The organism is Paenibacillus xylanilyticus, from assembly GCF_047246825.1.
GTDB classification, from domain to species: Bacteria; Bacillota; Bacilli; order Paenibacillales; family Paenibacillaceae; genus Paenibacillus; species Paenibacillus xylanilyticus_B.
Window position 1 is genome coordinate 2601563 of sequence record NZ_JBFOLB010000001.1, and the last position, 230686, is coordinate 2832248.

211 protein-coding genes, 1 pseudogene and 2 other annotated features (2 of these 214 cut by a window edge) are annotated in these 230686 nt (G+C 47.9%); of the genes and pseudogenes, 58 read left to right on the forward strand and 154 right to left on the reverse strand.

Features of this window, described 5'->3' with window-relative positions; genetic code table 11:
• Positions 1-1218: the 5' portion of an HSP90 family protein gene (locus tag AB3N00_RS11650; protein ID WP_413034662.1), read on the reverse strand. It extends 618 nt beyond the left edge of the window; 1218 of the gene's 1836 nt are visible here — the first part of the coding sequence; the start codon lies at positions 1216-1218; the stop codon falls past the left edge of the window.
• Positions 1219-1677: 459 nt separating this feature from the next.
• Here AB3N00_RS11650 and AB3N00_RS11655 point away from each other — a divergent pair, with 459 nt between their 5' ends.
• From AB3N00_RS11655 to AB3N00_RS11670, 4 genes are all read left to right on the forward strand, one after another.
• Positions 1678-2583 carry an ABC transporter ATP-binding protein gene (locus AB3N00_RS11655; protein ID WP_413034663.1) on the forward strand — a complete coding sequence of 302 codons (906 nt, stop codon included), beginning with the start codon at positions 1678-1680 and terminating at the stop codon, positions 2581-2583.
• A complete protein-coding gene (locus AB3N00_RS11660; protein ID WP_413034664.1) occupies positions 2576-3409 on the forward strand; it encodes an ABC transporter permease subunit in 834 nt (277 codons plus the stop codon). The genes AB3N00_RS11655 and AB3N00_RS11660 overlap by 8 nt, the downstream gene beginning before the upstream one ends.
• 357 nt (positions 3410-3766) lie before the next feature.
• Positions 3767-5053 carry a DUF5050 domain-containing protein gene (locus AB3N00_RS11665; RefSeq protein ID WP_413034665.1) on the forward strand — a complete coding sequence of 429 codons (1287 nt, stop codon included), beginning with the start codon at positions 3767-3769 and terminating at the stop codon, positions 5051-5053.
• 151 nt (positions 5054-5204) lie between these two features.
• Positions 5205-6833 carry a helix-turn-helix domain-containing protein gene (locus AB3N00_RS11670; RefSeq protein ID WP_413034666.1) on the forward strand — a complete coding sequence of 543 codons (1629 nt, stop codon included), beginning with the start codon at positions 5205-5207 and terminating at the stop codon, positions 6831-6833.
• A gap of 95 nt (positions 6834-6928) precedes the next feature.
• Here the strand turns inward: AB3N00_RS11670 and AB3N00_RS11675 are convergent, their stop codons facing one another.
• Positions 6929-7504 carry a GbsR/MarR family transcriptional regulator gene (locus tag AB3N00_RS11675; protein ID WP_175398224.1) on the reverse strand — a complete coding sequence of 192 codons (576 nt, stop codon included), beginning with the start codon at positions 7502-7504 and terminating at the stop codon, positions 6929-6931.
• Between the two features lie 493 nt (positions 7505-7997).
• Between AB3N00_RS11675 and AB3N00_RS11680 the strand changes: the two genes are divergently transcribed.
• Entirely contained in the window at positions 7998-9227 is a 1230-nt protein-coding gene (locus AB3N00_RS11680) for a quaternary amine ABC transporter ATP-binding protein (RefSeq protein ID WP_413034667.1), read from the forward strand.
• Positions 9193-11784: a glycine betaine ABC transporter substrate-binding protein gene (locus AB3N00_RS11685; protein ID WP_413034668.1), complete on the forward strand. Its 2592-nt coding sequence runs from the start codon at positions 9193-9195 to the stop codon at positions 11782-11784. Before AB3N00_RS11680 ends, AB3N00_RS11685 begins: the two co-directional genes overlap by 35 nt.
• A gap of 185 nt (positions 11785-11969) precedes the next feature.
• Here the strand turns inward: AB3N00_RS11685 and AB3N00_RS11690 are convergent, their stop codons facing one another.
• From AB3N00_RS11690 to AB3N00_RS11785, 20 genes are all read right to left on the reverse strand, one after another.
• Positions 11970-12182, reverse strand: coding sequence for an immunity 17 family protein (locus AB3N00_RS11690; RefSeq protein WP_413034669.1), 213 nt, complete (start codon positions 12180-12182; stop codon positions 11970-11972).
• 788 nt (positions 12183-12970) lie between these two features.
• Entirely contained in the window at positions 12971-14335 is a 1365-nt protein-coding gene (locus tag AB3N00_RS11695; protein WP_413034670.1) for an ABC transporter substrate-binding protein, read from the reverse strand.
• A gap of 290 nt (positions 14336-14625) precedes the next feature.
• Positions 14626-15447 (reverse strand): carbohydrate ABC transporter permease, encoded by an 822-nt coding sequence (locus AB3N00_RS11700; protein ID WP_413034671.1) that lies wholly within the window; start codon positions 15445-15447, stop codon positions 14626-14628.
• Positions 15444-16406 (reverse strand): carbohydrate ABC transporter permease, encoded by a 963-nt coding sequence (locus AB3N00_RS11705; protein ID WP_413034672.1) that lies wholly within the window; start codon positions 16404-16406, stop codon positions 15444-15446. The genes AB3N00_RS11700 and AB3N00_RS11705 overlap by 4 nt, the downstream gene beginning before the upstream one ends.
• A 505-nt stretch (positions 16407-16911) precedes the next feature.
• Positions 16912-18729 (reverse strand): APC family permease, encoded by a 1818-nt coding sequence (locus AB3N00_RS11710; RefSeq protein WP_413034673.1) that lies wholly within the window; start codon positions 18727-18729, stop codon positions 16912-16914.
• A gap of 332 nt (positions 18730-19061) precedes the next feature.
• Positions 19062-20942, reverse strand: coding sequence for a beta-glucoside-specific PTS transporter subunit IIABC (locus AB3N00_RS11715; RefSeq protein WP_413034674.1), 1881 nt, complete (start codon positions 20940-20942; stop codon positions 19062-19064).
• 208 nt (positions 20943-21150) lie between these two features.
• Positions 21151-21981: a BglG family transcription antiterminator LicT gene (gene licT / locus AB3N00_RS11720; protein ID WP_413035255.1), complete on the reverse strand. Its 831-nt coding sequence runs from the start codon at positions 21979-21981 to the stop codon at positions 21151-21153.
• A 361-nt stretch (positions 21982-22342) separates the two neighbouring features.
• On the reverse strand, positions 22343-23782 hold the full coding sequence (locus tag AB3N00_RS11725) for a 6-phospho-beta-glucosidase (protein ID WP_413034675.1): 1440 nt from the start codon (positions 23780-23782) through the stop codon (positions 22343-22345).
• 307 nt (positions 23783-24089) lie between these two features.
• A complete protein-coding gene (gene rhaD / locus AB3N00_RS11730; protein ID WP_413034676.1) occupies positions 24090-24941 on the reverse strand; it encodes a rhamnulose-1-phosphate aldolase in 852 nt (283 codons plus the stop codon).
• A gap of 326 nt (positions 24942-25267) precedes the next feature.
• Entirely contained in the window at positions 25268-25831 is a 564-nt protein-coding gene (locus tag AB3N00_RS11735) for a GNAT family N-acetyltransferase (protein WP_413034677.1), read from the reverse strand.
• 228 nt (positions 25832-26059) lie between these two features.
• A complete protein-coding gene (locus AB3N00_RS11740; RefSeq protein ID WP_413034678.1) occupies positions 26060-26347 on the reverse strand; it encodes a hypothetical protein in 288 nt (95 codons plus the stop codon).
• Positions 26348-26529: 182 nt separating this feature from the next.
• Positions 26530-27018 (reverse strand): DinB family protein, encoded by a 489-nt coding sequence (locus AB3N00_RS11745; protein ID WP_413034679.1) that lies wholly within the window; start codon positions 27016-27018, stop codon positions 26530-26532.
• Between the two features lie 3 nt (positions 27019-27021).
• On the reverse strand, positions 27022-27951 hold the full coding sequence (locus tag AB3N00_RS11750; protein WP_413034680.1) for a DUF6597 domain-containing transcriptional factor: 930 nt from the start codon (positions 27949-27951) through the stop codon (positions 27022-27024).
• A 345-nt stretch (positions 27952-28296) separates the two neighbouring features.
• Entirely contained in the window at positions 28297-29928 is a 1632-nt protein-coding gene (gene groL / locus AB3N00_RS11755; RefSeq protein ID WP_175398211.1) for a chaperonin GroEL, read from the reverse strand.
• Between the two features lie 73 nt (positions 29929-30001).
• A complete protein-coding gene (gene groES, locus AB3N00_RS11760; RefSeq protein ID WP_090918205.1) occupies positions 30002-30283 on the reverse strand; it encodes a co-chaperone GroES in 282 nt (93 codons plus the stop codon).
• A 399-nt stretch (positions 30284-30682) separates the two neighbouring features.
• Positions 30683-31465, reverse strand: coding sequence for a twin-arginine translocase subunit TatC (gene tatC / locus AB3N00_RS11765; protein WP_413034681.1), 783 nt, complete (start codon positions 31463-31465; stop codon positions 30683-30685).
• A gap of 78 nt (positions 31466-31543) precedes the next feature.
• Positions 31544-31792, reverse strand: a complete 249-nt coding sequence (locus tag AB3N00_RS11770; protein WP_413034682.1) for a twin-arginine translocase TatA/TatE family subunit — start codon at positions 31790-31792, stop codon at positions 31544-31546.
• 186 nt (positions 31793-31978) lie between these two features.
• Positions 31979-32464: a molybdenum cofactor biosynthesis protein B gene (locus AB3N00_RS11775; RefSeq protein WP_024630749.1), complete on the reverse strand. Its 486-nt coding sequence runs from the start codon at positions 32462-32464 to the stop codon at positions 31979-31981.
• Positions 32465-32501: 37 nt separating this feature from the next.
• Entirely contained in the window at positions 32502-32993 is a 492-nt protein-coding gene (moaC, locus tag AB3N00_RS11780) for a cyclic pyranopterin monophosphate synthase MoaC (protein WP_175398423.1), read from the reverse strand.
• A 30-nt stretch (positions 32994-33023) separates the two neighbouring features.
• Complete coding sequence (locus AB3N00_RS11785) at positions 33024-33647, reverse strand: 5-formyltetrahydrofolate cyclo-ligase (protein WP_413034683.1); 624 nt, start codon at positions 33645-33647, stop codon at positions 33024-33026.
• Between the two features lie 283 nt (positions 33648-33930).
• Here AB3N00_RS11785 and AB3N00_RS11790 point away from each other — a divergent pair, with 283 nt between their 5' ends.
• The gene (locus AB3N00_RS11790) at positions 33931-35886 is read left to right on the forward strand and encodes an ATP-binding cassette domain-containing protein (RefSeq protein ID WP_413034684.1); all 1956 of its coding nucleotides are present in this window, start codon (positions 33931-33933) and stop codon (positions 35884-35886) included.
• Between the two features lie 571 nt (positions 35887-36457).
• On the opposite strand, the gene AB3N00_RS11795 is transcribed toward AB3N00_RS11790, so the two are convergent.
• From AB3N00_RS11795 to AB3N00_RS11825, 7 genes are all read right to left on the reverse strand, one after another.
• The gene (locus tag AB3N00_RS11795) at positions 36458-38014 is read right to left on the reverse strand and encodes a 2-isopropylmalate synthase (RefSeq protein WP_413034685.1); all 1557 of its coding nucleotides are present in this window, start codon (positions 38012-38014) and stop codon (positions 36458-36460) included.
• Between the two features lie 215 nt (positions 38015-38229).
• Positions 38230-38532 (reverse strand) — a binding site (T-box leader).
• A gap of 53 nt (positions 38533-38585) precedes the next feature.
• Positions 38586-38927: a binding site (T-box leader), on the reverse strand.
• 88 nt (positions 38928-39015) lie between these two features.
• Complete coding sequence (tsaD, locus tag AB3N00_RS11800; RefSeq protein ID WP_413035256.1) at positions 39016-40071, reverse strand: tRNA (adenosine(37)-N6)-threonylcarbamoyltransferase complex transferase subunit TsaD; 1056 nt, start codon at positions 40069-40071, stop codon at positions 39016-39018.
• Positions 40068-40580 carry a ribosomal protein S18-alanine N-acetyltransferase gene (gene rimI, locus AB3N00_RS11805; protein ID WP_413035257.1) on the reverse strand — a complete coding sequence of 171 codons (513 nt, stop codon included), beginning with the start codon at positions 40578-40580 and terminating at the stop codon, positions 40068-40070. The genes tsaD and rimI overlap by 4 nt, the downstream gene beginning before the upstream one ends.
• A gap of 28 nt (positions 40581-40608) precedes the next feature.
• The gene (tsaB, locus tag AB3N00_RS11810; RefSeq protein ID WP_413034686.1) at positions 40609-41457 is read right to left on the reverse strand and encodes a tRNA (adenosine(37)-N6)-threonylcarbamoyltransferase complex dimerization subunit type 1 TsaB; all 849 of its coding nucleotides are present in this window, start codon (positions 41455-41457) and stop codon (positions 40609-40611) included.
• Between the two features lie 2 nt (positions 41458-41459).
• Positions 41460-41942 carry a tRNA (adenosine(37)-N6)-threonylcarbamoyltransferase complex ATPase subunit type 1 TsaE gene (tsaE, locus tag AB3N00_RS11815; RefSeq protein WP_413034687.1) on the reverse strand — a complete coding sequence of 161 codons (483 nt, stop codon included), beginning with the start codon at positions 41940-41942 and terminating at the stop codon, positions 41460-41462.
• Positions 41943-42127: 185 nt separating this feature from the next.
• Positions 42128-42304, reverse strand: coding sequence for an H-type small acid-soluble spore protein (locus AB3N00_RS11820; protein WP_127538296.1), 177 nt, complete (start codon positions 42302-42304; stop codon positions 42128-42130).
• 4 nt (positions 42305-42308) lie between these two features.
• Positions 42309-42605 carry a hypothetical protein gene (locus tag AB3N00_RS11825; RefSeq protein ID WP_413034688.1) on the reverse strand — a complete coding sequence of 99 codons (297 nt, stop codon included), beginning with the start codon at positions 42603-42605 and terminating at the stop codon, positions 42309-42311.
• Positions 42606-42800: 195 nt separating this feature from the next.
• Between AB3N00_RS11825 and AB3N00_RS11830 the strand changes: the two genes are divergently transcribed.
• From AB3N00_RS11830 to ligD, 5 genes are all read left to right on the forward strand, one after another.
• Positions 42801-43706, forward strand: coding sequence for a Ku protein (locus AB3N00_RS11830; protein WP_413034689.1), 906 nt, complete (start codon positions 42801-42803; stop codon positions 43704-43706).
• A 275-nt stretch (positions 43707-43981) separates the two neighbouring features.
• Positions 43982-44851, forward strand: a complete 870-nt coding sequence (locus AB3N00_RS11835; RefSeq protein WP_413034690.1) for a VOC family protein — start codon at positions 43982-43984, stop codon at positions 44849-44851.
• Positions 44852-45038: 187 nt separating this feature from the next.
• Positions 45039-45413: a GerAB/ArcD/ProY family transporter gene (locus AB3N00_RS11840; RefSeq protein WP_413035258.1), complete on the forward strand. Its 375-nt coding sequence runs from the start codon at positions 45039-45041 to the stop codon at positions 45411-45413.
• Between the two features lie 262 nt (positions 45414-45675).
• A complete protein-coding gene (locus AB3N00_RS11845; protein WP_413034691.1) occupies positions 45676-46632 on the forward strand; it encodes a DNA ligase in 957 nt (318 codons plus the stop codon).
• Between the two features lie 44 nt (positions 46633-46676).
• On the forward strand, positions 46677-47567 hold the full coding sequence (gene ligD, locus AB3N00_RS11850) for a non-homologous end-joining DNA ligase (protein ID WP_413034692.1): 891 nt from the start codon (positions 46677-46679) through the stop codon (positions 47565-47567).
• A gap of 68 nt (positions 47568-47635) precedes the next feature.
• On the opposite strand, the gene AB3N00_RS11855 is transcribed toward ligD, so the two are convergent.
• Both AB3N00_RS11855 and cls read right to left on the reverse strand, forming a co-directional pair.
• Complete coding sequence (locus AB3N00_RS11855; RefSeq protein ID WP_095360683.1) at positions 47636-48544, reverse strand: YitT family protein; 909 nt, start codon at positions 48542-48544, stop codon at positions 47636-47638.
• Positions 48545-48889: 345 nt separating this feature from the next.
• On the reverse strand, positions 48890-50329 hold the full coding sequence (gene cls / locus AB3N00_RS11860) for a cardiolipin synthase (RefSeq protein WP_413034693.1): 1440 nt from the start codon (positions 50327-50329) through the stop codon (positions 48890-48892).
• A 367-nt stretch (positions 50330-50696) separates the two neighbouring features.
• Here cls and AB3N00_RS11865 point away from each other — a divergent pair, with 367 nt between their 5' ends.
• A complete protein-coding gene (locus AB3N00_RS11865; RefSeq protein ID WP_413034694.1) occupies positions 50697-52046 on the forward strand; it encodes a hemolysin family protein in 1350 nt (449 codons plus the stop codon).
• Positions 52047-52146: 100 nt separating this feature from the next.
• On the opposite strand, the gene AB3N00_RS11870 is transcribed toward AB3N00_RS11865, so the two are convergent.
• The 23 genes from AB3N00_RS11870 to AB3N00_RS11980 all read right to left on the reverse strand — a co-directional run bounded on the left by AB3N00_RS11870 (position 52147) and on the right by AB3N00_RS11980 (position 75462).
• The gene (locus tag AB3N00_RS11870) at positions 52147-53223 is read right to left on the reverse strand and encodes an AI-2E family transporter (RefSeq protein ID WP_413034695.1); all 1077 of its coding nucleotides are present in this window, start codon (positions 53221-53223) and stop codon (positions 52147-52149) included.
• A 178-nt stretch (positions 53224-53401) separates the two neighbouring features.
• Positions 53402-54196, reverse strand: coding sequence for an ABC transporter permease (locus AB3N00_RS11875; RefSeq protein WP_413034696.1), 795 nt, complete (start codon positions 54194-54196; stop codon positions 53402-53404).
• On the reverse strand, positions 54189-55097 hold the full coding sequence (locus AB3N00_RS11880; protein ID WP_413034697.1) for an ABC transporter ATP-binding protein: 909 nt from the start codon (positions 55095-55097) through the stop codon (positions 54189-54191). The genes AB3N00_RS11875 and AB3N00_RS11880 overlap by 8 nt, the downstream gene beginning before the upstream one ends.
• A 552-nt stretch (positions 55098-55649) precedes the next feature.
• Positions 55650-56168, reverse strand: a complete 519-nt coding sequence (locus AB3N00_RS11885) for a hypothetical protein (protein WP_413034698.1) — start codon at positions 56166-56168, stop codon at positions 55650-55652.
• Positions 56169-56251: 83 nt separating this feature from the next.
• Positions 56252-56824 carry a VanZ family protein gene (locus tag AB3N00_RS11890; protein WP_413034699.1) on the reverse strand — a complete coding sequence of 191 codons (573 nt, stop codon included), beginning with the start codon at positions 56822-56824 and terminating at the stop codon, positions 56252-56254.
• Positions 56825-56852: 28 nt separating this feature from the next.
• Positions 56853-57770, reverse strand: coding sequence for an LCP family protein (locus tag AB3N00_RS11895; protein WP_413034700.1), 918 nt, complete (start codon positions 57768-57770; stop codon positions 56853-56855).
• Between the two features lie 36 nt (positions 57771-57806).
• A complete protein-coding gene (locus AB3N00_RS11900) occupies positions 57807-59138 on the reverse strand; it encodes a UDP-glucose dehydrogenase family protein (protein WP_413034701.1) in 1332 nt (443 codons plus the stop codon).
• Positions 59135-60529 carry a sugar phosphate nucleotidyltransferase gene (locus AB3N00_RS11905; RefSeq protein ID WP_413034702.1) on the reverse strand — a complete coding sequence of 465 codons (1395 nt, stop codon included), beginning with the start codon at positions 60527-60529 and terminating at the stop codon, positions 59135-59137. Before AB3N00_RS11905 ends, AB3N00_RS11900 begins: the two co-directional genes overlap by 4 nt.
• 60 nt (positions 60530-60589) lie before the next feature.
• Positions 60590-61588: a polysaccharide pyruvyl transferase family protein gene (locus AB3N00_RS11910; RefSeq protein WP_175398188.1), complete on the reverse strand. Its 999-nt coding sequence runs from the start codon at positions 61586-61588 to the stop codon at positions 60590-60592.
• Complete coding sequence (locus tag AB3N00_RS11915; protein WP_413034703.1) at positions 61554-62939, reverse strand: oligosaccharide flippase family protein; 1386 nt, start codon at positions 62937-62939, stop codon at positions 61554-61556. The genes AB3N00_RS11910 and AB3N00_RS11915 overlap by 35 nt, the downstream gene beginning before the upstream one ends.
• Positions 62939-63835 carry a glycosyltransferase gene (locus tag AB3N00_RS11920; RefSeq protein ID WP_413034704.1) on the reverse strand — a complete coding sequence of 299 codons (897 nt, stop codon included), beginning with the start codon at positions 63833-63835 and terminating at the stop codon, positions 62939-62941. The genes AB3N00_RS11915 and AB3N00_RS11920 overlap by 1 nt, the downstream gene beginning before the upstream one ends.
• A gap of 33 nt (positions 63836-63868) precedes the next feature.
• On the reverse strand, positions 63869-65014 hold the full coding sequence (locus AB3N00_RS11925) for a glycosyltransferase family 4 protein (RefSeq protein WP_413034705.1): 1146 nt from the start codon (positions 65012-65014) through the stop codon (positions 63869-63871).
• Positions 65015-65053: 39 nt separating this feature from the next.
• Positions 65054-66136, reverse strand: coding sequence for a glycosyltransferase family 4 protein (locus tag AB3N00_RS11930; protein WP_413034706.1), 1083 nt, complete (start codon positions 66134-66136; stop codon positions 65054-65056).
• Complete coding sequence (locus AB3N00_RS11935) at positions 66129-67283, reverse strand: glycosyltransferase (RefSeq protein WP_413034707.1); 1155 nt, start codon at positions 67281-67283, stop codon at positions 66129-66131. Before AB3N00_RS11935 ends, AB3N00_RS11930 begins: the two co-directional genes overlap by 8 nt.
• A gap of 5 nt (positions 67284-67288) precedes the next feature.
• Positions 67289-68593, reverse strand: a complete 1305-nt coding sequence (locus AB3N00_RS11940) for an O-antigen ligase family protein (protein WP_413034708.1) — start codon at positions 68591-68593, stop codon at positions 67289-67291.
• Position 68594: 1 nt separating this feature from the next.
• Complete coding sequence (locus AB3N00_RS11945) at positions 68595-69776, reverse strand: glycosyltransferase (protein ID WP_413034709.1); 1182 nt, start codon at positions 69774-69776, stop codon at positions 68595-68597.
• Positions 69777-69813: 37 nt separating this feature from the next.
• Positions 69814-70776 (reverse strand): NAD-dependent epimerase/dehydratase family protein, encoded by a 963-nt coding sequence (locus tag AB3N00_RS11950; protein ID WP_413034710.1) that lies wholly within the window; start codon positions 70774-70776, stop codon positions 69814-69816.
• A gap of 19 nt (positions 70777-70795) precedes the next feature.
• Positions 70796-71467 carry a sugar transferase gene (locus AB3N00_RS11955; protein WP_413034711.1) on the reverse strand — a complete coding sequence of 224 codons (672 nt, stop codon included), beginning with the start codon at positions 71465-71467 and terminating at the stop codon, positions 70796-70798.
• Positions 71464-72372, reverse strand: a complete 909-nt coding sequence (gene galU / locus AB3N00_RS11960; RefSeq protein ID WP_127538123.1) for a UTP--glucose-1-phosphate uridylyltransferase GalU — start codon at positions 72370-72372, stop codon at positions 71464-71466. Before galU ends, AB3N00_RS11955 begins: the two co-directional genes overlap by 4 nt.
• Before the next feature lie 265 nt (positions 72373-72637).
• Positions 72638-73321 carry a CpsD/CapB family tyrosine-protein kinase gene (locus AB3N00_RS11965; protein WP_413034712.1) on the reverse strand — a complete coding sequence of 228 codons (684 nt, stop codon included), beginning with the start codon at positions 73319-73321 and terminating at the stop codon, positions 72638-72640.
• Complete coding sequence (locus tag AB3N00_RS11970; RefSeq protein ID WP_413034713.1) at positions 73302-74051, reverse strand: YveK family protein; 750 nt, start codon at positions 74049-74051, stop codon at positions 73302-73304. Before AB3N00_RS11970 ends, AB3N00_RS11965 begins: the two co-directional genes overlap by 20 nt.
• A gap of 58 nt (positions 74052-74109) precedes the next feature.
• The gene (locus AB3N00_RS11975; RefSeq protein WP_413035259.1) at positions 74110-74874 is read right to left on the reverse strand and encodes a tyrosine-protein phosphatase; all 765 of its coding nucleotides are present in this window, start codon (positions 74872-74874) and stop codon (positions 74110-74112) included.
• Positions 74875-75027: 153 nt separating this feature from the next.
• Positions 75028-75462: a hypothetical protein gene (locus AB3N00_RS11980; protein ID WP_413034714.1), complete on the reverse strand. Its 435-nt coding sequence runs from the start codon at positions 75460-75462 to the stop codon at positions 75028-75030.
• Positions 75463-75796: 334 nt separating this feature from the next.
• On the opposite strand from AB3N00_RS11980, the gene AB3N00_RS11985 reads away from it, so the two are divergent.
• Positions 75797-76165 (forward strand): helix-turn-helix domain-containing protein, encoded by a 369-nt coding sequence (locus AB3N00_RS11985; protein ID WP_175398177.1) that lies wholly within the window; start codon positions 75797-75799, stop codon positions 76163-76165.
• A gap of 104 nt (positions 76166-76269) precedes the next feature.
• Here AB3N00_RS11985 and AB3N00_RS11990 read toward each other — a convergent pair whose 3' ends face one another.
• Both AB3N00_RS11990 and gltB read right to left on the reverse strand, forming a co-directional pair.
• Positions 76270-76425: a hypothetical protein gene (locus AB3N00_RS11990; RefSeq protein ID WP_413034715.1), complete on the reverse strand. Its 156-nt coding sequence runs from the start codon at positions 76423-76425 to the stop codon at positions 76270-76272.
• Positions 76426-76651: 226 nt separating this feature from the next.
• Positions 76652-81250: a glutamate synthase large subunit gene (gene gltB, locus AB3N00_RS11995; protein WP_413034716.1), complete on the reverse strand. Its 4599-nt coding sequence runs from the start codon at positions 81248-81250 to the stop codon at positions 76652-76654.
• On the opposite strand from gltB, the gene AB3N00_RS12000 reads away from it, so the two are divergent.
• Positions 81242-81424 carry a hypothetical protein gene (locus tag AB3N00_RS12000; protein ID WP_413034717.1) on the forward strand — a complete coding sequence of 61 codons (183 nt, stop codon included), beginning with the start codon at positions 81242-81244 and terminating at the stop codon, positions 81422-81424. The two genes, gltB and AB3N00_RS12000, sit on opposite strands and share 9 nt — an antisense overlap.
• Before the next feature lie 499 nt (positions 81425-81923).
• Here AB3N00_RS12000 and AB3N00_RS12005 read toward each other — a convergent pair whose 3' ends face one another.
• Positions 81924-84206, reverse strand: coding sequence for a YhgE/Pip family protein (locus AB3N00_RS12005; protein WP_413034718.1), 2283 nt, complete (start codon positions 84204-84206; stop codon positions 81924-81926).
• Positions 84207-84410: 204 nt separating this feature from the next.
• Positions 84411-84992 carry a TetR/AcrR family transcriptional regulator gene (locus tag AB3N00_RS12010; RefSeq protein WP_413034719.1) on the reverse strand — a complete coding sequence of 194 codons (582 nt, stop codon included), beginning with the start codon at positions 84990-84992 and terminating at the stop codon, positions 84411-84413.
• Between the two features lie 355 nt (positions 84993-85347).
• Between AB3N00_RS12010 and AB3N00_RS12015 the strand changes: the two genes are divergently transcribed.
• On the forward strand, positions 85348-86568 hold the full coding sequence (locus tag AB3N00_RS12015) for an MGDG synthase family glycosyltransferase (RefSeq protein ID WP_413035260.1): 1221 nt from the start codon (positions 85348-85350) through the stop codon (positions 86566-86568).
• Between the two features lie 300 nt (positions 86569-86868).
• Here the strand turns inward: AB3N00_RS12015 and AB3N00_RS12020 are convergent, their stop codons facing one another.
• Together AB3N00_RS12020 and thpR are read right to left on the reverse strand one after the other, a co-directional pair.
• Positions 86869-87729, reverse strand: coding sequence for a cell wall hydrolase (locus AB3N00_RS12020; RefSeq protein ID WP_413034720.1), 861 nt, complete (start codon positions 87727-87729; stop codon positions 86869-86871).
• A gap of 130 nt (positions 87730-87859) precedes the next feature.
• On the reverse strand, positions 87860-88462 hold the full coding sequence (thpR, locus tag AB3N00_RS12025) for an RNA 2',3'-cyclic phosphodiesterase (RefSeq protein WP_413034721.1): 603 nt from the start codon (positions 88460-88462) through the stop codon (positions 87860-87862).
• 191 nt (positions 88463-88653) lie between these two features.
• On the opposite strand from thpR, the gene AB3N00_RS12030 reads away from it, so the two are divergent.
• Complete coding sequence (locus AB3N00_RS12030) at positions 88654-89610, forward strand: D-2-hydroxyacid dehydrogenase (RefSeq protein ID WP_413034722.1); 957 nt, start codon at positions 88654-88656, stop codon at positions 89608-89610.
• Positions 89611-89735: 125 nt separating this feature from the next.
• Here AB3N00_RS12030 and AB3N00_RS12035 read toward each other — a convergent pair whose 3' ends face one another.
• The 43 genes from AB3N00_RS12035 to AB3N00_RS12245 form a co-directional block, all read right to left on the reverse strand.
• On the reverse strand, positions 89736-90503 hold the full coding sequence (locus AB3N00_RS12035) for a TRM11 family SAM-dependent methyltransferase (RefSeq protein ID WP_413034723.1): 768 nt from the start codon (positions 90501-90503) through the stop codon (positions 89736-89738).
• A gap of 248 nt (positions 90504-90751) precedes the next feature.
• Entirely contained in the window at positions 90752-92464 is a 1713-nt protein-coding gene (locus tag AB3N00_RS12040; protein ID WP_413034724.1) for a methyl-accepting chemotaxis protein, read from the reverse strand.
• A gap of 347 nt (positions 92465-92811) precedes the next feature.
• Positions 92812-93861 carry an LLM class flavin-dependent oxidoreductase gene (locus tag AB3N00_RS12045; protein WP_413034725.1) on the reverse strand — a complete coding sequence of 350 codons (1050 nt, stop codon included), beginning with the start codon at positions 93859-93861 and terminating at the stop codon, positions 92812-92814.
• Positions 93862-93879: 18 nt separating this feature from the next.
• A complete protein-coding gene (locus AB3N00_RS12050) occupies positions 93880-95295 on the reverse strand; it encodes a dGTP triphosphohydrolase (protein ID WP_347382372.1) in 1416 nt (471 codons plus the stop codon).
• A gap of 253 nt (positions 95296-95548) precedes the next feature.
• Entirely contained in the window at positions 95549-95725 is a 177-nt protein-coding gene (locus AB3N00_RS12055) for a hypothetical protein (RefSeq protein ID WP_413034726.1), read from the reverse strand.
• Positions 95726-95970: 245 nt separating this feature from the next.
• Positions 95971-97851 (reverse strand): molecular chaperone HtpG, encoded by a 1881-nt coding sequence (gene htpG / locus AB3N00_RS12060; RefSeq protein WP_413034727.1) that lies wholly within the window; start codon positions 97849-97851, stop codon positions 95971-95973.
• A gap of 754 nt (positions 97852-98605) precedes the next feature.
• Positions 98606-99502: a nickel transporter permease gene (gene nikC, locus AB3N00_RS12065; RefSeq protein ID WP_413034728.1), complete on the reverse strand. Its 897-nt coding sequence runs from the start codon at positions 99500-99502 to the stop codon at positions 98606-98608.
• A gap of 49 nt (positions 99503-99551) precedes the next feature.
• The gene (locus AB3N00_RS12070; RefSeq protein WP_413034729.1) at positions 99552-100556 is read right to left on the reverse strand and encodes an ABC transporter permease; all 1005 of its coding nucleotides are present in this window, start codon (positions 100554-100556) and stop codon (positions 99552-99554) included.
• A gap of 171 nt (positions 100557-100727) precedes the next feature.
• Positions 100728-102377 carry an ABC transporter substrate-binding protein gene (locus tag AB3N00_RS12075; RefSeq protein WP_413034730.1) on the reverse strand — a complete coding sequence of 550 codons (1650 nt, stop codon included), beginning with the start codon at positions 102375-102377 and terminating at the stop codon, positions 100728-100730.
• Between the two features lie 833 nt (positions 102378-103210).
• Entirely contained in the window at positions 103211-104149 is a 939-nt protein-coding gene (locus AB3N00_RS12080; protein WP_413034731.1) for a glycoside hydrolase family 25 protein, read from the reverse strand.
• Positions 104150-104521: 372 nt separating this feature from the next.
• Positions 104522-105019 (reverse strand): holin family protein, encoded by a 498-nt coding sequence (locus tag AB3N00_RS12085; RefSeq protein ID WP_413034732.1) that lies wholly within the window; start codon positions 105017-105019, stop codon positions 104522-104524.
• Between the two features lie 75 nt (positions 105020-105094).
• Entirely contained in the window at positions 105095-105226 is a 132-nt protein-coding gene (locus AB3N00_RS12090) for a CD1375 family protein (RefSeq protein ID WP_413034733.1), read from the reverse strand.
• A 53-nt stretch (positions 105227-105279) separates the two neighbouring features.
• Positions 105280-105837, reverse strand: coding sequence for a hypothetical protein (locus tag AB3N00_RS12095; protein ID WP_413034734.1), 558 nt, complete (start codon positions 105835-105837; stop codon positions 105280-105282).
• Between the two features lie 12 nt (positions 105838-105849).
• On the reverse strand, positions 105850-108450 hold the full coding sequence (locus AB3N00_RS12100; protein ID WP_413034735.1) for a hypothetical protein: 2601 nt from the start codon (positions 108448-108450) through the stop codon (positions 105850-105852).
• 1 nt (position 108451) lies between these two features.
• The gene (locus AB3N00_RS12105) at positions 108452-108997 is read right to left on the reverse strand and encodes a putative phage tail protein (RefSeq protein ID WP_413034736.1); all 546 of its coding nucleotides are present in this window, start codon (positions 108995-108997) and stop codon (positions 108452-108454) included.
• Positions 108994-110052, reverse strand: a complete 1059-nt coding sequence (locus AB3N00_RS12110) for a baseplate J/gp47 family protein (protein ID WP_413034737.1) — start codon at positions 110050-110052, stop codon at positions 108994-108996. The genes AB3N00_RS12105 and AB3N00_RS12110 overlap by 4 nt, the downstream gene beginning before the upstream one ends.
• Positions 110045-110458: a DUF2634 domain-containing protein gene (locus AB3N00_RS12115; protein WP_413034738.1), complete on the reverse strand. Its 414-nt coding sequence runs from the start codon at positions 110456-110458 to the stop codon at positions 110045-110047. The genes AB3N00_RS12110 and AB3N00_RS12115 overlap by 8 nt, the downstream gene beginning before the upstream one ends.
• Positions 110455-110712, reverse strand: a complete 258-nt coding sequence (locus tag AB3N00_RS12120) for a DUF2577 family protein (RefSeq protein ID WP_413034739.1) — start codon at positions 110710-110712, stop codon at positions 110455-110457. The genes AB3N00_RS12115 and AB3N00_RS12120 overlap by 4 nt, the downstream gene beginning before the upstream one ends.
• Positions 110713-110718: 6 nt before the next feature.
• A complete protein-coding gene (locus tag AB3N00_RS12125; RefSeq protein ID WP_413034740.1) occupies positions 110719-111729 on the reverse strand; it encodes a hypothetical protein in 1011 nt (336 codons plus the stop codon).
• A gap of 13 nt (positions 111730-111742) precedes the next feature.
• Complete coding sequence (locus AB3N00_RS12130) at positions 111743-112438, reverse strand: LysM peptidoglycan-binding domain-containing protein (RefSeq protein WP_413034741.1); 696 nt, start codon at positions 112436-112438, stop codon at positions 111743-111745.
• The gene (locus AB3N00_RS12135; protein ID WP_413034742.1) at positions 112439-114421 is read right to left on the reverse strand and encodes a hypothetical protein; all 1983 of its coding nucleotides are present in this window, start codon (positions 114419-114421) and stop codon (positions 112439-112441) included. It abuts the gene before it with no gap.
• Positions 114422-114443: 22 nt separating this feature from the next.
• Positions 114444-114572 carry a hypothetical protein gene (locus AB3N00_RS12140; protein ID WP_413034743.1) on the reverse strand — a complete coding sequence of 43 codons (129 nt, stop codon included), beginning with the start codon at positions 114570-114572 and terminating at the stop codon, positions 114444-114446.
• A 50-nt stretch (positions 114573-114622) separates the two neighbouring features.
• On the reverse strand, positions 114623-115045 hold the full coding sequence (locus AB3N00_RS12145) for a phage tail assembly chaperone (protein WP_175398152.1): 423 nt from the start codon (positions 115043-115045) through the stop codon (positions 114623-114625).
• Between the two features lie 219 nt (positions 115046-115264).
• Positions 115265-115723, reverse strand: coding sequence for a phage tail tube protein (locus AB3N00_RS12150; protein ID WP_017690162.1), 459 nt, complete (start codon positions 115721-115723; stop codon positions 115265-115267).
• Position 115724: 1 nt separating this feature from the next.
• Positions 115725-117041, reverse strand: coding sequence for a phage tail sheath family protein (locus AB3N00_RS12155; RefSeq protein WP_413034744.1), 1317 nt, complete (start codon positions 117039-117041; stop codon positions 115725-115727).
• A complete protein-coding gene (locus AB3N00_RS12160) occupies positions 117041-117250 on the reverse strand; it encodes a hypothetical protein (RefSeq protein WP_413034745.1) in 210 nt (69 codons plus the stop codon). The genes AB3N00_RS12155 and AB3N00_RS12160 overlap by 1 nt, the downstream gene beginning before the upstream one ends.
• A gap of 232 nt (positions 117251-117482) precedes the next feature.
• Entirely contained in the window at positions 117483-117914 is a 432-nt protein-coding gene (locus AB3N00_RS12165; RefSeq protein ID WP_413034746.1) for a DUF6838 family protein, read from the reverse strand.
• A gap of 170 nt (positions 117915-118084) precedes the next feature.
• Positions 118085-119221, reverse strand: a complete 1137-nt coding sequence (locus AB3N00_RS12170; protein ID WP_413034747.1) for a tail fiber protein — start codon at positions 119219-119221, stop codon at positions 118085-118087.
• Positions 119221-119820, reverse strand: a complete 600-nt coding sequence (locus AB3N00_RS12175) for a YmfQ family protein (RefSeq protein WP_413034748.1) — start codon at positions 119818-119820, stop codon at positions 119221-119223. The genes AB3N00_RS12170 and AB3N00_RS12175 overlap by 1 nt, the downstream gene beginning before the upstream one ends.
• Positions 119807-120946: a baseplate J/gp47 family protein gene (locus tag AB3N00_RS12180; protein ID WP_413034749.1), complete on the reverse strand. Its 1140-nt coding sequence runs from the start codon at positions 120944-120946 to the stop codon at positions 119807-119809. Before AB3N00_RS12180 ends, AB3N00_RS12175 begins: the two co-directional genes overlap by 14 nt.
• 4 nt (positions 120947-120950) lie before the next feature.
• A complete protein-coding gene (locus AB3N00_RS12185; protein WP_413034750.1) occupies positions 120951-121406 on the reverse strand; it encodes a DUF2634 domain-containing protein in 456 nt (151 codons plus the stop codon).
• Positions 121399-121809, reverse strand: a complete 411-nt coding sequence (locus AB3N00_RS12190) for a hypothetical protein (RefSeq protein WP_413034751.1) — start codon at positions 121807-121809, stop codon at positions 121399-121401. The genes AB3N00_RS12185 and AB3N00_RS12190 overlap by 8 nt, the downstream gene beginning before the upstream one ends.
• Complete coding sequence (locus AB3N00_RS12195) at positions 121802-122788, reverse strand: phage portal protein (protein WP_413034752.1); 987 nt, start codon at positions 122786-122788, stop codon at positions 121802-121804. The genes AB3N00_RS12190 and AB3N00_RS12195 overlap by 8 nt, the downstream gene beginning before the upstream one ends.
• Positions 122785-123414, reverse strand: coding sequence for a LysM peptidoglycan-binding domain-containing protein (locus AB3N00_RS12200; protein WP_413035261.1), 630 nt, complete (start codon positions 123412-123414; stop codon positions 122785-122787). The genes AB3N00_RS12195 and AB3N00_RS12200 overlap by 4 nt, the downstream gene beginning before the upstream one ends.
• A 54-nt stretch (positions 123415-123468) precedes the next feature.
• Positions 123469-125229 carry a hypothetical protein gene (locus AB3N00_RS12205; protein ID WP_413035288.1) on the reverse strand — a complete coding sequence of 587 codons (1761 nt, stop codon included), beginning with the start codon at positions 125227-125229 and terminating at the stop codon, positions 123469-123471.
• A gap of 25 nt (positions 125230-125254) precedes the next feature.
• Positions 125255-125398 (reverse strand): hypothetical protein, encoded by a 144-nt coding sequence (locus AB3N00_RS12210; protein ID WP_413034753.1) that lies wholly within the window; start codon positions 125396-125398, stop codon positions 125255-125257.
• Positions 125399-125412: 14 nt separating this feature from the next.
• Positions 125413-125847 (reverse strand): phage tail assembly chaperone, encoded by a 435-nt coding sequence (locus AB3N00_RS12215; protein ID WP_095288941.1) that lies wholly within the window; start codon positions 125845-125847, stop codon positions 125413-125415.
• Between the two features lie 151 nt (positions 125848-125998).
• Complete coding sequence (locus tag AB3N00_RS12220; protein ID WP_413034754.1) at positions 125999-127240, reverse strand: right-handed parallel beta-helix repeat-containing protein; 1242 nt, start codon at positions 127238-127240, stop codon at positions 125999-126001.
• Between the two features lie 188 nt (positions 127241-127428).
• Positions 127429-127836 carry a phage tail tube protein gene (locus AB3N00_RS12225; RefSeq protein ID WP_347382386.1) on the reverse strand — a complete coding sequence of 136 codons (408 nt, stop codon included), beginning with the start codon at positions 127834-127836 and terminating at the stop codon, positions 127429-127431.
• Between the two features lie 132 nt (positions 127837-127968).
• Positions 127969-129432 (reverse strand): phage tail sheath family protein, encoded by a 1464-nt coding sequence (locus AB3N00_RS12230; protein ID WP_413034755.1) that lies wholly within the window; start codon positions 129430-129432, stop codon positions 127969-127971.
• Positions 129432-129632 carry a hypothetical protein gene (locus AB3N00_RS12235; RefSeq protein ID WP_413034756.1) on the reverse strand — a complete coding sequence of 67 codons (201 nt, stop codon included), beginning with the start codon at positions 129630-129632 and terminating at the stop codon, positions 129432-129434. The genes AB3N00_RS12230 and AB3N00_RS12235 overlap by 1 nt, the downstream gene beginning before the upstream one ends.
• Before the next feature lie 69 nt (positions 129633-129701).
• On the reverse strand, positions 129702-130613 hold the full coding sequence (locus AB3N00_RS12240) for a hypothetical protein (RefSeq protein ID WP_413034757.1): 912 nt from the start codon (positions 130611-130613) through the stop codon (positions 129702-129704).
• Positions 130614-131346: 733 nt separating this feature from the next.
• Entirely contained in the window at positions 131347-133140 is a 1794-nt protein-coding gene (locus AB3N00_RS12245) for a DUF4127 family protein (RefSeq protein ID WP_413034758.1), read from the reverse strand.
• A gap of 332 nt (positions 133141-133472) precedes the next feature.
• Between AB3N00_RS12245 and AB3N00_RS12250 the strand changes: the two genes are divergently transcribed.
• Positions 133473-133946 carry a hypothetical protein gene (locus AB3N00_RS12250; protein ID WP_413034759.1) on the forward strand — a complete coding sequence of 158 codons (474 nt, stop codon included), beginning with the start codon at positions 133473-133475 and terminating at the stop codon, positions 133944-133946.
• Between the two features lie 66 nt (positions 133947-134012).
• Here AB3N00_RS12250 and AB3N00_RS12255 read toward each other — a convergent pair whose 3' ends face one another.
• The 7 genes from AB3N00_RS12255 to AB3N00_RS12285 all read right to left on the reverse strand — a co-directional run bounded on the left by AB3N00_RS12255 (position 134013) and on the right by AB3N00_RS12285 (position 140002).
• Entirely contained in the window at positions 134013-134963 is a 951-nt protein-coding gene (locus AB3N00_RS12255) for a hypothetical protein (protein ID WP_413034760.1), read from the reverse strand.
• Positions 134964-135081: 118 nt separating this feature from the next.
• On the reverse strand, positions 135082-135717 hold the full coding sequence (locus AB3N00_RS12260; protein ID WP_413034761.1) for a VOC family protein: 636 nt from the start codon (positions 135715-135717) through the stop codon (positions 135082-135084).
• A gap of 19 nt (positions 135718-135736) precedes the next feature.
• Positions 135737-136192 (reverse strand): VOC family protein, encoded by a 456-nt coding sequence (locus AB3N00_RS12265; RefSeq protein WP_413034762.1) that lies wholly within the window; start codon positions 136190-136192, stop codon positions 135737-135739.
• A 59-nt stretch (positions 136193-136251) separates the two neighbouring features.
• A complete protein-coding gene (locus AB3N00_RS12270) occupies positions 136252-136827 on the reverse strand; it encodes an NADPH-dependent FMN reductase (RefSeq protein ID WP_413034763.1) in 576 nt (191 codons plus the stop codon).
• A 183-nt stretch (positions 136828-137010) separates the two neighbouring features.
• Complete coding sequence (locus AB3N00_RS12275; protein ID WP_413034764.1) at positions 137011-137742, reverse strand: response regulator; 732 nt, start codon at positions 137740-137742, stop codon at positions 137011-137013.
• Positions 137743-137759: 17 nt separating this feature from the next.
• A complete protein-coding gene (locus AB3N00_RS12280; protein ID WP_413034765.1) occupies positions 137760-139430 on the reverse strand; it encodes a GAF domain-containing sensor histidine kinase in 1671 nt (556 codons plus the stop codon).
• Positions 139431-139519: 89 nt separating this feature from the next.
• On the reverse strand, positions 139520-140002 hold the full coding sequence (locus AB3N00_RS12285; protein WP_175398130.1) for an ArpU family phage packaging/lysis transcriptional regulator: 483 nt from the start codon (positions 140000-140002) through the stop codon (positions 139520-139522).
• A gap of 683 nt (positions 140003-140685) precedes the next feature.
• Between AB3N00_RS12285 and AB3N00_RS12290 the strand changes: the two genes are divergently transcribed.
• The 3 genes from AB3N00_RS12290 to AB3N00_RS12300 all read left to right on the forward strand — a co-directional run bounded on the left by AB3N00_RS12290 (position 140686) and on the right by AB3N00_RS12300 (position 143585).
• A complete protein-coding gene (locus AB3N00_RS12290) occupies positions 140686-141132 on the forward strand; it encodes a helix-turn-helix domain-containing protein (RefSeq protein ID WP_413035262.1) in 447 nt (148 codons plus the stop codon).
• Between the two features lie 42 nt (positions 141133-141174).
• Positions 141175-141591 (forward strand): ImmA/IrrE family metallo-endopeptidase, encoded by a 417-nt coding sequence (locus AB3N00_RS12295; RefSeq protein WP_175398129.1) that lies wholly within the window; start codon positions 141175-141177, stop codon positions 141589-141591.
• Between the two features lie 179 nt (positions 141592-141770).
• Entirely contained in the window at positions 141771-143585 is a 1815-nt protein-coding gene (locus AB3N00_RS12300; protein ID WP_413034766.1) for a 5'-nucleotidase C-terminal domain-containing protein, read from the forward strand.
• Between the two features lie 618 nt (positions 143586-144203).
• On the opposite strand, the gene AB3N00_RS12305 is transcribed toward AB3N00_RS12300, so the two are convergent.
• Positions 144204-145979: a proline--tRNA ligase gene (locus tag AB3N00_RS12305; protein ID WP_413034767.1), complete on the reverse strand. Its 1776-nt coding sequence runs from the start codon at positions 145977-145979 to the stop codon at positions 144204-144206.
• A 533-nt stretch (positions 145980-146512) separates the two neighbouring features.
• Here AB3N00_RS12305 and AB3N00_RS12310 point away from each other — a divergent pair.
• The gene (locus AB3N00_RS12310) at positions 146513-147184 is read left to right on the forward strand and encodes an exonuclease domain-containing protein (protein ID WP_413034768.1); all 672 of its coding nucleotides are present in this window, start codon (positions 146513-146515) and stop codon (positions 147182-147184) included.
• A 57-nt stretch (positions 147185-147241) separates the two neighbouring features.
• Here AB3N00_RS12310 and AB3N00_RS12315 read toward each other — a convergent pair whose 3' ends face one another.
• The 3 genes from AB3N00_RS12315 to AB3N00_RS12325 all read right to left on the reverse strand — a co-directional run bounded on the left by AB3N00_RS12315 (position 147242) and on the right by AB3N00_RS12325 (position 149439).
• Positions 147242-148204 carry a helix-turn-helix transcriptional regulator gene (locus AB3N00_RS12315; protein ID WP_413034769.1) on the reverse strand — a complete coding sequence of 321 codons (963 nt, stop codon included), beginning with the start codon at positions 148202-148204 and terminating at the stop codon, positions 147242-147244.
• 155 nt (positions 148205-148359) lie between these two features.
• Entirely contained in the window at positions 148360-149064 is a 705-nt protein-coding gene (locus AB3N00_RS12320) for a hypothetical protein (protein WP_413034770.1), read from the reverse strand.
• A gap of 207 nt (positions 149065-149271) precedes the next feature.
• Positions 149272-149439 carry a hypothetical protein gene (locus tag AB3N00_RS12325; protein ID WP_413034771.1) on the reverse strand — a complete coding sequence of 56 codons (168 nt, stop codon included), beginning with the start codon at positions 149437-149439 and terminating at the stop codon, positions 149272-149274.
• 308 nt (positions 149440-149747) lie between these two features.
• Here AB3N00_RS12325 and AB3N00_RS12330 point away from each other — a divergent pair, with 308 nt between their 5' ends.
• The 7 genes from AB3N00_RS12330 to AB3N00_RS12360 all read left to right on the forward strand — a co-directional run bounded on the left by AB3N00_RS12330 (position 149748) and on the right by AB3N00_RS12360 (position 155524).
• Complete coding sequence (locus AB3N00_RS12330) at positions 149748-150203, forward strand: hypothetical protein (RefSeq protein WP_413034772.1); 456 nt, start codon at positions 149748-149750, stop codon at positions 150201-150203.
• 18 nt (positions 150204-150221) lie between these two features.
• Positions 150222-150926, forward strand: coding sequence for an AIM24 family protein (locus AB3N00_RS12335; RefSeq protein ID WP_175398121.1), 705 nt, complete (start codon positions 150222-150224; stop codon positions 150924-150926).
• A 468-nt stretch (positions 150927-151394) separates the two neighbouring features.
• On the forward strand, positions 151395-152072 hold the full coding sequence (gene queC, locus AB3N00_RS12340; RefSeq protein WP_413035263.1) for a 7-cyano-7-deazaguanine synthase QueC: 678 nt from the start codon (positions 151395-151397) through the stop codon (positions 152070-152072).
• Entirely contained in the window at positions 152072-152563 is a 492-nt protein-coding gene (gene queD / locus AB3N00_RS12345) for a 6-carboxytetrahydropterin synthase QueD (protein WP_154893068.1), read from the forward strand. Before queC ends, queD begins: the two co-directional genes overlap by 1 nt.
• The gene (queE, locus tag AB3N00_RS12350) at positions 152556-153335 is read left to right on the forward strand and encodes a 7-carboxy-7-deazaguanine synthase QueE (protein WP_413034773.1); all 780 of its coding nucleotides are present in this window, start codon (positions 152556-152558) and stop codon (positions 153333-153335) included. The genes queD and queE overlap by 8 nt, the downstream gene beginning before the upstream one ends.
• Before the next feature lie 153 nt (positions 153336-153488).
• Positions 153489-153962: a preQ(1) synthase gene (queF, locus tag AB3N00_RS12355; RefSeq protein WP_413035264.1), complete on the forward strand. Its 474-nt coding sequence runs from the start codon at positions 153489-153491 to the stop codon at positions 153960-153962.
• A 287-nt stretch (positions 153963-154249) separates the two neighbouring features.
• A complete protein-coding gene (locus tag AB3N00_RS12360) occupies positions 154250-155524 on the forward strand; it encodes an MFS transporter (RefSeq protein ID WP_175398119.1) in 1275 nt (424 codons plus the stop codon).
• 167 nt (positions 155525-155691) lie between these two features.
• On the opposite strand, the gene AB3N00_RS12365 is transcribed toward AB3N00_RS12360, so the two are convergent.
• Both AB3N00_RS12365 and AB3N00_RS12370 read right to left on the reverse strand, forming a co-directional pair.
• Positions 155692-156537 (reverse strand): EcsC family protein, encoded by an 846-nt coding sequence (locus AB3N00_RS12365; protein ID WP_413034774.1) that lies wholly within the window; start codon positions 156535-156537, stop codon positions 155692-155694.
• A 315-nt stretch (positions 156538-156852) separates the two neighbouring features.
• Positions 156853-157776 carry an S-layer homology domain-containing protein gene (locus tag AB3N00_RS12370; protein WP_413034775.1) on the reverse strand — a complete coding sequence of 308 codons (924 nt, stop codon included), beginning with the start codon at positions 157774-157776 and terminating at the stop codon, positions 156853-156855.
• A gap of 359 nt (positions 157777-158135) precedes the next feature.
• On the opposite strand from AB3N00_RS12370, the gene AB3N00_RS12375 reads away from it, so the two are divergent.
• From AB3N00_RS12375 to AB3N00_RS12385, 3 genes are all read left to right on the forward strand, one after another.
• Positions 158136-159884, forward strand: coding sequence for an ABC transporter ATP-binding protein (locus AB3N00_RS12375; RefSeq protein ID WP_413034776.1), 1749 nt, complete (start codon positions 158136-158138; stop codon positions 159882-159884).
• Positions 159871-161736, forward strand: coding sequence for an ABC transporter ATP-binding protein (locus tag AB3N00_RS12380; RefSeq protein WP_413034777.1), 1866 nt, complete (start codon positions 159871-159873; stop codon positions 161734-161736). The genes AB3N00_RS12375 and AB3N00_RS12380 overlap by 14 nt, the downstream gene beginning before the upstream one ends.
• A 223-nt stretch (positions 161737-161959) precedes the next feature.
• Positions 161960-162724, forward strand: a complete 765-nt coding sequence (locus AB3N00_RS12385; RefSeq protein WP_413034778.1) for an MBL fold metallo-hydrolase — start codon at positions 161960-161962, stop codon at positions 162722-162724.
• An 89-nt stretch (positions 162725-162813) separates the two neighbouring features.
• On the opposite strand, the gene AB3N00_RS12390 is transcribed toward AB3N00_RS12385, so the two are convergent.
• Entirely contained in the window at positions 162814-164322 is a 1509-nt protein-coding gene (locus tag AB3N00_RS12390; protein ID WP_413034779.1) for an alpha-N-arabinofuranosidase, read from the reverse strand.
• A gap of 182 nt (positions 164323-164504) precedes the next feature.
• Here AB3N00_RS12390 and AB3N00_RS12395 point away from each other — a divergent pair, with 182 nt between their 5' ends.
• Positions 164505-165410, forward strand: coding sequence for an ArsR/SmtB family transcription factor (locus AB3N00_RS12395; RefSeq protein WP_413035265.1), 906 nt, complete (start codon positions 164505-164507; stop codon positions 165408-165410).
• 128 nt (positions 165411-165538) lie between these two features.
• On the opposite strand, the gene AB3N00_RS12400 is transcribed toward AB3N00_RS12395, so the two are convergent.
• From AB3N00_RS12400 to AB3N00_RS12410, 3 genes are all read right to left on the reverse strand, one after another.
• Positions 165539-166333: a C40 family peptidase gene (locus AB3N00_RS12400; RefSeq protein ID WP_413034780.1), complete on the reverse strand. Its 795-nt coding sequence runs from the start codon at positions 166331-166333 to the stop codon at positions 165539-165541.
• Positions 166334-166833: 500 nt separating this feature from the next.
• Entirely contained in the window at positions 166834-168570 is a 1737-nt protein-coding gene (locus tag AB3N00_RS12405) for a methyl-accepting chemotaxis protein (protein ID WP_413034781.1), read from the reverse strand.
• Positions 168571-168783: 213 nt separating this feature from the next.
• Positions 168784-169335, reverse strand: coding sequence for an undecaprenyl-diphosphatase (locus tag AB3N00_RS12410; protein WP_413034782.1), 552 nt, complete (start codon positions 169333-169335; stop codon positions 168784-168786).
• Between the two features lie 181 nt (positions 169336-169516).
• Between AB3N00_RS12410 and AB3N00_RS12415 the strand changes: the two genes are divergently transcribed.
• Positions 169517-170491: an LCP family protein gene (locus AB3N00_RS12415; protein WP_413034783.1), complete on the forward strand. Its 975-nt coding sequence runs from the start codon at positions 169517-169519 to the stop codon at positions 170489-170491.
• Between the two features lie 125 nt (positions 170492-170616).
• A complete protein-coding gene (locus AB3N00_RS12420; protein ID WP_413034784.1) occupies positions 170617-171867 on the forward strand; it encodes an acyltransferase in 1251 nt (416 codons plus the stop codon).
• A gap of 125 nt (positions 171868-171992) precedes the next feature.
• Here AB3N00_RS12420 and AB3N00_RS12425 read toward each other — a convergent pair whose 3' ends face one another.
• Entirely contained in the window at positions 171993-172724 is a 732-nt protein-coding gene (locus tag AB3N00_RS12425) for a hypothetical protein (protein ID WP_413034785.1), read from the reverse strand.
• A 223-nt stretch (positions 172725-172947) separates the two neighbouring features.
• Here AB3N00_RS12425 and AB3N00_RS12430 point away from each other — a divergent pair, with 223 nt between their 5' ends.
• Positions 172948-173907 (forward strand): hypothetical protein, encoded by a 960-nt coding sequence (locus AB3N00_RS12430; RefSeq protein ID WP_413034786.1) that lies wholly within the window; start codon positions 172948-172950, stop codon positions 173905-173907.
• A gap of 44 nt (positions 173908-173951) precedes the next feature.
• Positions 173952-174194: an NHLP leader peptide family RiPP precursor gene (locus AB3N00_RS12435; protein ID WP_175398105.1), complete on the forward strand. Its 243-nt coding sequence runs from the start codon at positions 173952-173954 to the stop codon at positions 174192-174194.
• 84 nt (positions 174195-174278) lie between these two features.
• Here the strand turns inward: AB3N00_RS12435 and AB3N00_RS12440 are convergent, their stop codons facing one another.
• Together AB3N00_RS12440 and AB3N00_RS12445 are read right to left on the reverse strand one after the other, a co-directional pair.
• On the reverse strand, positions 174279-176180 hold the full coding sequence (locus AB3N00_RS12440) for an ATP-binding protein (protein WP_413034787.1): 1902 nt from the start codon (positions 176178-176180) through the stop codon (positions 174279-174281).
• Positions 176181-176387: 207 nt separating this feature from the next.
• Complete coding sequence (locus tag AB3N00_RS12445; protein WP_413034788.1) at positions 176388-176669, reverse strand: hypothetical protein; 282 nt, start codon at positions 176667-176669, stop codon at positions 176388-176390.
• 143 nt (positions 176670-176812) lie between these two features.
• On the opposite strand from AB3N00_RS12445, the gene AB3N00_RS12450 reads away from it, so the two are divergent.
• From AB3N00_RS12450 to AB3N00_RS12460, 3 genes are all read left to right on the forward strand, one after another.
• Positions 176813-176974 carry a hypothetical protein gene (locus AB3N00_RS12450; protein WP_413034789.1) on the forward strand — a complete coding sequence of 54 codons (162 nt, stop codon included), beginning with the start codon at positions 176813-176815 and terminating at the stop codon, positions 176972-176974.
• A gap of 151 nt (positions 176975-177125) precedes the next feature.
• The gene (locus AB3N00_RS12455; RefSeq protein ID WP_413034790.1) at positions 177126-177497 is read left to right on the forward strand and encodes a hypothetical protein; all 372 of its coding nucleotides are present in this window, start codon (positions 177126-177128) and stop codon (positions 177495-177497) included.
• A 43-nt stretch (positions 177498-177540) separates the two neighbouring features.
• Positions 177541-177720 (forward strand): hypothetical protein, encoded by a 180-nt coding sequence (locus tag AB3N00_RS12460; protein WP_413034791.1) that lies wholly within the window; start codon positions 177541-177543, stop codon positions 177718-177720.
• Between the two features lie 180 nt (positions 177721-177900).
• Here the strand turns inward: AB3N00_RS12460 and AB3N00_RS12465 are convergent, their stop codons facing one another.
• Positions 177901-179133 (reverse strand): MFS transporter, encoded by a 1233-nt coding sequence (locus AB3N00_RS12465; protein WP_413035266.1) that lies wholly within the window; start codon positions 179131-179133, stop codon positions 177901-177903.
• A gap of 255 nt (positions 179134-179388) precedes the next feature.
• On the opposite strand from AB3N00_RS12465, the gene AB3N00_RS12470 reads away from it, so the two are divergent.
• A complete protein-coding gene (locus AB3N00_RS12470) occupies positions 179389-180042 on the forward strand; it encodes a peptidylprolyl isomerase (RefSeq protein ID WP_413034792.1) in 654 nt (217 codons plus the stop codon).
• 143 nt (positions 180043-180185) lie between these two features.
• Here the strand turns inward: AB3N00_RS12470 and AB3N00_RS12475 are convergent, their stop codons facing one another.
• Complete coding sequence (locus AB3N00_RS12475) at positions 180186-180368, reverse strand: hypothetical protein (protein WP_413034793.1); 183 nt, start codon at positions 180366-180368, stop codon at positions 180186-180188.
• 128 nt (positions 180369-180496) lie between these two features.
• On the opposite strand from AB3N00_RS12475, the gene AB3N00_RS12480 reads away from it, so the two are divergent.
• Both AB3N00_RS12480 and AB3N00_RS12485 read left to right on the forward strand, forming a co-directional pair.
• Complete coding sequence (locus AB3N00_RS12480) at positions 180497-180754, forward strand: YqkE family protein (RefSeq protein WP_175398098.1); 258 nt, start codon at positions 180497-180499, stop codon at positions 180752-180754.
• Between the two features lie 173 nt (positions 180755-180927).
• A complete protein-coding gene (locus AB3N00_RS12485) occupies positions 180928-181722 on the forward strand; it encodes an SDR family oxidoreductase (RefSeq protein WP_413034794.1) in 795 nt (264 codons plus the stop codon).
• 95 nt (positions 181723-181817) lie between these two features.
• Here AB3N00_RS12485 and AB3N00_RS12490 read toward each other — a convergent pair whose 3' ends face one another.
• A complete protein-coding gene (locus tag AB3N00_RS12490; RefSeq protein WP_413034795.1) occupies positions 181818-182579 on the reverse strand; it encodes a TIGR02206 family membrane protein in 762 nt (253 codons plus the stop codon).
• Positions 182580-182815: 236 nt separating this feature from the next.
• On the opposite strand from AB3N00_RS12490, the gene AB3N00_RS12495 reads away from it, so the two are divergent.
• A complete protein-coding gene (locus tag AB3N00_RS12495; protein ID WP_413034796.1) occupies positions 182816-183790 on the forward strand; it encodes a ring-cleaving dioxygenase in 975 nt (324 codons plus the stop codon).
• A 238-nt stretch (positions 183791-184028) separates the two neighbouring features.
• On the opposite strand, the gene AB3N00_RS12500 is transcribed toward AB3N00_RS12495, so the two are convergent.
• Entirely contained in the window at positions 184029-184874 is an 846-nt protein-coding gene (locus tag AB3N00_RS12500) for a hypothetical protein (protein ID WP_413034797.1), read from the reverse strand.
• Positions 184875-185042: 168 nt separating this feature from the next.
• The gene (locus AB3N00_RS12505) at positions 185043-186320 is read right to left on the reverse strand and encodes a methyl-accepting chemotaxis protein (protein WP_413034798.1); all 1278 of its coding nucleotides are present in this window, start codon (positions 186318-186320) and stop codon (positions 185043-185045) included.
• Positions 186321-186646: 326 nt separating this feature from the next.
• On the opposite strand from AB3N00_RS12505, the gene AB3N00_RS12510 reads away from it, so the two are divergent.
• Entirely contained in the window at positions 186647-188071 is a 1425-nt protein-coding gene (locus AB3N00_RS12510) for an aspartate ammonia-lyase (RefSeq protein ID WP_413034799.1), read from the forward strand.
• 121 nt (positions 188072-188192) lie between these two features.
• Here AB3N00_RS12510 and rpoN read toward each other — a convergent pair whose 3' ends face one another.
• A complete protein-coding gene (gene rpoN / locus AB3N00_RS12515; RefSeq protein ID WP_413034800.1) occupies positions 188193-189497 on the reverse strand; it encodes an RNA polymerase factor sigma-54 in 1305 nt (434 codons plus the stop codon).
• A gap of 116 nt (positions 189498-189613) precedes the next feature.
• The gene (gene pruA, locus AB3N00_RS12520; protein WP_413034801.1) at positions 189614-191161 is read right to left on the reverse strand and encodes an L-glutamate gamma-semialdehyde dehydrogenase; all 1548 of its coding nucleotides are present in this window, start codon (positions 191159-191161) and stop codon (positions 189614-189616) included.
• Positions 191162-191416: 255 nt separating this feature from the next.
• Here pruA and AB3N00_RS12525 point away from each other — a divergent pair, with 255 nt between their 5' ends.
• Both AB3N00_RS12525 and AB3N00_RS12530 read left to right on the forward strand, forming a co-directional pair.
• Positions 191417-192340, forward strand: a complete 924-nt coding sequence (locus AB3N00_RS12525; protein ID WP_413034802.1) for a proline dehydrogenase family protein — start codon at positions 191417-191419, stop codon at positions 192338-192340.
• Positions 192341-192830: 490 nt separating this feature from the next.
• On the forward strand, positions 192831-194513 hold the full coding sequence (locus tag AB3N00_RS12530; RefSeq protein ID WP_413034803.1) for a sigma-54 interaction domain-containing protein: 1683 nt from the start codon (positions 192831-192833) through the stop codon (positions 194511-194513).
• Between the two features lie 34 nt (positions 194514-194547).
• On the opposite strand, the gene AB3N00_RS12535 is transcribed toward AB3N00_RS12530, so the two are convergent.
• Positions 194548-196623 (reverse strand): hypothetical protein, encoded by a 2076-nt coding sequence (locus AB3N00_RS12535; RefSeq protein ID WP_413034804.1) that lies wholly within the window; start codon positions 196621-196623, stop codon positions 194548-194550.
• 332 nt (positions 196624-196955) lie between these two features.
• Here AB3N00_RS12535 and AB3N00_RS12540 point away from each other — a divergent pair, with 332 nt between their 5' ends.
• The gene (locus AB3N00_RS12540; RefSeq protein ID WP_413034805.1) at positions 196956-197237 is read left to right on the forward strand and encodes a hypothetical protein; all 282 of its coding nucleotides are present in this window, start codon (positions 196956-196958) and stop codon (positions 197235-197237) included.
• 26 nt (positions 197238-197263) lie between these two features.
• Here the strand turns inward: AB3N00_RS12540 and AB3N00_RS12545 are convergent, their stop codons facing one another.
• On the reverse strand, positions 197264-198934 hold the full coding sequence (locus AB3N00_RS12545) for a PucR family transcriptional regulator (RefSeq protein ID WP_413034806.1): 1671 nt from the start codon (positions 198932-198934) through the stop codon (positions 197264-197266).
• 189 nt (positions 198935-199123) lie between these two features.
• On the opposite strand from AB3N00_RS12545, the gene ald reads away from it, so the two are divergent.
• Positions 199124-200257 carry an alanine dehydrogenase gene (ald, locus tag AB3N00_RS12550; RefSeq protein WP_413034807.1) on the forward strand — a complete coding sequence of 378 codons (1134 nt, stop codon included), beginning with the start codon at positions 199124-199126 and terminating at the stop codon, positions 200255-200257.
• Positions 200258-200414: 157 nt separating this feature from the next.
• On the opposite strand, the gene AB3N00_RS12555 is transcribed toward ald, so the two are convergent.
• Positions 200415-201332, reverse strand: a complete 918-nt coding sequence (locus AB3N00_RS12555) for a PD-(D/E)XK nuclease family protein (protein ID WP_413035267.1) — start codon at positions 201330-201332, stop codon at positions 200415-200417.
• Positions 201333-201593: 261 nt separating this feature from the next.
• On the opposite strand from AB3N00_RS12555, the gene AB3N00_RS12560 reads away from it, so the two are divergent.
• Positions 201594-202277 carry a serine/threonine protein kinase gene (locus AB3N00_RS12560; protein ID WP_413034808.1) on the forward strand — a complete coding sequence of 228 codons (684 nt, stop codon included), beginning with the start codon at positions 201594-201596 and terminating at the stop codon, positions 202275-202277.
• 183 nt (positions 202278-202460) lie between these two features.
• Here the strand turns inward: AB3N00_RS12560 and AB3N00_RS12565 are convergent, their stop codons facing one another.
• The 3 genes from AB3N00_RS12565 to AB3N00_RS12575 form a co-directional block, all read right to left on the reverse strand.
• Positions 202461-203372, reverse strand: coding sequence for an RNA polymerase sigma-70 factor (locus tag AB3N00_RS12565; protein WP_413034809.1), 912 nt, complete (start codon positions 203370-203372; stop codon positions 202461-202463).
• Positions 203362-204681: a phytoene desaturase family protein gene (locus AB3N00_RS12570; protein ID WP_413034810.1), complete on the reverse strand. Its 1320-nt coding sequence runs from the start codon at positions 204679-204681 to the stop codon at positions 203362-203364. The genes AB3N00_RS12565 and AB3N00_RS12570 overlap by 11 nt, the downstream gene beginning before the upstream one ends.
• A 76-nt stretch (positions 204682-204757) precedes the next feature.
• The gene (locus tag AB3N00_RS12575; protein ID WP_413034811.1) at positions 204758-205654 is read right to left on the reverse strand and encodes an AraC family transcriptional regulator; all 897 of its coding nucleotides are present in this window, start codon (positions 205652-205654) and stop codon (positions 204758-204760) included.
• Between the two features lie 129 nt (positions 205655-205783).
• On the opposite strand from AB3N00_RS12575, the gene AB3N00_RS12580 reads away from it, so the two are divergent.
• Together AB3N00_RS12580 and AB3N00_RS12585 are read left to right on the forward strand one after the other, a co-directional pair.
• Positions 205784-206671, forward strand: coding sequence for a sugar phosphate isomerase/epimerase family protein (locus AB3N00_RS12580; RefSeq protein ID WP_413034812.1), 888 nt, complete (start codon positions 205784-205786; stop codon positions 206669-206671).
• A gap of 54 nt (positions 206672-206725) precedes the next feature.
• Complete coding sequence (locus AB3N00_RS12585) at positions 206726-207739, forward strand: Gfo/Idh/MocA family protein (RefSeq protein ID WP_413035268.1); 1014 nt, start codon at positions 206726-206728, stop codon at positions 207737-207739.
• Between the two features lie 177 nt (positions 207740-207916).
• On the opposite strand, the gene AB3N00_RS12590 is transcribed toward AB3N00_RS12585, so the two are convergent.
• Positions 207917-209236, reverse strand: coding sequence for a glycoside hydrolase family 125 protein (locus AB3N00_RS12590; protein ID WP_413034813.1), 1320 nt, complete (start codon positions 209234-209236; stop codon positions 207917-207919).
• A gap of 233 nt (positions 209237-209469) precedes the next feature.
• On the opposite strand from AB3N00_RS12590, the gene AB3N00_RS12595 reads away from it, so the two are divergent.
• Positions 209470-210522 (forward strand): LacI family DNA-binding transcriptional regulator, encoded by a 1053-nt coding sequence (locus tag AB3N00_RS12595; RefSeq protein ID WP_413034814.1) that lies wholly within the window; start codon positions 209470-209472, stop codon positions 210520-210522.
• 109 nt (positions 210523-210631) lie between these two features.
• Here AB3N00_RS12595 and AB3N00_RS12600 read toward each other — a convergent pair whose 3' ends face one another.
• The 3 genes from AB3N00_RS12600 to AB3N00_RS12610 all read right to left on the reverse strand — a co-directional run bounded on the left by AB3N00_RS12600 (position 210632) and on the right by AB3N00_RS12610 (position 213486).
• Complete coding sequence (locus AB3N00_RS12600; RefSeq protein ID WP_413034815.1) at positions 210632-212245, reverse strand: DUF4179 domain-containing protein; 1614 nt, start codon at positions 212243-212245, stop codon at positions 210632-210634.
• Positions 212226-212798 (reverse strand): RNA polymerase sigma factor, encoded by a 573-nt coding sequence (locus tag AB3N00_RS12605; protein WP_413034816.1) that lies wholly within the window; start codon positions 212796-212798, stop codon positions 212226-212228. Before AB3N00_RS12605 ends, AB3N00_RS12600 begins: the two co-directional genes overlap by 20 nt.
• Positions 212799-212979: 181 nt before the next feature.
• Positions 212980-213486 (reverse strand): mismatch-specific DNA-glycosylase, encoded by a 507-nt coding sequence (locus AB3N00_RS12610; protein WP_175398073.1) that lies wholly within the window; start codon positions 213484-213486, stop codon positions 212980-212982.
• A gap of 93 nt (positions 213487-213579) precedes the next feature.
• On the opposite strand from AB3N00_RS12610, the gene AB3N00_RS12615 reads away from it, so the two are divergent.
• Complete coding sequence (locus AB3N00_RS12615) at positions 213580-214500, forward strand: AEC family transporter (protein ID WP_413035269.1); 921 nt, start codon at positions 213580-213582, stop codon at positions 214498-214500.
• Positions 214501-214609: 109 nt separating this feature from the next.
• On the opposite strand, the gene AB3N00_RS12620 is transcribed toward AB3N00_RS12615, so the two are convergent.
• From AB3N00_RS12620 to AB3N00_RS12630, 3 genes and pseudogenes are all read right to left on the reverse strand, one after another.
• Positions 214610-214861: a hypothetical protein gene (locus AB3N00_RS12620; protein WP_095288864.1), complete on the reverse strand. Its 252-nt coding sequence runs from the start codon at positions 214859-214861 to the stop codon at positions 214610-214612.
• A 244-nt stretch (positions 214862-215105) separates the two neighbouring features.
• A pseudogene (locus AB3N00_RS12625) lies at positions 215106-215408 on the reverse strand (polynucleotide kinase-phosphatase); the annotation flags it as partial.
• 15 nt (positions 215409-215423) lie between these two features.
• Entirely contained in the window at positions 215424-216227 is an 804-nt protein-coding gene (locus AB3N00_RS12630; RefSeq protein ID WP_413034817.1) for a nucleotidyltransferase domain-containing protein, read from the reverse strand.
• A 226-nt stretch (positions 216228-216453) separates the two neighbouring features.
• On the opposite strand from AB3N00_RS12630, the gene AB3N00_RS12635 reads away from it, so the two are divergent.
• Entirely contained in the window at positions 216454-217809 is a 1356-nt protein-coding gene (locus AB3N00_RS12635; protein ID WP_413034818.1) for a helix-turn-helix transcriptional regulator, read from the forward strand.
• Complete coding sequence (locus AB3N00_RS12640) at positions 217757-218605, forward strand: WYL domain-containing protein (RefSeq protein WP_413034819.1); 849 nt, start codon at positions 217757-217759, stop codon at positions 218603-218605. Before AB3N00_RS12635 ends, AB3N00_RS12640 begins: the two co-directional genes overlap by 53 nt.
• 47 nt (positions 218606-218652) lie before the next feature.
• Here AB3N00_RS12640 and AB3N00_RS12645 read toward each other — a convergent pair whose 3' ends face one another.
• The 6 genes from AB3N00_RS12645 to AB3N00_RS12670 all read right to left on the reverse strand — a co-directional run bounded on the left by AB3N00_RS12645 (position 218653) and on the right by AB3N00_RS12670 (position 222879).
• The gene (locus AB3N00_RS12645; protein ID WP_413034820.1) at positions 218653-219141 is read right to left on the reverse strand and encodes a hypothetical protein; all 489 of its coding nucleotides are present in this window, start codon (positions 219139-219141) and stop codon (positions 218653-218655) included.
• Between the two features lie 228 nt (positions 219142-219369).
• Entirely contained in the window at positions 219370-220110 is a 741-nt protein-coding gene (locus AB3N00_RS12650) for a hypothetical protein (protein ID WP_413034821.1), read from the reverse strand.
• Positions 220107-220805, reverse strand: coding sequence for an ABC transporter ATP-binding protein (locus tag AB3N00_RS12655; protein ID WP_413034822.1), 699 nt, complete (start codon positions 220803-220805; stop codon positions 220107-220109). The genes AB3N00_RS12650 and AB3N00_RS12655 overlap by 4 nt, the downstream gene beginning before the upstream one ends.
• Positions 220798-221208 carry a GntR family transcriptional regulator gene (locus AB3N00_RS12660; protein ID WP_413034823.1) on the reverse strand — a complete coding sequence of 137 codons (411 nt, stop codon included), beginning with the start codon at positions 221206-221208 and terminating at the stop codon, positions 220798-220800. The genes AB3N00_RS12655 and AB3N00_RS12660 overlap by 8 nt, the downstream gene beginning before the upstream one ends.
• Before the next feature lie 208 nt (positions 221209-221416).
• Positions 221417-222283 carry an aldo/keto reductase gene (locus AB3N00_RS12665; RefSeq protein WP_413034824.1) on the reverse strand — a complete coding sequence of 289 codons (867 nt, stop codon included), beginning with the start codon at positions 222281-222283 and terminating at the stop codon, positions 221417-221419.
• Positions 222284-222315: 32 nt separating this feature from the next.
• The gene (locus AB3N00_RS12670; protein WP_413034825.1) at positions 222316-222879 is read right to left on the reverse strand and encodes an STM3941 family protein; all 564 of its coding nucleotides are present in this window, start codon (positions 222877-222879) and stop codon (positions 222316-222318) included.
• Positions 222880-223199: 320 nt separating this feature from the next.
• Between AB3N00_RS12670 and AB3N00_RS12675 the strand changes: the two genes are divergently transcribed.
• Entirely contained in the window at positions 223200-225197 is a 1998-nt protein-coding gene (locus tag AB3N00_RS12675; protein ID WP_413034826.1) for a S9 family peptidase, read from the forward strand.
• 295 nt (positions 225198-225492) lie between these two features.
• The gene (locus AB3N00_RS12680) at positions 225493-226677 is read left to right on the forward strand and encodes a MalY/PatB family protein (protein WP_413034827.1); all 1185 of its coding nucleotides are present in this window, start codon (positions 225493-225495) and stop codon (positions 226675-226677) included.
• A gap of 79 nt (positions 226678-226756) precedes the next feature.
• Here AB3N00_RS12680 and AB3N00_RS12685 read toward each other — a convergent pair whose 3' ends face one another.
• The 5 genes in view from AB3N00_RS12685 to AB3N00_RS12705 are tightly spaced (at most 42 nt apart) and all read right to left on the reverse strand, a layout consistent with a single transcriptional unit that may run on beyond the window.
• Positions 226757-227359 (reverse strand): ABC transporter ATP-binding protein, encoded by a 603-nt coding sequence (locus AB3N00_RS12685; RefSeq protein WP_413034828.1) that lies wholly within the window; start codon positions 227357-227359, stop codon positions 226757-226759.
• Positions 227349-228302 (reverse strand): ABC transporter ATP-binding protein, encoded by a 954-nt coding sequence (locus AB3N00_RS12690; RefSeq protein ID WP_413034829.1) that lies wholly within the window; start codon positions 228300-228302, stop codon positions 227349-227351. The genes AB3N00_RS12685 and AB3N00_RS12690 overlap by 11 nt, the downstream gene beginning before the upstream one ends.
• A 1-nt stretch (position 228303) precedes the next feature.
• Positions 228304-229284: an ABC transporter permease gene (locus AB3N00_RS12695; protein WP_413034830.1), complete on the reverse strand. Its 981-nt coding sequence runs from the start codon at positions 229282-229284 to the stop codon at positions 228304-228306.
• Positions 229281-230276, reverse strand: coding sequence for an ABC transporter permease (locus AB3N00_RS12700; RefSeq protein WP_413034831.1), 996 nt, complete (start codon positions 230274-230276; stop codon positions 229281-229283). Before AB3N00_RS12700 ends, AB3N00_RS12695 begins: the two co-directional genes overlap by 4 nt.
• Before the next feature lie 42 nt (positions 230277-230318).
• Positions 230319-230686: the 3' portion of an ABC transporter substrate-binding protein gene (locus AB3N00_RS12705; protein ID WP_413034832.1), read on the reverse strand. The gene runs 1276 nt beyond the window's last position; the window shows 368 of its 1644 coding nt (coding positions 1277-1644); the start codon falls outside the window, past its right edge; the stop codon is at positions 230319-230321.

Genomic DNA, 230686 nt, shown 5'->3' on the forward strand with positions numbered 1-230686 from the left:
ATACTCATCCACTGTCGTGGTGAAGTATAACGTCTCTCCTTCATCCATTAACTCCCCGAGTTCCCGGTGCCCCCAAGTGCTCTCAAATGGCAGCCAGCGGTGAATCATCGCGTAAAACGCCTGATCCTGCACAGCCAGTGCCTTCATCGAGAGTGCATGCAGACGAATCAGCTTCTTTAGACGTTCCGTCTGATTCTCCGCCATGTCAGCCAGTCCTTGACGAAGTGCATCGCCCAGTTCGGTGCGTACTTCTTCCAGCTTCTCATTTTCATAAAAATGTTCCCTCGAAGCTGTCGGCTGAAGCTCATCTGTCCAGATCAGGCACTTCACGAAGAACGCCCATTCCGGCAAAATATTCTCTGCCTTCTCCGAGATCAGCATCCGCTTCAGATACACCCGGTGAGAACGCTTGGCATTCAGGTTTACGGCATGTGGGAGGACAAATGCAATCCCGCCGGTACGACCGGAAGCCGTTGTCAGCGGAATGAAATCTTCAAACGTCTCCCCGAGCAGGCGTCCACCAAAGGCAAGCACTTCCGCTTTGCGCCCTTTGGCAAGTTCCGGTTGCGTCAGCCACGCAGGTGACTCGGCATTGACGATGTCCTGTACACCTCCGCTCTGCAGTGTCACCGGATAAGGCAATAAGGCCCCATAATAGAACAAGGCTTCTTTTACATATGCCGGTTCAAAATAATGAGCGGCCTCCGGCGTACAGCGCAAATACACTTTCGTCCCCAGAGATAACTGCGTCTCAAGCTGCCGAATGGTATAGGTGCCATCAGGCTTGCCCCGCCACTCCATCGAAGGCCCACCCTTCGCGGATTGGGTCAGCATGACAATTTCATTACTCACCATGAAGCAGGACAACAGGCCGATCCCAAATCGGCCGATAAATGAAGTCTCACCGTCCAGCAGGGCCTGCTGCCCACGCTTCGAGGATTGTCCGATCATCGCCAAAAATTCGTGTATATCCGCCTCGGTCAATCCGATGCCATTGTCCTCCACCATCATCGTTAACTGCTCGCCTGCACCAGTCAGCTCCACGCGCACTTCTCCCTGAAATCCGGGCTCCGCTTCGCTTCGTGCCGTGATGGCATCGGTCGCATTCTGCATTAGCTCACGCAGGAATACTTTGGGACTGCTATAGAGATGATTCGATAAAATCTGGATCATACCACTCAGGTTCACCTGAAAACGGTACTCATTGGATGCTGCCATTTCGCTCACCTTCCTCTAGTCCAAACACATTGGATCGTCAATACAGTATACGTATATACGATGTGTTAGACGAATTGAAAAATAGTAGATATGTACTTTTAAAACATTGGCACTCCGCCGCTTGGAAACGCAAACTGGCAACGCCAAGCCGGCCCTGGTGGTAACCAAGACCGGCGTTAGATGAATATTCAGGGCATACATCACACGTATAAGGCCTTCCTGTTTTATTGCCAAGTTATGGCTGGCAATGAAACGGGATATTGCATCCTTTTTATCACAATACAATGAACAAGAGAGACTGAAAACAAACCTGAGACCCGATTTTGCCGGACTTTAGGGTAAAAATACCCTCTCCCATCTGGGTCTTTAGACTGGATATCATATTTTTTGCAATTCATTTGAACGATTTTGTCCGGCTGGACGTAATATCTTCAAATTCAGAACGGATGGTGAAGGCAAATGATTGAAGTTCACAGCATATCCAAGCAGTTCAAGGGGCATCAGGCACTGAGTGATGTCAGCTTTACAATTCAACCATGCAGCGTTACCGGGCTGATTGGTCCCAATGGATCGGGCAAAACCACGCTGATCCGGATTATGAACGGCGTTCTCGGGGCTTCAAGCGGGTCCGTAATGATCAACGGGTTGAATCCCTCCATTCAAGCGGAGAAGGTGCTGGCGATGTGCGGTACACTCACCGAACAGAGCGGATTGTATGAAAATATGAGCGGACGCGACAACCTGATTTTCTTCGCCAAGGCTTTTGGTGTACAAAATCACAACAAACGAATTGATGAGCTTGTGGAACTGTTCGAATTGCAGGCGTATCAGCACCGGAAAGTGGGCACTTACAGCACAGGCATGAAGAAACGACTAGGCCTTGCGAGAGTCCTGCTTCATCGCCCGTCCATTTTGTTTCTGGATGAACCCACCAATGGACTGGATCCTGATGGAATCCAGATGGTACTGCGCATTATTCGTCGGTTGAACCAGGAGGAGAAGATGACGATTCTGGTCTCATCCCACGTGCTCTCCCAGCTCTCAGCCGTATGTGATCGTTATATTTTTATGGAAAAGGGTCGCAAGGTTGAGGAAGGTTCCGAGCAGGAAATCGTGAACCGGTACCTCACCACACCACGACTCGAGGTGGAAGTCACCATGGCTGAAGGGTGGAGTATAGTAGCAGGATTCAATCCGGAGGTCATTTCCGCCGACAAAGCGGTATTTCAGCTCCAGTCCCGTGAGGAAATCCCCATGCTGCTGAGAGAATTAACCACGCATGGACAAGTTTATCAGGCCCGCATTATCGGCAGTGATCTGGAGAGCATCTATTTTGCCATTAGGGAGGCACACCATCATGAATAACCGTCAAGCGATAAGAGCACTTGTGCGCAAAGATATCCGGGCCATCACAGCCAGCATCCAGCTCTGGCTCCCCATGTTGATTGTTCCGCTCATTGTTGGGGTGATCATGCCTGCCGCACTCATGTGGATGGCCTCCAGAGTTGAACTTCGTTCCATTGGAAATCTCGGGTTCCTGCTCGACAGTCTTGATACATTGAGCAGTTCGGGGCAGATTCCGGAGCTGGCTTCCATGCCAACGGATAACCATCGCATCGTCTATTATCTGGCCTTATACATGTTTGCACCGCTGTTTCTCATTATTCCAGTGATGGCTTCCAGCATTCTGACGGCCAACAGCTTCGCGGGTGAAAAGGAACGCAAAACGCTCGAAGGGCTACTATTCACACCAATCAGCATGGATACCCTGTTCAAAGGCAAGGTACTTGCTGCTCTGATTCCTTCGATCATGCTGTCCTGGATTACCTTTCTCATTTATGGAATCATTGCCAATATCCTGATGTACCCGATGTTTGGAACATTGATGTTTCCCAATCTGAATTGGATCATTCTCGTACTGTGGGTTGTTCCGACATGCAGTCTCATGGTTATTCTGTTCAATGTGTTGATCTCGGCCAAAGTCCGTGGATTTCAGGAAGCATATCAGCTCGGAGGTCTAGTCGTTATTCCACTGCTTGCGCTCATTGCTGGTCAGGCCAGCGGCATGCTGCTCATCAGCCCATTGGTGCTTCTTCTGATCGGGGCCGCACTTCTGCTCATCAGCTTCGTACTGCTTCGTCTGGTTACGCTATGGAACAGCCGCCAGCAGCTGGCTGAGAGTCAGATCTGACCGCAGCCCAAACAAGACTGTCGTCCGTTTTGTGGATGATCCGATTAAGAAAATAAAAACGACAGATTATGATATGAGAACATGTACTAGGGGACGGTTGCAGAGAGGAATGGAACATGACGATGGAGTACAGATTGCTTCAAAAATGAAATATGCACAACAATTAACAGCTCAGGAAAAGCATATAGTAGACTATATTCTGAGCAATCCCGAAGTCGTTTTTGATTCTACTGCTACCTTTATCAAATTTCAGGCTGAGGTTTTGGTCTGTCTGGGATATAACATTTATTCCCTAGTTTACCGATATAACTTAAGGAATGAACTACATACATATTGATGAAGGGTGTCGATGGTTTTATGAACAAATGGTTTACAGGCATGCAGCGCACGATCAGTACATTTCTCTTGTTTACACTGATCACTGCAGCCATATTGGGTGGAGGAACCGCCGCACAGGCAGCTTCTCTCAGTCAATCCACCGTGTATTACGATTCTGACGGCGTATTGTACAAAGCAGCCGGGGATGGCAGCAGTACCACAGAAGTTTCGCTTGATTTCCAGGGCGTTGACCTTGTTGCAGCAGGGTCACACCTCTACTACACTCAATCTGAAACTTCCACTACACTGCTTCGGATTCCGAATGACGGGTCAAGCGATGCAGCCGAGACGTTTGCAACAAATGTACTGAATTACGATACGGATAACGGATTCATTTATTATATGGATGCCAAAGGCTCGATCTATCGTGCAAATGGTGATGGTGAACCCTCTTCCGTCAAAAAGATTGCTGACAAAGCGGATACCGATTTCCCACTTCTTGCCGTCATAAAAGGTCGTGTATATTATAACGCCCTTGTTAACGGAAATACCTGGATTGTCTCCAAAGCGACCAATGGCAGCGGAGCGGTGCAGCGAATTGCCGCAGGTGCAGTAGAGAGCCGCTATTTTATGAATCCGGCAAAAAATGCTCTGCAGCTTATGGTGAACACCAATCCTTATGAAACGTACTATTCAACCAACGCAGTGGTGATGTACAAAGTGAACTACAGTACAGGAAAGGCCACCGCGGTTAATCCAAAAGCAAAACTGGATGTCAATGCGGTCTATTCCGGCGGCTGGAGCAGCTCGTTTTATGTGTACAACAAAGGCATCAGTTTGGATAGTAACAAGGATTACAATTATGCCACAGGCAAAGCTTTTGCCCTTACAACCTCAGGCAAAACATTCCAGCTCCATAGCAAGAGCATCAGAGAAATAAGTGCACTTGGCACAGATAAGGCCGTCATCATTGATGCAGACAAAAAAGCGTACGCCAAAACGGTCTCCGGCAATAAGGTTTCCAAAACAGCCAATCTGAATTTGAGCAACGTCAATTACGTTTCGAACCAGCTTACCAATGGCACGGCAACACTTGTTTACATCTCTAACAACAATGGTCTCTACTCCATAAGTTCGGCGCTCAAAGTGACCAAACTGGTTGGCGATGAATGGGACAGCTTCCATTTCAGAGATGGCGTACCAGGCATATTCTATGTCAACGCGAATGACCTCTATCGCTTATATCATATTCAGGCAAATGGAACAGGCAACCACGTGTTAAGTGACGTATTCCTGGACGATATCCTATTGGTTACACCAAACTAACCCGTTTTGTTAAATATAAAGAGGATTACCCTGGAGCCCTATGGCCCTCGGTAACCTCTTTTTTTATGCTCACAACTATTTTTCAAAAACATCTTCCATATGAGAATGATAATTGTTATCATTAAGAAAATGAGACAAAAGGATGGTCCGTATGAATGAACAGCTTCCCTTCATTGCTGAAACCTCAACTCTACCACTCCTCTCTTCCATGTGCCGTGTGCGCCGTGGGGAGAATTTCCGTGTGCATGGCATGACGGTTTCCCGGCCTATGCTGTGTCTTATTTTGCAAGGAGAAGGTATTCTGGTACTTAATGATGAAGTCCACACAGCTCACACCAACCAATTATTTGTTCTGGAAAAAGGTACAACCATTGAGGCCGCCTCACGCTCCGGAATTACGGAATGTATCCTCTTAAGCATGAACACGGTAAGTTTGCAGAAAGTACGGGGTGAATGGACCATGGCCTCCGAGCCCGGTTTACCATTCCAATGGTCAACAGGTCCAATGCCTGTTCGCCATGAACAGCAGATGGTGTCGCGCTTTGAACAATTATACACAGCCTATCAGGGCGTTCAGCAGGAACATTTTATCAACATACACACCCAGCTTCACGAATTGCTGCAATACATCTCCGAGAATCGTCTTGAAGTCAACCAGGAGAAGGTCGATCCTGCACTGGAGCGAAGCATTATGTATATGCACCGACACATGGGTGAAGGAATCAGTATGGACCATTTGGCCAAAATCGCCGGACTTACACCGAGCTCATATTCCCGCAGCTTCAAGAAGGCCAAAGACATGTCACCTACAGATTACCTGAATCGACTGCGAATTGACGAAGCCAAAAAACAGCTGCAGCAGGAACATCGCTCAATCAAAGAAGTCGCTGAATCCGTAGGTTACGGCAACGAGTATTATTTTAACCGCAAATTCAAACAAGCCGTGGGCATTGCGCCCAGCGTATATATGAAGAGAGATCAATTACGAATAGCTACGGCATCCGTTCTCGGTCTGGAGAACCATTTGTCCTCTCTCGGGATCGAAACGATAGCGACTATAAACGGATTCAATGATCAGCAACCTAGCGAGAGTGAACAGCAGCGTGAGCTCAAATTGCAATTGAACAAGCTGCGTCAATCGAGGCCCGATCTAATTATTGCTGACTCACACCATACACCCTATTACGATAAGCTAAAAGGCATTGCGCCAACCATTCTCCTTGAGCACGTCCAGGACTGGAAGCAGCATCATGTTCGTATTGCCGAACTGGTTGGACAGGAAAAACAGGCTTTGGCCAATCTCAAACAACTCGCATTCAGAACGCTGGATGTAGCCCGACGTCTGCAGCAGTTTTTCGATCATGAACGAGTTACACTTGTCGAGGTTAAGCCGCCAATGATCCGGCTCCAGGGTACAATCAATCATCCCCTGAGTCATTTGTTGTACACCGAATTGAGGCTGAAACCTGCACAGATTGCTCCGCCAGAACGCCAGTGGGTGGATTACCCTGCGGAACGCATTCCTTTACTGGACACAGACCACCTGTTTATCCACCGCCTCTCGATGCATCCAGCTAGTGAAAAACTGCTCAGACGTATGAAACAAACGTCCTCATGGAATCGTTCGCCTGCTGTATTGGGCGGCAATGTGCATGATGTTTCGAGTTGGCTCATTAGGAGCTGGACACCTTCGGGACGCCACCAGATTATGGACGAACTTGTACATATCGCAGAACAGCATGCTGCCCTATCTCAAGCCGGATTAATTGTACAATTCTAATCGATTTAGGAAAGATGTCTGACCTATTTCTTCATTATAAATAGACAAGCAAAAAAAGGCGCCTCCATCTCAGGAGAGCGCCTTTTGGTTACGTGCTAGGAGTTGTCTTGAATTTCTTCCCGCGGAACCAGTTTGTAGATTTCTTCATCTTCCATGGTGTCGATCAGTCGATCCAGCCATTTGTAATATGCTTCCGCTTGCAACACTTTATTTTTGTCTTCCTTTAGAATGTGAAGAAGTTCGGCATCTGCATGCTCGTCCAGGTCTTTAATCAAACGATTAAGCTCCTCAACTGACTTGCGCAGCACCTGAAGGTTACTCTCCACAGCTTTTCTCCATTTGATCGCAAAATAATCCGTAAACGTCTGGTGCCAGTCATACTCCACTTCATATAGGTCTTTCCGTGAGCCCTTGCTCCATACCTTATTTACCATTTTCAGATCCAGCAGTGTACGTACGCCGGTACTCATGCTTGTTTTGCTCATTTCCATTTCCCGGCCCATATCGTCAAGGGTCATTGGTTTGTCTGCAAAAAAAAGCAATCCATATAGGTGTCCCGTGGACAGCGTAACGCCGTATAGATCCATATTGCGTCCGATAGCTTCAATGACGCGTTTCCGGATTCTAAGAACGGTTGCCTGCTGTTCTTCTTGTAAATGGTCCAAGCCCATGCTTGCAACCTCCATTCTGAACATTCCCAGTCTTGGCACAAATAATTGCAACCATACAAGATTCTGCTTACATGGGAAAGCATCCGGCCGGACATCCTATATGCCAGAGGGCTTCGTTCACCCAATGTATGAAAATGGAACCTTAACCGGTTGCATCTGCCTACGACTATCTTTTAACCAAAAACAGCTTGAATTAGCTCATTTTCTATTGTAGGAAAAGCAATATCAAATGTAAAGGCGGCTTATTAGCCATAATAAGGAGTAAAACAGAGCATTCGGACGGAAAACTTTGTACAGTTTTTACTGTACAAACATTATGTACTGTTTATTCGGTTGATATACTGGTTAAGTATTGTTACAATTTATAACGTTACCCAGAAAGACGGGAAGCGAAGCAACAATTACCGGATTTCGTGGCTGGGCGCACAAGTGTATGGGCTTGTGGATGCTGAAAGCCGTTCGAAGTGCACAACACATCAGAAGGGGTGAAAACATGACCATACTTGAAGTAAAGAATGTAAGTAAACTGTTTGGCCCCCAAACCGAGCAAGGTCTGCAATTACTGGAGCAAGGTTGGGGAAAAGAAAAGTTGGCCAAAGAAAAACAGATAACGGTTGGTGTCAACCGGGTCAACATGGAGATTAAGCAAGGTGAGATTTTTGTCATCATGGGACTTTCGGGGAGTGGTAAATCCACGCTGGTTCGTATGTTCAATCGCCTGATTGAACCGACATCTGGAGAAATTCTCGTCCATGGCAAGGACCTACGTAAAATGAACAAAGAACAATTGCGCGAAGTGCGCCGGAAAACGATCAGCATGGTATTTCAGAAGTTTGCGTTATTCCCGCACCGTACCGTTCTTGATAATGTGGAGTATGGACTTGAAATCCAAAAGGTTGATAAAGCCGTTCGCCGGGAAAAAGCGAAAACCTCACTCGAACTGGTTGGCCTCAAAGGCTGGGAAGATAAGATGCCGGATGAGCTGAGTGGCGGGATGCAGCAGCGTGTTGGTCTGGCTCGCGCACTTGCCAATGACCCGGAAGTACTTTTAATGGATGAGGCGTTCAGTGCGCTTGACCCACTGATTCGCCGAGATATGCAGGACGAACTGATTGAGCTTCAGGATAAAATGAAAAAGACGATTATTTTCATTACCCATGACTTGGACGAAGCGCTGCGCATCGGCGATCGTATTGCCCTCATGAAGGACGGCGCTGTCGTGCAGATCGGTACTCCGGAAGAAATTATGATTCAACCGGCCAACCCTTATGTGGCCCGCTTCGTCGAAGACGTGGACTTGTCCAAAGTCCTGACTGCATCCCATGTAATGCGGCGCCCTGAAACGATTACGCTTGACCGTGGACCTCGTGTTGCCCTCGAATTAATGCGCGAACGTGGTATTTCCAACCTGTTTGTCATTGACCGTTCGAAGAAGCTGCTTGGTGTCATCACTGCAGAAGACGCGTCCCGTGCGATGCGTGAGAGCAAAACATTAAATGACATTCTAATTACAGATGGACCAACGGTTCCACCTGAAACTCTGATTCACGAATTGTTTGAGATTACAAGTTCAGCCCATGTGCCTCTCGCTGTGGTCGGCGAGAACGGCCGTCTGCAAGGTGTTATCGTCCGCGGTGCCCTGCTGGGTGCACTTAGCGGTGAAGTTGCAGTAAAGGAGGAACTCGTGAATGATTCCCAAAATTCCACTAGCGTCGTGGATTGAAGCCATCGTTGACTGGATGAGCTCCTCGCTCTCCGGATTGTTTAATGTAATTTCTGTCGTTATTCAGGAAGTTGTCGGATTTTTCTCCGGGCTGTTCATGCTCCCGCATCCGCTCCTGTTTATTGCCATACTTGGTGTACTGGCGTTTCTTGTTGGCCGGTTGCCACTTACCCTGTTTACGGTTATCGGTTTCTTGCTTGTAGATAACCTGGGGTACTGGGCTCAATCCATGGATACACTCGGCCTGGTTATCACTTCAGGATTGGTCTCGATCCTGCTCGGTGTACCGGTCGGAATTTGGCTCGCATACAGCAAAACTGCAGCACGCATTATTACACCGCTGCTTGATTTCATGCAGACGATGCCTGCATTTGTCTACTTGCTGCCAGCCGTTACCTTCTTCAGCTTGGGTGTTGTTCCTGGTGTAATTGCATCTGTTATATTCGCGATTCCGCCAACCATTCGTCTGACTCACCTGGGAATTAAACAAGTATCGGGCGAATTGGTAGAAGCAGCCGATGCTTTTGGTTCGACTTCCATGCAAAAATTGTTCAAAGTACAGCTTCCACTCGCCTTGCCTACCGTTATGTCGGGTATTAACCAAACGATTATGCTGTCGCTGTCCATGGTTGTTATTGCATCCATGATTGGTGCACAGGGTATTGGTGCGGAAGTATACCGTGCGGTAACACAGCTTCAAATTGGTAAAGGTTTTGAAGCCGGTCTGGCTGTCGTGGTACTCGCGATTGTACTCGATCGTTTCACACAAAATCTGTTCATGCCTGGTCGCAAAAAGACCTCTCGTTTATCTGGCAAACAGAAAGCGTGGATTGCTTCAGCGGCTACACTCGTTGTGCTCGTTGCAGGCTTTTCCCAATACTTCACTGGTAACAGTTCTTCTGCCGGTGGCAACAACACCGCAGCAAACGCTGTAGGTGAAGAAGTCAATTATCAGATCATTGGTATTGACCCAGGTGCAGGGATTATGAAGTCCGCTGCGAAAGCTATTGAAGATTACAATTTATCCGACTGGACCCTCATTGAAGGATCTGGTGCAGCTATGACTGCAACGCTGGACAAAGCGCTTAAAGCTGAACAACCGATCATTATCACCGGCTGGACTCCGCACTGGATGTTCAACAAATATGATCTGAAATATCTGGAAGATCCTCAGAAATCCTTCGGTGATGCTGAAGAAATTCACACCATTGCACGTAAAGGTTTGAAAGAAGATCACCCTGTTGCTTATGAATTCCTGTCCCGCTTCCAATGGTCATCGGATGAGATGGGCGAAATGATGACAGCCATTCAGGGTGGCACATCTCCAGAGCAAGCTGCAGTTGATTACGCCGAGAAGCATGCTGATCAGATTGCCGAATGGACCAAAGGTCTGACTCCTGTAAATGGCGACGCATTTAAACTCAGTTATGTTGCTTGGGACTCCGAGATCGCCAGCACCAACTTGCTGAAATATGTGATGGAAAACAAACTGGGCTATAAAGTGAACGCCCTGCAGGTTGAAGCCGGACCGATGTGGACAGGTGTTGCCTCAGGCGACGTAGACGCCTCACCAGCAGCTTGGCTGCCGTTAACGCACGCTGACTACTGGGAACGTTATAAAGACCAGGTCGATGATCTGGGTGCCAATATGACGGGAGTTCGCACAGGTCTCGTGGTTCCTAGTTACATGACTGAAGTAAACTCCATTGCAGATTTGGAGACAGGTGCCGCTTCTTCCCAAGCTCCGTCGGCAAATGCCAATGTGGGCGAAGAGGTTAATCACCAAATCGTTGGTATTGACCCGGGTGCAGGCCTCATGAAAGCAACGGCAAACGCCATTGAGCATTATGAATTGTCTAACTGGAATCTGGTTGAAGGCTCCGGAGCCGCGATGACTGCATCGCTGGACAAAGCCTATAAAAATGAGGAGCCCATCATCGTTACTGGTTGGACTCCACATTGGATGTTCAATCAGTATGATCTGAAGTATCTGGATGATCCCGACTTAATTTTCGGCGATTCAGAGGAAGTTCACACCGTTGGACGTAAGGGTATCAAGGAAGATCATCCCGTTGCCTATGAGTTCTTCTCTCGTTTTAATTGGACTGCTGATCAGATGAGTGAAATCATGACTGACATTCAAAAGGGCGTTTCGCCTGAAGAAGCCGCCAAGACCTACGCAGAAAAGCATCCAGACCAAATTAAAGAATGGACCACCGGGTTAACTCCTGTTAATGGTGATAATCTACGTCTTGGTTATGTTGCATGGGACTCTGAAATTGCAAGTACAAATCTAATGAAGTATGTGCTTGAGACGGATCTGGGTTACACAGTCAAAGCCTTACAAGTCGAAGCTGGCCCCATGTGGGCAGGCTTAGCAGCAGGCGACATCGATGCTTCTCCGGCGGTTTGGCTCCCGCTTACACATGGGGACTATTGGGAGACGTATGGAGACCAGATCGTTGATATAGCTGTCAGTATGACTGGGGTCAAACAAGGACTGGTTGTTCCGACTTACATGGATATCAAATCCGTTGAAGATTTAAAAGACAGTTAAACCAGATTGAGATAAACAAACCTCAATTGGGAAAAGAAGACCACCGAAATATTTCGGTGGTCTTCTTGTGTGCATAGCTTTTTCACAATCTAAGTAACCTATTCTTTTCTTCAGCTAAATCTTGATTTGAATCCAATCGGAATGGAACTATGTAGGTATACTAAAAATTCGTTCTACTTCATTACTTATCCAATCATCAATAATAATACGCCAATAACAATGAGTACAATTCCCAGACCGCCATACACCACTCTCGCCCCTTGACGGCCGATCGTTTTTACGAAGATCGCTGCCCTCCAACTGCTCATAAACCAGTCCCAATTTTTGATCCCGCCAAATAGACTGAATATGCCTGCGATAATGGCAACTAATGCGAGTAAAACTGGCTGATCCTGCATGCCATCACTTCCTTCCATTTAATCCAGTTTACTATACCTGCTCATGGGGAAAATTAACAGTAATTAATTAGTAAAAAAAAAGGCTTACAGATCGTGATCTGCAAGCCGACACTTGTCACTTTTTCGTATGTTTTGCCTGTCTCTAGTGCAGTCGAACTATTTTCGCATAAATGGTGATCTCTCCACCAGCGGTACCTGTCGCAAAAAAATGGAACTTGCAGCCTCTTTTCACGGTGACTTCGTTTACTTCGACAAACAACCATGCACTTTATCCTTATTTTTACATATTTTCTATACCTCTGATTCTACTCGGTAAGTTACAATCTTAATGATAAACGGGGTATTTCCGATTTGCTTCTTCCTTCGTGATTGAAATTGTCATGATGTGTTGTCACTGATCGTATAAATGAAATTGGTAACATCACTATTTTCGAGCTACCTTTTACTGCATAGGTTTCAATGTATAAGTAGTGTTGCATCATTTACCGTTATGGGAACGGTATAATGAAGATAATTGGAATCTGTATTATTTGCAGTAACTACGGTACCTACTGCGGTAGATTCCAAGGTAACATCGGTTCCTGTTAGGATATCACCAAAAAAATCCTTTGACATAAATGGATAAAAACTGATTCCTAACTCATTGTAAACATTGGGCTATGTTTTTGTATTCGGACACAGCAAAACGATGCGACAATCAGATTTAGATCGCCGCATACGCCCTGTTGTTACACTAAACCATCCATACTGTACCTGAAGGAGTCAATGTTCAATCACTGCTCTTTTCCTTACTTCTTCACCGTGCTGTTATACTGTGCAATCTTGTCTGTAATTTGTTTTGCTGCAGCATCCAGCGCTTCTTGCGGCGTACCTTGTCCATTCAGTACAGTTTCGATCGCTGTTTCGACAAGTTGTCTGGCTTCCGGGAATACGCCCATTACAGCCCCGGATGTTGCTGTCGAATCAGCGGAAGCGTGCAATTGGTCGACTGCTGTCTGGAATTGCGGGTACTTCGCCATATTATCCTTTAATACTTGCTGATCGTAGGCTGCTGTCGTAATTGGGAAGTATCCTGTCGCAACACTCCAGTTGGCCTGTACTTCAGGTGTCGCCAAATACTTGATAAACTCCCATGCTGCTTGCTGTTGTGCTTCCGACTTGTTGTTCATGATGTACAAGCTTGCGCCACCAACTACAACGCCACCTTCTTTGGCATCTGCCGGACGAGGCAGGAAGCCTGTTCCCAATTCAAACTTGTCGCCGGCGCCTTCTACAATTTTGCGCAATCCAGCGGTGGAATCCAGTGTCATGCCAATTTGCTCTGCCGTAAATGCTGCGGTTGTATCGTCTGTACTGCGGCCCAGATTGGAGAGGGTCTTCTCATCAATCATCTTCTTCCACCACGTCAGTGTCTTCACACCTGCTTCGGAGTTCAGCAGGGATTCAGTAGCTGCAGCGTCTCTTCCGTTACCATTGTTTACATAATCTGCATTCTGGTTCGCGAAGAACTGCTCCATAAACCAACCGTAGATCGCCATGGATGCACCTGGCTTGCCGTCTTTTGCCAAAGCTTTCGCTGCTTGCTCAAACTCTTCATAGGTCTTCGGCGGATTCTCTGGATCGAGACCTGCTGCTTTAAACATGTCCTTGTTGTAATACAGAATCGGGTTAGACGTATTAAAAGGCATGGCGTTCAGTTTGCCATCAATCGTGTAGTATCGGATAATGTTCGGCTCCAGCTGGGACAGGTCAAACTTGTCCTTATCGATAAATTCCTGCACTGGTGTAATCATGCCTGAATCGATCATAAACTTGCTGCCGATCTCGTATACCTGAATGATGTCCGGACCGCTGTCCGATCCCATAGATGCTTTCAGTTTGTTCAGACTCTCATCGTACTTCCCTTGATAGATTGCTTTCACCTGAATGTCCGGGTGACTTGCATTGAAATCGGAAGCGAGCTGGTTAATGGCTTTCTCTCCTGCTCCAGACATCGAATGCCACCATGTCAGTTGAGTCGGTTCAGCAGCTGCCGCATCCGCTTGAGCACCACTCGCCGGACTGCTTGTCTCTGTTTTGCCGCCGCAGGCGGATATAACCAACATTAGTGCAGCCAGCATTAAAGCAAATGTCCCTCTTTTTTTCAAACGCATAATCTCTCTCCTTTTTTTGTGGCTCATTTTAAAATAAGTGCTTTATGTTCTGCAAGGTGGCCGTTACGGATATGAATCGTTCTTTCGATCGCTGTTATCCCCGGATTTTTTTATTTCTCTTCAAAGGGGAAAATCCGGGGATAAAGGCGCACGCTTCGCTTCTTCAGAATCGATTCTTCTCCTTCACTACTCTCGCAGTTTCTAAAAACTCATTCCATGCACAAGCCTTATTTATTCGCTCCTTGGTATCCAACCGGATTACCTGTGCAACGACTAATCTAGAATTCTAACTAGCCTTTCAGCGCCCCTGCGGCCATACCGCGGACAAGCTGTTTCAAACCGAAAACCAGCAGCAACAGCGAAGGTAAGATGACAAGTGCTGTTCCAGCAAACACCAGGTTCCATGCCGTGGACTCCTGGAATTCCAGCATCGAAATTCCAATCTGTACCGTTCTCATCTCTGGGGTGTTTGTAACGAGCAGTGGCCACAGATAGGAGTTGTACATATTCAGGAATGAATAGATGGCCAGTGTTCCAAGTGCAGGACGAGAAAGTGGCAGGACATGCGATACGAAATACCGGATATGTCCGCATCCATCGATCTTCGCCGCTTCAAACAGCTCCTTCGGCAGCTGCATGAAGAACTGCCTCAGCAGGAATGTGCCGAATGCCGTTGCCAGAAACGGTACGGTAAGCCCTTGGTAACTATCCAGCCACCCCCAACTGCGGATAGTCAGATAATTGGGGATCATGGTGACTTCCCAAGGGATCATCATCGTTGCAACGAACATGCTGAAGATGACGTTTTTTCCTTTAAACTGCATTTTGGCAAAAGCATAAGCAGCCATACTGGCTGTTATCAGCTGTCCGAGCATCGTCAGACCTGCAACCAGGAACGTATTACCGATAAATGAACCAATCGGAACGATATCAAACACTTCGGTAAAGTTGGATAAATCGATCGATTGCGGAATGATATGCGGCGGATAGGCACTGGCATCCTCTGGTGTCATGACTGCCATGAAAAAGGTATACAGCACCGGATAGAGCACGAGCGCTGCACAGATGGTAAGCAGTACATACAACAACGTCTTCGTCCAAGGTGTTTTCATTGGTAGTGTACTTTCCTTTCCACCCACTTGAACTGAATCAGGGTCAGCAGCATAATGACCGCAAACAGGATGAGTGCCTGTGCACTTCCCGTTCCGAAGCGAAAATTAACGAAGGCTTCCTGATAGATGGAATAGACGAATACATTGGTACTGTCCATTGGGCCACCACGGGTTAATATGTTAATCTGTCCAAACGATTGAAATGCACCAATGATCGATACGACCGTAACAAAAAACAGAGTTGGTGAAAGCAGTGGCATGGAGATTTTTCGAAACGTAAGCAGAGGACCTGCGCCATCAATCTTTGCACTTTCGTAAATTTCATCCGGGATGCCCTGCAATCCGCTCGACAAGATAATGTAATTGAATCCGAGATTCATCCAGATCGTCATGATGGAAATTGAGATTAGCGCCCAATCCGGGCTGGTCAGCCAAGGGATGGGATCGATGCCCACTTTGCCGAGCAGATAATTCAACATGCCCAGAGTCGGGTGGAGCAGAAATTTCCAGATGACGGCCGATGAACCGACCGATAATACAACGGGCAGAGAAAATACAAACTGGAACAAGCGCATGCCTTTGAAACGGTTGTGGGTCAATGCAGCTAGGATCAATGCAGCCAGCATGCCGGTTGGCACGGTGAACAGGACAAACAACAGCGTTACTTTCATGCCCTGCAGAAACAGTCCTGACTGAAACACGGCTTTGAAATTGTCCAATCCCACATAGGCCGCGATCTGCCCGGTAGGGTCTGTGGAGTGCAGACTCAGATATACGGACTTGAACATCGGATAAAACAGAAACACTGCAAACAAAAGCAGCGATGGTGCCAGGAAACCATAGGCCAGCAAATTCTCCCGCATCCGCTGCACTCGCAGCGAAGCTGTCCGGCGCTCTTTGGTATCGGATACGCGCCGTCTGGCGGCGGGCAAGCTGATCCGGTTGTCAAGCTCACTCATCGGATTTTCTTCCCCCTTGGTCTACGCATTCGGTGTGGTGAACTTCGCTTGAACTTCCACACCACATGATCTAGTGTAAAAGTCAAATGTCACAGCTGAATTCACTCTCAATCAAGGGGATGTTAATCGTGGACAAGGGATTTTACGATATTCGCGAGCATCCAGGTCAGAAGGATTGGGAGCTTAAAAATATAGAAAAAAACCGCAGGAATCCCCATTTCGGGAATGTCCCTGCGGTTACCTTTGTAAACAAAATATAAACACGGGATCGTCATATACTCATCCTTTTTTTACAAAAATCTACAATAAGTCCAAATGAACTTGTCGATAAGGGTAAGATAAATATTGCTCGGCAGTGGTAAACAGAAGAAAACACATAAAGACAAGAAAACCACCGGCGATAGGTTGGCTCCCTGTCCGGTGGTTTTTCATATCAATCTCTCGCCGTGGGCAGCCCACTGGCCTTTGTTAAAAAGTCACGATGAATCTCCCTTGGGCAGGGACACTACCGATTAAGATGATACGGCACCGTTGTCACGATGACGTCCTTGTAATTAATCAGATAGGCGCGAATCATGAAGCTGGTCTGGTTATGCAGTACATTTTGCCACCAATGCTTGGTGATGAATTGTGGAATTAGAATCGTGATGTGATCAGTCTCTGCCGTTTTCCATTCCACGGTATCTATGAATTTCTTCAGCGGACCCATAATACTGCGATATCTTGATTTAATAACAACCAGCCGCACGCCGGGATTCCATTCCTCCCACTTCTGCTCCATCTTGCGAATAGCCTCATCATCAAACCCGATATACAAGGCGACCACGTTATCCGACATAGTCTGCGCGTAACTGATTGTGTTCATGACAACCCGCGTGACGCCAGCCACAGGAATGACAATGGTATTGCCTTTTTTGGCCGGCTTGTCGATTTTGATATCAATACGCAACTCATCTGCAATGTTGCAGTAATGGCGGTGAATACGCATGAAGGCATATACGACGAGCGGCAAAAAGATAAAGATGACCCACGTTTGCGTGAACTTGGTAAAAATAAAGATCAATGTAATTGACAGTGTGGTCAGCATACCAATCGTATTTACCAACAGTTTCATCCGCCAGCCAGATGGCTTGACTTTGATCCACCGAATCATCATGCCGAGCTGTGACAACGTGAATGGAATGAACACACCCATCGCATAGAGTGGAATCAGACTTTCCGTATTTCCTTTGAACCCAACAACGAGCAGAGCCGACATAACACTAAGAAAAATAATACCGTTCGAGAAGCCAAGCCGGTCTCCTCTGACCATAAACATATGGGGCATATATTTGTCCTTGGCCATCATGAAGGACAGCAGCGGAAATGCAGAATAGGCTGTATTTGCTGCCAGGAAAAGGATTAGGGCAGTCACACCCTGGATGATAAAATACATCCATCCTCTGCCAAAAGTCGCTTCGGCAATCTGTGAAATGACCGTGGCGTGGGGATCGGGCTTCACCCCGTAACCGAAGGCCAGCAAGGTAATTCCGATAAACATAACCCCGAGAATACATCCCATGAGCATTAGCGTTCCGGCTGCATTTTTCTCTGCAGGTTGTTTGAAGTTCGGGATGGCATTACTTACTGCCTCCACGCCAGTCAGAGCCGAACAGCCTGAGCTGAATGCTTTCAGCAGCAGAAACATGCTCACATGAGACAGACTTGTTCCGAACTCAGGCGCGGCTGCTTCCATGCCACCAGCAAGAAACTTAATTCCGCCTGATATAATCAAAATGGCAATCGAGAAGATAAACAGATAAATCGGGATGGCCAGGACTGACGCCGACTCCGTGACTCCCCGCAAGTTCATTATGGTCAGAAAGATAATCATAATTAGCGCAATCACAACGCTGTAGTCATGCAGCGCGGGAAAGGCCGAGGTGATGGCATCCGTCCCGGCGGACGAGCTTACGGCTACCGTTAAAATATAGTCGACCAGCAGAGACCCTCCGGCAATCAGGCTCGGTGTTGTACCCAAATTATCCTTGGCTACAATATAAGCGCCGCCCCCCGTTGGATAAGCAAATATGGTCTGGCGATAGGAAAAAATTAAAATGACGAGTAATCCCAGCACAGCAATGGAGATGGGCACAGAATACCATAGGGCCGCAAATCCGGCTGCTACGAGCACCAATAAAATCTGTTCTGTACCATAGGCAACGGAGGATAGCGCATCAGAGGACAGAATGGCGAGCGCCTTCCATTTCCCCAATTTTTCTGCATCCAGTTCAGCCGATTTCATGGGTCTGCCTATTAAGATTCTCTTCATTTTGCCAAGCATTATCATTACTTCCTTCCATCTCTCATCTGTGAAGCATTGTTATTATGCAAAATCGCAGGGCCAATGACAATACGTCATTTCACCCGAAAATCGCCAGCGTGTGATAATGCATCCTACGATTCAATAATGAATAACAAAGCTGTTCTTTATCAGCGTTTTGAACTTTTTTGAACCAAAACGGCGTTTGTTTGCCGAAAAAAAGAAAATGACCCTCGGTTCAAAGAACCAAAGGCCATTTATGTTATTGAAGGTGATTGCTACAAACTTAGAAGCCGTTCCCTCACAAACACAATAATGGTTTGAATATTAGGAAACGGTTTTGAAATTTAGTTTTACTTTGAACCGTAAAGGCTTATCAGCGGTTCTTGCGTATTAACCTCTCCACCCTTTTTAACTGGCAGCACTTGCTGGTAATTAGCCGAGTTCGTTACAATAATCGGTGTTACCGTAGGATACCCGGCAGCCTTGATCTGTGTAATGTCGAACTCTAGCAGCAGATCTCCTGCTTTCACCCGATCGCCTTCCTTGATATGCGAGACAAAATGCTGCCCATCCAATTTGACGGTGTCCACACCGACATGAACCAATATTTCCGCACCACTTTCGGATACGACAGCCAGTGCGTGTTTTTTCTTGAAAGCAACAGTAACCGTACCATCAAATGGAGCAACCACTCTTCCTACGCTTGGCTCAATGGCAACGCCCTGACCCATAGCGCCGGATGAAAAGGCCGGGTCCGGAACTTCCGTCAGATCAACGATTTTGCCTTGGATTGGGCTAAGCACCAGTTGGTCTGCTGCCGGTGTCGAGGGTGCCAGTTGAACGGTTTTCTCTGCTGTACCGTCCTTGTCCTCTTCTTCACCCACCGGATCTTTGAAGCCCATAATATACGTTAATACTGCCGATACGATAAAGGAAACGACAATTCCGATAATCAATCCCGGGAAACCTTGGCCGCCTGGGCCATAAAAGATCGGTAGGGTGAGCAACCCCGGCGCACCGGATGCGAATGCTTGGGTACCCGCCTGACCGATAATCGCGCCTCCGATCGCACCACCGATAAGTCCTGCGATAAATGGGCGTTTCAACGGAAGCGTAACCCCGTAGATCGCCGGTTCAGTGATCCCGAACAAAGCCGTCAGCGTGGAGGACCCTGCAAGGGTTCTCAGCTTTTTGTTTTTCGTTCTAAGCATTACCCCAAAAGCAGCTCCCGTCTGAGCGAATACCGAAGCTGTTGCGGCAGGCTTAATGCCATCACGGCCGTGTACCGCAACGTTGTTGATGAAGATTGGCACCAGGCCCCAGTGCACCCCGAAAATGACGAACAATTGCCAGCCCGCACCCATAACGGCTCCCGCAAGCAAAGGACTGAAGCCAAATGCGGCAACCAGAGCTGAGGCGATGGCGTTACCTACATACACACCGAATGGACCAAATGCAATTAGTGTCAGCGGAACCATGATAACTAAGAGCAGCAGCGGCGTAATGAAGTTTTTAACGCTCTGATGGATAACTTTATTGAACCATTTCTCCAATAAACTCATCACGATAACCGAGATGATGATGGGAATAACAGTCGATGAATAACTCATCATAACCACCGGAATGCCAAAGAAATCGGTTTGTGTACCTTCATTTTTCAACGTAATAATGGTCGGATATATTAATGCGCCTGCAATCGTCAGCGCAACGAAAATGTTACCCTGAAATTTTCGCGCGGTTGTAACCGCTAACAGCATCGGCAGGAAGTAAAACAGGCTATCCGCAGCAGCATACAGGATGATATAGCTTGTATCCGTTGTTTCAAGCCAGCCTGCATTGCTGGCGATCAGCAGAAGTCCCTTCAAAATACCGGCTCCAGCCATGACACCCAAAAGCGGAGCAAAGATGCTTGAAATCACATCGATAATGCCGCCAATGCCTTTGACGGATTTACCCGATTTTTCTTTGGGTGAGGAATCATCCAAAATGTTGCTCACTTTTCCGATAGCGCTGTATACCTCTGGTACCGTATTGCCAACGACAACTTGGAACTGTCCACCGTTCTCCTTTACGGCAATGATACCATCCAATTTTTCCAATTTGCTCTTGTCGGCTTTAGCGTCGTCTTTTAACACAAACCGCAACCGCGTTGCGCAATGCACCAGAGAAACGACATTTTTCTCTCCACCGACCAGCTGAACGATTTCTTTGGCCAGCTTTTCATGACTCATAATCTGCACCCCCATGTTTTTTGGCGACAGGTCTTTGATTTTTTGCACGCAAAAAACCTAAGCCTTGAAGAAAGGTGCACAAACGATGCATACCTTTTCATGGCTTAGGTTTTGCCTGCATAACCAGTAACAATCCCAGTTAAATCATATTCTCTTCCTGTTAATCACATAATATAATTATAAAACCATATTTGTCAACATTTATTTATTAACGATTAACCACTCTTTCAATGTGCACCGTCAGATACAGTTTTTCCTCGTTCGTCAGGTCGTGATCGTATTCCTTTTTGACGAACATTTGGATTTTTTCCGTGCAGGCCGCTGCTTCTTGATGTTTCTCTTTAATCATGTCGTAGATATGGTCATAGTTGTTGTCGTAGTGCATTCCATTTAATACCCTTTGCGAGAAGAACTTCAGATGCGTGATGAACCGAAAATAGCTAAGGGATTCCTCGTCAAATTCCATCTTGAAATGATATTTCGCAATGTTGATGATTTGCTGAATGAATTTGGTCATGTTCATCGTGGTCACGACTTCTTCATTCATTTCGGCATTAACGATATGTAACGCGATGAAGGCAGCCTCATCTTCGGGAAGTTCGTATCCAAGCCTGGATTTGATCTGTTCCAGCGTGTTCAATCCTAAACTAAATTCAGACTTATAGAGTTGCTTGATCTCCCATAGCATCACATTTTTGATCTCGACGCCTTCGCGATATCGCTCGATCGCAAAATTAATATGATCCGTCAAGGACACGTAGATATTTTCATTCAGGTTTCTACCCATGTTATCCTTAGCATGGGTGATGACCTCTTCGACAATTTCGATCAGATCGATCGGAACTTCACGCAGCAGCATTTTGAAATTATCAGAAGTCTGCTTGTTCTTAAGGGCAAATACCTTCTGGATGCGGGTCTCGTCTACTTTGTCTCCCGGTTTCTTCTTGAAGGCAATTCCTCGTCCCATCACGACAAGCTCAGCCCCGTCTGTCTGATATGTGCTGATTACATTGTTGTTAATGACCTTGGCTATTTTCACTTCCATCCCCCATTCACGATCCACTCGTAGCTGCAACCTATCGCCTTTTGGAAATGCAAAAAAACCTGAAGCATCACAAAACGGAAAAACGTCCTGAAACGTTATTCTCGGAAGACGGACAGCTTGTCGTAAGGCAAGTACGTCCATAGAACGTGACCAACCGGTACGAACGACAAATAAACTGACGTCTACTTTTGCGTGCTTAGGTTTTGCCTACATGGTATGTAGTAACAATCCCAAAACGATATAATTGCGTAAAGTATATCGCGAACTCACAGATATGTCAACGCTTTCACAGGAACCCTGTTACTCAGAAGATCCACCAGGCATGGTGAACCTTCCTAATTAACAAGTTATTGTCTTATGCCTCCAAATCCGAACCTCTGGATGCGATTACTTTTTTATACCAATGGAAACTTTTTTTCTTAATTCGCTTCAATTCTCCATGACCTGCGTTGTCGCGATCTACGTAGATATAACCATAGCGTTTTTTCATCTCACCGGACGATGCGCTCACGATATCGATTGGCCCCCAGCTAGTGTAACCGATAATTTCAACGCCATCCTGCAGTGCTTCTCCCATCTCAGCAACATGCCGCTTCAGGTAATCAATACGGTAATCATCGTGAATTTCTCCGTTTGGCCCAACTTCGTCGTTGGCCCCAAGACCATTTTCGACCACGAAGAGTGGTTTTTGATAGCGATCATGAAGTTGATTCGCCGTTATGCGGAAACCTTTCGGATCGATAGTCCATCCCCAATCGGATTTCTCCAAGTAAGGGTTGGCAACAGACCCGAATACATTACCGCTGGTCATGTTTTTGACCACTTCCGGATCCGTACTTGTCGTTCGGCTGGAGTAATAACTGAATCCGATGTAATCAACGGTATGATTTCTCAGAATGTCAGCATCCCCCGGTTCCATCACGATGTTCAGACCATGATCCTTAAAGAAGCGTTTCGCATAACCTGGATATGCTCCTCGGGACTGCACGTCGATGAAGAAATAAGACTCCCGATCCTTCTCCATACCCTGGAACACATCGTCCGGATTGCAGGTATACGGATAGAAGCTGCCCGCTGCTAGCATGCAGCCAATCATTGCCCCGGGAATGATCTCATGGCAGGCCTTAACTGCCAGTGCGCTTGCGACCAGCTGATGATGAGCCGCTTGGTACTGAATTTCTTTTACATGATCTCCTTCCTTGAAAGCCAAGCCAGCACCCAGGAACGGCAAATGCAACAACATGTTGATTTCGTTGAACGTCATCCAATATTTAACCTTACCCTTGTAACGCGTAAATACAGTTTTGGCATAGGTTTCGAACAAATTCACCAGCTTGCGGTTTCTCCAGCTCCCGTACTTCTCAATGAGGTTGACTGGTACATCGAAGTGGGCAAGCGTAACAACCGGTTCAATTCCGTGCTTAAGCATTTCATCGAAAAGGTCGTCGTAGAACTGCAACCCAGCTTCGTTTGCTGCCGCGTCTTCCCCACTCGGAAAAATGCGTGCCCATGCAATGGAAACGCGGAGCGCCTTAAACCCCATTTCAGCGAATAGCGCGATATCCTCGGGATAACGGTGGTAAAAATCTATTGCTTCATGTGAAGGATAAAATTCTCCTTCCTGTGGCTTAAATCCCGGTACGTTCCCCTTCATGATGCTTCTGCGATTTTCTCCGGAAGGCAGGAGGTCCACGATGCTCAGCCCTTTACCACCCTCCAGGTAAGCCCCTTCCGCCTGATTGGCGGCAATCGCACCACCCCACAAAAAGTTTTCGGGAAATTTGAAATTGCTCATACCGAACTCTCCTTTCAGCTCCATTAACTAATGTACAACCACGTCTTCCGATCCAAGGCAACAAAAAAACCCGAACCAGCCTGTCTACACATATAGCGTAAACAAGCCAGCTCAGGTTATGCCCATATCGGTAACATTCCCAGAATGCATTTTGCGGTTTTATAGAACTTTACCAAGATTTAGGACGGTTGTCAATTCCATTAGTTTAGATGTTTTCCTTATGCTTTTCTCACCAATTAGAAGCTTCTTAGGTGTTTCTCGGGGATCGCCCCTTCCACAAGAATCGCAATCTCTACTGGTCCATTCGCTAAACATTCGAGTTCAGCATGCCTGGTCGCGGGGTAACCCCGAACGACTGAGCCAGTGTGGTCAACTGTTCATCCGTAATTCTCTGCCGAATCTCATGACCTGCAACCAACATGTAGACCTGGGCCGCCTTCTCAATTGTCTCAATAAGACCAAAGGCTTCATCGATTGTAGTTCCTGTTCCAAAAATCCCATGCTGCGGCCAGATGACCGCATGATATTCTCTCATTTTTTCCGCCGTTTCCCGGCCAATCTCATTCGAGCCAGGCACCATCCAAGGGATAATACCCACGCCGTCCGGAAAAACGACCACGCATTCTGTACACATCTGCCACAGGGTTTTTGTGAATTTCGCTTCATCCAGCTCGTGAATAAACGTCATCGCGAGAACATTGGTGGCATGGTTGTGCATAACGACCCGGTGGTTTGAGTCCACTTTCAGACGTTCAATATGACTCATAAAGTGCGTGGGCAGCTCACTTGTCGGATTCGCACCTGTCTTCAGGCCCCACAGCACTTCCAGCTCCTGTCCATCATTCGATACACGCAGCAAGCCCAGATTGCTCTCCGGATCAGCAAGCACGTTTTTGAAATATTTGCCCGAAGCGGTCACGATGAAGTACTTGCCTGCCAGTTCATGTACCGAAAATGCCGGTTTGATCCGGCGTATGACCTGATTGACATCGATATATCTCGCGACTTCCTCTTCTTCCAACAGATAGCTGACATTGCCGCCATTGCGCTCATCCCAGCCATTTTTCCACATATGCTGTGTAATCTCTGCCATCTCACGGACAAAAGGTATATTCCAACCCGCCACTTGCGTCGTTTCGTTGCTAAGGGTCACGTTCATGATCATTCTCTCCTCATATTGAAAGATGATGATACTTCTCACGCACATAGTAAGTTCCTTTTTTCACATTCATTATACCTTTGTTTATCTTCATTAGTCAATAATAAAACCATTATTTATCTTTATTATGTTTTGTTTATTTTTGTTTTATGTTAATTTTAAAAACAAGCAAAAAAAAATACCCCGCCGAATTCCGGCAGGGTCAGTCACACATCTATCTAACACGAGAAGGGGTTTACAAGTATTATCTTACCCCGGCTACCTTAATAAAAGCTGAAAATCGCATAAAAAATCAATGAAAACGAACAATAAACTGCTTGTATCTATCACTCCATGTCAATGTCTGATCTCAATAACAAGTAGGACGGATGCATTTTGCCTGTCGGTTCATAGAATTCATCCTTCTGGTACGTAAAACCGAGCTTGAGCAGCATATGTCGCGACACGTCGTTCTCAGGATGATGCTCCGCGAACAGTGCTTCGGCGTCCAAATCTTCAAATGCATAGCGAATCACCGCTTTTGCTGCCTCCGTTCCATATCCTTTTCCCCAGTAATCCCTGGTTAAGTGAAAACCAAGCTCATAGATTTTATCTTCGGGTGCATAAGGCTTTAATCCGCAGCACCCCACAAACACCTCTGTCTCCTTCTCAAAAAGAGGCCAGTACTGCAGCTTCATTTCCTGCTGTCGTTTCATCTCTTGAGCAAGTCTGGCCTCGATTTCATCCTCGCTCAGAAACCCTTTGCTGCTGATCCACTTCGTCACCTCAGGATCGCCCCAAAGAGCCGATGCCAAAGGAAGATCCTCTTCGGTCCAGATCGAAAACTCAAGCCTTTCCGTTTCAAGAAACGCTGTTCTACCCTTTATCCCGGTTGTATTTGTACTATCCATTTCTACCCCTCCTGCTTCTATCCATAAACTACTGGATGCCTCTACTATAAATTACTCGAATAGCTCTCCGGGTAAACACGAGTATGTAACATGGCAGATTAAATCCCTATCACGATATCTACTGTTTTTATAGCCAGCTTCTCGAATGAGTCGATATAACCTCAAAATAGGAAAAGCCCCTGCCGACATCATGTCCGACAGAGGCTCATCAAAGCATGCTACGATGAATTAGAAATCAGATGTTGCGATTTGAATGTTACCTGTAGAAGCACCTGCTGCCGAAGTCAACAAAGCAGCAACGAGCAGCAAATGAACCGACAACGTAAGACTGTTACCCGCAGGAATCGTATACGTGATAACGGGTGCATTGACACGAGTGACAACCAGATCTACCGGAGCAGGTCCAAAATTGTTCACCGTGATGCTGGCATTTGTACCTCCAGCCAGATTCTCGTAATACGATTTCCCTACGCTGGCAGCCAGGTTATAAAACTGTTGTGGTAAAAGGATGGCCATCGAAATCACCTCCTTTTTGCTTTGATACGGTATTCTATGTTTGAAATCTAGCATTGTAACGGTAAATTGACCGAGGAATTTCGTCCATTTTTGATAGACTTATAGTTTATATAGGTGCCTTTCACAAAAAAAAGCCCCAAAAGGAGTGACACAAGATGTGTCCTGCTTTTGAGGCCCATTTATTAGGCATATAGCATGAAGAAATTTAGCTCATGTCCAAGTTGCTTAAGGTAGTTGTACAACTGGGAACGATGATGGAATACATGGGTTACCGTCTCAATTTGCCATTTAACCTGTACATGTCCATGTTCCATATAGAAGGCTTTGGTGGAGCGGTTCAACAGATCCTCTTCGCTCAGTGATACAATATACGCTTTGTACGTTTCAAAATTGCGCCACAGTGTGGCTTCCAGTTGTTCAATATCTTCTATGCCGGATAGACTATTTTCTATAGTTCCTACTTCCGATTCACTCTTCTCCTGCATAATGGCAAGGTCTGATGCCGTGACCTGGATCCAGTGGTGGACCAGCTCCACCAGTGAACGCATATTCTCCTGAGGACGGTAAGCCCAGTCTTCCGGACGAATCAGGCGAATTAGAGAAGCTCCGGTTCTTACGCCTGTCTCCAGTTCGTTTAACAAATGATCCCGAATTTGCATTGTTCCATTCATAGATTAAGTCTCCTTTATGTTATATTCTCTCGATTCCAGTATAAACGAAGGCTCGGCTGGTCTATTGTACAATTCGGACAACCTCCTTCGATGCTCTCTGGCAGCGGTCAACGGGGTTTCGCCGTACAACTTCCGAAATTGCCGGATCAGATGCGCCTGGTCAAAAAAGCCATGATTCAGTGCCAATGTCGCCCAGTCCGTACGAAGGCCCTGATGAATATCGCTCAGAACACGATGAAACCGAACCACCTCGCTAAACCGCTTGGGACTGATTCCAACCCACTCGCCAAACTTGCGATGCAGCTGCCGTTCACTGACAACCTCACGACTGGCCAGCTCATTGACACTCAAACGTCCACCATGAACAAAAATGCGATGCAATGCATTTTTCATCAAATCTCTCTCGTATGTACTTCCATCATCAGGTAAAAGGCACAAAACCGTTTCCATGACTTGTACCCTCTCTTCAAAACTTTTCGTTCCAGCCATTCGTTCCCGAAGCTCGTCTATCTTGGCTGGCCAACATTCTTCCAAGGAGACGCGCCTGTCCGTGAAGGACTCTAGCGGCAAACCGTGAAAATAACGTGCTCCACCAGGAAAAAAACGGACACCAAAAGTGTAATCCGCTGTCACAGTGACATCCAAAGGTTTAGGAATGGCGAACGGCTCTGTATAATTGCCACAGTAAGCAAATGAATGCTGCTGACAGACAGCATCGTATGTTATCAGGATATCCGTACAACCATCCGGCAATACCCGGCTGGGTACACCCTCCGTCAAGTTATATCCGCCGTAAGGAGTTGTGCCCGATTCCCAGAAGCACGCTATATAAGCTGTTAACACGGGAGATGGCGGTTGTTCCATATAATACGTTTGTAGATCCGTCCCGTTAATCTGAATCGGTTGGAACAAAGGATGCAACCTGGCGTCCACCGCTGGCCTCCCTCCCCATCGTATAGGATAGCTTATTTTAATCTATCTATTTCTTTCTATATCATATCACCTGAAGGATAATTTAGGAAAAAAAGCGCCCTACCGAAAAACAATCCGATAGGGCCAGTCACATATCTATTTAACACGAGAAGGGGTTTACAAGATTCATATTACCTTCGTTACCTTAAGTGAATCTGAAATCCGGATGAAAGGAACATCAAATCTTCATCATAAAACAGTAAAGATCCCAAAAGAGGTCACTTATACAAGTGCCCATCTCTTGGGATCTTCTTTTACTCATGAATATGAGTTGCTAGATGTATGACAAGGTTTTTACACCTTTGCTTACATCATGCCGCCCATTCCACCCATGCCGCCCATGTCAGGAGCGCCAGCAGCGCCTGCAGGTTCTGGCTTGTCAGCGATAACCGCTTCAGTTGTGAGGAACATAGCTGCTACGGAAGCAGCGTTTTGCAGCGCATAGCGAGTTACTTTCGCAGGGTCAACGATACCTGCTTCAATCATGTTCACCCATTCGCCAGTAGCAGCGTTGAAACCTACGCCCACTTGTTCTTTTTTCAGACGTTCCACGATTACGGAACCTTCTTCGCCAGCGTTAGCAGCGATCGTGCGGATTGGAGCTTCCAGTGCGCGCAGGACAATGTTCACACCTGTTTGCTCATCGCCGGACAGGCTTACACCTGCAACCGCGTGATATACGTTCATGAGCGCTGTACCACCACCGGATACGATACCTTCTTCAACCGCAGCGCGAGTTGCGTTCAGGGCATCTTCGATGCGCAGTTTGCGTTCTTTCAATTCTGTTTCAGTAGCCGCACCGACTTTGATTACTGCTACGCCGCCGGACAATTTAGCCAGACGCTCTTGCAGTTTTTCTTTGTCGAACTCGGAAGTTGTTTCTTCCAGTTGTGTACGGATTTGGCTAACACGTGCATCGATATCGGATTTGTTACCAGCACCGTCAACGATGATTGTGTTTTCTTTGGTTACACGGATTTGACGAGCTGTACCCAGTTGTTCCACAACAGCGGATTTCAGGTCCAGACCCAGTTCTTCCGTGATTACTTGGCCACCAGTCAGGGCAGCGATATCTTGCAGCATTGCTTTACGACGGTCACCAAAGCCTGGAGCTTTAACAGCTACAGCGTTGAATGTACCACGCAGTTTGTTGACAACCAGCATCGCCAGCGCTTCGCCTTCGATATCTTCAGCGATCAGTACGAGTGGTTTGCCTTGTTGTACGATTTTCTCAAGCAATGGCAGGATGTCCTGTGTGCTGGAGATTTTTTTGTCTGTGATCAGGATGTACGGATTGTCCAGAACAGCTTCCATTTTGTCCGTGTCCGTGATCATGTATGGAGAGATGTAACCGCGGTCGAATTGCATACCTTCAACCACTTCCAGCTCCGTTGCGAATCCGCGGGATTCTTCAACAGTGATAACGCCGTCTTTACCCACTTTTTCCATAGCTTCAGCGATCAGTTCGCCTACTTCTTCGTCAGCTGCAGAGATTGCTGCAACTTGTGCGATGGATTGTTTAGTTTCAACCGGTTTAGAGATGGATTGCAGCTCAGCAACAGCCGCTTTTACCGCTTTGTCGATCCCTTTACGGATACCGATTGGGCTGGCGCCTGCAGTTACGTTTTTCAGGCCTTCTGTGATCAGCGCTTGAGCCAATACAGTAGCTGTTGTTGTACCGTCACCGGCAACATCGTTGGTTTTGGTTGCTACTTCTTTAACCAGTTGTGCACCCATGTTTTCGAATGCATCTTCAAGTTCGATTTCTTTTGCAATGGTAACACCGTCATTTGTGATGAGCGGGCTTCCGAATTTTTTCTCCAGAACCACGTTACGGCCTTTAGGACCGAGTGTTACTTTTACTGCGTTAGCCAATGCGTCCACACCGCGAAGCATGGAGCGACGAGCGTCTTCACTAAATTTAATGTCTTTAGCCATGGTAAGAAAACCTCCCTAGTATATTGTATAAAATGGTATTGCTATATGGTTCGGTTAACCGATTAAATTTGAATTAGTCGAGAATCGCGTGGATATCGCTCTCTTTCATAATCAAATATTCTTTACCTTCGAATTTGATTTCTGTTCCGGCATATTTGGAGAAGATTACGCGGTCTCCTTCTTTCACTTCCAGAGCTACACGTACGCCGTCTTTCAGTGCACCCGCTCCAACAGCAATAATTTTGCCCTCTTGCGGTTTTTCTTTAGCAGAGTCCGGAAGTACGATCCCGAAAGAAGTTGTTTGCTCTTGCTCCAGTGGTTCTACCAATACGCGTTCACCTAAAGGTCTGATCATGAAAAATAGCCTCCTTTTGAAATTATATAACGTTGCATTTTAGGTTGTAGCCATATGTATTAGCACTCGACAGTGTTTAGTGCTAACAACCAACTTTATGATACTCAACTTGAAGCATGATTTCAAGTCCTTTTCATGAATTCATATGAGAATTTACGCTGCATTAACATCAGGACACCGAAATGACGTGCTTAAGTACTGTATCCCTTGTTGTATAGCCCCCGGTTCAGAGCCACAGGTGAGCTCTACAACCGAACTAGCAGATTGCCCTTCTCCATTGTATCCATTGCTGGACAAAATATGCCTGCCTGTCCCAGACCGGATGTTTCACCAAATCTCAGTACACTGTAACCATCCTGTCTGAAAGACTATAAGAATAAGAGCACAGGAAAATGTCTCTTAACCTGCGCTCTGCTCATTCTTGGCACGAACATATCGGGACTCTGCCGCTTCATCGGCTGCAAGTTGCTTGCGATATACAATGGCGGACAGAAACACACTGATTTCATATAACAGCAGTAAGGGAATCATGACAAGCAGATCGGAAATGAAATCCGGCGGTGTCACCACAACTGCGATGAATATAAGGACAAAATAAGCTACCCGGCGCATTTTGCGAAGCCTGATCGGATTCAATATCCGCAATCCTGTCAGGAACATGATGAGCAGCGGAAGCTCGAATAACAGCGATACCGGCAGCACAATGCCAAACAGGAAACTGAAATACTGTTTCATCCCGTACGTCTCCACAAGCCCCATTTTTTCCGTAATCGTAGATGTAAAGGCAAGTGCCATCGGAAACACCACATAGTACGCAAAGGCCAGTCCAACCAGAAATAACAGAAATACATAAGGCACATACTTCAACGTGGCTTTTCGCTCACGCGGTCTCAAGCCTGGACTGACAAACTTCCAAATCTGAAATACTGTAAACGGAAGTGTAATTATCAGAGAAAACAACCCGGCAATCTTCATGTAGATTCCTATTCCATCCCAGAAAGAGAAAGCATGCAGCACAAAACCCTGAGCCGATTCTGCTTTCGTCAAATACCTGTACACCGGATCTGCTACAAAAAAGCCTGCCACCAGGCCCAAAACAAAAACGCTCAACACATAGATCAGCCGCTTGCGCAGCTCGCTCAAATGTTCCGTAATGGTCATTTCTTCATTCTGCTGCGTCATTCCTGCCCTCCATTGTTGCCAGCTTAAAATACAAAACCCTTCCGGCAGGAAGGGATTTCTCATTCATTGCCGTCAAGATTACTCCGGCAGGCGCTTGTCTGCAGGCTTGTGGGCGGGCTGACTTTCCGCTGCCAGCGGCTTGGCCTTTTCCTGCTCTTTGCGAGTGGACGAATCATCATCAGAGATAATGTCACGTGCGCCTTCTTTGAATTCACGGAAGGTACGTCCAACTGCACGTCCCAGTTCCGGCAGCTTGTTGGGTCCAAACAACAACAACGCGATCACGGCCAGCAAAATAAAACCTGTTGGTCCAATGGAACTTAACATTGATATTCCTCCTCGTTTCAAGCTTCGAAGATGCGTACACTCGGCCATATACTCATAGATGCCTCTGCTGTATTTTAGAATTAAGCCCATCATACCACAGATGTAACCACTTACATAACCCGCAAAATCAACTAAGGAGTATGAAAGAAACATTTCTTTCTCGCTGCTGTTTGGTTAATGGTTCTGCTATTGCTTGAATTGGCCTGTAACCATCAGAAGTGCTTCAGGCAGCTGATCCATGATTGCTGCCAGATGTTCATGCACACCCTTCGGCGTACCCGGCAAATTAACAATCAGCGTACGTCCACGAATACCGCATACACCGCGGAACAGCATCGCTGAACGATTTTTCCCCATGACGCTGTATCTCATCGCTTCCGCCATTCCAGGAACTTCACGTTCAATGACCCGACGTGTGGCCTCCGGCGTAATATCACGAATCGCCAGCTCCGTACCTCCTGTTGTCAGTACCAGGTCTGCATGAAAATAGTCAGTCATTTCAATCAAAGCCGCAATAATTTCATCGGGTTCATCCGGAACGATGCGGTACTCCACGATTTCCCCACCCAGTTCTTCTTCCACAAGCTCCCGGATCACTTGTGCACTTGTATCCTCACGTTCCCCGCGGGCCCCTTTGTCGCTGGCTGTCAGGATTGCTGTTCTCCACACCATAAAGATCACCCTTCTCCTCTATGAAAATAAATGTCCCTTATCGGTTGAAATCACCGTTTTTGCCACCACTCTTGGATTGCAGCAGGGTTGGTCCGATAATCATGTCTTTTTGCAATGCTTTGCACATGTCATAGATCGTTAATGCCGCCGCCGAGGCCGCCGTAAGTGCCTCCATCTCGACACCGGTTTTACCTTCGGTTTTGACGGTAACCTGGATCGATAATTCATCCAGGCCGTTGTCCTCAAAACGGATATCCACACCATTCAGCGCGAGCGGATGGCACATGGGAATCCAGTCGGACGTTTTCTTGGCACCTTGGATCCCCGCAATTTGAGCCACGGCGAGGACATCGCCCTTTCCGATGCGGCCCTCCCGTATTGCTTCAAGTGTAGAGGGATTCATCGTTACCTTGGATACGGCCACTGCCGTTCGCACAGTGACTTCCTTGCCCGAAATATCCACCATTCGGGCACGTCCCTGCTCGTTAAAATGAGTCAGCTTTCCTTCGCCCGAATCTGATCCATTCATTGCATTGGAGTTCAATACCATCACAACCCTTTATTCGATATGTAGTATACCTTCAGTTGTCATCAACAGATCCATACGCAGATCAAGCGGGTCCATCGGAATTTCATCCTGCAGCTGTCCCGGCAAGACGAATGCAGCAAGAAGCGGCCTTCTACCCGCCGTATAACACTCCGCTTCGAGCATCTCGGCAAAGCGATCATAATAACCGCCTCCGTAACCAATGCGCCCGCCGTGAAGATCATATCCCAGACCCGGTACAATGACGAGATCAATGTCCGGCCAGTCCTCACGGGGAAGCACTTCACAGGTGTCTTTGGGTTCAGGAATCCCCCACACGCCAGGCTCGATATCCTTCTCGCCTGTCACCAGCCGCAATTCCATTCGTGCTGGATTGGCCAGTACTTTCGGTGCGAACATCCTGTCGCCGTGCTTCCAGCCATCCTCAAACAGAAAGGTCGTGGGTGCTTCGCTTCCATAAGACAAGTAGCTGAAAATGGTCAGTCTCTGTTTATCTTGTCGAAGCCGCCGTAACTCACGTTTGGCCACAAGACTGATTTCCATTATCGCGTGCTTACGAAGCGTTTCATCCATCCGATCACGACTCTGCCTTAGTCTGGAACGAAGCTGGCTCTTTTGTTCCGTCCGATCCTGCATGTCCCTGAATAACCTCCTGTTGATGTGGAAGGTAATTAAAAAAGCGTCAGTACAAAAAAATCATTTATATGTTAAGACCAGTTGTCATCTCGTTGAAATCATTAAAATGAGTGATTTTCTGCAAAATCCTCATGTAATAACATGCCTTCTTTCAGTTTATCATTGATTGAGCAAAAAGACTACACGCCGGACCGCTCCTAATCGGTGCATTTGATCTGTATTTCATGTAAACTGGAATGTAGTTGAATAATCAAGAACAGGACCTATGGAGGAACTTAATTATATGCTGCTGCAAGTATCCGGAATTATTAAACGTTATGGTGTCGATCCAATTCTGGACGGCGTGAACCTACAAATATTAGAACGTGAACGCATCGGGCTCGTCGGTGTAAACGGTGCGGGCAAATCCACCCTGCTTAAAATCATTGCAGGCGAAATGTCCTATGATGGCGGACAAATTTTCAAATCCAAAGAAACAACACTGGGCTATCTCGCCCAGAACAGCGGCCTGCAATCCGACCGCTCGATCTGGGAAGAGATGATGCATGTCTTCGCTCATCTGACCCAGGCTGAGGCGGAACTGCGCAAAATGGAGCAGGATATTGCCGATCCCGCCCAGATGGAGGACGAGAAAAAATATGCGGACCTGCTTGAACGCTACGCTCAGCGCTCCGACTGGTTTAAAGACCACGGCGGGTATGCGATGGAAACACGCATTCGCAGTGTTTTACACGGGATGGGCTTTGGTGAATTCTCACCTGATACTCCGATTGCCACGCTGAGTGGTGGGCAAAAGACACGTCTTGCTCTTGCACGCATTCTGCTTCAGGCACCGGATCTGCTCATGCTGGACGAGCCTACCAACTATCTGGACATCCCGACATTAACCTGGCTTGAAGATTATCTGAGAGGTTATTCGGGGGCACTGCTGGTTGTATCCCATGACCGATATTTCCTTGACCGGCTTGTGACTACCATTGTGGAGATCGAACGGCATCGCTCCAAAAAATATACAGGCAACTACAGCCGGTATATGGAACTGAAAGCCGCTGAGTATGAGAGTCAGATGAAGCAGTACGAGAAACAGCAGGACGAAATTGCCAAGATGGAAGACTTTGTTCAGAAAAATATTGTACGTGCTTCCACAACGAAACGTGCTCAAAGCCGCCGTAAAGCACTGGACAAGATGGAACGTCTGGACAAGCCGATGGGTGATTTGAAAAAGGCACATTTCTCGTTTGAGACCGCGGTCATGTCCGGCAAGGAAGTGCTTCGTGTAGACGATCTTTCTGTAGCTTACGACGAAGCTTCTCCCTTATTCCGGAATGTGTCATTTGATCTCCGGCGCGGTGAAACGGTGGCCCTGATCGGACCCAACGGGATCGGGAAATCCACGATGCTAAAATGCCTCACCGGAAGCCTGCGTCCGGTAAGCGGCCAGATCCAGTGGGGAACCAAAGTCCAGATCGGCTATTATGATCAGGAACAGACGGGCCTGAACCCTAACAATACCGTGCTGGAAGAGCTCTGGAGTGCCTATCCGGGCATGGAGGAAGCGAGAATCCGCACCGTGCTTGGCAACTTTTTGTTTAGCGGAGATGATGTACTCAAAAAGATTTCATCGCTGAGCGGTGGTGAGAAGGCCCGTGTCTCCCTATCCAAGCTCATGCTCAAAGAAGCCAACATGCTGATTCTCGACGAGCCTACGAACCATCTCGACCTGTTCGCCAAAGAAGTGCTGGAAGCGGCACTCATGGACTATGAAGGCACACTGCTGTTCATCTCCCATGACCGTTATTTCCTCAACAAAATGGCTGAACGCATCGTGGAGCTGCACCCCGGAGGAACAGAGCACTACCTCGGAAACTATGATGACTATATGGAGAAAAAGCAGGAGCTGGAGGACATTGCGCGTGAAGCTGCCGAGGCAACGCTCGCTTCTTCCAAGCGGTCTGTCAAATCCGAACAGGAAACAACGGAAAAGTCGGGAGCCGCTTCATTCGAAGCCGACAAGCAAGCCAAACGCGAGGAGCGTAACCGGCAACGGAAACAGGAAGCGTTGGAACAGCAGATTGCCGGACTGGAAACAGAAATTACGGAGCTTGAAGCCCAGATGGCCCTTCCAGAGGTGTATCAAGATTATATGAAACTGCAGGAACTCCAGGAAGATGCGGAAACACGCAAGCTTCAGCTCGCCAAGGCATACGAAGACTGGGAAGCCCTGGCTTTGGAATCCTGATCTCTCATTTCATATTATTCCAGAACAATTCCAGAACATTTAACTTACGCAAGCAAAATAAAGAAACAGTAGAAGCCGATTCCTTGATGGGATCGGCTTTTTTGTAAATTTATTAATAAACATAAGAATTTATATTCAGCATTTTTCATATGTCAAATTCACTCGAATTTTGAAAATATTTTTCTGCACACCCATCTCCTATTTATCCACAGACAAGCAAGTTAGCAAGCAATCCACTCAAGTTAATTATACAGCGGTAGAATCGCATTTTTGAACAAAAACCATATTTATCCACCAAGTTATCCACGTTATCCACAGTTTTGTGGATATTATAACTGCACACTATCCCCTAAAACCTTTTATTTTCGAAAACTTTGCTGGATTGACTTTGGATTAGTTACCCACAAATTATCCTGAATATGTGGATAACTATAATCACATCTTGACAGATCGTTTTTTACCCTTATAGATTATTACACATAATAAGACAAAAGCAGACCTTTGTAAATAAGGTCTGCTCTTCAGAATCGTAATGAACGACATTATTCTTTATTTAGCTCTATCTACCTGTTTAAACATGTACCGACTTGTCACTTTCGGAAGATTCTGCCTTGAGCCCGGCAGCATTACATGCCGCCACATAGGCAAGGCCCGCCGCCATAACGATATCATTGTGTGTAGCAGTCCCTCTGAATTCCCGCCCTGCACGTTCCACCGCAACAGCCGCCTCTGCCGTTGCTTCTTCTCCCCCGCTCAGTGCATGGATCTCCATGTCCACGAAGGTAATATCATCGGAAATACTCTGACCGATCGCGCGGATGGCCGCCTCTACTGGACCACTGCCAACCGCAGAATACGTCTGTTCGCCTGCACCTGTCCGGATTCGAACAGCTGCCATCCGATCAGTCATGCTGCCTGCCGTTACCTGGAGTTCAACCAGCTCATAATCCTTCGCAGGGATGTTCATCGTCTGGCTGACCATTTGCAGTAACTGATCGTCACTGACCACCTTCTGTTGATCGGCAGTTTCTTTGAATACTTCGTACAGCTGCTCCATTTGCTGCTCATCAGGCTCAAACCCGTATTTGCGAACGCGGTCTTTCAGCGCATGACGACCGGAATGTTTACCCAGAATAATCATGCTGCGCGGAATACCCAGTGCTTCAGGATCCATGATTTCATACGTGTTGCGATTTTTCAGCAATCCATCCTGATGTATTCCGGATTCATGCTGAAACGCGTTGCGTCCAACAACCGGTTTGTTGTAAGCAATCGGGAAATGCATAGCCCGGCTGATCTGGCGGGAGGTTTCGTACAGCTGGTTCAATTTGATATTCGTCGTGGCACCGATGGCATCTCCGCGCGTTTCGAGTGCCATAATCAGCTCTTCCAGGGGACAGTTACCCGTGCGCTCTCCGATCCCATTTATCGTTACTTCGATTTGGGAAGCCCCATTCGCTATCGCAGCCAGGCTATTAGCCACCGCAAGTCCCAGATCATTGTGACAGTGGGCACTATACCGCACTTGATCGCCACCTCTTGCCCCTTCGCGGACACGGCGAAACATTTCTCCGTACTCATGCGGAAGCGCGTAACCGACCGTATCCGGCAGATTGATAATGCTGGCGCCAGCTTCAATAGCTACCTCAACCATCTCGATCAGATCATCCATCTTGGTGCGGGCCGCATCCATGGCAGTGAATTCCACGATATCCGTGAACTGGCGTGCATAAGACACCATCTCACGTGCAGTAGCTACGACTTCACTCCGCGGACGACGCAATTGGTGCTCAATATGAATATCCGAAGAAGAGATGAACAGGTGAATTCGGCGACGTGCTGCATCAGCAGTTGCCTTCACCGCGGCGTCGATGTCTCCTTTGACGGCACGGGCAAATCCGCAAATTTCCACGTTTTGCAACTGTCTCGATATCGCCTGGACCGCCGCGAACTCACCTGGACTTGAGATCGGGAATCCAGGCTCGATGACGTCAACGCCCAGAGAAGCCAACTGATGTGCCAGTTCAATTTTTTGCTCAGGCTGCAGACTCGCTCCCGGTGCTTGCTCTCCATCGCGCAGTGTTGTATCAAAAATCTCAATCATGCGTTTGTTATTGTTCGTTGTCATATTCATCAACCTCCATCAAATTTGAATGTATATTGGATTTTGGGGATGTGAACGAGGCGTTCGCTTCCCGTTTTCTATGTTTATTCATCTGGCATTCCATGCCGATGTGCACGTCGACTTGCACGCCGGAATATTTCTTTTTCTAAACCATGATTATTGGATCCCCATTGCCCACCCTGCTGCCGGCAGCAAACACAAATAACCCGCCATCTCATCTAAGAGACGGCGGGTTATTTCCCCTCCGCGGTACCACTCTTGCTTGACGATCCCGGCCCTGAGCCATGGATCATCCACCTCGTCGTCTCCAGTCTCACCTTTGGTACGCTGTTTGAAGCGTGCAAAGGATCTTTCTGGAGAAACACCCTATAACGGAGGTCAACCGTTGCTGTGTACACAGGACTTCTGCTTCCACAGCTCCGTTCCCGGGCGAGATTCAAACGATACCAGCCACTGCGTCGCACCACCCCGCAGCTCTCTGAGCGCTTCATCGTTTTACTGCTCCCGTTCATTACATTTATCGTATGTAAAGCCCTTTTTTTAATCAAAAAAGCCTGCCCTCTCTCGCAATATTGCAAGAGACGACAGGCTATAACCTTCGCGGTACCACTCTTGTTGACTTTTCCATTCACCTGAGGCAGAATTCCGGTATGCGTCCATACGGTTCTATTCCCCAAGGATGACTAAAAGTCCCCTTAGTCATTGCAGAGCTAATATCCAAAATGCAGATCATTCACCCTACAATGGCCCAATCACGGAGGCGACCCGTAACGATGTACTTCGGAATCTCCAGAGAGTTACCGTGTTCCATCATTCCGCTTCCAGGCGAGTTTCAGGTTTCCTTCGACTGCGTTGCACCACCCCGCAGCTCTCTATGACCCGGATGTACCCTACTGTTCCTGTTCATTGCGTTTTTAGTTCAGGACTTCAATATCCTGTTTAAATTTGTAACTAATATACATTCTTCACATATCGGCTGTCAACTCTTTAATTCAAATGCTTGTCTACACAGACTGAACAGACCAGGTCTCCAAGGATAATCCCGGATCTGCCTTGGCATCAAATTCCGAGATTTCGCCCCGCTGCCATTTCAGATAAGCGGCAGCTCCGATCATTGCTGCATTGTCCGTACAATACTCCATCGGCGGAATCAACAATTCGAGCCCCTCCTTGGCACAACGCTCCTGCAATGCAGAGCGCAAGCCGCGGTTAGCCGCCACACCTCCGCACAGCAGCAATTGGCGTGATCCATATTCACGAACGGCTCTTACTGCTTTTTCCACCAGCACCTCCACGACAGCTTCCTGGAACCCGCGTGCAACGGCCGATGGCTCCAGTGTTTCTCCGCGCATTTTGGCCTGATTGAGTGCATTCAGCACAGCCGACTTCAAACCACTGAGACTAAAATCATAAGATCCGGCTTCCAGCCACACACGAGGTAATGGTACAACCTGCTCTGCTTCGGATGCCATCCGGTCTACATGAGGGCCACCTGGATATGGGCACCCCAGTGCTCGTGCTACCTTGTCATAGGCCTCACCTACAGCGTCATCCCGTGTGCGGCCGATCAGTTTGAACTTGCCTTCAGATTCCATATGCACAAGCTCCGTATGCCCCCCAGACACAACAAGTGCCATCGCAGGGTATTGCAGCTCATGCGTAAGCCGGTTGGCATAAATATGGCCAGCAATATGATGTGTGCCAATAAGTGGTTTGCCCAAGGCCATGGCAAGCGTTTTGGCTGCAACGATACCGACCAGCAATGCACCAACCAGTCCCGGTCCTTGGGTCACCGCAATTGCACTCAAATCTCTGGGGCGGATGCCGGATTGGTCAATGGCTTGCTCCATCATCAGGGTGATTACTTCGACATGCTTGCGTGAAGCGACCTCAGGCACAACTCCGCCAAATGCCTTATGTGTCTCAATCTGGCTGGAGATCAGGTTGGACAGCACTTCTTTTCCATCCTTGACCACGGCAACCGATGTTTCATCACAGCTGGTCTCCACCGCCAAAATATAGGATGGAGCTGATTGTTGTTTATCACTCAGATCATTCATGAATCCGTTACGCTTCCTTCCTCTTCGCCGCTCCGGCCTGCAGGCGGCAAATTCGCCCACATAATCATCGCATCCTCCTGATTGTCGGAGTAATAGCCTTTGCGAAGACCTGCCGATTCAAACCCTTTTTTCTCATACAAACGCTGGGCAACAAGGTTTGATACCCTGACTTCCAGCGTCATTCGCTCCATGCCAAGATATGCCGCTGTCTTCATGAGCTCATCCAAAAGCTTCTCGCCTAGCTTGCGCCCTCGGTAAGCCTGTCTTACAGCAATGTTTGTAATGTGGGCCTCATCCATAATGGTCCACATTCCGGCATATCCAATGGCCGTGCCGTCCAGTTCCATGACCATATATTTGGCAAAATGATTATTCGTCAATTCGTTTCGAAATGCTTCTTCCGTCCAGGGCATTGTAAAAGCCTCATGTTCAATAATCATAACATCAGGGATATCATTCAATGTCATGAGTCTGAACTGAAGCGCTGCATCCTGCCCGTACGCTTCCATACCGTCCATCCGGCTCGCCACCCTTTCTTCAGCCTTTGCGCAGTAGATTAGCTTCCGCTTCAGCCAGCTGGGTGTAGTTCGGCACCAACGCATGTACGTCATCGCGCTGCCCTGCAAGCAGCGCGGCGGCGCCTAGGCGCCCGATCCAGCGGCCTTCCAGCTCATAGGGAACGAGCTGGAGCGCCGTTCCGGCGGGGCAGCGGAGCTCAGCCGCTGCTGCCGCATGCGGGCCCGTCTCGCCGACAATCCAGACGGCAGCGGGACGCTCTTCCGGCGCCGCCTCCGCCATGCGGGCGGCGAGGGCTTCCAGCCATCCGTCCACTAGGCGGATGGCATCAGGCGCCAGCCGCCGGGGCGCATCGCTCCCGGCGGAGGCAAACAGCGCGGTGTAGGCCTGACCGCGCCGTGCATCCACGAGCGGAACGATCCAGTGGACAGGGGCGGCACCTGTGCCGCCCTGGTCCGCGAATGGCGTTCCGCCAGCTCCTGCTGCGGCATCCTCTGCCGCAGCTTCGGCCTTGGCCGCGAGGCCGCGGTGCCAGCCGCCCCAGGCCATCGCCTGCAGGCTGGACACCCCGGCAACTGGGATGTCCCATGCCCAGGCGAGTGTCTTTGCCGCGGTCACCGCAATGCGGATCCCCGTATATGATCCTGGGCCAATGCCGACAGCAATGCCGTCCAGCTGGCCTGGCTCTGTGCCGCTGGCTGCCAGCAGCTGCTCCATTACAGGCACAACGTGCACGGAGTGATTTCGTTCGGCACGTTCATTACGCTCTTCCAGCAATGCTTGATCTTCCATCACCGAGGCAGCCATCACCGCGGTGGATGTATCCAACGCCAAAAACCGCTGACGCGGCTTTTTTTGTAAATCTTCCATCATTATTTGACTCCATTCTGTCTGAACTGCCGGCATATGGCGGCATAAGTCTCACCGTATCCATCCAGCGTAATCGTGCGATCCTCCGGACCGGTCGTTTCTATCTGTACATGCAAATGGTCTTCCGGCAGCAGCTCGGGAATGATACTGGCCCACTCCACCAGACTGACTCCAGCACCATAAAAGTATTCATCCAGTCCAAGCTCGTCCGCTTCTTCCAGTGAAATACGGTACACATCCATGTGATATAAAGGCAAACGCCCTTCATATTCCTTGATTAGCGTAAACGTGGGGCTGTTCACCACTTCACGTATACCCAAATGCCAGGCAAACTTTTGTGAAAATGCCGTTTTGCCTGCGCCCAAATCACCGTCCAGTGCAATCACCATTCCGGCAGTTGCCTGTTCGGCAAGTGCGGACGCGAGCGCTTCTGTATCAGCAATGCCATGGGATGGATACACCCACTGCTCATGAATCTGTTTCAATATTCGCCCCACCTTTGGCGGTCCAGCCGCCTGAGTTCACTTTGAACCTTATTATATCGGTCCCTTTCTTCCCCCGCAACACCGGGGTTTGGAAGCGAAAGCTGGACCGGCCAGTCCTAAAGACAAATAAACCGGCACCTGACGGCACCGGCCTTACCTGGACATCCTTCTTCCTCGTTTACTCTCTACTCTTCCAGGCGATCCACACGAACCGTCTGTGTATTACCCGGATTGCTGCCCACTTGAACGGTTGCCATCCCGTTGGCCTCATCCACATGTTCGATCCAGACCGGATCCCCTTCGAGGGTAACGGCTATGGTATCCTTGGAATCATAGATCGCTTTGGCGCGTTTCACATCCATCATTTTATTCATACTCCCCTTCCGGATCTTCATGTAGTTCCTGAACCATGCTGTCAGTGGTACTCTCACCAATGTAACCATTATCCTCCGTAACCTGACCGCCACCCAGTCCCTCATTGACCATCCGATCGATGTCGAGCATGAATGACTCCCGGTCCAGCGGCAGTTTTTCAGAAGTCACAGCTTCCCAATTCACCGCAGTGGCTGGCGTATGGAACTCTTCTGAACCCTCTGCCTCGGCAATGGGATAAGGAGAAAAGGCATGCTTATGCGCTTCTTCTTCATCCCTTTTGTTCTTCATTTCGGCACCTCCCGGCTTGTTCATTGTCCATCCCTTTCTGAATCACATGCTTATCACTGATGTGGCATTCAAGCATGTTTCTGTTATCATCCCCCAGTCAGCCTGAACCATACGAAATCCTCCTGATGACGATTATCCGGGCACCGAGATGCCCATACTACATAATAAAAAGGTACCCCGGAAAGGAGCCGACCCATGCATACGGTTTGGAAAGGTGCAATCAGCTTCGGTCTCGTGCATGTCCCTGTCAAAATGTTCTCGGCTACCGAAGACAAAGACATCTCCATGCGATACATCCATAAGGTCTGCGGCAGTCCGCTCGCTTATGTACGACAATGTCCTTCCTGTGAAGTGGATGTGAAATGGGAAGAAATCACCAAAGGTTATGAATACGAAAAAGGAAAATTTGTACTCTTCGAGAAAGACGAGCTGGAAGCACTGAATGACTCGGCCAGCAAAACCATCACCATTCTTGATTTCGTGGACTTGACCGAGATCGATCCGATCTATTTTCAGAAAACATATTATCTGTCCCCGGATCAGGCCGGCGGAAATGCATATCAGCTGCTGATGACCGCCATGCGTGATACCGGGAAAATTGGCATAGCCAAGGTTTCCATTCGTTCAAAAAGCAGCTTGGCTGCCATTCGCGTGCTGGAGGATTGTCTTTCCATGGAAACGATTTTCTATCCGGATGAAATTCGTCCCGTTTCCCAGGTGCCGAACCTGCCCGAAGCCCAAAATGTCAATGATAAAGAGCTGACGATGGCGAAACTGCTGATTGACCAGCTGTCTACGCCTTTTGAACCCGGCAAATATACAGACGACTATCGCGAAAAACTACTGGAACTTATTAATCACAAAGTTGCAGGTGAAGAAATCAAGATTGCACCGGCCAAACCGGAAGCAAATGTCATGGATCTGATGGCTGCACTGCAGGCCAGTATTGAGGCAGTCAAGCCCATTCCGGCAGACCCTGGAACAACTACAGCCAAACCCAAAAAACGTGCTCCCAAAAAGACAACCGTTCAAGCTGTTGTCGGAGGCGAAACAGAAGCTCCACCCAAAAAGAAAAGAGCCGCGTCCAAATCCAAAACATAACAAAAAATATAATCTGGTTCAGCACGATCCATCCGGCCCTGGCAGCCGGATTTTTCTTGTTCTGACTCCCATTACTAGAACACCGGATCCACTTTTCTATCTGAAAAGACAATTGACGAAAGGTGATTTATATTTTATATTAACTTATGAAAAGTAACTTATTTATAATTATAAAGTTTAAATTTTATGATCCAGAACGAATTAACGTTACCATACCTTCATTGCAATTTAGATGAGATGAACTAAAACCATTTATTTATTAGGAGGATACTCTTATGACTACCCCATACCAAATCCCCGGCACCACCCATTTGGGTGAAGTAAGCCTGAAAATCAGTAACCTGGAGCGATCCATTCAATTTTACACGGAAGTAGTCGGACTCCAATTATTGGAACGTCACGAAAGGGTAGCCACGATGACTGCTGACGGCAAACAGTCCCTGCTGCGCCTTGAAGAGCTCACCGATGCGGTGACCCTGCCTGTTCGTTCGCACGCCGGATTGTATCATTTCGCCATTCTGCTACCTGACCGCAAGTCACTTGGTCTTGCACTTCGCAACCTCGCTGCCTCCGGCATTGAGATTGGACAGGGCGATCACCTGGTGAGCGAGGCATTTTACATTTCTGATCCGGACCAGAACGGAATTGAAATTTATGCAGACCGTCCGCGTGATACCTGGAGACGGGATGAAGACAACAACTACATCATGTCAAGCGATCCGGTGGATGTGCAGAGTTTGTTCGTTCTCTCCGAGAATGAGCCTTGGAACGGCCTGCCTGCGGGAACTGTTATCGGTCACGTACACTTTCATGTGCGCAGCCTGGAAGAATCCCGCCGCTTCTATACAGGTGTGCTCGGTTTTGACGTCGCAGGCAATTTCGCTGGTATGTCAGCTCTATTTGTTTCTGCCGGCGGGTATCACCACCACATTGGCCTGAATATCTGGGCTGGCACAGGTGCGCCGGTGAATCCGGACCGTGCCACAGGGATCGACTACTTTACCATCGTATACGCCGGACAGGAACCATTGCAGCAAGCGCTGGAACAATTGCGTCAGGAAGGTGCCACTCTTGAAGAACAGGATGGCAGCTGGTTTACCACCGACCCGCAAAACATACGTGTTCGCTTGATCACAGCCGGATAAACGTGTTATTTGATGACTTTCTTATAAATTCATAAATCCCGTGTAATACGAGACAGCTCGGACAGTGTGCAGCTCTTAACTATGAGATTGCCAATATCCGGGCTTTTTTATTATATATTTGGTGAAACTGGCGCATCCTAACCTAATACCCAGCTCAACAAACGAAGGAGAACCCAAATGGTTGAAAATGACGGTAAGGCAGCTTGCCGCCTTACTGTTCCTCTGTACAATTGGTGAACAGATTCTCGTATTTCCGTCCATGATCACCTCGTTCGCTCACGAAGATGCCTGGATATCTGCGTTACTGGGCGTCGCTGGCGGGATGGGGATTCTGTCCATAATGCTGGCAGCCTATAAACTTCATCCCCGGCTGAATTTGGTTGAGAATGCTCTTCGAACACTCGAACCTTGGATTGGGGTCTTGTGGTTCACTTCGTTTCAACTGTCACAAAAGATTAATATAGGCAACTTTCTTCAGCGAATTGAAGCTTCTATGGCATCCGCGTGGATTATCGCTGTTTTTTTCAAAAGCATTCTCTTCTCTTCTATAGTTTTGTCTTAGGGATTGCACTTCTGTTCCGGCTATCCAGCTACCGTTCACTTATCCTGCCTTCAGCTCTTCTAATTCTGGCCATGTCCATTCTTGTTGCTCCAAATCAAATTTTCTATCTCAAGGTGATTATTCCCTATTGGATTGATTGGGATCTTACCTGCGGCATCGCGCTCCCTGTGCTGCTCATTCTGGTACATCATTTCAAATCACGTTTGTCCAAAAGATAAAATTCACAGCTCGCATCTTATTATCATAGAAGGGAGCCTTACACATGTTCACACCTCTGACCCCATTTGAGCCAGTTTCCCGGGACAACATTCCAGACGGACCCAATTGGATTGCCCAGGTGAAATGGGATGGCGTCCGCATGCTTGCTTACGAGGATGGCAATGAACTCAAATTGATAAATCGCAGACTGCATGATCGAACTGTCCAATATCCCGAGCTGGTTTCCGCACGAAACCTGTGCAGCGTTCCCTCTTATATCCTGGATGGCGAAGTCATTGCGCTGGATCCGGAAACGGGGAAACCTTCCTTTTACCATGTGCTGCGCCGGGACCGCATGAGCAGACCCGACGCAATTGCCCAAGCCGTGCATCAGATTCCGGTGACATATATGGTTTTTGATATTTTGTTCTGTGATGGAACATGGGTCACCGATCAGCCGCTTGCAGAGCGCCAGCGTCTCCTGCACCAGGTGCTTAACCCGGGATCACACGTGCAGGAAGTGACCAACACCTCCGATGCCTCCTCTTTGCTCACGGTAATGAGACAGCACCAGATGGAAGGTATCGTCTGCAAGGACCTCACAAGTACCTATGCTATCAACGGCAAGGATCAACGCTGGCAGAAAGTCAAAATCATGCATGATCTCTACGCCATGATTGGCGGGGTCACCTACCGGAGCGGCATCGTTAATGCCATTGCCGTTGGCGTATATGATGGACCGCATTTTGTCTATATTGGTCATGTGGGCACTGGCAAGCTGAACTCCGCCACCTGGCGTAAACTTACAGAGGAAGTTGAACCTCTGATTCAAAAGGAAAGGCCCTTTCACAATGTGCCCGAGCGAAGCGCAGAGACTACATGGATAAAGCCCCGAATCGGCGTCAAAGTGCAGTACATGGAACTGACTCAGCATCGAACCCTGCGCCATCCGAGTATACAAACATTCGCAGAGGTCTCACGTGATGACTGTCTTGCCAGTCAACTCATTATCGAAGTGTGAAGCCACTTTAATAATCATTCATGTTGTATAGAGGAGGTGTTCATATGGCCCGTACGATAAAAGGCACCATTACTATAGAAGGCACGGAGCTTACCGTTACCAATCCGGACAAGCTGCTGTGGCCTGAGGCAGGGGTAACCAAAGCCATCTACTTGCAAAAGCTTGCAGCCATCGCACCCTTTTTGCTTACGTACACAAGAAATCGGCTTCTAACCACCATTCGTTATCCGCATGGTGCAGGCGGTGAATTTTTTTATCAGAAAAATGCACCTGAACCGATTCCCGATTTTGTGCGCACCGAGATTCACGAAAGCATCCGCTATGTCGTAATGGACGGTCTGCCGGAATTGCTGTGGCTTGGCAATCTTGCTGCTCTGGAGTTTCATCCGTCTCTGCATTTCGTGGGGAGCCATCTGCCATGCGAATGGATGATTGATCTGGACCCTTCACTTGAAGAGGAGCCGCGCATTATGCAGGCCGCCTTGATTGTCGGAGAAACGCTGACTTCTCTGGGATTGAGATCTGTACCCAAAACCTCTGGGGCAACAGGTATACAGATCATTGTTCCGATCCGCCAGGGTGTCACATTCGATGAACTGCGGGATATTGGTCATTTTGTTGGCAAGTATGTTACCCAGAAGCATCCTGACCTGTTCACCCTGGAGAGACTCAAAAAGGATCGCGGGGACCGGATTTATTTTGACTATCTGCAGCATTATGGCGGCAAAACCCTGGCAGCTCCATATACGCCACGTGCAAAACCCGGGGGTACCGTATCCACTCCACTCACTTGGGAAGAAGTCCGAAACAACGTCTCGGTCAAAGACTATCATTTGATGAATATTGTGGAGCGGCTGCAGCAGGTTGGCGATCTCATTGCATCCGTCGAGCCCCAGCCTGTTGAGCTGATCACTCAGCACCTGAAAAAGAAATAGCCGGCAACCCTCAAACCAAGGGTGCCGGCCATTTTTTATTTTTAGCTTTTCACATCGAGTAAGACTCGCTAATGGATACCTTTTTTCTTGAAACGTCCGCCCTTGACGTCATGAATGTTACCGATTGCCACAAACGCTTGCGGGTCCCAATCTTCGACGATGGACTTCAGCTTCGCTTCTTCCAGACGAGTGATAACGACAAAGATGATCTTCTTCTCATCCCCGCTGAATCCGCCCTCTCCATCCAGGAAAGTAACGCCACGACCGAGACGGTCTGTCAGCGCTGAACCGATATCGCGATACTTTTCGCTGATAATCCATACCGATTTGGACTGATCCAGTCCTTCATTAACGATATCAATCATCTTCATGGCGATGTAATAGGCAATCATGGAATACAGGGCATTCGGCCAACCAAACACAAATCCCGCTCCTGCGAAAATAAACACGTTTATGAACAGTACAATCTGTCCCACAGACAGAGGTGACTTCTCACTCAGCAGGATGGCCACGATCTCCGTACCATCCAGCGATCCGCCAGACCGGATAACGAGCCCGACACCCACACCCAGAATCAATCCGCCAAATACCGCTCCGAGCAATGGTTCACCCGGTGTCAATGCGGGAACATGGTGCAATAATGAGGTCCCGATGGACATCACCACGATCCCGAGCAGCGTGGATAATGCAAATGTTTTACCAATTTGTTTATAGCCGAGAATCAGAAAAGGCAAGTTGAGCAAAGTCAGGAAAATCCCCAACGGCAGATGCGTAAGCTCTGACACCATAATCGAGATCCCCGTGATTCCTCCATCAATTACGCCATTGGGCACGAGAAATATTTCAAGTGATACAGCCATCAGTGCAGCACCGATCAGAATCATCACAATACGTTGCAGGAGCTTAAGCGTAAATACCGAGCTTTTTACATTCCGATCCGGCTTCGATGTTATTTCTTTAACTGTTACATTGGACATGGTATCCCCCCCGATTGATTGATATGTGAATCAATTTCATAAAGCATTTAAATACCGAACGGGAAACCTACATATAGTAGAAAACGATCTCGCTTCACTCTATACGTACCCTTCTTATAAGTAACTAAAGGCAATATGAAATGGATTCAAATATGTCTTAATTCCGGTTTACACTTCGAAAAGAGAGCAAAAGGGAGCCTGTTTCCCGCAGACTCCCCTCCTTCGCCAAGACATGATTTATATAATTATTATATCATAAAAGATCAAATTTGAGCAAAATAGTTAGCAAAAAGAAGATAAATTCAAAAAAAGTGAATTTATCTTCAGAAATTGAACCTAAAACGGCTAAAGAAGCGGAGAAAGCATGCGAGAAAGTATTTCTGCCCCTTTTTGCGATCGTGAACGTCCCTGAAATGCCTTAAGGTCGATCTTGCTGGACACCTTCAAATCCCGTTCGAAATCCGCTATCAAACGATCCATGGAGGAGGACTCAAACAGAACAGCTGTAAGTTCAAAGTTGCAGAAAAAACTGCGCATATCCATGTTAGCTGTCCCCACAGTTGCAAGCAGCTCATCCACAATCATGACTTTGGCATGCACAAATCCTTTTCGATACTGATAAAACTCCACCCCAGCACGAAGCAATTCCTCCACGTACGAGAGGGAGGCCAGATGCACAAGCCGTGAATCAGACTGATATGGAATAATGATCTTTACATCCACCCCGCTTACGGCAGCAGTCTTGAGCGCTTCATACAGAGCAGGATCCGGAATGAAATAAGGACTCGTAATATAAATGCGTTCACAGGCTACCGAGATGGCCCCAAAACACATTTCCTGAATCGCATCCCACTCCTGGTCAGGTCCACTGGCCAAAATCTGAATTTTTTCGTCCCCACTGCATATATGAGGCGGAAATAGTTCTTTCAGCTGTTTTTTGGTGATCTGCTCGCCGGAAGCAAGCTTCCAGTCGTTAAGAAATGTGTTTTGCAGGAAATAAACAGCGTCACCTTCCAGCTGCATATGTGTATCCCGCCAGAACCCCATTTTCTGGTATTTTCCGAGGTAATCATCCCCGACATTAATGCCGCCCACAAATCCAACCCTTCCATCCACGACGATAATTTTCCGATGATTCCGGTAATTGACCCTGCGATCGATGGTGGCAATCAGCGGAGGAAGGAAGTAATGGAATTCCACCCCGGCATCCTGAAGCTTGCGGATAAAACCCAGGCTCATTTTGTGGCTGCCAAGACCGTCACAGATAAACCGGACTCTTACACCTTCACGTGCCTTGCGAATCATCACTTCCTGAAACTTGGTACTGATTGCATCATCACGAAAAATGTAAAACTCCACATGCAGATGATGCTTCGCCTTCTCCATTTCCCTTAACATGGCCGGAAAGGCCTCTTTCCCGTTCGTTAACACTTTGCTTCGGTTGCAGCCCGTGATGGGGCTCTCCGACAGATGGGACAGCAGATTAAACAACCGCTGCTGGTGCCTAAAGCGATTGTCAGGCATTTCGGCTGCTTCCTTCACAATATGAGCCTGCTCCCATATCGTTTCCTTAATCTCCCTGAAAATTCTCGATCCGGCTTTGCGTACTTTTTTTCGTTTGTTGAAATCCTGTGCCACGAAGTAATACACGATAAAACCAATCGGAGGCACACAAAACAAAATAAACAGCCAGGCCACCGCTTTGGACGGATTTCTGAACTCCAATATGATAATGGTGGCTGCCTGGAAAATAAAAACGAGTAAAATAATGACCAGCCAAAACATCCGGCTTCCCCCTCGATGACAATCTTGCCTTTCTCTCTCACTTCATCAGCTTTGACGATAAAGCATTTAGCTAATCATAGATACCCAATGTTGGACCTATTCGTAACGTCCGCATAGATAAAACTTTACATACACAAACTAACCTTAGGGTTTCCTGCCTGCCTGCTTCTGCTGAAATGGCTGTCTTTTCTGACTGTGTTTGCATCTACATATTCTTCATCAGCTCTGAGAAACCGCATCACACCGCCATTTTGGGCATTTGACCTTCCATAGTCTTCCTCTTTCACTCCGCAGGAGGTGGTCTTCTGGCGTTAAATTCGATATAATATTCGTTAAAAACTTATTACCTAAAGGAGAAGAGCAGTGAATGGAAAGTGAGAGGTATGCGTTAAATTTAGTAATGGTTGCATTTTTGATAGGACTTTCGGCGTTTTTTGTTGCAGTGGAGTTCGCTCTGGTACGGGTTCGTCCGAGCCGGATCGACCAAATGATTGCAGAAGGGAACAAGCGTGCGCTGGCTGTTAAACAGGCCGTTGCCAATCTGGATGGCTATTTGTCCGCCTGCCAGCTTGGAATCACGATCACATCTCTGGGACTGGGCTGGCTAGGTGAACCAACGGTAGAGAAGATTCTCCACCCTGTGTTTGAAAGCATGCATGTACCTGAGGCGGTTTCTTCATTCTTATCGTTTGTTATCGCGTTTGCTTCCATCACGTATCTGCATGTTGTGGTTGGTGAACTCGCCCCAAAAACGATTGCAATCCGGAAAGCCGAGACTGTTGCACTGCTGACGTCTACACCTATCATCTGGTTTAACCGAATTATGTATCCTTTTATCTGGCTGTTAAACGGCTCAGCGAACCAACTGGTGAAACTGTTCGGAATCAAACCTGCCTCTGAACATGAAGATGCACACTCCGAAGAAGAGTTGCAGATCATTATTAATGAAAGCTTTGAAAGTGGTAAAATCAACCAAGCCGAGTTCGGTTATGTAAGCCGGATCTTTGCTTTTGATGAAATGTTAGCCAAAGAAATTATGGTACCCCGGACCGATATGGTCTGCCTTTATGTGAATAGAACGAACGAGGAAAACCTGGAAATCATCCGGGAAGAGCAGTACACCCGGTTCCCGGTTGTGAACGAGAGCAAAGACGATATTATCGGTATCATCAATACCAAACAATTCTTCCTGGAGCTCTACGGAAACGATGAACCTGTTGATCTGTCCTCACTGATCCAGCCTGTATCGGCTGTTCACGAAACAACTCCTGTGAAGGACTTGCTCAAGAAAATGCAGAAGGATGGCGTACATATCGCCGTACTTGTCGACGAATATGGAGGAACTTCCGGAATTGTAACCATTGAGGATGTACTTGAACAGATTGTCGGCGAGATCCGCGACGAATTCGATGCAGACGAAGTGGAAGACATCCAGGTCATCAACGAAAACTATGTCATTATGGATGGCAAGGTATCCTTGTCCAAGGTTAACGACATGTTTATGTCGAACCTCGATGCGGATGAATGGGATACGATTGGTGGATGGCTTTACAGCCACCGTCCGGAGATGAACGAGCAGGATGAGTATGCGTTCGAAAACCTGACCTTTGTTCTTCTGGAAAAAGACAAAAACCGATTCTATAAAGTGGCGGTTGTACCTAAAGAGCCGCTCGTTATGTCTGAATATACGGATGACGAATCCGAAAAAAGTTCATAAGCGGTACAGTTAATCACACGTTAATGCCATATTGGAATATAAAAGAGCACTTCCCTTGAGGAAGTGCTTTTTTTATTTCATCAAAAAGCTATTCTCATCATCACGTATTCTCAGCTCTGTCCTCCACAATACGATTATGGATCTTTCGGAAAATGATCTTGATGATCATATACAACGGAATCACAATGATCATGCCGAGGATATTGCCAAGGTCAGCACCCACCAACAGTAAAATGACGGTTGTCAGCGGATGGATATCCAGCTGCTTGCCATAGACATAAGGAGATATCAGATTATCCTGAATCTGCTGCGCCACCACAATAATGACCAGCGACCAGATCGCCATGGATGGAGATTCAATAAAGGCCACAATCATGACTGGTATGGCTGCCAGGATCGCACCGACATAAGGAATGAAGTTTAATATGATGGATACGGCCGTCAGCAATAGCGCATAAGGCAAGCCAAGGATAAGGAAACCGATGTACATCAGGATTCCCAGCGCGACATTGACAATCACTCGCCCCACAATAAAATTGCTCAGCGCTTCATCTATTTCATGAACGGTCTCTTCCCCTTCCTTCCGGTAACTCCTCGGCAGGAGCAAGGTTAGATTGGTCCCAAACTTGCTGCCTTCTTTCAGCATGTAATACAGCATAATCGGAAATGTCGCCAAAATGATGACCAGATTGGATACAACCGAGAACAGGCCGGACAGATAATCCGTTACCTGCGCAATTCCCTGAGTCAGGAAGTCAGAGAATCGTGCAACGATATCCGAATCTTCGGACACATATTTGGACAGGAACCCGCTTCTCTCCAGTTCATTTAACTGAGCACTAAGTGAGGACATCAAATCCGGTGTATTTTCAATAAAGTTCCATAGTTGTTCCCGGAGTGAGGGCCATACAAGCACACTGAATCCGGCAATCAGCAGGGCAATCACCACATAAATAATGAGAACGGATAGAGCCCTCTTCATCCGATGTCGTTCCATGTAGTCGACGAGGGGCCGAAGCAAATAATAGAAAAAGCCTGCGATCAATAGCGGGATAATGATGATATGTATTAGTGATGTTAACGGGCGGAAAATAAAATTCACCTTATTTCCCAAATACACAATGAGCAGCAGCAAAATAATGGCTGTGCAAATTCGGTAAAACTTGTTGTTTATCAAGAAATTGATCCCTCCATACGCTGCTCTGCCAGTATTGCGGCGATGATCTGGTGCACCCTTTGACGGTCACCTGATTATATGTACCCTTAAACGCAAGTATTGCCACAATGGAAGTCTTTTATCGTGAGGTCTCCTTGTTCTCAGTGAGTAAAATGGGCAAAAAAAAAGCAGCAGGCGGTTAGCCTGCCACATCTCTTTTACTGAAAACAACCCATGAAATGACCATAAAGATGACATAATAAACCGCCAGTACAGCAACGGAGAAACCAAGGGTCATTCCCGCGTTACCCCCGCCGAGCAATCCAAAGTCCATTCCTGAACTCATATACCGGCTGAGATCCATGTTATTGAACAGGACATACTTGGCCCATTCATACCGATCCGGATTGAAAATCAAGGCAAATATACTCTGGGTGAACATGATAAACAATGAAAGGCCAATCGCCAATGCCCCCGAACGAAACACGGAGGAAACCATAAAAGCAATAGCCAGCGTAATAAACAGATCGACATACAGATATGCCCATAACTCAAACGCATACGATGCCGAACTGCCGCTTCCGCTCACAGATCCATCATGGGAGAATAGCAGATAGGACATGCCCGTTGCGAGCAAGAGGATCAGAATCGTACTAAGCAGACTGAACGCAATGACAGTCACGTATTTTGAGGCCAAAATCTTGCTTCGTGACCATGGACGAATGAGCAGCAGCTTGATGGTCCCCCATGTGAATTCCCCTGCTACCGCTTCAGCTGCAATGACAACACAGAAGATGGTATTCAGGAAGAACACGATCTGTACCGTAGTAATAGCTGCTTCCCAGAAGTAAACGTCACCGGCTGCCATGCCTTCTCTCAGCAGCACCGGAAACAACAGCGAGATTAACGCCAAAAATGAAAGCATGATCCACGTGCGGGGCCGCCGGAATATTTTCATATTTTCATTCAATAAAAGATTACCAAAGTTAGGCAATACCTCCGCCCCCAGTCACTTGTAAAAATTGATCTTCGAGTGTGTGCGTTACGTTACGGATCCCGTATACCTGAATGCCTTCACTCACCAGTTTGGCATTTAGATCCGGAATCTGGTCACGTGACATACGTACCACAAGCATATTCCCTTGGACCGTAGCATCATGAACCAGTTCTGCGGCACGCTGCGCGTCATTCACCTCAAAGGCAACTTCCGTGAGTGCATCTGTCCCGGCTTCGGCTCTGAGGTTTCTCACATCAATCAGTTTACCGTTCTGGATGATGGCAACCGTATCACACATCAGTTCCATCTCCGACAATAAGTGGCTCGAAACAAAGACGGTAATGCCTTCCTCACGGCTGAGCTGGCGCAGATAATCCCTTAATTCCCGAATCCCCTGCGGATCAAGACCATTGGTTGGCTCATCGAGTACAAGCAGCTTTGGCTTATGTAATATGGCCTGGGCAACACCAAGGCGCTGACGCATCCCCAGAGAATAGGTTTTCACCTTATCATGAATCCGGGCGGTCAGCCCCACGCGCTCAATGGTTTCCGCAATGCGCTCCTTCGTAATCCCTGGAGACATGCGGGCAAAATGCACAAGATTCTGGTATCCGGTGAGAAACTTGTACATTTCCGGATTTTCTACAATGGCTCCCACATTAGCCACTGCCTGTTCAAATTCATTCTTTACACTGTGTCCCGAGATGAAAATATCTCCCTTGCTAATGGACATTAGTCCGACCATCATTCGGATCGTTGTCGTTTTCCCGGCACCATTAGGCCCTAAAAAACCAAAAACCTGCCCCGGAGAAATATCCAGAGTCAGGTCGCTGACCAACGATCGGGAAGATATGATTTTACTGACGCCCTGAAGTCGGACGACCGGCTCCTGCTGCATTCAATTCCCTCCCTCATCAACGGGCAGATTTAATCAGGCCCGTTTCTCATATGAACATAGTGTATCATAATCTTTAGTATATTGTCCCGTAAACTGGGTGTTCTCCTTGCGCTTTGTATGGATCTGACACGCTCCACAGCATCCAAGCGGCATTTCACTCCGGTAAAATCCGGTGCGAAATACGTGATTGCCTCCATAGCCCTCTTCCTTTGATTCGACAGAGCCTCTACCAACCGACACAATCATCCCACAACTGACACAGTAAAAGCGGCTCGTTTCGATCACTGAAATTCCTTCCCCTCAACAAGGAGCGATGTCGTCCCTGTTATTTGTCGTTAGAAGCTGAATTTTGATACATTTTGTATCTAACTCGTAATTTACTTGACCCCAGGACTATTGTCAAGCCCTATCACCCTTTAAAGAGGGATGAAACGCAAAAAAAGCTCTATAAATGCGACAAAAGTCTCGCATTTATAGAGCTTCCCTTAGGAAGAATGATACAATATGATGCAAAGTATGGATCGATATCATCCGACTACCCGCCTCAGAAGATCATTCATGACTGTCACTGGAGTGCTGCTCCCCACCCTTTCCAGGGTAATACCAGAGCAATGTCCAGTCCTGCCCATCCTTCACCACATAGCAGGTCTGTACAAGATCCAATTGACCGAAGGTGCTTCTGTACTTCATGGTTATTCCGATTTTGTAAGCCTCGGCAAATGGCTCCACGCCGTCAATCACCGTGACATCAAATTCCCGTTCCGGTTTTTCCATCTCGAACTCAAATGTTTCCACGCCAAAATGCTGCATAAAAATATGTGCTCTGGACTGCAAATAGGCGCTTTTGGAGAAACGTTCCTTCATCAGTGGGTGAAACAGTTCCCATGAACTGCCGAAATCTCCCGCCTGCTCATAATGATAAAACTCTTCAACCACCGAAGCAGCTTCATCCGGAGCATCGGCACGAAAAAGATATGGAATGGTTTTGGCTATAAGCCATAACAGCAGCAGCACAAGTGCGATGAACCCGATCTTTCTGAACAAAGCATTGCGATTGCGTCTTCGCAGCATGTCCATCCCTCCTGTCCTACTCCATACTTATGATGGATAGCAGGAAAGTAGAAGCTGGTTGGCAAAGAGCATTTCCTGGGAAATCACTTGGTTTGACTTGAAGAATGTCTGCGAGATCTTCGTTTCCGGATCATGGTCTTCATCGCCACAAAAATTGTAATTCCACAGCAGCCACCAATCAGATCCACTCCAATGTCACGTATCGAACTTGTCCGGTTAGGGCTGAACTGCTGTATATACTCATCAATAGACGCAATAATCGCTACAACAATCAGTGAAGCAGCGATACAGGTCAGCATATGCATTTTCCTGTACCGCAGTCCTCCGTAGACAAGCACCGCCAGCACAGCATAGACAAATAAGTGTGCGCTCTTGCGAAATATAAACTCTGCGAAATCATAAGGTCTCTGTCTCAAAGAATAGTCATGCTCTCCGTAAGTGAATTGCACATCAGGCAATACAAATCCGATTTTGACTTTTTCGGACCATTGATGCAGCCAAGGCTGGATGGTCTGCTGCTGATATGATTGTTTGGACATGGACCAGATCACCAAAACCCAGGCTGCGATCAACAGCAGGGACAGAATAAAACCGTACACTCTTCGTTTGCGACCATGTCTCCTTTTTCTGGAGCCCTCCTCCACAATTATTGTCATCACCACTTTCGTTGCCCATCGAAGATTCTTAATTTTTTAAATTCTCTTCAATTATCCCGTGAATGCGATCTCGCTCCTGCTGTTCCACAATATAATAGTAGATTCCGTTGATCTTTTCGCCTTTACCCTTGATTTCCACGGTGTCCACATTTTCGAGATCACTGCGATAATCAAGAATAAGTTCCTTCATTTCATCAAAAGTCAGGTCTGTTCTGACATGTGTACCCAGTTCATCCAGCATATTTTGAAGATTGAGTACACTGGAGAATTGCATCGTATTTTTCATCATCTGCTTCAGAACCTCACGTTGCCGTCCATTACGCCCCAAGTCTCCTTGGGGGTCATCATACCGCATTCTCGAAAAACCCAAGGCAGCCACACCATTCAAATGAATATTTCCCTGCTCGTAACGGTAACCCTCATAATCAAATGCAAATGGATTATTTACATCTACACCTCCGACCAGATCAATGATTTTCGCAAAACCTTCCATGTCCACTTTCATATAATAATGAATGGGGGCATCCAGAAATTGTTCTACGGTTCTCACCGACATGTCTACACCGCCGAAGGCATACGCATGATTAATTTTGTCTTCTGTGTTGTGGCCAATAATCTCGGTTCGTGTATCCCTCGGAATATTAAACATGAGCACTTGTTTTTTTCCAGGATTCACACTTAATACGATCATTGTATCCGAGCGCCCTGGGTCGTTCGGACGTTCATCCACTCCCAGAATAAGAGCATTGAATGGCTCCTTGTTATTGATATCTACTGGCAGCCCGCCCCTATTGTCCGAAACAGAGACAGGCTGCGCCGGATCACGCGGCTCGTAAATCTGATCAGCTGTAGACTTCACGGATTGGTATAAATACATCGCATACCCAAACACAGCAATGACAAAAATGGAAACCACCCAGATTGAAATTTTCATCCACTTTTTCATGGTATGTCCTCACTCACGTTATGATGATATTTCTGCTTAGATGATCGCTGCGGCTTTACCCTCCGCATGATTGAGACTAGGGCGGCCTACAGAGTAATATTGGAACCCAGATGCATGAATTTGTTCTTTGTTGTAGACGTTACGCCCGTCAATCATAATCGCTTCATTCATCATGCTCGCAAGTTCCATCAGGTTCATCTGGGAGAACTCTTTCCATTCCGTCAGCACGCAAAGTGCGTCAGCTCCTTTGGCAGCCTGAAGCGGGTTATCTTCCCATGCGATCGAGGCGACATCCATTTCTTTGCGGAAGTTGGCAGTAGCGATAGGATCATAAGCCTTCACAACAGCCCCTGCTTCTGTTAAATACCTAATAATGTCAATAGCAGGTGCATCCCTTACATCATCCGTATCCGGTTTAAAAGCAAGTCCCCAGACGGCAATGGTTCTACCGCTAACGGTACCGAAAATCTCTTCAAGTTTGCGAATCACATTAAACCGTTGATCCTGGTTAACCTGGACAACGGATTTTAATAGTCTGAAATCATAATCAACTTTGCCCGCGATTTGAATCAGAGCCTGTGTATCTTTGGGGAAACAAGACCCTCCATAACCGATACCAGCTTTCAGGAATGAAGAACCAATTCGTTTATCATATCCCATGCCTTCTGCTACGCGAGTAACATCTGCGCCAACCTTTTCACAAATATTCGAGATTTCATTAATAAAGGATATTTTCGTTGCGAGGAATGCATTGGACGCGTATTTAATCATCTCTGCTGACCGGATGTCAGTAATGATGAGATTTTCGGTTAGTGGGCGATGAAGTTTCTTGAGTGCTTGGACTGCCCGTTCACTGTCCGTACCAATTACGATGCGATCCGGATTCAACGTATCCTTCACTGCAGAGCCTTCCCGTAAAAATTCGGGGACAGAAGCGACATCAAATGGTTGGGTAGAAATACTTTGAATCAACTCTCTTACCCGATCATTGGTACCCACAGGTACCGTGCTTTTGGTCACCACAATTTTGTAGCTCTCCAGGTGGGTCCCAATTTCGATAGCTACTTGCTCGACATACCCCAGATTGGCATCTCCATTTGGCAAAGAGGGGGTTCCTACTGCGATGAAGATAATATCGGATTCACGAATGGCTTCAGCGATATCGGACGTAAAGGATAACTTGCCTGCTCGCTTGTTGGCGACCATGAGTTCTTTGAGTCCAGGCTCGTAAATGGGAACTTCACCTGCATTAAGCATATCTACTTTGTCCTGATTGTTATCTACACAGATGACCCGATTGCCGATCTCCGAAAAGCAGACTCCCGATACAAGACCTACGTACCCTGTTCCAATTACCGCAATATTCATCTTGTTTTCCCCCAGTTCACACAATTTTGGATGATGTCTGCCCATTCCATTTCAATTCTTACAATGTCCTCTTCGATCAGTTCACTGCCCATCTGGACTTCAATAATTTCAAGTTCTGTAACAGCTTTTACACTATGTTTTCCGCCAGACGGAATTGAAATGGTATCGCCCTGATTAATTTGTCTGATATCACCGTCCAGAATCAATTCACCTTGTCCGGAAACGACTGTCCATACTTCGTTTCGTTTCAGATGGTACTGGTAAGATAAATTTTTACCGGCCCCAATGATAATGCGTTTGGTTAGTACCTCTTCTCCCTGAGAATTTCGAGTATAATCAAGAACCTTGTAACAGCCCCAGCGGCGTTCTTCATACATGGGACGTTCCGTACTATCTTTAAGGAGTTCTTTGATTTGTGGGCTTGCCTCTTTCTCGCTGACCAGGATACCATCCGGGCTCGTAGCGACAATCACGTTTGAAACGCCCAGAACGCATACCGGAATATTCAACTCATTGACCAGATGTGTGTTTACTGAACTATCTGTAACTACACCCTTGCCCACAATGTTTGTGCTCATTTCATCTGTCAGCGTGTTCCACGTCCCCAGATCTTTCCAATACCCATCGTAGGGTGTAACTACAATTTGAGAGGCCTTTTCAACGACTTGATAATCGAAGCTGATTTTCTCCAACCTTCCGTATTGCTTGAGCATCTCTTCATACTGAATTGGCAGCTCAAGCTCGATCAGCAGATTAATCAGATAATTGAGTTTGAACGCAAAAACCCCGCAATTCCAAAGGGCAGATTGTTTTATCATCTCTGCTGCTTCAGCCTCGCGAGGTTTCTCTTGAAAACGGGTTACCTTGGCATATTGCATATGCTCTTTTTCTCTTGTTTCGCTTGGTTCCGTTACAATATAACCATATTTTTCCGAAGGATAGGTGGGTTTCACTCCGATCAATGCCAAATCCACTTTGGATTCCGCCAGAATCTGTTCAAGATCCATAACTTTATAAAAGAAAGATTCCTCCACATAAGGGTCAACCGGAAGTACGGCTACGGTTTCGTTCAGGCTGACACCCTGCACCGAGTAGAGGTAGACAGCCGCTAAAGCAATGGCAGGGAAGGTATCCCTGCGTTCCGGCTCAACCACAAGGTCAACCTCCTCACCCAGTTGGCTTTGTAAAATCTCCACCTGTGGCTTGCTTGTTGCAATCGTCGCCTGTTCACTCAATCCGGTCTGCTGTAACTGTCTCCATACCCGCTGCACCATTGACTCCGACTGCCCCTGGGGACCTTCAAGCACTTTGAGGAACTGCTTGGAACGTGTATCATTGGACAAGGGCCACAACCTTTTCCCCGATCCTCCTGAGAGAAGCACGATTCGCAATATGATCACTCCACTCTATATTTTTCAAAAAACGGATGCTCCTTGAAATTGATGTGCAACCTACACAGACACGGTTGACTCAATGTAATTATGATCGATCTTTGCACTTTTCTTAGAAGATAAATCCAATGTTGCCGTGTTGACCTGGTGGGTCCATATTCGATAATATCCGGAGTTTTTACCGTAGGAATTATCAATTAGAAGATTGGGCTTTGCCATCAAACAAGACAAGATGTGACCATGCAATCTGGAAGAATGGATCATCTCATATTCACTAAAACAACGAATCGCTTTGTTTACCAAATAATCACTATACTTCATCCAGATCTTCTGAAGCAGCCGTCTGCCTTTTCCTTTCCGAAGTCCAAGTCCCAGCCAATATACCAGTTTGCGCTCGTACCGATTGTACAAGGTAGGCCAATCCAGGAAATCTCCTTGCTGATCTGCAACCATATGGGAGGGTTCTGCGGCTTTTTCAATATCTGTTCTATAAAAATTCAATCGTTCTTTACGCGGGGAGCTATTTCTCTCGATCGGCCACAATTGATGTGCCATATCTGGTATTAATGAAACATGGCACCCTTTAAAGTTTTCCGTTGCTATCTGATAAGAGGGTTCATCTCGTACAAACAAATGAAGATCGGAATGTTGGCTGAATACTTCAGCCGTTTTACGCAGAGCTGTTTCTTCCTTGAAGAAGATCGTTTGAGGAAGAATAATGATCCGATGCTCGGGATATTTTCGTATTATATTTTCCCGGAGACGCTGATGGGCTTCGTATAAATCGCCGAAATTCCCACCACCATGCAGCACAATAATGTGGTCTTTCGGGATCACCGTTTGTTCATTAAAATCGTGAACACTGTAACGTTCAGCAACTTTTATTCGATAGTCTTTGAAAAAGGCTTCCGTCCCTTTCATAATCAACAGATCGCCGCAATTGCTATGCACAGGATAATCAATATAGTAGATTTTGGACTCAGGAGGCATGATCTCCAATATCTGCTCAAGCTTCTTCTTCAACTCATCCATGCGATGAGTCTTTTGCAAGTTTGGCATCTTTTCCGGCTCCTTTGAGTATATTTTTCTCTCTTAAACGATCCTTCAGGAATAAAATATCTGCTCGGTCATAGAGCATTTTGCGAATCGGCATCTTGAAGATGACAGATATGGATATCAATGACATCAAAATACGTACAAATGAGCCCAGCAACAGGGCGAGGCCAATCCCAAACAGTCCAAACAACGGAGTTAACACAAAAAACAAGGTAATCGTCACACCAAGTGCAATAACCTGACGTAAAACAATTACGCCTGGTCGACCCAGTGCATTAAAAGCTGAAGCCAGAATCCATGATCCTCCGCCTACAATGCATTCAAGAGAAAGCAGATAAAAGGTACTGCTCGCCTGGAGAAACTCAGGTCCAAATAGTAGGCCAATAAAAAAACGACCAATCAGCATACTGGGTATGATGATGATCGTCATAAGAACCATACTGATTCGAAAAGCTCTTCCTACAAGTGTCAGCACTTTCTCCTGTTCCATTCCTGCAACTTTGGGAAATATCACATTCGTGATTGCCATCTGTACTACATTGAACATGCGGGACAGCGCATAAACAACAGAATATAAACCAAAATCCATCGGTGTTAATAGCGCCAGAATAATAATTTTGTCGAACTGGTTATACAACGTTCCCAACAACTCTACTCCATACACGCGAATGCCGTAACTAAACAAGTGAATGCAAGTTTTGAATTGGGCGACTAATTGATTGATCGGACCGAAAATCTGTTGTCGCATCATGAACATGTAACCAAGCAGAACCAGAATATTGGCTGCAAAACTGATCATGATGGCTTTCTCCACAGTTAATAACCCTGTAGCCCATAGTGCAACAAGTCCAAACAAATTAAAAAGAGGTGCAAGCAGTCGGGACAGATTATAAATATGGAACTTTTCCGTGCCTTGAGCTGATGCCGCCAGCACTCCCATAAGTAATAGAACAGGTACCATGGAGACCGTATACCAACGTGCAATGGTAACTACGGATTCAGAGTATCCTGAGAGCCATAAGGGAATACCAAACCAACTGATTATGCTGGCAATTAGACTAATCGGAAGCTGGACGGCAAAACTCATGCTGATGTATGTCGGCAATTGATCACTGTGTTTTTTAACGTTGTAGATTAGTGAAGTCGGTAACCCGAGAGCTGCAAGTCCTGATATAAATGCAGGCCAGAACAGCACAGCGGCAAGCTCGCCTTTACCCGTAGCCCCAAACATGCGGGCTGTCACAATGGACGTCAGTGTTGTAACACCCATAATGAGAATATTGGCAAAACTGGTCATGAGAATGTTTTGAATCATGCTGTAGTCACGTCTGTTTTTGGCAACGGCCATGTTCATTACATGTTCAATCCTTTGCCATTTCGGAATGAACCAACAATCGTTCCATTACGATAAGATATTTTAGCCATCTGACTGGTCACTTTTTTTACATTGTTAAACGAGATCACAATAAGTAAAACCGACTGTGCGATTCGAATCAGATGTTTATAAATTCCCCATGCGCTTTTTTGATATCGGGTTGCGTCACTAATACCTTGCCAGTATACCCGGCGAAACAACCAACGTTTATTCAATCTGCTTTTAGCAATCTTATGTTCTACCACCGCATATGGACTGTAATAAATCTTATGAACTAATCGAACCCGGCCAATGAGTTCACTCTCTTCACTCGACATCAGGTTATTTCCGACACGACCAAGATCTACTCTAAAGGGCTGGATTTCCCTAAATATGCTCTTTCTAAATGATACGTTCGCCCCAAACGGAATATGAGGAGCCTTCATCTCCACAACACTGTCCGAGAAGTCCATTACTGTATACAAAGTAACAATTTCATCTGGAATCCACTCCGGTTTTCCACCTTCCCAAATGGGAACGATCTTGCCTCCTACACAACCAATGGCAGGATCCATATCAAATATTTTTATAACTTCATCAACCCATGTTGGAGCAGCAAGGGCATCGTCATCCAAAAACATGACAAACTCTCCCTTTGCCTCCTCAATGGCCCTGTTCCTTGCATAGGACAATCCTAGTTGCGGCTCAAAAACATATCGCACATGTTCCGGGAAGTTCATGGATTCGAACAATTCTTTTGTGTTATCCGTAGAACGATTATCAATAACCAAAATTTCATATGTCTTGTAGTCAGACTCGCCTCTTAATATACTATCAACAGCCTGCATGGTGTCATGTCCCCTGTTGTGTGTACAGATGGCTACTGATGCCCTCATCTTCTCACCCCAAAATATGCAGTTTTTTTGTGCTCAGGCCAATTGTCTTAACAGCTGACCACGATGTGACCAAAGACAATGATTGATAACCCAGTCGTAGCCATTATCGCCGAGCTTTTGTGCCAGTACCTCATCCACCACCAATTGTTCGATCCGGTCTGCAATCTCCCTTTCGTCCAATGGATCAACAAGATAGCCGGTAACGTGATCCCTGACGGCATCGGGAATACCGCCGCTGTTGCCACCAATGACAGGTAACCGGTAATAGTTAGCTTCCAAAAATACAATCCCGAAACCTTCAACATCACCTTTTTCCTTAATGTCTCGACTCGGCATGATAAACAGATCGGAGCATTGATACAATTGATGAAGTTCGTCATCGGAGATACCTCCTGTAAAAACGACTACATCCTCAAGAGCATACTGCCGAACCAAACGCTCCAGCTCACTTCGATAAGGTCCATCACCACATATGACATATTTCAGATGGGGAATGCGCGGGATGACATGGCGAATCGCTCTTAGCGTAATATCATGCCCCTTCCGCTCAACAAGGCGCGAGACAGTAATCATTACTTTTTTGCAATGCAGGTCATATTTGTCCCGGACATCTTCATTTAATTCGGAATTCCCACTCAATTTGCTAACATTCAAGCCTGGAGGAATAATAACGATCTGCTGTTCAGATATGCCTAGCTCAATCAACTTTGACTTGGTATACTGACTGTTCGCAATTACCTTGTCAGATCGTCTAAGAATAATCATTAGGAGCGGAAATAACCGGCTGTTTACCATCCCCATGACATCCAGACCGTGAATGTAAGGGAAGTATTTCACCCCAAAGACTGCTTTCATGAACGGTCCGGCAACGCCTACCGGAAACACATTAACAAAGTGAATCTCACTCGTCTTTCTACGCCATTTCAGAATAATAAGCTGTAGAATTAAAATAACTTGCGATAGGATTAGCAGAACCTTGTTGGAGTTCCAGTATATTCTCTTACGAATGACCTCAAAGTCTGCTTTACTGTCAAACTGATTCGATTCCACCGTATCTTTGATTTTATTTGTTAAAACCGTAACCTCTTCTGAAGGAATCTGAGAGATTAGCCCATAGGCATAATCATGAATCCCTCCTTTTTCTGGCGGAAAATCTATTGCGACAAAAACTTTAGTCATGCGATTTATCTCCCTTGAAAGACCATATGGGTTCACTATTTACACTGTGCTCATAATGATATTCACCGTGTCTTTTGCACATTTGTTCCAGGAAAATAGACCTGAATGATCTTTGCCTTTATGCGACAACTGCTGGCTTAAATCTGGGTCTGATGTAATCTCAATTAATCGTGAAGCGGCTTCTTTGGGATTGTTAGGATCAAAATACAGAACTGCATCCCCGCATACTTCAGGGATAGAGGCACGAGAGGATACAATGACTGGGCAGCCTGTTGCCATTGCTTCCAGCGGCGGCAAACCGAAACCTTCATATAAAGAAGGAAAAATAAAACCGGCAGCATCTTCGTATAGTGCCTTTAGTTCTTCATCCGTAACATAGCCCACCCAATTTACTGCATCCGATTCAGTCAATGCTTGTTCGCCAAAAACCTTACTGTTTTTGGAGCCGACAATAACTACGTTCAGATGATGAGCCTCGATCTCAGGTAGCACATCAAAAATCAAATTAAAATTTTTATAAGGATTCATTGTACTAACCGCCAGAATATACGGAGATTGAATTCCATATTTTTCTTTCGTTCCTTCAGCAGCCTTTTTCCGATGAATATGATCGATGCCCAGATGAGTGACAGCCAGCTTGTGCTCCGCTATTTTACAGTGCTGCATGAGCTCTCCCTTGGAAAAGTGGGATACCGTGATGATTTTTTTTGAGGTTTTGCCTAGACGAACCATTAGGAATTTGTACCAGGAGCGGAATGCAAATGAAAATGCGTTAGGATAATTGAAAACAGCAGCATCATGAATGGTTACAATCTGATTTTTGTTAAAAGCCGGCCCCGTGTTACACAGATTAATCAAGAGGCCATTCTTCGCGTGAAAAGGCAGCTCTAGCTGTTCCCAGAGGTGTCCCTTTAGTTTACCGACCACTCTGTGATGAATATGCTTAAAGTCAGGTCGAGTAACTATATTTGAAGGGGACAGCAGACAGAATTCGTATTTGGAAGAATCGATTTCTCCCCGATCAATCATTTCATCCATCTCTTTCACAAGTTCAAGTGCATATCGTTGAACTCCAGTAATCGTTTGGGTAAGAAATCGTGCATTAATAAATATTTTAGTCATGTACATCTCCAGCTCTCTTAGAAAGTTCCAAACGACCTGGTGCTGAAGCTCCCTGGACTACACTGTCTGCATAGGCATGCTGATAGAGATTCACCAGCTCTTCATTCATCCGCTCGGCACTAAACTTATCTTTATACAAGGCATATCCTGCTTCGCCCATAATTTTCAGTTCATCTTTATTAAGATGTTTGAGAATGTGCAGCAGTTCATGAGAATATTCAATGTCAAATAAGTATCCGTTTTCTCCGTGCTCAACTAGTTCAGGTAGAGCTCCACGTCGACTTGCAATAACAGGCTTCCGGTTTTTCATGGCCTCGACAGCGACCAATCCAAACCCCTCCCAGCGAGAAGGCATAATTACTGCATCACACTGCTGATAATAGCGATCAATATCTGCATTATTCACCCAACCCAAACGGATAACATTGTCCGGAAAAATCCATTCGTTATTCTCGAGCACACTATCTCCAATGACATATAAACGAATATAATTCTGCAGTTCAGGATTTTCATTTAATGTTTGCAGCAGCAGATCGAGTCCTTTTTGCCGATCATACCTACCTACAAACAATAGCTGCACAACATCAGGTTCTCTTTCTGCCTCAACCAATGGAATCCTGCTGTTAACTTCTCGCTCACGAACACCGTTATATACCAGCCTGGACTTAGAAGCGGATAGCCCAAGTTGGATGGAACTTTCCAGCTCATGTTTAGAGATATTAATAATTACATCCGTTTTATAGGCCATCAATTTCTCGATCAACAAATATCCCTTTTTAAATAATGGCTTCGTATCCATAAGAAATGCCCAACCGTGGGAACAATAAAAAATACGAGCCTTTCTCGGCTGAACAAAAAACAAGCTCCTTGCGAGTAATCCTGCAAATGAGCTGTGAATGTGAATGATATCTGGTTGTAATTTGCGAATCGTCTGATGAATCTGCCACATAGCTGAAAAAAAGTGCTTGGGATGACGCTTGTATTTGTATTGAAAAATACGATCTGGCTCCAAATCAAAACTTGTGGCACTATTGTAGGCGCTCATCAGCAAATAGACATCAAAATGTTGCCGCTGATATGCAACAACCTCATTCAGATAGGTTGCCATACCACCAACAACGTATTCTCCAATATGCAAAATTCTCACTGCTCTCACCCCGCTTTCTGAGGCTTATCATAATCATCACGAGACCCTACAAGGGCCATACCAATAACAATCCAGAAAAACACATTGGCTGGAAACATTTCGAGTACATTAGTTGTTAAACTTGCAGCTGCAATCCCAGCTAATAGTGCAGTAGCCATCTGTGGTAAACGAAGTTTATCTACAGATGGCAACAAATCAGTTTTACGAACAAGTGCCACAGCGAGCAGAATAAACAAGACAACAACATATATTAGGCCTATCCACCCCGTCTGTTCATAAAAAGAAAAATACTGATTATCAACTGCAAAGTTATTTGAGTTCAACCCAATCATGTGAGTTCGCCGACTGGCAGCACCAACTGATCCAATACCGTTGCCTACAGCCCCATGCATTGATAACGGAGAGGTTAGACTGCTTCCCCAGCTATTGAATCGATCCAGCAAAGAAGAGACAGACAAAAGGTTGTAGGCATTCAACATGCGGGTACCAACAAATACACCAACAGGTAACAACATAAAGGTGAATCCAAGTATTAATGTGTTCTTCTTGTTATACTTTCTAATCCTCAAAAAAAACATGACTACTTGATATACAATCCACAGCACCAAGGCTGAGCGAATGGTCGACAACAACAAAAAACCAATCGTCAATAGTTGAATGCTTATCCGAAACAAGTTGTATTTTACAGCTAACTTGGTACGCTCAGCAATCAGACCGGTTATCAATAATGTATACGCGTAACTATCGGGTGAATAGGTAATGGAAGATAAACGGGGGACTCCCTCCAAGTAGTTCTTAATATTTACGCCATAAACAAATCCCATCGTTATTAACTTCTCTATGCCCAGTGAGTACTGAATTAACCAACCAACAATCAACAAAATGAAGATAATCAAATTGGTTCTAGCAAATGCATAAATTCCACCGTATCTAGCGAATAGCATACCCGTAAACATCATCATCAAAGGTAGAAAAGTTATCTTTAGCCCATATATTAGCGTCACCACACTCGAACCCATCAACAGATTAAATGAGCCGAGAACGATAATTGAGCCGAGCACAAACAAGAACGGATTTAGAAAGGACGTATGTTGTCGATACACTTTACTTAATGCAAAAAGAGAAACCACGATCATACCTACATCTTTTAATGCTCTGATAACGATATTATCCACGTAAATGGACACCAAACCGTAGATAGATAAATAAATCAGCAAAATATGCATCGAAACCAAAAATAGCGAGGATGGAGCTTCTGATCTCACCTGAACGAATGGATGAGATCTGGCATTCAGTGAAATCATTTGCATGTTAACCTCCACGCCTAATTAGCTTCTCATAGATATCACTATGTTCCTTAAGAAGGTAATTTTCATTAAAGGACTCGCAATGCGCAAAGCATTGTTTTTTCAAATGGCTTTTAGCTAGCTCTGACAGATTGAAATAGTGAAGAATGGCTTTTACGATTTCGTCTACGCTATGGGGAGCAAATGAGAATTGTTCGGCATCCAATAGAATCTCCGGCATTCCTCCAACCTTTGATGCGTAAATTGGCGTACCTACTTGATAAGACTCAATGACCACTCTACCAAATGGTTCATCCCAAGTGGAAGGTACAATGATAAGATCCATGTCCCTCATTTTTTGGGCAATTTGTGATTTATCCAGTTTTCCCATAAAAATAATTCTTGGGTCTGATCCGGACATTTCCTTCAACTGACCCATCATCAGACCATCCCCAAAAATGAACAGTTTACCTACAACCTGCTCATTTAGCCGTTTTACCGCTTCAATTAAATATTGAACACCTTTCACTTCGGTCAGTTGCCCAAAGTACCCAATTACCAGCGGCTGATCATGATGTACCTCTTTACCGGCATACAGATTCTGAACCGCCTCATTGTTCTCAACAATATTATGGATCACATGTTTGGAAGAGCGCTCAAAGAACCCCATATCCGTATGCGTTCTGAGAATATGCCCTGATATACCAATCACTGTCGAGATCATGCGGCTAAATCTCTTGGAAATTTGTCTGTACATTCTGGAGTATGCCGATATCTTAATAGGCTCAATTAATGAGAAATCCCGGAGGGTGTGCACTACCGGAATATCTAGTTCATAAGCTGCCTTCCAGATCGCCAGACTCAGCCCCGGAATATTTTGAGTATGAATGACCGATGGCTTAGTCTGTAAAAGATATTGTTTTATATGCTGATATTGCTTCCTATTAAAAATATCTTGTACTCGCCATAGCACTTTATCTGGAGTTGATACTTGTTTGGCAGAATCACCGATCCAATACCGATTGTTAAACGGTAACCGTAATATCTCAATTCCGTTAATCGTTTCTGTGATTACTTCGCCATGCTTATGACCGCCAACAGTCATGACTTTGACGTCATAACTTGGGTTGAGCGTCTGTGCCAATATTTGCGTTGATATTTCAGCCCCGCCAATGACATGCGGTGGATACAAACTGTGGGCAATCAATATTTTATGCACTTATCTCATCTCACTTTAATCAGCTTCATGGGGTTTCCTGTAGCGTGGCACGAACATTCTCAATCGTTAACTTCAATCCGGTTTCCAGTGAAATTTCCGGCTCCCAGCCGAGCAATTTCCGTGCCTTATCGATCACAGGGCGACGGACTTTAGGATCATCCTGAGGCAATGGCAGATATACCAATTTGCTGTCGGATTGGGCCAACTTTTTCACCAAATACGCCACTTCAAGGACAGTGTACTCCGTTGGGTTGCCGATATTGATAATCTCTCCATTTGCCTCTTCCGTTTCCATCAGTTTTTGCAGACCACGGATATTGTCATCCACATAACAGAACGAACGGGTTTGCGAGCCATCCCCATAAACGGTTATATCCTGACCCGTAAGTGCCTGGGTCACAAAATTAGAAATGACACGGCCATCATCATTACGCAATCCGGAGGAATACGTATTAAATATGCGCGCTACTTTAACGGGAACTCTGTGTTTCGTGTAGTATTCATAACAAAAAACTTCGCCCAAACGTTTAGCCTCATCGTAACAGGCTCTTGGGCCCCAAGTGTTCACATTGCCACGATAGCTCTCAGGCTGTGGATGCACTTCAGGGTCTCCATAAGCTTCACTCGTGCTTGAAAATAGAAACTTCGCTCCCTTGGTTCGAGCGAGCTCAAGCAAATGATAGGTTCCCTTGGTGTTCACCCATATGGTACCGATCGAATCCGCTTGATAAAATTTGGGTGAAGCAGCTGATGCAAGATGGTACACCTCATCCACAGATTGATCCATCAGAAAATCAAGTGAATCGGGCAGAGTAACGTCTGCTTCATGAAAATAAAAGAGGGGGCTATTCGCCACCTCTTGCAGATTACTGGATACTCCTGTCGACAGGTTATCAATTCCTGTAACCTGGTGACCTTGGTGAATTAGTGATTTGACCAGGTGGGAGCCCAAGAAGCCGGCTGCGCCTGTCACTACAATATGTTTCAATACGTTCACGCTCCATCAGTCAAAATGTATTGCTTTTAATCATAACCATGGCGGTTCTAAAGATAATTTTAATGTCTAACTGAAGCGAGACGTTGGAGATATAATGGAAATCATATTGCAGATTGTGATGAATGGGCTCCTTGCGAGCTTCGCTCACCTGCCACAATCCGGTTATACCTGGTTTCACAAGAAAACGTCTGCGCTCCAGATCCGTATAATTTTCTTCTACAATGCGTTTCATTTCTGGTCTGGGACCTACGAAGCTCATATCACCCTTGATAATGTTTAGCAATTGCGGCAGCTCATCCAGACTCGTTTTGCGAAGCAACCGGCCCAGACGTGTAATTCTGGGATCAGTGCTTGTCGTTGGAGATAACCCATACTTCGGTGCATCCGTTCGCATCGTTCTAAATTTATAAATATTAAACTTGATTCCATTTTTTCCGTAACGCTCCTGTTTGAATATAATCGGTCCTTTGGAATCGAGTTTGATCATCACCGCTATGACAAGCATGATCGGTGATGTAAGCAGCAATAGCAAAGCAGCTACAAAGAAATCTATGAATGGCTTGATCACATCTGCATACCCGCCAACGCGTTGTGAGTACGGCTGGTCAAGCAGTTTTCCATTCGCTTCTTTGGCTATGGCTTCTCCGCCGCTTCCATAGTACTCTGGTCCCGATAGATTCACAGACCATCCCCTCCTGCAACAAGCACTTGGTTCAATTTTTCCTTCATCAAGATTTCTTCGATCGCCATTAAGACGGGTGCACGCAGCTCGTTATTTTTCAGAGCAAAATCTAGCGTAGTGAGGATATATCCCAGTTTCTCGCCCACATCGAATCTGGAACCTTCGAAATCATACGCGCTGATTCCCTCATCGTGATTAAGCATCTGCAGAGCATCTGTAAGCTGAATTTCACCACCAGCACCAACATTTTGTTCTTCCAAATACTCGAATACTTTAGGTGTCAAAATGTATCGTCCCATGATTGCCAGGTTGGAAGGTGCAGAGCCGAGTGGCGGCTTCTCTACCATGCTATTTACAGAAGAGAGCCTTCCGTCAGTATGCAGCGGGTCAATAATTCCGTAGCGATAAGTTTCACTCGGACTTACCGTTTTCACACCGAGCACCGATTGATTAACTTTCTCGTACTGTTGAATCAACTGCTTGGTGCACGGGACTTCGGACACGACAATGTCATCGCCAAGCAACACGGCAAACGGTTCATTGCCGATAAAATTCCGCGCACACCAGACTGCATGCCCCAGACCAAGTGCTTCCTTCTGCCTTATGTAGTGAATATCAACGTTGGAGGATTTCCGGACTTCTTCCAGCAAACCCAGCTTACCTTTTTCCAGCAGATTGTGTTCCAGTTCAAACGCACTGTCGAAATGATCCTCAATGGCACGCTTCCCTTTGCCTGTTACAATAATAATGTCTTCAATACCGGAAGCTACTGCTTCCTCCACAATGTATTGAATCGTCGGTTTATCTACGATAGGGAGCATTTCTTTAGGCATTGCCTTTGTAGCGGGTAAAAATCGGGTCCCCAAACCGGCTGCGGGAATGATTGCTTTCCTCACTTTAGTCATAAATACCACCCTATCCTAATTTTTTTTTATAGTTTAAAAGTATGAGTTGAACCAATTAATCCAATTAATCCATGAAACCTTGAAATAAATTGATGCAATTCTTACTTTCAATTTCATAAAGGGGCATTCAACCCAACCTCACGTCACACCCTTGACGATTTACGTCTAAGGTACACTACCCACAGTGTGACCGAGTGCCTACCTTGATAAAGGTGTAGTAGACATGACCTTGACAATCCTATTTTTTATTTAAAACATGCATCATTTATACATTCTCGATATAGTCGGCATTCCGACTTTTTGGTAGCTGGACATTGTTCAATACAGCTCCGAGTATCCGTGCATTTACATGTTCAAGATGTGCCTTTGCCTTTTTGACCAGATCCTTCTTCACCTTGCCAGCACTGACTACCAGAATTACGCCATCGCACAATGAACTGATGATTAAAGCGTCAGTTACGGCCAGAACAGGAGGAGTGTCAAACAGAATGACATCATATTCTTCCTTCAGACTCTCAAGCAGAGCTGTCATTTTACGAGAACCTAGCATTTCGGAAGGATTAGGGGGAATCGGGCCGGAAGAGAGAACATGTAATCCTTCCACATCCGTTTCTCTCAAAACTTCCGTAACTTTATATTGACTAGACAATACACTGGTCAGCCCTACATGGTTGGGAACATTAAATATGCGATGCACGGCAGGTTTACGCAGGTCAGTATCCATAAGCAGAACCTTTTTTCCTTCCTGCGCGTAGGTTACAGCCAGATTACCTATTGTTGTGGTTTTACCTTCACCGGACAAAGCAGAAGCAATCATAATCGTTTGGATCTGGCTATCAATGGATGAAAATTGGATGTTGGTTCTCAATTTCCGATAAGCCTCAGATGAACTGGACTTGGGGTTAGCCATGGTAACTAGGCTCCCTTTATCATTGGTTAACCGTGGCATACTGGCCATCACCTACCTGTTTATGAGATGTTGTCTGCTTAGAACTGCGAGCTTCTTCCTTCTTGATTTTGGATATGACAGCGAGAGCCGGGATACCCAGTTCTTTTTCCAATTCGTCTTCCGTTTTCAATGTGTCATCCAAGTATTCCAAGAGGAATACAAAACCTATAGCCAGTAGAAGCCCTACCAGGAAGCTGATTAGGATGTTAACGATTGGATTTACATTAATGGGTCGTGACGATTCCGTGGGCTTGGCTTCACTCAGGATGGTTACATTATCCACTTTCATAATTACGGGGATTTGTGATTCAAACACTTTGGCAACGGCGTTAACTGTTTTGGCCGCTTTTTCAGAAGATAAACCGGTGGCTGTTAAACTCATAACCTGGGATTCATTCGCAGTCGCCACCGAGATTCTTTGTGCCAATTGGTTGCCGTTCATGCCAAGATCGGGGTATGTAGCAGCTACTTTATCGAGGATTGCTGATGATTTAATGATCTCCATATAAGAATTGATGACTTTAATGTTCGTTTGTATTGAACCGATATCCAGACTGGGGATACCTTCTGCGTTATAAGCCTGATTGACAATCAGTTTGGCGTTCGCTTCATAAATTGGTACGGTAAAAAAGTAGTTTTTGACACCTGCTCCAATGCAAGCAACAGCAACAAAGGCTACGATGATCCAAATGCGTTTTCGTAAAATTTGCATATACCCTTTCAGTTCCACCTTTTATTCCTCCCATTCAACTCGGCAATTATGATGGTCGTTCTTTTGATCTGACTGATTACCAGAACAACAACCTGCGCTTTAGCACCAGCGGTTTTTCATGCTCTCTATCTATCCATTGGTTGTTCCATAACGACCAAGCATTATCTTTCAAGCGTTGGACCAATTCACACCCAAATCGGCGCTCAAGCTGCTCATATGCAGCATTCATGGCAAATGACCGAATTTGTATGTCATGAGCATCTGATGAAATGAAATGAAACGGGTTTTCTTTGCAAAAATGAAAACACCATTTCTGAACTTTTCGACCGAAAAGTCCTATGATGGACTGGGCTGTGATCTGAATCAATGCGCCCTGATGGAGATATTCAACCAATAAGCCAGGATTGTTCTGAATTGGAATGTTTCTTTCCGGATGAGCAATAATAGGGACAATACCGGCTACCCTAAGTTCATGGAGTATTCCGGTGAACTGCGAGGGAATGTAGCCAAAGGGCAATTCCAGCAACATGTAGCGACTCCCGGCGAGTGTGCAGCATCTTCCTGCGTGTAAGTCTCGAATTAGAGTCTCATGTACCCTGATCTCCTGTCCGGGGCGGATCTCCAAGCGGATATTGCGTTTGTGAAGCTCTGCACGAAGCAGATCCACTGCCTGATTGACCACAATCGGTTCATTATTGTAATGCCCGTTCAGGTGATGCGGAGTTGCAATGATCGAGGTAACTCCCGAGGCTGCCGCCTTTTCAGCCATGTGGATGGACTGTTCCATATGAACAGGACCATCATCAAGACCTGATAAAATGTGGCAGTGTATTTCAACCATATCCAAACTTCCTCAATGTATGATCCCCCTCGCCCTTTTATTCATCGCGCAAAATGCTTTTGGTGTTAAAGAACTAATGCACAACGCTATGAAATATAGTAAAATGGCGTTAAGTACATGCTTGTTCAGAAAATGTTTAGAATTTGCCAGGCTTCATATGGTAAAATCGATGTAATGATAGGTTTCCTGCAAATTTGGTTGCTCCGCTGCTTTTTCATATGCAAATCGGGATACCGTAGGAAATTGCACTTCGCGAAGCATGTTATTTAACTGTCCAGTTATATATAGTGTCTGCTCTTGCTGAATATGCAGGCTTGAATGATACAATGTGAGCTCCCCAAAGGGCTTTTTCCATTGCAAACTTGCCTGTAGCCTTAAACATACTTGGCGATCTTCTACATCCAAACCAATCAACATTGTTGACGATACCGGTAAAACCAGGTCACTCAGGAAGGTAATCGCTTTTGTATCCATCCCAAGTAAGAGAACGGGACGTCGTTTGCGATCTACCGTCTTACCCTGAAACTCCTGAATGTACATATGGACATTTAATTCTAGATTGGCCCATTCCTGAATCATTGAATTCATGGTTTCATTCCTTTAGAATGGATTAGCCTTCAAGTGTTGCCATTATTCCTTCTCACGGGTATATTGCATAGGCAACTTGGAGACACTTAAATTATTCCAAATGATACATTTTGTAACTTCCATACGTTCAATTTACGATACAAATTGTATCATGTCAAGCAGTATTTGGACATGGTTCTTTTGATTTACGACAATATGAGATGTACTTAGACAGACCTATTATGGATATAGGTCTGTCCAGACGTCATCATTTTGCAGGAAAGCTGCCCTGATCAAAAAATAGCTCAGGATTGTTATAATATATATTTGACATGGCGTTCAGGGGGAAAAGCGTATGAACTACGGAAATCGCATTGCTGAATTAAGGGAACAGCGGGGACTTACTCAAGAAGAACTTGCGAGCTCCATTCATATTACCAGGGCTGCTCTCTCCCACTATGAGAAAAATCGACGCAAGCCGGATTTTGAAGTATTAACCAGGCTTGCTGATATTTTTGGCGTATCCATTGATTATCTCATTGGGCGTACGAAGCAGAGCGATGTGGTTATGGATGAGGACGTCCGGGAATTTGTGGACTCCCTTGAATTATCGGATAAGGAAGTGCTGGAGCGCTTTGACCTGATGATTGATGGTAAACCCTTAACAGAAGAAGAGGCACGTCGTTTTATTGCTTTTGTCCGAATGGAGCGCAGCATGGATTAATGCCAATAAAGGAAGACCCAGTCCCGAGTAGTCATCTCTTCGGTTCCTGGGTTTTTTTGTGTCTTGAACTCCCTCCAGTTCTTCGTCTTTATGTAGTATTTTTGTCATTGTTGCTCATTGTTGACGGAGGATATGAAATCGTTCCAACGCTCCGGGTCGATTCCGCATTGCAGTAAAACCTTCTTGATGTCCATCTGGGTTGCTTCAACTTGTTTACTCGTCGGCTTACGTTCGCCCCTGTTTGGATTCTTCATATTCATTCCGCTAACCTCTCTTATCTATATATACTTTCCCTGCACTCCAAAACTAGCCTAATTATACTTGAGAATGTTCCTCAATGTTGTCGTCTCATGGCGATAGCGTTTTTGGTTCGGGTTCTAATTTTGTCGAAACACAAATAGGAGCTCTACAGCGCCTGATTGGCAGCCATAAAGCTCCTATTATTCTTCATACAACCTATTCATGCACTCCTGCTAAAGGAGGAGATTAACCACCTGCACGTGCAAGCTCACGCATATTGGCTTCAAATGCAGCCAGCAAAGCCTCTTCTCCTGTCAATCCAGTCGCCTGAACACGTTCGATTTGCTCTGTCATCCGTTTGAAGTCTTTCGGAATAACCCGAACGAACTGGTTCACGGAATCCTGCCAGCTTTCCAGGATACGCTGACCTGCAGCACTGCCTGTATACGCCACGTGACGTTGAATCATGCCACGCAGATCTGCACTTTCCGATACATCTTCAATCCGCTCCAAAAGAACCATTTCCAGGTTACAACGTTGCAGGAATGTGCCTTCCGGATCATAGACATAAGCAATACCTCCGGACATCCCGGCTGCAAAGTTACGACCTGTATCGCCCAGAACGACAACACGTCCACCGGTCATATATTCACATCCGTGGTCACCTACACCCTCAACAACAACCTTGGCACCTGAATTCCGCACCGCAAACCGCTCACCGGCGATACCGCGGATATAGGCTTCACCACTGGTTGCCCCGTACAGAGCCGTGTTACCAATGATGATATTATCCTCTGCTTCAAATGTTGCTTTAGGCGAAGGCATAACAATCAGTTTACCTCCGGATAATCCTTTACCTACATAGTCATTGGAGTCCCCTTCAACCGTCAGGGTCACACCTTTAGGTACAAAGGCCCCGAAGCTTTGTCCGGCAGAGCCGACAAATTTGAATTGAACCGTATCTTCAGGCAATCCGGCAAGGCCGTATTTCCGGGTAATTTCACTACCCAGGATCGTACCGACAGCACGGTTAACGTTGGTAATTGGAAGTACCGCTTCAACCGGCTGACCGGATTCGATTGCAGGTTGCGCCAGCTTCAGCAATTGCTGCATATCCAGCGTCTCTTCCAATTGGTGATTCTGATGCTGTGTGCGGTAACGTGCTGAGCCTTCCGGCATCTCAGGCACATGCAGCAGCACAGACAGATCCACACCTTTTTTCTTCCAGTGATCTACCGCTTCAACCGTCTCGAGACAATCCGTGCGACCAACCATTTCCTGAATGGTCCGGAATCCGAGTTCAGCCATAATTTCGCGTACATCTTCAGCGACAAAACGCATGAAGTTAACCACGTGAGCCGGATCACCCATATAATTTTTGCGCAGCTCCGGATTTTGCGTTGCCACACCTACCGGACATGTATCCATCTGGCAAACCCGCATCATGATACAGCCCAGTGCCACGAGTGGTGCTGTGGAGAAACCATACTCCTCCGCTCCAAGCAATGCAGCAATCGCCAGGTCGCGACCATTCAGCATTTTACCGTCTGTCTCCAAAACAACGCGGTCACGCAGATTGTTCAGCATCAGCGTTTGATGTGTCTCGGCAAGGCCCAGTTCCCACGGCATGCCTGCATGACGGATCGAACCTTGTGGCGATGCACCCGTACCACCATCATATCCACTCACGAGGATAATATCGGCACGTCCTTTGGCTACACCCGCTGCGATGGTACCTACGCCGACTTCGGATACCAGTTTCACGTTGATGTCCGCACGCGGATTGGCGTTCTTCAGATCATAGATCAACTCAGCCAGATCCTCAATGGAGTATATATCGTGATGCGGTGGCGGTGAGATCAGACCAACACCTGGTGTCGATCCACGAACCTCAGCGACCCATGGATATACTTTACGTCCTGGCAGCTGTCCACCTTCACCCGGTTTCGCGCCTTGCGCCATTTTAATCTGGATCTCGTCAGCATTCACAAGATAGTTTGAGGTAACACCGAAACGACCGGAGGCAACCTGTTTGATTGCACTGCGACGCGAATCGCCGTTGCTATCTTTAATGAAGCGAGCCGGATCCTCCCCGCCTTCCCCTGTGTTGGATTTACCGCCAACACGGTTCATGGCGATCGCCAAATCCTCATGCGCTTCCTTACTGATGGAACCGAAGGACATCGCACCCGTTTTGAAACGGCGCATGATGTTTTCCACGGATTCCACTTCTTCCAGAGGAACTGCAGGTCCCACCGGTTTCAGTTTCAGCATGGAGCGAATGGTCAGCAATTGATCATTTTCACCCTGTACCAGTTTGGCATACTTTTTGTACAGGTTGTAATCCCCGGTACGAACGGCATGCTGCAGCGTATGAATCGTTTGTGGATTGAACAGATGTTCTTCCCCGTCATTACGCCACTGATATTCACCGCCGGAATCCAGCACTTTGTCATTGCCGTCTTTGTCCGTAAAGGCCCGATTGTGATGGGTCAATACCTCAGCAGCCACTTCTTCCAGACCAATACCGCCGATACGGGAAGGTGTCCATGTAAAGTAACGATCAACGAAATCAGACTTCAGGCCAACAGCTTCGAAAATTTGTGCGCCGCGATAGGACTGAATCGTTGAGATCCCCATTTTGGACAATATTTTAATAACGCCTTTGGTTGCGGCTTTAATGTAGTTTTTGACAGCCTTCTCATGCGAGATGCCGCGCAGCAGCCCTTGCTGAATCATGTCATCCAGCGTTTCAAACGCCAGATAAGGGTTCACGGCACTTACACCGTAGCCCAGCAGCAATGCATAGTGATGAATATCACGCGGCTCTGCCGATTCCAGCAAAATGCTGACTTTGGTTCTTGTACCCTGACGGATCAGGTGGTGATGCAGACCTGCAACTGCGAGCAGTGCCGGAATGGCTGCATTCTCAGCATCCACGCCACGGTCAGACAGGATCAGGATATTATGACCTTTGTCAATAACACGGTCAGCTGCTTCGAAGAGCAAATCCATCGCTTTGCGAAGTCCTTCTGCTCCTTCTTTGGCCGTGAAGAAAATCGGGATGGTCATGGAGCGGAATCCTGGACGACGCACGTGACGAATCTTCGCGAAATCTTCATTGGACAAAACTGGCGTATCCAGACGAATCTGACGACAGCTTTCCGGTTCAGGGTTGAGCAGGTTGCGCTCCGGCCCAATCGTTGTTGCCGTAGACGTTACGATCTCTTCACGGATCGCATCAATCGGCGGATTGGTTACCTGTGCAAACATTTGTTTGAAGTAGTTATACAAACGCTGCGGACGATCCGACAGCACTGCCAGTGGTGCATCATAACCCATGGAACCTGTAGCTTCCATACCTGTGGAGGCCATTGGCTCCAGCACTTTGCGCAGTTCTTCAAATGTATATCCATAGGCCAGCTGAAGCTGGGTCACGTTATCATGTTTTGGATCGGGAAGTTCCGGTGCTTCCGGCAATTCATTCAGATCCATCAAGTGCTCATCGAGCCAATCCTGATACGGATTCTCGGCTGCAATCAGAGCTTTTACTTCCTCATCCGAGATGATGCGGCCTTCCTGTGTATCCACGAGAAGCATACGACCTGGACGCAGACGGTCTTTGTAAAGAATATCTTCCGGAGCAATATCAAGCACTCCTACCTCGGAGGACAAAATAATGCGGTCGTCTTTGGTTACATAGTAACGCGCCGGACGAAGACCGTTACGGTCCAGTGTTGCACCAATCTGCAGACCATCGGTAAAAGCCATCGCTGCCGGTCCATCCCATGGCTCCATCATTGTGCTGTGATATTCGTAGAATGCCTTTTTGGCCGGATCCATTCCCTCGTCCGTACTCCAAGGCTCAGGAACCATCATCATGGCCACGTGTGGCAATGAACGCCCGCTCAAATACAAGAACTCCAGTGTGTTATCAAACATTGCTGTATCCGAACCGTCCGGATTGATAATCGGCTTCACTTTGGAGATATCGTTGCCGAACACTTCGCTCTCAAACAGCGATTGACGTGCATGCATCCAGTTCACGTTACCACGCATCGTGTTGATCTCACCGTTGTGGATCATGAAACGATACGGGTGGGCACGTTCCCAGCTCGGGAATGTATTCGTGCTGAAACGGGAGTGCACGAGTGCAATCGCCGATTCAACCAGATCTTCCTGCAAATCAAGATAGAACTGTCCAACCTGTTCAGTGGTCAGCATGCCTTTGTAGACAATTTTGCGACAAGACAAGCTCGGCAGATAGAAGGAACCGCCTTCTTTCTCATCCGCGGAATAACGAATAGCCAGCTCAGCACGTCTGCGAATCACATACAGCTTGCGCTCAAACGCCAGCTCATCGTTCAGATCCGCTGATCTGCCAATGAACACCTGACGAACATAAGGCTTCGCAGCCAGTGCAGAACGACCGAGCATCTCATCAAAGGTCGGCACATCCCGGAAACCGAGGAACGTCTGTCCTTCTTCTTCAATGATCTTCTTCAGGCTCTCCTGGTGTGCGTTACGAATCTCAGGATCCTGAGAAAGGAACAGCATCCCTACGCCATAAGCTCCCTGATCTGGCAGCGCAAAGCCGAGACGTTCTGCTTCCTGTGCAAAGTAACGATGTGGAATCTGAATCAAAATACCGGCTCCGTCACCGGAATTCGGCTCACTGCCCTGTCCCCCGCGGTGCTCCATATTACTGAGCATGGTCAGTGCCTGACTAACGATATCGTGTGAAGGTACTCCTTTGATGTTGGCAACAAAACCCATTCCGCATGCATCTTTTTCGAACTGTGGGTCATACAAACCCTGTTTAGGAGGTAATCCGATGTGTCTCATGGAACGCAACCTTTCTATAATGAAGTATTTCGGAAAGATCAAGAACATAGGCAACAAGCAACAATGAAACGGGAGGAGCGGGCCTTTTGGATAAGAGCCTGCTGGAATGAACGGGGTGACCACAATCGGGTCATCAGATTAAGAGTGCTTCTGCTGCTGGAGAAGAAGTCATGAATTGAAGTGCTTCCGGGCAAGCCGGGTAAAAAGCACTGAATATAATTACTCGCAATCGCTGGCACGACTGCTGAAATGGAGCGACGTTTTTTGATATAGTTCTATTATTTTAACACTGACCTAACATCAGCGCAATTTAAACTTTTTAATACCTCTGATAAGAAATGTTTTGCAGTACAGCTTTAGTGTAATGACGTTTAAATTCATCTCTTTTTCGAATAATTATACACATTTTATGTTAGAGTACAACTGAATTTATCTGCTGACAAAAGAAAATCATTCCATATGCAGCCTGCATTTCTGCTTCATATCACCAAAATCTTCATTCCTTTTCGAGCAAAGTGCTGCCCGAACATGCATTTGTATACAAAAAGAGCCTGCAACCCTTTTTTAGGGTCACAAGCTCTTTGCACTTTTTGACTACTATATTGCATAATTTTGATACTGTGCAACAAAGTTTATTTTTTGATCTGGGATGTTGCTGCGCAGTACTTCAGACTTATGCTGTCACTACTTGACCTGATTCGGCCTTTTCGGCTTCTTTTTTCGGACGCCGGCCATTCCAGAGGAAGAATGCCAGTGTCAACAAAACGGATACGCCTGCGTAGATCGCCAGGATTCCTGCCTGATGCCACATCACATCGATATTCCCACTGGATACGACTGCCTTGAAGCCCATAATGCTGTGAGTCATCGGCAGCCATGGGGTAAACGCCTGAAGCCAGGATGGAATCAATTCTACCGGGAAAGTACCTGCACTTGCCGCAAGCTGGAATACCAGCAGCAGAATGACCACGTAACGTCCGGGCAGATCAAGCCAGGTTACCAGCGCCTGAACAATCAGCATAAATGTCAGTCCCGTAATTATCGTGAATAGATAGAACAGCGGTACGCTGTGCGTCTCCAGACCAAGGCCATACAGCATGAAACTTGCAACGATAACGGATTGGAAAATGCTCATCGAACCAAATACGAGCGTACGGCTTACAAAACGGCTCCAGCCGGATGCGCCAGGTACGGACGTATCACGCATTTTCAAAATAATCGTAGAAATCAGGGATCCGACAAATAATCCAATGGACAGGAAGAACGGTGTTAATCCCGTACCATAATTGGACACGGCTTCCTCTTCGTTCTCAGCTGAGTTGATCGGTTCAGCAAACATATTGACCACGTCATCGGTTTTCTTCACTTCAGACGTTTTCTGAGCGGCATCATTCAGCTTGGTCGCCAGTTCATTTGAGCCGTCTTTGAGCTCAGTCAAACCATCAGCCAGTTCGCCAGCTCCATCTCCAAGTTGTTTGGAACCGTCAGCCAGAGAACTCACACCACCGCTCAGCTTGCCTACACCCGTTTGCAGGGCACTTGTGCCTGTGCCGAGTTGTTTGGCTCCATCGACCAGCTGAGTACCGCCGCTTGCGGCTTCACCCAGTTTGCCGCTAAACTGCTTCAGTCCGTCGGAGAGCTTCGCTCCGCCTTCGCTAAGCTGGTTGGCACCAGCCAGCAGCTGCTGCTGTCCATCGGCGAGCTGGTCTGCACCAGTCAGCAGCTGCTGTTGTCCACTATGCAGCTCTGTCGCTCCGGCAGCAAGCTGCTGGTTGCCTTGGTGAAGTTGATCTGCACCTTGTGCCAGCTTCTGTTCGCTCTCATGCAGCTGCGCACTGCCTTCTGCAACGGCCTCACTTGCTGCGAGCAGCTTCTGTACGTCCTCGCTCGCAGCCAGCTCCGGATTGGATGCAGCCAGCTGCTTCAATCCGTCTGCCACACCTTGGGCGCCGTCTGCCACCTTGCCGCTGCCGTCTACAGCCGACTGCAAACCTGTTGCCAGAGTGCCACTACCTTGCACTGCGCTTTGCAGACCTTCGGACAGTTTCGCACTGCCCTGTTCGGATGACTGCAGCCCTGTCTGCAGCTTGCCTGTGCCATCAATAGACGACTGGAGGCCTGCTGCCAGTTTGTCACTGCCATCCTTTAATTGGTCTGCCCCGCTTTGAAGCTGATCCGAGGCTGCCGTCTGGAGCTGTTGCAGACCGGATACCAGACTGCTTGTTCCGCTTTCCAACTTGGTCGCCCCGGTATGCAGTGCGTTAACTCCGTCGCTCAATGGAGATAAACCATCCTGAAGTTCCAGCGTTCCGGATGCCAGTTTGGCCAGATTGTCCTTCAGCTTGACCGCACCATCATCCAGCTTGCCTGCTCCCGTATTCAGTTCACCCGCGCCATCACCGGCTTCCGCCAGTCCGTCAGACACTTCGGTGAACTTGTCGAGCAGCGTTTCCGCATAAGCCTCAGTCACCTTGGCAGATACTTTCGCTTTCAGATCCTTGATCGCCGTCTTGCCAATCTGTGCACCTACGAAGCTATAATTGCCATTTGGTTCGTAGATCAGTTCAGCTGGCTGCGGTTTATCATCAAGCAGCGTTGTTGCCTGGGAGGAGAAATTCTCAGGAATTGTGATTTGCATGTAATACTTGTCGTTCTGCATGCCTTCTTTGGCCTGCGATGCATTGACAAACTCCCATTCAAAATCTCCATTTTTCTTCAACTCATCCACCAGGTCGTCGCCCACTTGCAAGGATTTGCCTTCGAGTTCTGCACCCTTGTCGAGATTGACTACAGCCACCGGCATCTGGTCAACATGACCATATGGGTCCCAATAGGCAGCCAGATAGATGCCGCTGTACAGGATCGGGATAAACATAACTGCAATGACGGGGATCAACACCTTCGGGTTTCTCACGGCCGATCCCACATCCTTGAAAAACACGGATAAAGATTTCATGTCATTTTCTCCCCTAACTCTCTGCTCCGTGAGCAGGAATAACTTCATGTAAATAAATGAATCAATTCAGCAACTTGCTGAAATACGAACTGACCATTTTCCCCAAACGGTCAATTTAAGACAAAAAAACAAACCTGCCTCTCGACAAGCCTCACTGTCCTCACGTTAGTAAATAACCCATATTATAGTAGGGAATTTTCAAAATTACGTGATGGCAGCAATTCCTTCCATTAAGAAAAGGCGAAAGTAATTTTTGATTTCCTCTTTGCTGAGCGGTTCATGCTGCTTGTTCCAATCGGAGGTGAGCGCAATGTACAAGCGGATCATCATGAAGGCCACCACTTGCGGATCACAATCCCGAATCTCACCGCTGTCTCTGGCTTTCTCCAGCTCCTTGGACAGGAAATCGGAAATGACCTTCTCCACCTTGTCCAGACCTTCCTTGGCCTGAAGCGTTCCAAAATCCTTGAGCTCCTGGGACAACTTAACCAGTAAGTCATGGTCACGACGGAATTCCAGCAATGAATCCAGCACACGAAACAGGTTATCAAAAAAGGCACTTTCCTGATGAACTTCGCGGTGGGCAATGTTCTTCATCTCCTGGATCACTTCCACCAGAATTTGATCAAACAACTGCTCCTTGTTCGTAAAAAAGGTGTAAATTGTTCCTTTGCCAACATTCGCAATCTTGGCTACCTGATCCATCGTGGTAGCTTTGTATCCAAACATGGCGAACGACTGAGCTGCTGCATGGATGACCTGCTGCCTCCGGTCAATCGGAGCCATCATATCCCCTCCTTAATTGCATTCTCCTTGTAAAATGACCAAAAATACAATCCGGTCATTCGGTCAAAACTTACAATATCACCTTCGTCAACAGATTGCAACCCTAACATTACAAATTTGTGTTAATTTATTTTAACCGAAATGCAGTGGAAAGTGATTCAATCGTCGTCTATAGTGTATGATGATTCCAATAATACGGATAGAACGAAGATTGACTGTCTCAGAACATCAAGTTCCGTGTAAATATTTATGGAATGAACATCATTTTCCGTTTCGCTGTATATTCATGTAGTAATGAAGGGTACGGCATAACAGTGAACTTATCAAATTTAAACTTATGAATAAAGGTGAACTCATGCGAAAACCAAGAGTGCTCTTATTATCCGAAGGTTTCGGCACCGGTCACACCCAGGCCGCACATGCACTGGCAAGCGGCATCAAAAAGGTCAGTCCACATGTCCATAGTCGTGTCATCGAACTCGGCAAATTTTTGAATCCGACGGTGGCTCCGCTTATTTTTTCCGCTTATCGAAAAACATTATCCGTCCAGCCCAAACTCGTCAGCATGCTGTATCGGACACAATATAATAAATCGTTGAACGGGCTCACCAAACTCGCTCTGCATCGGATTTTTTATACTCAGACCGCACAGGTTGTATCGCAATTGAAGCCGGATGCCGTAATCTGCACCCATCCGTTTCCAAATGCGGTTATTTCCCGGCTGAAACGTCAGGGATTGAACATTCCACTGTATACCGTTATCACTGACTACGATGTACATGGCACATGGATCAACCCGGAAGTTAACCAGTATCTTGTTTCTACCCCTCAGGTAAAAGCACTGCTCGAGATCCGCGGGGTCGATCCCTCCCGAATCCAGGTTACGGGAATTCCCGTGCATCCTGACTTTTGGGAAGCAGGTGACAAAGTACGCCTCCGTCAGGAAATGGGATTGCAAAACATGCCAACGGCACTGCTGATGGGTGGTGGCTGGGGACTTTCATTTGACGAAGAGCATATGAAACTATTAACCTCCTGGGCGGATCGGATACAGCTCGTGTTCTGTCTCGGAAGCAACGAGAAAATGATCGCCAAAATGAAGGAGATGTCCTGCTTCCAGCATCCGAACATCCGCATTCTCGGTTACACCCGTGAAGTAAGCAAGCTGATGGACGTTTCCGATGTACTCATTACAAAACCAGGCGGCATGACTTGCACCGAAGCCTTGGCCAAAGGGCTGCCCATGTTATTCATTCCACCGCTCCCAGGCCAGGAAGAAGAAAACTGTGAGTATTTTGTACAAGCCGGATATGGCCAGGTTATTCATTCATCAGACGTGATTACCGAGCGCTTCAGACAACTATGCGGGCAGACCGAGGTATCACTTGAAGCTGAAAGCCAGCTGAAAGTTGTGCGCAAACCGTGGAATCGACAAACCTATGATCCTACGTCTTGTGCACAGGCTGTTCACGAATTATTGTTCCCGGCTACAGCCGAGCTCTCCTCCACGACCAAGGAACGCTTCAAAGCCGGAATTCCTGCCACAACGCTGTCAGGTACCCGAATTCCATTCTAAGGCTTCTAAGACCCCTTGAAACGTCTCTACGAGGGTGTTGGTTGAAGAAAGGCGAGCCCTGCCCCAAAATCTGATATCTTGGAATATAAAATTACACAAAAAGGTTCCCCTCCGCATTTTGGAAGGGAACCTTCTTCAATTTCATTTTCATATCACGTATGATTTACCAGAAAAAAGGGTAATTTAAAATATAAAGATCATTTCAAATAACTGAATAAAACTCTGTTCTAGGACTTTTCAGGGTTAGTCTAATGTAAACACAGTTAACTACCCTGCCTGTTTGCAGAATTTACAGGTCAATTACTTGTAAAAAGTATGATGACCAATCGTTTTTACTTTTTTCTTGGAATGGGCAACTGTCAGATCATCCGCAAGCGTCAATGAAAGGAAATAATACGTATCATCGGCGACTTCCTTCTGCCCGTTCAACGCAGCATTAACTGCCTTCACGCTGTCCTCATTGGGAACAACACGCTTCAGACGCCCGTTAGCTACTGGACTGAATTGGGATTTCTGATAGATTACCTTGTAAATGGAATCGGGAAAATTGGCTGACCGCAGCCGGTTTAAGACAACATTGGCAACTGCCACTTTGCCTTCGTACGGTTCACCTTCCGCCTCTGCCATGACAATTTTTTGCAGCAGAAGCAGCTCTTTATCGGACACACTGTATGACCAGGTTGCAAGTTTCGATTCTTCCTGCGTCAGAAGTTTGGTCCGCGTAAAGTAAAGTTTTTGGGGGGGAGTTGTTAGTGCAGCAGCCGCTTTGGCTTTCTCTATTTTGGCCAATTTCAAGGCAGCTTCTTTTTTGGCTTTGGCTTCAGCCGCAGCTCTGGCCTTCTGTTTGGCCTTGGCTTCGTTCAGTTCCTGCTCTTCCTGAGCAGCCGTAAGCCAGTCCTTGGCTGGCAGTGAAACTGTCCAGTTTGCAGAATGAATCGATGGTTCAGCAGACAGACTTGTCCCGTCTACCATCATTCGCCTGTCTTCATCAGAAGAAGATGATCCGTTATTTTGCACAGAAGCCGCAAGTTCGGTCATCTGTTTACTATCACTTGCCTCGTTCCACTTCCCAGTAGCCTGGACTACATTAACCCCCACTATACATACAAGCAGCACAGATAACATCGGTGCTACCCAACGATTCTTGCTTATAATATCCATTCGAAGATTCCTCCTGTCGCAACAATTCCCTTAACTAAGTAACCCAAAAAAAAGAATTTGAATAACGATGGCTAATATTACATAGGGATAAACGTAATGTCAATGTGATTTTATGTCATAAAAACGAGTTTCAGGAAAAAGAAAACGTATCCACAACCTCATACATTGGCGATTGTCCCAGCCTTGTCACATAAAGTACAAAGTCCTCTACCAGCCATGATTTAGCACCCAAGGAATGTTCCGGAAGTACTCCATTAATCCCTTTATCTTCATTTCCTGGAAGCAAACCCAGAAATTTTCGCGCAATTGTAATGTGTGGCGAATAAGGTCTTAATTCTGCTACATACCCAAGAGCCGATGTGGCCTCCACAATCTTATTGTGCAGCCGATTCAATGACTCCAGTTCTCCGTCCACACCCTTCCACAATACCTTCGGTGCATCCTTGAGACCAAATGTCCCCCACCCGGAAGTTTGCAGTTCAAACGGCTGAAATCCACTGCTCGCCGTGCGCAGCGCTTTGCGCAGATGCCCGATATCACTCACGAGTGTATCTCCCAGAAATTGCAAGGTAATATGGTAATCCCGATGATCCGTCCATTTGCGAAAATCGAGCTTGTTCTTCACCAGCCCTGCATCAAATTGAATGGACTCCTGAACAGCTGCCGGGACGCGAATCGCTGTAAACAATCTTTCCCGCCGTGATGGTAGATCCGTATATGAATAGTTATTCATCATCGTATACACCTCTCTAAAGTTCGTTCTATTATTTCATATTCCTATGTATTGTTTCAAGCTGGGTAATTATAGATTGACACAAGTGTCGGTACTTGCACATGAGGCTGCATTCCTGCCTTTCTGCATAATCTTCTCAAATCTGCTACACTTAACTCACAAAATCAATTGAATTCAGGAGGTTACACACAATGGGTAAAATTGTATGTTTTCCATCTCTATCTACGGAGCAAAAGCAGCGCATTTTAGATGCCGCACCCGGCTATTCGCTGACCGTTAGCAAAGCCAAGGAGATTGACCCAGCGGAGTTAAAGGAAGCTGAAATCATTGTAGGCTGGTCTCCCCTTGTCACTGAACATGTACTAAAAGAAGATAGCCCACTGAAGTGGATCCAGGTCTGGTCCGCCGGTGTGGATAACCTCCCATTTTCGGATTTGGAACAAAAGAACATTCAGGTGACCAGTGCAAATGGCGTACATGCCATTCCAATCACTGAAATTATTATAGGCATGATGTTATCGCACAGCCGCTGGCTGAGACAAGCCATGCTTCATCAACAAGAAGCCGAGTGGAAAGCTCCCGGCAAACCTCTGCCAGAACTGCACGGCAAAACAGCCGTTATTGTAGGTGTAGGAGAAATCGGCACCGAGACTGCCCGCATTCTCAAGGCCTTTGGCATGAATGTGATTGGGGTTCGCCGCTCCGGCAAGGACGTCCCTAATGTCGACCACATGTATGACATGTCCGGACTGCATGAAGCTTTGGGCAAAGGTGATTATGTCATTAACATACTGCCCCTTACTGACGAAACCCACCATTTATATGATCAGACTGCATTCGAACATTTTAAACCAGGTTCCTGCTTCGTTAATGTAGGACGAGGTCCAAGCGTGAACACGGAAGCGCTGCTTCATGCACTGGACAGCGGGCATATAGCCTTTGCTGCACTCGATGTATTTGAAGAAGAGCCCCTTCCTGCAGAACACCCGTTATGGAAAATGGACAATGTGTTAATTACTCCCCATATCGCAGGAAGTACGGAGCAATATACCGATCGTGCGCTAGATATTTTTGTAGAAAATCTGGAAGCCCATCTGGCTGGCAAAACACTCCCACGCAACTTGGTTGACTATAGTCATAAATACTAATTCATCCGCTATTTTCCATGCATAATTGTACAAATGCTTTACTATTATTTCTAAAAATCGAAATAAAAAAACCTCCACATCGGAAATTGTTTCATTCCGGCATGGAGGTTTCTTCTATTATATAACTATGTGCATAACCAAATGTGACGTATAAACGTTCCTTTACGAACGGTGCAATACTGATTCACTTCCCAGCCCGCTGCGAGCAGATGCTCTTCCACCCATTCGGTGGATACAACTATGGCTCGTTTCGTCAACCTGCGCAGACTTGTCAGCATGCCCCGCTGTTCTTCGTCCGGGAGAACGGAGCATAGATTGTAGGGCATGTCCAAAATCGCCGCGTCGTAATAACCGTCTAATTCATTCATGTCTCCAAGCGTAATGCAAGCCGAATCATACCCATAATGTGGAAGATTGATTCGCGCTCCCTGAACCGCCAAAGGATTCAGATCGTTCCCTCTTGTTTCGATGCCCATGGACAGAGCTTCAATGACTACCGTGCCCATGCCGCAGCATGGATCAAGCAGCCGATGGTTATCCACTTTCGGTATGGCTATGTTAACGAGCGCTCTCGCTAGCGTAACTCCGAGACCGGTTGAATAATTTTGCGGCTTATGCTGATGACTTTGCCACGAGCGATCCGCTACTGTCCACCGACCCAAGATCCATTTTCTACCTGTCCGTATTAGTCCAAAAGTCACTTTCGGTTGTTTCATCTGTGCCTTGCCTCTGATGCACATCCCCACTTCTCGCTCCAACTGGCGGGAACGGTCATAGTCAGGCATATGATCTCCTTCTTTTAGACAAACCACCTTGAACGTTTCTTCCGGAAGCAAGTGGATCTGCGCAGCAGCTGGAAGCAGGTCATTCACCGTGTCAGCTTCCGATAACACATCCAGCCTCCCATGGATAAATGGACTTCGGCCTGGTGGAACCTCAATATTGGATCGGACATATGACCTGGAATCCAAATGTGCCTCCGAATCTAAACCAAACATTGTACTTAGCTCAAGCGTACATAATTCAAGTTCATTTTCGTGACAAGCAAAAGTATACACGTATTTTTTGTTGGTTGAACTTCGTTCTGAATCAGTCAAAACTATAGCCGTCCTTCATGTTTCTTCTATTATAAGAAGAAGGTTTATATTTTTAATTTTTCAATGGAAGCAAGCAGGTCGTCAGACAGTTCCTTCAAAGTTTGAATGCTGCCGCTGATCGTTTCCATGGAGCTTACTTGTTCTTCCGCCGAGGCAGATACTTCCTCTACACTGGCTGCGGATTGTTCCGATACAGCAGAGATTTGTTGGCTAAAATCATTCATGCGCCCGCTCGCTTCCTGCATGCCTTCCAACCCAGCGGTCATTGTTCCAATGACCTGAACCATTCCCTCTACCGATTCGTTAATGGTTTGGAACAGATTGCCCGAAGTACGCACATGCTCTTGCCCCAGCTCAGTCTCCCGAACGCCCGTACGCAATTCTGCAACTACGCCTTGGGAATCCTGCTGGATATCCTCGGTAATCACCGTAATTTCCTCCACTGAAGTCTGGACAGCCTCTGACAGCTTCCGAACTTCAGCTGCTACAACGGCGAACCCGCGTCCGCTCTCTCCCGCACGAGCCGCCTCAATGGAAGCATTCAATGCAAGCAGGTTGGTTTGGCGGGCAATGTCACGAATGACCTGAACCAGCTTGGAGATATCCTCGTTTTTACGGTTTAGCTGTTCCATCCGGTTCATGGAAGCCGAGACAGCGCCAGCGATCTGCTGCATTTGCTGCACCGACTGCTCCATGGCTTTGCGTCCGTTCAATCCCTGCTCCAGCACACGATCTGACATTAAACTAAGCCGGTTTCCTTGATCAGCATGCTTTTGAATGTGCTCGTTCAACCCCTCAACGGTACGTGCCGATTCCACTGCGGTTACTGCCTGACTCTCCGCTGCCTTAGCCGACTCTTCCATCGTTATCGCAATCTGGCGACTCCCGATCTTGACCTCTTCCGAAGAAATAGCCAGCTCGTTGCTCTGACGATTCACCGCTTCGGCAACACGTCTGACATTCAATACCATGGAGGTTAGATTACCTTTCATCGTATTTACCGCTTTGGCCAGAAGCCCTACTTCGTCTTCATGTTTGGTATGTACATCCTGCACATTCAATTGGCCTTCTGCAATCAGCTTCACCGCACTGATGACCCGCAGCAGCGGTTTAACAACCTGGGAACGGATTATGGGAATCGCGATGGCCGTAATCGCAATCATAATCAGCACTCCAACAATAATGGTCATTCTTCCATTCTGCACGGACCTGATCGTTTGTGCAGCAGAGAGATCCGACTGATTCTGATTGTACTCCACCAGATAATCCAGATCGACCTGCATGGCATCGAAGGAATCAGCTCCTTTTTCCGATACTTCCCTGGCCAGTTGGGATTGTCCTTGATCACTCAGATTGATCGCTTGGGTATTCAGCTTGAGGTAAGCTGCCCACTTCGTCTTGAAAGCATCCCAATGTTCCTGTTCATCTGCTGCTTTCTCCTGCTGATCGTATATTTTAATGGTCTGCACCGTTTCGCGAATATAGTTGGTACGCTCTTCAGCGAGCCCAGCCTTGTCCTCGTCCTGAGCATCAAAGTGGCGGTAACTCAATGACAAAATATGTTCCGTAGTATAGTTCAACCGGTTAATCTGCTGAATCGAAGGCATCCAATTGCCCGTAATCTCATTGGTATTCGCTTCCATTGCATTCAACCGGGTAATGATGGTGACGCTAAGGAGAATTAAACAGAGGATTAACAAATAGAACGCGATGCTGATACGCAGACCGATACTCCTGACCTTGAATCTGCTGAACATGTGATTTCCCCCTTATGCCTTATTCGGAGCCAATCCGATTTTTCGGTTCTTTGGTCTTGGTTTTACCCTTCTTTTGGCATCTTGTAATATACTCTTTTATCATATGCGGATGGGTAAACTGACGTAAAGTATTATAACATTATTTTGTTGAAGACAGGCTTTGTTTTGTAAAATCTTATGCCTCCCACATACCAGGATTCAACAAAGATACATTATGTAACATGCACAAAAGTGAAATGAGAAAAGAGCTGCAGCATACGGAGGAAACCCGATCTGCAGCCCTTCAAACGTGCAAGGTTGGCCTTTGGCAGGACGGACACTTAAGGAACTGATCAACCGTTACTCATTCAACTGAATACCTTCCCCGCCTCAGCCAATAAATGATAAGACTTAAGTCTCCGTTCGTAATCCGGACCGGCTGTAACAACAAGGAAGTGCTTGGTCTCCAGTCGCTCACTTACCTGGCTTAATTGTTCCCAGATCTTCGCTGCTGTTCCAGCAAAGTGTTTACGCGCCTCGCCATCATCCATGCCTCTCGCTTCGCTGTTGGGGGTATTCGTGTTTTTGTCATACTCTCTCGTGGCGGACGGCTGAGCTGATACATCTTGTCCACTCCTTTTGCGCCGATCTGCCATTTCCCGACTCCAACCTTGAGCTTCTGCCTCTGTCTCCGCACACAATACACTGACCGCAACCATAACTCTTGGTTCATTCATGGTTTTGCTTGGTTTAAACCCCTCACGATACCGCCTTACAGCCTCCGTACCATCGGCATCGCTCATAAACTGACCGAATACATACCCCATTCCAAACTGTGCAGCAAATTCAGCACTTTTGACATTCGTGCCCAGCATCCACAGGGAGATGGGTCGTTCCGGGATCGGCCTGGCCGTTACCGGATGCTCCTCATAGGCGTATCGGTCTTCGAGCAGTTCGGTCAGTGCAGCCAGCGATTCAGGCAATTTGGACACATGCTGCAAGTAATTGCCGCTGAGTGCCATGGTTGCATGCGGCCCACCACCCGGAGCCCGTCCAAGACCCAGTTCAATCCGGCCCGGATAGAGTGCGGCCAGCAGCCGAAATGACTCAGCCACCTTGAGCGGGCTGTAGTGCGGCAGCAATACTGCACCAGAACCAAGCTGGATCGAATTGGTCCTGGCCCCGATATGCGCGAGCAGCACTTCAGGTGATGCTGATGCCAGCTCATCCATATCATGATGCTCAGACGTCCAGTACCGGGTGTAACCCCAGGCTTCGGCTTGTTGTGCCAATGTTACGGACTGCTGCAAAGCCTGTTCCGCTGTTGCGCCATCCAACCTTGGCACCAGGTCAAGCACGCCCAGACTGAACGTTTGGCTTGCGATGTTGTTTGTGCCTCCGCCTGTGTTTGTATCCAAGCGTCTCACTCCTTATCCCTAGTCCAGATCGTAGATGGAACCTACCTTCAGACCATACAATTCATTGTATATTTTCTCGGCAAATGCATCGGTCATTCCGGCAATATAATCGATCACCATATGCTCCCAGGTCCAGATCGGATGCGCCTTGGCCTGATCTTTCTCATATCGCTGCAGCCAGTCGGATGGAATAATCGATTTGGACGTTTCCGGATCTAGGAACGCATCCCACAGCCGTTTAATCATCCATTCACTGCGTTTTTGCAGGCGCTGTACACGCAGGTCGCGAATCATGGTCACCCAGGCAAAGCTCTTGAGCACACTCACCGTACGCAGCATGTCGAGATCCTCGGCACCTTCCCGGACAAACGTGACCTTTTTCCAGTCTCCGTCGTCAATTACGCCCAGACTGCCTACAAAAAGGCTGACCCAGTACGCTTTGACTTCCCGGCGAGTACGGGAGTAATCATGCTCGCAGAATGGCATCTTTTCATTCCAGACGCGCAGGAACGAAGCGAGCACTTCTTCTACCTTTTGCCCAATCGCCTCTCTGGTCCATCCGTTCCAGAACAGATCCTCCAGCGTCGTGATCTTATCCACAATCAATCGATGGATATGCGGATCCTGCAAGAAATGCTCATGCACTTCGATTTTGCCTGCCTTGATCCCATCCTCCAGATCATGTGCGGAGTAGGCAATATCGTCGCAAAGGTCCATCAGCTGGGCTTCCAGCGTCTTTTTGCCTGCCGGCATGTTCCACCGATTACGGATCTCATGGATATATTGCCATTCATGATGGTACATGCCTTTCTTGCTCTCGGTCCCAGGATAAGGATACTTGTTGATTCCGAGCAGCACGGCATCAGACAGGTTCAGTCCATCAATATCTTCGCGTTTCTCCAGGAACATGATGAGACGGAAGTTATGCGCATTGCCTTCAAAGTGCTCGTATTTCCGCTTCAGCTCTGCCCGAATTTCCGGTTCCTGCTGGGGTGATTTAGCCCCCCGGCTTTTCTTCATGATCTTCTTGACCTCGGTGTTGATCAGGTCATCCAAAATGCCGTCCAGCACTTCTTCTCCTTTATGTCCAAAAGGCGGGTGTCCGAAATCATGCGCAATCGCGGCACATTCCACCACTTCCGAATCGATAATAAGTCCCGGGCTGTCCGCCTGGCTCCAATCCACTTGGGGATAACGACGAAGCAGGCTTCTTGCCGCCTCTCGGGCAATCTGTGCCACCTCAAGTGAGTGAGTCAACCGGGTGCGGTAATAATCGCCTGTTCCGGCGCCAAACACCTGGGATTTGCCCTGCAACCGACGGAAGGTCGGTGAATGAATCAGTCTGGAATAGTCCCGCTCATACGCTGCGCGAGCCCCATCCAGTTTGGTAAGTTCAGGGTATTGTCTATGTTCTCTCAGATCGTTCCATTGCATGTGATCACTCCTAGCCGACTGTCTCTATTTTGAGTGATTATACACAACATCAGTCGTTTCGAAAAGCAAAACCTGTCTGCGATTGTCATCTCTTCTCACATCAACTTGTGATGTACAGTCTTCTTCTTTTATTATACCCCGACAGACTATCATCCGTGCACCTAAATGAATAAATGATATACATGAAAATAGGAATACATTCAGACAATTTAGAGATACATTCCGATAATTCAAAAAGATAGGATAAAAGGTGCTAATGAGCATCGGTGGCCGTTCCGGTTACGGATCGTTCTTTCGATCGCTGTTGTCTCCAGGTTTTCTGAATTTCCCTTTGCAAGGGAAAAACCCGGAGACAAACGCGAACGCTTCGCTTCTCCAGAATCGATTCCGTCCCCTCCACTAATTCGCTGCTGACCGCTATGAATTTCATTAAATAGTCTAGAAGGATTAAAACCTTTCTCTCATGATTAGACAATCGCACATTGCAGTCAGCACTCCCATGATCCTCTGTCTCCCATTTTGTTTCCTTGGTGGGGAGAAAATAAAAAACCGACAGGGACGGAATGCCCTGCCGGGTGGAGATGGTCAGCGCTGCGCTCGCTGCCCTATTATGCATAAGAAATGCCACAGTGTTAAGCTGCGCGCATAATATAATGCTCAAGCTCGGTGAGGTGGTTACACCATCACTTTGCAGATGTCGTTTGTGAACTCTACCGGATCCTGGATCGGCAAGCCTTCGATCAGTAACGCCTGATGATACAGCAAGCTTGTGTACAGGCTCAGTTTTTCCTTATCCTGTGCGTAAGCGTCCTTCAGGGATTTGAAGACATCGTGATTGACGTTGATCTCCAGCACCTTGTCCGCTTGTACATTCTCGCTGTTCGGCATGGCTTTCAGGATTTTCTCCATTTCGATGGTCAATTCACCTTCGGTGGACAAACATACCGGATGGCTTCTCAGGCGTTTGGAAGCCTTCACGGCTTTTACTTTACCTGCGAGCTGTGCTTGCATTGCTTCGAACAATTCCTTATTGTCATTGTCCTCTGCTTCATTTTTCTCTTTGTCCTCGCTGTCTTCGATACCCAGGTCACCACTGGAGATGGATTTGAATTCTTTCTCCTTGTAGTTCATGATCATTTTGATCGCGAATTCATCGATGTCCTCTGTGAAGTACAGCACTTCATACCCTTTATCGAGTACACCCTCGATCTGAGGCAGCTTCTCGATCCGTTCAATGGATTCACCAGATGCGTAGTAGATGTACTTCTGGTCTTCAGGCATTCTGGAGACGTATTCGTCCAGGCTCACCAGCTTTTTCTCTTTGGAAGAAGAGAACAGCAGCAGATCCTGCAGTGTATCCTTGTTTACGCCATAGTCGCTGTATACGCCATATTTCAACTGACGTCCAAAAGCTTGATAGAACTTCTCGTAGCTCTCCCGGTCGTCCTTCAGCAGGCTTTGCAGTTGGCTCTTGATTTTGTTTTTGATATTTTTCGCGATCAGGCTGAGCTGACGGTCATGCTGCAGCATTTCGCGGGAAATGTTCAGGGACAGGTCTTCCGAATCCACCATACCCTTCACAAAACCAAAGTAGTCCGGCAGCAAATCACCGCATTTGTCCATGATCAGTACACCGTTGGAGTACAATTCAAGACCTTTTTCATACTCTTTCGTATAGTAATCAAACGGCGTGTTCTCCGGGATAAACAGGATTGCATTGTAAACCACTGCGCCATCTGCGCTGATGTGCAGGTGTTTGAGCGGCTTGTCAAAACCGTACCGTTTTTCCATATAGAAGTTGTTGTAGTCTTCTTCGGTCAGCTCGCTTTTGTTTTTGCGCCAGATCGGCACCATGCTGTTCACGGTTTGCTCTTCCTTGTACTCCTCAAACTCGTTCTCCGTACCTTCCTTCGGACGCTGACTTGTCACATCCATCTTGATCGGGTAACGAATGAAGTCGGAATATTTCTTGATGATGGATCTCAGGCGATACTCTTCCAAAAACTCATCATACGAATCCTCTTCGGTGTTCTGTTTGATCGTCAGCACGATCTCCGTACCTACGGAATCTTTCTCGGCTGGTGTGATGGTGTAGCCGTCCGCGCCTTCGGACTCCCATTTCCACGCTTCGTCACTGCCCAACGTTTTACTTGTTACGGTCAGCTTGTCCGCCACCATGAATGCAGAGTAGAAACCTACCCCGAATTGTCCAATGATGTTATGGCCGTCTTTGGCTTCGTTTTCCTTCTTGAATGCCAGGGAACCACTCTTCGCGATAACCCCGAGATTGTTCTCCAGCTCTTCCTGGCTCATCCCGATTCCGGTATCGGTCAGCGTGAGCGTACGGTTCTCTTTGTCGATGGTCAACTTGATGTAATAATCCTCTTTGTTAAACACGAGTGTATCGTCGGTGAGAGCTTTGTAATATATTTTGTCAATGGCATCACTGGAGTTGGAGATCAATTCTCTCAAAAAGATTTCTCTTTGGGTATAGATGGAGTTGATCATCATATCCAGCAAACGTTTGGATTCTGCCTGGAACTGTTTCTTGGCCATGAATGGGTGTTCTCCTTTCAATTTGGATATAGAATGATTGATATGAATATAGAAAGAAGCTGAACATTTTCACAATACCGCTAAGTTGATAGAACTCTTCGATCGCTATGATCCTAGATATCTGAACTCTTGTATAAACTCATTAAAAAAAAGCATGACGTTGTGCGATGCAGCCGTTCCGGTTACGAATCGTTCTTCCGATCGCTGTTATCCCCAGATTTTTTTGATCCAATATTTAAAATGGAAAATCCGGTGATAAAGGCGAGCGCTTCGCTTCTTCAGAATCGATTTCGTCCCCTCCACTACTTTCGCCGTTGAACAGTGCTAATTTTAAAGTTGAGGCAAATATTCAAGTTCTGTAGATCAATGCTCTTCATCCGAGTATTTCCTATCCACTTCGCGTCTCCATGCTCTTTCAGCTGCCAATCTATATTCAAAAACACAATCATTCCATATGTAGTCCTGTAGTAAAAAGCGTCATTTGTTAGCACTCAGATGAGCGGAGTGCTAAACCCTTTCTTTTATATAACATATGGCAAAATTGGGTGTCAATACGCCGGGCGTTATTTTAACAAAATGGGTGATTAACCCTTCATTTATACGCGCACATTTGATTTTAACGTAATCAATCGGACAATACAAAAAGCCAGCTCGAATCAAACTCGAACCGGCTTAGCGCGGCTTAATGATAGGTTAAACTTTATAAGAAGAATTAAATGAACAAATTGTTGTAAGGCTGGGGTGCATTCCTTGTTTATTTCACCATCTTCGGATCAAGGGTGTCACGCAATCCATCCCCGAGTAGGTTGAAGCCGAGTACGGTCAGCATGATGGAAAGCCCGGGAAAGATGAGCGTCCACGGTGCCTTTTGCAGAAACTGACGGGAATCCGAGAGCATTTTGCCCCATTCCGGATCAGGCGGCTGTGCCCCCATGCCAAGGAATCCAAGTGCTGCCGCCTCAATAATCGCTGTTCCGATGCCAAGTGTACCTTGCACAATCAGCGGAGTAAGGCTGTTCGGCAGGATATGACGGAACAATATCCGCATATTATTCGCACCCAGTGTGCGGGCAGACGTAATGAATTCCTCCTGTCTCAAGCTAAGTACACGTGATCGAACCAATCGTCCGTAGGTTGGAATGTTCACAATGGCGATGGCGAGTAATGCATTTTGCAGGGATGGACCAAGAATCGCCACAATGGCGATGGCGAGCAGGATGCCCGGAAAGGCCAATAGGATATCGAATAGACGTGAGATGAGCATATCCACCCATTTTCCGTAAAACCCGGCAACCAGCCCAAGCAATGCTCCCGCAATTATGGAACCGATCACCGAGAAGAATCCTACCCACAACGAGATGCGCGCACCATACAGCACACGTGAAAACACGTCACGCCCCAGATCATCGGTGCCGAACCAATGCTCCGCCGAAGGGGCCTGCAGCCGGTCCGTCAGCACCTGTTCCTTGTAATCGTAAGGGGCGATATACGGAGCAAGGAAGGCCAACAGGATGAAAAATACGATAATGATCAGTCCAGCGAGCGCCAGCCGGTTGCGGCGAAATGTTCTCCAGGCTTCCCGCCACGGAACGGATGCATGTACAGATGCAGCGTCGATGGATTGTCCGGTGTTGGTCGATAATTTGGCCATGCGGCGTCTCCCTTCTTGGATATGAATGAAAGATGAGATGGGACCATTCCTATTTATAGCTAATCCGCGGATCAAACACAGCGTAGAGCAAGTCGACAATTAGATTAATCACCACGAAGAAAAAGGCCACGATCAGAATGCCGCTCTGAATCACGGGGTAGTCCCGCGAACTAATCGCTTCATATATATATCGTCCCACACCAGGCCAGGCGAAGATCGTTTCGGTCAACACCGCACCACCGAGCAAAGAGCCCGTTTGTATGCCGATAACGGTCAGGACGGGGATAAAGGCGTTTTTGAGCGCATGTCCATATACGACAAAAAACGGACCGAGCCCCTTCGCCTTTGCGGTACGGATATAATCCGAACTCATCACTTCAAGCATGCTGGAGCGTGTCATCCGGGCAATTACAGCCATCGGAATCGTTCCAAGTGCTACACTTGGCAGAATCAGATGTTTGGTTACGGTCCACAACTGCTCCCAACGACCGGCAATCATCGTATCAAGTACATATAGACCCGTAATGGCTTCAACGGGATCACGTGCATTCATTCGTCCAATGGAAGGCAGCCAGTGCAGCTTGTTGGCAAACAGCCATTGTTCCATCAGACCGAGCCAGAAAATCGGCATCGACACGCCAACGAGCGCAATGACCATACAGCAGTAGTCGAACCAGGAGTTATGTTTCCATGCACTGACGATTCCCGCATTGACGCCTATAATGACAGCAAACAACATGCTCGCCATCGTTAATTCAAGGGTGGCTGTCAGGTAAGGTACAATTTCCTGGGCAATAGGCACCTTGGTGCGGATGGATGTGCCCAAGTCTCCCTGAAGCAAATCGCCAAGGTAGGCGAAATACTGCTGAAACCACGGTTTATCAAGTCCGAGCTGGTCACGAAGGGCCTGCTTGGACTGCTCGGTTGCCTTTTGCCCAAGTATGGTCTCAGCAGGATCACCCGGGATGGCGTGGATAATGGAAAAGACGATCAGGGTCATGCCCAGCAGAACGGGCAGCAACACGAGTATACGTTTGACAATATAGCTGTTCAATCACACTCACCTGCCTTTGACGTATCATGCAACATGCAATGATAAAAAAGCGCCGGCAGACAAGCAAGCTTCGGATCGTTACAACCAGATGCGGATTCTGCCAAGCATTGCGTGTTCACCAGCGCCTTGAAGAATGTAACGTGAAATTAATGTTATCAGCTCACATATCCGTTATTCAAAGTAGGCATTTGCATAGGATTCGCTTCCCAGCGGGGAAGGCACAAAACCTTTCAGGTTGGCTTTACCTGCCAGGATAGGTGTCGTGTGCACAAGTGGGATCCATGGTGCATCCTCTTTGATAATGACTTGAGCCTGCTTGTACAGCTCGGCGCGTTTGTCCTGGTCGGTTTCTTTCTGAGCATCGGTCAGCAGCACATGCAATTCTTCGTTTACGTAGAAACTGCGGTTGTTGCCGGGAATTGCGTCTTTATCGAGCAACGTGTACAGGAAGTTATCCGGGTCACCGTTGTCTCCGGTCCAGCCGAGCATGTAGATATCGTCCTTCTCCCCGGCTTTTGCATCATCGAGATATGTCGCCCACTCCGGCGATTCGATATTGACGGTTACTCCGATTTTCTCAAAATCGGCTTGGATCGCTTCGGCCACCTTCTTGCCGTCAGGCATGTAAGGACGCGATACCGGCATTGCATAGAATGTCACCGGGTCAGGCAATCCGTCAGGGAAGCCGGCTTCGGCCAGTAATGCTTTTGCTTTTTCCAAATCATACGGATAATCCTCAATGGAATCGTTATATCCCCACAGTGTCGGTGGCATTGGGTTCACCGCAGGCTGGGCCTGTCCGGCAAAGAAAGCATCGATAATGCCCTGCTTGTTTACCGCGTGGTTGAGGGCTTGTCTTACTTTTACATCGTCAAATGGTTTCTTCTTAAAGTTAAAGCCAATATACGCCACATTGAACGGTGGACGCTCGATCTTTTGCAGTTCACTATTGCCTTCGAGGATGGACAGGTCATCCGGGTTCAGGTCTTCCATGACATCAATCTCGCCATTTTGCAGCGCATTGAAGCGTGCCGTGTTGTCCGGAATCGAACGAACAATGACTTTGTTCAGCTTCGGCAGTCCTTCTTTCCAGTAATTCGGGTTTTTCTCCAGAGTGATGGAGTCGTTCCGCTTCCACTCTACGAATACAAAGGGGCCTGTGCCCACGGGCTCGCTTTTGAAATTCTCTTTTTTCTCCTGAATCGCAGTTGGGCTGGCAATACCGAATGGTGTCATCGCGATGTTTTGCAGGAAAGGCGCCTGCGGCTGGTTCAACGTGAACTCAACGGTCGTCTCGTCGATCGCTTTCACTTCCTTGATGACACGGCCATCCTCTGGCCCAAACATGGAATCATAATAGTCGAAGGAATCACCTTCGAATTTATATTCACTCGCCGGATCGCTCCAGCGGTTGAAGTTAAATACAACAGCCTCGGCATTGAAATCCGTTCCATCATGGAACTTCACGCCGGACTTCAGCTTAAACGTGTACTTCAGGCCATCCGCCGAAATCTCCCAGCTCTCTGCCAGACCAGGAACGACCTCAGTCTCGCCTTCCTTGTAATCCAGCAAGGAGTCGAACACCTGATGCCCAATTTTGAGCGACTCTCCATCTGTTACAATTGCCGGGTCGAGCGCTACGGAATCCCCACCGCGGCCCATGATCATCGTATCCTGAGCCTCGGTCACTTCCGCTGGAGGTTCGCTGCCTTCGGCCGGAGCAGGTGAATTCCCAGCCCCCTCATTGCTGGAGCAGCCCGATAGAATCAAAACTGTACTCATGGCCATCGCCATGATTCCGGACATCCATTTTTTTCTCATTCGCATACGTACAACACCCTTCCCTGTCTCATAATGTGTGTGATGCTGGCGTGAAAAAACTCCAATGATGGCAATCGGTTTGGTGCTTGCTTGTATCTGTAAAAGGCTTTAAATGCCTGTGATACCTGTAATTATGATTGGATTAAAATAAGATGGATTTCCATTCGTTTTTTGACGGTTTTGCGTACCGAGCACGTATTATGCGGATCCAAAAGATTACCTTTTAGAGAAAAGGTTAGTTCGGTTCCAAGTTGCGCAATAATTGAACTTAGGTCAATTAGCTACAGTAATCTACTATTTTGATGAGAGTGAAAACGGGATTAGAAGACAAAGAGAATTGCATTAGAACATGGTATTAGAACATCGTTCGTTTCGGATACATTTTGTTTGTTTGCTCATGAAGTTTGGTATTTGCCATTGGAAGGGTTGGACAGCATCTAACATTCCGTTAAAATCTAAAATGGATGTAGAACGTCGTAGTTTCAGATGAAGGTAGTTGTATGAAGCTGCGTGTATGAGTGTGTATGTTCGAAGATGCAGGAATTAGACAACAGGGAGACATTACGATAACTTGTCATGTTAAGGCTCTGTCATGGTGAGGAGGTTTATGTAAATAAACAGTGGTTGAAAACAATTTCGTGTAACTTACTTTACATCACATTCATCAATTAGACAAGAGTTTTGCGGACATAAGTCTTCAACTTTATTCACGCGTTAATTTTAGTTACATAAAACACAAAAAAAGAACACGATTCGACAGGAAAATGCCGATGTGTCCCCTCTTAATCCCGCTCTGGTAGCGTCCATTATAGCTTTATTAGACCTGTGTTAACTCACTTCTTGAACAAACCTCTGCGATACATGACCGTAAGAAAACGGTAAAAATCATAACTTGCTCCGTTATCGATGCTGAACAGCGGATTTTTGGTGTCATACGCCAGGGCCGCATCTACAGCTGCTTTGGCCCACACCGGGACTTCCATCTGCTGGCGTGCCTGCAGTTTGTCTACCTGTGCCTTCAACGCATCAAACGCGGCTTTCTCTTCGGCTGTCATCGGTTCGCCCCCTTTCGGTGGTTCAGTCGGTTTTGTTGGCTTCGTCGGCTCAGATGGTTCTGGCGGCTTTGGTGCTGCTGCTGCATATCTGGCCCGCAGCTCGGCTGCTGATCCCTCGAACTCATTCATGTCCACGTTGCCACCGATTCCATTGACCTTACCCGAGTCCGTATACTGCCAGAACGTCCAACGTTTCCAGGCAGGCTGGTCATCCGGCACACGTGTGCTGCTGTAACGCGCAATCCACAGATCATATGTGCCAAGCGAGGTGTCAAAATTGCTGGCAAATGAATTGCCCGTATATATAATTGGTTTTACACCCGTAAGCCGCTGCAATTCGGTTAAAAAGGCTTTGGCTACCGTGTTGATCTGCGCTTTGCTCAAATTGCCCGGGTTATTCTCATAGTCCATGACCGGTGGCAGCTGCAGCGCCTTGGCGCCTCCGACTTTTTTCAGTGTATTGGCATAATGCGCCGCTTCCGCCTTGGCCCCATCCGTGGAGGTTGCGCGGAAGAAATGGTACGTTCCGACCAGCATGCCTGCCGCCAGTGCGCCGGTTGCATTTTTCTGAAAGTTCGGGTCGGTATACGTCTGTCCCTCGGTCGCCTTGATGAACACAAACGTTATTCCGCTTGCTTTCACTTTGGCCCAGTCGATGTTGCCTTGGTAACGTGAGACGTCAATGCCCTGCGTGTTGCCTGAGCTTCTGGTTTGCATGTTTCTCACACCCTTTATGCGGCAAATTGCCGTTTGTATATAGTTAATGCCAGGAGGCTTGGAGTTGCTTGTGTGCATGTCCTTTGTTGATGGTAAAAGCTAAGTTCAACTGGCTATCTATTAACCCACTAAGGGAAACATACCAAGTTGGTACGTGGACCGTTCCAGATACGGATCGTTCTTCCGATCGCTGTTGTCTCCAAATTTTTTTGATTCATTATTTAAAGGTTAAAATTCAGAGACAAAGGCGACCGCTCCGCTTCTTCAGAATCGATTCCGTCTCTTTCACTACTTGTAGCCAATGGTACAGACTTCCGAATTAATATTGCTCTATCCCTTGCTACAGGGCAAATTGGAATGAAAGCTGAGTCCTTACTTCGTATCATCTCTAATGTGTTGATCAACATCCTGATGATCTGACTGTACAAAAGAATTTCTGGAATCAGGAGTATAGTTACCGGGAATCCCCCCGTCTCCTCCCTTGCCCTTGAGCACTTCAATTGCCTGCCGGATCGCAGGAGGAATCGGTGCTCCCAGTTTACCCCCATTTTCAATAATGGATAACAGCTCATTCGCGATATAAAAAAAGGCGACCGCATCCCTGAACAAATGTCCGTCTCCCAGAACACCGTCCACCAGATGAGCCACCGATACCATTGCAAATATAAATACCTTTCGCGCGATGCCGAACATCCCGACATTGCTTTCGAGCTTGCCACTCGCCCCCGCGGCAGCTATGCCGGTTAGGTAGTCCAGGATGACGAAAACAAGTAGTACACCGAGCACGCCTGACCAACCGCCGAAGAAGTAGGTTGCTGAACTGGTTAGGAGTGCGATAAAAGATTTCCAAATGGTGTCCCATTTTTCCATGGTTTCACCTCCTTTGTTTTTAGTAGCAGATGCCTCAGAAGACAGAAAACTAGTGTTCCATATTCGGAACGCTAGTTAAACGATATTTTCACTTCGTTCGGTTCCTGCAGTTTCAAGAGCTTCGGCTACCTTCGTCCGACTCGTCGCAGGAACAGCATCAATATTGATTACTCCTTTTTGGATCAATGCAACGTATACAGCCAACATAGTATCACCCCCTTTCATGAATACCACAGCACAATCGCAGCACCCAGACTAGTTTATGCCTCATCAGGCATCATACTTAATAACATGGTATGTAGCTCCATTAGGGCCATCTGGTTCATGGTATTTTCTTCTTCTGCTGCAGCCAGACGCTGCTTTAGCAAATCCAACTCTGAAGGTTCTTCAGGTTGCGGCTTGGTCAGCTCGTCAATCTCTTCCTGGCTAAACCCTTCGATCCATAGTTCCGGAAACTCGGGACCTACATATTGGGGGGCCTCTTCCCTTTCTTCTTCAGGCAATTGAAGCCAGGCATCATATAGAGCTTGATACTCGGTTCGCGCTTTTTCTTCCTCTTCGAGATAAGCGTCCCACGTGGCCATTTTAAAACGAGGAAGAAACAGTCCAGCAGGAACCGGAACGCCTACGATATAACCCGCTATCTCCGGTTCAGCCTCTTCCTCGTCTTCAGGTTCTTCAGGCTGTTCAGGCGCTTCAGGGTCATAGACAACTGGCTCAGGTTCGGCATAAAAAGGGACGACACCGGAAAAGGCATCGTCCAACAACTCGTCCTCCAGATAGAGGCCGTCTGTATTTACTTTAGCTACGGCTTTCATCTGATCCCTCCTTTATTGTTCGGCTAAGAATGTAACTCCATCTAAATACACGTATAAATTCCCGCCACTAATTCTTACCATTCCGTCCGAAGTAATCGTTACCTTCCCCATAACTTCCCCTGAACTGGTATTTGTGATTACAGGAATCGCTACTGCTCCGGCAGGTCTGTAGCCCTTAGGTAGATAAAAAGCGGCTGAACTATAATTTCCTGATTTTATAATTCCCGTAAGGTACACTACGTCTCCAATTTTTTTATATCGTGCGGCTTCGTTCGGGTTGTTGGAGTAATTAACCCATAGGGCCAGCAACGTAGGCGTAATCCAAGCAGGAACATCCTTCTCAGCCTTCTTCGACTCCACAACGCTAAGACGTGCATTCGCTTGTTGAACGTCTTGTACCAAGTTTGTAAGCAACGCCTTTTCGTTTTCGGCTACCGTTCCGGCGAATGGAACAATTGGAGACTTGTCCAGCATTAGGTACGTTACGGTGTACGTGGCTGATGGTTCGTAATTAGCAATCGAAGTATCGGCATATTCTTCCCCGCCGCCAGTAATACCTTGCCCTAGCTGTATTTTCCACCCATTATCGATTCTGCCGTCCTTATATATTTTCAGGAGTCTACTCACATTAGTTTGTAACCCTGTTCCCGGATAGTTTGGCGAACTTGGAGCATTAATCCCCACGTAGCCAATACCAGCATTGGCATAAGGCTTCACGCCTTCGCGCAACACAATCCCCGTTCCTACTTCAACTTGGTTACTGCCTTCGATTAACGTCAATTGCCCTTCTGATGTGATCGGTTCAACAGTTGGCGTTGCAAGTTGATATACGAGTTGATATGGAACCCATGTATATGCCGTTCCCCCTGAAGGAGCTAATTGAGTAGGGAGATTAGTTGTCCCGCCTAACATAGTCCCAGCATTAACAGCACCTGAGAAATTCGACGCACGATAAGACCAAGCTTTTGTACCAGTACCGTTATATGGAGCTAATGATGTCGATTCATTTTGATACATAACCCATCCCATGAAATACGCCTTAATCTCGTCGGTTGTCGGTGTATATGAGTCTCCCCATCCGCTGTCTGCGTTGGAAATGGACAATAACCATCCAGATAAAGATGAGTAGTCATAAGAGTCCGCCATTGTCGCTGTATCAACTGTATTTAGCAATTTCCCGTCGTACTTAGTTGTCCAAGATGTTCGGGCATTGCTTGATACATACGGAAGAGGCAACTGTCCTATTGGAATAAGTACACGTTTAAATCCTACATAGTTATTAAGTAACGAATACGACAATGTGTCATTTAATAAGAACTTTTTCCACTTCTTAGCCTTGAAATATTGCCCATCCTTTTCGAACACTTCGTCAGCATTCGTCCCCGTTAATGGATCAGCGAATAAATCCGTTTGCAATGCGAGCATGGCGTCTTCACGCGGTTTGAACGGTTTTGGAGTTGTGCCGATAGTGAGCATCGGGTTTTTGAACGTGGCGTACTCGCCTTCAATGTTCGCTCTAAACAAAAAGTTAAGTTCCGTATTATTCCCACTGTTAAACGTATATGGAAGTTCAGCTCCCCAATATTTGGGCGGGTTAGGAACTTCTAAATTCAACGGGTATACTGAGGTGCTTACATTTGTAAATATTTCTGCATTGAGTGTATAGTCGGTATTAGGGGTAACTCTGAATCTCAATACTGTGTACCCCGTATTTTCTTTGCCTAATGGATTGATCCATTCATACGGCCCAGTTATATAATTGCTTACATTTACAAAGGATGATCCCATAAGCGGCGGTAACAAATTCTCTCCATATCGAATCGCATACGGATTTCGCACGGGTTGGACGCTATCGACGTAAGGATACTTAGCGATCAAGTCGGCATCAGGTGCAATATATTCGGCACTCTTTACCTTGAACAATCGTAATCCATTAATGTAAATAGTAGTAGCCGTCGCAGTGTCATTCCAAAAGTGAAGCCCCACCCCTCCTTTCGTTCCAAGATACCTAAATACTAATGTCTTCCACTTCGTGGTTACCTCTTGTCCTAAAACACTTCCCCGTGTGCCGAACAGCTCGGAGTGTAATAACGTCGATACATCTGCTTTTGCGTTCATAATGCCAATATAAAAAGCATCGTTTTCAAAAGTGAAATCGGTCACTCTAACAAGATCCTGCACTCCTCCTTTTCCGGTATTTGTAATTTCCAAAGCATTATCCCCGTCAATCTTATTCCCAGCACTTACGGATATCGAGTGATTTCCATTAGATGCCACGTTGGATAAGTTACCAAATCTACCAATACGCCCCAACAAATTCACCAGCGTCCGGCCCTTCAATCCTTCCAACTTAAACGCCGAGGTACGTTCAGCCTTGATAATCTGTAATCCTGGCTCCAGTGTCACAGATCTCCGCTTTTCCGTATCAAGTCGCTCTTGGATATTGCTAACCTGTGCAACTGTATCCTCTACCTTTTCCTCCACCTGCTCTGCAAAACCATCAACCTTCTCCCAGTTCTGGTCCAAATATTTGTCCAGATCGAAATAGGTTGTCGATGGCGAGCTGCGGTCAATCTTATTCAGCCCGAGATTCGGGGTTTTTGGTTCATTCATGTTAAGCTCCACCTCCTGAAAATTTATCCTGCCGGGTCTGTTCGATCTCAGCCAACGTCATGCTCTCCACTTCGGCAATCGTCAAATACCGGAGTCGATATTCCACAGTCATATGTGCCGGTTTGATATCCTCAATCGCTGCTTTCAAATCGTTCAGGTTAGGCGGCAATCCCAATGTATCTATGAAGCGAATTCGAATCAGATATTCCACGGGTGAGACGGACACATCAATCCCACCACTTTCATACGCCTGTGCCACATTTTTGAGCATCGAACCTGAGACTTTACCGCTCCCTCGCATTTTGGAAATGATCACGGATCTCCGCTGCTCTTCCGGCTTGGCTGGATTCGTTGGAATTTGCAAATCCCGCTCATACCGTTCCAATGCCCAGGTTGCAGACTCCGGGTAAAACTGGTCTAATACGCCTTCCAATCCCGCCGCAATCTTGTCCAGTTCTTCACCTTCGGTCTCCGTAAGCAACTGCATCTCAAGTACATTTTCATACAACGGGGGTAAAAGGGACATCAGCACCTCAGCTTTACTCATGTCACCTTCACCATCCCGAGAACGGCTACTGCACCGGGTGCAATCTCCAGATTGGACATGCCGCCATTCACCAACAGATCGCTATAATCGATCACAGGCGGGATATCCAGAATGACATTGGCAATTCGTGTCCAACGGACTAGCGGATCGGCAAATGCCAACTCTTTCAGATAGGCAGTAACGCCCTCTTCAATCAGCGTTTTTACGCCCTCATACGTTGAGCCTGAGGCTAGTGTGACTTGCACCTCCACATCAATGGGTACTTCTTCAGCCCCCACCACCGTGACCACGGGGCCAATTGGAGCCGCGCCTTCGCCCATCCCATCCTGGGTTGGATCGATATATTCCTGTACCGCGTGAATCACCGCCTCAGCGGGTGCGTGCATCTCATTGTTTAACAGCGCCACTTTTACCGTCCCCGGACCGTCCCATAGCGGAAAAGCTTTTGCTTTACCAACGCCTGAGTTTTCTCTTGCCCACAGTTCATATTGATATTTGTTGGCACTCGTGACCGGACGGGAAACTTTGTCCTGATATCGGTCATACAGAGCCTGATCTGTTTCCTCATCTTCACCAGGAACAAGCAGCTGTGTCAGTTCCGCCGATGTCAGTCCGGCTATATAATCGATGGGCAGCAGCGCCCCTGTATATTCATTGCCTTCCGCTCCGGCAACCTCACATTCCAGCACATATTGCCCTGCCGCGATGCGCTCCACAACAACATACACCCGATCCCCTGTGGAAAAACGACTCTCCAGAGGAATTTCAACGGGTTTACCCGCGTTATCTTTGAAGCTGCCGACCCAGAGTGCCCGGGTTGCCACTTTCCGGGTAATGCCAGACCAGGCCACCGCGCGGTCCAAATACTCCCCGGAAGCCGTGTCCGCGAATTTCAGATTGGCGTTAATATCCAGCTCAATATACATCTGAGCCATTTCTACAGCAGCAGGCGCGAGCGCATCATAGATAATGCTGCCTTCACGTTTATCCACACCATCCGGTACTTTGTTCAGCATTCGGTCTAAAATGACTTCAAACGTCTGTTGTTCATACATTCATGTTCACCTCCGTTTCTCCCTTGAAAGAGCCGAAATCCGTTTCCACGGTAAAAGACACCCGTACCCCATCTGCCTCGTGAACAAAATCGAACTCGGTTACATCCAAAATGCGATCATCCGGAAGCAACGCTTCCCGAATCCAACGTTCCAGTTCCGATTCCACCATGGATCGTCCGGCCATTCCTTCCCAGGACCATTCCATGCCGTAATCCGATGAGTAGATCAGATGCTCATAACGGCGAGTCGACAACGCTTTGTACACGGCTTGCTTCATTGCAGCTTTTCCATCCAGTTGCAGCCTTCCAATCCGCTGCCCAGAAAGTTGAAGCACATACGTCAGACTTGGAAGCACAGCCGCTTCTTCCTGATCTTCCGCACTCAATTGTGCACCTTGTGGAATCATGGCTTCACCAGCCGATCCAGCACAACAAAGCTGTCCCCACCTTGCACCCGGAGCAACAGGACATGGTCACCAACAGTCCAACTCTTCCTCACTACAGATTCCGGCAGTACCAGAAAAGGCTCAGCCAAAGCCAGCCGTTGTTCAACGGTAACCTCTAAGGGCTTTGCCCTCGTCACTGTTCCGTACATGACCTGAACGGGGGACTTGGCATCCACGGCGGCCACAGCCGCCTTTTTAATTACATCCAGCATCATTAATTGTTACACCACCTTCAAATCCAGCGACATCGTGTGCACGCCTCCCTGTACCTTGTGCGTACATTCGTCTACCAGGAAATATTGATTTACCTTCAGTTCCTCAATCTGAATATTGACATAACTGCCTGCCCTAACTCTGAAATCGCCAAGCGCATCCACTTTTAATGATTGAGTCTCGCGGTTACGTAGCGTCATCAGGGTCTTTAGCATGGCATCAATCTGGCCTTCATTCAGGCCGTCGTCCGCTTTTTGGTACAAAAAAAGCAGCCCCCACTGACGGATGCTGCCTGAGTCCTGATGGACGAATGTTTCCCTTTTTCCCGTATCCTTGTTGTCCCGATACAGCTTGATCTTGTTATACGTCTGGTCGTCAATTGACCGGGTATAGCTGTAATTCGTGAGCAGGCTGTTATCTCCAATAACAAAGCCGTATGGCATCTCTTCCACATCCCGAAGCACAAGCTTCCCAAAGTCGTCGTAAAAGATATAGTTTTTGCCGCCATAGATCAGCGTTCGGTCCAACGCCTCACAGATCATGTCGATCAGCTTCTTGTTATCAAATAACATACGCGGAATGACATATTTCGGCTGGATCAGATCACCCATCTTCAGCTGAAAGTCAGTTGCAATTCGTTTGATCACATCAGCAGCGGTTGCGTTGACGAACTTGTACGTCTGGTTTGCGGTAAGATAACGCGTCTGGTCGTAGGCTTTGATTTTGACACTTTCGTCCTTGCCGCTATCCACCGAAAAGACATATCCATAAAATATTTCTACCTCGCTGCTGATATACTTTACTACATATCCATTCTCATATGTGAATTTCGAATTCTGGTATAGGCTGCCCTTGATCAACGTAAATTCCAGAGAGGACGGCTTGCCGATGCGGGAGGTTTTGTAGGTAATTTCGCCGGCAATTTCGCTAATATCCCAGATGTTTCCCTGCTTATCATCCAGCCATAATTGCTCCTTCAATTTTCCCTGTTTGCCATTCAAACTGATCTGCTGCTGCATGTTCCCCCTCCTTTCACGGAAGCTTGACTACCAGACCGATGGGAAGCTTCTTCAGTTGTACATCCTTGATACCGTTCAGCTTCTGTAGTTCTTTCCAGCGAGATCCGTCTCCCAGATGAGCTTTGGCAACAGACCACAAAGAGTCTCCAGCTTTGAGTGTAACGGTCTTGGCTTGGACTTTTTCATTAGGCCGCGAGTCCTTGGTCTTCGTTGTTGAAGCAGCTTTATCCTTGCTGTCCTTGAGTGGCACTACTTTTTTCGCTGCGTAAAAGATGAACTGTTTCAGCTGGATATCATACTGGATATCGCCCACCGTCCCCGCTGTCTCCTTCCAGTCGAAGCTTTCAATGGAAACCGCCATATTAATCGTGTACCTTGCACTGGAAAAGAACAGCCGGACGGGCCTGCCTGTCTGCATCCAGCGAATAATCTTTTTCACATATTCATACGGATCACTGTAATATTCCTTCTGTACTGCCGGATGACTTGCATCGTAATTCAGATGATAGGGGCTGTAGTCCGCCGGAAAGATCCCGCTGAAACTGACTTCACGCAGTTTTGGCGACTTGATCACATTAATCTCACCCAAAGCGCTGACGTTAAACGTGCTCCCATCCCCCGCATCCGAAAACTCAATACTCTCTGGTGTCACCGGGAGATACATGTATTCGGATCGATTGTTGAAGCTGAGCTGGATATAATATTCCATTTAACCATACACCCCCTGAGCACTGGAGACGATCTGACTGTTCAGTCCATCGGTGATCTTGCTGATGATACTGTCCACGTCATGTCCACTGTTGATATCTCCTGTGGTAACCTGAACGGTTGGTGTCAGACTGACGAATCGCTGAATAGCCTGCATTTCTGCAAGCTCACGCATCAGTTTCAGATCTTCACTGGTTACATCCACCGTACCATCCACGTCTCCGATTTTGTCCACCTGTCCGATATTGTTGATTTTGTTGATATTACTCATGTTGTTATTAGGAACTATAGTGGGAGCAGATACAGTTGGCATCGATGGCATAGAAGGCATAGAAGGTGTTTTCGGAGTAAAGCCGCCAAATTTCCCAGGTAAACTTGTTTCTTTGGAATCTGCATTCGAGGTTGAAGAAAAACCGGAAAACAAATCCTCCGCCATCTTCTGACCATCCTCATATGCATTGGGATTGTATTGCCCATCCATTCTTATGGAATGGAATACATTTTGATCACTGTGCGGCTCCAGTGATTCTAGCGAGTCCATCCATCCCTTGACAGTATTACTGCCAATTTTGATATCCGATTCGGACATCACAGTCAAGTTCGTACCAAAAGTATCATTGATAAAGGAGGCAACACTCCCTATTGCACTTACAGCTTTATTAAGAAAATCCTCTATACCTAACATTACATTATAGAAAATTCCTAATACAAACATTCCCAAATCATAGAACAGTTTTTGGATGGCATAGACAGGATCATTGAATAGATTGATTAGAAAATCTCCTAATATAGCAAACAAATTCCAAATTGTTGCAACCACTACCCTGACTCTCTCAGCCAACATCATAAAGGTACCAATGATCGCTCCCAAAATCTGTGTACCTGATATCCCCATCAGATTCAGAATGCCAATAATCGCTGCGATTGCAGCAATTGCCAGAAGGATCGGCCAATTAAGCAGCAACCACGCAGCCACGAGACTGTAGACTTGCGCAATAACGAGGGCCAGAACAACGATTGCAAGCGCCATTAATATAGGCTGGATAATATCCCAGTTTTGTTGTATCACACCTGCTAAAAACAAAATCCCGTTTACCAACATCGTTAGTGCATTTGCTGCAATAGTAAAAGCGTTACTAATCCAACCAATAATGACGGTAAACTCTCCATTCGCAAAAGCTTCGTTCAAACGATCCAGCAAAGGCGATAAAGCAACAAGTGCCGCCTGCCCGATCTGACCCAATACCCCATTGAACTGATTTACAAGTGCATTCCACTTCTGTAGTGGTGAATCCAACATGGTATCAAAAGCCTGCTGCGTGTAGCCTTGTTTTTGCAGAATAACATCAAGTTTTTGGATAAACCCATCCAGATCCGATGCTTCAATATTTTTCTGTAAGCCAGCCCCATTCAGCACTTCAGCAGGAATGTTGAAGGATTTGGAAAGCTCACCATTATTTCCGTTCATCGCAGCCACCAATGCACTCGATGCATCTGACACACTTTTCCCATCTGGAGAAAGCATACTTAACCGTTTAGTCATATCTCTGAGTTGATCAACCTGATCCGTATTCTGGGCATACGGTATGAAAGATAATGCTCCCTTCAGAGCATCAGTGACATTTTGCCCACTCTTAAAAGCTTCCGCGCGATAACGATTAAATATCGTCTCTCCCTGCGCATCATTGCCAGTCGCAGCCATGTAACGTTGTTTCAAATCCTCTTCCTGCGCTGCTGGAACAAGAACGGTTTGCCCTGCTGACTTGATCATACCGATCCAAGCTCGTACTCGCTGAGCACCTTCCGCAAAAGAGGCATTTACTTTAGCCTGTTCTTCTGACACACCTCTCAATAAGTTACCTGCAAGCTGAATTCTGCTCAGATTTCCAGGATTAAAAACCGAATTGATCACTACAGGCAGATTTTGAAATTGCTGAACCATTTTGTTTGACATCAGATACAGTCTTGCAAACATGGCATACATTCATTTCTCCCTCCTTTCCCCTTTATTTTTTCCTCGCACGGTTCTTGGACCGTTCTTTCTTCTCTTCTTCCACGCGGATGGAGATCATGGCGTATATAGCCGCTCGTTCACGTGTAGAGAAGGCCATCAGATTATGCGGGAGAATGTTCAATTCATGGAGAGCGTAATAAGCCAGATTGGCTTCCGAATCGCCCTCTTTAATTAGTTTTTTACGTCATCCACCAGTTCGTTCATGTCCTGATTGAAACCGTTCAGCTTCTGGACTTGTTCGCCGAGTGCAGCAAACTCCCCAGGCAGCAGCATTTTCCGCAAAAGTGATTCTGCTCCCATCACGCCATACGAGCGCTGAAGTTCTGCATTTTTCAAATCAGGATACACCACGCTGGCACTCATCAGGCGAGCCATATAATCGTTGGCATCAATGTCAGGCGTGTAAACACCGTTTTTGCCTTTGATTTTGCGAGTTGCTGCCTTGCGGCATTCCTGGTTCTCGTCCTCGGTCATGCTGCGCAGTTTCCAGGCAACCGGTTCACCCTTCTCATCCTTAAAACGGGGTGATACGATAAACTCCTCTGTTGTATCCGACGCTGCATTTTGTGCAAAAAACATGCTCAATCCACTCATTGTTCGTTCCTCCTCTAAAGTTAGGCTCCCCACCGCAAGAAGCGGCGAAGAGCATGTGTAATGTACTGTTAATGTAATGCTCATCTTCAAACGAAGAGAGATTGCATAAGAATTTGGACACGCCAAATAGCCCGTAACACAGGCAAGTTGAACAGGTTTCTTTTACAAACCCGCCGCTAAAGTTAAACTCGTTATAGATCTATGTTTGCCACTTCAAGATTACTTCGGCAAGTTGAACGATACAGGCATATCGACATCTTCAAAGGTAAAGCTCACTTCTTCCTCCAGCGCCTCGGCCTCGGTATCCAGGGATGCCATGATTACACTGTCGAGGTTGACGCCTTTGAGAGTCACGGTCTGTTTGCCAATGGTAGACGATGGATCTTCGTTCGTCACTTCAATGTCGAAGTAGGTATCCACACCATTTTGCATGTACTGGAGCATCAGCTCGCGAAAACGGGATGTCGTATAAAAGATTGTCATGGAACCTGAGCCGGACCAACCGGTTGCTTTGTGCTGTACACCGCGGCGACCCAGTGTTTTGACCTCTGCTTTTTGTTTCTCCACGGTTGCTTCGAGTGTCTTCACGTAGAACATCTCTTCCGTCTGTCCGTTAATGGTTGCATATGCGCGGCCTTCCTGACCGGAGATCGTATCGCTTGCTTTCAAAAATGCCATATTAAACCACCTTCACTTTCATGTATACTTTTTCAACGGAATCTACTGGTTGGACCTGAACCTCGATCAGGATGCTGTCGGTTTCATTCCCTGGAGTCACAGTGATATCTGTGTTGGAGTCAAAATTTTGAATTGCCCCGATATCCTGAAGCTGCTTCAGGTAGGTAACACATTGGGAACGGAACAAGCTGCGCCCATCTTCGTTGTTGTTCACTTTGCCGATGTAATAGGACTCGAAAATTCGTTTCATGTCGTTGGCAATACCATCGAGTACACGGACAACACGGTTTTTGGCAAAATGACGTGCCTTTTCCGGTGTTACCGAACGGAACGTGTTCACATCCTGCTCTACAACTGCCCGGTTGCTGCTCGATGTAAAGACAAACTCACCATTACGCAATGCTGCTTCTGTCTCGCTATGTGTCAATCGGCCATTAACATCAACGGCATCGTCATAGGCACGGAACGTAAGAGATTCATTTAGATTAGCTCCAGCTGTTGCGCCAGCTGCCCATGCTACGGTTTGTTTTGGTGACAAGACAGTACCATCTGCGAGCACAACACCATTTTTAACACTGATGACCCCTTCATGGTCCGCTGCCGGATAATCGGCCAGCACCAGCTGTACCTTCTTGCCCTCCGTGTCGCGCAAACGCTTGATGTATGCTGTGTACACAGATTTGAGGGTAGCATCGTCCGAGATCAGACCCACAGTGTTGAAATCCAGTACTTCCAGCTTGGTCAGGAATTCTGTATGCTCCTGGTTCGTTGCAGAGCCATCCATTCCACCTGTTAGTGGAAGTGAAGCAGTAGTTGTGAGGGCACCCTCGCCAGTAAAAGTAACGTATGCGTTGGATTCCAACTCTTGGATGGTTGAGACTGTTTGTTTATCCACTTCTTTGCCTGCCAACAGAGTTGTAACATCGGACTGGTCCGGCTGATTAATATTAGCTGAGATTACAAGCGCCAGATCATTCCCTCGAACACCGCCGTGTTGGGCTGTAACCGTTAGTTCTTCCAGCGTGGCCTTAGCCTGTGTCCCTGCATTCAGACGATATAGGAGTAATGTTTGCGCCCGTTTCAATGCCTCTCGAATCAGCAGCAGTTGAGGTGCCGTCCAGTCATAGCCCAATTTGGCTTGTACATCTTCACCTGCCTGTATGGTCAGGATTGTGCCTGCTTGTCCCCATGACAATGAAAGCGCCAAAGCCACTGTTCCTCGCTCTCCTACCGTACCCGGCAACGAGCCCTCCGATGCAAAATTCATATATACGCCGGGGCGTACCTTGTTTTGTATTGTCCATGTTCCTCCAGCCATTATTGTGCCTCCCCATTCATAAATTGTTGGATGTGTTGCTCCGCTTCTTCTATAGTGTATGTCCCATTCTCCAGCAGTACGGCTGCCAGAATGTCTTTCTCTATCCGGCTCAACTGCCTGGATTCAGCGAACTGTGCTTTGCTGTATTTCTGGTCGTTTTTCTGGGTACTTTCCGGGAACTTCATTTCCGATTCTTTCTTCGTGAACATTGCCAATGCGCCTCCTATTCCTTTCATGGTCATCTCCTCATTTCAGTTCAACTAAAGAATAGTTACACTAGCCACTCCCAGTACAGAACAACCTTCCGATCGCTATTATCCCCAGAATTTTTTGATTCTCATTTTCAAGGTTAAATCCAGGGATAAAGGCGAGCGCTTCGCTTCTTCAGGTTACTTCTGTCCTCTCCGTTACCGTGTAAAAAAGTCCGTCGAACTAATATAATTATTCGTTCATAGCTTTAAGTGCTGTAGGTCGCTGTTCCAGATGTTGCATGGTAGTAGCTAACTCTGACACTTTGGTCGTTCGCATGGTATAGTACACCAGCAGTCTGGGATTGTCGTTCTCCGTTTCCCATCGTAGCCCCGTTGCACCATAGGGTGTTCCCTCTACACTGATCGTTTCCAGTGCTTCAAATAACTTGTCCGGCAGGTTTGCTGGGATATTGTCTGCTTCGAGCCAGCGGATTTCATATGCATGGGATTGCACGAAACGATCGCTGCGTTCTCGAGTAAGTTGGGCAGACAGCAGGCGGTAGGTGATGCCTTTAGTGTCTGGGTTGGGGCTTGCTGTGCCAGTCGCCGGTTGGATTGGAATGTTAGGGAATTGTTGTGTAAGCTTAGTTGCGATGGCTGTAGTTAGTTCGTTTGTGGTCATGGTTCACCTCCTTTTTTTGGTCATAGTTCACTTCAAATCGTAAGTATCTTTGTCGTGAGCAGCAATAACCCTTAATTGGTATATCTAAAAATTAGAATTATAGATTGAGAGCAATTAATTAAATTAAAATCTCAATTCTTATTTTCTTATATCAGATTAATCAAGTAACATTAGAAGGAAAAAACAAAAGTGTTATTAAAAGTTATCGTTGAATATCCTTCGTAGGAGTTATTTCCTAACACATAAGCACGGTGTACAAGCTTTAAAGTATCCATATCCATGTTGGTAGGTATTCCACGCCAAGAACCAATAGTTGTTTTTAAATCTGATTGACTGAACATAGTGGATCTAAACCTCCTATTATGTGCATCAATCGCAATTGTTGTTACATAGACCCACCTTTGATTAATGCCACCAGAATATGCTGCTGAGACATTAGCGTCTAATGCTACCCAGTTCCCTTTAGCATCTACTAGACATAAATAGGATTGTGTTGAGTTATCTTCATATCTTCCTGTAGATGCGGATAGAACCATGTATACAGGATCTGTGACTATAGTAAACTTGTTTTTTGGTACGTCTGTAATTAAAGAGTCGTAAGCAGTTGTAGTTGTACCTGTCCTTCCAAGTGTAGAATTTAATTCTGTTAGTTTAACTGGCACGTATGATCCTGCAACATTAAAAATACTATTGCCTTCTAAAATGATTTCACTTCTTAGATTAGGGTCTCCCATTATAGTGATTTCGCTATTATAATACCCAGCAGCCTTTATCTGATTAACAGTACCGGGCATCACCGTTCCTCCTGCACCCCGGTTCGCTATTGTTCCAGTCAATCCATTTGCAGAAGCGTTACTAAATGTTGCTCCAGACAACACTTGCGCCGCCGTGGCATTACCTGTGGCCCGGATCACTCCGGCCATCTTTTGTATGAGCTGCGCCCATGTCTCTGATGTGGATGCCGAAACACCAATGGAGTTGAGAGCGGCCACCACATTATTCTTTTGCTCAACTCCAAGCTGCTTTGCCGCTGTCGCCTCGTCAAATGCTAACTTAACAGCACTCGGTGTTGCCGCTTTGTCCTTCACAGTACTATTAATCGCATCAGACAACTGCACCTTCCCCTTCTGCGTCAAAGAAGCATCGGGAATATCCATCTTGCTCACCGCTTCACGAAGCGTATCCAAATCGGCCTTAGTCGCAACACCTGCATCTATCTTTTCAAAAATCCCATTAATACTCTCCCGGGTCACGTTCTCGTTGCCCAAGGGAAGAGGTAATTTCAGTCGATCCGTTTCTTGTGGCATTATGCCCACACCTCCAGTTCATTCCACGTCAGGGACGCGGCGTCGAGTTCATCCCAAGTTACCTGTTTCCTATCCAAATCGTCCCACACCAGATAGCGATATTCATACTCCACAGCCATATGAGCCGGTTTCAGTTCATCAATCGCGCGTTTCAGATCATCGATATTGGGCGGGATGCCCATCGTATCCACGAAGCTCACCGTAAAGCTCCACGCCTCTGGCTGAAACGTGACATCCACCTTGCCTCCAGCATACGCCTCAGCCACATTCGCCACCAGCCTTCCGGAAAATTTCCCTGCACCGCGCAGCTTCGATTCCACCACGGCACGTCGCTGGTCCACGGGTTTGAGGCGATCCGTTTCAATACCGAGCTCCTGCTCCCAGAAGTCCAATCCCCACGTCGCCGTACGGACAAAAAACTGATCCAATGTCTCATCCAGCGCCTGATACAGTAGATCCATCTCAGTACCTTTGGACTGCATATCGGCCTGCATAACGCGCGAAGTCTCATAATAACTCGGCAAATACGAGAACAGTTCTTTTCCCTTCGGGCTTGTCATTGTAGAAGCCACAACCCTCGGCAGACTACTCATGGACATTCACCGTCCCCAGCACCGCCACCTGACTCGCGGTCATCTCGATATTCTGGTCGCTCACGCCGTTTACGGTAAGCTCCGAATAGTCGATGATCGGCGGAATGTCCAGCAGGATCGCGGCAATACGGGTGTATCGCACAAGCGGATCAGCAAAAGCGAGCTGCTTCAAATACGCGGTCACCCCGCGTTCAATCAATGCTCGAACATCCGCCAGTGTCGCATCACTCGCCAGCGTCAGCTTCACCTCAATGTTCATGGGCACTTCCTCTGCTGGCATGACCGACACCACCGGGCCCGCCGGGGCAACGCCTTCACCCTGTCCATCCTGCGTTGGGTCCACATACTGTTGCACTGCCGCCACCAGATCGCTGCCTGCAGCACGTTTGTCCGTATCCAACAGATACAATCCTACCGTGCCCGGCCCCTTCCACAACGGAATCACACGTGTCGCGCCAACGCCTGGCACCTCACTGGCCCATTGCACATACTGTGCCTTGTTCCCGCTGGTCCCCTGATTGCGGACTTTGGCATAAAAGCGTTCCAGCAGCGCCGTATCTGCCTCAATATCCGCACCGCCCTTGATCACCTCCACATTGGTTACAGAGGTAACCCCACTCACCGGTGTGGACAGCACGGTCACGGTGCCTGCGGGCACATTGCTTTCTTTTCCGGCAACGAGCGCTCGCACACCAACCACACCTAATCCATCTTCACCAAGCTCCACGCTCCCAACGGTCTCGTATTCCAGCGAAGCTTCACCAGATACTTCATCCGCGAGCGTAGCCACAACCGTACCGATTGGCACCACTTTCCCTGGTATACCCGTAAATCTAACCGTTCCTTGTGCCGCCACCGCGGCCCGCCGCGTAATACCATGTTCTCCCGCCCGCAAATCCAGCTCTTCCGAACGGAAATTCGGATCGCTGCTCGCAGCCGTACTGGCAAACCCTCGCCGAAGCAGTTCCTGCGCCCATAACGCCGCCTCGGACAGCATAAATGCAACCGGAGCCTCAGCATCCCATAGAAACGATCCCTCCGACTTATCCAGATCCGCGGGCAGACGATCCAGCATGCGCTGCATAATCTGTTCCTCCGTCTGGTCCTCCAAATAACGCGGAATCTCAGCCATCCCGTCAGATCACCTCACTTTCCAGAATAAACATCTCTTCCTGTACACTCGCCACCCGGCATGAGAACATGCACTGCTCCCGATTCCAATCAAACGTGAACTGGTCCACCGAATCCGTACGTGGATCGGCCAGCAGCGTCTCCGTTACCATCCGAGTGATTTCACTTTCCATCACCCCCCGGCTGTCACCCTGACCCACCAATTCTTCCAGCTCCGAGCCATAGTTCCGGGAGTAAATCACATGCCTGTACCGCGGCGTCTTCACCGCCTTGATGCACCACTGCATCCAGGCCTCCTGTGGACCTGCCGCAGCCACTTTGCCACTTGGGGTCAGCACAAAATCCCCCGCATCGTAATCGAATCGCCAGCTCCGTCCAAAGCGTACCTCTTCCGAAGCCGCACCCGACAGGTCCTCTTCATCTCCCCAGACCAAACCCGTTTCCGGGAACAAACTAGGCATTCGCACTCACCACCTTACACAGCACCACAATGTCGTTACCACCATTCACCCGCATCGCCAGCACACGGTCCCCAGCCTTCAAGCCTTTCCCCAGAGACCAAACCGCTTCCTCCACTTCCCCTTCTTGCAAAAGAAACCTTCCCGTGCCCGTCGTACCGCCATTCGCCACGTCAGGTATCCCGGAGATCGCACCAACAGCCTCGCGCTCCGGCAATCCAAGCGTGCCCGGCAGCTCGGCCACGAGATAATCCTGCACTTCGTGCTTGAAATCATCCAGCTTCACGCCGGACGATGTCATTGTACCGAGCACCGCGCCCATGCCGCTTACGGCCTGACGGGTATGCGTACTCATCGCACCCCGCATGACCTCGGCAAAATGCCCATACGGATCTTCCTTATTCAAGGTAATACCTCCTTTTCACCAGCTCCGCCGTGCCCAGCTCCAGCGTCATCGTTCCAGGCCCGGCCGCTAGATCCCGGCTGACTGACATGACGATCAGCTTCAGGCCTTTGAGCAGTACCGCATCTCCGGCGCGAATCGTATTCACATCCGGTGCCGAAACGGTAAAGGTCTCCTGAATACCTGTCAGACGGCTCTTCGCCAGCTTTTTGGCAGCGGCTGCCGTTTTGACCTGATCGTCCTCGATCAGCTTTTGCAATGTTCCCAGTTCCTCCACACCATCCTGCTCAATCGCCAGCACTTTCGATGGAACTTCCTTGCCGCTGCTGGATTCCGACGCAGCCATGACTTTAACCTTGGTGACCGCACCTTCCAGCGTACGCATCTGGGTCAGATCGATCAGCCGATCCAGTTCGTACACCTTCGCATTGCTGCCCACCTTGAAGAGCTGCAGCCCACCAGGGGTCATCCGGGGATGATACATATCTCCGCCAGACTTCGCGGTTTCCTTCAGATCGGCAAACATCATCGAAAAGATGGTCTGCGACCGGTACACAGCCTTGCCCAGCTTTGTTTTGGTATCCGGCAGCGTGGCATATGGGATTTTCCACTCTTTGGCGTAGGTTTTGAGCCGCTGCGTAGCCGTTTGGTCTTTTGGCAGGAGGAACTCGTCTTCCGATTTTTCCAAATAGATCATCCGGTCGTAGACCGTGAGAGACAACCGTTTGGTGCCACTGTTCGAGCTCTCCACCTCCCAGATGACCGCAGGATGCAGCAGATGAACCATGGATTTTTCGCCAAAAGGAACCCCGCTAATCCGCACCGCCATGCCTGGTGAGATCGAAGGCAGACCGGAAGATGCAGACACCGCCAGCCGAATGTTGGCCTGATAGGCAATCTGATCGAGCGAATCCTTCAGCGTAATCGTCTCCACCAGCTTGGTAATGTCATATTTGTCGTCCACAATGACCTTGTAGGTCATGGCATCACCAGCTTTTGTCCGGGCTTGATCAGGTTCGGATCACTGCCGATGGTTTTCACATTGAGCTTGTAAATCTCGTTCCATTTGGAACTGCTGCCCAGCTCAAGCTTTGCAATTTTGGACAGAGAATCACCGGATTTGACGGTGTAGGTTTTGCTGCTTTTTTTCAGATCGGTACGAGAACCCGACTTGCTCGCTGATGCTGCCGCACCAACCTTCTCCACTTTGGAATCCCGCCAGGTACGCAGCGTAATGTCAAAATAAATATCCCCACTCTCGCCGCCCCGGAATGTTGTATTGTGCGAGATTAGATATACCGGCACGTTCACCCCCGTGTTAGAAATGATGAAACGCAACGGCTTTTTGGATACCAGAAACGTATTCAGGATATTCATCGCCACCCGCGGATCGGGTACAGGCTCGTACATGCAGTAGGACGCATCATATTCTTTTGGAAAAAAAGAAGAGAAGGTGATCTCCTTCACCTTCTCTCCCTGCGCAAAATCAAACTCGCCATACTCCAGCATATTGATCGTTTCATACCCTTTTGACCTTGATACTGTCAGCTCTTCCGGCTTCACCGGGAATCTGAACGATCTCGTCCCGTCTTTCAGGGTGAATTCCATTTGGATTCCTTCCACGTTGTCTTTAATTACACTCATAACAGGCCTCCTTTCTGCTTAGGCCATAATGGTTTTACGGTTTTCCATCGCGCGGCGGAACTCTCCCGAAATTCGCTGTCCAACCTGATGTGAGATCGCATCGTAGTCAATGGCATTTTCACGGACAGTCACCTGCACAGCCCCTTGAGGCACGTTGACGGCGATCTGGTTGGTCGTTTCGGTTTTAAAATCCTTGAGGTACCCGGCCAGACTGCTCATCTGCTCTTCTGAAATTTGTACCGTCATCGTAGATGATTTGGCATTCGTCTGAGCGCCGTTACCGAGCGCCATCGCTTGGGACTGCATCACACTTGTTCCCATGAGAGCGGCTGTCGTAGATTGACCGCCATTGCTGTTCGCATAAGCCATAGGCCCAGTTGTTGTGAGCGCAGATGGAATATAGGCTGGTGGCATCGATGGGCCAGTGGGTACTGGTGTTGGATTAGCAACCGTTGTTGCTGAGACGGTTTTTTCTTCTTTTTTGGAACCAAAGCCGAAGAAATTGGAGATGCCATCAGTGAAGCTCTTTGTTTTCTCGGAAAAATAATCGGCTACGCCAGATAATGCTTTGCCTGCACCTTCGGTGGCATTGGACACAAAATTTCCAATATCCTTGGCTTTATCGCCAATCCAGCCGCCCGCTGCACTACCAGCCCATCCGCCGACTGCACCACCAACCCATGTCCCTATTCCAGGCAAAAGAACGCTGCCGATGGCCGTACCAATCGCAGTACCTGCCGTACCGCCAATCATGGAGCCAACAGCTCGGCCCCGCTGCTCGGGAGGTGCAGTCGCTATGTTCGCTACATCAGCCAGCATGCTGATTGGACGAAGCAGTTTCCCCGCTCCCTTGGCGAGCCCTCCGCCTAATTTGCCGAGCATGCCATCACCTGAAAATAGGTTAGACATTGCCATCGGCGAACCGGACGTTAGACCTGAGACTAAATTAGACCTTTTACCGCTGCCGATCCTTCTGCTCTTGCTTTCATTCAACACTTCCTTGAACTTTCGATCTGAAGTATCTGTGATGATATCGGTTGCCTTCGGAGTTAGCGCCGGAGTTGGTGTCGTTGCCCTAGAAGTAGACCTTCCCCCACGTCGTCCACCTACTCTTCGGGGGGGAGTTCCGCTAGAATTAGCATTACCGGTTCTTGAACTGTTACGAGTTTGGCTCTTACCTTTCTTGCCCTCTGCCACTTCCGTACTTGCACTCGGATTAGATGCTTTATCCTTCTTAGCCTTTCGATCGGATCTCCACTCTTTAAATTTCTTCCTAAGATCAGTAGCATTATTAATAGCATCTAGAACATCAAATCCTAAATCGACCCACTTTTTCCATCCTTCATCTTCTTTAGCCACATTATTAATCGTTGTATTATGACTCCCGATCACAACTGACATGGAAGGTCCACTTGCCGGACTTACCTTCCCCATCGCCACTTCAACCTTCTGCTTCACCTCCACCGACACCGTTCCCGAAGCCTTCACCATCTGGTTTCGGAAACTGTTCAGTTTCGCGAGTGCACGGTCCAATGCCGGACTCAATTGATCATCCAGTCCGATCTTCGGCATAATTCGCAGCCTGCTCAATCGAACAGCTGTACTATAGATGCTCTCCAGCCTGCGGCCAGTCGTTCTCAGTTCGTTGTTCACCTTGATTAGACTTTGATAACGAACTCTCCCCAGACGTTCCGTGGAACGCTGGATCTGATCCAGGTAACGGATCGTGGTCCGCATTTCCGCATTGGATTTGGATAAACCCACAATCATTTCTGCCATTTCTTTCACCCCCTGCCTAAGCTGGTTATCGATTCATTTGTAAGGTAATCGCCGCCATCTCCTCTTCCGAGAACGCAATCAACAACGAACGCTCCCCGCGCGGTAAAGACCAGAACTCTCCGGGACGAAGATGATGACGAACCCACATGTGATACAGGAACGTGGTCATCCCGCCGGAGTGAATCAGTTTTTTAGGTCTTCAATCTCCACACCGAAGCCAGACAGCTCCAGCACTTTGTCGCCTACTGCATCCAGTTCACCCGCGAGCAGCATGCGGCGAACCGCCTGCTCGCCACCGGACAGCTTCATGCGTCCTGTGATACGGTTATCTCCCCAACCGGACAGTTCCAGGCCGCGGACATTCATTTTTACCGTTGCTTCGGAAATTAGCAGTGCGTTAAACGTTTCGGTGTCCACCTTTTCCTCGGTGCGGCCTTTCGTCGTTTTGCGAATCGTGCAGCGTTCACGGATCTGATCCACTTTGGAGGACGTCAGTCCACGCAGGGTCAGCAGCAGATCCAGACGCTGAATGCGTACATTCTCTTCCGGCAAACGTTCTGCTGCTTCAAACAGCTGATCCAAAATCTGTTCTTCGGACATGTTTTCATTCATACTCATAGGGCGCAATCTCCTTCTCATTTCACAATTGGGTTACTAATCTCAACAATTAGGGACAACAAATAGACCGAGATGCTCTCAGCCTGCATGTGCTGCCCCTATTTTGTTAAGTCACTGCCATATTAATCTCGCGGTATTCTACTTTTTTGGATTAAGAAACTCCTAATACGTGATTCCGTTCGTTGATAATGTTGACTGTGTCCAGAACGCCACCTTGACTTGCTACCAACTCAACGCCACGAACAGTTTGTTTTGTAGTATCACGAATAATGTTATCTACAACAATGATTCCTGTAGCAATTGTGCCTGCACCATGAGCTTGGACAAGTACACCAGAGATTCCTGAATCAATAATCAAGTTTCCTTGAACGATAACATCAACGCGATTGCCGAAAAGCTTCACGCCTTCCTTCTTAGCGGAAATAATCTTATTGTGTGCAATGATCGCTCTGGAGTGTGGGTACAATCCTTCTTTCGATGGGGTCTCAAGAGAGTCATACCACCCAGAGAACTTAAATGTATTAAACTGAGCATCAAATGTTCCTTCAATGAAATTCTCTCCACAGTATTCGATCAAGGTATGCGTGATTTTTACATCCTCAGGTCTACCTTTGGGATTACGGATGAAGATTCCGTTTGTTGCCAATCCATTACCTGTTTGATTGAGTTCACCTGTACGACGGATCGTACATCTGAAGATAATAATGTTATTGATGACATCTGTTACATCTGTGGAACTAGTCCCTGCAAATGTTTGGATTCCACGATACTTGGTGTCCTCAATCAACGTATGTTCCACTGCAACAGTATTAGCTTTTTGAATCATGATACCTGACTGGCCATATGTGCGAAAAATAACACTATTTGTGATCAGAACGTTCTTGGCATGTTGTATATAGATACCCATGCCCTCTGTCTGAATATTTGTTGTATTGATACCAATGTTATTGATCGTGCAAGAATCAATTTTGATATTTGTAGAGTAATTCACTTGGTTACTGAACTGAATGGCATTATGATTGATATCCTGGAGGTTACAGCGAATGATCTCGATGTTATTCACTCCAAGCAGCGTAATACCATGACCTTCACTCAGTTGAGTACCATCTGGTGTTTTACCTGCAATGGTCAAACCGATGATACGAATACCATGAGCTTCAAGGTTAAGTGCACCTCTGGAATACAACGTTGCACCTTCACCATTGATGGTTTTGAGTTTTGTAATTGCTTTAGGGAATCTAACACGGTAAGATCCTGGAGGGAGAAACACTTGTACTGCCGGATCGTTCATCAATGCATCAAAAGCCGCAGTCCAATCCCATTCGGGTCTTGCATCTGTGCGGTTAGGCACCAAATCAATATACTTCTCGATAGACACATGCACGTTTTCCATAGTAAAAACCTCCATTTTTTTGTTTGTTTTTTATGCAAATTCTGCCGGTCTGACCTTGATGTTCTTGATTCGGAACGTATTGAAGTACAATGCTCTACAGTGTTTGTCTTTGTTTCCACTCTGCATGATCTCTTCTTTGAGTTGAATTATGTTAACAAACTTTCATCTACACTATCACCTAACTTTTTTTATAACGCTACAATCGGATTCAGCAGTTCAAACCCTTCAAACGTAAAACCTGTTTCCTCCGGCACTTCCTCACCCGCTGTCCAGTTTGCAAGCTGGATTTTGTCCACCATGCAGCCCTTAAGCAGAACACTTTCATGTCCATACGACTCTGGATCGTCCAGCTTCGAGATAATTTGGAACTTGGTGAAACCGCGCTGGATCATGTCCGACGTAACTTTGTAACCTGTCATCGTACCCGTTCCTTTTTTCGCACCGTTTTTATGCACTTTCCAGTCGTTGCCGACCAGATTCAGCTCACGTTTTTCAATTTCCACACTGGCTTCCAGCTTGTTAATATTCGTCTGCCACACACCATCGATATGCAGCTGACCATGAGTACCGAGAATAACTCTTGATGCATCCAACATGTATAATTCCTCCTTGGGATCATTTGAAATGTATAATATATAAGTTGATCTGATTCGTGATTACACGGGTTTACTCCGCGGAAAAACAATCTTTCGATTACGCTTAACCCCGGACCTTTCCCTCCACCCGACTTATTGCACGTAAAACGTACCAAACAACTGCTCCATCACATCGGTCAGCTTCACATTCCATTGCAGGAATACCTGATCTGCCTCCGGTTTCAGGATTGGCGCTGCGCCATAATAGGCCGGGTCGAGAATGACGTCATACCCCTCAGCCTCAATCACATTGCTCTGTGCGAGCAGTGCAAGATAGGCCTTCATCGCACCAATCAGTGCCTGGCGACCTTCTTCAGTGTTGTTCACCTTACCGATATACGTATCTTCCGCAGAGCGCTGCAAATCCGTGTTAATCGCATCCATGACACGAATGGAACGGATTTTTTTCCATGCGTTGTTTTGTCCCGCAGCAGGAGTAACCAGCGTATTCACACCGCGAAGGGCCTTCACCTGACGGCCATCATGGAAGAAAATAAATACACCATTTTGTACGGCCTGCTCCTGTTCCGCACGAGTCCAGCGACGTGTCACATCATCGAACGGAGTAGGTGCATACGTTGTGGATTCATTCAGACGTTGTCCAGCGATCAGGCCGGCAACATAAGCGGACGTTTCCGCTGAACTGTAGTAAGCATCTCCCAAGCGTACACCGGTACCGACATTGATCACGCCTTCGTGATTCAACGTGAGTGAACGTGCCGCTGCCTTTTGTGCAGCTGCTGCAGATGTATCGTCTGCGACCGAACCGCCAAAGACAGCCATCACCGGTTTGCCTTCGCTGCGTACACGTTTCACCCAAGCCGCAAAGCTTGCCAGCAAAGGCGCATCCGCCGCCTGATCCAGTGCCAATACATCGAATTGCTCGCCTTCCAGCGCACCCTGTACCGCAATATATTCCGCGTTTGTCAGATCATCGTTGCCGCTGACACCGCCTTTGAATGCCGCACCTGAAACGGTCGCAACCACACCCGTACCATCGCCAATTGCCTGAGCATTCACCCACTCATTGGTCTCATCCTCATTCATCTGTTTGGCTAGAGATGCTGCTGAAATATCCGCAGTCAGAAGCGCATACAGCATCCGGTTCCCCTCAAACAGGCGCACTTCATGCTTCGTGTTATCAATCACACCCGGCTGAATCGTGACGTAGAATCCGTTCGCACGATCACCCGGATACTTGGCATCCAGCTGCAGTACATCCGCATCGCTGCTGTCCTTCAACGTAAGACTGGCTGCTTTTGCCGAGGCTCCCGCTACCCGATATGCGAGCAATTTTTTTGGCCCACCAAGCAGGGCAAGTTTCAAGGACGTATAGGCTGTACCATTATCCAGTGCATGTGCCGAGTAAATGCGTTCAATCGCCGCTTCACTGCCCACCTCCACAAAGGTGCCCACCGGACCCCAGTTTGCCTTGATCGGAACAACAACTGTTCCCCGATTGCCTGCCTGAATGGCTGTAGATGCTGCCGCCTGAAAATTCATATATAATCCCGGAAGGACCGGACGATTCGTTTGCTCCCATGTTCCGCCTGCCATTATCCCTTCACCTTCGCTTTCATAAATTGGTTGAGTCGTGCCTGTGTTTCTTCAATGGAAAACGTCTGCTGCGCCGCTTCGTACAGCGCACCATGCAGCACCTCTGCCTTAACGGCAAAGAGGGCTTCCGCATGATTCATCAGCTCGGCCCGCGTATACTGCGGGTCAGCCTGTTTGCTTTTTTTCACGGTGCTTGCCATCGCCATCTCACCTCATCTTTAGATTACAAATCTGCTTACTCTCATGTCACGATTCCTTGCCACTAATAATTACTCCATTCCCTTGCTGTGATGAATCTCGCGGATCAGCGGCACATCCGTGCCCGGTCGACGAATACGCTGCTGCAGCGTCAGACGAATCTGCCCATTCAGGTAGGCATCTGCCTGCAAATCGGCTGAAACTTCATCCACCGTCAGGTACCTTGTTTCGTCTGTATCCGCCATAGCAATTCGGGTCTGCACAGCCAGTTGTTCAACCAGACGTGTGACCGCATGCCGGGTCGCCCCCGCATCTGCAGTAACGACGTGTCCAGTCCACTGCTTTCGAATCTCCAGGGCCGAAGTACCCGCCGCAGTTGAACTGCATCCCGTCAATCGCCACAGCACAGACTGCTTCTCGTAACCTCCCGGCCAAACATCGCCATACACAGACCATTCGGAGCCAAGCTCTGTCCGTGTCCAGTTTTGGAGCGCAGCCATCCAAGGATCCTGCGTAGTTAGAGAAGCATTGTCCTCAATAGATTCAGGAACATACACCCCGAACCGCAGACTTCGCGTCATCATTCCTGATCCGGCGTCCAGCCGGTCGCAGTCGGATGAGCCAAAATAGATGCACGTAAAAGCTGCACCCTCCTCATCCTCCAGCCGCACCTGATGCAGTCCTTTCACCAGCTCCGCAGACCACGTTTCCAGTTGTTCTGCTCCTCCATCTTCCGGGCGTACATATGGGGAAATTTTAATAATCCGTCGATATCCCGCCCAGGCAGACTTCGGTACTTCTTCGGCAAAAGCAACCACTGCACAAGGTCCTGTCAGAAGCTCACCCTGTGAAAGTACATCCAGCACCCGGCCATTCCATGCCGGAACAAGTGTCGCAAGCTTTTGCTTCAATGTCTGTCTGACAGCCACACTCATTTGACTTGTCCCTGTAGTTGTAATGCTCGTCTCACTTTTCATAGACACATTCATTTCGCCCCCTTCAGCTGCAAGTTTGTCATCTGCTCGCATTATGCAGCCAATAAGTTAAATAAAAAAATACTACACTCTTAAACTCCGCTAGCAGAACAACCTTCCGATCGCTCTTATCCCCAGATTTCTTTGGTTCCCTTTTACAAAGGTGAAATCCGGTGATAAAGGCGAAGCATATGCTTCCGAAGTAGCTTTTTTTCAAAAAGCTTTTAGCTTCGCTTCTTTAGGTTTTTTCTGCTATCTCCGTAACGGTGTACATCTTGAATTTAACTTTCAATACGGCAGCAAAGGACTCCCCCTTTATGGACTGAGTGAATATCGAAATCAATGCCGGACACGATTCACCGTATCAAAAAGACCGGCCCCTGGCCGGTCTGTACATTAGCGTATGTGCTTTCGGTGTGTGTCCGTTTGCGATTGATCCGATAATACAATCTTACACCCTTTTCTCCCTAGCGCGGATGGTGAATCGTATGACTTCCGCGTGGTTTAAGGCGTGTCTTGGGTGGAAAAAAGACGAGTCCAAGTTTCACATTATATAAGATGAAGTAAACATTTACACGAGAACCAAGAGTGCAGGACCAGTTTGGAGAAGCGGAGCGGTCACGTTTATCACCGGATTTTTCCCTTTAGAGAAGGGAATCACAAAAAGCTGGGGATAACAGTGATCGGAAGACGGTTCTGCAATCGTAGTGATCCAGTGTGTAAAGTGTATAGGTTCACATTATTATTTCAGGGTAACCTGCGGATTCAAGGTAATCTCAAATGCACGTCCCCAGATGAAATCCGGATTGGTATATTCGAGTGCTGCATTGCAGTATTTCGCATACGACACATCGCAATCGCGGATTTGTTTGATCGCTACATTATCTGGAGCAAAGGCCGTTTTGTTGGCAAGCCCAGCGGTGTAAGTCTGCATCAGATCCCGAAGCAAGGTTTGCAGGTGAGCATAGTCTTCCTCGGAGTTGAAGAGCACCATATTTTGGTCTGCAAGGGTAGCCACATTGGTATAGAGAGCATGAGCTCTGGAATACGTGCGGATATCTGCAATCGCGACTGCTTTGTAGTAGTAATCTTTCAGGAAACGTTTAAACAGCAAGGATCCATGTGCATTCACCGCATCGCGAAGAGCAGAAGCACGACCATCTGTCGTGACAAAAGCATATCTTGATTGTCCCATGCCCACGGCAAGGCCAATTTTGTTCCCCGGTGTATTCCATGCGCTGTAACCCAGAACTCGGCCGGTATACGGACTGTTTAGCAGAGCTTCCGCGACATCCACATTGGCAGGTCCTTTTCCGACAAAATCAATCAGCACCGCTGGCAATCCTTGCTCGCTAATACTTGTGAGCCGTTCAACTGCCGCTTGGACTTGATCCAGTGCCGTAATCGCAATAATCTCGATATCCACACCCTGCTGTTTATCCGGCTTCCCTGCAGGTCGGCTTGTCATGCGATTCAGTTCGGAGGACATGTCAAACGAAGTAGTTTCCTCATCATCTCCTGGATAAGCGGCATCCGCCACCAGCACACCGCCAACAATATCAATGTGACGAGCGACATTCTCATGCACATCCATATATTCATAGGTATTAATAATGGTGGAGCCGTGGGGACCGTAATAATTCACAGCGTAACGTGTTTTCGTGCCGCCTCGCAGCAGCTGATTTGCCATCCGTGCAACAAGAGCGTGACCCAGGCCGTCCGCATCCGGTAGGATGATCGCCCGTTCAGGATTTTGTCCGTCAGTCCCCCCCAGCCATTCGTTAATGCGTGCCTCTACATAGTTAATTTCATTAATCTGAACCCCCTGTGTATTGGCATCGTCCACCCCTACAGCCAGGAAATCAATGTACCCTTTGCGGGCAAGCTGATCCAGAATGTACAGGTTCGTTTTGAATTTATGCTGTCTGGTATTGTAATATTGCTCTTTATTGAAATAAGTTGTTTCGCCATACTCCGCTCCATCCGGAGACAGGTTGTAGCCGTTAATAATGTCTTCAAATTCGGTATACGTTTGACGCGGCTGCTGCATGAGTGCACGGGACTCGTTGTAGGCATCGAGCGCAAGACCGTCTGCAAATGAGGTGGTTGCTAACCGCATAACCGTATCCATGACATACACCGGTTTACGCGGATATTTCTCCTTGATCACTTGGATCACATTTAGCAACCGAGTCGTTTCCTCGTCATATTCCGGATAGGTGCCTCCACCGTCCTCCCGAAGCTGACGACTGCCAATCAGGCCGCCATAGGCCAGCATATCGGATGAAATAATGAATCCATCGACTTGGGCAGCATGCTTCAGAATAAAGGTGTAAATGTTACTCGGAATGCCATACGTAGGTGCAGACGTGCCAAGCAGCGTTGTGCCTTCAGTTGTTTTTTCCGAATCGAGACGGTTTTGAATGTCACCCAGGTTCGGCGTAACGATATGGATGCCTGCTGCCTTCCCTTGAACAATGACGTCATCCAAGTTAGCCGGCCGATCATCCAGTGGAACATACAATACGGTTTTCATATCATGTAACCTCCTGTTATTAAATTCAGTCTTACATAAGTACCCGATTAGAGCAGGCACACCATCACCGCGTCAAAAAACCGGCCTCCAGGCCGGCTGTACATTAGCGTAAGTGCTATCGGCATGTGTTCCTTGCTGCTAATCCGATAATACAATCTTACACCCTTTTTTCGCTTGCGCTGACGGTAATCCGTACGGTTTACGCCTGATTGTCGCCGTCTTCCGGGAGGTTAAAAGTCGGTTCCATGTGTTCGCTATGTAGTCATCAAACGTTCTCCTCATATATTACGTTTTAATACATATACATTAGACCCGTATAAAGGATGGATCTCATGAAAAAATCGGATTGGTTTTATTTGTGGATAGCCATACCCAGTTACTTGTCAGGACCTGTCATGTATGCCGTGACGATGTACATCTTCTATAAAGAAACGGACGTTGTGACAGAAGTACTCCTTGGATGGACTGCTGCAACATTCGCCTCCGTCGTTGTACTGTTTTTCCTGCTTGCAGTCATTCTGCTGCGCGTTTTAAAGATCTATTTCTTCTGGCTGCAAACCCTGCTCTATATGGTCCTCTCCCTCATTCCCGTATATATGACCCCTGTTCTTATGGGATCCGGAAACTCCGGGCTTCCAGAGCTGTCCTTTCCATTGTCACCCGAAGGCGTTCCATTATTGGTGTTCTGGGAAAGCATTGCGCTTATGAGTTCCTGGGGTGTCTGGGCTGCCCATAAACGTTCCAACAAACCGCTATTCTTACTGGTTTCCAGCGTATTTTTGCTCCTTTTTATTTTTGAAGTATAGCCTCGTTCATAAACTAAAAGAAGAGCACTGCCCCGCTTGGGCAATGCTCTTCTTGATATATGGGTTTTATGCAATAATATACCGGAAGTTTTCCCAGCTCTCCGGGAACGAGTTCCCGTTTCTCGCATGATGATAGAAGCTGAACGGAAATTTGAATACATGGCCTTCGTTCCAATCGCGGGAGCGACGGTCGGTATGCCAGTATTCCAGTTCATGCGGTAGAGCCACCGAGCGTTCGGCAGGAACCAATGGCAGCACATCTACCGGAGATTGCAATGTCCACTGTCCGTTCTCACCGACTGCTTCCCGGCTCAAGCGCAGGGCTTTCACCATCGTCAGGAACGGTGGTATTCCTTTGTGGAACAGTGCCGGATAGCCCAGCTCGTGCAATATGTTGAGCGCATGTCCATAGGTCAGCATATGGCCAATCAGATCATGATGAGCTTCTGCCTGATAGATGGCCGGGAAGGCCCCAAGCTCATCCAGAATCAACCGGGACAGCTGCTCTGGTCCCTCGATATTAGGAAATTCATCTGTCTCATCAATCTGCAGACTGCGGATCTCCTTAACCGTTGTGTTCAGCCACGATCTTCCCGGGATGGTCTTCTCAAACGAATCGATCAGTTCAACCATCCGTTCAATATCCTGCTCTGTTCCCCAGCCATCCAGTTCACGGATAGACTTCAGGGTGAGAGCGCCATAGATCGCCTGGTGTCCAACCCAGTGAAGTTCGCCGATTGTACGATCCAGCGCTTCCGTGATCCGCGCCTCGGCTTCTTCCCTTTCGAGCATTTCACCACTTGAGGAATCTTGCCGCTGATCACTTCCGTGTTTGCGAAGCATCGCTTTCGCTTCTGCGGTAACACTGCCCGCCGCGAGGGCAGACAGACGATTTTCCCGAACCCAGAAATAGGCTGCTATCGCTCCTGCTCCGTAATGGGCATGCCACAGATCACCTGTACGCTCCCGACTCGAAACGATGACCATCAGGCCCTCTTCCAACAAACGTCGATCCATAACGTCATCACTCCTTCACCGAAAATGAACTTCATCACATCATGTTTACATTGTGTTTACTTCTATAAAATGAATCAAATCGTGCATATATGCCCGTTTCGCTTCCAGATTCAATCATTTACCCAATCTGCAGCCTGCCGACACCTTGAATGACAACTTCCAGTGGAAAGATCTGCGCCTTTTGTTCCGAAAAGAACCAAACCCTTTCCTTCTTCACCACGATAAACAAACCGTTTACGTCCCCTACCGGGGCAAAGGTATTGCTGATCGCTCCCCACCGCTTCAGTCCCATTTGCTCCAATTCTCCTACCGTGGACAATACATCCTCTGATACAAGCCCCACCTCACATACATGCAATAGATCATTCGCCGTGAAAGGACGGTCACTCTCGTTATGCGCACTGTGATGAGCGATCAGTTCCAGAATGTTGCCTGCCGGATCTTCGAAATAGAGGGAATGGGAATTCCAGTTCTCAGAATAGGTCTCGTCCTGCCCCTCCTGCGTGCTGAGCTCTACACGTGCCGCTGCCCAGGCTTTGGCCTCCTGAAAACGGTTCGTCGGGATCATCCAGGCAACGTGGTAAAAGGGGTCTTGTTCCATTTCGCTGTGAACAAATATCATGTTCGTCCAACCGATCTGCAAGGTGAATGAATAATCGGATTCAGTAACCACATTCATGCCGAGCGTTTCTTTATAGAAATGTTTGGTCTCTGCCAAACGAGCGGTGTACAGCTTCACTTCTTCAAATATCATCTGACTACCTCCTGCTCAATCACGCCCGTCCGTGCATATTCTCCCATTGACTCCATGGCACCATCCCCAGCTCCGGCTTCGCTTCATCCGGAAGCATGGATATGAATTCAAGGGAATGACCATCCGGATCGGTGAAATACACCGACACAGCCGGCATCCAGCCAAATACGTACAGCTCCCCAATATCATCATTAAGGAAGTTGTGTGTCTCGATCCCTTTATCCTCCAGATACGTGACAGCGTGCTTCATGTCCTCCAGTGATACGTGAAAAGCAAAATGCTGCCGCTGCACCTGCGCGGGGTCCTTTTGCCATAATCCCAGCATGGCGTTGCCTTTTCCACCGATCCAGTAAAATGAGTTTCCGCGTTCCTTCTGCCCATAGGCATGTGGCAATCCAACAATCTGTTCATAGAAATGATGCGATTTCTCCAAATCCGTCACGTTCAAATGCGTTTCAAATATGCCTTTTATCAAGTGGATGACCTCTTTTCTCTCTCTATTTCTACTTCATTAGCTTAAAAAATGAATGATGCTCAGCTTCCGGATGAGTTCCGCGCAGTTGTTAATGTCTGAGCCAGACTCAGGAATGAACCGATTACCCGCTGAATTCGATCCTCAATGTCCTGGCTGCCTTCATACTCCTCGTATCCGTCAAAGGTAGCCTCGAAACGTCTGCGCTGTGCACCACCAATGGATATCCACTCCTGTGCATTAATACCATGCAGATTGCGAACGATGGCTTGCAGCTGTAAAAGGGAACTCACCCCTACCGCTCCCCCCGCAGAGCTGATGGACAACACCGGTTTACCGCTAAAGTGAGCCTGGCTCAGGTGATCCAGCGCATTTTTGAGCACTCCGCTGATGCTGCCGTGATACTCTGGTGTGGATAAAATAATGGCATCCGCCGCGAGCATGCGCGAGTTCAGCTCTGCTAGATTGTCATTATCCGCCTGCTTTTCATCCGGTGCGTAGAATGGAACCGGTGTTTGGTACAGATCAAACAGGCTGGCTTCATGTCCCTGACTGCGGATGACCTCCACCGCATATTCTCCTAAACGCGTACTGGTTGCGTTCTTGCGGTTGCTGCCTGCCAATATGATAATCTTCATCTATGCCACACTCCTTCTTGTTTTTGTGAGGTATTCCATCATCAACCTTCATTTCTTCTGTTCTTATCTTACCTTGCTTTATCTTCCAATTCGTCAGCAGATAGACTTAACTTGCTGCACAAAAAAACTCAACCTTTCGGTTGAGTTTCTACGACTTTAGGCTGAGAATGGAGCCCGAACGGGTCAGACCCAGCCGTTTTTTACGGCATGAATGGCTGCTTGAGTACGATCAGCCAGTCCCAATTTGTCGAGTAAATGACTGACATGTGTCTTTACGGTTTTCTCCGTAATTACGAGCTGCACCGCAATTTCTTTGTTGCTCAATCCCCGTGCGATAAGGCCCAATACCTCTTGTTCACGGCGCGTCAGCATATCCGGACCTGGCGATGTCCCGTTCATTTGTAAAGTCTGCTTAAGCTTCTGCGGTTCCTGAATTTTCCCATTTGCTGATGGATCCGCACTTACAACTTGCTGTTCTTGCAGCGACACATCAGATGATGCCATCACATGCATCAACTGCCCGGCCGCGACAGGATGAAGTTGGGCCTGCCCTGCATACACGTTCCTTATAGCAACGGCAAGATCCTCCGGTTCAATATCCTTCATCAGATACCCTTTTACCCCAGCCCGTACGGCAGGAATAACATGATCCTGATCGGCAAACGACGTTAGTACAATAATACGGATTCCAGGCAAAAGAGTGCGCAGGCGTCTGGCAGTCTCAATCCCATCCAGCACAGGCATATGCAGATCCATCAGCACCACATCAGGTTGCAGCTTTTCCGCCTGCTCAAGCGCCTCCTGCCCGTTGGAGGCTTCGCCCACCACTTTCATATCCGTCTGCGTGGACAAAAATACGTGCAGTCCGCGTCTCACCATGGCATGATCATCCGCCAGTAAAATCGTAATCGGCATGTCTTTTCCCCCTGACTTTAACCCAATTCGGACGGGAGTGGAATTACTACCGTTACCGATGTTCCCTTACGGGATGAACTTGCGAGTTCGAGCCTGCCTCCCAGCGATTGGGCACGCTCTCTCATAATGGACAGACCCAGCGAGCTGGCAGGAAGGGCTTGCCGCCTTTTGGCTCCACCTTTTCCCCGATCCGCAACCACCAGTACCGCTTCGGTATCGGTTAAGTGGAGGGTAATATCTGCTGCGGTTACTCCCGCATGTTTGCGCACATTGTTCAGGGCTTCCTGTCCAATTCGCCAGAGTCCCTCTTCAATACTGCGAGGCAAGGTACACATACCCGTTCGGTTTACAATGACCTGCAAACCCTGCCCTGTACCATATTCTTGCAGTGCACTCAGCAGACCGGATTCCAGTCCCGCCGGGCGAAGCTGCATGATTAAGGCACGCATTTCCTTCAACGCCTCCTGGGATAACGAACGGATATCTCTCATGGCTTCAGCTGCCGGATGCAGCTCCGCTGAACCGGATAACATGCGCTCCGCTCCCTTGGCGGTCAACGAGAGAGAGAACAACATTTGGTTTACAGAATCATGCAGATCCCGAGCGAGCCGGTTTCGTTCCTCCAGACGGGTTAACTCCCGGCGCTTATCCACCAGTCTCAGACTTTCCCAGGAACCTGTAATATGTTCTGCCAGTGCATCCATGACCTCCCGGTCTGCCTGAAGGAGATCACTCGCCGATCCGAGCCCCACAACCAGTACAGCCGTTTCCCCAGGAGGACTTAATGGAATGGCAGCGGCGAGGCCCGCAGGTATCACGGATACGGGGAGCGGTGTATCACAAAGTGCAGCCAACTCCCCAATCTCTGCTGATGATAATTGCGCAGCGCGATGAGAATCAATCACACGATGCAGCCGCCGTCCCACCTCTGGAGGAATCTCGCAGAATGTTTTCGTCTCCTCCATGCGATTGGCATGCGCAGCCTGTACGGATAACGTTCCATTCTTTTGAGCTAACAGTGCGACAAAAGGCCAATCGAAGTGCTGCACAAGCAGTTTCACAACCGTTCTGGCCATGTCGTCAGCATTGCTGCACTCGTTCATGTTCAGGCCCAGCGATCTGCTGAACTCCCCCAGCCTGGCATACAGGTCCGCTCGTCTCTGCTCCGCACTGTACAATCGCATCCGTTCCATGGCACTGCCGATCTGATAGGCTACGGCCTGCAGCAGCGCCAGCTCACTGTCGCTGAAATGCTCCTTCCCTGGTGCGGCAACATTCAGCAGTCCCATCATCTTGTCGCCTGATCGCAGCGGAACCGTTGCATGATGGGTGATGTTATGGGTATCTCCCCACTGATGCTCTGTCGCCTCCTCAAGCCGTTTGCAGTTTATGATATTGACGGCATTATTGAGTCTCCCATCCCAGAAACGGTTTACGCACCAGCATGTACCACAGCGCATAGGCTCCTTCTCTTCATGCAGCAGGGCTGGCGGCAGGTTATGGTCAGAAACGCAGGAATAGTCTCCACGCCCACCAATCAGAAACACCCAGCCTGTCGTTAATCCGGTCAGCTCCAGCAGCTTGCCTACCACTGTATCCAGCATCGGACTCAGGTCATTGGACGTATTCAGCGTCTCCGCAATGGTCTTCAGCGTGTACATTTCCTGCATTCCGGCTTCATGCGACATGCAGATTCCTCTCCTTTGATTGCGCTTGTTGTTGTTCAATTATTGTATACAATCATTGTTGGAGTTTAAAGGATGAACTTGCACGCGTCTTAACCAAGTTTCTGACGACTCTTTCGGGATACAGACAATGGCTCCACATTGATCAGTCCCCGGTCGGATAAGGCAAGCGCCATTTTATAGAAAGCACGGGTTCTGATTTTGGTATACGTATCCTTGCTCACAGGCGGATCAAATACATGGTTGTACACTTTGTAATCAAACACATCATCATCTTTCAGGTACCGTTCACAAACCAGCACCCGTTCCTTCTCACTGAGACGAGACACGATAAAATCAATCGTATCGCAATACGCCTGACGTGCACGCTGTACATCGACATTGTAGATCGCCGTTCTGGCAGTTGAATCCCCAGTGACGTTGGTGGGACCATGGAAACGCTCCGTATAACTTGCCGTGACCATCACCTCGCGTTCTTCAAATGCAATCGTCTTGTAAATCCGGTATTTTTCTAAAGCTGCTTCCACGGCAGTTTGTGTTTTGCGTCGATCCAGTTCAGGCAGCAATAATTCCATATTCGTTCTCCTCCTTAAGGGTTGGTTTCCTTAAACATCTCTTCTTTTATTAGGGTTGTGCATTTTGCTAAAATAGTAACGGCCATTGTCCAGGTTTCTTTTGTTGCCTTTTGGAATCACTTCCGAAGGGCTAATAACCATGAAGATTCCGGTCTCCAGTACATACAGATTGTTTCATTTTAATGTTGTGTTCGTATTTTGTTCGTATTTCTATTTGAGGATACCACTTATTGGAGATTGGAGTAAACCTTCATTTCGGGTCATTTTGACGATAAAATAAAACCCTCACTCTCATTTCCTATGCCTTTTGGCATAAATGTTTCAATTCCCTTTACCTAATGGTATATATACGTTATAGTACAGATAATTACAGATCCTCGTATAAGTGAATTCCATTTTTAATATTAAGAAAGTACTTGAATGTTAATGCGAACAAGAATTGTCCTTATAAGCGCTAAAGTAGTGGAGGAGACGGAATCGATTCTGAAAAAGCGATAGCGTTCGCATTTATCACCGGATTTCTCCCTTCAACAAGGGATCAAGGAAATCTGGGGATAACGGCGATTGGAAGAACGATCCGTATCCGGAACGGGTACCAGCAGATTATAGAGTGTTAACGCAGCATTGAGGGTTTCTTAGTATCTAATGAAATACACTTATACAAATTGAAGGAGTTGGCATGAATTGTGGAGCACGCTTTTGGCCCTTATCTGAAACAACTGCGGGAACAGCAGAGCTATAGCATCAATCAGCTCGCCGAAGCAGCAGGAATCAGCAACTCACAAATTTCACGCATTGAAAATGGAGTCCGCGGTGTTCCGAAACCCGCCACGATCCGCAAATTGGCAGAAGCCCTCTCCGTTTCCTATGCCGACATGATGAAACAGGCTGGATACATTGAAGCAGCAAGCGCAGTAAACGAGCCTCAGGATATTCCGGAATGGGCGACCTACAAGGACCGCCGCGATTTCAAGAAAATGCTGGAGGACGAGGATGACCTGATGTTTGACGGAATTCCACTGGATGATGAGGACAAAAAACGAATCAAGGATGTGCTGACAGGTCTGTTCTGGGAAGCCAAGCAGATGAACAAGCGCAAGAAAACAGATGAACCGGACAAGCGCCCATGAGGCAGAGCAAGCTGATCAAAATGAAGCAGCAGGTGAGATGATATGGATGACATTGTAACAAAGCTGATTCGCAAACATCGGACAAACTGCCCCTTCAGCATTGCCAGAGCCGTTGGAATACAGATCCGTTTCACCAATCTGGGCAAGTCCACCAAAGGGTTGTATTTCCGCAAGCTCCGTCGCAGGTTTATTGTCATTCACAGTGAATTGCCGCCGGAATGGCAGCGGTTTGTATGTGCTCATGAACTTGGACACGACCGATTGCACAAAGGCATCAACCGATTCTTTTTGGAAGAGCACTCCTATTTTGCTCCCGGCAAGCTGGAAAGACAGGCCAATCGCTTTGCCATTCAATTACTGACCTCAGGGGTCAAGCCGGAACCGGATGAATCCCTGGAGAAATTCTGTTTGCGTACAGGACTGCCGCGTGAAGCGCAGCATTTTTTTTACTCTATATAAGAACATATGTTTCCTTCTTGTGGAATTTGAACTTTATTTCCCATCCGGCAGATTAGATGTTACTTTCAGGTTACCTATTTTTACGTAAATCACGAGATTTCCGAAACATAGTCTGCTAAAATACAATTTGAGCTGTGCGAGCTCAAGCAGATCATATTTTGGGGAGGTTACAGATTCATATGAAAATCTGGAAGACATACGTTTCACTTCTGCTAACGGTTTGCTTACTGTTTGGCAGTGTAGGAATTGCGGCTGCTGCAACGGACACGACTCCGGGCACAGGTAAACACATTACGATTCTACATACGAATGACACACATGCACGCGCAGTCGAAGCTTCGCCTGCGATGGGCTATGCCAAAGTGGCCGGGATTGCAGACAAATACCGCAGCGAGAACCCCAACACCCTTTTGCTTGATGCAGGAGATGCTGTGCACGGCACAACCTTTGCAACACTCGTGAACGGGGAGAGTATCGTCAAAGTCATGAACGAAATGGGCTATCAGGCAATCGTTCCGGGTAACCACGAATTCAACTACGGCTCCGAGCACCTCATCGAACTTGCGGACATGATGAACTTTCCAATGCTCAGTGCCAATGTGAAGAAAAAAGACGGAACACGTCTCTTCGATCCCTATCTCATTAAAGAAGTTGACGGTGTCAAAATCGGTATCATCGCACTGACTACACCTGAAACGATGTACAAAACGAATCCGAAAAATGTTGAAGGTCTGGATATTACTGACCCGACTGCGGAAGCCAAAGTGCTGGTGAACGAAATTCGCAGCAAAGTAGATGTTGTGGTTGTACTCGGCCACCTTGGACAAGATGCTTCCAGTACAGACACTAGCTTCAAAGTTGTAAAAGAAGTTCCGGGTATCGATGTATTCATCGACGGACATAGCCACACCATCCTGCAGGACGGTCTCGTATCCGACAACGGAACATTGATCGCGAGTGCAGGAGAATATACCAACTATGTAGGTGTCATTGATCTGTGGGTAGACGGTGGCAAGGTAACGAAGAAACAAGCTACGCTCATTGATGAAACAGAAGCAAAAGATATTAAACCGAATGAAAAAGTAGAAGCACTCGTAAATTCCATTCAGAAAGAACAAGAGCCAATTCTCGAAGAAGAAGTAGCAAACACTGCCATTCTGCTCGATGGTCAACGCGAACAAGTTCGTGCCGGTGAAACGAACCTGGGTGACCTGCTTGCAGACGCCCTCCGTGACGTCAGCAGCGCAGATATCGCGCTCACAAACGGTGGCGGTATCCGTGCTTCCATTGAAGAAGGTACGGTAACCAAAGGCGACATTATCACTGTACTTCCTTTTGGTAATCAGGTTGTAACCCTTGATGTAAAAGGCTCCGATGTTCTGGCAGCCCTTGAAAACGGTGTAGGCTCCTATCCGGAACCAAGCGGTGGATTCCCGCAAGTATCCGGCATGACGTTCAGCATTGATTCTTCAGCTGCTAAAGGCAGCCGCGTACATTCCGTAATGATCGGCGACAAAGCCCTTGATCCAGAAGCAACGTATACGCTGGCTACCAACGATTTTACAGCTGTTGGTGGTGACGAGTACACCATGTTCAACAAATACACCATTTCCGGCATGTACGGTGCAATGGACGAAGCGCTGATTGAATATATGCAAAAACTTGGCGCTGTAGATATCAAAACAGATGGCCGAATCAAGGAAGCGAAAACACCTGCAGTTGAACCGGAAGCTCCAGCTGCAGAGACACCGGCTCCAACTACACCGAAGCCAGAAACGCCAAAACCGGAAACACCAAAACCAGAAAAACCGTCGAAACCGACACCGAACAAACCCGCTCCAGCCAAAGTATATGTTGTAAAATCCGGAGACTCCCTGTATTCCATCTCCAAAAAATACAACACAACCTGGCAAGCACTGCAAAAATTGAACAACATCAAAAATCCTCACTGGATTTATCCGGGTCAACAACTGAAACTGCCTGCTGCTTCTTAAGCTAAGGCAAGATCGAATCAACGTGATCTGTTTCGCGTTACGACAGGACCAAGAGGGATCATAACAGCAACGACAAAAGGGTGTTCCTCAAGCCAACATGGCTGAAGGAGCACCCTTTCTTCTTCGTCTTCGGAAGCAACAATGAATTGTTGCTAACTTGCTATAAAAGCACATATAACCGGGAAAGGCTTTGCCGTAAAAATAAATCCGTAAACGTAATTCATCGTACACACGCTTCCAGAGTCCCTGACCACGGACTATAGAAAATATGCGCATAATTGCCACTATCACGCGATTTTCCCGCATTCCAAACAAACAAATGTAACAACTTTAATTTGCATACCTGCACTTGTTTGCATGGTTAAACGCATTCCACGGATGTGTACTTTTTAAATTGATAATAGACAGAATACACCATAGTAATGACTAGTTATTTTGTATGATATTATGCAGACACTTCTACAGATTTATATGTCTATAGACCTTTTTTTCCTTCTTTCATCTGCTTAATACGTCAAATGAGCATTATCGCATAATATTCGGACCTATATAAACCTATATAATACGTCACTTTACGATGTAACTGTGCAGTATACTGATCCATCAATGGATTAAACTTTATCTGAGCTGGAGCACTTCCTTTGCATGATTCAGTGCCTCTTCTACACTCATGCTGATCCGCTTGGTCTCACCTTTGCGGGCAAGAGCATGGGAGCCTAATTCGACACGCCGCTCTGCAGCGTCCCTACCCACCAGAATTTGAACAGGCAGACCAATCAATTCCGCATCCTTGAATTTTACGCCAGGCCGTTCATCCCGATCATCAGTCAACACGGTGTATCCCGCATCCAATAACTGTTGTTCAAGTTCCAGGACAAGCTGACGCTGCTGCTCATCCTTCCAACTGACCGGGATCAGATGAATTTGATAAGGTGCAACGGCTGCTGGCCACCTGATTCCGTCATCTCCTGCATACTGCTCGGCAATGGCAGCCATCAGACGGGAGACCCCAATACCGTAACAGCCCATCACGGGTGCACACTGGCGGCCATTTCGATCCAGAAAGGAAGCTCCCATAGCATCGCTGTATTTGGTACCCAGTTTGAAGATGTGGCCTACTTCAATGCCTTTGGTAAACACGAGTTTCGCTGCACATGCTGGACAGCTATCTCCTTCAGCTGCAAAGCGGATTCGTTCCACTTTCTCCAGAACAAAATCAATTCCCGGACGTACACCGGAATAGTGCATATCCACTTCATTTGCCCCCGTAATGGCACTCCCCATTGCAGCCACATCAGCGTCCACCACCATCGGCAAATGGAGACCGATCGGACCCAAGAAACCTACCGCCAGATCGGAACACCCTGCAAGAGCCTCTTCGTCAGCCAGAATGAGTTCCTCCACTCCCAATACCTGCTTCAGTGCAATGTCATTGACTTCATGATCTCCGCGAACAAGGGCAGCAACCAGTTGACCATCCGCTTGATAGAGCAGCGTTTTGATCATGTGCTCCGGTCCCTGACCCACAAAGGAACTGAGCTCGGCAATGGTACGAATGGCAGGCGTATGAATTGGAACGGGTGATTGGTCCAAGGCACTGATCTGGGATTCATTATCGGACTCGGAAACGTCCTTGCTCATCTGTTCCGTATCCTGTGTTACAACTGCAGCGGTCTGATATCCGGCCTTCTCCAGATTCGCAGCATATCCGCAAGCCCTACAGGATACAATCGTATCTTCTCCCACATCAGCCAGTGCCATGAATTCATGCGTTTCTCCCTGACCGCCTATTGTGCCTGCATCTGCCTCTACACGAATATACTCCAGGCCACAGCGCTCCAAAATCCGTGAATACGCCTTATTCATCGCCTGATACGTATGATCCAGCTCTTCCCAGTCGGAAGCAAAAGAGTATGCGTCCTTCATGATAAACTCCCGTCCCCGTAACAAGCCAAATCTTGGACGCCGTTCATCCCTGAATTTGGTGCCGATCTGATACAATGTGAACGGCAGCTTTCGATAGGAATTCACCTCATCGCGGGCAAGAGCAGTCACCACTTCTTCGTGAGTCGGTCCAAGGGCAAACTCCCGCTCATGCCGATCCTGCAGACGCATCAGTTCAGGTCCATACTGATTGTACCTTCCGGATTCTTTCCATAGTTCCGCAGGCTGCATAATAGGAAGCAGTACTTCCTGACATCCGGCACGGTCCATCTCCTCGCGAACGATCCGTTCAACATTGAGCAGCACACGTCGCCCCAGAGGCAAATAACTGTATATCCCTGCTGCCAGCTGGCGAATCATGCCAGAGCGGAGTAACCAGCGATGCCCGGCTGCATCAGCCTCTGCTGGTGCTTCACGTAATGTTGGAACAAGCATTTCACTTTGACGCATCCATTCCACACCCCTTATCTTCCTGATCTTTTTTTGCAAACTAGCGCTTGTAAACAGCAAAAAGACACATCCGTCAAGGGACGAATGTGTCGTGGTACCACCCTTATTTAACTGCGCATTACAGTTTGCCGATATGCCCCAAGTTTCCCTGAGCATGCTGAACAAACCGGTCCCGTTCAACATATATGCAATGTGAGATCACGCAGTCCTTCTTGGGCATAACGGGCCCTTCCGGCGGTGGTTGCAGCCCGATGGCATTCTCCTCCGCAGCTCGCGAGGTGGGAACTACGAAGCAGCAACAGAAACCTTCCACCGATCGGTTCCCTCTCTGCATGAAGCCGGCTTACGTAATCATGTCCTCGATAATCGCTGTTAGCATTTTTGATCACATTAGAGCATCTACAGGAAATTGTCAACTCCTGCGTATAACGAGTATTCCAGTAAAAATGAATGACAATACAGGCTGACATCCCGCAGGCTTCCCTGTAATATAGAGAAATAGAACATGTATTAAAGATAAAGGAGCTTGTCCTATGCCATATATTATCTATGATCTTGAATTCACGGTCAGCCGTAATGCTCGTTACTCTTCTGAAATAATAGATATCGGTGCGGTAAAAGTTACAGAGGGAGAGGACGGCCTTTACGTATCTGACACATTCCATACATACGTTCGTCCCTCCAACAAATCCGTCCTGTCCACTGACACCATTCAATTTACGGGAATTACGCAAAAAGATATTGATGCCGCTCCTCTTTTTCCAGAGGCATTGCAAAACTTTGTTGCCTGGATGGGGGACGATGTGTATTACATGTGTTCCTGGGGACCGGATGACCGCAGCAAATTGATTTCTCATTGTCGTACACACCAACTTGATGTTGCCTGGATCACAAACCACAACGACCTGCAGCAGCAGTGGTCGCGAACCATTCGCAAGGAAGGCAAATTCCGTCAGCTGGGCCTGGCTCAGGCACTTGAATTATGTGGAATTGAATTCGACGGTACTCAGCATCGTGCATTGGACGATGCCATTAATACCGCCAAAGTATTCATGCATCAATTTGACCGCTTCAGTCTGGAAACCAATTGTGCCGCTGATGATGAAGGGGTCACATCCAAAGTCGTCTATTCCAGCAGCACAGATGATGATGTGAAGGAATCACCTTTTGGTAATCTGGCACATCTGTTCAAGACCAACGAATAGCATGTACCTGTTATTTTCTGCTTCATGACGCAAAAAGGAACGCCTGTTACGCCGGAATCAGCGATATAATTGCTGCCAGCGTTCCAGACGTTCCTTCATCATATTCCGGTATGCCTCAGGCTCAAGGATCTCAGCCTCTGGTCCATATTGGGCAAGCCAGCCCATGAATTCCTGATCGTCACTCAATATGGTCTCAAGCAATAATGTTCCTTCGGGTTCCAGCGTTAAAATGGGGCGCACCAAAAATCTTTGCTTCATCACATGTTCAACGGCATCACGGGAGAAACGAATCTTGAAGGCAGTCCACTCTTGCCCTTGGCTGGAGCCCATCGTCCGTAAATGGGATTGCAAGAGGAAGTCATCTTTGCGGAATGTACGAGGCAAAATCCGAACTTTCTGAAGATTCCCTACTTCAAAGATTTTTAGCATCTCCGATAAATGACAGTAAGCCAACAAATCGAAGCGGTACTCACGAGGGATCAGAAAGTAGGGATCAAGTCGCACGATCTTCTTCATGTCCTGAGAGAGGTGTTCTGCTTCAATTGTGTTCTGTGAAATGCCCGCTTGAAGCAGGGTTACCAGTGAGTTATCCCTCTGTTCGCTGTTTTCATTTTGCCATGCGAGCATCCCCATTTTGAATAAACCGCTAATTTGCTCTGACCATTCCACCCGCTCCGTTTTGTTTTTCTGATTTGATGCAACCACTTTCTCATATGCGCTCTCAAAGGCAGGCTTCAGCAAAGGGCGGATATCATCCATAACTTCCGCCAAATGAACAAAAGCTTGAGCTTCTTCGTCAGTCCAATTTAACGGATACATGGCAAAGTGGCTGATAAACCTATACCCTCTGCCGTGCCCCATATTGGCGATCGGAATATGCATTGCGCTGAGGGCCTCCATGTCGCGATATATCGTCCTTTCCGTTGTCTCGCATCGCTCGGCTAGCTCACGGGCAAGAATCCCCGGTTTCGCCTGCACAAGAGTTATAATGCGCATTAACCGGATCAGTCGGTCTGTCATTTTGCCGGACCCTCCACTTGTGTTCAAAAAATTCGATACAACCCTATCCAATTTTTCATCATGATATATAGTATATTCGACCTATTCTTTATTTTCACCTTTAAATTCTATGTAGAAACGTCCATTTTCATTTCGTCATCAATAGTTCTTTGTCCCTATTCTCCTAACATGGTTTTTCCGTGGCTGTTGTGTGAGGCACCATACGTAATTCCATAATGGTGGCGCAGTTTTTCCACAATCTCGGCCTCCTGGTAATAATCCAGATCCTGTTTGCGAGCCGCCTCTATTAACAGAGCATCTGCATGCCTGCGAAGCAGGTTGCTTCCCTCTTGTGCACGGCCTCTTTCATAAGCTCGTAAGGCTTGTTTGATCAAGGGTACGGTCTCACTTAATTTAATTGTCTTCTCCACCTTCGGATCTTCCGGCTGTCTCAGCATCCCCAGATGACTCGTATATTGAATATATAATTGTTCCCGGCGCAGCAGCACTCTCTGACTTTGCTTCACCTTGCGTGTACTCCAGTAGGCAGAGCATATTGCTGCTTTTCCCGATACACGGGGGCCCATGGCAAACTCGAGCAAAATCTGCTTACTTTCCCCCTTGTATACGTCGCCAAGCCGCAGAATCCAACCGATGTCCGTCTCTTTGGATCGGCAACCATAAATCCCTTTTAGTTCAATTCCAAATTCCGGTTTGAGCAAAAGTTCCATGTCTCTTGATACAATTTTAGGTGCTACTTTCCTAAGTCTTTTGGCAGGGGCCCCGTAACGCCATTCAACCATCATATATACGGGGTCGGCCCCCCCTGTCGGTATGGCCTCTCTATTCCACGAATAACATACTTCAAAGACTGAGTTCACTGGTAGTCTCTCCCCCGATTTATGTGTATTATCTTATAAGTTATCAGGGTGAATGGACACTATATTGTCACGGAACATATGTTCGTATGACATTTTTCCAATAAATTAATTTTATGCCCCCAAATCCGCCTTATTACGACAATAAACGACGAAAAAGCCTGGCGTTATGCCAAGCTTTTCTTCTACAAATTTATGACAAGTCCCAACTTAGAGGGTAGATTGATTCATCCCCAAATCGGTCGTGGATGGTGTCCATTCCGGCTCTGTCACCGGCGCGTAGGTTACGCTGTCAATGATCAATTTACGTCCAATTGGCTCACCGTTTACCGTAATCATAATCGTTTTGGTTGGGGTTGTTTGTTCTGTCGTATACATAAATTTATTCTCCTTCGTTCACGATCTTCTTCTGAAATCGGATATATTGTAATTTTTATAATTTTCGTCATTGTGAATGGCAAACACCCGGAACCGGGGTAATGATATATTGTTAAACTGTCCGCGTGCTGCCTTGAACGTATATTACCCTGCTGCTCACTGAATTAAACAGGTAACTACTCTTGGAAAAAATACAATGTCCTGAACCCAACACGCCGGTTTTGACGTATAATGTAAGAGCCGTATTTCAACAAATAATGACGATTTCGGCAGAAGACAACAATCCTCACCGAAAGAAGGTGCCAATGATGCCAAAACCCATCAAGGGTCATTACATTCGGGTGTTATTCACCACTTGCATTTTATTCACCGTCTCTCTGACATCAACCGTAAGTGCAGCGAGTGCCAATATATTTTCAGACATATACAGCGGGTGGGAACGCGTCTCCGAGCTTCCCGGGGAAGTGAACGCCCTGCAGGAAAGCTACCAACAAACGCTGAACCAACTTAATGAGACTTCGGCTCAATTGGGACAAGCCCAAGCTAATGTGGAAGCATTCAAGGCCCAAAATGAGCAATTAATAGAACAGAATCAGAAACTGACTGATATGGTCACCAAACTGCAGCAAGATCAGGATGCCAAAAATGCCACGACGAAACGCATCCAAACGATGATTATCACTGTGATTTGTCTCATACTAGGCTATTTCGTCCTGATTCGTGTAATGCGTTGGGGAATGCGTCGTCGATCGGGCCGAGTATAAAAGAACAGGAGCAAGCACATGCACATACACCTGAACAACACCGAAGCCGGCGGAGCTGGACAAGTGGTTACTTTCTCGCTGGTCCAGGATGACCGGCTTCATATTTTGCATCCACAGCAAATCGTTGCCTTTCGCGGCTCGAGCGGCAGCCGCAATGACAAGTTCATGAACATCACAGGCATGGTTCGCAAAAAAAAGCTGATCAAATCGGAAATCACCGGGCCTTGCCAATTTGTGGCGGCCCTGCCTCCCGGATTTACCATGAAGGAAGTTGAACTCACCGAGAACAGCGATTTGCTGTACGATTTTCGGCATCTCTTTTTTTACTCGGACGGTGTGACCATGCATACCAAAATCCAGAAAATCAAAAACATGCTGATCACTCAGGATGCGGTCAAAATGAAGTTCTCCGGCAAGGGCAAAATTGGACTGCTGACCCAAGGTCAGGTCTGCCAACAGGAACTGCACCCTACAGCTCCACTATACGTGGATGCAGGCAGCATCATCGCTTATCCCGAAAATGCACATTTGGAGCTCACTGTGTATGGAAACAATCTCGCCAGCCAGCATATGAACTATCACTGGAAAATGACGGGACAGGGCTCGGTGCTCTTCCAGGCAGGACGTGAGAATAGCAGACTGGAACGGGACCTTAACGACGAAGGGCTGTTTAAACGTATTCTCAAGGAAGTCATTCCCTTCGGCAATGTATTGATTAAATGAACCGTCCGGAAATCACCGCATTTATGATGAGCAATTTGCATAAATCCAATTAGCGACTTCCAATGTTCAATATATAGATCGAAATGGTCCTATCCGTCTATATATTGCACTCTGGAGCGAGTGGAATCGAATTATGCAAAATGCTGATTACACAAGCGGGGTGGTCACCGGGCGGTTTCGTGTTATAATGGTTCAGACAATTGAAGAAGAAAATCCATGCCTTCGGCATGGGAGAGGTTCGCGAACTCCCTCTATAAGACTTGACCCTGTAATGGTCATTACAAGTCTTGCGTACACGATGCATAACGTACGTAAAAAACTAAGGACACTTTTACCGTGCTGCTTTTTTGCAGTTTAAGGGAAGGTGTGTTTTTTGATGGATGCCAGTTCATGAACTTCTCTGTTCTTCCGACACTCTGTGCCTAGATGCATGGATTGATCTTAAGAAGATGGAGAGGTTTTTTTATGTTGAACGAAGAAAAAGCGGTCGTCGTATTTAGCGGCGGTCAGGATAGTACCACCTGTTTGTTCTGGGCCAAGCAGCAATTTGCCGAGGTCGAGGTTGTCACCTTCGATTATGGACAACGTCATAAACTGGAGATCGAATGTGCTGCCTCCATTGCACGTGATCTAGGTGTACAGCAAACCGTGCTGGACATGAGCTTGCTCAATCAGCTTGCGCCCAACGCGCTGACCCGTACCGATGTCGAGATTACTCATGAAGAAGGCGAGCTGCCCAGCACATTTGTAGATGGACGCAACCTGCTCTTCCTCAGTTTTGCTGCCATCCTGGCGAAGCAAAAAGGAGCACGTCACCTGGTTACAGGTGTATGTGAGACCGATTTTAGCGGATATCCGGATTGCCGGGATTCGTTTGTGAAATCGATGAATGTGACGCTCAACCTGTCGATGGACTATCCGTTTGTCATTCATACCCCGCTGATGTGGCTGGATAAGGCCCAAACGTGGAAGATGGCAGACGACCTTGGTGCCTTCGATTATGTACGCGAGCGGACACTGACCTGCTATAACGGGGTTATTGGAGATGGATGCGGTGAATGCCCTGCATGCAAACTGCGCAAAGCAGGATTGGATCGCTATGTTGAGCAGCGCTCCGCTGCCGGATCTGTGGGAGCAGATGTATGATGAGAGAGCCAGGAACGTTCCGCATTGTTGAGCATTTGCAGCGGATTGGAGAGGACATTCTGCCTTCACAGCTGCGTTACCACCGCAAACGTGTACTCGTCAGCAAGGAATTCACCTTTGATGCTGCACATCATCTGCATTGTTATGAAGGCAAGTGCAAGAACCTGCACGGCCATACGTATAAAGTCGTTTTTGGCATTAGCGGTTATCCGGGTGAAACCGGGCTGACCGTTGATTTTGGACATATCAAGGATATATGGAAAACACAAATTGAAGGATATCTGGACCATCAGTACCTGAACGAGACTCTTCCCCTTATGAATACAACGGCTGAGAATATGGTCGTCTGGCTGTTCGAACAGATGGAACATGCGCTGCAGACTGAGCCATATGCCGGGCTAACTGAAGGTGGCCGAACCGAATTCGTACGCCTCTACGAGACACCAACCAGCTATGCCGAGGCTAGACGGGAGTGGATGATCGATGAGTAGCGTGCAAGAAAACGCGGCTTCTGCTTCCAACGTACGAAGCAAAGAAGCACGTATCCCTGTAATGGAGATTTTCGGTCCGACAGTTCAAGGCGAAGGCATGGTGATCGGGCAGAAAACCATGTTTGTTCGCACCGCGGGCTGCGATTACCGCTGCTCCTGGTGCGACTCGGCTTTTACTTGGGACGGCAGTGGCAAGGACCAAATCCGGATGATTACGCCGGAGGACGTATGGGCAGAATTGCGCCGCGTTGGCGGTTCGCGTTTCTCCCATGTAACCATCTCCGGCGGCAACCCCGCCCTGCTCGCCTCGCTGGGCGGTCTGGTTTCCCTGCTGCGGGAGCACGATATCCGCACAGCGGTGGAAACCCAGGGCTCCCGCTGGCAGCCTTGGCTGGCAGACATTGACGAAGTTACGGTCTCGCCCAAGCCGCCTAGCTCCGGCATGGACACGGACTGGGACGTGCTGGATGACCTGATCGGACGATTATCCGCTGGACATGCGGGACGCAGCCACAGTCTGAAAATCGTGATCTTCGATGAAACAGACCTGGACTACGCCCGCCGCGTGCATGCACGGTATCCGGATACTGATTTGTTTTTGCAGACCGGTAACCCGGATGTCACTTCTGCGGATACGCCGGATTTGGCGTCATCGCTGCTCGCCCGTTATGAATGGCTGATTGATCAAGTCAGTGCATCGGACGACCTGAACGATGTCCGCGTGCTTCCCCAGCTGCACACCTTGGTGTGGGGAAACAAACGCGGCGTCTGATGCAAGTATGGATAACATGGCGGCATGATGTAATTTTCGGGAACAACCAGAGACTTTGAATTCAGGACCTGGGATCCCTATTATATATACCGGCAAGCTTCACGCTTGAACGGAACGAGGAGAGTTAACACATTGACGAGACAACCTGATGAAATGAAAGATGTGACGCTGCTGGGCAACCAGGGCGTGAAATATACGTTTGAGTATGATCCTGACATTTTGGAGAGCTTTGATAACAAACATCCGTACCGCGATTATTTTGTAAAATTCAATTGCCCTGAATTCACGAGCCTGTGCCCAATCACAGGTCAGCCTGATTTTGCCACCATTTATATCAGCTATATTCCCGATGTGAAAATGGTAGAGAGCAAATCGCTTAAACTGTACCTGTTCAGCTTCCGCAACCATGGGGATTTCCACGAGGATTGCGTGAACATTATCATGAACGACCTGATCAAGCTGATGGATCCGCGTTTTATTGAGGTTTGGGGCAAATTTACGCCGCGCGGCGGCATTTCCATCGATCCGTATACGAACTACGGCAAGCCAGGAACCAAGTATGAACAGATGGCTGAACACCGCATGATGAATCATGACATGTATCCGGAAACGATTGATAACCGGTAATTTCAGGCACTTCTGTCCTCCTGTGCAGTTATATGAAAAATAATAGAACACCTAAAAGCCGAACGCTTCATTCAGAAGAAGTTCGGCTTTTATTTATATAATCCCTGAATCGCTCAATGGTTCGATCGAACTTATCAAGAGCGGTTAATATACTCTATGGAATGTCATTATTTCACTTCTTCCCCTTGTCGCTTCCAACAATCTATCCTATTATGTAACAATATGCTTAGGCACACTACATTATCAGGCGCTGATCTCTCGTGACCGCGACCAAAGGAGAAAAGTACATGTCCATGCAAACTTCATTATCCAAGGACGCTGCCATGCGTTCGAAAAACCAACCCGGATTGGATGCCCAGAGCACCGTTTACCGGATCTTGATTGCCATCAGTCTGGTTCATTTGTTTAACGACTCAATCCAGTCTGTCATTCCGGCTATTTTTCCAATCCTGAAAGACTCCATGCATCTTACATACACACAGATCGGATGGATATCCTTCGCCATCAACTTTACCGCATCCATTATGCAGCCTGTTGTAGGCTGGTTTGCAGATAAGAAGCCGACGCCTTCGATATTGCCGATTGGCATGGGATTCACGTTCACCGGCATGCTTCTGCTGGCGTTTGCCGACAGTTATATGGCTGTCCTGATTTCCGTTATCTTTGTCGGGCTTGGTTCAGCAGCTTTTCACCCGGAAGGTTCCCGGGTATCTCATATGGCCGCAGGGCCTCGTCGGGGTCTCGCTCAATCCATCTTCCAGGTGGGTGGCAATGCCGGACAGTCTCTTGCTCCACTCTTGACGAGATGGATCTTCATCCCGTTCGGATTGTTTGGTGCCATCGGATTCACTGGCATTGCAGCCATGGGGATCGCGGTACAGATCTATATTGCGCGCTGGTATGGCCGCATGCTGCAATCGGGAGGTTACCTGCGCAAACAGGCGGCTGCCCGCCGTGCCCCCAATCCGGCATTACGCAAAAAAATTGCAGCTGCCATCACCATTCTGATCCTGCTCGTCTTTGTCCGTTCGTGGTATGTCGCTTCCATCGGCAGCTTCTATGCGTTTAATCTGAAGGATATGTTTAACCTGTCCACGGAAGACGCACAGATCTACATCTTCCTGTTCCTGGCTGCAGGTGCACTGGGCACATTCTTCGGCGGCCCCCTCGCGGACCGTTTCGGCAAACGCAACATGATCTTCCTGTCGATGGCCGGAGCTGCTCCGCTGGCCCTGCTGCTGCCTTATGCCAATCTGTTCTGGACCGGCGTGCTGCTGACCATTATCGGATTCATCATGCTGTCCAGCTTCTCGGTGACCGTGGTGTATGCACAAATGCTCATTCCGGGCAAAATCGGAACCGTCTCCGGCCTGATCACCGGACTCGCATTTGGTATGGGAGGGCTCGGTGCACTCGTGCTGGGGAACTGGATCGACGTGTTCGGTGTATCTCCAGTCATGCAGATGTGCAGCTTCCTGCCGCTGATCGGCATATTCACCTTCCTGCTCCCATCGGATAAGGTACTGAAACGCTGGGCGGAAGAAAACGGCAGTGAGGAATAAGGGATATGAGTGATCTGAGTGATCTGAACAAGGTAGACCTTGTACCTTGCTACACTCCAATTGCTTTATCCTTCTGACTCAGATTTATATAGCATCCAAAAAAGTCAAAAAGGGTTTCCGCCTTCATCTGGTATACAGATAAGCGGGAACCCTTTTGTTGTGAATGATTACTTCAAGCGCTGAAGAATCAGCCTTTTTTTGTATAACATTTTACCTGCTTCGGCGACATCCCGAATCGTATTTTTGTTGCTCACCGAACCAAACACCATGCCGGCAATCGGAATGAGCTGGAACAGCTTTTTCCAGCCAAAGGATTCACTGTAGGAATTGAAAACTTCCCGCCAGCCCTGCATCTGTGAAACAACCTGTACCTGCTTGTCCGGATTGTCGTACTCGGCCAGTTCATCAATAATGGCCTTCTTGCCTACAATATCGGCGGAGGAAAATTGCAGGCATTTAACGATAAATATCCGCTCCTGGGGATCATCCGGATCATAGCCGTAACATAATGCCATTTCCTGAAGTACCTTCAGGGAAAGCCCCATCACCAGCGGAATATCCGCTGCAATCGTTACAATTCCGCCAATTCCCGTCGCGGCACCTTGTGCTGCGGCAAACTTGGTTCTGCTCTCGGTAATATTGTCGGCAACACGGTCCAAAACTTCAAGTGGCAGCTTTTCCACACTATGAATTTTTGCGGTCCCTTCTGCCTCGGCATCCTGTTCCAGGCGGTAGGTATAGTCTGTCATGGAATAACCGGACTTTTCCGCTTCCTCTTGAAGCAGCTTGGCCACCTTCTTTTTTTGAACGAGAAATTTGCCGCCATTCTGCACGTACTGTCCAACTTCGTTCAAGGCGTCACCAATTTTTTGTTTGATCGCTTTTGGCATTACTTTATCCAGCATCGCAAATGGCAAACGCCCGATTTTATCCCAAATAAACAAGTCCTTCTGTTCGTTTTCCCACTTCAAAATCTGTTCAAGCTCCTGATCCAATGTCTCGCGCGAATCCATATGTGATCCTCCTGTATGTTCGATTAATTCTTTCGCTATGGATTGTATACGTTGTTGAGGCCGCTATGGTTACTTCATTTAAACCCCTGGGCATCTACCTGGAATTCTTCAATCCCTACGTGCCGCACAGCAAAGCTTTAATCGAATCGATTTTGACTGAAAACACAAGATTAATCATCAGGCTGCGAAATAAAAACAAACCAAAAACCCACCGTCCATGTTTACATGGTTGCGGTGGGTTTTAAGTATATTATAGCAAGTTGATCGTTCCTTCATGAAGCGATGCCTGAAAGGATGAACCGGAAACGGTTCAGTTTATTTGCCGGAAGGCTGAGCTTCAGCGGTATAACCGGTCGGAATGTCTGTCTCCGCTGTAACCTCTGTGATAACCATCGGATACATCATGTCCGGATCTGGCTGAATGATGGAGTACAGCACGATGGCACGTCCATCCTTTTCCAGTTTGACATCATCAATCTTCAAACCGTAACCAGGATGAGGCATTTCAGCAGTGAGCTTGACCTTGGTTGTTTTGTCGTCAACCTTGGTCGTTGTCACTTCTGGTACGATGGCTTGCTGGCCTTCGCCCGGATTCGTCGGAGCGGGCTCTGCCGAGCCACCATTGCCGTGTTTATCCACAAACTCAAGTGCATTGAAGATCATGCTTGCAGCCTCCATACGGGTAAGCGACTGATCTGGACGGAAATTCCCGTCCTTATCCAGTTCAATGATGTTCATGTTCAGCAGGTTCTGGACTGCAGATTTGGCGTCCTTACCGATTTTATTTTCGTCCTTAATATCATTATACAGCATGATCACCGGATAATTTCCGGTTGTGTTAATGCCTTCGTGAAGTAAAAGCACAAACTGCTCACGTGTCATCTTGCCTTGGGGATTCAATTCAACCGGAATGGACAGACCATTCTGGGTTGCAGCCTGTACCGCATCTGCGTACCATGTATCCGGACTGATTTTATTTTGCGCGGAAGCGGCAGCGTATTCATTTTTCAATCCAAATGCCTTCACAATCAGTTGAACACCCTGCGGCTCGGACAACGCAAGATCCGGACGGAACAGATCTGCCGTTACACCGCTGACAATCCCTTTTGATTTCAGGGAATCCACAATCGTTTTTTGTCCTTCATCTTTTATGTCGGAAAAAGCGAGTGCAGATGCACCTCCTGCCGTCAGAGAAACGCAAAGTGCAAGTGTTGCAGCCAATCCTTTTTTATGTTTCATTTCCTGGCACCTCCTAAGATTAGTAAACCCTATTTTTGACTTCTTCAATCCTACAGACGGGATACCTTCAGGAAATGTTTCAGAGAATTCGACATTAGGACAATACCTGTGCAAAAAACTACATATCCATGTCTGCATGGCCTGTGAACTTTCACTTTTATGCCCTTCTTCCTTGCTTCGTTGACAATGATTCGGATTAGCGCAAAAATAAGAAAAGAAAGAAATCATTTGTTTTACGGATAAACAGCAAACGGGATCGCATAAAGTAAGAGGGCACGACGCGCTAATTTCAGGTGTCGGCCCTTTTCTTGCCTCCGCAGCGTAACCAACTTCCACCTGAACAAAGGAGAACCCATCATATGTCCAAGACAGGATTACTTCGAAGCTATGTCGTCAGCAATTGGCCCGTGTATCTGGTTGCCGTTGTGCTGATTATTGCCTCCAATGTCGGTCAGGCCTCTTTACCCCGAATTCTGGGCAGTTTCACGGACCAGCTCATGCAGAATACACTTAACATGAACACCGTCATCCGGTATAGTCTGTGGCTTCTGGCTATAGCCATCGCTTATAACCTTCTCTTCGGTACAGGACAGTTCATGATAATGCGACTTGGACGCCGCTTCGAATTCATGACACGTGAGCGCATATTCGGCAAGTTTTCCGAACTGAGTGAGCACTATTTTTCCAAGCAGGGTAACGGGAAGCTGCTCAGTTATGTCATGAATGACGTCACCTCCGTGCGGGAAGCCATTTCCAATGGAGTGACGATGATGACAAACGCCACCTTCCTGTTGTTATCCTGTATCGTGATGATGCTGCTTAGCGGAATTCCGATGAGTCTTATTCTGATCAGTATCGTACCCTTGCTGGCGATTCCCTTTCTGGTTGTGTTTTTCGGCCCCCGTATTCGCAAGCGTTCTCGTGATGTACAGGACGCACTCGCGAGCATGACCGAATCTGCAGAAGAGCAGCTGGGCGGTATTCGCGTGACGAAGACCTTCGCCATCGAAGACGGCGCTCGGGCACGATTTGGAGCAACGGTGGATGCCATTAAGGAAAAGCAATTACGACTTGTTCGTCTCTCTTCCCTGTTCCAAGCACTGCTTCCACTGCTCGGTGCCATTTCGCTGGTCGTTTCCCTTCTGGTTGGCGGGATTCTGACGATGCAAAATTCCATTACACTCGGAAGCTTTGTCGCATTGACATTATATTTGCGAATCATTATGGGACCACTTCAGCAGATTGGCAATGTGATCAATACCATGCAGCGATCGGGAGCATCACTCGAACGGGTTAACGATCTGCTGACGGAAGAACCGGATGTGCGGGAAGTTTCCGGGGCTAAAACACTCGGTGCGGTCAATGATATTACCATTGATGACCTGTCCTTCTCCTATCCAGGCAGTTCGGCTTCAGCACTCAAACACATCAGTCTGAAGATTGGGGCTGGACAGACCGTGGGTATTGTAGGCAAAACCGGATCCGGCAAAAGCACACTGGTCAAACTATTGCTTCGTACATATGAACCGCCTGAAGGAACGATCCAAATGAATGGTACGGACATACGGCAGTTGTCGCTGGAAAGTCTTCGTTCCCGCATCGCCTATGTTCCGCAGGATGGTTTCCTGTTTAGTACCACCATTCGTGACAACATTGCATTCAGCGACCGGGAGGTACCACTGGATACCGTGGAACGCAGTGCAAGGCAGGCCATGATCTACGACAACATTATTCGTTTCCCGGATCAATTCGACACGCTGCTCGGTGAACGCGGACTAACATTGTCCGGTGGTCAGCGTCAGCGAACCAGTCTGGCTCGTGGATTGATCAAAAAAGCGCAGGTCCTCATTCTGGATGACAGCATGAGTGCGGTCGACGCTGTCACCGAAAGCGGCATTCTGCGCAGCCTGCGGGAAATCGGCAAAGGCAAGACTACCCTTATCATTTCTCACCGCATCAGTGCCGTCCGTCATGCGGATGAAATTATCGTGCTTGATGAAGGACGAATTGCAGAACAGGGAACTCATTCACAATTGATGGCTGCCGAAGGGTTGTATGCTGCAACCTACCGTTTGCAGGAGGAGGGATTGCATCATGAAGGATCATAAGGGTCGGAGCCATACTGAAACGAGTTCCGCACCGCAGTCTCCATCCGGGAACAATGCTGATTCAGCCTCAGTAAAAGAGAGCGGTAAACGTTCTTCTTTTAAAGCGATGATGGGCTACTCCAAACCACACCGGTTTGCCTTTCTGGGCATCTTCTTATGCTCCTTGCTCGGGATCTCTGCCGATCTGCTCCAGCCGTATCTGGTCAAGATAGCCATCGATGATCATCTGGCGATTGGCCAGACCAGCGTGGGATTTCTCGTGAAACTGGCTGCCGTCTATCTGGCCCTGGCTGTAATCAGCTTTATTTTCACCTATGTACAAAATAACTTGCTGCAGCATGTCGGGCAGAACATCGTCTCTCGCATTCGCAAAGACCTCTTCCGGCATATCTCCAAAATGTCCATGTCCTTCTTCGACCGCTTCCATATTGGCAGCCTGGTCACGAATGTGTCCAGCGACACGGAGACGATCAGCAGTTTCTTCACTCAGGTTCTGCTCAGCCTGATTCGGGACGGCATGATGCTGGTGCTCATTATCTTCTTTATGTTCCAGCTTGATCCGGTACTCGCAGGGTACTCCCTGATTGTGCTGCCTGTGATTGCCATCGTTGCGGTATTGTTTCGCAGCAAGCTGCGCCAAGCCTATCAGAATGCCCGTACCCGTCTCTCCCGTCTGATTGCGTTTACGGCGGAGAATCTGTCCGGCATGTTTCTGATTCAGGCTTTCCATCAGGAGGAAGAACAGAAGAAACGCTTCACGGAGCAGAACAAGCTTCACTTAAAGGCCAACATTACCCAGGCCCGCTCCAATGTCATCTTTAACCGAACGTTTGACATCCTGGGCAATGCGGCTCTGGTGATGATGGTCTGGCTTGGCGGACGTGCCGTGCTGGGTGAGTCGCTGCAGGTCGGGGTGCTCTACGCGTTTATCAGCTATATCCGCCAGTTCTTTCAGCCCATCAACCAAATTACGATGCAATGGAATACGTTCCAATCCACCACCGTTTCCATGGATCGAATCTGGAACATTCTAAATACCCGTCCGGAAGTCGCTGATCCGAAAACCGGAACGGCCTCCTCACTGGAGCCCCGTGACGTGATGGGGCAAATTGATTTTAACGATGTGTCGTTCGGCTATCGAGCAGACCGCCCACTCATTCGACATCTGAATTTGCACCTCTATCCAGGGGAAATGGTCGGCATTGTGGGAACAACGGGAGCTGGAAAAAGTACATTGATCTCCCTGCTTAATCGGTTCTACGATGTTAATCAGGGCAGCATCGAAATTGACGGCATAGACATTCGGCGGCTGCCTCAGGCCAAACTTCACCGGATCGTGGGCCTTATTCAGCAGGAACCTTTTCTGTTCTCAGGCTCCATTATTGACAATGTCCGCATGTTTCGCGAGGATATTACGAGAGAGCAGGCCATTGAAGCCTGCCGTTTTGTAGGAGCACATGTCATGATCTCACGACTGCCGCAGGGATATGATACCCGTCTCTCCGAACGAGGGAGCGGCCTGTCTGCCGGGGAACGCCAGCTGATTTCTTTTGCCCGGATTGTGGTATTCCAGCCACGAATCCTCATTCTCGATGAAGCTACCGCCAATCTGGATTCCCATACAGAACAGCTGGTGCAACAAGCGCTGGAAACCGTTTCTCAGGGAAGAACCACAATTGTCATCGCGCATCGCCTGTCTACCGTTATGCACGCCGACCGTATTCTGGTTATGGAGCATGGCGAAATTGTCGAGGAAGGATCGCATCAGCATCTGATTGAAGCCAAAGGTATCTACGCGGATCTGTACACCCATGCACGGGAAGCCGGCGGTGGCACAGCCATTTCAGGATAAACGAACGCCTATATATGCCGCCTGCGTTGCAGTGCGGCATATTTTTTCACTTTTGGGGCAGATGATTAATAAGGAGGAGAACCTGCGTGAGCAGCAACAATGAAATACTTAAAATGAGATTACCTATCTCATTTTAATATTCTATCGGCGTGTAATTCATCGCGAAAACGGGTTGTATAACATATAGGAGAATATCATTACATCTTGAAGGAGTGCAGGTTCAATGAAAATTCAATTGATTCGACATGCCACCCTATGGCTGGAATATGGAAATCTGAACATCCTCGTTGATCCCATGTTTATGGACCCTGAGGTCATGCCTGCTTTTCCTGACACACCCAATGATTTGCGGAATCCGAGAGTTCCCTTGCCGGAAACGGAGACAGATTACACGAATCCGGATCTAGTCATTGTTACTCATACCCATGTGGACCATTGGGATGCTGCGGCTGCGGAACAGCTTCGCAAGGATGTGCCTCTCCTGTGTCAGCCGGGGGATGAGAACGTATTTATCGAGGCCGGTTTCACCAACGTTACTGCCGTGGATGAGAAACATGAATACCACTCTGTTCGTTTTGCACGAACAGCTGGGCAGCATGGTACAGGAGAAATTGGGGAACGAATGGGTAAGGTGTCGGGTTTTGTGCTGGAAGCAGACGGGGAACCCGGATCGTATATTGCAGGGGACACGATCTGGTGCGATGAACCGGCTGAGGCTATTCGGCGCTATCAACCCGAAGTGATTGTTGTAAATGCGGGAGGCGCCCGTTTTACCCATGGCGATCCGATCACCATGGACGGTTCTGATGTAGCTGCAGTGAAACGACAAGCACCGGGTGCCCATGTCATTGCTGTTCATATGGATGCCATTAATCACTGCATGATGTCCCGCACGGATCTCTCCAGTTATTTGGCTTCCGAACAATTGCACGAACAGGTGCTCATTCCCCGGGATGGCGAAAGCTTCGTCTTTGATTCGAAGTTGTGAACTGGCGGGAAATAAAAGTCACCCTTAAAAAAGAGAAAAACTGGATGCGTTTGATTCGCATCCAGTCTTTTTATCTTGAACCTTCAATGCTATTGCTGAATTTTCAGTCGAATGACGTTCCATGAAGCTTTCGCCAAACTTGCGGTAACCAGAGTACCTGACACTTCTGCACCACCACGATTATGCGGAGCTACGCGATTCGGCTGTGCAGCGGTATTCGCTGCTTTGAGATCATCACTTTCCAATACGATATGCTCCAGCAGGCTGCATTGACCAAAACTGCGCAGATCCACTTCAAGCTGGAGTGAGTCTTCCAGATGGCGGTTTACGGCAAATACAGTCACTTCACCCTGCTCTTCATTATGAACCGCAATACCTTCCAGGTACGGCACATCCGTAATCTGTTTGGTATCGTATTTCGGAGATTGAATCAGCGGCACAAGCGCTGTTCCGCGTCCAAAAACAGAAGCGTGCATAAACGGATAGAAAATCGTCTGTCTCCAGGCCGCACCACCCGTATCCGTCATGATCGGAGCGATAACGTTGACCAGCTGCGCCAGGCAAGCCATCTTCACACGATCCGCATGCTTGAGCATGCTAATCAGCATACAGCCGACAAGCAGCGCATCTTCATGGTTATATACGTCCTCCAGCTGTGGAGGCGCAATCTGCCACGGATCCAACTTCTTGTCACTTTCGTTGGAGTGGTACCATACGTTCCACTCGTCGAAGGACAGATACATCGTTTTCTTGCTGCGCTTCTTCGCTTTGATGTAATCACAGGTTGCCATGACCGTCTCTATAAATTGATCCATTTCCAACGAACGCGCCAGGAACGTTGGTGTATCCTGATCCGCGTTGCCGTAATACTGATGGAGAGACAGGTATTCAACATGATCATAGGTATGATCGAGCACCGTTGCTTCCCATTCCGGGAATGTCGGCATACCCAGTGATGAACTTCCGCAGGCAACCAGTTCAATGGTTGGATCTGTCCATTTCATGACTTTGGCCGCTTCCAGCGCAACCCGTCCATATTCTTCTGCCGTTTTGTGACCAATCTGCCATGGGCCGTCCATCTCGTTACCCAAACACCATGTTTTGACCGCATGAGGCTCTTTGTAACCATGTTTGATCCGCAGATCACTGTAATACGAACCTTCCGGATGGTTGCTGTACTCCACGATGTTCCGGGCTGCATCCACGCCCCGCGTTCCCAAATTGACGGCCATCATCACTTCTGAATTCGCAAGTTTGGACCAGTCCACAAATTCGTTGAAACCGAATTCATTGGTCTCAATGGTTCTCCAGGCCAGCTCAAGTCTGCGTTTACGTTCAGCCACAGGGCCTACGGAATCTTCCCAATTGTAACCGGATACAAAGTTTCCCCCAGGATAACGGACAATCGGAACCTGCAGCTCCTTGACCATCTCCAGCACATCCGTACGAAATCCCGCTTCGTTTGCCGAGGAATGTCCTGGCTCATAAATACCGCCGTATACGGCACGTCCGAGATGCTCAATGAATGAACCATATAAACGTTTGTCAACTACACCAATTGTGAAATCCTTGTCTACCGTCATTTTTGCTTTTACCATCGTGAAGTTCAGCTCCTTAAGATTAATATAAAAATTAATTGATAATCTATGGATCAACGTTCATATTTATATTAAAATCGATTATAACGTCAATTTCAACCTGAATTTTTAAAAATGTTATTGTTTTGGATGGATTTATGTTTAACTTAATTCTAGAACTTGATAATGGAGGAACCCCCTTGATTAAAGCAAATACTGATGCAGAATGGCTGCCCCTATATGAAGCACTCGCCAGTGAGGTCCGTTTGCAGATTATACGACTTGTTGCGGAGAACCCGATGAACGTAAAAGATATCGCGGCCTCCCTTGGCCTAAGCAGTGCGATTGTAACGATGCACGTTCGCAAGCTACAGGATGTGGGCATCATCCAGTCCAAGATGGTCCGCAAGGATGGCGGTACTCACAAAATGAACAGCCTCGCCATTGATTGGATTGGTATCTCCATGCCGCAGGAAACCGGAACATCCAGCAAGGTTCACGAAGTCGCCGTTCCAGTCGGACATTACACCCATTTTGACGTATATCCCACTTGTGGTCTGGCTACGTCCAGCCATGTGATTGGGCAATACGACGATCCGCGATACTTCCTTGACCCGGAACGGATGCATGCGCATATTCTCTGGTTTGGACGCGGATTTGTGGAATACAAAATTCCAAACTACATTTTATCCGGACAGCAGATCAACTCGATTGAGCTTTCTCTGGAGATCGGTTCTGAAGCGCCTTCGGTCAATCCGAATTGGCCCTCGGATATTACTTTTATGCTCAATGGGATAGTTGTGGGTGAATGGACAAGTCCGGGTGATTCGGGGAATGGACGGGGTGTATTTACCCCTGACTGGTGGAGTGAGAGTGTCAATCAATACGGCATGCTTAAGGTGCTGCGAATTACCCAGGAAGGTACATTTATTGATGGGCAGCGTGTATCTGAAGTCACACTCTCGGATATTCCGGTGGAACGCAATCAATGGACATTGCGGCTGTCGGTTGAAGAGGACGCACAGCATGTGGGCGGCCTTACCTTATACGGTGAAGGATTCGGTAACTATAATCAGGATATTCTATTCCGTCTCTACTACCAGGATTAAAAACAGGAACCAAAAAACCTTCCATCTGCCGTTTCGGCAATGATGGAAGGTTTTTTGCTGTATCCAAATTTCCTGTCTCACGATCCTATTTATTCTGCGTGAGCTCCGAAATTGGCCTTTTGCTGATCTTACAGTGCACTTCCGCCATAGAGGAAGCGGTATTCCCAGTGCTTGCCCGAAATGTCACTGGTCGTTACTCCGCCACCAGCGTTGGAATAGGTGTGCAATACCTTTCCGCCTCCAAGATAGATTCCGACATGCGTAATTCTTGCAGTAGACTTGTTAACCCCAGCGTAAGAGGAAGATTTCGTGCCTTTATACGACATGAAGAACATCAAATCCCCACGCTTCAGTTTGGTCCAATCCGTCTTAACGGCACCTTTGCCTTTTACGTAAGTGCCCTGCTGGCGTGAATCTGCAGGAAGCTTGATTCCGAGTGCATCGATAAATGCCTGGCGGACAAAGCTGGAGCAGTCGAACGTAGCGGTACTGTTTCTGCTCGCTCCGAATTCATAAGGTGTTCCCCAATATTTCATGCCAGCCGCAATAACTTTCTCTACAGCTGCACTGCCTGTCTCAGAAGTACTGCTGCCCGAACCTGATGTGGTCGTGCTGCCGCTAACGGCTTGTGTGTATTTAGAAGAAGAGGATATGTATCCTGTCCGGTTGCTGGAATCTTTCACTTTATACCATGCTGATCCGGATTGTTGAAGTACAGTAACCGTTTCCCCTTTGGCCACCATACGAACAACACTCGCAGAAGCTGAAGGTGAAGTACGCATGTTAACTCCCCAGACCACTTTCAGTTTCGCGTTTTCAACCGTTGCTGCGGATACCGGTGCCGTTAGTGCTCCTGTCGTCAGACTTCCCATCAGCATCGTTGCTGTTAGACTCGCGGTAATGATTTTACTTTTCCAGTTCATGATGTCGTGTTCCCCCTGATGTTACAGAATTTTAACCTGGCTTCGTTCTCTCCGGGCTTGCCCCATTGTAAACGGGCTGTCCATTGCGATCATCAGACCAAAGTCCTGTATTCATCTCAGGCCATTTGAGCACTAAGAATCAGGAATGAAACCGTCATCCACATGAAAAACAGCAGGAATATGAAGTGTTTTCTAAAGGTTAAAATATTGTAACTATTTGATACCACTTCGTTTCCAGCCGTTACGGGTAGTTTATTTCAACTACATTAGGATGTAGGTCCATATACCCATCATCACTATTGCAAATTCCATAAGTGGTAAACATTACTACGTCCAAAATCAGCAAAAACTGCCGCTTTATTGATTCAAATTCCTAACAGCTAATTCAGGCATTCCTTCTCTTCTCTAAAAATAGATAGGTCAATATTACCTTAGAGTAAAAAAAGACGGTTACTCATGACGCCGGTTCGCGCGCATGAAGTAACAGTCTCTGATAGTTTCTATACTTTGAATTTGTTGATCTGTTCCTGCAGTTCTTCAGCCATTTTGGAGAGAGAGCCTGCCGACGATGCTATCTCCTCCATGGAAGCCAGCTGTTCCTCAGTTGCTGCAGATACATTGTGCACTCCACCTGATGCCTCTTCCGCAATATTGGAGATCTGATCCACATACCGGACCACTTCATCCGTGCTTGCTGACATTTCTTCCGATCCGGCAGAGACTTCCTGGATTTCACCGGCAACCTTGTTCACTGCTTCCGAGATTTGTTCAAACGCTTGTCCCGCTGCAGTTACCATTTCTATTCCTGCTTCCGTTTCACTGCTGTTCACTTTAACCGCCTGTACCGCATGGTTCGTGTCATTCTGGATGAGCTGTACCAGTTCCGTAATTTTTTGCGCGGATTCCGAGGATTCCTCGGCCAGTTTACGTACTTCTCCGGCAACTACAGCGAACCCTCGGCCATGCTCACCTGCACGCGCAGCCTCAATAGCCGCATTCAATGCAAGTAGGTTCGTTTGACGGGCGATATTGTTGATTACCTCGGTGATACTGCCAATCTCTGCAGAACGATCTCCCAACCCGGTAACCAGCTCCGTCAAAGACGCTATGCTGGTACGGACGGAACCCATTTGTTCCACAGCCTGCTGGATAATCATATTCCCTTCGGCTGATTGATTCGCTGCATCCACAGCAGATACGGATACGCTCTGAGCAAGCTGTGCAATCTGTTCCGAACCGATGGCCATCTCACTCATCGCCTGGGAGGAACGTTTCACCATGTTCACCTGATCCGAAGTGCCCACAGCCAGCTGCTCAACCGTCGCGGAAATTTGCTCGGATGCTTGCGTATTTTGCTCTGCACTCGCCAGCAGTTCTTCCGAAGAAGCGGCTACCTGTTCGGAAGTCATAGAGACGGAGTGAATCATTGCACGCAGGTTTCCTGTCATCGTGTTGAAGGAAGCAGCCAACGTGCCAAGCTCATCTTTATTTTTAAGTGTGATCGTTTCACCGGTTAAATCACCGTTTGCAATAAGCATCGCCGAGGCATTCATCTTCTGGATCGGTCTTGAGATAATGCTAGCAATAAAGAATGCAATAAATACGGCGAGCAGGAAGGAAATGATCGTGACTACCAAAATGACAATAAATGCAGTGTTTGCTTCGTCCAGAGAATCCTTTGTAGCCTGTCCCGATAATTCATTGCCCATCGTAATCAGTTGGGCAAGTGTATCATTGGCTGTAAACCATAATGGATAGGCTTCTGTATGCAGTCTGCTGGCTTCACCATAGTTGTTAGCCATACCCAGCTCGATAAATTCAGGCATTTTCGCCAAGTAGGCCTCATAGTTTGTGCTGAACGTATCATACAGCGCAATCGCGTCGGCACTGCCTTCTATTAGCGGAACTAGCTGTTTGCGCTCATCCTCTATCTTGACTTTGAGCTGCTCCAAAGCCTCATTCATCTTCGCAATTTCACTTTCATCTGTCTCAACAATAACCGCGAGAGCCAGACGCTCCACATCGGAAACATCACCATTCATCGTGCCAAGCAGGCTGACGCTGGGCATCCACATCTGGTCGATTTCTTCAGAAGTCTTTGACATCCCCTGAATCTGAGTCAACGCATAAGTAGTTACAAACGCAAGCAATGCAACCACAACCAGAAACCCAGCCAACAATTTCATGCGAATCGTTAACCTCATTTTCCCCAACACGTTTCCCCGCGTATTTTCCATATTCCCCACTCCTCAACTTGGCCATAAACCAATATATATGAATAGTATATCGACACATATCGACATGAATTGTAGATATCCAAATTTAATTTTCAGAAATTTCATATAACTTCGAAATAAAAACAAAAAAGCCTTAAGTCTTTGGCAACGCCAAAAACTCAAGACTTTAATGTAAATGTGCATCCTTTTCCACTTAATCGCACCCGTCCAATTCTACCGAAAAACCCGCTGATGAATGTTGATAAAGAAATCAGGAATCGACTTGGTATAATTACGTGTCGTGATCAGAATGACACTGACCAGGCTGCCCAGAATGAACCCACCGAGAATATCTCCCGGATAATGTACACCTACATATACACGCGAGACCCCCGTCAATACGGCAAGCAGCAGCATCCATAATCCGAAACGGCGTCCGATGAAAAATGAAGCGGCAGCAAGCGCAAATACAAACGAGGCATGTTTGCTTGGAAAAGAAGGGTCCGGTACATGCGGCACCAGCTGATGCACATTCCCTTCCACGAACGGCCTTGGATGACCTACTGCCGGAGAAATGCCCCACTTGGCAAGAGAAAGGGCCAAAATGGACGCTACACATGCATAAAAGACAATACGCTGCTTGGACGGATTACCCAGAAACCAGACCATAACCAGAAGGGCAATCATAACCCACACTGCATATTCGGCTGAAGTAATCATGAACCAGTCCAGAAGCGGAACCCGGTCCGCAAACTGATTGATCCAGTTAAAGACAGATTGATTCATAACTGTGTTCATACCTCCATTACATAAAACGTGATCCGTTTTTACACTATAATACCCGCTAACTATTTGTCAAATAATACGACTATTGACCGAATATTCGAAATCAAAGAGGACTTTTTCCTTACTTTTTGTTAAAATAGTTTGGATTACATATCAGTTCAATAATAGAAAGGTGAAGATTATGCTTAAAAAATGGTTGTGGGGGACGACCCTGACCCTGGCACTTACCGTAACGGGTGTCCTTGTATATTACGGATATTCCATTGTTCATTTTGCCAATAGCATCTCAACCGCTTCAGGTACTTCCTCATCGTCCACATCCACTCCTCAGACAGACCCTGGCAACGACACTCCAACAACTCCGATTCCCAAGTGGGAAGGCAAGGAACGGGTAAACATCCTGCTTCTCGGGGGTGACTCCAGAGGTGACGATGCAGGACGCTCGGATTCCGTGATGGTGGCTTCCATTGATCCCGTGTCCAAACGAGCGCATTTATTCTCCGTCCTGCGAGATACGTATGTGGAAATTCCCGGACATGGCAAAAGCAGACTTAACGCTGCCTTTTCCTACGGCGGCGCAGAATTGACCAAACAAACCGTAAGCAATCTGCTCGGCATCCCGATCCAGCATTACGTATACACCGATTTCATCGGATTTATGGCTCTTGTCGATGCTGTGGATGGTATAGATATTGATGTGGAAAAAGACATGTATTACACCAGCAAAGCCGATAAACATATGTACGATATTGATCTAAAAAAAGGACTTCAGCATATGGATGGCAAAACGGCCCTTCAATATGTGCGCTTCCGGCATGATGCCACCTCGGATTTCACCCGTACCGAGCGGCAGCGAATTTTCATGACTGAGCTCGCCAAGAAGCTGCAAAGCACCACGTCACTTTTTAAAATCCCGGACATCCTGGAGGCTGTTGCCCCATATATTGAGACAGACCTCAGTCCTACACAGATGCTGAAGCTGGCCTCACTCGGGTTTGATATTAATGTGAATGAAGTGGACAAACAGCAGATCCCGCCAACTAAACTGTTAACCAACGAGCTAGCAGGTTCTGCTCAAGTCTTAGGTGTGGATAAGAGCAAACTCCAGGCCTATATTCAGAATCTGTTTGATGAAGATGCTCAGGCGCAGCAATAATAAACCTAATGACGGCGGCCTTAATGGCTGCCTTTTTTTTATCCTATTTTCACCATTTAATCTCCTCTTAATGTTGAAAGAGTAACCTTTAATGATCATGTATGTTGGAAGGAGGCGGTCCACACTTGGGTAAACCGCGTATAGAAGAGTGGACGCAGCTGCGAGGGATCGCGTTTCTCGCCATCGTTATGCAGCACAACATCGCTGAATATATCTATCGTTCGGATATTGAACAACCGGATTCCATCATGCTGACCATGATCTATCATTTGACCCGGTTCGGAACGCCGACATTTGTCTTTTTGTCCGGTGTAATGCTCTTTTATCATCATCGTCAGGCACGGCCGGAATACACCCGGTTCATCCGCAAACGGTTCGGAGATATCTATGTCCCGTTTGTCCTCTGGACGCTGATCTACTGGCTGTCTGTCCGCATTTTCACGCCTGAATTTTGGACCTCAGGTACGCTCGATGTACGCAGCCTGATCCGTGAGCTCTTTATCCCGCAGACAGGGTATCACCTCTGGTTTGTCATTATGATTTTTCAGTTTTACGTGTTATTTCCTCTGTTTTGGATCGGAGTCCAATCGGTGTATCGTCAGATCATTAAAATAACCAGGATAACACCTACTCGTTCCGTCCTGTTCCTTGTTCTGATTGCAGCGGGAATATATGGCTTGCTGATGAAGTGGTCCTATTATGACATGGGCGGCTGGACAGCATCTTTTTCTCAGCCCTGGTCGACATTGCTGGAGTATCGTTCCTACTCCTGGGTGATGTACTGGTTCTACTTTTTGCTGGGTGCCGTATGTGCATGGGCCGTGGATACATGGAGAAACTGGAGCGTTCGGGCACTGCCCTGGATGGTATGTGTATTCATTGGCATGTACATCTGGCTGGGTTACGATGTGCTTAGAGGATCTGGAGATGTCGTCAATCTGAATATATCGACCTATCTGAAGCCGACAACGTTCATTATTATCATGGCGCAGATGTTCATGTTATATGGGTTCCTTATCCTTTTAAGGGGCAAAACAACGAAGTTCCTGAACTTGCTGACCTGGATCGGCCGTTATTCTTTCGGCGGATATCTCGTGCATGCATTAATCATCTATGCAATCGCCTATTTCACCAGACCACTCCAGCTGGGTGGCTGGCATCTGCCGATAACCCTGCTGTCATTCCTGGTGACGGCAGCCATAGCGCTGGCGATTAGCTGCGGACTTTCACGGTTACCGGGTTCCCGCTATACCGTTGGGCTGCAGCGTAAGAGAAAACACAACTCGCCTGTTCATGGTTTGGATGGAATGGATCCCCGAAGAAAGCCCGGACCCGTTACACCGATTCATGCAAGCCATTCCGGGGAAACAAGCTAGGATGGTTAGATTATGTGTAGACCTCGCCTCGCAAACGAAATTCGGTAACCTTGGCTTTTAATACGAATTGACGAAAACAGGGCGCCAGTCTCCCAAGGAAGACTGGCGCCCTGCGTATACATAGATCAATCGGACTCGGTCGAAGCCGGGTGCCCTGGCGCTTGCTCCCGTGGGACCGGGTGTGCCCCGCCTTTACGGTTCACCAGCCGCTGCAGGTCACCGGTCAATTGCTCCTTTAGCTTATCAATTAATTGTGCTTCACTGATCCCATGTGCCTTGGCAACTTCAGCAAGCGATTTGCCGCTTTTCAATTGTTCCTGAAGCTGTTCAGGAGTGATGCCGATAAATTGGGCAATCGTCTTGTGGTTCAAGGAAGGATGTCTTCTTCCATGACCTGCAAATTCCTTCCGCAGCTCTCTGAGCGGGGTATTGATGACCTTTTTCAACTTTTCATCCATGCCAGCCTTGGCTGCGGAGGCCTGCTCCTTGGTTAAGCAACCATCTGTCGCTGCTTGATCCAGACGTTTTGCAAGAGATGGCTTCAGCTTCTGCAGTAACTGTTCTTCGCTAAGGCCCTTGCGCTCCTTGGCAATCTGAGTCAACGTCTTTCCAAGCTCCATCTGCTCTTTCAGGTCTCTTAACCCGATTCCGAGCAGATCAGCGGTTTCCCCTATCATAAATAATCCATGCCCTGCCTGCATACACGGATGCTTGTCACTCGTGGAGGCAGCTGGGGTTCTCTGGTCAGTACTGTCGGGCTTTTTTATCGAACTTGCAGAGACAGCATTTCCCGATACCGCTAATATGAATATGGCTGCCATACCACTTGCCAACCATGTTTTCCATCTGTGTTTCATTTCTTTTCCGCCTTTCGTATGTCGAAATACTGTGATCTACCTCTAGTTTGAGCCTAAATCCCTCTTTTTTATCCCATAAAAATACAAAATGTCATCATTTATTTCACAATTCATCACAAAAGATCCTATTTTTTTCAATTCATATCCGCTATACTGGGTATAACTCCATGATCTAGTCGAATAGTCCTTAATCATTTTATTGCAGGAAGGGCGTAAGCAAACGATGCGGAGAGAATGGTTTGATCCGTTTAGATCCGATTTGGAGGTGGTGTTCGCTGCTGCCGAGCAGCTGGTGCAGAACTATCCTGAACCGATGGCAGGACATGCACTGGAACAACTTCATTTGATTAATCCCCTGTTACGTGATTCAGGTCACAGCTATATCGGCTACATTATTCCGCTCTGGATGCAGATTTCAGACGGACTCCCCTCACAGACTGCACACAAGTTAAGCACGGCCTGTCTGATTCATATGATGTACTTTCTCAATCTGGATGAGGTTATGGATGAACGTCCTGACGACAGTACGCTTAAGTTATCCTTGGGTAATTTATACTATATGGATGCTTTACGTGTATACTCAGACTTATTTAGCCCGCCCTCCCAGTTTTGGACGTACTTCAGACAATATGTAGCGGATTGGGCTGTAAGTGTTAACGGCGAGAAACAGATGGATTACTTCAAGGACAACCCGCTTCTCATTGCCCAAAAAGCAGCCCCACTTCAGCTCGGAGCCGTAGGTGCACTTCTTCTTCTGAACCAAACACACCGAATAGCTGCAGTATGTCCTGCTGTTAACATCTCACTCATGACCCTTCAGATGACAGATGATTTTAACGACATGGATCAGGATGCAGCGCAGGGAAATTACAATAGTTTTCTTTCCCATGTCTCTGCTGCGCTTAAACTACCTTATCCTGCACGAACGATAAGCGATCAGATCTGGGACAACATGTACAGTACCTCCATCATGAACTCATATATTGCGATTGCTTACCGATATCACGATACGCTAACATCGTCTAACTCAGGAATTTCGCACTTATTTGCTTTTAATACTCACTTATGCAAGACACTTGTACAAGCTGTCGAGGCGATCAAGCAGCATAAAAGATTGCTTCATCAAGGCGGGTTTCATTACTGGATCAGCGAACATGCCTTAACCCCCCGCGGGAAGTCATGAAGCTGTGAAAGTTCAAATTTCATATAAGAAGGGATTGTTGAACAATGATGGTATCCGAGAGAACATTGCATGAGGATATTATTGAGAAGGCCTGGACCGATGAGCATTTCAGACAACAACTGCACTCCAATCCAAAACAGGCACTTCGCGATGCATTCGGCATTGATATTCCGGAACAGGTGAAGATCCGTACGGTGGAAGAGCAGCAGAACGACTACGTTCTTGTCATTCCTCCCAATCCTTCCAAAGTAAACTATGACGTCAATTGTGGACCATGGAGAACCTGAGAAAACCATTGAAAGCTCTTAGCCACCAATAAACGAACAAGGGGTAGGGAACGACTAAAGCCGTCTGAATCTTCTGCCAGTCCGTCAATCGACGAACTCGGCAAAAGATACAACGGCTTCCGTTCCTACCCCTTTTGTACTTGTAAATGAAATCTCGCCATGCATCGCTTCCACGATGCGGAAGGTAACCATCATGCCAAGACCGGTGCCTTTGATTTTGTTGGAAAAATAAGGCTCACCCAGGCGGACCAGTGCTTCCTCATCCATCCCTTCCCCATTATCCCTCACATGAACTTTAATGATACCATCCTGGGCATACGCCCATATGTCAATCTGTCCCTGACCCTGCAGAGCTTCAATACTATTTTTGATAATATTAATAAAGGCCTGCTTAAACTTGGAAGAATTGCCTCGGATCCAGAGATCTGGCGGAATATCGGTCGTTATTTTACCACCTTCCAGATTGGCCATAGGCACCAGAATACCTTCAATATGAGTGAATTCATCGGCAATATTAAGAGAGGCAATATGATCGAACTCCGGTTTGGCAAACGTCAGGAAGTCCGTGATGATCCCTGAAGCCCGGTCAAGTTCTTCCAGCGCAATGCGCACATATCCCTTATTTTTGTTGTCTTCCTGCTCAGTCATGAGTTGCAGAAAACCTCTTGTCACCTGGAGCGGATTGCGAACCTCATGGGCAACAGAAGCAGCCAATTCACTAATGATCTCCATCTTCTCGGAGCGCTGCAGCTCATTGTTGAACAATTCAAGTTCCTTGGAGTATTCAATGACCTGTCTGTGTTTTTCTGCAAAACGACTGCCCAGAATCGCTATCAGCGATACGATAAAAGCAACCATGGACCACTTCCACCATATGAGATGATACGTGCCACTGCGCTGGTAGTACCATAAAAGTTCCGCTACACTGATAAGCGCAAACGTGCTGTATCCCGCAGCCAACAGCATCGCTTCCTTATTTCGCTGAAGCGCTTGGGAGATGGTACCAATCATTAGCAATGTCAGCAGAATCACGAGAATGACGCCGATTGCCTTTTGAACCAAAATTACATAAAGGACATCCCATTGACCGCTCGATATGAAATATAATAGCAGGGCCATAATCGCAATACCGGAATAAATGAGCTGGAATTTTCTTAACTTGGTAAAAACTCCATAAGGACCTTTTCCGATAATTTGTTCGAAGAAATAACATAACGCAGGCATTCCTGCCAGCATCGCCATATCAAACAGTATGGAGTACAGATCCCCGTAGATCTGATAGAACGTATATAAAAATTGCGAATACGTAATGATCATCGTTCCAATTGAACCCATGACAATGCATAGCGAGATCCATAACCCCTTATGGAATTTGCCGAAAAAGAACGTACAACTCAGCATCGTAATGGCTGTAAACAGAAAGGTCGCTCCTAATATCACATCCAACAAGCCATTGTGAATATATCTCTCCTGCAAAATGGTGTATCTCCCTACCTCTATCGTCCCGAATATTCCGAGTCGACCATTGGCATTTTCAGTCCATATATACAGCTGATCATTCGAATTTTTGATGGATAGTGGTAAGAGTACCGCATTATTATCGTAATTATAATGATAATTTTCAAACACCTTACGATCTTCAAGGTAGATCACAATATGTTGACCTTTAATATTTTCAAAGCGAATGGCAGAGTTATCCTCGTCCAATTGTGGAATGGTCAAGCGAGTCCAAAGAGACTCCGCAGAAGGATTAATTGTGGTGTAATCCGGCTTGTCCACTCCTTGCCGCTCCCAGACTTCATCGGGTCTTCCCAATTCGCTGATAAATCCCTGATCGTGTGCATTCCCCCATTTTACTTCCCATGTCGTAATGGGGACAGGTCTATTATCTTCCTGTACACTTGCCGCACTCACTCCCTGCGGCCAATACATGATGAATAACAGGCTGATCCATAGGACGATGATAGCTTTGGGCACATTTTTCATTCACAGCACCTCAAAGTTCATATTTTGAGCATGGCACATCAATTCATTGATACATCATGCTGATTTTTATCTATCCCATAACTCTATCATTTATGATTCGCCACGATTTAACGTGTCACCTTCTTGAGACAAACGAAAAAATCACATTTTGGTTTAACCCTATATTTATTTCCATTTTATAATAGGAAAATCCAGTTATCACTCGTTTTACTCGCGCAGATCTTCGAACTGGTTCTCAATCATCTCGCGTTCCTTCCGTTCATAGGAGTCACGAAACTTCAACCACTGCTCGGTTTCCTCATCCTCATAAATCGTCCATATATCCGAAAAAAGAAAATCGCGCAATTGGACAACTTGTCCAGACCATATGCCACCAACCCAGAACAATCCATCTGGGCGCCTGATGACCGTGCGCGAAAATCCGGGTGTAGATGCCTTTTGCCCAATCCGAATTCGAGTGATCATATTGCCAAGTGTGTACCATTCCAACTGGAATCCCTCCCTGCTTCATCATGCTCCATCATAACATAGGCCTCGGGCGAAAGCTGTATAGCGACTCTGCGATTCAATTTGCTTCTGTCGGTGTAATGGTTCCTCAAAGCAACTACCCACCTATAAAGGAGATGATTCAAATGAACGAGCCACACAAAACGGTAGAGGTAGAACGGAAAGACATTCAGCATAAATCAGATTCAGGTATGGTCGCCTCCACTTTTATTAAATATGCGGCTTATGTGATCATTTTTTTCGGCTTCCTGTACTTTCTGGTCAAATATGTATTCCCCAAATTTTAAGACATTCATATTCGGTGCAGCCAAGGGAATGCTAAGACGTGCGAGATTACAACGTTTAACCTTTGGGTAACTACGGGGTAAGAACCTTTTGAAGATAACAGCACAATCGACGCAGCAATCAAATATAACTTTTTGAGAGGAGTTGCAACCTATGCAGGACAGACCTATTAGCAATGACGAAAGCGATCGCTATTACGACCGATACCAGAGGTCCCGCGATATTCCACCAGAAACGGAAGTGCCCGAGAGTGATATGGATACGTTCGATGAAGTATCCGGAAGACGCATCGAAACCGATGAGTCGGATCTTCCTCCTGCAGCTGCGACTGCGGTAGAGAATCAGGAACTGGAATCGCGTTTGGCAGAGCCTGCGCTGGAATCCGTACCTGATGCTGATCTCCTGCAGCCGAATAGTCCGGTTGATCCTGCTGCACCTGACCCGGATGCCTTACATGGTACCGATCTGCTCAATGGTGCAGGTGCTGATGCCAAACCGCAGGATGATATTCTCCCGCGACGTTAGTTCTGGCGATCCCCCCATGATCGGGATAAGGAGGTGCAGCACAATGAAGGACGATCACAGTAAACATGTCCATACACCGGATAATCTGGTGACCGAGCGGGATATCGATCCTGATTTTGGACTTTTTACGGAAGATTCATTTCCGGACGCCCTGGAGGATGAAGATCAACGTAATGCTGTAGAGCATGCCATCCCGAAGGAGAAATCCGACCCTGAAGAATAATGAAGATGCAATACGAAATGGAACCATTTGAAATGGTACAATCAGAATACCTCAAATAAAAGGAAACCTCTTGCAAAAGGGGGTTCCTTTTTTAGTCTATATGACATTTCAGCATAGATTGTAACCGTAAAAAGATGGCTGCCGTATTGCTACAGCGCCATCTCCTCTCTTCAGATTCATCTAACGATCCGCTGATACCGCTTTCTCCGATGTTGATCTGCCTGATCCCGGAAGTTTATGTTCCAGCCCGTACCACTTGGCCACAATGGCGGTGATTAGCAGCGCTATTCCGTTAATGATAAAAATCCAGCGAATAGGCAACCAGCCGCCGAGAATACCGCCGATAATCGGCCCCGCCATCGTACCGATCTGCGATGCCGATTGATTCAGGCTAAAGGCCCTGCCTCGGAAGCCCGGGTCAGTCACCTGTACGATCATGGCATTGATGGCCGGGAACACAGCTGCGAAGAACAGACCATACACAAATCGCAATACACCAAATCCGATATAACCTGTCGTGAAAAACTGCAGTAAATTCCCCACAGCTCCACCTACGAGTCCAATGATCAACACTTTACCATAACCGATTCGCTGACCAATTTTCCCCCATCTCGGTGCCATAATGACTGTGGCTACACCAACGGCCGAGAAAATAATACCTGAACTAAGTGATGCCCGATCCGGTTGAATGCCCATCTCCATGACGTAAACCGTCAATAACGGCTCCAGAATCATCACGGAAAATGTACAAATGCCCATCATGCCAAGTACAGTAATAAATAGACGATTCGCCCTGGCTTCACGAATATCATCCATGACATGGGAGCGCGCCTTGTTGCGGTTGAAATTCTCCTCTTTCACCCAGAAGGTTGCGATGATCGCAGAGACCAACACTACAATGGCCGAAAATAGAAATGCATTCCGGTTGCCATAGTAATGGCTGACAACCCCGCCAATCAACGGACCAATGATACCGCCGGTGGCTCCGGCCGTGGACATGATCCCCAGTGCGTACCCCGTCTTCGCTTCCGGTGTATTTGTACCCACCAGTGCAATCGCAGCCGGAACAAAACCAGCGAGCAGTCCCTGAAACAGCCGAACAACGATGAGTGAATATGGATCCTGTACAAAATAGTTGATCAAATACAATACCGCAAGGCTGTATCCCGACCGGATCAGCATTGGCTTGCGCCCGTATTTGTCAGCCAGTGACCCCCAGAAGGGAGACACCAAAGCACTGGCCAGAAACGTGATGCCAAAGGCAAGCCCTGACCAAAACTCCAGGTGATTACGAACGCCCAGATCGCCACTCAGAAACAAGGGAAGAAACGGGATAGAGATTGAATACGCGGTGCTGCAAAAAAACACACCAATCCACAAAATCACCAGATTACGCTTCCACGAGAAGTTCATATACCCGCACGTCCTTTCCGTTACTGACGTCGGGACTGCCGTGTATTGGAGCGGACGGAACAGACCCGTACGTCCCTGCTGAGGAAGCATTTTCCTTATTTTACACCTATGCTTCCATGAAGACCATCCCTGGGACCCGCAGTATCAAAGCTTGGATTGCCTTTCAGTCCCAAAAAACGGTATGATAGTTGATGGATTATCCCAAAATAATTCCGTTGAAACATAATATGCAGAGATGCAAGGGGGAACGTTTTCATGTCTTTACGATGGAAAAAAACAACAGCTGCATCGCTGATTATGGCGCTGCTGCTTATCGTTATTAGCGGCTGCGGTCGCCCTTCGAGCGGTGCTGCGGAGCCCGTTCCGGCTCCGCCTGAAGGGCCAAATCCGGTAGCCACGATTGAAATGCAGGATGGACAAAAGATCGTGATCGAACTCTATCCGGAGATTGCGCCCAATACGGTATACAATTTCATCTCACTCGCCAATCAGGGTTTCTATGATGGCTTGATCTTTCACCGCGTCATTCCAGGTTTCATGATTCAAGGTGGCGATCCGAATGGGAACGGATCGGGAGGTCCGGGATATGCCATTAAGGGTGAATTCACATCCAACGGACACAAAAACCATCTGAATCATACACGTGGAGTGATCTCTATGGCTCGTCAATCAGATAACCTGGACTCAGCCGGCTCACAGTTTTTCATCATGTTAGCCGAGGCTGATTATCTTGATAATGCTTATGCTACCTTCGGCAAAGTTACAGAAGGTATGGATGTAGTCGATGGAATTGCAGCTCAGGAAATAGGACAAGAAGACAAACCGGTTACCGATCAAGTGATGAAAAAAGTGACCGTAGACACACACGGGCTGGAATATCCTGAACCTGTAAAAATGCCAGAGGAATAAATCTCTCCGGTACAGTACAAACAAAAGCTCTGTCTTGCGCAACAGGCAAGGCAGAGCTTTATTTAATGATAGCGTTTACATAGAGGTGTTAAAAAAAAGCCCTCTACGACATATATACACAGCAGCTCTGCAACCCGCTGATCTCACAGCATCCACCCCAACAAACGGAACCAGCCAATAATCGCAATCCATAGCGGGCAGCTGAAGGCAATTCCCCATGCAAGCCCTTTCAACAAACTACGGTCAACATCCACGAACAACGACTCCTTTCTCCAGGGAATAGTCGCAGTATCGGTAATACTATATGATTTTATACCCGTTTTCATTCGTCACGGAACAGTCAATCTCCTTCTTTTATTGCATCGTTTCGTTGGAATGGATCCGGGGAACCTGATATACTATGACTACTGATCGATACAGGGAACCTGATTTACGTTTGAGAGGAGATTTTTCCATGGCAAAATCCAAAAAACAACCTGCTGCTCCCAAAGCAGCTCAAGATAAACCAACGACACTGAAAGACCTGCTCAGCAGCGAAGTGCTGGAGAAGCTGAAGGCTCAGGCTGATGAGGCCAAGGCTGCAGAGGCAGACCGCAAAGAACAGGAACGCCAGCAGGCGGAAGAAGCACGCAAAGCGGAACAAAAACGGCGGGATAATGACTTTGAGTATTTGCTGAATAACAGCTCGCTGGACTGGAAGAAACATAAATAACTTTTCAGCTTAACCATCTTATATCTACGTCATCTTATGTACGCACACAGGGCCGGTCAGCGGCCCTGTTTTTTTATATGGACAAGTAATATATGAATATGATTCACCTCCCCTGAGCCGGGTATGTAGAGATAGAGAGTACACTGAAATCTATAGGACACGGAGGGATTAGGATGAGTGAACAGCGTCTGAAAGGGAAAGTAGCGATTGTGACCGGAGGTGGTTCCGGGATTGGGAAGGCAACTGCCATACGTTTCGCCGAGCATGGAGCCAAAGTATTTCTGTTGGACCGCACACCCGAAAACGCAGAAGAAACGAAGCAGACGATTGAAAAAGCCGGCGGAGAAGCTAACGTTATCGAATGCGATATTTCCAAACCCGATCATGTGCAGAAAGCAATTAACCAGGCCGCAGCAGAAGCTGGTAAACTGGATATCGTATTCGCGAATGCCGGCATCAACGGGACGATGGCTCCTATTGAAACGATGGAACCGGAAGACTGGGACCAAACGATGGGGATTAATATGCGCGGTACATTCGCAACCGTCAAGTATGCCATCCCCCATCTGAAAGACCACGGAGGCAGCATCGTCATCACCAGTTCCATTAATGGTAACCGGGTGTTCTCCGGCATCGGTTTCTCTGCATACGCTTCTAGCAAAGCAGGCCAAACTGCTTTTACGAAGATGGCTGCGCTGGAACTTGCGCGTTACAAGATCCGTGTCAACGCCGTGTGCCCTGGTGCCATTGATACCAATATTGATGACAATACCTATCCTTCAGATGACCTGAAGGAAGTACAGATCCCGGTAGAATTCCCGGAAGGACATGAACATCCGCTCAAAGGCGAACCCGGCACATCCGAGCAGGTAGCCAACCTGGTGCTTTTCCTCGCTTCCGATGAATCTTCCCATGTAACTGGTACGCGTATCTACGTGGATGGTGCAGAATCCCTGCTTCGTGGATAATGTGTTCGCCATCAATATCCTCTCAGAAAATGAATTATCCCGCCAGTCTCCTGCTGCTCAGGATGCTGCGGGATTTTTATTTTAACATCAGTTGTTCACACCGAAGAACTTCTCTCCTTCTTGACTCGATTCTTCAATCGCTCTGGGATGGAGAAGAACAGCACATACATCAGCGAGAACATCACCAGTGCCAGCACCTCTTCCCCCAAAATATAAAGCGGATAAGGTCCCAGCATATCAAGTACGGATGCCGTTTCCGGCTTGTGACGCAGGAACATATAGTTGGCTTCCAGAAGCACATCCACTATGTACACAACCAGCGCAGCCACATTCACAAAAATCATCGAACCTGCTACAGATCTCCAACTTGGACGAAGCTGTTCCACCCAGGTCATGTAGAGCAAAGCAAGAATAATACAGGCATGGGCTGTAAAAAATTGAATGAAACGAAAGTGTGGATACGCATATCCCAGGTTGGGGGTTACGATCGCCATCAGGGCACCTGCAATCCCTGCAAACAATAGTGCAGAATGCAGCAGGCGACTTCGTGTTAACAGCAGCACGGCTGACAACAACAGGGACAGACTGCATAACTCCAGCGGCAACGAAGTCCTTACACTCCATACCCCGCCGTAGACATACCAGAATTGAAGTACAACTTCACAGCCCAGCATGAAGATTGCCAGAGCAATTCGCATTACCCGACGTGAACGCTCCGGCCATGCCCTCAATCCGTTTCGAAAGAGGAACAGCAAGATGATCACCATTGCTATGGAGCCCATCGCCCACAAATGTGGATTCGAAAACATGATAAAGGGCTCTTCATCATAAGGGTCGAGCCACTGGGGAAATCCCATGTCCATCTCCTTTCATATACAAGCAGTAGTATCTCGGAATGTCATATTTTTCATTTTGGCATTAAACGAAGGGAAAGTCTATCCATTGAATGTTGTATATCGGTGTTGCTTTTTAATTATCTTTATGTTAAGATAAATTCAGATCAAAGCAAACTAAAAGTTAGTCACTTTATAAAAGTTAAATAACTATGCAAATACTAGATATATCCCCATCCCACTTTTCAGGAGGAATTGAAATGCAAATCAAAGGATTGCACCACGTATCTGCACTGACCGCACGTGCCGCTGAGAACTATCGCTTTTATACAACTGTCATGGGCCTTCGCCTGATCAAAAAAACAGTAAACCAGGACGACGTTTCCGTATATCACCTCTTCTATGGAGATGAAAAAGGCAATCCTGGCACCGAGCTTACCTTCTTCGAAATCACGATGGCCGGACAGACACGGGAAGGCGTAAACAGCATCTCTGCCACCTCTCTGCGTGTTCCTGGTGATGAAGCACTCCAATATTGGCTAAAACGTTTTGATGAGTTCGAAGTCCCTCATGGTGAAATCACGAACCGTGGAGGCCGGGCCACCCTTTCATTTACCGACTTCGAAGGCCAGCGTCTGATCCTGGTTTCCGACGAGAACAATAAAGGTGTAGCTGGTGGCAAACCATGGGATCAGAGCCCAGTGCCCGCTGAGTATGGCATAATCGGTCTTGGCCCTGTGCACCTTACCGTTCAGGATGCATCGTTGACGGCTCCGGTCCTTACTGAGCTGCTTGGCTTCCGCCAAAAAGGGACCTATCCTGCTTTTGTCGCAGGGCAGCCGGATGTCATCGTATTTGAATCCGGCGAAGGAGGAAGCGGGTCAGAGGTTCACGTTGAGGAACGCAACGACTTGCCGATTGAGAAACCAGGACGCGGCAGCGTACACCATGTTGCCTTTCGCGTAGACAATGAAGAAGAATTGAAACAATGGGTGGAACGTGTTCGCAATTTCAGTTTCCCGAATTCCGGTTTCGTCGATCGCTTTTACTTCCGTTCCCTGTACTTCCGTGAAGCCAATGGCATCCTGTTTGAGCTCGCAACAGATGGTCCTGGTTTTGATACGGACGAGGAACTTGCTCATCTGGGAGAATCGCTCGCTTTGCCACCCTTCCTTGAAGGTCGCCGGGCAGAGATCGAAGCCAATCTCAAACCTTTGGATACAATGATCCGTTAAGCGGACCACATACCCAGGAAACTAGAAACAAATAACGCCAACAAACGATTATTGGTGCCCCTACCTGAATTGGATAGGGCTCACCAATAATCGTTATTTTCTGACGTTTGTATATCACATTCCGTTACCCGGGCAGCACAAAGCGAGGCTGACTTTATCCGTCTTTTTTCAGCCTCACTCGCTCTCCCTCCCTATGTCAGAGACAACTCGAGAGAAGATATTTTCTTTCACTGTCTATTCAATCAAAGGACTCGTAATACTCATCTTCATACTCTTCTGTACTGTATTCCACGTTCACGGCCTTCCACTCGCCATCTTGATAGGCATAGGCAAATGTCAGATCACCGTCATACTCAGACGGGCCATATGCACCGGACGCCGTCACTACCAACTGGCCGTTCTCCACACTGTAATACACCACATCACCGAACTTGAGTTCATCACTATAGGCTAAGTCGTCCGTTTCTGCTTCTATCTTAGAAGGTTCTACATTCACTCCATCCACGGCGACGTTAATGGTAATTTGCCCTGACGTTTTGTTCACTTTTGATTGGACATGCTGCTTCACGACCTCATCCAGAGACTCCATTTTCATCTCTTCGAGCGTGTCCGGATCTATAATGTGCGCCTGACCCAAATAAATACCTGTCCCATGTCCGGCGGTAAACAGCACAACGATCTCCTTCTTGCCGTCTCCATTCATATCCAGTTCATGCACTTCGGGTTTGTAGGACCCACCTTCCCCCTGCCACTCACTGAACTCACGCGTCTTTCCATTCACTTCAAGAATCATGCCGTTGTAAATATATCCTGAACCCTCCACTTGCATTGGATATAGTCTGACATTTTCATTTTCCGGAGCAACCGAAACGTTCTCTTTTTTTACAGAAGCTGGTTCTTTCGATAAAAAGGATGCTTCATTCATGGTTTCGATATTGGATGCCACGACCGCTTCGGTCTGGCTGGATTGATCATCTATGTTAAGCTGTTTTTGTTGTTCATTGGAAGTTCTGGCAGCTGAGGTTGTACTAATGGTAACAACCGCCAAAACGATCATCAGCAGGATACCTGTCCAAGTTTTCAATATGCTGGGCTCCTTCTTTTAAAATGGAATACTACTATTATATCGTCATTTATCGCCCAGTCGTTGCGAATTTGTTAATGTTTCATAAAAAAAACTTTACAAACATCTATTTTTGCGAAAGAATGTTCGGCTTTATCCATAAAAAGAAAAAAACATTCCGGAAACAGCCTAAGGCTGCATCCGAAATGCTTTGGTTTTGTCCAGCAAACGATCGGTTAGTTGTCTCAACTCCTCAGCCGAAGAGGAGATTTCCTGCATGATTGCCGTTTCCTCATGTGCTGCATCCATAATTCGTCTGGCCTCGTCCGAGAACGAGCCGGCTTTCCCCTGAATTTGTTTTACGTGACCATGAGTCCGTTCAACCCGAACCGTCTGCTCCGCGATTTTGGATCCGATATCATGTGCACCCTTCATAAATACCTCAACCGTTCCGGTAAGTTCCTGCAGCGTCTGATCCACATTAATGGTCCGCTGGGATTCGTTCACGACAAGTCCATGCTGCTCATGAATCAGCTGGGCCGTATCACGGATGCGCTGCTGTACACGACTAATCAGTTCGTTAATTCGGTGAACCGATTGTGTACTCTCGTCCGACAACTTGCGAATCTGCTGGGCAACAACTGCAAATCCTGCTCCCTCTTCCCCGGCACGGGCCGCCTCAATGGATGCATTCAGGGCAAGAAGCGCTGTCTCCTCGGCAATGTTTTTGACCGATTGCGTGATGGCCTCAATGTCCGAAGCTTCCTTCTCCAGCAAAAGCATAATGTCACGGGAACGATTATGCGATACAGCCAGCTCGTCCATTCCCTTCATCAAAAACGAGAATGTCTGTTTCGTGTGGCCCACCGAACGTTCCATCTGCCCTGACATCTCTGTCATACCGATCGACTGGTTGTGCATGCGTTGGAAATCGTTCAACATCTCGTCTGCAGTAATTAACGACTGGTGGGAAGTCACTTTCTGTTCCTCTACTCCTACCGCAATGTGATCTACCGCTTCCGACATCATCTCAATCTGTTCTGCCGCCTGGGTAATCGCCTCACTGAGAGACTGGGCATTCTGTGAAGTCGTACGCGTACTGTCCGCAATGTCGTTTACAATACTTCTCAGATTGGCAACCATGGCGCGGAACGCATCATATAAAACGGTAAGCTCGTCCTGCGTACGGCGCTGGGGGATTTCGGCTGTCAAATCTCCTGAAGAGACTTGCTGTGCTGCGTTCGCCAGGTGAACAATCGGACGGGTAAGCCAGCGGGAGGCGAACCATCCAAGAATTCCGTTCCAGCATACACCTAAAATGAGCACTAAGGTGACATATAACCAGCTTGGCATCGAGAACGAGAGCCAGTCCTGGAGGAAAAATATAAAAAAGCCGCTAGTTCCGTACGTAATAATTGAAATTAGTACCAGACCTGCGACTGTCTTTGCGCCTAAAGTCCACTTCATATTCACACCTCGTAGTCCTTTTTTCCTATTTTACCAATCATCGACCAAATACCATGTGATCTATATCACTGAAAACACCAAATGCACACCCATCTTGTCCACCATGAATACCTTTTCTTCCTTGTGGTGCATAATTTATAAGATAAGTTTGTTACACCTCGATCCACCCCAATACGAAGCCAGGTTAATACCCCTAATTTAAATTATTATCGGCAATTCGGGTAAAATCATTTAGCCTGGCATCCATTTTGCTTAAGTGATATACTGAGTGCGCTTCGGCATTGCCGGAGCTGACCTATTTTTGGATGCCACTGGAGGCGAAAGAAATGTCTACAATGTCCACACGGACGGAGAAAGATTTTATTGGTGAAAAAGAAATTCCTGCTTATGCCTATTACGGAATACAGACGGTGCGGGCCGTGGAAAACTTCCCGATTACCGGCGTTCCGGTGCACCGGGAGCTGATTACAGCTCTGGCTGCCGTGAAGAAGGCCGCAGCAATCACAAATATGGAGCTGAAAATGCTGCCACCCAAAATTGGCGATGTCATCGTCATGGCCGCAGAAGAGATGATGAAAGGACATCATCTGGATCATTTTATTGTTGACTCCATTCAGGGCGGTGCAGGCACCTCCATGAATATGAATATGAATGAAATTTTGGCCAATCGCGGACTTGAACTGCTGCTGCAAAACAAAGGGGACTACTTCCATTGCAACCCCAACAACCATGTGAACATGTCGCAATCCACCAACGATGTCATTCCAACAGCACTGCGAATCGCTGCGTATCGATTGTCTGAAACGTTACTCGCTACCATGAAGCGGCTGCAGGACGCTTTTCTTAAAAAGGAACTGGAATTTAATGACGTTGTCAAAGTGGGACGCACCCATCTTCAGGACGCAGTGCCCATCCGTCTCGGACAAGAATTCGGTGCCTATGCACGTGTGCTGGGGCGCGATATGGAACGTCTTGAATTTGCGAACCGCCGCCTGCTTACGATTAATCTGGGCGCTACGGCAGTAGGTACCGGACTTAATGCCAAACCGGAGTACATCCTCAAGGTAACCGAGCATTTGTCCGATGTTACCGGACTGAAGCTGCAGACGGCTGATGATCTCGTGGATGCCACGCAAAATACGGATGCTTATATGGAGCTGTCTGCTGCCCTCAAAGTATGCGCGGTCAACCTGTCCAAAATCTGTAACGACATTCGAATGATGGCATCCGGACCGCGTGCGGGATTCAACGAACTCCGCCTTCCGGCTCGCCAACCCGGCTCTTCAATCATGCCAGGGAAGGTAAATCCCGTTATGGCTGAAGTCATCAACCAGGTTTCCTTCCAAGTGATGGGGAACGACCATACCATCTGCATGGCCTGTGAAGCTGGACAGTTTGAATTGAATGTCATGGGGCCGGTTATCGCATTTAACCTGCTGCAATCCTTGAAAATCATGAATAACGGCATTGATGTGTTCACCCGTTATGCCGTGGAGGAAATGGAAGCAAACCGCGAACGCTGCGCCTTGATCATGAAACAAAGCTTCAGCGTCATTACGGCGCTCAATCCGCATTTGGGCTATGATGTAGCTGCGTCCATCGTGAAGGAAGCCCTGAAGACCGGTGCTTCGCTCGAGGAAATCATCCTGGAACGCGGATTGCTCACAATAGAAGAGCTTGAAGAGATCATGCATCCGGAACAGATGACAACTCCGGGTATTGCCGGTGAGCGTTTCCTGCATAACATGTAGTGGCTCTACGCTAAATTGGATTTATTGAGATTATATGAAAATGAAACAGGAAGCCCCTGCAAGACCGTAACCCGGTTCGCAGGGGCTTCTGTTGTTATGTTATGAGAGAATGCATTGTGAGTTACCCCCAGCGCTTTCGCTCAAGTGAAGGCAGGATCTGAAGCTCCTCCCTGTACTTTGCCACCGTTCTACGGGAGATCACGATCCCCTCCTCGGCTAACAGCGCTGCCAATCGGCTGTCCGAATATGGACGGTTAGCCTGCTCTGTACGAATGAATTCCTTCAACCTAAGCTTAACCGCTGCGGCAGACATCTGATCTCCAGATGCTGTCCCAATGGCTGTGGCAAAAAAAGACTTCAGTTCAAATACCCCATGCGGCGTCTGAATATATTTCCCGTTAACGGCACGACTTACGGTGGACTCATGCATGCCAATCTTCTCGGCAACGATCGCCAGATTGAGCGGCTTCAGTCCGGCTGGTCCCTCATGCAAAAAGCGATTTTGCTCATCCATCACAGCCGTGAGTACACGTATCAGTGTTCTGCGCCGAAGCTGTACACTGCGAACGATCGCTCTTGCCTCCGCTGCCCGGGCAGACCAGACCTCGTCCGGAGATCCATGTCTGATCCAGCGTGAACATTCTTCATTCAAGGATACACGGAGGTTCCCTGCCGAATGAAGCCCCAAATATACCTCGCCATGTCGCAATTCCACAACGGCATCCGGGATAATGAAGTGCGGACGCTCATTGCAGCCAATGGAACGACAGGGCTTGGGATCAAGCCGGGTAATATAATCATACGCAGCCTGAGCCTCTCGTGAAGTAATGGCGAGCCGCGTACCCGCTTTGCCCGGATGGAACGGTACAAGTTCCGCCAGTCCCGCCTCTACCATCCGCTCTGCATAGCGAACGGCTGACGGATCCCGCCGGATCTGGAGCAGCAAGCACTCATGCAGGCTGCGTGCACCCACGCCCGCCGGGTCCAGCGATTGAAGGATATCCAATCCTGCTTCCGCCTTATCCATGGATATACCGCATGCAGATGACACCTCAGCCAAATCCATCATCAGATAACCGTCATCATTGACACACCCTGCCAAATATACAGCTGCTGCCGCAAGCGCTGGCGGGAGATCCAACATGCGAATCTGAGCGGACAGCAGCTGTTCAAGTGTTGGTTCAGCACCTTTGGCCTGAAGCAGCGGATCATAAGAAGCAAACGTTCCCTGATTCCCTCTCCGCGGGAGCCGGACCAGCGGGGCAGCCTGTTCTTCCACCTCAAGCACCGGATTTTCATCCACTGCTTCCTGCAGATAACGGACCAGATCCTGACTGGACAACGTCAGCAAATGAATGGACTGCTTCATCACTGGCGTGATGGACAGCCGCACACGCTGCTCCTGCACCAACTGCATTCCTAACATGGTTCTCCCTCCTTTTTGCGCGGATTGGCAGCTTCCAGTTCAACGAACGAGTATATTTTCTCGGAATATTAGCATAAAAAACGTTGGTTTGTTAGAGGCCGGAGCCACTGTTCATTTTAATATTTTTCCGATACCAGCTTGGCTTGTGTAAATAGCAGCAAGTAGTCTCTTCCGCCCGCTTTGGAGTCGGTCCCCGACATGTTGAATCCGCCAAACGGATGAGTGCCTACCAATGCTCCCGTGCATTTCCGGTTAAAGTACAGATTGCCTGCAAAAAACTCCCGTCTCGCCTGTTCCAGATGTTCACGATTCCGAGAAATAACGGCACCTGTCAGGCCGTAATCGGTATTGTTGGCAATATGCAGTGCTTCCTCAAACGTATCTGCCTTGATAAAGGCCAACACGGGTCCAAAAATTTCCTCCTGTGCTATGCGGGCCAGCGGGTCAACATCCGCAATAATCGTTGGTTCAATGAAATAACCTTGGGCATCCCCAGTACCTCCGCCCAATACCAGCCTTCCTTCCCCTTTGCCCACTTCAATATATTCATTGATCTTGGCATACGCCTTGTCATCGATTACTGGCCCCACCTGACTGCCTGCTTCAAGCGGACTGCCCATCGTAAGCTTCTTCGTACGCTCAATCACCTTCTGCAATACTTCATCATACACATCCTTATGAATAATGGCGCGGGAGCAGGCAGAACATTTTTGCCCAGAGAACCCAAATGCCGATGCTGTAATGGATTCCGCAGCCAGCTCCAGATCACTCTCGCTGTCCACAACGATGGAATCCTTACCGCCCATTTCCGCTATCACCCGCTTGATCCATTTTTGTCCCGGAGCTGTGCGTGCTGCCCGTTCATTAATCCGCAGACCCACATCCCTTGAGCCGGTAAAACTGATAAAACGGGTTAACGCGTGATCCACCAGATAATCCCCGACTTCACTGCCTGGGCCTGGCAAATAGTTCACAACGCCATCCGGTACCCCCGCTTCAGCCAGCAGTTCCATGAATTTGGCTGCAATAACCGGTGTGGTGCTGGCAGGCTTCAGGACGACTGTATTTCCCGAAACGAGTGCAGCTGATGTCATGCCTGCCATAATGGCCAGCGGAAAGTTCCATGGCGGAATAACAACCCCCACACCAAGCGGGATATAAGTCAATTCATTATCCTCGCCTGCAATCCGGGTCAAAGGCTGGGGTTCGCTAAGACGCTGCATCTCCCTGGCGTAAAACTCCATAAAATCAATGGCTTCCGCTGTATCCGCATCCGCTTCCGGCCAGGTCTTGCCTGCTTCATACACCATCCAGGCAGAAAACTCATGTTTGCGGCGGCGCATGAGCGCGGCTGCTTTGTACAAATACCGTGCGCGTTCATTCGGGTCCGTATGCTTCCAGGTACGAAACGTATCTGCTGCCGTCTGAATCGCCTGCTCTGCCAGCTCCTGATCTGCCTGAAAAATCGTCCCAACCACCTGCTCCTTGGCCGCCGGGTTTACGGAGGTTAAGGTACGAGTGCTCGTTATTTTTTGCCCGCCAATAATAATGGAATATTCCTGCCCCAGCTCGGATTCCACCTTGCGAAGTGCATTCTCAAAGGCTTCCTTGTTCGCCGGTACAGCAAAGGGCGTAAATGGTTCGTTAACAAAAGGGATGTTCATGAATAATTCCTCCTTCAGGATGTTGGGGTTGCTGGCTGCTCGCCTGACTTGCCATGCATTTTTACTTATCACCCAATATATGTAGCAAGATCCGTGCCAACTCCGGTTGGGGAGGAATAAAATAAATGATCTGCCCAATGCCCACGATGTCCAGCCATTCCAATGACGAATGATTCAGCGGAACACTGCACTTTGGCACGATTCTTGCTTAATAAACGGATTATAAGAAGCATGATCCATAAGGAGGAAACTAGTGTGAGTATTGGAACGGAAATGTACCGCAAAACACTGCTGACTGTTGCGGGCAATAAAGCTGTGGAGAATCTGTCCATCAAATACGGCAAAAAACTGGCAGGCAAGTTTATCGCAGGCAGCACACTGGAAGAAGCGCTGGAAGAGATTCGGGTGCTGAACAACAAAGGCATTATGGCCACACTGGATCATCTGGGAGAAGGCATTACCCGATTGAGCGAAGCTGCCTTGTATCGCGATGAATATATAAGACTTGTGGAAGGCATCGCTCGCGAGGGTGCAGACTCCAACGTATCTTTGAAGCCAACCCAGATGGGTCTTGCGCTCGACCCGGAGGAAGGTTACCGGAATATCCGCTCCGTGGCGGCACAGGCGAAGCTGCATGATTTGTTTGTCCGGATTGATATGGAAGACAGCCCATTCACCCAAGCCACGCTGGATATCGTTCGCCGTCTTCATGCCGAGGGACTTTATAATACGGGAACAGTGCTGCAAGCATATCTGCATCGGACTGAGGAGGATACACGGGACATGATTCGTGAAGGCATCCGGCTTCGCCTCGTCAAGGGCGCTTACAAAGAGCCTGCTGCAGTAGCTTATCAGAACGCTTCCGAAGTCATTGAGCAATTCAAGTCCATGATTCGCCAGCATCTGGACCAGGGCGTCTACACGGCAGTTGCTTCACATGATGACCACATTATTTCATGGACCAAACAGTATGCCAAAGACCGGGGAATCTCCCCTGATGCGTTTGAGTTTCAGATGCTGTACGGACTGCGGATGAGCGAACAGGAACGGCTTGCCCGGGAAGGATACCGGATTCGCTGTTACGTTCCTTACGGAACCATGTGGTATCCATATTACACTCGCCGCCTTGCCGAGAAACCGGCTAATCTCTGGATGGTGGTCAAAAACATGTTTAGATAACAAATTTCCTCTAAGCGTATAACCATGTGATCCCCGGTTTTTCAGGTCGCATGGTTTTTTCTATTCCACACTCTTACAGCACATGCCTCTCACGCATAATGTCTAAAAAATAAGCATCCCCAAATTGAAATGTCCAAAATTTGAGACACAACCTGATTTCTCCCCATGTGTAAACCACTCTAGTACAATGTCACTTTTCTTCACATCACTATAACTTAGGAACTCAATATATTTAAATTCAGTTGAAAAGGGCAGCAATATGCGAAAATGTAAGCGTATACTAATTAGTCAACCCTGTCTATTTAGATTTCAACTCTTCAACACCTACAACCAATGTCAAAAAATATATACACAACTTATTTCGAGAGCTATAATATGTCTAACAATCATTCTCCGATCATTTCACTGCTTAACAACGATTCGTATTACAAGTAGCGAGGAACACAACAGGTGTCGTTTCTGATCATCATGCTCGAATGAGGTGAAACCGATGAAACATTTACTTCCAGATGTGATGTCCCTTCTGAGGACAGACCTGAGTAATTTGAATGAGTCCCTTCCTTTACCCGTTATTTCTTCGTCCACCGAGCTGTCAGAGGTTTTTCCCCATTTCAACGAAAGCCCCTACCTGCTGGTTCAGGATGAAGGTCCCCCAATGGGATATATTGCGCTAAATGACGTCCTGCAGCAAATGCTGCACGCCCATCGCCTCATGGAGGCTTATTTTGAGACCACACTCGAAACGGCAGGAACTGCACTAACGCTAATTAACGAAGAAGCCAAGGTGGCTTACTGGACGTCAGGTGCAGAGCATGTGTTTTCCATTAACAAAAAGGACATCATCGGACAGCCGGCAGCAGACTTCTTCCCGCCTGATCGGCTGCAATCGCTCAGGACGCTATACACTGGCGAAACCGTCTATCGCAAGCAGCATCAACCTCGGCCGGATCTGTTCGCTCTCATCAACGCACGTCCGGTCGTACTGGATGGACGCATCGTGGGTGCGGCAGCTGCCGAAGTGGATATAACGACTGAAATTCGCCTGCATCAGGAATTATTACATATGACATCCAAAGTTCAGCATCTGGAGAAAGCCGTTGCGCGTTTGCGCCCGGATTCGGACCCGTTCGCGGGAATCAAGGGCAGCAGTCCGGTCATCAAACAGTGTCTCGAGACCATACGCAAGATCAGCACGACCTCTGCCACGGTACTTATTCTAGGGGAGAGCGGAACAGGCAAGGAGTTGTTTGCCAAAGCCATTCATGACCTGCGCGAGCCGCAGACAGCCCCCTTTATTGCCATTAACTGCGGAGCCATCCCCGCTTCATTGTTCGAGAGTGAGTTGTTTGGATACGAGAAAGGTGCATTTTCCGGGGCTGATCCGAAAGGGAAAAAGGGGAAAATTGAACTTGCGGAAGGCGGTACACTCTTCCTGGATGAGATCGGCGAAATGCCACTGGATCTGCAGGTAAAACTGCTGCGTGTACTTCAGGAGAAGAGCTACTTCCCCGTTGGCGGAACACGCATGAAACAGGCGAATTGCCGGATTATCGCGGCAACCAACCAGAATCTGCTGGGCATGATTGCCAAGAACCAGTTTCGGGAAGATCTCTACTACCGCCTGAATGTCATTAATCTCATCATTCCTCCCCTGCGCATGCGCAAGGAAGATATATATGAACTGACTCAGACGTTTCTCCAGGAGTTCTCTCTGCTCTACAACCGTCACATCGAACTGATCCCTCCCGAAGTATTCAAGCTGCTGTTCAGCTATGAATGGCCAGGCAATGTAAGGGAGCTTCGCAATGTGATTGAACGCATAACCATTCTTACAACAGACGGTGAGGTCAAGCCGGAATATCTGCCGGAACCCCTCACCTTGGCTGTGGAACTGCCGTCTCCCACAGCTGATGAGGCAGCAACGTTACGCACTATACCAGAGCTGGCATCATTGTCTTCTACGAGAGACGTACGGGAAATCATTCAAGAAGACAACAAAGGCCCATCTTTTGAAGTCTCTCCTCTGTCCTATCAGGAACAGATGGATACGTATGAATCGACTCTCCTGCTCCAATATCTAAAAGCAGCAGGTGGTAATAAGCGGACACTCGCGAGGCAGCTCGGCATCTCACGGGCAACGCTCTATAATCGAATGAAGAGGCTTGGTCTATGACCAGCCTCTTCTGTATTTTTTCATCCATATGAAGTTATAATACCCGTGCCAGCCGGATCAGCGCAGTTCGCAAATGGCGATAAAATGTGGCCCGGCTCATCGAACAGGCCTGAGCCGCGGCTGTCGGATTGCCCGCATGGGTCCAGTAAGCTGCATACAAAAGCATTTGGTCCTGCTGAGAAATTCCGTGGGCACGTCCCTCCAGCAAATCCAGCACGCGCAGCTGCAGCTCCATCCCATCTTGCACACCTTTTACTCGTGCAGCATAGGTATGCAGTTCACCTGGAGAGTGCAAATGTGCCAGCATTTTTCGCAAATCCGATTCAGTCCAGGGCAATTGATCCGTGTCCCCATCTTTCGAGCCATGCTGTATCCTGCTCCCTTGGTTTTCGGGATCCAGCAGGGACATTACCCATTCTCCGAATTGTCCATTGCGCAAATCCAGATCCAGCACATCCGCCTGATCTTCATACTGGTCACAGACGCGAGTACGCGCTCGCCTCATTCGAAAACCGATGCTTTGCAAAAACAACTTGAGGTTCGGGTTGGTAGCGACCAGCATCACTCTCGCCCCGTCACCGAGCAGGGACAATCTGTCCAATGCCATATAGCCCACAAGTTCTTCACGTTTGTAACCCGGCACATCGTCCCTTGCAGCTGCCAGTACGGCAAAATGGGTATCCGTCTGATCCGGATCACAATTCAGTTCCTGCGGGGTAAAGCATTCCTCCATTTCCGCCGGAAAATATCTTAGCAGCATCTCACTGCTCTCCCGGTGCACGAGTACCGTAATAAACATGGCAATGGGATCACCGCTCCTGTCACGCATCAATACAATTCCTTCAGGATAACGCTGTGCCAACTCATTTAAAAAAGGACGGTAAGGCTCCGCCTGCCATGGTTCTACACTGTATTCGCACCATTCCTCCAACAATCTGTGCAGTAAGGGCAGGTCGCCTTCCCGCATCACCTCTAGTGGTGAAAACAGGGACTCGGTGGATACATCCGCATATTTTCGATGCTGAAGCATGGATTCCTGACACAAAAGGAGCATCCTCCGGGCAATCTGTCGCTGCTCATGCGGTCCGGCCTGGGCATGAAGAGGCATTAACAAGCCCGCAATACGTACACGCATGGCTTGCAGCCGCTGCGGCTCACGCTGACGAAAGTCCCGAAGGAGGTGAAATCTGGCCATATCATGCAATGCCAGACCATCCGGATCCGAGCGGATGAAGGACATTCGCTTTAGCGCCTGATACTCTTCCAGTGTGACCTCCGTTTGCAGGACAGATGATAACAATTCCTGATTCGCTGTTTCGAGCAGCGTGAGTACCTCGATCATGGGATGCAGCCTTGGAAGTGTCAATTCGAGCAATAAGCGCGCACTGATCATGTAGGAGAGTTCGGCCCAAGCTGCAAGAGGTACGTTACGCCGATGATCTGCCGCTTCCACCGCGAGGGCAAGTCCAAACGGATGCCCATCCGTCACCCGCGCAATCGTGCCTGCCATGCTGATATTCACTAATCCCGCACCGGCAATGTACTCCGAAATCTCTTCATTCGTAAAATGCTGTAGCGGCATCTGCACCAGATGCTGCCTCAAACGGGGATGCATCCGCCATGCCGTAGCTGGTTTGGATCGTGAAGCCAAAATGATCAGTACCCCACTGGAGGAAAGCTTATTTATAAAAACTTCCATAAACCAACTTTCCAGCAAGGCCAGTTCTTCATAATTATCTACCGCAATCACCAATCTCTTGTGCACTGATGTTTCATTCAGACGCCTAAGAGGCCGGAGATTAACATCGCTCTCCATCGTTTCCAGCCCCAAAGTCGAGGACAGATACTCCAAAAAGACCGAAGGGGTTGAACCACAGGATCTGCCATCCATCCATATGGAAGTAGCCCCCCGATTACGGGATACCGACAACATCTCCGAGAGCAGAGATGATTTGCCGATTCCTCCCATTCCCGTTACTGAAAATATGGTCAAAGGAGCTGCCGGATCGTCAAACCACCGATCGAGGATCAACATCTCCTTGACGCGTCCTACAAAACGTTTGCCATGTTCATCGTATCTGCCGCATTGTACCTTACTACTGTTTCCCATGTATATCCTCCGTACTAGATACTGGTACTTTTACTATACGCGATACCCTTGCAAAATTGAGACTATATTGAGACGCGCAGTAACACATGAAATGATAAAATCTTGAAGAAAGCCAAATAATTGAAAAATCCCTAACAGCGTGATGCAAACGTTTAACACGGGATAGATGAACTAATTTCGCTGTTTAAACATATTTAACCGTTCCGCCAATCGAGCACACCGATCTAGTGGCATTTGCCTATGGCAGACTCTGAAGTACATAAGCATTCACTGATCTTCTTGCTTACCTTCCATATACCATAAGACCGATATTCCAGGAAAGGCGGATTTGTGTGAGAAAAAACCTCGATATCTGTAATTTGAGCGGACAACTCGGAATCAAACATGAACGATTGGTTGAATGGTTGGGAGAAAAAGAAATTTATTCCCAAAAGTCAGAGACAGGGGGCAGCGCTGATCGAACGTTATCTCCTTATCGATTAGCGGCTCCTACTTCATTATCCCTTGCCCCATCCACGGGTCAACCCAAGCTCTTTCGCGGTCGACGTTCCGTGTCAGGTCATTCGATTTTGCCGGCACTGCGTCCGTCCCGCCGTATCGGCAAAAACTACTAAACCACTTTTCCACTGCTTCCCCAGCATCAGGAACGATGAGCCTGTTCATCCTCAATCATGTTATGAGCAAGCAGCGCCATCTCCAGGCAGACTCTTCTCCCCTGTTCCATATAACCGGGTCCCATCAGTTCTTCCAGCTTCTCCAATCGATTGTACAAAGTCTGTCGATGTATGAACAATTGGGCAGCAGCGTCACGCTTGGAACCAAAATTTTGCAAATAGGCTTCAAGCGTCTCCACAAGCTGGAGGTGGTGTGTGCGGTCATATTCGATCAGCACGCCCAGATGGTCGTTCACGAAAGGGCGAAGGAACGATTGAGGCAGCGCCTTCAACATTTGATATATACCCATACGTTCGTAAAAGCAGATATGTTCCATCCGATTCACAGATCGGGAAACCTCAATAACCTGATAAGCTTCCTGCAGACTGTCAGGCATGTCGGTCAAGCGGTTGCGAATCTTGCCAAACCCGGCATGAATCGCAACCTGCTTCAGATTGCGACCCGCAAACCTTCTCACTTCACCAACAATATTTTCAAGTGATTTAGCCAGTTTATGGGACGTAGATGCACTGCCCTCTTCCTTGGCACAGCATAGGTAGACCTGGTTATTTTTCAGCATGATCAGGCTGGGCAGATTGTTCTTCTTAAGCAGGGACCTTAACAAAACCAAAATATCCTGATGGTTTGCCTCCATTCGTTCCCGTCCTGTCCCTTTCAGCTGATGCTCAATTTCGATAACCCCTCCAGCAAACCAGTACTGCCCCTTCACCAGCAATCGAAGTCCCATCCGGGTCTGTGCCTGCTCCTCCTGATGGATATGACCATTCATCAAATCCTGAATTAATTCATTCTGATTGCGGACCATCTTCTCTTCGAGAAACTGCGAACGCAGGGTCAGAGCTGCTGCTGCCTTCGCCGTATAATCAAGCAGCAGCTTGAGATACTCCACTGGTGCAGAAGGATGCACGATCATCCCTACTGCAGAGAACACCTGGCCAAAACAGACGACCGGGTGACACAGCAATACATTCTGATCATCGATGCGAAACCATAATTCGGTATCCGAATCGTTCAGATCCAAATGCTCCACTTCCTGTTCATACCAGGTATAGATTGCCTGCTCCATCTCTGTGGGGAGACCTGGCACGAAGCTGCCTGGCTCCATGGAAGAGATGTATACAACCGGTTTGGCCGCATATTCATGAAGCAGGTTCAGTACAGCAGACATGTCGGTACTCTGTAATGTCCGCTGCTGAAGCTGACGGGAGTACGTCTCCAGACTCTTGAGCAGCTGGTGCTGATGATTAATGAGCAGAGCATGGATATCCTGTGTAATCTCAACGAACCTTACCGGCTGTTCAAATACGATAAGCGGAAACTGGTGACTGTCCGCAAGTTCAATTAATTCCTCAGGAATGCCATGAATGCTGGTGCCGAACTCCACACACAACCCCGCCGCTTCACTCTGGATCAGCTGAAGCAGATATTCTTCACGTCCCTCTTCCGATTGAAGCCACAGCCCAGTGGATAATATAAGGTCATGGGGACTGACATAGGGAGAAACATTGGTAATCTCCAAGACATGAACCCATCCGACCTGACGAGATGTACCCCCTTGCCCTGCAGCCAGACGCGCTCTGGCAAAGACAGGCCGTGACAAAAGATCCTTTATCGTAAACACGCGATCATTTCTCAATATCGATCCCTCGTAATGTTATTTTTTCTTACATTATAATTCATGGACAAATGTCCTGAACAGCCCTTTTCGACATGATGTTGATTGAATCTTTCAAAACATAGACATGAAGTAAGGTGCAAATCAGTTAGTCAGGTCATAAACTTGTAGTATAAGTTGACAACCATTAAATGGACGAGGTGCATGGGCATGAGAATCGGAATCCCAAAAGAAATCAAAAACAATGAAAACCGTGTAGCCATAACCCCTGCCGGTACTGCTGATTTTGTCAGAGCGGGGCATCAGGTGATGATTGAGCAGGGCGCAGGATTGGGCAGTGGATTTACGGACAGCGAGTATCAGGCAGCCGGAGCTGTCATTCAGGATCAGGCCCAGGACGTTTGGTCAGAGGCGGACATGATTATCAAGGTTAAAGAACCGCTTGCGAGTGAGTACGCCTATTTCCGTCCAGGACTGATTCTCTTCACCTACCTGCACCTGGCTGCAGAACCAGCACTGGCCAAAGCGCTCATCGAAAGCCGGGTAACCGCCATAGCGTATGAGACGCTTGAGGTTAACGGCACGCTCCCATTGCTAACCCCAATGAGTGAAGTTGCCGGACGAATGTCGGCTCAGATCGGGGCCCAGTTGCTGGAGAAAACCGAAGGTGGCAAAGGCATTCTGTTATCGGGTGTCCCCGGCGTTAACCGTGGCAAGGTGGCCATTATTGGCGGAGGTACGGTCGGTACCAATGCGGCAAAAATTGCAATTGGTCTGGGAGCGGATGTCACCATCCTTGACCTGAATTTGAATCGCCTGCGCCAGCTGGATGATATATTCGGCAATCAGATTCATACGCTGGTATCCAGCGCATCCAACATTGCGGCAGCTGTCGCCGCAGCAGATCTGCTGATCTGTGCGGTGCTGATCCCTGGCGCCAAAGCGCCCAAACTCGTCAGCGAGCAGATGGTTACGACCATGGCACCTGGTTCGGTCATTGTGGATGTGGCAATTGATCAAGGCGGGATTGTCGAAACCATTGATCATATCACGACTCATGATGAACCGACTTATGTAAAACATGATGTCGTGCATTATGCGGTAGCGAACATGCCAGGCGCGGTGCCGCGCACGTCCACGGTGGCGCTGACCAATGCCACCATGCCTTATGCGCTGCAGCTTGCCAACCATGGTGCAGCCTCCGCGATTCGCGGCAGTGCGTCCATTCGCAGCGCGGTCAACGTGCTGAATGGACATATCACGTATGAGGCAGTGGCCCGGGATCTCGGGCATGCCTATGTTCCTGCAGGACAGGCGCTGGAGAATCCTGCCGCTGTCCAGTAATCTGTATATGGTCGTTCCACCCGGCGCCTTGTCGCTGGCCTGTGGAACGAGAAGAAGCGCCAGCCCGGTCAGGTACTGACCGAACTGGCGCTTCTCGATTTATTTTTACGTGGAATAGACTCGTGTATGGTTATAAGTTCTGGAAAATTAATAAGGTTCAAACTGCTCGCTCACTGCACACTTCCCGGAAATTGCAATCCCTGCATGCCCGGCGTGAGGGCATCGGGGTAAAGTACGACATATCCTTCGGACGATTGTAATATTCATCCGCAACGCAGGAACGCATCTCTTCGATGTATCTTCCCACATTGTCCTCGACCTTCTGCAGTTCCTCTTCGGTCGGGGTAAACTCGCGATGTGTTCCGGTCAACAGATATTCCACTCGCAGCTCAATCTTCTCCAGCGGCACCCGGTAATGGTCCCTCACATACGCTGCGTACAGCATCAGCTGATCCGTGAAGTCATCCTCCTTGCCTGTCTTCCAATCCACAATCACAATGTTGCCGTTGCTGCGGCGATACAACAAGTCCATCTTCACATATACACGTGTATCGTGCAGGATCATGGTGTCCCATTTCTCAATTTCCAAAATGTCCGTACTCGCCCGGGACAGGTCTTCCCAGGTAAGCGTCAGATACATATTGTGGACACATGCCGAAGCCCGCTCCTTGATGGTTGCAATCCGGTCATTCAGCGTGTCATCTCCGTAATAGATCTCGGATAACATCACCCGGTTCTTCGGGTCCAGCCGCCACTGATCCTGATCCATGGATTCCACATAGGCCTGATTAAGCAGCTTGCGCATCGTCTGTTCCAGAAAATGCTCACGCGGCTTGTCTTTGCCTTCCTCCCTGCTGCGAACCGCAGACTCACACATCCGGTGTGCAAGGTCACCAAACACGAGATATAGATTGCTGAGCTGTTTTAATCGATACAGACGAACCTGCATCTCATCAGCCGATTCGGTCTTCCAGCCGTTATGGGCTCCGTAATAATGATAATAATATTTGCGCAGGCACTCATCGAACATGCTTGCCCGCGACTGCGAATAAGACCACTGCGGGTATTGTGCCATAAGCTGTTCTGCCTTTCTGTATACCGGATCTGCATGAGATCCCTTGATGCTCACAGTATAAAGGATAAGGTAAAAATGCCGCAAGCTCTCCCGCTATTTACTTCTGCACGCAACCGTTTCCGATTCGAAGCGTAACGTTTATATAGTAACATCACCAAAAGATGAAATTGCGGAGCAAAACGCATAATATACTAAATAGAGGACAGGATGTTGCATATCATTAGAACATGTACAGGCATATCCTAAAAGGAGGCACCACCCATGAATCGACCGGATTGGTTCCAGGCGGAGATAGCTTTGCAACAGATCCAGGTCATTGGCAGCGACCGGAATGAGCTGGTGAATATCATCGGCCATGCAGAAGGGTTATATTGCATCGGAACAGGCACGGATGCGGCTGTTTTTACGTATGACGGATTGCCGCAATACGCCTTCAAAGTGTATTCCGATCACGCGCTGGAGAAACTGGAGAACGAGAAGCGGGTCTATGAACTGCTCAGAGGATTGCCCTATTTCCCCACCTGTTACGGCAGCGGACGAAACATTCTTGTGATCAGTTATGAACCCGGAGATACCCTGCTGGAGTGTCTGGAAAAAGGAATCCCGGTTCCCGAGCAGGTCATGATTGATGTGGACGAAGCACGTGCAGCCGTACGCAGCCGGGGCCTGAATCCACGGGACATGCATCTCAAAAATGTGCTGCTTCAGAATGGACGCGCGAAAGTGCTTGATGTATCCGAGTACATTAAGGAAGGCAATGACAACCGGTGGGAACATCTCGTCTGGGCTTATCACAACATTTATCCAAAAATCAAAGGAACGCCCATTTCACCACGTATGCTGCAGACGATCAAATGGGGTTACAATCAGCTGGATCAAGCCAACCTCAAAATGGACGACCTTTCCAAAAAAGCAAATCGCCTATTTGCCAGGTTTATGAAATAGAAAATTAGACTGCAGGAAGATCTCCTGCGGTCTCTCCTTAACAACCCGGTCATCCCCATAAATGGGGATGCACCGGGTTTTATTTGTAATCGGCATTTTGCAATATTCGTTTCCGGTCGCTCCCGGGAACATCAGTTGGACAGGACGAAGCATCTCCTGATCATACATTTCAATAAATAATATTTAGTCAGATTTTACATGCCGCAGTTTATCCGGATTTCGCATCACATAGATTTCTTGAACGCGACCGTTCTTAAACGCCAGGCTGACTATGGTCGGGGATGCTTCAATGGAGACCTTGATCAGAAGACCGGGTTGTCCGTTGACTTTAACAATCCGTACCGATTCAAGACCGTCTCCCTTGGCTATCAGACCTTCAATGAAGGCGAGGACACGCTGATTGGAAATAATCGGCTTCACAGCCGCTGTGATTTTACCTCCACCATCACTATACAGAGTGACATCTTCTGACAGAAGCTGGAGAAGATCTTCCATTTCCCCTGTTGTAGCAGCATGAAGAAAACGCAGTGCCAACTGCTCGGACTTTACGTTGGCAACCCACTCCATCTCCGATTCGTTTTCGATTTTCCGTTTGAGGCGACTGAACATTTTGCGGCATGCCGATTCCTTTTTATCGAGGAAGTCTGCAATCACATCGTATTCAAATACGAATGCCTCTCGTAAAATGAATACCGCCCGCTCAACAGGGGTTAGCCGCTCAAGTATAACAAGGAAAGCATAAGAGACTGTATCTTCCAGCTCAATGGTATGGAGTGGATCCATTCCCTCTGCTCCGGTAGATGCTGGAGTCATCGTGTACTCTTGTAATAGGGGCTCTGGCAACCATGGCCCAATGTACACTTCCCTTTTTGCCTTGGCTGATTTTAAATAATCAAGGCAGCGGTTGGTAACGATTTTGCATAAGTAAGCCTTCAGATCCCGAATGTTCTCTTCTTCTTCGTCCATGGCCTTTTGTTGCAATGTCACAAAGGTATCCTGCACCAAATCTTCGGCGTTAGTGACCGAACCTAACATACGATACGCGATGGAAAACAAAAGCGGTCTGTACATGCTGTATGCTACATCAAGTTCCATCCTCCTCTTCCCCCTCTGTTTTGGTGTCTGTACTCGCCAGAATCATCCGGGCAGCTTCGCGCGCACTCGCCAACGATACATGAGCCAGCATCCCCTCACTCCCTACCCAATCACCTGCAACATAGATTCCCGGACGCCTCTTGACCATTGGACCTGGCCTGCCCGAGAGACCTCCCATCGCGGCGGTGGGCATCGCATGTGTAACCAGCATTCGAGGCAAAAACCGCTGCCGGACCGTATGTTTGGTCCAGCCTGGTTGAATGTTGTCCAGAAGTGCAGTCAGTTCGTGTTGATCCTCTCTGGGATCAGAGTGCCCTTTCACCGGCAAATATTTCATGACATGAACAACCTGATGCTCAGAATGATTCGATAATAAAGCGGTGGCGGAATGATTGGAGAAATACCACGGGGCATCGGCACCCAGTACAAAGGTGGTCCTAGAGCGCGGCATCCCCGTTACAACCAGATCCAGACACGCAGCGTAAACGGGAACCAGCTGCCTGTAAGGTGCTTCTTCAGCGGGTGTTAATGCGGGATTCAAGAGAGCCAGTGTACTCCGTGGTCCGGCAGTGGAGATGACATTCCGGGATATCAGCTGGGAGCCTCCCTTGAGATTAACCTGGATCTGCGGCCTGATGCCAATGACTTCTTGTACAGATACCCCACTAAGGAGGGTTACGCCAGCTTGCTGTGACTGCCATGTCAGTTGATGGATAACAGATTGCCATCCTCCGTTTACATACAGCACCTGACTCTGTTTGAGCTGACTAATCACAGCCCCGGCACTTATCAAATCAGGAGCATCACAGTATGTGCTCAACCGAACAAGAGCAAGTACAATATGCCGCACGTGCAGGCTAGGTACCCAGGTCTCCAAATGCTCCTGCAGACTGACCCTGTTCAGGAATGATACGTCTGACTTGTTCAGAGACCGATAGAAGGCAAGAAGCTGGCATTTTTCTCTGACATTCAGGAACGACCCCAGCAAAAGCTGCAGTAATGAAACATTTATACTCCCACGTTCTCCTGCAAAAACCAAGCCGCCCGGCAGCTTTGGTGCTGCACCTGCAGGATGCACACCTACTTCTCGCAAAATAGGGAGTGCACTTCTATTCAGCGCATGAGCCCCCAAGTTAACTTGGGCACCTGCCAGTTCTGTGGAAGCGGCACGTCCTCCGGGATGTGCTCCCTTTTCCAGCAGCAGCACCTTTTGCCCCGCACGGGCCAGATAAATTGAAGCTGTTAATCCAGCGATGCCTGCTCCAATAATAACAGCATCCCATACAGACTCATTATCATAATGTCTCACGTCATATCAATCCCTTCCAATGGATACACATATGACGATTAGAGCAGAGCTTTTGTGACCAGGAGAGCCCTTCCGTTTAATCTTTCCCTTTCATCCGCCCCTCGGAAGGAGTCATCCCCTTGTATTGCTTATATAGTTTCGTAAAATAATTGGCATTGTCGCACCCCACTCTGGCAGCGATCTCGGTTATGGTCAGATTGCTGGTTCGCAGCAAGTGTTCGGCTTCTGTCATCCGACATCCGTTCACGTATTCAACAAAGGTACGGCCCGTCAGTTTTTTGAACATTTTGCAAAAATGGTATGTATTCAGTCCCACCTGACTGGCCGCTTCGGTCACGGACATTTTCTCGGCAGCATTGGCTTCGATATGTTCGATCAATTGTTTAAACCGTTCCCGGTTGGGAAAATACGAACCCGTTGTTCTTTCCGGAAGCTGCTGGGGCATAAAGGTACGGGCCAGCATTGTAAACAAAGCGTGCAGCTTGGACTTTGCAACGAGCTGGTAGGCAGGCGGCTGCGTGACCATCTCTTCAATCGCATCATGGATTAGCGAGTAATAGTCGAGGCAGATTCTGTCCTGTTCCGCCGGCTTTACCGGAAAGCGAATCCGCCCCTCCAGATAGGGAGCCACGTACTGCAAATGAAGCGGATCATGCGTGAAGTCATGAAATAATGCCGCATTGACGACGACCGAATCATACTCCACATCCCCCTCTTCCAGGGCATAACCCACGTGAAGTGTCCCTCCCGGAATGACCAGTACCTCTCCCGGTCCAGCCGTATAAGGCCTGCTGTCAATATGAAAGACGGCGTTGCCCTTACGCATGGCGATCAATTCAAAGTGCTCGTGCCAATGCAGATACATGATACACTCTTCCGATTTCATGCCTGAGCAACGATTCTGGAACAGTTGAAACGGATGTGATTTATGATCAATTCGGGTATTTTCGTGAAGCGCTTTCAGATCCAGCACGGCCTCTTCCCCTTCCTCACAAAATCGGACTAATATTGCACAAGATTGTATAGAGCCACACGGCAGATGCGCGGCTATAATGAGTGTGTCACGAAGTACTATAAGCCAATATTGGAGTGAAATACAACCATGAAAAATCAATTGCGCATTGGCACCCTCGTGGGTGGAGCAGATGCTGTCCGTGTAATCCCGCAGATCATGAAACACGGTTTCGAATCGTTCAATCTGACCTTCTGGCAAACGACAGGTGATCTGGACCTTGCCGAAACAGCCAAACGTGTCCGCGAGCTAGTAGACGAACATGACATTACCATTTCTGCAGTCAGTGTTTTTGGCAATCCGCTGACCGGTGCCGGGAACAACGCAGACACATTAGCCAGCTGGGAACGGGTTATTGATCACGCCCATTTGTTTGGAGCGGATATTGTCTCCGGCTTCACTGGACGTCTTACCGATCAGCCCATTGACGAGTCCATACCACGGTTTAAGGAGGTTTTCGGAGAATTGGCACGCCGGGCGGCAGACCGGGGTGTACGGATTGCTTTTGAAAACTGTGATATGGACGGAACTTGGCAGAAAGGCGACTGGAATATCGCCCACAATCCGACGGCCTGGGAAATGATGTTCAATGCTGTTCCGGATGAAAACATTGGCCTCGAGTGGGAGCCTTGCCATCAGATGACCAGCCTCATTGACCCGATTCCCCAGCTTCGCAAATGGGCACCCAAAGTGTTCCACGTGCATGGCAAAGATGCAACCATTGCCTGGGATATCGTCAAGGAACATGGTGTTCATGGTCCACATGAATTTGTCTGGCATCGTACGCCCGGCTTCGGAGATACCAACTGGTCCGACATCATCACCATTTTGCGGCAAAACGGATACCAGGGAACGATCGACATTGAAGGCTGGCACGACCCGGTGTACAGAGATGAATTGGAAATGACGGGACAGGTGCACGCTCTTCGCTATCTGAAACAATGCCGCGGCGGAGATTTTGTTCCGAATCCGGTATAAGGAGATGATCGAGTGAGTCAGCAGCATCGGATAGTTGTCGCAGGCTGTGGAGCCATGTCCAATACTTGGGTGGATTACGCCATGCAAAGACCGGACACGGAAATCGTGGGGCTTGTCGATCTACAGGAACACCAAGCTGCAGCATTGGCTGCACGGCACGGTCTCTCCTGTCCCATTTTTACGGATATTGCTGAGGCCATTAAAGCTACAGAAGCCAATATTGTATTTGATGTCACGATTCCCGCGAGTCATTATGGCATCGCCATGACAGCATTGCAGCAGGGATGCCATGTGTTTGGTGAAAAGCCACTGGCAGAAACCTTCGCTGAATGTGAGGATATTGTCCAAACTTCACGCAAGACAGGCCGCATCCAGGCCGTGATGCAGAATCGCCGTTTCGATCCGCGCATCCGCGCCTTTCGGGAGCTCATCGCCGGAGGTACCATTGGCCAGGTCGGTTATGCGGGGGCAGACTTTTTCCTCGGACCTCACTTTGGCGGATTCCGTGATGTGATGGACAGCCCGCTGCTGCTGGACATGGCCATTCATACGTTTGATCAGGCCAGACTTATTCTCGGAGCCAATCCGGTGTCGGTCTACTGTCACGAATTCAATCCTCCGGGTTCCTGGTATGCGGGCAATGCAATGGCTTTATGCATCTTCGAAATGTCTGACGGCTCCGTATTCAACTACCGCGGGTCCTGGTGTGCAGAAGGCGCACCTACTTCATGGGAAGCGTCATGGCGTGTAACAGGAGAAAAAGGGACGGCCATCTGGGATGGACATGATGATATTTATGCGGAAGTTGTTGCTGCGGAGCACCTTGGTCCTGACGGAAAACCTTCCTTTTTCCAGCCTTCAGAACGAATTGAAGGTCAGCTGCCTGTGATGGAGAAATCCGGACATCATGGCTGCCTCGAAGACATGTTCACTGCGCTCGAATCGGGGCGACTGCCAGAGACGGATTGCAGCGACAACCAGTTCAGCATGGCGATGGTACTCGCTTCCCTGGAAAGTGCCCGCTCGGGCCGGAAAGTGTTCATTGCCGATCTGCTGAAAACAATGTAGCACGGTGGCCTTCCATAGCTTCATAAACAACCAAGCCCAACCGCACAGTTTCCGGGTTGGGCTTGACTGTTTAGTATTTTGTTGCATCTTCACAAAATGATAACGGCGATCGAAAGATGGTAATTGGTAATGCAATCGGAGTATTTGAGTGTAAGAGTATAACCATTTTATATCCCTCTATAGGATCCCTTTTTTCATTGCTCTGTACACCAGCTGCGAGAACAGACTGTTGGACCAGGCAAACCACGGTCTTGTAAAGGTGTCCGGATCATCGGCATGAAAGCCTTCATGCATATACCCAGTCCTTGCATCCGTATTTTCCAGAAGTTTAATCATCTCCAGCATTTCCTCGTCATTGTCCGCCGTCAGTCCCTGCATGGACAGCGCCATATGCCAAATATATCCCGGCGGGGTATGTGGGCTTCCGATCCCTTTGGCTGCCTGTCCTTCAAAGTAGAACGGATTCTCCTTGCTCAAAATAAACCGGCGTGTATTCTGATACACAATATCCTCCACGGGTGCATATTCCAAATACGGAATGGACATCAGCCCCGGCGTACCCGCATCATCCATCAGGCAATAATTGCCGTAACCGTCTGTTTCGTAGGCATAGATTCGTCCATAGACCGGATGATTATATATGCCGTAAAGAGAGATCCCATGACGTATCTCTTCTTCGAGGCGAGCCATCTCGTTAACCAATTGTTCATCCCGAAATACCCATTTGGCAATCTCCGCCATTTGGCGCAGGGTCACCGCAGCGAACATATTCGAAGGGATGTTATAGTGAAAATCACAGGCATCATCACTCGGACGAAAACCGGACCAAATCATTCCCGTATAGTTCACAGGCATTCCGAGTCCTGCATTGCGCATCGTATCATGGGCAGGACAATTACGGCGCATAAACCGGTATGGCGATTGCTCGGCATGGCGCTGCTCTGTTTGCCATAAATGGACTACACTCTCCATCACCCGTTTGAAGCGCTCATCGAAAATATCCGTCAATTCCGTCTCACGCCAGTACGCATAGGCCAGTTTCATGGAGAAACAAAGGGAATCCAGTTCAAACTTGCGCTCCCACACCCATGGCGACATCTCCGTCTCATCATTCGCATCCCAGTGCCAGCCATTGGCCGTTTCGTTGAACGCATTGGCATAAACATCGATGTCAGCATAGAACAAATGTCGTTTGATCAGTCCGCCGATGATCCGCTGTAATGCCGCATCTTCCTTCGCAAGCGGCACATAATGCATGACTTGTTCCACTGAATCACGCAGCCACATGGCTGGAATGTCTCCAGTAATGACAAACGTTGTCCCGTCCTCAAGCAGCTTGGTCGTCGTTTCCAATGTACTCGGAAAGCAGTTACGGAACTGTGCAAGCAGTCTCGGTCTGTGCTGCAGCTTCTGTTCCGCCTCCATCAGAATATCTTGCACAGCCTGCGGCAATTCCAGATGTGGCATGGGGATTTTTGGTAATCTGAACTGTTCCATGGGCTTTATCTCCTTCAACATGAAGTGTGGTTGGGTGTTTGAATTTAGCTGCTCTTTTACTCTCCCAGAGCTGGTGTCTTCTCTTCGTAGTTTTATTATTGTTATTTTTGTTATCATAATATATAATAACGATATTAAATGTAGTGTACTGTGCCTTGGTGATGTCGTCAATTCATAATTGCCACGAATTCACTTCAAAATAATATTTGTTTACATATGAAGGAGTCATGAACATGTCCCGCAAAGTATCCATTCAGACGCTGGCTGACCAGCTTGGATTATCCAAATATGCGGTTTCCCGTGCACTGAGCGGCAAGACAGGGGTCAGCGAGTCCACCCGCGCCCGTGTGCTAGAATTAGCCAGAGCTCTGGGATACCGTCAAAATACGCCTGGCAGCAGTGGTGTACCCACGGCGGCAGATCAATCGGAACCGCCATTTGCGCTCATATGCATGAATCAGCTAAACCGGGGGGAGCCTCACTATTGGCAGCGGGTGTTATCCGGTATGATCTCCGGCTGTAATGAGCGCGGCTGGCATCACGCCATTGTATCCCCTTCGCTTGGTGTCGGGGATGAACATACACCGCCGGAACGGGCAATCGCTCCGCATCTGGACTGGGAACGCTGTGCTGGCGTCATTGTCATGGGCGCATTTCCTCATGCCGTTCTGCAGCGACTCGCTCAGACAGGCCGTCCCATCATTCTGGTGGATCATCAGGAACCGCTCCTGAATTGTGATACGATCAGCCATGATAATTTGGAGGCAGGCATTACTGTTGTCCGGTATCTATTATCGCTACAATCCCGCAGAATCGGGTTAATCACGGACGACGGTCGTGCGGCCAGCTTCGCCCAGCGCAAGATTGGTATAGAGCTGGCATTGAATCATTTTCATACAGGTCAGGGTCACACCGCGACATTCCGGGAGTGGAATGTTCCTTATGAGCAAGGGGAATGGATTGACCGACTGGCTGCTGAAATTAAAAACATGCCGGACCATGAACGACCCGATGCCTGGATTGGGGTGAATGATGATATCGCCTTGCAATGGATGAACAAACTGCAGGATATGGGGATCTCCGCGCCTCAAGACTGCCGCGTGATTGGCATTGATAATGTCCACTCTGCCGCTACTTCTTCCCCACCTTTGACGACGGTCAACCTGTGCAAGGAAGAACTTGGACAGCGGGCCATTGAGGCTTTGCAGAGACGAATTGAACGCCCCGGGACGCCGAAGGAGACTGTCATGCTCGCCACTTCCCTTATTCCGCGGGAATCGGCTTAACTCGTTATTGCGTTGTTTTTTTCAAAACAAGGGCACGAGTACATATGGAAATAGCCCCGCACTAAATGCGGGGCTTCCATTATTTAAAGGGCTCATTAACCCCATTTCACTACTGCCAAGGCAGACTTTTAAACGAAGGGAGATCCACTGTCCAATTCACATCCCGAAAATCCCGGTTGACTACCGTTCTTTTCAAGGTGAATTTCGTTCCGTTCTCTTTGTAGAAACCTCGAATTTTTAATTTCAAGTCGTTTACAACATATTCTTCATTATTGTTAGGCTGATCTGGAACCCCAATAACTTCAACGGGATACTCTATTCCTTGAGGATCTACTGCTACCCACTCATCTCCAATAAAAGCATTTTGGAATCTCCCATTCCCCTCTAGAACAAGCGAGGATTTCCCCTCCAAACCACCATTTGACGGGTTATACACTGGCTCATAATTGTAATCATATAGTACAACTTGGTCTCCAAACTGTTCAAATTGTGCAAATGTGTAGAATTGGTTAGGTTCCGTACGTCTCTTGTCCAAATCCACTTCTACCGACTTCTCTTCCTTCACTGGTAACGTATATCCATCCAGCACAAAGCGAATCTTCTTCGCATTCACTGTCACAAATGCAGGGTCCCACGTCTCAGACAATCTCATCTTTCCCCCATCTAGGCTTAACTGGCTCGTATCCCTTAACCTGAATTTGGCGTAACGTGCATTGGCTCTGCTTCCGTTGAATATTCGGTACTCATTCGTTTCAGGAATTTCGATGTGATACAAAATGTCCATATGCTTCTCCCAGTTTTCACCCACTTTGGCACTCAACTGATCTCTCAGACTCACATTCATGTCAAGCCGGGTTCCGTTTGGCGTTCGCACCAACTGTGTCATATCCAATTTCACACCTTCTGGCGTCGTATATGTGTTATTCATAGGAGCTTCAACAGCCAGTGATTTGGCTTTGGTCATATCGATATTGAACTGGAAGCTCCAATCCACCGTGACATCTTTATCTTCGTACGATTTTGTCTCGAAGTTGTAATAGCTCCCTACATTTAAATGACCCAGCTCCCCACGTACAACCACCTCATCGGGGATATCATCCTGCAGCTGGTATACAAATCTCTGATATCTTGAACCATTCTGAATTGGATCCCCAAATGAAGCCAAGGATGCAATCGAATTTCCTTGCCCATCTGTAATATGAATTCTTCCCATTTCGGGATAAACTGAATTAATCGTACTACCATCCGGAGCATTTTGTTGCGTAGTAATTACGATCTGCGAGCGATCCACAAGCACATCCTCGATCTTGAGCGTGTAGCCCTGATCCTCGATATGAATATTTGGATTAACCACAAGACCGAGTGGCTTGAGACGTTTGTAATCATCGGCGAGATAGGAGTACTTCAGTTCCTCCGGTACAGGAATATTGGGAAGTGGAGGATGATTCACCGCGTTGACCGCAGGTTGCTCAGGTCCTACTTTATAATCAAAAGCAAACCAGGCTCCCCCTGCAAGAATCACAATAGCCACTGCAGCGATTCCCGCACGGCGCATCCAATGGGTTCTGGAAGCCTTTTTCACGAATAAATTCCTGTCTGCTTCACTGTCCATGGACACATCATCCAGTTTCTTCATCACCTGAAGCGTAAAGCCTGCATCCGGCTCCTCTCGGAACAAATGCTGTTCCAATAACCGGTCCTCATTACTTGGAGTAGGCTTCATATGTGGCTAACCCTCCTTTGCGCTCCATCTGTTTCTTGAGCATCTTTTTCCCGCGGTACATGGCGTTTCGAACCTGTGCTGCACTCATGCCGGTGATATCTGAAATTTCTTCGTAGCTCAGCTCATTGGTATATTTCAACAGCAGGACAAGCCGATAGGATTCTGGCAGCTGTTCCATCTGGCGGTATATTTCCCGCTGCATCTCCTTATGCAGCACATGCCTTTCCGGCGTTTCTTCACTGGCTGGCTCCATGCCAGGTTCATCTGCCGTCATGACCGGTTTCTTTTGCCGTATAAAATCCCTCATCCGATTCACAGCGATGGTATATACCCAGGAAGAGAAACTGCTTCCTTCCCTCCGGGACGGGAGATAACGATAGATCCGGATAAACGTGTCCTGTGCAAGATCCTGCGCATCCGGATGACTCGCGCCCATTCCGCGTAAAATGCCGTAGACTTTATTTTTATATCGATCCACGAGCACGGCAAAAAGCTGTTTATCCCCCGCAATAATACGCTCGATGAGCTCCTCCTCCTGCATATGTTGAGTCATGTAATCCCCCTTCTCTACAGCTTCCATGCATGTACTATATAGACGGAAGTACTTTCCAAAACTTCTCACTTTATCCCAAAAAAAGAATTCGCTCCGATCCGGTTAAAGCCGGTTGGGCGAATCCTCATCAAGCTTTGGCACAGTAAGTAATCTTGTTCGGTCTCTCTCCCGCCTATAACCCTCATCGTTTCTGTGAAACAAAGTCACTAAGCTGTGAGTAGATCGCAACGATCTCATCCATCGACATGCGTACCAGTCCACTGGAGGACGGTGCAACGAATTCCTGAATGTCCGGTACGACCGGATCGTCCTGGAAGCCCCATTCCACTTTGGCACGCTTGCTGTACTGGGTGTACACTCCCTTCCCGACAAAACAGGCAACCTCCGGTCGGAATTGTTCCAGCTTTTGCCGCAAAATCTGGCGTCCTTCCGCATATTCTTCACGTGTAATATCTTCCACACCTCTAGTGGGCCGGGCTACAATGTTGGTAAATCCATACCCTAGCTTAAGCAGCTCACCGTCTTCTTCCGGATGATATAAACGAGGAGTCAAGCCGGAACGTTCAAGAATGCGCCAGAAACGGTTGCCTTTATAGGCATAATGATGACCGGTTTCGCCTGATGTAATGCTGGGGTTAAATCCGATAAACAGAATCGATAACCCAACATCCAGATGATCTGGAATCATATTCACATGACCTCCCTGGTGTATAAAATGATATAATGGTTGAAGTGTTTTCGAAATCGGACTGAAATTTTCATGAAAAAGGAAGCTGAACTGATGATAGCAGACATCATGCTTGAAGTCGTCCTGCCTGTCTTTCTCCTCATCGGAGTCGGGTCCTGGATGCAAAAGGTGTTCAAGCTCGACTTGTACACCCTCGCCAAAATCAATTTCTATTGTATTACCCCCGCAGCCGTCTTTATGAGCATGTATCATTCTGATATGTCGGGTGAACTGCTCGGGACTGTTACTCTCTTCTATGCCATATATGTAGTTATTCTGTACATCGTAGGGTCCGTGTTTGCACGTACACTTCGGTTGAACAAAGGCATGAAGGCCGCCTTCAACAACAGTGTTATGCTGGACAATGCAGGCAACTATGGTCTGCCGATTAATGCACTCGTATTTCGCGGAGACCCGCTGGCCTCTTCCATCCAGGCTTTGGTCATGTCCTTGCAGTCCCTGCTGACTTTTACGTATGGAGTCCTGTCCATCCAGGGTGCGAAGCTGAAAGGTAACTACCGTGCGGTCATCATCGGATTTCTCAAAATGCCGGTTCCCTACGCGCTTTTACTAGGGATTCTGTTCCACATGTGGAAGGTGCCGCTGCCTACGTTCCTCTCCATGCCGCTGACATATGCGCAGCAAAGTATGGTTGCAGTGGCATTGCTGACACTCGGAGCACAGATTGTAAAATATCCGATCCGGCTGTATCGTCTTGATGTGTATATTAGCACATTTCTGCGCCTTCTGATTGGCCCGGCCATCGGTATCTCGATTGTACTGCTGCTGGGTCTGGAGGGGATTGCTGCACAGGCACTGATTATTGCATCCGGTATGCCTACCGGTGTAAATGCGTCCATTCTGGCCGAAGAGTATGACAACGAACCTGACTTTGCCGCTCAGACGGTACTCATCTCGACACTCTTGAACATCATTACCATTACGGCACTCATTTCTTTTGCCAAAACATTCTGATGCACATAAAAAAGTCCATGCGCTCCGTGAATCGGATGAGCTTGGACTTTTTTCGTGTGACGACATATGCAATCTGTGCGAGAACTCTTACTGCACAGCCCGATGAAAATTAGGATTCAAACGTAGTCCGTTCCGGAAACTTGCCGCCTTCCCTGAACAAACATCGGACCAGCCGCTGTGCTGCCCGATTGAAGAAAAAGCTGGGGTTTACCCCTTCGACCTGAACGGGCTCCAATTCCTTCACGCTTTCCTTGATTTTGTTCATTTCAATCAGTCCCATCTTCCGCTCATTGGGCCCGAATCGATAAATAACCTTTTCATCGTCCTCCGTCTGTTTCACCAGCAGAATCATTGACGCCATGCAGGTTACCCCCTATCGTTACGTTATGAGATTCCAATGACTACTTGCTTATATAACATTATTACCCAGATGACATGGGAAGGATATAGGGCTTAGGTTAGTTATATTGAAATTAAGACTCCTAATTCAAATGATCTTAAATGCAAAATTTTTACAAATTAAAAGAAAGACAGGCCTGGATCTCATCCAAACCTGCCTTATTTCTAGCTAACACAATATGCATTCCCCTGTTTTACGAACTCTATTACAATCGAGGATCGACCTTTTCGGACTCCAGAGAGAGTGTCGCAAGCACGCATTCATGAACCCGCCCACAGGCTCCTGCGTACAAAAGCTCAATCCCCTCCATCCCAAGTGCGCTTTCCATCAGGGCATGACGTTCTTTTTTGGACGTTTTGCGTTTACTGAGCCGGGACAAATTGTCGGGTTCCAGGTAATCCATCCCATAGATGATGTGCAAATATGCACGTCCTCGTACTTTAATCGCAGGCTGGATCATTTTGTTCCCATTCCAGGCGCGGAACGTTTCCGGTTTGATTACAATGCCTTCATGTCCTTCTGCCTACACTTCATCCGCCCATACCTCTTCAAGCGCGAAGCGGAAAATGCGATCCAGTTCTTCATATTGAATAACTTGTTCGTTCGTCATGGCCGCAGCCATGTGTTCGTAGTGCTCGATTTTCTCTGCCAAATAGGATTGAATGGCTGGCAGCTTCGGCTCCAGATCCAGTTCCTCTCCGGCTCTCTTCCTTCTCAAAAGTTCTTGAATCTCCACATACAGTGGTGTATCCCCAGGTACGAGTTCTTCAACCAACTGATCGAACTCCATTGGCGGCATTGCATCATATCGTTCGATCCAGCCGCACGCGAGCAGTGGACGCAGCACATAGAAGTACTTTTTGATTCTCACCTGCTCGCCCTGTAAATAATCCCGAAAGTTCCCTTTGGCCATGTTCAGATAATGGTACATACACGACTTGGGCGAGAACGTGAGCGGAGACCATGAACGAATGTGTTCTGCCACACTGTACCGTTCGTCATAGCGAATGGGCGATTGCAGCCACTCCAGCAGCGGTGGATTCGATTTGCGAAACAGCTTGAGTGCCTTCTTCAGATCCCAACCATTAATATCGAGTTGATCACTGATCGGCCGTTCAATGACATCCCGTTTATCTTCAATCGACAAGTACCATTCCAGCGGTCTCACATACAGGAAACGCACATCATAATCACTATCCTGTGAAGGAAATCCCCAGGCTCGACTGCCTGACTCGCAGGCATAGATAATGCGCACCCGTTCCTCCTGTTCAATCTGTGCAAGCTGCTGCCGGATCGTCTCTCTCATTTCTTCATGAACGTGGGTCATATCTGCCTGCCTCCTTCTCCTCTTCTTTTGCTTGCCATGCACCTCTTCATACCCTCATTATGCCTAACCCATCTACACAAGAACATGGCGAAAGTATGGCGACCTTTATAAGTTTAAAATGAAACCAGCCACTCTTCCTGTTACAATGAAGGGATACGAGAAGTGAGAAGCTTAGCATTGCATTATTCTATTTGCCTGACTCCAGGCCACCAAGGAGTGATGATTCATGGCCAAAGAAAGCTTTGACAAAGAAATTCAGTTTCTCCGCATGCTGTCACTGACAAGCGGTGCGTACAATCGCAAACAGTATGCCGAACGACTTGGCATATCCGTACATACCTTTGATAAAACCACACGCAGGTTAAAAGAAATCATGCAGACTGTTGCGGACCCGCGCAGCGGATCCGAGCCAAGTAAAGAGATGACGGACCTCGTCCGTTTTCAGTATGGTGAAACTGCAGAACCCATGCTGCTGTTCCTCTATCGTGCCAAATCGATGAAAGAGACGGAGGTTCAGCGACTTTCCGTCATTTTACATACACTGCAAGGCAGCGCACTGACCGCCTTGGAACTGCTGGATGCCTGCTGTGCCGATCTGCCCGAGGAACTGGCACTGCCTGACGAAAAAACGATCCGCACCGATCTGAAGTATCTGGAGGAAGTCGGCGTGATCCGGAAGGAACCGGGCGGCAGGCCTTATCGATATACGCTGCAGCAGGACGTCCTCACCAAACTAACGGCCCAGGAGCAGCTGGAGTTATATGATTTTGTAGACATCATGGCCAATACCCAAGTCCCTTCAGTACAGGGATATTTGTTAAGAGACAGTCTTAAGAAGGCAATTGCCACTAGCTATCCCGAGCAGGAAGTCACTGAACCTTTTATATACAAGTACCATTATTATTCCCGCATTCTGGACGAAGCGCACTTGTACACCCTGCTTAGTGCCATTCGGCAGTGCAAGCGGGTCCAGTTTGTCTATTTTTCACCCAAAAAGCCATCCAGCTACAGCTCGCAGAATACGAATCCGCGATTTGAACGGGAAGCCGGCGGACACGCCAATCGGATTCTTCCGCTCGAAGTGGTTTATGATCACCAGTATGGCCGTTGGTATGTCATTGGATATCAAGGGCGCCGTGGGTTTGTGAAGTTTCGAATGGAAGGCATTACACAGATGGAGGAACTGGATACGGTCGACGCAGCGTATATGCTTGAACTCAAACAGCAATGGGCCGAGGCCAGCCGTTACAGCTGGCTGGTGGATACGGCGCAAACGGTAACCGTTCAAGTCCGTTTTTTTCATCCCGAGAGCGGTCAGCGCAACTTCATTCTGGATCGGGTGCGTCTGCAAGGCCAGTGGGGCACGATTACACCCGAAACGGATCACACCTTTCTGTATGAAATCCGGGTAAACGGTACAACCGAGATTAAGCCGTGGCTTCGGAGCTTCGGCTCAAGTTGCGAGGTCATTGCACCTCACAGACTGCGTCAGGAGATGATCAAGGAATGGAAGGAGATTGCGCAATATTATGAATCTGTTCGAGAAGATGTTCAACTATCAGATCATGACGAGATTGAATGAGACCGGACTCTTCACCTGGACTTCGCAGGAACGAGCCTGGCTCCGAATGATGCTGAATCACACGACTGCCCAGGAAGCATTGACCCCTTCCACTTACAGCAAACTGCAAGATATGTTGGATACGGAGCAGGATCTGAACCTGCAGGAATACCTGTCCGAAAAAGCGAAAAGCGAAGAAAACAGCGTCTCCCACCCATTGCTCAAGCCATTGCGAAAGATCATTATGCATCAGCAGGGCTTTCGTCTGACGGGGCGGGTCCGCAATGGGCGAATCACCCAGGAACAATTCGGGTTCCCTTATAAGCTCGAATATTCCATGGTCAAAAAAGAATGGTACGTGCTCTGGTACTGTCCCCGCTTCGGCAAGCTGATGTCGACCAAGCTGCGCAGCATTATTACTGTGGAGCCACAGCACCTCGATCCGGAAACTCTATCGCAATACATCTCACAGATTCCTATCTTGACCGAGAAACGAAAGACAACGGTCACAATTGAAGTGCTGCCGGAATTCAATCAGGAATTGTCTCGGATTCTATATGCCTTCTCCTGCTTCGAGAAACAGGTTGAGTACGTGGAAGCACAGCATTCTTACCGGATTGAGCTGACGATTCCGCGGAGTGAAATGGATTATGTGCTGTCCAAAATGCGTTTTCTGGGCAAACGGGTTCGAATTGTAGAGAATGCGACGCTTCGAAAGCGCATGTCCGAGACAGCTGCCAAGGTGCTTGCCCGCTATGCGGACACGGAGCCTGAAGTGAGGTCTGAACCGCCTCATGAGACTAGAGTGTCCACATAACAAACACCAACCCGAACCATGTGGTGGTTCGGGTTGGTTAATACGATCTATGTGGCGGCTGAATTCCGTCTTTTGTTAATCGCGTGCACCCCCATAACGACGGCTATCAACTCATAGGTTTCCAGCTGATCCGACTCATTATTTAGTACAAAAGCTCCCGAACTGAACCAGCCGCTTGTACGTCTAAAGCTTGCCACCGTTCTGCCGCCCATCCCGGTAATGTCATATTCCTGAGAAAATGCCGGGGCGGTTACCTCATACACACCTCGTGGTCCCGCATCATATTCATACCTTTTACTGAAAAAGCTCATTCTGGCTCGCAAGACACCCATTTGTCCTCCATCCGCTGAGGTTATTTCCCAGCGATTGCTTAACATGCGGAATTGACCGCTGCAGGTCAGTCCCGATGGATCGAACACATCGATCGATGTGCCAAATGCACTTTTCAAATCCAAATGTCCTGCCTGCTCCTGATTCTGAGTCATGATTTCGGTGTAGCCTGCGTTGAAAAAGTTGTCCCTGAAATACAGCTCCATGACATCCTCCCCTTTTACTCAAATTAAACCTGCTCCGGCATTAAGCTCACATTATATTTCTATTTACGTATGCGAACTGGATAAGGCTTCATAACGTGAAGAACTCTCAGTTTCTAGACCATAAAAAAACGAGCGATCGTAATCGCCCGTTTCAGCTGTGCTGCCTGGAGTATAACCAATCTTCTGATCCACCTAACAGGTGTGCTAACTTAAGAATTAATTGATGGTCTAAACCTCTACCTTTTTGCTGTTCAGATAAACCGTCGCCGCAATAAACAGAGCCAAGAGCACAGCCTCGAACACAATATGCGCATACACGGCACCAGACCATTCAAACATGCTGGAGGTAAACGAAATTTCGGTATCGCTCTCGGTAACCTGGAAAACGTCCATCGGATCAATCCGTCCAGAGAAAATGAGATTATCCAGCCAGCTTACCAGGGTACTCAGGATGAAGAATGAAACAATGCCAATCCAAGGTCCGCCTTTGAAACGGAAGCTTCCACCAATGGAGATCGACAAAAATATGGTAACGGCCATGAACGTCGCAGTCCACCAGGCAAAAAGGACACCCGTTGCTACATCTGAAATTCCAATGTTGATAATCTCGATATAACTTGCGACCTGTGAACCCGGGTATGCGGCATTATAGATGGTGAAATGGAGTACCCCCACAGCGAACAATGCCAATCCGCAGATCGTTCCAAACAAAAGTGGAGAGACCACATGGGACAATTCCGACACAGGTACAAGGCGCCGATTGTAGGCTCGGATGTTGGACCAGTAGGTTTTAATCATTTTCACAAACAGGGCCACGCCTATGCCGATGTAGGTTACTATAGCCAGAATGCCTGACTCCACTTCAGGAAGGAATGATGCCAGAACGATCTGAATGACAATCAGGATCGCCAGCCCAGCCAGCAGGCTGCTTATATTTCTTCTAAAATCATACTTCAACAATGTCATCATTCCGCATAAACCTCCTTGAACATTTCATCCACACTTTTACCGTATTTCTGGCGAAGCGTCTCAACCTCTTCCTGCATCACTTTCTCGCCCTCACGAATGAAAATGACTTCATCGAAAATCCGCTCAATATCGGTCACAAGATGTGTTGAAATAATGAGGCTGCTGTCTTCGTCATAAAATTTCACGATGGCATCCAGAATCTTGCCGCGAGCAACCGGATCGACACCTCCAATAGGTTCATCCAGCAAGTACAGACGTGCCTTGCGGGATAGAGCCAGTGTTAGTTGAAGTCTTTCGTTCATACCTTTGGATAAATGCCGTACCTTGTCACCTTCTGCAAGCTTCATGAAATCAAGCATTTCCCTGGCCTTTTCTTCATCAAAATCAGCATAGAAATCGCGGTAGTATGCAATGGCATCACGAACCTTCATCCATTTCTCGGTCAATGGGCGATCCGGCATAAAAGAAACGAGCGACTTGGTCTCAAGTCCAACCGGTTTACCCGTAATCTGAACGGTTCCACTCGTAGGATGCAGCAAACCCGCAACCAGCTTCATGAGGGTGCTCTTGCCGCTGCCGTTACTTCCGAGCAGTCCCACAATTCTGCCCGGAGCGATTGCAAGCGTGACGTCGCTTAACGCCTTCTTGCTGCCATACATTTTGCTTACGTGATTCAATTCAAGGATGTTACTCATGCCCCGCCCCTCCCTGTTCATTGCCTTGCTGTGAATGCTGCCCTTGCGCTACGGCATCCGCTACAATCGTAACGATATCCTGCTCCTCAATGCCCAGTTCCTGCATGCCTGTCAAAAAACGCTCCAGCAGCTCTCCTGCCATTTCTTTTTTGATCGTCATAATTTTCCACTCCTCACTTGTCACATATCTTCCCAGACCCCGTTTCGTTTCCACCACTTCTTCCCGTTCCAACTCCTGAAAGGTCCGTTGTACCGTGTTGGGATTAATCTGCAATTCAGCCGCCAGTTCACGAACCGAAGGAATCTTATCTCCAGCCTTCAGTGTGCCTGTTACAATCTGCTTCTTGATGTACTGCATAATCTGCAGATAAATTGGTAAGTTGTTGTCAAATTCCATAGTCACAAAGCGCTCGCTCCTTTCTGTATCTGTGTGTTAGTTACATAGTACACTAGTGTTCTGGTAATGTAAAGCTCATTTCTTTCTAACTTTATGCAATCATTTCTCATGAATGTCCAAACACTCTGAGCAAAATAAAAAAAGAGCAGATCATGAGATCTGCTCTTTCTTGGCATCAGCTAATTTGTGAATTAGCCTACGTAATACACCCAATCTATACGATGTCCAAAGGAACTTTGCCTTCAGGTGCAGGAAATGCAACATTCAACCGTTCCACTTCTTCGTGTGTCAAAATAATATCCATGGCCGCGGCATTCTCTGCCACATGAGATAACTGTACGGCCTTGGGAATTGCAAGCACATCACCATCGCGGATGACCCAGGATAATGCAATCTGTGATGTACTGACTCCCCGCTGTGCGGCAATATCACGAATGACCGGATGCTCCAGCAGCTCGGTCCGCAGCCTTCCTCCCTGAGCGAGCGGACAATACGCCATCACGGGGACATGTCGTTCCCGCAACCAGGGCAGCAGACTGTTTTCAATGCCACGTGATGCCGCATGATACAAGACCTGATTCACGGCGCAATGCTGTCCAGCCGGAATATTCCATAACTCCTGCATATCCTCCGTGTCCAGATTGGATACGCCCCAGCGCACAATTTTGCCCGCTTCTCTCAACTGCTCCAAAGCTTGAACTGTCTCCTCGAGCGGCACACGTCCCCGCCAATGCAGCAAATACAAATCCAGCCGATCCGTACCGAGACGTTTAAGACTGTTCTCACAAGCGGTAACCATCTGCTTGCGATCTGCATGATGCGGATAGACCTTGGAAACCAGAAAAACATCATCCCGGCAGTCCGCTATCGCTTCTCTGGTTACTTCCTCCGCTCCGCCTTCAGCATACATCTCTGCGGTATCAATCACCGTCATTCCGCGTTCAATGCCGTTACGCAATGCTTTTACTTCTTCTGCTCGGACGGAACGGTTTATTCCCATGTACCAGGTACCCTGCCCAATGGCAGGCAGTGCAGTACCATCAGGCAGCAGAACCGTGCGCTCCTTCTGTCCATGTGTCATTTGCATACCTCCTATTTGAGACTCGTTCGATTTTAAGACTTGCCCAGCGGGTTACGCGTACGCACTTCCTCACTCGCCCGCTTCCATCTTCCAACCATCATGATATATAGCTGTTCCAGGGGTAAAGACAGACTGCTCTGCGCGACGCTCACCGTGGCATCCACCATCTGTGTGTTCACGGTCATGAGCTTGCGTTTTACGCCAGTTTGACGATCCAGAAAGGCCTTCTCGTCCCACAGTTTAACTCCGATCATAGGCTGCCCCATCAGCTCATACATGAAAATGTTCTCCACATCTTTCCATGGGATAAATCCTCCTGATGTATACGATGAGGAGTCCACGAATCCTTGGTCATCGACGACAAAGGAAGGTTCCTTCTTAATGATCTTCACCAAGCTGTAGCAGAGGCAGAGTCCAAAAAACAGAACAGAAACAAGACCAACCACCGAAGAAATTACAGAATCCCCTGAATCAGAAGAGTCGCTAAACATCAAAAAAAATCCGGCTGCCACAAAAAGCGCCGCCCCCATCGCAAGCCATCCCATTCGTTTTCGGCTCGGATATTCCACATGCTGCTGTTCATAGGATGTCGACAATTTCGTGCTCCTCCTTCAATTCTGTTGAAATATGTATAAGCTATATCTTTATATGAATTCTTTAGCAGACAGAAATAACATAAGTTATTAACCAAAATACGCAAATATCAAACAGCACATTCGGGTCATCATCCATCTCTTTCATGACAATTCAACCCTTAGGATTCGCCATATGTTCAGCAATTCCTTCTATGCTCTGCATTGTTGAGCAGTAACCGCCCTACGTGCAGAAGCATGTTGTCCTCATCCCCGCTTTCCTTTAGTATTAATGGAAAGGTCAGGAAATTATATCTGCTAAATCAGGGTGGGAGGACAAAATAATGAACAGTCTGCGTGGCATCACATCGGAAGATCTTTTTCAGATTACATGGGTTAATGATCCAACCCCGTCTCCCGAAGGCGGACAGCTGGTATATGTAAGCCGGAAAACGAACGAAAAACGAGACGGTTATTCTTCTCACCTGAGACTCTTCCATCTGGAGAGCCGGAAGGACAGAGCTTTCACCTCCGGAGACAAGGATCATTCGCCTTGCTGGTCGCCGGATGGGTCACAGCTTGCCTTTTTGCGGGAGCATGATGGAAAAACACAAGTCTGGCTGATCGCCTCGGATGGCGGAGAAGCACAGCAGATCAGCCGATTGAAGCACGGGGCAAGTTCACTCACCTGGTCTCCGGACGGCCAGACGTTACTTGTGAAATCTTCGGTCGATGTCCATGGAGAAACCGAAGCGGAGGCCGATCAGGACAGCAAACTGCTGCAAGAACTCGTTGTGGACCGTATTCGCATGAAGTCCGATGGCGGAGGATTATGGAATGGCAGACGAACTCACCTCTTCAATATCCCGGTCGATGGTGGTGAAGCCACACCAGTAACCTCAGGTCATTATGACGTTGGAGATTATGCGTGGTCACCTGACGGAGCATCCATTGTCTGGATTGCCCAAATGCCGGAGGAAGGTGAGGAGCATAACGATTATACACTGACCAATCATGTGTACCTGGCCAAAGCAGACGGATCTGATGTGCAGCAGCTCACCCCCGAAGGATTTACTTTCAGCCGTTTGGCTTATGCACCAGATGGACAATCTCTTGCCCTGCTTGCCAGTGATCGATCCTACGGAAATGCCACACTCGTGAAACTCTACACTCTTCCTATCTCGGGCGGCCAACCTGTGTGCCTGAGCAGTGACTGGGACGTACAGATGAATCACAGCCTCGTTGGGGATATGCGCGCACATCTGACCCCGACAGGTCCGGTATTTACCCGCGACGGTTCATCCATTCTCTGTCTGGCTACTGTCCAGGGCAGCGTCCGAATCGCACGCTTTGCGCGGGATGGCAGTCACGCTGAGTATGTATTACCAGCTGAGAAGGAATTCTATCAATTCGCTGAACTGGAAAACGGACACATCGTTGCAGGCGTAGCGGATACGCTAAACCCAGGTGACTTCTTTTTATATCCCAAGCTTGATGATCAAGGAACAGATTCCGTTCAACTGACTCACAGCAATCCCCAGCTGGAAGGAGAGATCCAGCTCAGTACACCGGAAACCTTCTGGTTTGACACCTCGGATGGACTTCAGCTGCAGGGATGGATCATGAAACCGGTGGGCGCGGTAGACGGCGTCAAGATCCCCACCATTCTGGAAATTCATGGCGGTCCTCACATGATGTATGGTTTTACCTTTATGCATGAATTCCAAATGCTCGCAGCACAGGGCTATGCCGTCGTGTATACCAATCCACGAGGCGGATTGGGTTATGGACAGCAATTTGTGAACGCCTGCCGTGGTGACTATGGCGGTGGTGATTACCGCGATCTTATGGAGACCGTTGATTATGCCTTATCCACCTACGAATTCATTGATGAAACCCGCTTGGGCGTGACCGGGGGCAGCTACGGGGGCTTCATGACCAACTGGATTGTCGGGCACACGGACCGCTTCAAGGCGGCTGTCACGCAGCGTTCCATCTCCAACTGGCTCTCATTTTACGGGGTGAGTGACATCGGTTATTTTTTCACAGAAGATCAGATTGGCGGCAATGCGTGGGACGATACGGAGAAATTATGGAAACATTCCCCTCTTGCTTACGTCGGTAATGTAAATACGCCGCTGTTGATCCTGCATGGTGAACAGGATCTGCGTTGTCCGATTGAGCAGGCTGAGCAGTTGTATGTTGCTCTGAAGCGCCGCAAACAGACAACCCGGCTCGTTCGTTTCCCCGGAGCTAATCATGAACTGTCCAGGGGCGGCCACCCGCATCTGAGAGTACGACGTCTCGAGCACATCGCCGGATGGTTCAACGAGCACTTGTAATTCATTGAATGAGACAAGCTGAGCCAGTCTATAACCATCGCAGGAAGTCATCGGATGATGGCACTGTGATGGTTTTTTCAGTTGTAGGGGATAACCCTTTAACCAAAAAGTAGCTTTTACATCGTGACTGGAATCAAATGATAGAAAATGCATACATGCATGAATAAATTCAGGGAATTCGGACCATACCTTATGGAGTTTAAGATGAGGCTGGGAGTTGCGAAAACAGCAAATTTATTAGATAATAATCTGTCGATTGTGGTCGAATGAACGGATTAGAAGGGGGAAGCTAATAATGAAGAAAAACACATTTGATGAGCCGATTAATCGTCTCTCTACCGGATCAGAAAAATGGGACGCGCTGGAGGAGATTTTCGGAGTAGCCGATGCCCTGCCCATGTGGGTGGCCGATATGGATTTTGCCGCACCACCATCAGTCATTGAGGCGTTACAGACTCGCATGGAACACGGCATCTTCGGTTATACGGTGCGTACGGAATCCTATCATAGAGCTTTGAGGGGATGGATGGAGCGGCGCCACAACTGGACAATCAGTGATGATTGGGTTGTATTCACACCGGGGATTGTTCCAGCCTTGAGCATTGCCGTCCAACGGTTCACAGTACCGGGAGATGCCGTTGTGATCCAAACTCCGGTCTATGCCCCCTTCTATGAAGTTGTACGTGGTCAAGGCAGAGAACTGATGACCAATCCACTGCGTCTCGAAGATGGTCATTACACCATGGATCTGGAACATCTGGAATCCTGCCTGCAGACAGGCCGGGTCAAGATGTTAATCCTGTGCAGCCCTCACAACCCTGTTGGACGTGTGTGGTCTCGCGAAGAGCTTGAAGGTCTTGCTGCTCTGTGTGTGCAGTATAATGTACTGGTGGTCTCGGATGAAATCCATGCCGATCTTGTGCACCAACGCGGCGTGCATACACCGCTGACTCTTGTCTCGGATGCGATCGCGGATCTGAGCATCATCTGCACGGCACCAAGCAAAACATTCAATATTCCCGGCCTGTGCACCTCCAATATCATCATTCCGAACGCCAGCTTGCGGGAATCCTTTATGCAAGGAGTAAAAACGATGGGGCTCGCCAGCATCAGCACGTTGGGTGCTGTTGCAGCAGAGGCAGCCTATAACGGAGGCGAGCAATGGCTGGACGACTGTCTTGCGTACATTCGCGGAAACATGGAATACGTACAGCAGTATGCAGCGGAGCATATGCCGGACGTTGGAATCGAGCTGCCCGAAGCGACCTACCTGCTCTGGATGGACTTCCGCAAGCTGGGTATCCCGCAGGAAGATCTTGTGCGGATGCTGCTGAACGACGCAGGCCTCGCCTTTAATGACGGAACGGTCTTCGGATTGGAAGGCACCGGATTCATGCGCATGAACGTAGCCTGTCCACGGTCAACGGTTGAAGAGGCCATGCGCAGATTATCCGTGCTGTTGAACAAAATAAACAAATAAAATAATTGATGCAAAATACTGAAAATAAGCCATCTCCCCTGGATTCGATCAAGGGAAGATGGCTTATTTCTGATTGCAGCTACAATGTAGGCATGGGAATAATCCGGTCGCACAGCCTGTTCAGCAGATCATAATCATGGCTGATGACAAGCAGCCCCAAATTGCGCTGGCGTGCCGTGTCCATTACGGTATGCCAGATCTGGGCCTGTGTGATGGCATCCAGCATCGTAGTCATCTCATCTGCGATCAGGTAACGCGTCTCCTTGCCCAGTGCGCGTGCTACGCAAAAACGCTGCAGCTCACCGCCAGACAGTTCACCGGGTCTGCGATCCATCCAGCCAGACTGAATGCCCAGAGCATCCAGCAGCTGTTGGTCCTCCATCCCGGCTTCGCTCAGCACACGCCTCATTCGCCAGCGTGGATTGACCGCTTTCTCGGGATGCTGAAATACGAGCTGGACTGGACAAACTCCCGTTAAAGGGAGTGGCTTCCCGTCCAGCAGCACTTGTCCTGTCACAGGTTCGGCATATCCTGCAAGGATGCGCCCCAGGCTCGTTTTGCCACATCCACTGGGTCCCCACAATCCCACGACTTGTCCACGCTCCACTTCCATGTTCATCTCGCGAAATATCCAGTTATCCTTGTTGTATCGGTAACCTGCATTCCGTGCTTCAAGTGGCATGAATACACCTCACTTCTCCGCCCCGTAGCTTGCGCATTTCAGGATGTTTATCTATACATGCACGAGTCGCTGCATCGCAGCGGGGTGCAAATCGACAGCCCTTCTCCATCCGTTGATCCGCCAGGGGCTGGGAGCCCGGGATAGGCTGAAATCCATTTTGTGGTAAAGCATTCCATAGTGCACGTGTATAAGGATGTCTCAAATCTTCTCCGTTGTCCGTAAAGTCGACAGCATGCGCAGTCTCTACACAGGAACCGGCATAGAATACGACGATACGGTCTGCTGCGGTCAATGCAGAAGCAATGTCATGGGTAATCCATAATATGCCTGTTCCCTGATCTGCCAGTTCCCGAAATTGCCTCAGCGTTTCAGCCAGCACTTCCGGATGGATACCTGGAGTCGGCTCATCGGCAATAATCAGCTTGGGCTCACCGGAGGTCGCTGTAGCCATCAGCACCCGCCGGGCCATGCCTCCGGACAGCTCATACGGATATTTCCCGGAGGTTCCATGAGGCAATTGATAGCGGTCCGTCAACTCCCGTTCTGCCTTTTCCATCTGAACCCGGGGTGACAACCGGCGCTGACCTGACTTCCGATTAACAGGATGGACCTGCTTTCCCACCTTCATCAGCGGGTCCAAATAACTAACGGATTGAGGAATGTATACCAGCTCTTCTCCGCGCAGACGAAGCTGCCGCTCTCTGGTTAGAGGCTCTTCAGCATAACGGATCTGTCCCTCCATCCTGGCATTGGCCGGAAGAATGCCCATGATCGCTTGTGCCAGCACACTTTTACCAGACCCGCTCGCACCGACGACAGCTACAATCTCGCCCTCATTCACAGTCAGATCCAGATCCTGAATGACCTTGCTCTCCTCATGTGCAAACCAACCACGAGCACGTCTGAACGAAACCGAAACTCCTCTTACTTCAAGAAGTGCCAAATTATCCGACCTCCCTTGAACTGCCTGTACCTGTCATTACCTTCAAACTGCTTCCCAGTACATCAAAGGCACGAACAACCAATAACAGCGCCAGCCCCGGGAAAAAGGCAAGCCACCACATACCTGCCGATAGATATCTCATCGACTCTGACAAAATAATGCCGATCGCCGGCTGCTGCGGCGACAGCCCGAGTCCCAGAAACGTAATTGCAGCCTCATGCAGAATGGCATGAGGAAAGATCAACAATATACCAACAAACAATTGTGGTACCAGGTGAGGCAGCATATGATGTACAGCAATACGAAACCGGGATTGGCCCAGCCTGCGTGAAATATGAATATAGTCTGCGGATTTCAGCTGAATCATCTCCGCACGTACAATCCGGGCCAGATTCGGCCAATGGGTGAGGGCGATGGCAGCTGCCACGCCAGACAACCCTCCACCGAAGACAAAGGCCAGCATCACCAGTGACACCAGATGAGGCACACTCAGAAACAGATCAATCAGCCAGGAAACGATCCTGTCAGCAAGCTTGCCCGAAGCGGCGACTAAACCGAGCAGCAGTGCCACGAGCCCACCACCGCAGGCAGCAAGCAGCCCAACCTGGATGCTGGTCGTCAATCCCTTTAATGTCCGCATGAACATGTCTCGCCCCAGCCAATCCGTGCCGAAGGGATGTGCCCATACGGGGGCCAAATTCCGATCCATTAAAGAAGTTAGGGTTGATTCTGCGGGGAGCATGAACCCTGTCAGCCACACGATTGCGATCCAGATCAATGCCAAACTCCCCCAGATCAGTGCCCGTTTTCGCGGATTGTGATACCGTAGTTGGCTCTTGAAGCCATTACCACCTAATGCCGATCCTGCTTGGAGCTTCGGTGGTTCATCCTTGCTCGGCTCCCCCTTTTTGCCCGATATCACTTTCTGCAACCGAGGCATTTCACGGACCGGCCTGGAGGACTGCTCTATTTTCGGCTTCATGTTACCAGCTCCTCCTTCATCCGCGGATCAATGATACGATACAGAATGTCTGCAATCATATTGCCTGTAAAAACAAAGATGGTGCTGCACAGCACAAGCCCAAGCAGCAGCGGCACATCTCCGCGCAGCCCAGCCTGAACGGTTGCCTGCCCCAGGCCCGGATAGGAAAATACCTGCTCTGCAAGAACGGCTCCGCCGAACAGTTCACTGAATGAAGCAAACTGCAGTGTTAGCGCGGGCAGCACGACATGTCTGAACCCATGCCTGCGAAACAGCTGCACCCCACGCTCGCCTCTTGCTCTGGCAAAGACAATATAGTCCGATTCAAGCACGTCCACCAGCTTCTGACGGGTATGAAGGGCAATGGCTGCCACCCCTGTCAGACTCAGGGTCAATGCAGGGAGAATCATGTGAATGGCTCGATCCGTCCATGTGACCTGATCGGCTGCCATCCCTGCAGGTACTCCCAGACCCACCGGAAGCCATCCCAGCCATACACCGAACACCATGAGCAGGAGCAAGGCTATCCAAAATACCGGGGTGGAAGCCAGCGTATAACAATACCAGCAGATCAGACGATCCAGCTTGGAATCCCTTCTCATCGCTGCGGCTACACCCAAACCAAATCCAATCACACCGGATAAAACCCAAGCCACTGCCATAAGCGCAACAGAGTTCAGGAATCGTTCCTGAATAATATCAGCAACCGGCTGTCTGTAGATCATCGATGTTCCCAGATCACCCTGAAGCAATGCCTGGCCCCAGGCGAATAACCGCTGGGTAGGCGGATCATTCAATCCCCAGCGTTCTTCAATAAGGCTTCGCTGCTCAGCACTCACCCTGATCATGTCTCCGCCAATATAGGCCTCTACCGGATCCACAGGCGAAAATTGCATTAATATAAAAGCCACCACACTGACTCCTACCAGCAGAGATAAGAGTCGCAACATCTTAACACCAATAAACATGGCCCATCCACGATTGCCTGTCATACCATCTCTCCTTGATTCAGGCTAAATCTGTCCCCTCGATGCCTACTTTGCGTTGTCATCCCAGGACCATTCCTCCAGATTGGATGTCACCGGCCAACCGTGACCATGCGGGTGGATCTGTTGTTCACCAATGTTCAGACCATCCTTGACCAGATACAAGTGATCAATATTGACCAACCATGCCCATGGGGCGTCACCCTGATAACTGAATCCGGTCATCCCGTCCCACTCTGCCTTTTGCCAGAACGGAAGGGCTTCTTCTTCACTCGTAGCCTGAAGGGCCTGCTGCATCCAGCGGTCTACCGCCGGGTTGGAATACAGTCCCACATTGTAGTATCCCTCCCCCTTGTGAGTACTGCTGTACAGGTTGTAGGTTTCCAGCGGATCGTGACTGCCCCATCCGAATAGGA

What these genes read in the sequence shown, in the direction of transcription:
- AB3N00_RS11655 (WP_413034663.1), top strand. Translation starts at nt 1,678, where the DNA reads ATGATTGAAGTTCACAGCATATCCAAGCAGTTCAAGGGGCATCAGGCA.
- AB3N00_RS11660 (WP_413034664.1), top strand. Translation starts at nt 2,576, where the DNA reads ATGAATAACCGTCAAGCGATAAGAGCACTTGTGCGCAAAGATATCCGG.
- AB3N00_RS11665 (WP_413034665.1), top strand. Translation starts at nt 3,767, where the DNA reads ATGAACAAATGGTTTACAGGCATGCAGCGCACGATCAGTACATTTCTC.
- AB3N00_RS11670 (WP_413034666.1), top strand. Translation starts at nt 5,205, where the DNA reads ATGAATGAACAGCTTCCCTTCATTGCTGAAACCTCAACTCTACCACTC.
- AB3N00_RS11675 (WP_175398224.1), bottom strand. Translation starts at nt 7,504, where the DNA reads ATGGGCTTGGACCATTTACAAGAAGAACAGCAGGCAACCGTTCTTAGA.
- AB3N00_RS11680 (WP_413034667.1), top strand. Translation starts at nt 7,998, where the DNA reads ATGACCATACTTGAAGTAAAGAATGTAAGTAAACTGTTTGGCCCCCAA.
- AB3N00_RS11685 (WP_413034668.1), top strand. Translation starts at nt 9,193, where the DNA reads ATGATTCCCAAAATTCCACTAGCGTCGTGGATTGAAGCCATCGTTGAC.
- AB3N00_RS11690 (WP_413034669.1), bottom strand. Translation starts at nt 12,182, where the DNA reads ATGCAGGATCAGCCAGTTTTACTCGCATTAGTTGCCATTATCGCAGGC.
- AB3N00_RS11695 (WP_413034670.1), bottom strand. Translation starts at nt 14,335, where the DNA reads ATGCGTTTGAAAAAAAGAGGGACATTTGCTTTAATGCTGGCTGCACTA.
- AB3N00_RS11700 (WP_413034671.1), bottom strand. Translation starts at nt 15,447, where the DNA reads ATGAAAACACCTTGGACGAAGACGTTGTTGTATGTACTGCTTACCATC.
- AB3N00_RS11705 (WP_413034672.1), bottom strand. Translation starts at nt 16,406, where the DNA reads ATGAGTGAGCTTGACAACCGGATCAGCTTGCCCGCCGCCAGACGGCGC.
- AB3N00_RS11710 (WP_413034673.1), bottom strand. Translation starts at nt 18,729, where the DNA reads ATGCTTGGCAAAATGAAGAGAATCTTAATAGGCAGACCCATGAAATCG.
- AB3N00_RS11715 (WP_413034674.1), bottom strand. Translation starts at nt 20,942, where the DNA reads ATGAGTCATGAAAAGCTGGCCAAAGAAATCGTTCAGCTGGTCGGTGGA.
- AB3N00_RS11725 (WP_413034675.1), bottom strand. Translation starts at nt 23,782, where the DNA reads ATGAGCAATTTCAAATTTCCCGAAAACTTTTTGTGGGGTGGTGCGATT.
- rhaD (WP_413034676.1), bottom strand. Translation starts at nt 24,941, where the DNA reads ATGAACGTGACCCTTAGCAACGAAACGACGCAAGTGGCGGGTTGGAAT.
- AB3N00_RS11735 (WP_413034677.1), bottom strand. Translation starts at nt 25,831, where the DNA reads ATGGATAGTACAAATACAACCGGGATAAAGGGTAGAACAGCGTTTCTT.
- AB3N00_RS11740 (WP_413034678.1), bottom strand. Translation starts at nt 26,347, where the DNA reads ATGGCCATCCTTTTACCACAACAGTTTTATAACCTGGCTGCCAGCGTA.
- AB3N00_RS11745 (WP_413034679.1), bottom strand. Translation starts at nt 27,018, where the DNA reads ATGAATGGAACAATGCAAATTCGGGATCATTTGTTAAACGAACTGGAG.
- groL (WP_175398211.1), bottom strand. Translation starts at nt 29,928, where the DNA reads ATGGCTAAAGACATTAAATTTAGTGAAGACGCTCGTCGCTCCATGCTT.
- groES (WP_090918205.1), bottom strand. Translation starts at nt 30,283, where the DNA reads ATGATCAGACCTTTAGGTGAACGCGTATTGGTAGAACCACTGGAGCAA.
- tatC (WP_413034681.1), bottom strand. Translation starts at nt 31,465, where the DNA reads ATGACGCAGCAGAATGAAGAAATGACCATTACGGAACATTTGAGCGAG.
- AB3N00_RS11770 (WP_413034682.1), bottom strand. Translation starts at nt 31,792, where the DNA reads ATGTTAAGTTCCATTGGACCAACAGGTTTTATTTTGCTGGCCGTGATC.
- AB3N00_RS11775 (WP_024630749.1), bottom strand. Translation starts at nt 32,464, where the DNA reads ATGGTGTGGAGAACAGCAATCCTGACAGCCAGCGACAAAGGGGCCCGC.
- moaC (WP_175398423.1), bottom strand. Translation starts at nt 32,993, where the DNA reads ATGAATGGATCAGATTCGGGCGAAGGAAAGCTGACTCATTTTAACGAG.
- AB3N00_RS11785 (WP_413034683.1), bottom strand. Translation starts at nt 33,647, where the DNA reads ATGCAGGATCGGACGGAACAAAAGAGCCAGCTTCGTTCCAGACTAAGG.
- AB3N00_RS11790 (WP_413034684.1), top strand. Translation starts at nt 33,931, where the DNA reads ATGCTGCTGCAAGTATCCGGAATTATTAAACGTTATGGTGTCGATCCA.
- AB3N00_RS11795 (WP_413034685.1), bottom strand. Translation starts at nt 38,014, where the DNA reads ATGACAACGAACAATAACAAACGCATGATTGAGATTTTTGATACAACA.
- tsaD (WP_413035256.1), bottom strand. Translation starts at nt 40,071, where the DNA reads ATGAATGATCTGAGTGATAAACAACAATCAGCTCCATCCTATATTTTG.
- rimI (WP_413035257.1), bottom strand. Translation starts at nt 40,580, where the DNA reads ATGGAAGCGTACGGGCAGGATGCAGCGCTTCAGTTCAGACTCATGACA.
- tsaB (WP_413034686.1), bottom strand. Translation starts at nt 41,457, where the DNA reads ATGGAAGATTTACAAAAAAAGCCGCGTCAGCGGTTTTTGGCGTTGGAT.
- AB3N00_RS11820 (WP_127538296.1), bottom strand. Translation starts at nt 42,304, where the DNA reads ATGGATGTGAAACGCGCCAAAGCGATCTATGATTCCAAGGATACCATA.
- AB3N00_RS11825 (WP_413034688.1), bottom strand. Translation starts at nt 42,605, where the DNA reads ATGAAGAACAAAAGGGATGAAGAAGAAGCGCATAAGCATGCCTTTTCT.
- AB3N00_RS11830 (WP_413034689.1), top strand. Translation starts at nt 42,801, where the DNA reads ATGCATACGGTTTGGAAAGGTGCAATCAGCTTCGGTCTCGTGCATGTC.
- AB3N00_RS11835 (WP_413034690.1), top strand. Translation starts at nt 43,982, where the DNA reads ATGACTACCCCATACCAAATCCCCGGCACCACCCATTTGGGTGAAGTA.
- AB3N00_RS11840 (WP_413035258.1), top strand. Translation starts at nt 45,039, where the DNA reads ATGACGGTAAGGCAGCTTGCCGCCTTACTGTTCCTCTGTACAATTGGT.
- AB3N00_RS11845 (WP_413034691.1), top strand. Translation starts at nt 45,676, where the DNA reads ATGTTCACACCTCTGACCCCATTTGAGCCAGTTTCCCGGGACAACATT.
- ligD (WP_413034692.1), top strand. Translation starts at nt 46,677, where the DNA reads ATGGCCCGTACGATAAAAGGCACCATTACTATAGAAGGCACGGAGCTT.
- AB3N00_RS11855 (WP_095360683.1), bottom strand. Translation starts at nt 48,544, where the DNA reads ATGTCCAATGTAACAGTTAAAGAAATAACATCGAAGCCGGATCGGAAT.
- cls (WP_413034693.1), bottom strand. Translation starts at nt 50,329, where the DNA reads ATGTTTTGGCTGGTCATTATTTTACTCGTTTTTATTTTCCAGGCAGCC.
- AB3N00_RS11865 (WP_413034694.1), top strand. Translation starts at nt 50,697, where the DNA reads ATGGAAAGTGAGAGGTATGCGTTAAATTTAGTAATGGTTGCATTTTTG.
- AB3N00_RS11880 (WP_413034697.1), bottom strand. Translation starts at nt 55,097, where the DNA reads ATGCAGCAGGAGCCGGTCGTCCGACTTCAGGGCGTCAGTAAAATCATA.
- AB3N00_RS11885 (WP_413034698.1), bottom strand. Translation starts at nt 56,168, where the DNA reads ATGCTGCGAAGACGCAATCGCAATGCTTTGTTCAGAAAGATCGGGTTC.
- AB3N00_RS11890 (WP_413034699.1), bottom strand. Translation starts at nt 56,824, where the DNA reads ATGACAATAATTGTGGAGGAGGGCTCCAGAAAAAGGAGACATGGTCGC.
- AB3N00_RS11895 (WP_413034700.1), bottom strand. Translation starts at nt 57,770, where the DNA reads ATGAAAAAGTGGATGAAAATTTCAATCTGGGTGGTTTCCATTTTTGTC.
- AB3N00_RS11900 (WP_413034701.1), bottom strand. Translation starts at nt 59,138, where the DNA reads ATGAATATTGCGGTAATTGGAACAGGGTACGTAGGTCTTGTATCGGGA.
- AB3N00_RS11910 (WP_175398188.1), bottom strand. Translation starts at nt 61,588, where the DNA reads ATGCCAAACTTGCAAAAGACTCATCGCATGGATGAGTTGAAGAAGAAG.
- AB3N00_RS11915 (WP_413034703.1), bottom strand. Translation starts at nt 62,939, where the DNA reads ATGAACATGGCCGTTGCCAAAAACAGACGTGACTACAGCATGATTCAA.
- AB3N00_RS11920 (WP_413034704.1), bottom strand. Translation starts at nt 63,835, where the DNA reads ATGAGGGCATCAGTAGCCATCTGTACACACAACAGGGGACATGACACC.
- AB3N00_RS11925 (WP_413034705.1), bottom strand. Translation starts at nt 65,014, where the DNA reads ATGACTAAAGTTTTTGTCGCAATAGATTTTCCGCCAGAAAAAGGAGGG.
- AB3N00_RS11930 (WP_413034706.1), bottom strand. Translation starts at nt 66,136, where the DNA reads ATGACTAAAATATTTATTAATGCACGATTTCTTACCCAAACGATTACT.
- AB3N00_RS11940 (WP_413034708.1), bottom strand. Translation starts at nt 68,593, where the DNA reads ATGCAAATGATTTCACTGAATGCCAGATCTCATCCATTCGTTCAGGTG.
- galU (WP_127538123.1), bottom strand. Translation starts at nt 72,372, where the DNA reads ATGACTAAAGTGAGGAAAGCAATCATTCCCGCAGCCGGTTTGGGGACC.
- AB3N00_RS11965 (WP_413034712.1), bottom strand. Translation starts at nt 73,321, where the DNA reads ATGCCACGGTTAACCAATGATAAAGGGAGCCTAGTTACCATGGCTAAC.
- AB3N00_RS11975 (WP_413035259.1), bottom strand. Translation starts at nt 74,874, where the DNA reads ATGGTTGAAATACACTGCCACATTTTATCAGGTCTTGATGATGGTCCT.
- AB3N00_RS11980 (WP_413034714.1), bottom strand. Translation starts at nt 75,462, where the DNA reads ATGAATTCAATGATTCAGGAATGGGCCAATCTAGAATTAAATGTCCAT.
- AB3N00_RS11985 (WP_175398177.1), top strand. Translation starts at nt 75,797, where the DNA reads ATGAACTACGGAAATCGCATTGCTGAATTAAGGGAACAGCGGGGACTT.
- AB3N00_RS11990 (WP_413034715.1), bottom strand. Translation starts at nt 76,425, where the DNA reads ATGAATATGAAGAATCCAAACAGGGGCGAACGTAAGCCGACGAGTAAA.
- gltB (WP_413034716.1), bottom strand. Translation starts at nt 81,250, where the DNA reads ATGAGACACATCGGATTACCTCCTAAACAGGGTTTGTATGACCCACAG.
- AB3N00_RS12005 (WP_413034718.1), bottom strand. Translation starts at nt 84,206, where the DNA reads ATGAAATCTTTATCCGTGTTTTTCAAGGATGTGGGATCGGCCGTGAGA.
- AB3N00_RS12010 (WP_413034719.1), bottom strand. Translation starts at nt 84,992, where the DNA reads ATGGCTCCGATTGACCGGAGGCAGCAGGTCATCCATGCAGCAGCTCAG.
- AB3N00_RS12015 (WP_413035260.1), top strand. Translation starts at nt 85,348, where the DNA reads ATGCGAAAACCAAGAGTGCTCTTATTATCCGAAGGTTTCGGCACCGGT.
- AB3N00_RS12020 (WP_413034720.1), bottom strand. Translation starts at nt 87,729, where the DNA reads ATGGATATTATAAGCAAGAATCGTTGGGTAGCACCGATGTTATCTGTG.
- thpR (WP_413034721.1), bottom strand. Translation starts at nt 88,462, where the DNA reads ATGAATAACTATTCATATACGGATCTACCATCACGGCGGGAAAGATTG.
- AB3N00_RS12030 (WP_413034722.1), top strand. Translation starts at nt 88,654, where the DNA reads ATGGGTAAAATTGTATGTTTTCCATCTCTATCTACGGAGCAAAAGCAG.
- AB3N00_RS12040 (WP_413034724.1), bottom strand. Translation starts at nt 92,464, where the DNA reads ATGTTCAGCAGATTCAAGGTCAGGAGTATCGGTCTGCGTATCAGCATC.
- AB3N00_RS12050 (WP_347382372.1), bottom strand. Translation starts at nt 95,295, where the DNA reads ATGCAATGGAACGATCTGAGAGAACATAGACAATACCCTGAACTTACC.
- AB3N00_RS12055 (WP_413034726.1), bottom strand. Translation starts at nt 95,725, where the DNA reads ATGAAATTCATAGCGGTCAGCAGCGAATTAGTGGAGGGGACGGAATCG.
- htpG (WP_413034727.1), bottom strand. Translation starts at nt 97,851, where the DNA reads ATGGCCAAGAAACAGTTCCAGGCAGAATCCAAACGTTTGCTGGATATG.
- nikC (WP_413034728.1), bottom strand. Translation starts at nt 99,502, where the DNA reads ATGGCCAAATTATCGACCAACACCGGACAATCCATCGACGCTGCATCT.
- AB3N00_RS12075 (WP_413034730.1), bottom strand. Translation starts at nt 102,377, where the DNA reads ATGAGAAAAAAATGGATGTCCGGAATCATGGCGATGGCCATGAGTACA.
- AB3N00_RS12080 (WP_413034731.1), bottom strand. Translation starts at nt 104,149, where the DNA reads ATGCAAACCAGAAGCTCAGGCAACACGCAGGGCATTGACGTCTCACGT.
- AB3N00_RS12085 (WP_413034732.1), bottom strand. Translation starts at nt 105,019, where the DNA reads ATGGAAAAATGGGACACCATTTGGAAATCTTTTATCGCACTCCTAACC.
- AB3N00_RS12090 (WP_413034733.1), bottom strand. Translation starts at nt 105,226, where the DNA reads ATGTTGGCTGTATACGTTGCATTGATCCAAAAAGGAGTAATCAATATT.
- AB3N00_RS12095 (WP_413034734.1), bottom strand. Translation starts at nt 105,837, where the DNA reads ATGAAAGCCGTAGCTAAAGTAAATACAGACGGCCTCTATCTGGAGGAC.
- AB3N00_RS12100 (WP_413034735.1), bottom strand. Translation starts at nt 108,450, where the DNA reads ATGAATGAACCAAAAACCCCGAATCTCGGGCTGAATAAGATTGACCGC.
- AB3N00_RS12105 (WP_413034736.1), bottom strand. Translation starts at nt 108,997, where the DNA reads ATGAGTAAAGCTGAGGTGCTGATGTCCCTTTTACCCCCGTTGTATGAA.
- AB3N00_RS12110 (WP_413034737.1), bottom strand. Translation starts at nt 110,052, where the DNA reads ATGTATGAACAACAGACGTTTGAAGTCATTTTAGACCGAATGCTGAAC.
- AB3N00_RS12115 (WP_413034738.1), bottom strand. Translation starts at nt 110,458, where the DNA reads ATGATTCCACAAGGTGCACAATTGAGTGCGGAAGATCAGGAAGAAGCG.
- AB3N00_RS12120 (WP_413034739.1), bottom strand. Translation starts at nt 110,712, where the DNA reads ATGATGCTGGATGTAATTAAAAAGGCGGCTGTGGCCGCCGTGGATGCC.
- AB3N00_RS12125 (WP_413034740.1), bottom strand. Translation starts at nt 111,729, where the DNA reads ATGCAGCAGCAGATCAGTTTGAATGGCAAACAGGGAAAATTGAAGGAG.
- AB3N00_RS12130 (WP_413034741.1), bottom strand. Translation starts at nt 112,438, where the DNA reads ATGGAATATTATATCCAGCTCAGCTTCAACAATCGATCCGAATACATG.
- AB3N00_RS12135 (WP_413034742.1), bottom strand. Translation starts at nt 114,421, where the DNA reads ATGTATGCCATGTTTGCAAGACTGTATCTGATGTCAAACAAAATGGTT.
- AB3N00_RS12145 (WP_175398152.1), bottom strand. Translation starts at nt 115,045, where the DNA reads ATGAGTGGATTGAGCATGTTTTTTGCACAAAATGCAGCGTCGGATACA.
- AB3N00_RS12150 (WP_017690162.1), bottom strand. Translation starts at nt 115,723, where the DNA reads ATGGCATTTTTGAAAGCAAGCGATACGATCTCCGGTCAGGAAGGCCGC.
- AB3N00_RS12155 (WP_413034744.1), bottom strand. Translation starts at nt 117,041, where the DNA reads ATGGCTGGAGGAACATGGACAATACAAAACAAGGTACGCCCCGGCGTA.
- AB3N00_RS12160 (WP_413034745.1), bottom strand. Translation starts at nt 117,250, where the DNA reads ATGTTCACGAAGAAAGAATCGGAAATGAAGTTCCCGGAAAGTACCCAG.
- AB3N00_RS12165 (WP_413034746.1), bottom strand. Translation starts at nt 117,914, where the DNA reads ATGACCACAAACGAACTAACTACAGCCATCGCAACTAAGCTTACACAA.
- AB3N00_RS12170 (WP_413034747.1), bottom strand. Translation starts at nt 119,221, where the DNA reads ATGCCACAAGAAACGGATCGACTGAAATTACCTCTTCCCTTGGGCAAC.
- AB3N00_RS12175 (WP_413034748.1), bottom strand. Translation starts at nt 119,820, where the DNA reads ATGTCCATGAGTAGTCTGCCGAGGGTTGTGGCTTCTACAATGACAAGC.
- AB3N00_RS12180 (WP_413034749.1), bottom strand. Translation starts at nt 120,946, where the DNA reads ATGGCTGAGATTCCGCGTTATTTGGAGGACCAGACGGAGGAACAGATT.
- AB3N00_RS12185 (WP_413034750.1), bottom strand. Translation starts at nt 121,406, where the DNA reads ATGCCTAGTTTGTTCCCGGAAACGGGTTTGGTCTGGGGAGATGAAGAG.
- AB3N00_RS12195 (WP_413034752.1), bottom strand. Translation starts at nt 122,788, where the DNA reads ATGACCTACAAGGTCATTGTGGACGACAAATATGACATTACCAAGCTG.
- AB3N00_RS12200 (WP_413035261.1), bottom strand. Translation starts at nt 123,414, where the DNA reads ATGGAATTCACCCTGAAAGACGGGACGAGATCGTTCAGATTCCCGGTG.
- AB3N00_RS12205 (WP_413035288.1), bottom strand. Translation starts at nt 125,229, where the DNA reads ATGGCAGAAATGATTGTGGGTTTATCCAAATCCAATGCGGAAATGCGG.
- AB3N00_RS12210 (WP_413034753.1), bottom strand. Translation starts at nt 125,398, where the DNA reads ATGACCACGTTCCTGTATCACATGTGGGTTCGTCATCATCTTCGTCCC.
- AB3N00_RS12215 (WP_095288941.1), bottom strand. Translation starts at nt 125,847, where the DNA reads ATGAGTATGAATGAAAACATGTCCGAAGAACAGATTTTGGATCAGCTG.
- AB3N00_RS12220 (WP_413034754.1), bottom strand. Translation starts at nt 127,240, where the DNA reads ATGGAAAACGTGCATGTGTCTATCGAGAAGTATATTGATTTGGTGCCT.
- AB3N00_RS12225 (WP_347382386.1), bottom strand. Translation starts at nt 127,836, where the DNA reads ATGTTGGATGCATCAAGAGTTATTCTCGGTACTCATGGTCAGCTGCAT.
- AB3N00_RS12230 (WP_413034755.1), bottom strand. Translation starts at nt 129,432, where the DNA reads ATGGCAGGCGGAACATGGGAGCAAACGAATCGTCCGGTCCTTCCGGGA.
- AB3N00_RS12235 (WP_413034756.1), bottom strand. Translation starts at nt 129,632, where the DNA reads ATGGCAAGCACCGTGAAAAAAAGCAAACAGGCTGACCCGCAGTATACG.
- AB3N00_RS12245 (WP_413034758.1), bottom strand. Translation starts at nt 133,140, where the DNA reads ATGAAAACCGTATTGTATGTTCCACTGGATGATCGGCCGGCTAACTTG.
- AB3N00_RS12250 (WP_413034759.1), top strand. Translation starts at nt 133,473, where the DNA reads ATGAAAAAATCGGATTGGTTTTATTTGTGGATAGCCATACCCAGTTAC.
- AB3N00_RS12255 (WP_413034760.1), bottom strand. Translation starts at nt 134,963, where the DNA reads ATGGATCGACGTTTGTTGGAAGAGGGCCTGATGGTCATCGTTTCGAGT.
- AB3N00_RS12260 (WP_413034761.1), bottom strand. Translation starts at nt 135,717, where the DNA reads ATGATATTTGAAGAAGTGAAGCTGTACACCGCTCGTTTGGCAGAGACC.
- AB3N00_RS12270 (WP_413034763.1), bottom strand. Translation starts at nt 136,827, where the DNA reads ATGAAGATTATCATATTGGCAGGCAGCAACCGCAAGAACGCAACCAGT.
- AB3N00_RS12275 (WP_413034764.1), bottom strand. Translation starts at nt 137,742, where the DNA reads ATGCCGATTACGATTTTACTGGCGGATGATCATGCCATGGTGAGACGC.
- AB3N00_RS12280 (WP_413034765.1), bottom strand. Translation starts at nt 139,430, where the DNA reads ATGTCGCATGAAGCCGGAATGCAGGAAATGTACACGCTGAAGACCATT.
- AB3N00_RS12285 (WP_175398130.1), bottom strand. Translation starts at nt 140,002, where the DNA reads ATGGAATTATTGCTGCCTGAACTGGATCGACGCAAAACACAAACTGCC.
- AB3N00_RS12295 (WP_175398129.1), top strand. Translation starts at nt 141,175, where the DNA reads ATGGATGACATTGTAACAAAGCTGATTCGCAAACATCGGACAAACTGC.
- AB3N00_RS12300 (WP_413034766.1), top strand. Translation starts at nt 141,771, where the DNA reads ATGAAAATCTGGAAGACATACGTTTCACTTCTGCTAACGGTTTGCTTA.
- AB3N00_RS12305 (WP_413034767.1), bottom strand. Translation starts at nt 145,979, where the DNA reads ATGCGTCAAAGTGAAATGCTTGTTCCAACATTACGTGAAGCACCAGCA.
- AB3N00_RS12310 (WP_413034768.1), top strand. Translation starts at nt 146,513, where the DNA reads ATGCCATATATTATCTATGATCTTGAATTCACGGTCAGCCGTAATGCT.
- AB3N00_RS12315 (WP_413034769.1), bottom strand. Translation starts at nt 148,204, where the DNA reads ATGACAGACCGACTGATCCGGTTAATGCGCATTATAACTCTTGTGCAG.
- AB3N00_RS12325 (WP_413034771.1), bottom strand. Translation starts at nt 149,439, where the DNA reads ATGTATACGACAGAACAAACAACCCCAACCAAAACGATTATGATTACG.
- AB3N00_RS12330 (WP_413034772.1), top strand. Translation starts at nt 149,748, where the DNA reads ATGCCAAAACCCATCAAGGGTCATTACATTCGGGTGTTATTCACCACT.
- AB3N00_RS12335 (WP_175398121.1), top strand. Translation starts at nt 150,222, where the DNA reads ATGCACATACACCTGAACAACACCGAAGCCGGCGGAGCTGGACAAGTG.
- queD (WP_154893068.1), top strand. Translation starts at nt 152,072, where the DNA reads ATGAGAGAGCCAGGAACGTTCCGCATTGTTGAGCATTTGCAGCGGATT.
- queE (WP_413034773.1), top strand. Translation starts at nt 152,556, where the DNA reads ATGAGTAGCGTGCAAGAAAACGCGGCTTCTGCTTCCAACGTACGAAGC.
- queF (WP_413035264.1), top strand. Translation starts at nt 153,489, where the DNA reads ATGAAAGATGTGACGCTGCTGGGCAACCAGGGCGTGAAATATACGTTT.
- AB3N00_RS12360 (WP_175398119.1), top strand. Translation starts at nt 154,250, where the DNA reads ATGTCCATGCAAACTTCATTATCCAAGGACGCTGCCATGCGTTCGAAA.
- AB3N00_RS12365 (WP_413034774.1), bottom strand. Translation starts at nt 156,537, where the DNA reads ATGGATTCGCGCGAGACATTGGATCAGGAGCTTGAACAGATTTTGAAG.
- AB3N00_RS12370 (WP_413034775.1), bottom strand. Translation starts at nt 157,776, where the DNA reads ATGAAACATAAAAAAGGATTGGCTGCAACACTTGCACTTTGCGTTTCT.
- AB3N00_RS12375 (WP_413034776.1), top strand. Translation starts at nt 158,136, where the DNA reads ATGTCCAAGACAGGATTACTTCGAAGCTATGTCGTCAGCAATTGGCCC.
- AB3N00_RS12380 (WP_413034777.1), top strand. Translation starts at nt 159,871, where the DNA reads ATGAAGGATCATAAGGGTCGGAGCCATACTGAAACGAGTTCCGCACCG.
- AB3N00_RS12385 (WP_413034778.1), top strand. Translation starts at nt 161,960, where the DNA reads ATGAAAATTCAATTGATTCGACATGCCACCCTATGGCTGGAATATGGA.
- AB3N00_RS12390 (WP_413034779.1), bottom strand. Translation starts at nt 164,322, where the DNA reads ATGGTAAAAGCAAAAATGACGGTAGACAAGGATTTCACAATTGGTGTA.
- AB3N00_RS12400 (WP_413034780.1), bottom strand. Translation starts at nt 166,333, where the DNA reads ATGAACTGGAAAAGTAAAATCATTACCGCGAGTCTAACAGCAACGATG.
- AB3N00_RS12405 (WP_413034781.1), bottom strand. Translation starts at nt 168,570, where the DNA reads ATGGAAAATACGCGGGGAAACGTGTTGGGGAAAATGAGGTTAACGATT.
- AB3N00_RS12410 (WP_413034782.1), bottom strand. Translation starts at nt 169,335, where the DNA reads ATGAATCAATCTGTCTTTAACTGGATCAATCAGTTTGCGGACCGGGTT.
- AB3N00_RS12415 (WP_413034783.1), top strand. Translation starts at nt 169,517, where the DNA reads ATGCTTAAAAAATGGTTGTGGGGGACGACCCTGACCCTGGCACTTACC.
- AB3N00_RS12425 (WP_413034785.1), bottom strand. Translation starts at nt 172,724, where the DNA reads ATGAAACACAGATGGAAAACATGGTTGGCAAGTGGTATGGCAGCCATA.
- AB3N00_RS12430 (WP_413034786.1), top strand. Translation starts at nt 172,948, where the DNA reads ATGCGGAGAGAATGGTTTGATCCGTTTAGATCCGATTTGGAGGTGGTG.
- AB3N00_RS12435 (WP_175398105.1), top strand. Translation starts at nt 173,952, where the DNA reads ATGATGGTATCCGAGAGAACATTGCATGAGGATATTATTGAGAAGGCC.
- AB3N00_RS12440 (WP_413034787.1), bottom strand. Translation starts at nt 176,180, where the DNA reads ATGAAAAATGTGCCCAAAGCTATCATCGTCCTATGGATCAGCCTGTTA.
- AB3N00_RS12450 (WP_413034789.1), top strand. Translation starts at nt 176,813, where the DNA reads ATGAACGAGCCACACAAAACGGTAGAGGTAGAACGGAAAGACATTCAG.
- AB3N00_RS12455 (WP_413034790.1), top strand. Translation starts at nt 177,126, where the DNA reads ATGCAGGACAGACCTATTAGCAATGACGAAAGCGATCGCTATTACGAC.
- AB3N00_RS12460 (WP_413034791.1), top strand. Translation starts at nt 177,541, where the DNA reads ATGAAGGACGATCACAGTAAACATGTCCATACACCGGATAATCTGGTG.
- AB3N00_RS12465 (WP_413035266.1), bottom strand. Translation starts at nt 179,133, where the DNA reads ATGAACTTCTCGTGGAAGCGTAATCTGGTGATTTTGTGGATTGGTGTG.
- AB3N00_RS12470 (WP_413034792.1), top strand. Translation starts at nt 179,389, where the DNA reads ATGTCTTTACGATGGAAAAAAACAACAGCTGCATCGCTGATTATGGCG.
- AB3N00_RS12475 (WP_413034793.1), bottom strand. Translation starts at nt 180,368, where the DNA reads ATGAAAACGGGTATAAAATCATATAGTATTACCGATACTGCGACTATT.
- AB3N00_RS12480 (WP_175398098.1), top strand. Translation starts at nt 180,497, where the DNA reads ATGGCAAAATCCAAAAAACAACCTGCTGCTCCCAAAGCAGCTCAAGAT.
- AB3N00_RS12485 (WP_413034794.1), top strand. Translation starts at nt 180,928, where the DNA reads ATGAGTGAACAGCGTCTGAAAGGGAAAGTAGCGATTGTGACCGGAGGT.
- AB3N00_RS12490 (WP_413034795.1), bottom strand. Translation starts at nt 182,579, where the DNA reads ATGGGATTTCCCCAGTGGCTCGACCCTTATGATGAAGAGCCCTTTATC.
- AB3N00_RS12495 (WP_413034796.1), top strand. Translation starts at nt 182,816, where the DNA reads ATGCAAATCAAAGGATTGCACCACGTATCTGCACTGACCGCACGTGCC.
- AB3N00_RS12505 (WP_413034798.1), bottom strand. Translation starts at nt 186,320, where the DNA reads ATGAAGTGGACTTTAGGCGCAAAGACAGTCGCAGGTCTGGTACTAATT.
- AB3N00_RS12510 (WP_413034799.1), top strand. Translation starts at nt 186,647, where the DNA reads ATGTCTACAATGTCCACACGGACGGAGAAAGATTTTATTGGTGAAAAA.
- rpoN (WP_413034800.1), bottom strand. Translation starts at nt 189,497, where the DNA reads ATGTTAGGAATGCAGTTGGTGCAGGAGCAGCGTGTGCGGCTGTCCATC.
- pruA (WP_413034801.1), bottom strand. Translation starts at nt 191,161, where the DNA reads ATGAACATCCCTTTTGTTAACGAACCATTTACGCCCTTTGCTGTACCG.
- AB3N00_RS12530 (WP_413034803.1), top strand. Translation starts at nt 192,831, where the DNA reads ATGAAACATTTACTTCCAGATGTGATGTCCCTTCTGAGGACAGACCTG.
- AB3N00_RS12535 (WP_413034804.1), bottom strand. Translation starts at nt 196,623, where the DNA reads ATGGGAAACAGTAGTAAGGTACAATGCGGCAGATACGATGAACATGGC.
- ald (WP_413034807.1), top strand. Translation starts at nt 199,124, where the DNA reads ATGAGAATCGGAATCCCAAAAGAAATCAAAAACAATGAAAACCGTGTA.
- AB3N00_RS12555 (WP_413035267.1), bottom strand. Translation starts at nt 201,332, where the DNA reads ATGGCACAATACCCGCAGTGGTCTTATTCGCAGTCGCGGGCAAGCATG.
- AB3N00_RS12560 (WP_413034808.1), top strand. Translation starts at nt 201,594, where the DNA reads ATGAATCGACCGGATTGGTTCCAGGCGGAGATAGCTTTGCAACAGATC.
- AB3N00_RS12565 (WP_413034809.1), bottom strand. Translation starts at nt 203,372, where the DNA reads ATGGAACTTGATGTAGCATACAGCATGTACAGACCGCTTTTGTTTTCC.
- AB3N00_RS12580 (WP_413034812.1), top strand. Translation starts at nt 205,784, where the DNA reads ATGAAAAATCAATTGCGCATTGGCACCCTCGTGGGTGGAGCAGATGCT.
- AB3N00_RS12585 (WP_413035268.1), top strand. Translation starts at nt 206,726, where the DNA reads ATGTCCAATACTTGGGTGGATTACGCCATGCAAAGACCGGACACGGAA.
- AB3N00_RS12590 (WP_413034813.1), bottom strand. Translation starts at nt 209,236, where the DNA reads ATGGAACAGTTCAGATTACCAAAAATCCCCATGCCACATCTGGAATTG.
- AB3N00_RS12595 (WP_413034814.1), top strand. Translation starts at nt 209,470, where the DNA reads ATGTCCCGCAAAGTATCCATTCAGACGCTGGCTGACCAGCTTGGATTA.
- AB3N00_RS12600 (WP_413034815.1), bottom strand. Translation starts at nt 212,245, where the DNA reads ATGAAGCCTACTCCAAGTAATGAGGACCGGTTATTGGAACAGCATTTG.
- AB3N00_RS12605 (WP_413034816.1), bottom strand. Translation starts at nt 212,798, where the DNA reads ATGACTCAACATATGCAGGAGGAGGAGCTCATCGAGCGTATTATTGCG.
- AB3N00_RS12610 (WP_175398073.1), bottom strand. Translation starts at nt 213,486, where the DNA reads ATGATTCCAGATCATCTGGATGTTGGGTTATCGATTCTGTTTATCGGA.
- AB3N00_RS12615 (WP_413035269.1), top strand. Translation starts at nt 213,580, where the DNA reads ATGATAGCAGACATCATGCTTGAAGTCGTCCTGCCTGTCTTTCTCCTC.
- AB3N00_RS12620 (WP_095288864.1), bottom strand. Translation starts at nt 214,861, where the DNA reads ATGGCGTCAATGATTCTGCTGGTGAAACAGACGGAGGACGATGAAAAG.
- AB3N00_RS12630 (WP_413034817.1), bottom strand. Translation starts at nt 216,227, where the DNA reads ATGACCCACGTTCATGAAGAAATGAGAGAGACGATCCGGCAGCAGCTT.
- AB3N00_RS12635 (WP_413034818.1), top strand. Translation starts at nt 216,454, where the DNA reads ATGGCCAAAGAAAGCTTTGACAAAGAAATTCAGTTTCTCCGCATGCTG.
- AB3N00_RS12640 (WP_413034819.1), top strand. Translation starts at nt 217,757, where the DNA reads ATGAATCTGTTCGAGAAGATGTTCAACTATCAGATCATGACGAGATTG.
- AB3N00_RS12645 (WP_413034820.1), bottom strand. Translation starts at nt 219,141, where the DNA reads ATGGAGCTGTATTTCAGGGACAACTTTTTCAACGCAGGCTACACCGAA.
- AB3N00_RS12650 (WP_413034821.1), bottom strand. Translation starts at nt 220,110, where the DNA reads ATGATGACATTGTTGAAGTATGATTTTAGAAGAAATATAAGCAGCCTG.
- AB3N00_RS12655 (WP_413034822.1), bottom strand. Translation starts at nt 220,805, where the DNA reads ATGAGTAACATCCTTGAATTGAATCACGTAAGCAAAATGTATGGCAGC.
- AB3N00_RS12665 (WP_413034824.1), bottom strand. Translation starts at nt 222,283, where the DNA reads ATGACACATGGACAGAAGGAGCGCACGGTTCTGCTGCCTGATGGTACT.
- AB3N00_RS12675 (WP_413034826.1), top strand. Translation starts at nt 223,200, where the DNA reads ATGAACAGTCTGCGTGGCATCACATCGGAAGATCTTTTTCAGATTACA.
- AB3N00_RS12680 (WP_413034827.1), top strand. Translation starts at nt 225,493, where the DNA reads ATGAAGAAAAACACATTTGATGAGCCGATTAATCGTCTCTCTACCGGA.
- AB3N00_RS12685 (WP_413034828.1), bottom strand. Translation starts at nt 227,359, where the DNA reads ATGCCACTTGAAGCACGGAATGCAGGTTACCGATACAACAAGGATAAC.
- AB3N00_RS12695 (WP_413034830.1), bottom strand. Translation starts at nt 229,284, where the DNA reads ATGAAGCCGAAAATAGAGCAGTCCTCCAGGCCGGTCCGTGAAATGCCT.
- AB3N00_RS12700 (WP_413034831.1), bottom strand. Translation starts at nt 230,276, where the DNA reads ATGACAGGCAATCGTGGATGGGCCATGTTTATTGGTGTTAAGATGTTG.